The 228058-nt window shown below is 72.8% G+C and carries 199 protein-coding genes, 4 tRNA genes, 4 pseudogenes and 1 riboswitch (2 of these 208 cut by a window edge); of the genes and pseudogenes, 97 read left to right on the forward strand and 110 right to left on the reverse strand.

Annotated elements, in window-relative coordinates:
* Positions 1–58, forward strand: partial view of a diaminopimelate decarboxylase gene (locus tag ACFYVJ_RS07410; RefSeq protein WP_388887450.1) — the 3' portion only. The gene continues 1307 nt to the left of window position 1, outside the view; the window shows 58 of its 1365 coding nt (coding positions 1308–1365); the start codon falls outside the window, past its left edge; the stop codon is at positions 56–58.
* Here the strand turns inward: ACFYVJ_RS07410 and ACFYVJ_RS07415 are convergent.
* Entirely contained in the window at positions 42–455 is a 414-nt protein-coding gene (locus ACFYVJ_RS07415) for an ATP-binding protein (protein ID WP_388887897.1), read from the reverse strand. The two genes, ACFYVJ_RS07410 and ACFYVJ_RS07415, sit on opposite strands and share 17 nt — an antisense overlap.
* Positions 456–610: 155 nt before the next feature.
* On the opposite strand from ACFYVJ_RS07415, the gene ACFYVJ_RS07420 reads away from it, so the two are divergent.
* The 3 genes from ACFYVJ_RS07420 (at position 611) to ACFYVJ_RS07430 (ending at position 3836) form a co-directional block, all read left to right on the forward strand.
* Entirely contained in the window at positions 611–1687 is a 1077-nt protein-coding gene (locus tag ACFYVJ_RS07420; RefSeq protein ID WP_388887451.1) for a hypothetical protein, read from the forward strand.
* Positions 1684–2376: a YdcF family protein gene (locus ACFYVJ_RS07425; protein WP_388887452.1), complete on the forward strand. Its 693-nt coding sequence runs from the start codon at positions 1684–1686 to the stop codon at positions 2374–2376. The genes ACFYVJ_RS07420 and ACFYVJ_RS07425 overlap by 4 nt, the downstream gene beginning before the upstream one ends.
* A 95-nt stretch (positions 2377–2471) precedes the next feature.
* Positions 2472–3836 carry an APC family permease gene (locus ACFYVJ_RS07430; RefSeq protein WP_388887453.1) on the forward strand — a complete coding sequence of 455 codons (1365 nt, stop codon included), beginning with the start codon at positions 2472–2474 and terminating at the stop codon, positions 3834–3836.
* Positions 3837–3839: 3 nt separating this feature from the next.
* On the opposite strand, the gene ACFYVJ_RS07435 is transcribed toward ACFYVJ_RS07430, so the two are convergent.
* Together ACFYVJ_RS07435 and ACFYVJ_RS07440 are read right to left on the reverse strand one after the other, a co-directional pair.
* Positions 3840–4493, reverse strand: a complete 654-nt coding sequence (locus tag ACFYVJ_RS07435; protein ID WP_388887454.1) for a pyridoxal 5'-phosphate synthase — start codon at positions 4491–4493, stop codon at positions 3840–3842.
* Between the two features lie 82 nt (positions 4494–4575).
* A complete protein-coding gene (locus ACFYVJ_RS07440) occupies positions 4576–5475 on the reverse strand; it encodes a Bax inhibitor-1/YccA family protein (protein WP_388887456.1) in 900 nt (299 codons plus the stop codon).
* A 238-nt stretch (positions 5476–5713) separates the two neighbouring features.
* Between ACFYVJ_RS07440 and ACFYVJ_RS07445 the strand changes: the two genes are divergently transcribed.
* Positions 5714–6946 (forward strand): acetyl-CoA C-acetyltransferase, encoded by a 1233-nt coding sequence (locus tag ACFYVJ_RS07445; protein ID WP_388887457.1) that lies wholly within the window; start codon positions 5714–5716, stop codon positions 6944–6946.
* A 223-nt stretch (positions 6947–7169) separates the two neighbouring features.
* The gene (locus ACFYVJ_RS07450) at positions 7170–8138 is read left to right on the forward strand and encodes a hypothetical protein (RefSeq protein ID WP_388887458.1); all 969 of its coding nucleotides are present in this window, start codon (positions 7170–7172) and stop codon (positions 8136–8138) included.
* 99 nt (positions 8139–8237) lie between these two features.
* Here ACFYVJ_RS07450 and ACFYVJ_RS07455 read toward each other — a convergent pair whose 3' ends face one another.
* Positions 8238–8546: a hypothetical protein gene (locus tag ACFYVJ_RS07455; protein ID WP_388887459.1), complete on the reverse strand. Its 309-nt coding sequence runs from the start codon at positions 8544–8546 to the stop codon at positions 8238–8240.
* A gap of 119 nt (positions 8547–8665) precedes the next feature.
* On the opposite strand from ACFYVJ_RS07455, the gene ACFYVJ_RS07460 reads away from it, so the two are divergent.
* On the forward strand, positions 8666–8896 hold the full coding sequence (locus ACFYVJ_RS07460) for a DUF4287 domain-containing protein (RefSeq protein WP_027773764.1): 231 nt from the start codon (positions 8666–8668) through the stop codon (positions 8894–8896).
* Between the two features lie 143 nt (positions 8897–9039).
* Here ACFYVJ_RS07460 and ACFYVJ_RS07465 read toward each other — a convergent pair whose 3' ends face one another.
* Both ACFYVJ_RS07465 and ACFYVJ_RS07470 read right to left on the reverse strand, forming a co-directional pair.
* Positions 9040–11598, reverse strand: a complete 2559-nt coding sequence (locus ACFYVJ_RS07465; RefSeq protein WP_388887461.1) for an ABC transporter permease — start codon at positions 11596–11598, stop codon at positions 9040–9042.
* A 57-nt stretch (positions 11599–11655) separates the two neighbouring features.
* Positions 11656–12444 (reverse strand): ABC transporter ATP-binding protein, encoded by a 789-nt coding sequence (locus tag ACFYVJ_RS07470; protein WP_388887463.1) that lies wholly within the window; start codon positions 12442–12444, stop codon positions 11656–11658.
* Positions 12445–12794: 350 nt separating this feature from the next.
* On the opposite strand from ACFYVJ_RS07470, the gene ACFYVJ_RS07475 reads away from it, so the two are divergent.
* Positions 12795–12876 (forward strand) — tRNA-Leu (locus ACFYVJ_RS07475).
* 269 nt (positions 12877–13145) lie between these two features.
* Entirely contained in the window at positions 13146–13730 is a 585-nt protein-coding gene (locus ACFYVJ_RS07480) for a hypothetical protein (protein ID WP_388887464.1), read from the forward strand.
* Positions 13731–14010: 280 nt separating this feature from the next.
* On the opposite strand, the gene ACFYVJ_RS07485 is transcribed toward ACFYVJ_RS07480, so the two are convergent.
* Together ACFYVJ_RS07485 and ACFYVJ_RS07490 are read right to left on the reverse strand one after the other, a co-directional pair.
* Complete coding sequence (locus ACFYVJ_RS07485) at positions 14011–15363, reverse strand: SGNH/GDSL hydrolase family protein (protein ID WP_388887465.1); 1353 nt, start codon at positions 15361–15363, stop codon at positions 14011–14013.
* Between the two features lie 195 nt (positions 15364–15558).
* Positions 15559–15975 carry a hypothetical protein gene (locus ACFYVJ_RS07490; protein ID WP_388887467.1) on the reverse strand — a complete coding sequence of 139 codons (417 nt, stop codon included), beginning with the start codon at positions 15973–15975 and terminating at the stop codon, positions 15559–15561.
* A 137-nt stretch (positions 15976–16112) separates the two neighbouring features.
* On the opposite strand from ACFYVJ_RS07490, the gene ACFYVJ_RS07495 reads away from it, so the two are divergent.
* Positions 16113–16949 (forward strand): MurR/RpiR family transcriptional regulator, encoded by an 837-nt coding sequence (locus tag ACFYVJ_RS07495; protein WP_388887468.1) that lies wholly within the window; start codon positions 16113–16115, stop codon positions 16947–16949.
* A 283-nt stretch (positions 16950–17232) separates the two neighbouring features.
* On the opposite strand, the gene ACFYVJ_RS07500 is transcribed toward ACFYVJ_RS07495, so the two are convergent.
* Positions 17233–18267, reverse strand: coding sequence for an SGNH/GDSL hydrolase family protein (locus ACFYVJ_RS07500; RefSeq protein WP_388887469.1), 1035 nt, complete (start codon positions 18265–18267; stop codon positions 17233–17235).
* A 321-nt stretch (positions 18268–18588) separates the two neighbouring features.
* On the opposite strand from ACFYVJ_RS07500, the gene ACFYVJ_RS07505 reads away from it, so the two are divergent.
* The 5 genes from ACFYVJ_RS07505 (at position 18589) to ACFYVJ_RS07525 (ending at position 23101) form a co-directional block, all read left to right on the forward strand.
* The gene (locus tag ACFYVJ_RS07505; protein WP_388887471.1) at positions 18589–19977 is read left to right on the forward strand and encodes a cystathionine beta-synthase; all 1389 of its coding nucleotides are present in this window, start codon (positions 18589–18591) and stop codon (positions 19975–19977) included.
* Positions 19978–20115: 138 nt separating this feature from the next.
* Positions 20116–20379, forward strand: coding sequence for a hypothetical protein (locus ACFYVJ_RS07510; RefSeq protein ID WP_388887473.1), 264 nt, complete (start codon positions 20116–20118; stop codon positions 20377–20379).
* Entirely contained in the window at positions 20376–21728 is a 1353-nt protein-coding gene (locus tag ACFYVJ_RS07515) for a hypothetical protein (RefSeq protein WP_388887475.1), read from the forward strand. Before ACFYVJ_RS07510 ends, ACFYVJ_RS07515 begins: the two co-directional genes overlap by 4 nt.
* Before the next feature lie 34 nt (positions 21729–21762).
* On the forward strand, positions 21763–22440 hold the full coding sequence (locus ACFYVJ_RS07520) for a hypothetical protein (RefSeq protein ID WP_388887477.1): 678 nt from the start codon (positions 21763–21765) through the stop codon (positions 22438–22440).
* Positions 22433–23101 (forward strand): hypothetical protein, encoded by a 669-nt coding sequence (locus ACFYVJ_RS07525; protein ID WP_388887478.1) that lies wholly within the window; start codon positions 22433–22435, stop codon positions 23099–23101. The genes ACFYVJ_RS07520 and ACFYVJ_RS07525 overlap by 8 nt, the downstream gene beginning before the upstream one ends.
* Positions 23102–23347: 246 nt before the next feature.
* On the opposite strand, the gene ACFYVJ_RS07530 is transcribed toward ACFYVJ_RS07525, so the two are convergent.
* From ACFYVJ_RS07530 to ACFYVJ_RS07545, 4 genes are all read right to left on the reverse strand, one after another.
* Positions 23348–24634, reverse strand: coding sequence for a class I SAM-dependent methyltransferase (locus ACFYVJ_RS07530; RefSeq protein WP_388887480.1), 1287 nt, complete (start codon positions 24632–24634; stop codon positions 23348–23350).
* 185 nt (positions 24635–24819) lie between these two features.
* A complete protein-coding gene (locus ACFYVJ_RS07535) occupies positions 24820–26316 on the reverse strand; it encodes an NAD(P)/FAD-dependent oxidoreductase (protein WP_388887481.1) in 1497 nt (498 codons plus the stop codon).
* 269 nt (positions 26317–26585) lie between these two features.
* Complete coding sequence (locus tag ACFYVJ_RS07540; RefSeq protein WP_388887483.1) at positions 26586–27248, reverse strand: YdcF family protein; 663 nt, start codon at positions 27246–27248, stop codon at positions 26586–26588.
* Positions 27245–28039 carry a GntR family transcriptional regulator gene (locus tag ACFYVJ_RS07545; RefSeq protein WP_388887485.1) on the reverse strand — a complete coding sequence of 265 codons (795 nt, stop codon included), beginning with the start codon at positions 28037–28039 and terminating at the stop codon, positions 27245–27247. The genes ACFYVJ_RS07540 and ACFYVJ_RS07545 overlap by 4 nt, the downstream gene beginning before the upstream one ends.
* A gap of 159 nt (positions 28040–28198) precedes the next feature.
* Between ACFYVJ_RS07545 and ACFYVJ_RS07550 the strand changes: the two genes are divergently transcribed.
* Positions 28199–28591 carry an ATP-binding protein gene (locus ACFYVJ_RS07550; RefSeq protein ID WP_388887487.1) on the forward strand — a complete coding sequence of 131 codons (393 nt, stop codon included), beginning with the start codon at positions 28199–28201 and terminating at the stop codon, positions 28589–28591.
* 188 nt (positions 28592–28779) lie between these two features.
* On the opposite strand, the gene ACFYVJ_RS07555 is transcribed toward ACFYVJ_RS07550, so the two are convergent.
* The 9 genes from ACFYVJ_RS07555 to ACFYVJ_RS07595 all read right to left on the reverse strand — a co-directional run bounded on the left by ACFYVJ_RS07555 (position 28780) and on the right by ACFYVJ_RS07595 (position 38136).
* Positions 28780–29706 (reverse strand): exopolyphosphatase, encoded by a 927-nt coding sequence (locus tag ACFYVJ_RS07555; protein ID WP_388887489.1) that lies wholly within the window; start codon positions 29704–29706, stop codon positions 28780–28782.
* On the reverse strand, positions 29703–30239 hold the full coding sequence (locus ACFYVJ_RS07560; RefSeq protein ID WP_388887490.1) for a DUF501 domain-containing protein: 537 nt from the start codon (positions 30237–30239) through the stop codon (positions 29703–29705). The genes ACFYVJ_RS07555 and ACFYVJ_RS07560 overlap by 4 nt, the downstream gene beginning before the upstream one ends.
* Positions 30240–30407: 168 nt before the next feature.
* Complete coding sequence (locus tag ACFYVJ_RS07565; RefSeq protein WP_388887492.1) at positions 30408–30875, reverse strand: septum formation initiator family protein; 468 nt, start codon at positions 30873–30875, stop codon at positions 30408–30410.
* A gap of 110 nt (positions 30876–30985) precedes the next feature.
* On the reverse strand, positions 30986–32269 hold the full coding sequence (gene eno, locus ACFYVJ_RS07570) for a phosphopyruvate hydratase (RefSeq protein ID WP_047016128.1): 1284 nt from the start codon (positions 32267–32269) through the stop codon (positions 30986–30988).
* Positions 32270–32645: 376 nt separating this feature from the next.
* Positions 32646–33341 carry a transglycosylase family protein gene (locus tag ACFYVJ_RS07575; protein WP_388887494.1) on the reverse strand — a complete coding sequence of 232 codons (696 nt, stop codon included), beginning with the start codon at positions 33339–33341 and terminating at the stop codon, positions 32646–32648.
* Positions 33342–33417: 76 nt separating this feature from the next.
* Positions 33418–33629: riboswitch (cyclic di-AMP (ydaO/yuaA leader) on the reverse strand.
* A gap of 161 nt (positions 33630–33790) precedes the next feature.
* Complete coding sequence (locus ACFYVJ_RS07580; protein ID WP_388887496.1) at positions 33791–34846, reverse strand: transglycosylase family protein; 1056 nt, start codon at positions 34844–34846, stop codon at positions 33791–33793.
* Between the two features lie 98 nt (positions 34847–34944).
* On the reverse strand, positions 34945–36186 hold the full coding sequence (locus ACFYVJ_RS07585) for a cytochrome P450 (RefSeq protein WP_388887498.1): 1242 nt from the start codon (positions 36184–36186) through the stop codon (positions 34945–34947).
* Position 36187: 1 nt separating this feature from the next.
* Positions 36188–37402, reverse strand: coding sequence for a nucleoside triphosphate pyrophosphohydrolase (locus ACFYVJ_RS07590; protein WP_388887499.1), 1215 nt, complete (start codon positions 37400–37402; stop codon positions 36188–36190).
* A gap of 80 nt (positions 37403–37482) precedes the next feature.
* Positions 37483–38136, reverse strand: coding sequence for a SurA N-terminal domain-containing protein (locus ACFYVJ_RS07595; RefSeq protein ID WP_388887501.1), 654 nt, complete (start codon positions 38134–38136; stop codon positions 37483–37485).
* Positions 38137–38307: 171 nt separating this feature from the next.
* On the opposite strand from ACFYVJ_RS07595, the gene ACFYVJ_RS07600 reads away from it, so the two are divergent.
* Positions 38308–39456: an acyltransferase gene (locus ACFYVJ_RS07600; protein WP_388887503.1), complete on the forward strand. Its 1149-nt coding sequence runs from the start codon at positions 38308–38310 to the stop codon at positions 39454–39456.
* Between the two features lie 70 nt (positions 39457–39526).
* Here ACFYVJ_RS07600 and ACFYVJ_RS07605 read toward each other — a convergent pair whose 3' ends face one another.
* From ACFYVJ_RS07605 to ACFYVJ_RS07630, 6 genes are all read right to left on the reverse strand, one after another.
* Complete coding sequence (locus ACFYVJ_RS07605; RefSeq protein ID WP_388887504.1) at positions 39527–40861, reverse strand: polysialyltransferase family glycosyltransferase; 1335 nt, start codon at positions 40859–40861, stop codon at positions 39527–39529.
* 3 nt (positions 40862–40864) lie between these two features.
* Complete coding sequence (locus ACFYVJ_RS07610) at positions 40865–41890, reverse strand: glycosyltransferase family 2 protein (protein ID WP_388887506.1); 1026 nt, start codon at positions 41888–41890, stop codon at positions 40865–40867.
* 156 nt (positions 41891–42046) lie between these two features.
* Entirely contained in the window at positions 42047–44050 is a 2004-nt protein-coding gene (locus ACFYVJ_RS07615; RefSeq protein ID WP_388887508.1) for a hypothetical protein, read from the reverse strand.
* Positions 44038–44841 (reverse strand): HNH endonuclease family protein, encoded by an 804-nt coding sequence (locus ACFYVJ_RS07620; protein ID WP_388887510.1) that lies wholly within the window; start codon positions 44839–44841, stop codon positions 44038–44040. The genes ACFYVJ_RS07615 and ACFYVJ_RS07620 overlap by 13 nt, the downstream gene beginning before the upstream one ends.
* A gap of 80 nt (positions 44842–44921) precedes the next feature.
* On the reverse strand, positions 44922–46409 hold the full coding sequence (locus ACFYVJ_RS07625) for a family 43 glycosylhydrolase (protein ID WP_388887511.1): 1488 nt from the start codon (positions 46407–46409) through the stop codon (positions 44922–44924).
* 74 nt (positions 46410–46483) lie between these two features.
* On the reverse strand, positions 46484–47080 hold the full coding sequence (locus tag ACFYVJ_RS07630) for a hypothetical protein (protein WP_388887512.1): 597 nt from the start codon (positions 47078–47080) through the stop codon (positions 46484–46486).
* Between the two features lie 9 nt (positions 47081–47089).
* Here ACFYVJ_RS07630 and ACFYVJ_RS07635 point away from each other — a divergent pair, with 9 nt between their 5' ends.
* Positions 47090–47257: a hypothetical protein gene (locus tag ACFYVJ_RS07635; RefSeq protein ID WP_388887514.1), complete on the forward strand. Its 168-nt coding sequence runs from the start codon at positions 47090–47092 to the stop codon at positions 47255–47257.
* On the opposite strand, the gene ACFYVJ_RS07640 is transcribed toward ACFYVJ_RS07635, so the two are convergent.
* The 3 genes from ACFYVJ_RS07640 to ACFYVJ_RS07650 form a co-directional block, all read right to left on the reverse strand.
* Positions 47244–48242 carry an ArsR/SmtB family transcription factor gene (locus ACFYVJ_RS07640; protein ID WP_388887516.1) on the reverse strand — a complete coding sequence of 333 codons (999 nt, stop codon included), beginning with the start codon at positions 48240–48242 and terminating at the stop codon, positions 47244–47246. The two genes, ACFYVJ_RS07635 and ACFYVJ_RS07640, sit on opposite strands and share 14 nt — an antisense overlap.
* A gap of 100 nt (positions 48243–48342) precedes the next feature.
* The gene (locus tag ACFYVJ_RS07645) at positions 48343–48588 is read right to left on the reverse strand and encodes a DUF397 domain-containing protein (protein ID WP_388887518.1); all 246 of its coding nucleotides are present in this window, start codon (positions 48586–48588) and stop codon (positions 48343–48345) included.
* On the reverse strand, positions 48585–49430 hold the full coding sequence (locus ACFYVJ_RS07650) for a helix-turn-helix domain-containing protein (protein WP_388887520.1): 846 nt from the start codon (positions 49428–49430) through the stop codon (positions 48585–48587). The genes ACFYVJ_RS07645 and ACFYVJ_RS07650 overlap by 4 nt, the downstream gene beginning before the upstream one ends.
* A 1580-nt stretch (positions 49431–51010) precedes the next feature.
* Here ACFYVJ_RS07650 and ACFYVJ_RS07655 point away from each other — a divergent pair.
* Positions 51011–51457, forward strand: a pseudogene (locus tag ACFYVJ_RS07655) (ATP-binding protein); the annotation flags it as partial.
* A gap of 105 nt (positions 51458–51562) precedes the next feature.
* On the opposite strand, the gene ACFYVJ_RS07660 reads toward ACFYVJ_RS07655, so the two are convergent.
* Positions 51563–52759: an epoxide hydrolase family protein gene (locus ACFYVJ_RS07660; protein WP_388887522.1), complete on the reverse strand. Its 1197-nt coding sequence runs from the start codon at positions 52757–52759 to the stop codon at positions 51563–51565.
* 232 nt (positions 52760–52991) lie between these two features.
* On the opposite strand from ACFYVJ_RS07660, the gene ACFYVJ_RS07665 reads away from it, so the two are divergent.
* Positions 52992–53480: a DinB family protein gene (locus ACFYVJ_RS07665; protein ID WP_388887524.1), complete on the forward strand. Its 489-nt coding sequence runs from the start codon at positions 52992–52994 to the stop codon at positions 53478–53480.
* A 46-nt stretch (positions 53481–53526) separates the two neighbouring features.
* Here the strand turns inward: ACFYVJ_RS07665 and ACFYVJ_RS07670 are convergent, their stop codons facing one another.
* Complete coding sequence (locus tag ACFYVJ_RS07670) at positions 53527–53664, reverse strand: hypothetical protein (protein WP_388887525.1); 138 nt, start codon at positions 53662–53664, stop codon at positions 53527–53529.
* Positions 53665–53769: 105 nt separating this feature from the next.
* A complete protein-coding gene (locus ACFYVJ_RS07675) occupies positions 53770–54531 on the reverse strand; it encodes an N-acetyltransferase (protein WP_388887526.1) in 762 nt (253 codons plus the stop codon).
* 195 nt (positions 54532–54726) lie between these two features.
* Between ACFYVJ_RS07675 and ACFYVJ_RS07680 the strand changes: the two genes are divergently transcribed.
* Both ACFYVJ_RS07680 and ACFYVJ_RS07685 read left to right on the forward strand, forming a co-directional pair.
* Entirely contained in the window at positions 54727–55011 is a 285-nt protein-coding gene (locus tag ACFYVJ_RS07680) for a putative quinol monooxygenase (protein ID WP_125935158.1), read from the forward strand.
* Between the two features lie 97 nt (positions 55012–55108).
* Positions 55109–55360 carry a DUF2191 domain-containing protein gene (locus ACFYVJ_RS07685; RefSeq protein WP_388887527.1) on the forward strand — a complete coding sequence of 84 codons (252 nt, stop codon included), beginning with the start codon at positions 55109–55111 and terminating at the stop codon, positions 55358–55360.
* A gap of 158 nt (positions 55361–55518) precedes the next feature.
* Here the strand turns inward: ACFYVJ_RS07685 and mfd are convergent, their stop codons facing one another.
* On the reverse strand, positions 55519–59073 hold the full coding sequence (gene mfd / locus ACFYVJ_RS07690; RefSeq protein ID WP_388887529.1) for a transcription-repair coupling factor: 3555 nt from the start codon (positions 59071–59073) through the stop codon (positions 55519–55521).
* Positions 59074–59777: 704 nt separating this feature from the next.
* Between mfd and ACFYVJ_RS07695 the strand changes: the two genes are divergently transcribed.
* Both ACFYVJ_RS07695 and ACFYVJ_RS07700 read left to right on the forward strand, forming a co-directional pair.
* Positions 59778–60542 (forward strand): ABC transporter ATP-binding protein, encoded by a 765-nt coding sequence (locus tag ACFYVJ_RS07695; RefSeq protein ID WP_125935161.1) that lies wholly within the window; start codon positions 59778–59780, stop codon positions 60540–60542.
* Between the two features lies 1 nt (position 60543).
* Positions 60544–63129: an ABC transporter permease gene (locus tag ACFYVJ_RS07700; protein ID WP_388887531.1), complete on the forward strand. Its 2586-nt coding sequence runs from the start codon at positions 60544–60546 to the stop codon at positions 63127–63129.
* Positions 63130–63312: 183 nt separating this feature from the next.
* On the opposite strand, the gene ACFYVJ_RS07705 is transcribed toward ACFYVJ_RS07700, so the two are convergent.
* On the reverse strand, positions 63313–63945 hold the full coding sequence (locus ACFYVJ_RS07705) for a hypothetical protein (RefSeq protein WP_388887533.1): 633 nt from the start codon (positions 63943–63945) through the stop codon (positions 63313–63315).
* Positions 63946–64282: 337 nt separating this feature from the next.
* Between ACFYVJ_RS07705 and ACFYVJ_RS07710 the strand changes: the two genes are divergently transcribed.
* Both ACFYVJ_RS07710 and ACFYVJ_RS07715 read left to right on the forward strand, forming a co-directional pair.
* Complete coding sequence (locus ACFYVJ_RS07710; protein WP_388887535.1) at positions 64283–65299, forward strand: AraC family transcriptional regulator; 1017 nt, start codon at positions 64283–64285, stop codon at positions 65297–65299.
* Positions 65300–65516: 217 nt separating this feature from the next.
* The gene (locus ACFYVJ_RS07715; RefSeq protein WP_388887537.1) at positions 65517–66362 is read left to right on the forward strand and encodes a methyltransferase domain-containing protein; all 846 of its coding nucleotides are present in this window, start codon (positions 65517–65519) and stop codon (positions 66360–66362) included.
* A 16-nt stretch (positions 66363–66378) separates the two neighbouring features.
* On the opposite strand, the gene ACFYVJ_RS07720 is transcribed toward ACFYVJ_RS07715, so the two are convergent.
* Positions 66379–66981: a helix-turn-helix domain-containing protein gene (locus tag ACFYVJ_RS07720; protein ID WP_388887539.1), complete on the reverse strand. Its 603-nt coding sequence runs from the start codon at positions 66979–66981 to the stop codon at positions 66379–66381.
* A gap of 99 nt (positions 66982–67080) precedes the next feature.
* Between ACFYVJ_RS07720 and ACFYVJ_RS07725 the strand changes: the two genes are divergently transcribed.
* Complete coding sequence (locus ACFYVJ_RS07725) at positions 67081–67680, forward strand: class I SAM-dependent methyltransferase (protein ID WP_388887541.1); 600 nt, start codon at positions 67081–67083, stop codon at positions 67678–67680.
* Between the two features lie 9 nt (positions 67681–67689).
* On the opposite strand, the gene ACFYVJ_RS07730 is transcribed toward ACFYVJ_RS07725, so the two are convergent.
* Positions 67690–68244, reverse strand: a complete 555-nt coding sequence (locus tag ACFYVJ_RS07730) for a hypothetical protein (RefSeq protein WP_388887543.1) — start codon at positions 68242–68244, stop codon at positions 67690–67692.
* A 200-nt stretch (positions 68245–68444) separates the two neighbouring features.
* Between ACFYVJ_RS07730 and ACFYVJ_RS07735 the strand changes: the two genes are divergently transcribed.
* The gene (locus ACFYVJ_RS07735; protein ID WP_388887545.1) at positions 68445–68861 is read left to right on the forward strand and encodes a hypothetical protein; all 417 of its coding nucleotides are present in this window, start codon (positions 68445–68447) and stop codon (positions 68859–68861) included.
* Positions 68862–68903: 42 nt separating this feature from the next.
* Here the strand turns inward: ACFYVJ_RS07735 and ACFYVJ_RS07740 are convergent, their stop codons facing one another.
* From ACFYVJ_RS07740 to ACFYVJ_RS07750, 3 genes are all read right to left on the reverse strand, one after another.
* Entirely contained in the window at positions 68904–69842 is a 939-nt protein-coding gene (locus tag ACFYVJ_RS07740; protein ID WP_388887546.1) for a hypothetical protein, read from the reverse strand.
* Between the two features lie 173 nt (positions 69843–70015).
* Positions 70016–72856, reverse strand: a complete 2841-nt coding sequence (locus ACFYVJ_RS07745; RefSeq protein WP_388887548.1) for an SUKH-4 family immunity protein — start codon at positions 72854–72856, stop codon at positions 70016–70018.
* A 7-nt stretch (positions 72857–72863) separates the two neighbouring features.
* Entirely contained in the window at positions 72864–73847 is a 984-nt protein-coding gene (locus ACFYVJ_RS07750; protein ID WP_388887550.1) for an SMI1/KNR4 family protein, read from the reverse strand.
* Positions 73848–74213: 366 nt separating this feature from the next.
* Between ACFYVJ_RS07750 and ACFYVJ_RS07755 the strand changes: the two genes are divergently transcribed.
* Positions 74214–74717 (forward strand): YwqJ-related putative deaminase, encoded by a 504-nt coding sequence (locus ACFYVJ_RS07755; protein WP_388887552.1) that lies wholly within the window; start codon positions 74214–74216, stop codon positions 74715–74717.
* A 3-nt stretch (positions 74718–74720) separates the two neighbouring features.
* Entirely contained in the window at positions 74721–75251 is a 531-nt protein-coding gene (locus ACFYVJ_RS07760) for an SUKH-3 domain-containing protein (RefSeq protein WP_388887554.1), read from the forward strand.
* A 93-nt stretch (positions 75252–75344) separates the two neighbouring features.
* Here ACFYVJ_RS07760 and ACFYVJ_RS07765 read toward each other — a convergent pair whose 3' ends face one another.
* Positions 75345–76895, reverse strand: coding sequence for a sensor histidine kinase (locus ACFYVJ_RS07765; RefSeq protein ID WP_388887556.1), 1551 nt, complete (start codon positions 76893–76895; stop codon positions 75345–75347).
* 157 nt (positions 76896–77052) lie between these two features.
* Between ACFYVJ_RS07765 and ACFYVJ_RS07770 the strand changes: the two genes are divergently transcribed.
* From ACFYVJ_RS07770 to pth, 6 genes are all read left to right on the forward strand, one after another.
* Positions 77053–77958 (forward strand): hypothetical protein, encoded by a 906-nt coding sequence (locus tag ACFYVJ_RS07770; protein ID WP_388887558.1) that lies wholly within the window; start codon positions 77053–77055, stop codon positions 77956–77958.
* Between the two features lie 12 nt (positions 77959–77970).
* A tRNA-Gln gene (locus ACFYVJ_RS07775) sits at positions 77971–78042 on the forward strand.
* Positions 78043–78155: 113 nt separating this feature from the next.
* On the forward strand, positions 78156–79634 hold the full coding sequence (glmU, locus tag ACFYVJ_RS07780; protein ID WP_388887560.1) for a bifunctional UDP-N-acetylglucosamine diphosphorylase/glucosamine-1-phosphate N-acetyltransferase GlmU: 1479 nt from the start codon (positions 78156–78158) through the stop codon (positions 79632–79634).
* A gap of 97 nt (positions 79635–79731) precedes the next feature.
* The gene (locus ACFYVJ_RS07785; RefSeq protein ID WP_388887562.1) at positions 79732–80709 is read left to right on the forward strand and encodes a ribose-phosphate diphosphokinase; all 978 of its coding nucleotides are present in this window, start codon (positions 79732–79734) and stop codon (positions 80707–80709) included.
* Between the two features lie 191 nt (positions 80710–80900).
* Complete coding sequence (locus tag ACFYVJ_RS07790) at positions 80901–81515, forward strand: 50S ribosomal protein L25/general stress protein Ctc (RefSeq protein WP_388887564.1); 615 nt, start codon at positions 80901–80903, stop codon at positions 81513–81515.
* Positions 81516–81591: 76 nt separating this feature from the next.
* On the forward strand, positions 81592–82182 hold the full coding sequence (gene pth / locus ACFYVJ_RS07795; RefSeq protein ID WP_388887565.1) for an aminoacyl-tRNA hydrolase: 591 nt from the start codon (positions 81592–81594) through the stop codon (positions 82180–82182).
* A 51-nt stretch (positions 82183–82233) separates the two neighbouring features.
* On the opposite strand, the gene ppc is transcribed toward pth, so the two are convergent.
* Positions 82234–85026 (reverse strand): phosphoenolpyruvate carboxylase, encoded by a 2793-nt coding sequence (ppc, locus tag ACFYVJ_RS07800; RefSeq protein WP_388887567.1) that lies wholly within the window; start codon positions 85024–85026, stop codon positions 82234–82236.
* A 326-nt stretch (positions 85027–85352) separates the two neighbouring features.
* On the opposite strand from ppc, the gene ACFYVJ_RS07805 reads away from it, so the two are divergent.
* Together ACFYVJ_RS07805 and ACFYVJ_RS07810 are read left to right on the forward strand one after the other, a co-directional pair.
* Entirely contained in the window at positions 85353–86396 is a 1044-nt protein-coding gene (locus ACFYVJ_RS07805; protein WP_388887569.1) for an acyl-CoA desaturase, read from the forward strand.
* Positions 86397–86487: 91 nt separating this feature from the next.
* Positions 86488–87090, forward strand: coding sequence for a TetR/AcrR family transcriptional regulator (locus tag ACFYVJ_RS07810; RefSeq protein ID WP_281623503.1), 603 nt, complete (start codon positions 86488–86490; stop codon positions 87088–87090).
* A 177-nt stretch (positions 87091–87267) separates the two neighbouring features.
* Here the strand turns inward: ACFYVJ_RS07810 and ACFYVJ_RS07815 are convergent, their stop codons facing one another.
* Together ACFYVJ_RS07815 and ACFYVJ_RS07820 are read right to left on the reverse strand one after the other, a co-directional pair.
* Positions 87268–87627, reverse strand: coding sequence for a VOC family protein (locus tag ACFYVJ_RS07815; protein ID WP_388887571.1), 360 nt, complete (start codon positions 87625–87627; stop codon positions 87268–87270).
* Entirely contained in the window at positions 87624–88421 is a 798-nt protein-coding gene (locus tag ACFYVJ_RS07820) for a trans-aconitate 2-methyltransferase (protein WP_388887573.1), read from the reverse strand. The genes ACFYVJ_RS07815 and ACFYVJ_RS07820 overlap by 4 nt, the downstream gene beginning before the upstream one ends.
* Positions 88422–88492: 71 nt before the next feature.
* On the opposite strand from ACFYVJ_RS07820, the gene ACFYVJ_RS07825 reads away from it, so the two are divergent.
* The gene (locus ACFYVJ_RS07825; protein WP_388887575.1) at positions 88493–88987 is read left to right on the forward strand and encodes a MarR family winged helix-turn-helix transcriptional regulator; all 495 of its coding nucleotides are present in this window, start codon (positions 88493–88495) and stop codon (positions 88985–88987) included.
* A gap of 53 nt (positions 88988–89040) precedes the next feature.
* Here ACFYVJ_RS07825 and ACFYVJ_RS07830 read toward each other — a convergent pair whose 3' ends face one another.
* The gene (locus ACFYVJ_RS07830; RefSeq protein WP_388887577.1) at positions 89041–89817 is read right to left on the reverse strand and encodes a LuxR C-terminal-related transcriptional regulator; all 777 of its coding nucleotides are present in this window, start codon (positions 89815–89817) and stop codon (positions 89041–89043) included.
* Positions 89818–90162: 345 nt separating this feature from the next.
* On the opposite strand from ACFYVJ_RS07830, the gene ACFYVJ_RS07835 reads away from it, so the two are divergent.
* The gene (locus tag ACFYVJ_RS07835) at positions 90163–90858 is read left to right on the forward strand and encodes a response regulator transcription factor (protein WP_388887579.1); all 696 of its coding nucleotides are present in this window, start codon (positions 90163–90165) and stop codon (positions 90856–90858) included.
* 90 nt (positions 90859–90948) lie between these two features.
* On the opposite strand, the gene ACFYVJ_RS07840 is transcribed toward ACFYVJ_RS07835, so the two are convergent.
* Together ACFYVJ_RS07840 and ACFYVJ_RS07845 are read right to left on the reverse strand one after the other, a co-directional pair.
* Entirely contained in the window at positions 90949–91329 is a 381-nt protein-coding gene (locus ACFYVJ_RS07840; RefSeq protein WP_388887581.1) for a hypothetical protein, read from the reverse strand.
* A 9-nt stretch (positions 91330–91338) separates the two neighbouring features.
* The gene (locus ACFYVJ_RS07845; protein ID WP_388887583.1) at positions 91339–93009 is read right to left on the reverse strand and encodes a sodium:solute symporter family protein; all 1671 of its coding nucleotides are present in this window, start codon (positions 93007–93009) and stop codon (positions 91339–91341) included.
* A 261-nt stretch (positions 93010–93270) separates the two neighbouring features.
* On the opposite strand from ACFYVJ_RS07845, the gene galT reads away from it, so the two are divergent.
* The 3 genes from galT (at position 93271) to galK (ending at position 96870) form a co-directional block, all read left to right on the forward strand.
* Entirely contained in the window at positions 93271–94359 is a 1089-nt protein-coding gene (galT, locus tag ACFYVJ_RS07850) for a galactose-1-phosphate uridylyltransferase (protein ID WP_388887585.1), read from the forward strand.
* A gap of 226 nt (positions 94360–94585) precedes the next feature.
* Positions 94586–95623, forward strand: coding sequence for a UDP-glucose 4-epimerase GalE (gene galE / locus ACFYVJ_RS07855; protein ID WP_388887587.1), 1038 nt, complete (start codon positions 94586–94588; stop codon positions 95621–95623).
* Positions 95620–96870: a galactokinase gene (gene galK / locus ACFYVJ_RS07860; RefSeq protein WP_388887589.1), complete on the forward strand. Its 1251-nt coding sequence runs from the start codon at positions 95620–95622 to the stop codon at positions 96868–96870. Before galE ends, galK begins: the two co-directional genes overlap by 4 nt.
* Before the next feature lie 44 nt (positions 96871–96914).
* Here galK and ACFYVJ_RS07865 read toward each other — a convergent pair whose 3' ends face one another.
* The 7 genes from ACFYVJ_RS07865 to rsmI form a co-directional block, all read right to left on the reverse strand.
* The gene (locus ACFYVJ_RS07865) at positions 96915–98684 is read right to left on the reverse strand and encodes a PQQ-binding-like beta-propeller repeat protein (protein WP_388887591.1); all 1770 of its coding nucleotides are present in this window, start codon (positions 98682–98684) and stop codon (positions 96915–96917) included.
* 122 nt (positions 98685–98806) lie between these two features.
* Positions 98807–100651, reverse strand: a complete 1845-nt coding sequence (locus tag ACFYVJ_RS07870) for an ABC-F family ATP-binding cassette domain-containing protein (protein ID WP_388887593.1) — start codon at positions 100649–100651, stop codon at positions 98807–98809.
* Positions 100652–100786: 135 nt separating this feature from the next.
* On the reverse strand, positions 100787–101746 hold the full coding sequence (locus ACFYVJ_RS07875) for a 4-(cytidine 5'-diphospho)-2-C-methyl-D-erythritol kinase (RefSeq protein WP_388887595.1): 960 nt from the start codon (positions 101744–101746) through the stop codon (positions 100787–100789).
* The gene (gene rsmA, locus ACFYVJ_RS07880; RefSeq protein ID WP_388887597.1) at positions 101743–102636 is read right to left on the reverse strand and encodes a 16S rRNA (adenine(1518)-N(6)/adenine(1519)-N(6))-dimethyltransferase RsmA; all 894 of its coding nucleotides are present in this window, start codon (positions 102634–102636) and stop codon (positions 101743–101745) included. The genes ACFYVJ_RS07875 and rsmA overlap by 4 nt, the downstream gene beginning before the upstream one ends.
* On the reverse strand, positions 102633–103547 hold the full coding sequence (locus ACFYVJ_RS07885) for a TatD family hydrolase (RefSeq protein WP_388887599.1): 915 nt from the start codon (positions 103545–103547) through the stop codon (positions 102633–102635). The genes rsmA and ACFYVJ_RS07885 overlap by 4 nt, the downstream gene beginning before the upstream one ends.
* A 78-nt stretch (positions 103548–103625) precedes the next feature.
* A complete protein-coding gene (locus tag ACFYVJ_RS07890) occupies positions 103626–103889 on the reverse strand; it encodes a hypothetical protein (RefSeq protein WP_347580412.1) in 264 nt (87 codons plus the stop codon).
* A gap of 121 nt (positions 103890–104010) precedes the next feature.
* Positions 104011–104865: a 16S rRNA (cytidine(1402)-2'-O)-methyltransferase gene (gene rsmI, locus ACFYVJ_RS07895; protein WP_388887602.1), complete on the reverse strand. Its 855-nt coding sequence runs from the start codon at positions 104863–104865 to the stop codon at positions 104011–104013.
* 258 nt (positions 104866–105123) lie between these two features.
* Here rsmI and ACFYVJ_RS07900 point away from each other — a divergent pair, with 258 nt between their 5' ends.
* From ACFYVJ_RS07900 to ACFYVJ_RS07920, 5 genes are all read left to right on the forward strand, one after another.
* On the forward strand, positions 105124–106872 hold the full coding sequence (locus ACFYVJ_RS07900) for a dolichyl-phosphate-mannose--protein mannosyltransferase (protein ID WP_388887604.1): 1749 nt from the start codon (positions 105124–105126) through the stop codon (positions 106870–106872).
* A gap of 97 nt (positions 106873–106969) precedes the next feature.
* Positions 106970–108706, forward strand: coding sequence for a penicillin-binding transpeptidase domain-containing protein (locus tag ACFYVJ_RS07905; protein WP_388887606.1), 1737 nt, complete (start codon positions 106970–106972; stop codon positions 108704–108706).
* A gap of 96 nt (positions 108707–108802) precedes the next feature.
* Positions 108803–109297 carry a YbaK/EbsC family protein gene (locus tag ACFYVJ_RS07910; protein ID WP_388887608.1) on the forward strand — a complete coding sequence of 165 codons (495 nt, stop codon included), beginning with the start codon at positions 108803–108805 and terminating at the stop codon, positions 109295–109297.
* A complete protein-coding gene (locus ACFYVJ_RS07915; protein ID WP_388887610.1) occupies positions 109294–110145 on the forward strand; it encodes an EamA family transporter in 852 nt (283 codons plus the stop codon). The genes ACFYVJ_RS07910 and ACFYVJ_RS07915 overlap by 4 nt, the downstream gene beginning before the upstream one ends.
* Positions 110146–110254: 109 nt before the next feature.
* On the forward strand, positions 110255–111478 hold the full coding sequence (locus ACFYVJ_RS07920) for a hypothetical protein (RefSeq protein WP_388887612.1): 1224 nt from the start codon (positions 110255–110257) through the stop codon (positions 111476–111478).
* Positions 111479–111521: 43 nt separating this feature from the next.
* Here the strand turns inward: ACFYVJ_RS07920 and ACFYVJ_RS07925 are convergent, their stop codons facing one another.
* Positions 111522–112274 carry an MOSC domain-containing protein gene (locus tag ACFYVJ_RS07925; protein ID WP_388887614.1) on the reverse strand — a complete coding sequence of 251 codons (753 nt, stop codon included), beginning with the start codon at positions 112272–112274 and terminating at the stop codon, positions 111522–111524.
* A gap of 10 nt (positions 112275–112284) precedes the next feature.
* Positions 112285–112461: pseudogene (locus ACFYVJ_RS07930) on the reverse strand (cobalt ABC transporter ATP-binding protein); the annotation flags it as partial.
* 110 nt (positions 112462–112571) lie between these two features.
* Between ACFYVJ_RS07930 and ACFYVJ_RS07935 the strand changes: the two are divergent.
* Positions 112572–116012: a S41 family peptidase gene (locus ACFYVJ_RS07935; protein ID WP_388887616.1), complete on the forward strand. Its 3441-nt coding sequence runs from the start codon at positions 112572–112574 to the stop codon at positions 116010–116012.
* A 106-nt stretch (positions 116013–116118) separates the two neighbouring features.
* Positions 116119–116325 (forward strand): hypothetical protein, encoded by a 207-nt coding sequence (locus ACFYVJ_RS07940; protein WP_388887618.1) that lies wholly within the window; start codon positions 116119–116121, stop codon positions 116323–116325.
* A 173-nt stretch (positions 116326–116498) separates the two neighbouring features.
* On the opposite strand, the gene ACFYVJ_RS07945 is transcribed toward ACFYVJ_RS07940, so the two are convergent.
* The 3 genes from ACFYVJ_RS07945 to ACFYVJ_RS07955 are packed head-to-tail and all read right to left on the reverse strand — an operon-like array spanning position 116499 to position 120012.
* Entirely contained in the window at positions 116499–117407 is a 909-nt protein-coding gene (locus ACFYVJ_RS07945) for an SDR family oxidoreductase (RefSeq protein ID WP_388887620.1), read from the reverse strand.
* On the reverse strand, positions 117404–118453 hold the full coding sequence (locus tag ACFYVJ_RS07950; RefSeq protein ID WP_388887622.1) for an alpha/beta fold hydrolase: 1050 nt from the start codon (positions 118451–118453) through the stop codon (positions 117404–117406). The genes ACFYVJ_RS07945 and ACFYVJ_RS07950 overlap by 4 nt, the downstream gene beginning before the upstream one ends.
* On the reverse strand, positions 118450–120012 hold the full coding sequence (locus ACFYVJ_RS07955; RefSeq protein ID WP_388887624.1) for a flavin-containing monooxygenase: 1563 nt from the start codon (positions 120010–120012) through the stop codon (positions 118450–118452). The genes ACFYVJ_RS07950 and ACFYVJ_RS07955 overlap by 4 nt, the downstream gene beginning before the upstream one ends.
* Positions 120013–120266: 254 nt before the next feature.
* Between ACFYVJ_RS07955 and ACFYVJ_RS07960 the strand changes: the two genes are divergently transcribed.
* On the forward strand, positions 120267–121037 hold the full coding sequence (locus tag ACFYVJ_RS07960; RefSeq protein WP_388887626.1) for a MerR family transcriptional regulator: 771 nt from the start codon (positions 120267–120269) through the stop codon (positions 121035–121037).
* A gap of 131 nt (positions 121038–121168) precedes the next feature.
* Here ACFYVJ_RS07960 and ACFYVJ_RS07965 read toward each other — a convergent pair whose 3' ends face one another.
* The gene (locus tag ACFYVJ_RS07965; protein WP_388887628.1) at positions 121169–122173 is read right to left on the reverse strand and encodes a DUF6528 family protein; all 1005 of its coding nucleotides are present in this window, start codon (positions 122171–122173) and stop codon (positions 121169–121171) included.
* A gap of 143 nt (positions 122174–122316) precedes the next feature.
* On the opposite strand from ACFYVJ_RS07965, the gene ACFYVJ_RS07970 reads away from it, so the two are divergent.
* Complete coding sequence (locus ACFYVJ_RS07970) at positions 122317–123333, forward strand: sigma-70 family RNA polymerase sigma factor (RefSeq protein WP_388887630.1); 1017 nt, start codon at positions 122317–122319, stop codon at positions 123331–123333.
* Between the two features lie 237 nt (positions 123334–123570).
* On the opposite strand, the gene ACFYVJ_RS07975 is transcribed toward ACFYVJ_RS07970, so the two are convergent.
* The 5 genes from ACFYVJ_RS07975 to ACFYVJ_RS07995 all read right to left on the reverse strand — a co-directional run bounded on the left by ACFYVJ_RS07975 (position 123571) and on the right by ACFYVJ_RS07995 (position 129128).
* Positions 123571–124908, reverse strand: coding sequence for an RNA polymerase sigma factor (locus tag ACFYVJ_RS07975; protein WP_388887632.1), 1338 nt, complete (start codon positions 124906–124908; stop codon positions 123571–123573).
* A 73-nt stretch (positions 124909–124981) separates the two neighbouring features.
* Positions 124982–125338, reverse strand: a complete 357-nt coding sequence (locus ACFYVJ_RS07980) for a YciI family protein (RefSeq protein ID WP_388887634.1) — start codon at positions 125336–125338, stop codon at positions 124982–124984.
* Positions 125339–125446: 108 nt separating this feature from the next.
* Entirely contained in the window at positions 125447–126322 is an 876-nt protein-coding gene (locus tag ACFYVJ_RS07985; protein ID WP_388887636.1) for a glutaminyl-peptide cyclotransferase, read from the reverse strand.
* The gene (locus ACFYVJ_RS07990) at positions 126237–127991 is read right to left on the reverse strand and encodes a DMT family transporter (RefSeq protein ID WP_388887638.1); all 1755 of its coding nucleotides are present in this window, start codon (positions 127989–127991) and stop codon (positions 126237–126239) included. The genes ACFYVJ_RS07985 and ACFYVJ_RS07990 overlap by 86 nt, the downstream gene beginning before the upstream one ends.
* 237 nt (positions 127992–128228) lie before the next feature.
* Positions 128229–129128, reverse strand: coding sequence for a 3-hydroxyacyl-CoA dehydrogenase family protein (locus ACFYVJ_RS07995; protein ID WP_388887640.1), 900 nt, complete (start codon positions 129126–129128; stop codon positions 128229–128231).
* Positions 129129–129214: 86 nt separating this feature from the next.
* On the opposite strand from ACFYVJ_RS07995, the gene paaI reads away from it, so the two are divergent.
* Both paaI and paaK read left to right on the forward strand, forming a co-directional pair.
* Positions 129215–129715 carry a hydroxyphenylacetyl-CoA thioesterase PaaI gene (gene paaI, locus ACFYVJ_RS08000; protein WP_388887642.1) on the forward strand — a complete coding sequence of 167 codons (501 nt, stop codon included), beginning with the start codon at positions 129215–129217 and terminating at the stop codon, positions 129713–129715.
* A gap of 50 nt (positions 129716–129765) precedes the next feature.
* A complete protein-coding gene (paaK, locus tag ACFYVJ_RS08005) occupies positions 129766–131025 on the forward strand; it encodes a phenylacetate--CoA ligase PaaK (protein ID WP_388887900.1) in 1260 nt (419 codons plus the stop codon).
* Between the two features lie 103 nt (positions 131026–131128).
* Here paaK and ACFYVJ_RS08010 read toward each other — a convergent pair whose 3' ends face one another.
* Positions 131129–131647: a GNAT family N-acetyltransferase gene (locus ACFYVJ_RS08010; protein WP_388887644.1), complete on the reverse strand. Its 519-nt coding sequence runs from the start codon at positions 131645–131647 to the stop codon at positions 131129–131131.
* A 105-nt stretch (positions 131648–131752) separates the two neighbouring features.
* Between ACFYVJ_RS08010 and ACFYVJ_RS08015 the strand changes: the two genes are divergently transcribed.
* The gene (locus tag ACFYVJ_RS08015; protein ID WP_388887646.1) at positions 131753–132367 is read left to right on the forward strand and encodes a hypothetical protein; all 615 of its coding nucleotides are present in this window, start codon (positions 131753–131755) and stop codon (positions 132365–132367) included.
* A gap of 54 nt (positions 132368–132421) precedes the next feature.
* Here ACFYVJ_RS08015 and ACFYVJ_RS08020 read toward each other — a convergent pair whose 3' ends face one another.
* The gene (locus ACFYVJ_RS08020; RefSeq protein WP_388887648.1) at positions 132422–133084 is read right to left on the reverse strand and encodes a YdcF family protein; all 663 of its coding nucleotides are present in this window, start codon (positions 133082–133084) and stop codon (positions 132422–132424) included.
* A 19-nt stretch (positions 133085–133103) separates the two neighbouring features.
* Complete coding sequence (locus ACFYVJ_RS08025) at positions 133104–134141, reverse strand: SMP-30/gluconolactonase/LRE family protein (RefSeq protein WP_388887650.1); 1038 nt, start codon at positions 134139–134141, stop codon at positions 133104–133106.
* Positions 134142–134376: 235 nt separating this feature from the next.
* On the opposite strand from ACFYVJ_RS08025, the gene ACFYVJ_RS08030 reads away from it, so the two are divergent.
* Positions 134377–135405 (forward strand): LacI family DNA-binding transcriptional regulator, encoded by a 1029-nt coding sequence (locus tag ACFYVJ_RS08030; protein WP_388887652.1) that lies wholly within the window; start codon positions 134377–134379, stop codon positions 135403–135405.
* A 52-nt stretch (positions 135406–135457) separates the two neighbouring features.
* On the opposite strand, the gene ACFYVJ_RS08035 is transcribed toward ACFYVJ_RS08030, so the two are convergent.
* The gene (locus ACFYVJ_RS08035; RefSeq protein ID WP_388887654.1) at positions 135458–137335 is read right to left on the reverse strand and encodes a glycoside hydrolase family 2 protein; all 1878 of its coding nucleotides are present in this window, start codon (positions 137333–137335) and stop codon (positions 135458–135460) included.
* A gap of 213 nt (positions 137336–137548) precedes the next feature.
* On the opposite strand from ACFYVJ_RS08035, the gene ACFYVJ_RS08040 reads away from it, so the two are divergent.
* Positions 137549–138013 (forward strand): hypothetical protein, encoded by a 465-nt coding sequence (locus ACFYVJ_RS08040; RefSeq protein ID WP_388887656.1) that lies wholly within the window; start codon positions 137549–137551, stop codon positions 138011–138013.
* 103 nt (positions 138014–138116) lie between these two features.
* Here ACFYVJ_RS08040 and ACFYVJ_RS08045 read toward each other — a convergent pair whose 3' ends face one another.
* Entirely contained in the window at positions 138117–138737 is a 621-nt protein-coding gene (locus ACFYVJ_RS08045; protein ID WP_388887658.1) for a hypothetical protein, read from the reverse strand.
* A gap of 940 nt (positions 138738–139677) precedes the next feature.
* Here ACFYVJ_RS08045 and ACFYVJ_RS08050 point away from each other — a divergent pair.
* The 10 genes from ACFYVJ_RS08050 (at position 139678) to ACFYVJ_RS08095 (ending at position 153885) form a co-directional block, all read left to right on the forward strand.
* Positions 139678–140721: a LacI family DNA-binding transcriptional regulator gene (locus ACFYVJ_RS08050; protein ID WP_388887660.1), complete on the forward strand. Its 1044-nt coding sequence runs from the start codon at positions 139678–139680 to the stop codon at positions 140719–140721.
* A gap of 151 nt (positions 140722–140872) precedes the next feature.
* Positions 140873–142111 carry a sugar ABC transporter substrate-binding protein gene (locus tag ACFYVJ_RS08055; RefSeq protein ID WP_388887662.1) on the forward strand — a complete coding sequence of 413 codons (1239 nt, stop codon included), beginning with the start codon at positions 140873–140875 and terminating at the stop codon, positions 142109–142111.
* Positions 142112–142114: 3 nt separating this feature from the next.
* Positions 142115–143107 (forward strand): carbohydrate ABC transporter permease, encoded by a 993-nt coding sequence (locus tag ACFYVJ_RS08060; protein WP_388887664.1) that lies wholly within the window; start codon positions 142115–142117, stop codon positions 143105–143107.
* A complete protein-coding gene (locus ACFYVJ_RS08065; RefSeq protein ID WP_388887666.1) occupies positions 143104–143976 on the forward strand; it encodes a carbohydrate ABC transporter permease in 873 nt (290 codons plus the stop codon). The genes ACFYVJ_RS08060 and ACFYVJ_RS08065 overlap by 4 nt, the downstream gene beginning before the upstream one ends.
* Positions 143977–144123: 147 nt before the next feature.
* On the forward strand, positions 144124–145590 hold the full coding sequence (locus ACFYVJ_RS08070; protein ID WP_388887668.1) for a glucoamylase family protein: 1467 nt from the start codon (positions 144124–144126) through the stop codon (positions 145588–145590).
* Positions 145587–148151 carry a beta-galactosidase gene (locus ACFYVJ_RS08075; RefSeq protein WP_388887670.1) on the forward strand — a complete coding sequence of 855 codons (2565 nt, stop codon included), beginning with the start codon at positions 145587–145589 and terminating at the stop codon, positions 148149–148151. The genes ACFYVJ_RS08070 and ACFYVJ_RS08075 overlap by 4 nt, the downstream gene beginning before the upstream one ends.
* A 133-nt stretch (positions 148152–148284) precedes the next feature.
* On the forward strand, positions 148285–150417 hold the full coding sequence (locus tag ACFYVJ_RS08080; RefSeq protein ID WP_388887672.1) for a glycoside hydrolase family 3 N-terminal domain-containing protein: 2133 nt from the start codon (positions 148285–148287) through the stop codon (positions 150415–150417).
* Between the two features lie 41 nt (positions 150418–150458).
* Positions 150459–151895, forward strand: coding sequence for a sulfatase (locus ACFYVJ_RS08085; RefSeq protein WP_388887674.1), 1437 nt, complete (start codon positions 150459–150461; stop codon positions 151893–151895).
* Positions 151892–153478, forward strand: coding sequence for an alpha-amylase family glycosyl hydrolase (locus ACFYVJ_RS08090; RefSeq protein WP_388887676.1), 1587 nt, complete (start codon positions 151892–151894; stop codon positions 153476–153478). The genes ACFYVJ_RS08085 and ACFYVJ_RS08090 overlap by 4 nt, the downstream gene beginning before the upstream one ends.
* Positions 153479–153711: 233 nt before the next feature.
* The gene (locus tag ACFYVJ_RS08095) at positions 153712–153885 is read left to right on the forward strand and encodes a hypothetical protein (RefSeq protein WP_388887678.1); all 174 of its coding nucleotides are present in this window, start codon (positions 153712–153714) and stop codon (positions 153883–153885) included.
* Between the two features lie 231 nt (positions 153886–154116).
* Here the strand turns inward: ACFYVJ_RS08095 and ACFYVJ_RS08100 are convergent.
* The 7 genes from ACFYVJ_RS08100 to galU form a co-directional block, all read right to left on the reverse strand.
* Positions 154117–154190 (reverse strand) — tRNA-Ala (locus ACFYVJ_RS08100).
* 74 nt (positions 154191–154264) lie between these two features.
* Positions 154265–155542 (reverse strand): gephyrin-like molybdotransferase receptor GlpR, encoded by a 1278-nt coding sequence (glpR, locus tag ACFYVJ_RS08105; RefSeq protein ID WP_388887680.1) that lies wholly within the window; start codon positions 155540–155542, stop codon positions 154265–154267.
* 123 nt (positions 155543–155665) lie between these two features.
* Complete coding sequence (locus tag ACFYVJ_RS08110; protein WP_388887682.1) at positions 155666–156244, reverse strand: GNAT family N-acetyltransferase; 579 nt, start codon at positions 156242–156244, stop codon at positions 155666–155668.
* 35 nt (positions 156245–156279) lie between these two features.
* Complete coding sequence (locus ACFYVJ_RS08115; protein ID WP_388887684.1) at positions 156280–156810, reverse strand: molybdenum cofactor biosynthesis protein B; 531 nt, start codon at positions 156808–156810, stop codon at positions 156280–156282.
* Complete coding sequence (moaC, locus tag ACFYVJ_RS08120; RefSeq protein WP_388887686.1) at positions 156807–157298, reverse strand: cyclic pyranopterin monophosphate synthase MoaC; 492 nt, start codon at positions 157296–157298, stop codon at positions 156807–156809. Before moaC ends, ACFYVJ_RS08115 begins: the two co-directional genes overlap by 4 nt.
* Positions 157299–157389: 91 nt before the next feature.
* Positions 157390–158814 (reverse strand): gephyrin-like molybdotransferase Glp, encoded by a 1425-nt coding sequence (glp, locus tag ACFYVJ_RS08125; protein ID WP_388887902.1) that lies wholly within the window; start codon positions 158812–158814, stop codon positions 157390–157392.
* 74 nt (positions 158815–158888) lie between these two features.
* Entirely contained in the window at positions 158889–159797 is a 909-nt protein-coding gene (galU, locus tag ACFYVJ_RS08130) for a UTP--glucose-1-phosphate uridylyltransferase GalU (RefSeq protein ID WP_388887688.1), read from the reverse strand.
* Between the two features lie 30 nt (positions 159798–159827).
* On the opposite strand from galU, the gene ACFYVJ_RS08135 reads away from it, so the two are divergent.
* Positions 159828–160643 carry a 5-formyltetrahydrofolate cyclo-ligase gene (locus tag ACFYVJ_RS08135; RefSeq protein ID WP_388887690.1) on the forward strand — a complete coding sequence of 272 codons (816 nt, stop codon included), beginning with the start codon at positions 159828–159830 and terminating at the stop codon, positions 160641–160643.
* Positions 160644–160669: 26 nt separating this feature from the next.
* Here ACFYVJ_RS08135 and ACFYVJ_RS08140 read toward each other — a convergent pair whose 3' ends face one another.
* A complete protein-coding gene (locus ACFYVJ_RS08140) occupies positions 160670–163375 on the reverse strand; it encodes a penicillin acylase family protein (protein WP_388887692.1) in 2706 nt (901 codons plus the stop codon).
* A 157-nt stretch (positions 163376–163532) separates the two neighbouring features.
* Here ACFYVJ_RS08140 and ACFYVJ_RS08145 point away from each other — a divergent pair, with 157 nt between their 5' ends.
* The 6 genes from ACFYVJ_RS08145 (at position 163533) to mscL (ending at position 169731) form a co-directional block, all read left to right on the forward strand.
* Positions 163533–165035 (forward strand): potassium/proton antiporter, encoded by a 1503-nt coding sequence (locus ACFYVJ_RS08145; RefSeq protein ID WP_388887904.1) that lies wholly within the window; start codon positions 163533–163535, stop codon positions 165033–165035.
* Positions 165036–165338: 303 nt separating this feature from the next.
* Positions 165339–166598: an MFS transporter gene (locus ACFYVJ_RS08150; protein ID WP_388887694.1), complete on the forward strand. Its 1260-nt coding sequence runs from the start codon at positions 165339–165341 to the stop codon at positions 166596–166598.
* A 67-nt stretch (positions 166599–166665) separates the two neighbouring features.
* A complete protein-coding gene (locus ACFYVJ_RS08155; protein ID WP_388887696.1) occupies positions 166666–167052 on the forward strand; it encodes an FmdB family zinc ribbon protein in 387 nt (128 codons plus the stop codon).
* 37 nt (positions 167053–167089) lie between these two features.
* Positions 167090–167938 carry an S-methyl-5'-thioadenosine phosphorylase gene (locus ACFYVJ_RS08160; RefSeq protein ID WP_388887698.1) on the forward strand — a complete coding sequence of 283 codons (849 nt, stop codon included), beginning with the start codon at positions 167090–167092 and terminating at the stop codon, positions 167936–167938.
* Positions 167939–168432: 494 nt separating this feature from the next.
* Entirely contained in the window at positions 168433–169104 is a 672-nt protein-coding gene (locus ACFYVJ_RS08165; protein ID WP_388887700.1) for a hypothetical protein, read from the forward strand.
* Between the two features lie 114 nt (positions 169105–169218).
* A complete protein-coding gene (gene mscL, locus ACFYVJ_RS08170) occupies positions 169219–169731 on the forward strand; it encodes a large conductance mechanosensitive channel protein MscL (protein ID WP_388887702.1) in 513 nt (170 codons plus the stop codon).
* Positions 169732–169786: 55 nt separating this feature from the next.
* On the opposite strand, the gene ACFYVJ_RS08175 is transcribed toward mscL, so the two are convergent.
* Positions 169787–169945, reverse strand: a complete 159-nt coding sequence (locus ACFYVJ_RS08175; protein ID WP_018839180.1) for a hypothetical protein — start codon at positions 169943–169945, stop codon at positions 169787–169789.
* A 236-nt stretch (positions 169946–170181) separates the two neighbouring features.
* Between ACFYVJ_RS08175 and ACFYVJ_RS08180 the strand changes: the two genes are divergently transcribed.
* The gene (locus ACFYVJ_RS08180) at positions 170182–171369 is read left to right on the forward strand and encodes a P1 family peptidase (protein ID WP_388887704.1); all 1188 of its coding nucleotides are present in this window, start codon (positions 170182–170184) and stop codon (positions 171367–171369) included.
* 15 nt (positions 171370–171384) lie between these two features.
* Here ACFYVJ_RS08180 and ACFYVJ_RS08185 read toward each other — a convergent pair whose 3' ends face one another.
* Both ACFYVJ_RS08185 and ACFYVJ_RS08190 read right to left on the reverse strand, forming a co-directional pair.
* A complete protein-coding gene (locus ACFYVJ_RS08185; protein WP_388887706.1) occupies positions 171385–171834 on the reverse strand; it encodes a DNA-binding protein in 450 nt (149 codons plus the stop codon).
* Positions 171835–171878: 44 nt separating this feature from the next.
* Positions 171879–172772: a sigma-70 family RNA polymerase sigma factor gene (locus ACFYVJ_RS08190; RefSeq protein WP_388887708.1), complete on the reverse strand. Its 894-nt coding sequence runs from the start codon at positions 172770–172772 to the stop codon at positions 171879–171881.
* Between the two features lie 94 nt (positions 172773–172866).
* Here ACFYVJ_RS08190 and ACFYVJ_RS08195 point away from each other — a divergent pair, with 94 nt between their 5' ends.
* Positions 172867–173238 carry a DoxX family protein gene (locus tag ACFYVJ_RS08195; protein WP_388887710.1) on the forward strand — a complete coding sequence of 124 codons (372 nt, stop codon included), beginning with the start codon at positions 172867–172869 and terminating at the stop codon, positions 173236–173238.
* Positions 173239–173328: 90 nt separating this feature from the next.
* Here the strand turns inward: ACFYVJ_RS08195 and ACFYVJ_RS08200 are convergent, their stop codons facing one another.
* Positions 173329–174348: an RNA polymerase sigma factor RpoD/SigA gene (locus ACFYVJ_RS08200; RefSeq protein WP_388887712.1), complete on the reverse strand. Its 1020-nt coding sequence runs from the start codon at positions 174346–174348 to the stop codon at positions 173329–173331.
* 467 nt (positions 174349–174815) lie between these two features.
* Between ACFYVJ_RS08200 and ACFYVJ_RS08205 the strand changes: the two genes are divergently transcribed.
* Entirely contained in the window at positions 174816–175940 is a 1125-nt protein-coding gene (locus tag ACFYVJ_RS08205) for a questin oxidase family protein (RefSeq protein WP_388887714.1), read from the forward strand.
* Between the two features lie 81 nt (positions 175941–176021).
* Positions 176022–176792, forward strand: coding sequence for a dioxygenase (locus ACFYVJ_RS08210; protein ID WP_388887716.1), 771 nt, complete (start codon positions 176022–176024; stop codon positions 176790–176792).
* A 129-nt stretch (positions 176793–176921) separates the two neighbouring features.
* On the opposite strand, the gene ACFYVJ_RS08215 is transcribed toward ACFYVJ_RS08210, so the two are convergent.
* Together ACFYVJ_RS08215 and ACFYVJ_RS08220 are read right to left on the reverse strand one after the other, a co-directional pair.
* Positions 176922–178442, reverse strand: a complete 1521-nt coding sequence (locus ACFYVJ_RS08215; RefSeq protein WP_388887718.1) for an MFS transporter — start codon at positions 178440–178442, stop codon at positions 176922–176924.
* Positions 178443–178576: 134 nt separating this feature from the next.
* Entirely contained in the window at positions 178577–179239 is a 663-nt protein-coding gene (locus ACFYVJ_RS08220) for a TetR/AcrR family transcriptional regulator (protein ID WP_388887720.1), read from the reverse strand.
* Positions 179240–179446: 207 nt separating this feature from the next.
* Here ACFYVJ_RS08220 and ACFYVJ_RS08225 point away from each other — a divergent pair, with 207 nt between their 5' ends.
* On the forward strand, positions 179447–179875 hold the full coding sequence (locus ACFYVJ_RS08225; protein WP_101424071.1) for an OsmC family protein: 429 nt from the start codon (positions 179447–179449) through the stop codon (positions 179873–179875).
* A gap of 111 nt (positions 179876–179986) precedes the next feature.
* Here ACFYVJ_RS08225 and ACFYVJ_RS08230 read toward each other — a convergent pair whose 3' ends face one another.
* From ACFYVJ_RS08230 to ACFYVJ_RS08295, 14 genes and pseudogenes are all read right to left on the reverse strand, one after another.
* Positions 179987–181267 carry a lytic transglycosylase domain-containing protein gene (locus ACFYVJ_RS08230; protein ID WP_388887906.1) on the reverse strand — a complete coding sequence of 427 codons (1281 nt, stop codon included), beginning with the start codon at positions 181265–181267 and terminating at the stop codon, positions 179987–179989.
* Positions 181268–181371: 104 nt separating this feature from the next.
* Complete coding sequence (locus ACFYVJ_RS08235) at positions 181372–182112, reverse strand: hypothetical protein (protein WP_388887722.1); 741 nt, start codon at positions 182110–182112, stop codon at positions 181372–181374.
* A 115-nt stretch (positions 182113–182227) separates the two neighbouring features.
* Positions 182228–182755: pseudogene (locus ACFYVJ_RS08240) on the reverse strand (hypothetical protein); the annotation flags it as partial.
* Between the two features lie 11 nt (positions 182756–182766).
* A complete protein-coding gene (locus ACFYVJ_RS08245) occupies positions 182767–183471 on the reverse strand; it encodes a hypothetical protein (protein WP_388887724.1) in 705 nt (234 codons plus the stop codon).
* On the reverse strand, positions 183468–184010 hold the full coding sequence (locus ACFYVJ_RS08250; protein WP_388887726.1) for a hypothetical protein: 543 nt from the start codon (positions 184008–184010) through the stop codon (positions 183468–183470). The genes ACFYVJ_RS08245 and ACFYVJ_RS08250 overlap by 4 nt, the downstream gene beginning before the upstream one ends.
* Entirely contained in the window at positions 184007–185272 is a 1266-nt protein-coding gene (locus ACFYVJ_RS08255) for an MCE family protein (protein WP_388887728.1), read from the reverse strand. The genes ACFYVJ_RS08250 and ACFYVJ_RS08255 overlap by 4 nt, the downstream gene beginning before the upstream one ends.
* Entirely contained in the window at positions 185269–186687 is a 1419-nt protein-coding gene (locus ACFYVJ_RS08260) for an MCE family protein (protein WP_388887731.1), read from the reverse strand. Before ACFYVJ_RS08260 ends, ACFYVJ_RS08255 begins: the two co-directional genes overlap by 4 nt.
* A complete protein-coding gene (locus tag ACFYVJ_RS08265; protein ID WP_388887733.1) occupies positions 186684–187856 on the reverse strand; it encodes an MCE family protein in 1173 nt (390 codons plus the stop codon). The genes ACFYVJ_RS08260 and ACFYVJ_RS08265 overlap by 4 nt, the downstream gene beginning before the upstream one ends.
* Positions 187856–188881: an MCE family protein gene (locus ACFYVJ_RS08270; RefSeq protein ID WP_388887735.1), complete on the reverse strand. Its 1026-nt coding sequence runs from the start codon at positions 188879–188881 to the stop codon at positions 187856–187858. Before ACFYVJ_RS08270 ends, ACFYVJ_RS08265 begins: the two co-directional genes overlap by 1 nt.
* Positions 188878–189909, reverse strand: coding sequence for an MCE family protein (locus tag ACFYVJ_RS08275; RefSeq protein ID WP_388887737.1), 1032 nt, complete (start codon positions 189907–189909; stop codon positions 188878–188880). The genes ACFYVJ_RS08270 and ACFYVJ_RS08275 overlap by 4 nt, the downstream gene beginning before the upstream one ends.
* Entirely contained in the window at positions 189906–191213 is a 1308-nt protein-coding gene (locus ACFYVJ_RS08280; RefSeq protein ID WP_388887739.1) for an MCE family protein, read from the reverse strand. Before ACFYVJ_RS08280 ends, ACFYVJ_RS08275 begins: the two co-directional genes overlap by 4 nt.
* On the reverse strand, positions 191210–192091 hold the full coding sequence (locus ACFYVJ_RS08285; RefSeq protein ID WP_388887741.1) for an MlaE family ABC transporter permease: 882 nt from the start codon (positions 192089–192091) through the stop codon (positions 191210–191212). Before ACFYVJ_RS08285 ends, ACFYVJ_RS08280 begins: the two co-directional genes overlap by 4 nt.
* A gap of 3 nt (positions 192092–192094) precedes the next feature.
* The gene (locus tag ACFYVJ_RS08290; RefSeq protein ID WP_388887743.1) at positions 192095–192973 is read right to left on the reverse strand and encodes an MlaE family ABC transporter permease; all 879 of its coding nucleotides are present in this window, start codon (positions 192971–192973) and stop codon (positions 192095–192097) included.
* Entirely contained in the window at positions 192970–193989 is a 1020-nt protein-coding gene (locus tag ACFYVJ_RS08295) for an ABC transporter ATP-binding protein (protein WP_388887745.1), read from the reverse strand. Before ACFYVJ_RS08295 ends, ACFYVJ_RS08290 begins: the two co-directional genes overlap by 4 nt.
* Positions 193990–195014: 1025 nt before the next feature.
* Here ACFYVJ_RS08295 and ACFYVJ_RS08300 point away from each other — a divergent pair.
* From ACFYVJ_RS08300 to ACFYVJ_RS08320, 5 genes are all read left to right on the forward strand, one after another.
* On the forward strand, positions 195015–195632 hold the full coding sequence (locus tag ACFYVJ_RS08300) for a hypothetical protein (protein ID WP_388887747.1): 618 nt from the start codon (positions 195015–195017) through the stop codon (positions 195630–195632).
* 119 nt (positions 195633–195751) lie between these two features.
* Positions 195752–197314: a DUF6801 domain-containing protein gene (locus tag ACFYVJ_RS08305; RefSeq protein ID WP_388887749.1), complete on the forward strand. Its 1563-nt coding sequence runs from the start codon at positions 195752–195754 to the stop codon at positions 197312–197314.
* Between the two features lie 146 nt (positions 197315–197460).
* Complete coding sequence (locus ACFYVJ_RS08310) at positions 197461–198417, forward strand: hypothetical protein (protein WP_388887751.1); 957 nt, start codon at positions 197461–197463, stop codon at positions 198415–198417.
* Positions 198418–198827: 410 nt separating this feature from the next.
* Positions 198828–200039, forward strand: a complete 1212-nt coding sequence (locus ACFYVJ_RS08315; protein ID WP_388887908.1) for a helix-turn-helix domain-containing protein — start codon at positions 198828–198830, stop codon at positions 200037–200039.
* A 352-nt stretch (positions 200040–200391) separates the two neighbouring features.
* Entirely contained in the window at positions 200392–201678 is a 1287-nt protein-coding gene (locus ACFYVJ_RS08320; RefSeq protein WP_388887753.1) for a helix-turn-helix domain-containing protein, read from the forward strand.
* 47 nt (positions 201679–201725) lie between these two features.
* Here ACFYVJ_RS08320 and ACFYVJ_RS08325 read toward each other — a convergent pair whose 3' ends face one another.
* The gene (locus tag ACFYVJ_RS08325) at positions 201726–202190 is read right to left on the reverse strand and encodes an SCP2 sterol-binding domain-containing protein (protein WP_388887755.1); all 465 of its coding nucleotides are present in this window, start codon (positions 202188–202190) and stop codon (positions 201726–201728) included.
* Between the two features lie 80 nt (positions 202191–202270).
* Between ACFYVJ_RS08325 and ACFYVJ_RS08330 the strand changes: the two genes are divergently transcribed.
* The gene (locus tag ACFYVJ_RS08330; protein ID WP_388887757.1) at positions 202271–202930 is read left to right on the forward strand and encodes a TetR/AcrR family transcriptional regulator; all 660 of its coding nucleotides are present in this window, start codon (positions 202271–202273) and stop codon (positions 202928–202930) included.
* On the opposite strand, the gene ACFYVJ_RS08335 is transcribed toward ACFYVJ_RS08330, so the two are convergent.
* Together ACFYVJ_RS08335 and ACFYVJ_RS08340 are read right to left on the reverse strand one after the other, a co-directional pair.
* Positions 202913–203944, reverse strand: coding sequence for a MaoC/PaaZ C-terminal domain-containing protein (locus ACFYVJ_RS08335; protein ID WP_388887758.1), 1032 nt, complete (start codon positions 203942–203944; stop codon positions 202913–202915). The genes ACFYVJ_RS08330 and ACFYVJ_RS08335 overlap by 18 nt on opposite strands.
* Position 203945: 1 nt before the next feature.
* Positions 203946–205289, reverse strand: a complete 1344-nt coding sequence (locus ACFYVJ_RS08340) for a 3-oxoacyl-ACP reductase (protein ID WP_388887760.1) — start codon at positions 205287–205289, stop codon at positions 203946–203948.
* A gap of 107 nt (positions 205290–205396) precedes the next feature.
* Between ACFYVJ_RS08340 and ACFYVJ_RS08345 the strand changes: the two genes are divergently transcribed.
* Positions 205397–206737: an acetyl-CoA C-acetyltransferase gene (locus ACFYVJ_RS08345; protein ID WP_388887762.1), complete on the forward strand. Its 1341-nt coding sequence runs from the start codon at positions 205397–205399 to the stop codon at positions 206735–206737.
* A 25-nt stretch (positions 206738–206762) separates the two neighbouring features.
* The gene (locus tag ACFYVJ_RS08350; protein ID WP_388887764.1) at positions 206763–208673 is read left to right on the forward strand and encodes an AMP-dependent synthetase/ligase; all 1911 of its coding nucleotides are present in this window, start codon (positions 206763–206765) and stop codon (positions 208671–208673) included.
* Positions 208674–208759: 86 nt separating this feature from the next.
* Here the strand turns inward: ACFYVJ_RS08350 and ACFYVJ_RS08355 are convergent, their stop codons facing one another.
* The 3 genes and pseudogenes from ACFYVJ_RS08355 to ACFYVJ_RS08365 form a co-directional block, all read right to left on the reverse strand.
* Positions 208760–209635 carry a hypothetical protein gene (locus tag ACFYVJ_RS08355; RefSeq protein WP_388887910.1) on the reverse strand — a complete coding sequence of 292 codons (876 nt, stop codon included), beginning with the start codon at positions 209633–209635 and terminating at the stop codon, positions 208760–208762.
* Between the two features lie 339 nt (positions 209636–209974).
* Positions 209975–210088 (reverse strand): annotated as a pseudogene (locus ACFYVJ_RS08360) (DUF2510 domain-containing protein); the annotation flags it as partial.
* Between the two features lie 101 nt (positions 210089–210189).
* Entirely contained in the window at positions 210190–212346 is a 2157-nt protein-coding gene (locus ACFYVJ_RS08365; protein WP_388887766.1) for a DUF6351 family protein, read from the reverse strand.
* Between the two features lie 278 nt (positions 212347–212624).
* On the opposite strand from ACFYVJ_RS08365, the gene ACFYVJ_RS08370 reads away from it, so the two are divergent.
* From ACFYVJ_RS08370 to ACFYVJ_RS08380, 3 genes are all read left to right on the forward strand, one after another.
* Positions 212625–213605 (forward strand): threonine/serine dehydratase, encoded by a 981-nt coding sequence (locus ACFYVJ_RS08370; protein WP_388887768.1) that lies wholly within the window; start codon positions 212625–212627, stop codon positions 213603–213605.
* Between the two features lie 303 nt (positions 213606–213908).
* Positions 213909–214775 carry an endonuclease/exonuclease/phosphatase family protein gene (locus ACFYVJ_RS08375; RefSeq protein WP_388887770.1) on the forward strand — a complete coding sequence of 289 codons (867 nt, stop codon included), beginning with the start codon at positions 213909–213911 and terminating at the stop codon, positions 214773–214775.
* Positions 214776–215580: 805 nt separating this feature from the next.
* Positions 215581–215653 (forward strand) — tRNA-Arg (locus ACFYVJ_RS08380).
* Between the two features lie 102 nt (positions 215654–215755).
* Here the strand turns inward: ACFYVJ_RS08380 and ACFYVJ_RS08385 are convergent.
* Positions 215756–216916, reverse strand: coding sequence for a Dyp-type peroxidase (locus ACFYVJ_RS08385; RefSeq protein WP_388887772.1), 1161 nt, complete (start codon positions 216914–216916; stop codon positions 215756–215758).
* Positions 216917–217003: 87 nt separating this feature from the next.
* Here ACFYVJ_RS08385 and ACFYVJ_RS08390 point away from each other — a divergent pair, with 87 nt between their 5' ends.
* Complete coding sequence (locus ACFYVJ_RS08390; RefSeq protein WP_388887774.1) at positions 217004–218344, forward strand: nitrous oxide reductase family maturation protein NosD; 1341 nt, start codon at positions 217004–217006, stop codon at positions 218342–218344.
* Between the two features lie 7 nt (positions 218345–218351).
* Here the strand turns inward: ACFYVJ_RS08390 and ACFYVJ_RS08395 are convergent, their stop codons facing one another.
* The gene (locus tag ACFYVJ_RS08395; RefSeq protein WP_388887775.1) at positions 218352–219104 is read right to left on the reverse strand and encodes a hypothetical protein; all 753 of its coding nucleotides are present in this window, start codon (positions 219102–219104) and stop codon (positions 218352–218354) included.
* Positions 219105–219330: 226 nt separating this feature from the next.
* On the opposite strand from ACFYVJ_RS08395, the gene ACFYVJ_RS08400 reads away from it, so the two are divergent.
* The 4 genes from ACFYVJ_RS08400 (at position 219331) to ACFYVJ_RS08415 (ending at position 224668) form a co-directional block, all read left to right on the forward strand.
* Positions 219331–221886, forward strand: a complete 2556-nt coding sequence (locus ACFYVJ_RS08400; RefSeq protein WP_388887776.1) for an SdrD B-like domain-containing protein — start codon at positions 219331–219333, stop codon at positions 221884–221886.
* 491 nt (positions 221887–222377) lie between these two features.
* Positions 222378–223277, forward strand: a complete 900-nt coding sequence (locus tag ACFYVJ_RS08405) for an aromatic prenyltransferase (RefSeq protein ID WP_388887778.1) — start codon at positions 222378–222380, stop codon at positions 223275–223277.
* Between the two features lie 43 nt (positions 223278–223320).
* Positions 223321–223740, forward strand: coding sequence for a hypothetical protein (locus ACFYVJ_RS08410; protein ID WP_388887779.1), 420 nt, complete (start codon positions 223321–223323; stop codon positions 223738–223740).
* Between the two features lie 25 nt (positions 223741–223765).
* Positions 223766–224668, forward strand: coding sequence for an aromatic prenyltransferase (locus ACFYVJ_RS08415; RefSeq protein WP_388887781.1), 903 nt, complete (start codon positions 223766–223768; stop codon positions 224666–224668).
* 91 nt (positions 224669–224759) lie between these two features.
* Here the strand turns inward: ACFYVJ_RS08415 and ACFYVJ_RS08420 are convergent, their stop codons facing one another.
* Entirely contained in the window at positions 224760–225146 is a 387-nt protein-coding gene (locus ACFYVJ_RS08420; RefSeq protein ID WP_388887783.1) for an ester cyclase, read from the reverse strand.
* Between the two features lie 96 nt (positions 225147–225242).
* Between ACFYVJ_RS08420 and ACFYVJ_RS08425 the strand changes: the two genes are divergently transcribed.
* Positions 225243–225863, forward strand: a complete 621-nt coding sequence (locus ACFYVJ_RS08425) for a TetR/AcrR family transcriptional regulator (protein WP_388887785.1) — start codon at positions 225243–225245, stop codon at positions 225861–225863.
* Positions 225864–225914: 51 nt separating this feature from the next.
* Here the strand turns inward: ACFYVJ_RS08425 and ACFYVJ_RS08430 are convergent, their stop codons facing one another.
* Together ACFYVJ_RS08430 and ACFYVJ_RS08435 are read right to left on the reverse strand one after the other, a co-directional pair.
* The gene (locus ACFYVJ_RS08430) at positions 225915–226100 is read right to left on the reverse strand and encodes a hypothetical protein (protein WP_388887786.1); all 186 of its coding nucleotides are present in this window, start codon (positions 226098–226100) and stop codon (positions 225915–225917) included.
* Complete coding sequence (locus tag ACFYVJ_RS08435) at positions 226097–226579, reverse strand: hypothetical protein (protein ID WP_388887788.1); 483 nt, start codon at positions 226577–226579, stop codon at positions 226097–226099. The genes ACFYVJ_RS08430 and ACFYVJ_RS08435 overlap by 4 nt, the downstream gene beginning before the upstream one ends.
* A gap of 677 nt (positions 226580–227256) precedes the next feature.
* Between ACFYVJ_RS08435 and ACFYVJ_RS08440 the strand changes: the two genes are divergently transcribed.
* Positions 227257–228058, forward strand: the 5' portion of a protein-coding gene (locus ACFYVJ_RS08440; RefSeq protein WP_388887790.1) for an aromatic prenyltransferase. The gene runs 98 nt beyond the window's last position; 802 of the gene's 900 nt are visible here — the first part of the coding sequence; its start codon is at positions 227257–227259; its stop codon lies off the right edge, out of view.

Consider the following 228058-nt stretch of genomic DNA (forward strand, 5'->3'; position numbering starts at 1 on the left):
GGAAATCGTCAGGGAATCCGGCGGCAACCACAGCAGATCCCTCACCACCCTGACCTGACACCCTCCCCACCCTTGAAGCAGGACCAGACGATCTTCCCCAGAGGCTCGCGGTCCTCGACTCCCCAGCCATCGGCGAGCGCGTCCACCAGTGTCAGCCCGCGACCGTCCACGTCCGTGTCGGCAGCCTCGCGAAGCTCGGGACGCGGCCGGCGACGGCTGTCGTGCACTTCCAGGCGTACGACTTCCTGATCGGCGTCAAGCCTGACCAGGAAGCCGCGCCCGCGCTCGGTCCCGTGCACCAGGGCATTCGTCGCCAGCTCGGAGACGCAGAGCCGAATGTCCTCGGCCCGGTCCAGGAGGCCCCAATCGGTGAGGACCTCGACGGCAAACATCCGTGCGCGGCCGATCGACGCCGGCCGGGCGTCGAAGAACCGCTTCTCCGTAAGGGACTGCATGCTCGTGACCACCAGATGGGCTCGGCGAAACGCGACACTCACGAGCGTGGTCGCTCGCCAGCCGGTGGCCAATCACCCGCCGTTCCACCTTTGTTCCACTTTCGTCCCGTAGGCCACGGGCGTCTGCTTCGATGACGGCTGGAAGGGAGCGACGCATGGCGACCGTGCACCACTGGACGGGCCTGGAGGCCCGGGCCTTACGGCACGCCCTGCGAATGAGCGTGCGGGCGTTCGCCCAGCACCTGGGGCTGGCGGTGGCGACCGTCTCCAAATGGGAAAGCAAGCTCGCCGCCACCGAGCCCCGGCCGGACACCCAGGCGATCCTGGATACCGCCCTCGGCAGGGCCGACGCGTCGGTCCACCTTCGCTTCGAGACGCTCCTGTCCGAGACGACCGGCCCGATGACCGCCTCCCCCCGGGCCTGGGAGTACGAATCCTGGACCGACGACCTGGACCGGGTCGTGGTCGCACTCTCCCGGCAGGATTTCTCCTCCGCCGACAGCCTGCTCGGCCGGTGGCTGGACCGCTACAAGGCCCCCGGACTGGACGAGAAGGGTCTGTACCTGTTCGCCCGCTCCACCGCCCTGCTCGGCGACCTCAGGCGCTATCAGGGAACTCTCGTCGGGCTGCTGTCCGCCCAGCGCTCCTACGCCGGTGCCCGAGCGGTCTTCACCCAGCTCGGCAATGCCCGTCGCATCGCCCAGCTCGACCTGTCCCTCTCGGTGGTCTTGGAGATGTCCGGCAAGCTGGAGAGCGCCGCCCGCAACTACGAAGCACTCGCGGTCGATGACCGGCTCTCCCGCCGCGACCGCGCCCGCGCACGGTTGTGGGTAGGGACCGCGCTGAGCAAGGACGGCCGGCACGACTACGCGACCCGCGTCATGCAGAGCGCAATCCGCGACTTCGAGGAACTCGCCGAACCGGACGACTGGTCTGCAGCCCACCAGAAACTCGCCCTCGCCCACCGCGGCGCCGGTGACCTCACCACCGCACTCCGATTCCTGGAGATCGCCCGCACCTCGGGCACTCCGGAATCCCCGATGCAACGGGTACAACTGACCACCGCTCAGGCCCACATCCTGCGCACCGACCCTGCGACCCGCGACGACGGACTCCGTCTCCTCGACGACGCAGCCCAGATCGCCGCACGGTCCGGCCTCGGGCATCAACTGCGTAGCATCGAGGCCATCAAGCGGACCTGCGAGGGAGCCTTCAAACCTCCACGTCGATGACCAGGGAGCAGCAAGTGGCGGACGGCGAGCCGCGGAGACCCACCATCACCGAGGACCAGCGGCAGGCCGCCCGGCTCATCTGGGACCACCACCGCATGCGTCACGAGATCCGCCCATGTGATGCGGCCGTCGCACTGGGGTGCAACGACCTCGGCGTCAGCACCTTCGCCGCCGGCCTCTACACGACCGGGTTCTTCCCCACCCTCGTGTTCACCGGTGGCAACAGTCCGGCCACCGCCGGCGTGTTTCCCCGTGGCGAAGCGGTGCATTTCCACGAACACGCTCTCGCACTCGGCGTTCCCGCTCACGCGATGCTGCTGGAGCCGAGGGCCGCCAACACCGGGCAGAACCTCGCATACGCACGTGACATCCTCGTCGCCGCCGGTGTCCGGCCACGCTCCGTCATGCTGGTCACCATGCCCTACATGGAGCGGCGGGCCTTCGCCACATGCCGCAAGCAGTGGCCCGAGGTGGACGTGGTGTGCGCCTCCGATCCGTTGCCGTTCGACGCCTACCTCAAGGGCATGGGCGACCAAGAAGCCGTGATCAGCATGATGGTCGGCGACCTGCAGCGCGTCATCGAGTACCCCAAGCTCGGGTTCGCCGTCCCGCAGGAGGTCCCGGGGGACGTGTACGCGGCGTACGAATCCCTGGTTCGCGATGGCTTCACCAGCCATCTCATCGCTTAGTACCTCGCCCGTCGGGTACCCGCTCCGCCGAAGGGCCGGCGTAAGGGGTGGCGGTAAGGGGTTGGTGTAAGGGGTCGGTGGGCATTGGCAGGGGCATGTCTAAATCATCCACCGAAGCGGCCGGGCCGGCACCCTCCGACGGCGGCGGTACGGCGCTGAAGCGGGCCATCGGGCCCAAGTTGCTGCTGCTCTTCGTCGTCGGCGACATCCTCGGCACCGGTATCTACGCCAACACCGGCGCCGTCGCCGGGCGGATCGGCGGAGCGTTGTGGGTGCCGTTCGTGATCGGGTTCGTGGTGGCGATGCTGACCGCCGCCTCGTACGTCGAGCTCGTCGGCAAGTACCCGCGGGCCGCGGGGGCGGCGTTGTACACGCAGAAGGCGTTCCGGGTGCCGTTCCTGACGTTCATCGTCGCGTTCATGGTGATGTGCTCGGGGCTGTCGTCCGCGAGCGCCGCCGCGCGGGCGTTCAGCGGCGACTATCTCCAGGAGTTCGTCGACATCTCGCCGACGCTCATCGCCATCCTCTTCGTCCTCGCCCTCGCCTCGCTCAACCTGCGCGGCGTCTCGGAGTCGGTGAAGACGAACGTCGTGCTGACCGTCGTCGAGGTGACCGGGCTGCTCGTCATCCTCGGCATCGGCGTCGCCGCCGTGCTGACCGGCGAGGGCGAGCCGTCGCGGCTGACGGAGTTCGAGACCGGCGGGACCGGGTACGCGGTGCTCACGGGGGTGCTCGGGGCGACCGCGCTGGGGTTCTTCGCCTTCGTGGGGTTCGAGGACTCCGTGAACATGGCGGAGGAGACGAAGGATCCCGTACGCAACTTCCCGCGGGCGATCTTCCTCGGGGTGGCGATCACCGGCACGATCTACGTCCTCGTGGCGCTCGTCTCCTCGCTGATGGTCGACCACGAGCGGCTGGCCGGCTCCAGCGGGCCGCTGCTGCTGGTCGTCGACGAGAGCGGCGTGGACTTCCCCGCGAAGCTGTTCGCGCTCATCGCGCTCTTCGCCGTGTCCAACTCGGCGCTGATCAACATCATGATGGCCTCCCGCCTCTGCTACGGCCTCGCCAACGAGCGGGTGCTGCCGCGCGGGATGGCGCGCGTGCTGCCGGGGCGGCGGACGCCCGTGGTCGGGATCGTCTTCGTCACGGTGCTGGCCATCGGGCTGGTGTCGACCGGCGAGATCGAGGGTCTCGGCGACACCACGTCGTTCCTGCTGCTCTGCGTCTTCGCCGTCGTCAACGTGGCCGTGCTCGTACTGCGCCGCGACCCGGTGGAGCACAAGCACTTCCGTGCGCCCACGTGGATACCCGTGCTGGGCGCCGTCACCGCCGGGATCCTGGCCAGCCCGCTGTCCGACCGGCCCGCCGACGTCTACATCCGGGCCGGCGTGCTGCTGGCCATCGGGATCGGGCTGTGGATCGTCAACCAGACCGCACTGCGGGCGGCCGGGCGGGAGTGAGTCTCACGGCCACAGGAGGTGCTTCGTCCACCCGGGTGGCGCCGCCTCGTAGACGAGGCGCGTGTGGCGGCGGGAGGCGTCGCCCTGCCAGAACTCCACCGTCCGCGGCCGCACCGCGTACAGCGTCCAGCCCGGCGCCACCAGCCCCGGGTCCGCCTCGATCCGGGCCAGGGACCCGGCCACCGCCGCGTCCCGCTCCGCCGGGTCCGCGAGCGGGCGGGACTGGCGGGCCAGGAGGGCCTCGGCGCGGGCGCCGGCGCCGCGGGCACGGAAGTCCGCGGCGCTCAGCTCCGGGTCCGCGGCCGCGACCGGGCCCCGGATCCGCACCTGGCGGGCCAGCGGCGACCAGTAGAAGGTCAGCGCCGCGTACGGCCGCCCGGCCAGCTCCCGCCCCTTCGGGCTGCCCGCGTCCGACGCGAACTGCCAGCCGTCCGGGCCGGCGTCCTTGAGGATCAGCACCCGCGCCGACGGGTCGCCGGCCGCGTCCGCCGTCGAGAGGGTCATCGCGTGCGGCTCGCGCACCCCCGCCCGTACCGCGTCCAGCAGCCAGCTCGTGAAGAGCGCGACCGGCTCGTCCGGTGTCTCCCGCGGGTCGAACGACGGCAGGTCGCCCTCGAAGACCTCGATCCCGCGCAGCAGCCGCCTCAGGTCGGTCATGCCCACCCCTTCATGCCGGTGGCCCGGCCGGAGGGCGTACACCCTCCGCGGCCGGGCCACACGGTCAGTCGTGCGAGTCGTGTCAGTCGCCACCCTGGAGGATGGCCACCAGGCGCAGCATCTCCAGGTAGATCCAGACCAGGGTCAGGGTCAGACCGAAGGCGGCGAGCCACGCCTCGTTCTTTGGGGCGCCGTAGGCGATGCCGTCCTCGACCTGCTTGAAGTCCAGGGCCAGGAAGCACGCGCCGAGCACGACGCCGATGATGCCGAACAGGATGCCGAGGCCGCCGCTGCGCAGGCCCATGCCGTCGCCGCCGCCGATGAGCGAGGCGAACAGGTTGACCGCCATCAGCAGCACGAAGCCGATGGCCGCGCCGACGACGAACCGCTGGAACCGGGCCGTGACCCGGATGATCCGCAGCTTGTACGCGACGAGCACTCCGAAGAACACCGCCATCGTGCCGAGCACGGCCTGCATGACCGCGCCGCTGACGTAGGTGTTGAAGTACTCGCTGATGATGCCGAGGAAGACACCCTCGAGGACCGCGTACGACAGGATCAGCGCGGGGATGGGCCGGCGCTTGAACGCCTGGACCATCGCGAGCACGAAGGCGCCGAGCGCGGCCATGAGGCCGATACCGAGCGACTTCTCGCCGTCGAAGGTGATCCAGGAGGCGACGGCCGCGAGGATCACCAGGCCGAGCGTCATGCCCGTGCGGGACACGACGTCGTCCATGGTCATCCGGTTGCCGGCGGGCGCCGCGTACGGCGCCCACTCGCCCTGCTGCTGGTCCGCGGGCGCGTAGGGGTTCCGCGGGGCGGCACCCGGCTGCTGCGCATACGGGTTGGTGCCGGGCTGGGCGTACGGGTTGTTGCCCTGGGCGGTGGTGGGGCCCCCGGCCTGCGACGGCGCGTTGAAGCCTGCCGAACCGCCCTCGCGGCTGAACCCCCGTCGCGTGAAGACCGGGTTGCTGCTCCTCATCTCACTCCTCAGTGGCCGCACTGCGCGGCCTTGGGACAAGAGTAATGGGTAGGCAAAGACATCGCGCCAGTACCTCAGGAGGATCTTTCACAAGGCTTTTCCCAGGCTTTCCCCCTTCGGGGTAAGCAAGCGCTCAGAAATTGAGGTCCGCGTCACAGTACGAGAACCGTGACCCCTTGGCTACGTACGGGTAACTTCAGCCCAGGACCCTGCCCCTCCGCGTCCCCTGGGAGCCGTGATGCCCGAAGCCGTGATCGTCTCTGCCGCCCGCTCCCCGATCGGCCGGGCCGGGAAGGGCTCGCTGAAGGACGTCCGCCCCGACGACCTGACCGCGGGGATCGTCCGGGCCGCCCTCGACAAGGTGCCGGGGCTGGACCCCGGGGACATCGACGACCTCATGCTCGGCTGCGGCCTGCCGGGCGGGGAGCAGGGGCACAACCTGGGCCGGGTGGTCGCCGTGCAGCTCGGCATGGACCACCTCCCCGGCTGCACCATCACCCGCTACTGCTCCTCCTCGCTGCAGACCACGCGGATGGCGTTCCACGCCATCAAGGCCGGCGAGGGCGACGTGTTCGTCTCGGCGGGCGTGGAGACGGTCTCGCGGTTCGTCAACGGTTCCTCCGACGGCATGCCCGGCACCCACAACCCCTTCTTCGCCGAGGCCGAGTCCCGTACCGCCGAACGGCAGGAGAAGGGGGCGGCTTTCGGGGGAGGCGGCTGGCACGACCCGCGCGCGGACGGCCTCGTGCCGGACGTGTACATCGCCATGGGGCAGACCGCGGAGAACCTGGCCCGCGCCAAGGGCGTCACGCGGCAGGACATGGACGAGTTCGGGGTGCGGTCGCAGAACCTCGCGGAGAAGGCCATCGCCGCGGGCTTCTGGGAGCGCGAGATCACGCCCGTCACCACCCCCGGCGGCACGGTGGTGACCAAGGACGACGGCCCGCGGCCCGGCGTGACCATGGAAGGGGTCTCAGGGCTGAAGCCGGTGTTCCGCCCGGACGGGCTGGTCACCGCCGGCAACTGCTGCCCGCTCAACGACGGCGCCGCGGCGGTCGTGGTGATGTCCGACACCAAGGCGCGTGAGCTGGGTCTCACCCCGCTGGCGCGGATCGTCTCGACCGGCCTTTCCGCGCTGTCGCCGGAGATCATGGGCCTGGGCCCGGTGGAGGCGAGCAAGCAGGCGCTCGCACGGGCCGGGATGGCGATCGGCGACATCGACCTGGTGGAGATCAACGAGGCGTTCGCCGCGCAGGTCATCCCCTCGTACCGGGACCTGGGCATCGACCTGGACCGGCTGAACGTCAACGGCGGCGCCATCGCCGTCGGCCACCCCTTCGGCATGACGGGCGCGCGGATCACGACGACGCTCATCAACTCCCTGCAGTGGCACGACAAGCAGTTCGGCCTGGAGACGATGTGCGTCGGCGGCGGCCAGGGGATGGCGATGGTGCTGGAGCGGCTGAGCTGAGCGCAGGCGAAGCTCAGCGTGACCGGAGACGCCGCACGGCCGGGTGGAATCGGTGAGGTACGGAACGGGCCCGGGGGCGTACGGGGCGTGTTCCGCGCCCCGTCCTGCGGCGGTGGGACCAAAGGCCCGTCCTATTCATGCCATTTTCCGCTAGGGGTGGGGTTCTGCGCTCCGGCAGGCTGAGGTAGAACATGGGGGTCCTACAGCAATCGGGAGTCCGACAGTGAGCGCCACCAACTTCGCCGTCCTGCTGGCCGCCACCCCTGCCGCGCTGCTCGGCGCCGCCGTGCTGCGCGCGGTGAGCGGGCTGCGGCGCGAGGTCGTCACGCTCCGTGCCGAGCTGACCGCGCAGGCCGCGACACAGGACGCCCCGAAGGCGGCTGCCGAACCGCGGACAGAGACACGGACAGAGACACGGACAGAGGCGGGGACAGCGGCAGGGACGGAGACGCAGACCGGGACGGCGGCCGCGGACGAGGCGGCCGTGCCGGGTGCGCGGCCCGTACCGGCGGCGGAGATACGTATCGCCGTCGCCCAGGCGCTCGCCGACGAGCGGGAGCGGGAGCTGGCCGAGGCCCGGGCGTTCTGGGCCGAGCAGGAGGCCCGCGACAGCATCGACGCGACCCCCTTCCTCAACGACCCCGTCGACTTCGGCGGCGAGGTGTTCATACCGCGGCAGGCCGACTTCGCCGGCTTCGAGCCGCTGCTCGACCCGATGGACCGGCTGGACCGCATGGACCGCATGGACCGGCTGGAGCGCACCGAACCCGCCGAGCCCGACGACGTCGCCGCCGCCGCGGACGCGCCGCCCGCCGAGGGCGAGTCCGCCGAACTGGCCGCCGCCCGCCGCCGGCACCCCTCGCACCCCGACTTCCGCCCCCAGCCCGCCGTCGCCGACCACGAGCGCACCGTGAACCGGCTGGAGGACCTGGCCGCCGGCCGTACGCCGCTGACCGACGTGCGGCTCGGCCCGCTCGGCACCCTCGACGTCTACGTCTTCGCCGACGGCACCACGCTCTGCCTCTCCCCCGGCCACCGCGACACCGCGGAGCGCCTCGCCGAGGCCCTCGACGGGGGTACGGAGCCGGTGCTGCTGGGCGGTTCCGCGATCAGCGGGGCGTTCGCGCTGACCTTCGACTGCGCGGGCGAGAGCGTCTACATCCTCGCGGACCGCGTCATCGCCTCCCTCTGAGCCGTACGGGCCGAGCCGTACCGACCCAGCCGTACGGACGGAGCCGTGCGGAGCGCCGCGGCCCGCAGAAGCCCGTACAAGCCCGTCAGAGCGCCCCGTTCACAGCCGTACGCCCCTCACCACCGCCAGCGCCTCCGCGAGCCCCTGGGCGTCCTGGGCCGCCCGCAGCGCCTCCGCCAGGTCCCGGCCCGCGACGGCCACCTGGTCGCCCACCGCGAACTCCCCCGCCGCCGGCATCTCGTACGGCGTCCGCTCCGGCGCCTCCAGCCGCTGCGCCCGCGCGGACAGCTCGCGCGCCAGCGCGAGCCCGGCGGCGGCAGCCCCCGCGCACAGCCGGCTCTGCGGCAGCGACCGAAGCCGGTCGGCGATCCGGTCGACCGCGGTCACGAAGTCGAGGACGTCGAGCACGAGCCGAGCCTAACCCGCCGGTAGCCCCCGGGCGGTTCGAGCCGCCCCGTTCCAGACGGTTGTCAATCGGCGCGCCCTCAGGCACGGTGCTGAAGAAGGACTGCATACCGGAGGCGCCGATGTCCCATGTCTTCTCCGCAGAAACCCACCGGAACCTGCTCTCCCGCATCCCCCACTGCACCGGCCGTGAAGTCTCCGACTGGTTGCAGACCGTCGAAGACGGTCCCTGTCTCCTCCGCTTCGAGGAGAAAGTGAGCTGGCTCCGTGGCGAGCACAACCTGGCGTACGGCCACGCCAAAGCGATCATCCACGAGTACGACCTGAGGCGGGCCGCGCGCAAACTGCTCTAGGAGGGGACTTCGCGCACCCCTGGCGCACCACGAGAGCACACCACGGCACGGCGAAGGGCCCGCGGGAGGGCGATCCCTCCACGCGGGCCCTTCCGACGGGCACGGCCGCCCGTCTCCCCGTTCCCCCGTGAGTGCCTGGCCGCCTACTCGCTCTTGATGGCCGCGAGCATGTTCAGCCGCGACGCCCTGCGGGCCGGCCACAGCGCCGCCAGCATGCCGACCAGCGCCGCGCCGAGGATGAAGTAGCCCATCCGCTCCCACGGCAGCACCAGCGAGTACGTGTCGATCGAGCTGGCGATCAGCTCACCGGCGGCCCAGCCGAGGAAGACCCCGAGCCCGATGCCGAGCACCCCGCCGAAGAGCGAGATGACCAGCGACTCCAGCCGGACCATCCGCTTCACCGCGCGCCGGTCGAGGCCGATGGCGCGCAGCATGCCGATCTCCTGCGAGCGCTCGAAGACCGACATGGCCAGCGTGTTGATGACGCCGAGGACCGCGACCAGGACGGCCATGCCGAGCATCGCGTAGAGCACGTTGAGCATCATGCCGATGAGCCCGGCGACCATTTCCGAGACGTCCTCCTCGTCCATCACCGCGATGGCCGGGTTGTCGCCGAGGGCCGCCTCCAGCTTGTCCTTCATGGCGTCGCTCTCGCCGCCCGTGGTCTTCACCCAGACCTCGAAGTCGGTGATCCGGTCGAGGTGCGGGTTGACGACGGAGGTGTCGAGCATGATGCCGCTGAGCATCTCGTTGCCCTTGTAGAGGCCGGAGATGGCCAGCTCGCCCTTCTCCCCGTCCTGGTACGTGACCTGGACGGTGTCGCCCATCTTCCAGCCCTCGTCCTCGGCCGTGTCGGTGTCGACGATCGCCTTCGCGGGGCCGCCGCCGGCCGGGACGCCCTCGGCGAGGCCGGCGAACGAGCCCTGCTCGAAGTCCAGCTCGACCAGCTTGCCGACCGTCTCGCCGTTGACGCCGGTGAGGTCCTCGTCGTCGCCGCCGATGTCGACGGGCACGGTCCGCAGCGGGGAGGCGGCGGTGACCTCGTCGAGGCCGGCGAGCTTCTCCCCGACCTCCGGGTTCAGCGGGGTGAAGTTCGACATGGAGACCGAGTAGTCGGCCTTCATGGCGTCGGTGGCCATCTTGTCGATCGCGTTCGCGACGCCGCCCGCGATCACCGTCAGGCTGGTGATGAGGGTGAGCCCGATCATCAGCGCGGAGGCGGTGGCGGCGGTGCGCCGCGGGTTGCGTACGGCGTTCTGCCGGGCGAGCTTGCCGGAGACCCCGAACACCCGCAGCAGCGGGGCGCCGAGCGCGATCACCGGGCGGGACAGCAGCGGCGTCAGCACGAAGATGCCGACCAGCAGCACCGCGGCGCCGATGCCCATGAGCGCCTTGCCGTCGCTTGCGGTGGTGCCCGCGACGACCATGACGGCGCCGATGCCCCCGATGAGCGCGCCGATGACGTTGCGTACGACGAGGCTGCGGGTCGACGCCTGCGCGTGCAGGCTGCTCATCGCCGCGACCGGCGGGATCTTCGCGGCCCGGCGGGCGGGCAGCCAGGCGGCGAGCACGGTGACGACGATGCCGACGACGAGCGAGATCACGACCGTCGCGGGCGAGACGACCAGCGGGCCGTCGGGCACCGTCTCGCCGGTGGCGCTCATCAGCGAGCGCAGCCCGGCGCCGATCCCGACGCCCGCGGCGAGGCCCGTCAGGGCCGCGGCGGTGCCGACGGCGGTGGCCTCGAAGAGCACGGAGCGGGTCACCTGGCGGCGGCTGGCGCCGACGGCCCGTAGCAGCGCCAGCTCCTTGGTGCGCTGGGCGACGAGCATGGTGAAGGTGTTGGCGATCAGGAAGATGCCGACGAAGAGCGCGATGCCGGCGAAGGCGAGCATGGCGGTACGCAGCCCGTCCATGCCCTGCTCGATCTGCCGGGCCTGGTCGTCGGCGAGCTTGGTGCCGGTGAGCGCCTCGGCTTCGGCGGGCAGGATCTTCTGCGCCTCGGCGCGCAGTTGCCCCTCGGAGGTGCCGGGGGCGGCGGCGAGGTCGATCTCGGTGTACTCGCCGGGATGGGTGAAGAGGTCCTGCGCGGTCCCGGTGTCGAAGAGCACGAGGCTGCCGCCGGCGGCGACGTTGCCGTCGTCGGTGGTGAAGATGCCGGTGATGGTCGGTTCGAGTACGGGGCCGTCGATGGACATCCGCGGGGTGTCGCCGACCTCGTAGCCGGTGCGCTCCGCGGTCCTGGCGTCGATGGCGATCTCGTCGGCGTTCTGCGGCCCGCGGCCGTCGCGCATCGGGTAGCGGGGGTCTTCGCCCTTGCCGCCGTCGCCGGGGTAGTAGTTGGCGCCGCTGGTGGACCAGCCGTCGCCGACGAGGTCGCCGTCCTTGTCGGCGAGCGCGGCGAAACCGGCGACGTTGCCGGTGGCGGACTTCACGCCGGGCAGGGCCGCCGCCTCGTCCAGCAGGTCCTGGGTGAGCGGCGGCGGCTCGCCGGGGCGGCCCCCGTCGGCGTCGTCGTCGGGCTGGACGCGTACGTCGACGTGGTCGAAGCCCTGCTCCGAGCTCTTGGTGTAGGCGTCGGAGATGGTGGAGGTGAAGACCAGGGTGCCGGAGACGAAGGCCACGCCGAGCATCACGGCGAGCACGGTCATCAGCAACCGGGCCTTGTGCGCGAACACGTTGCGCAAGGCGGTGCGAAGCATATGGGGTCCTGTGGTGGAAAGCCGGTAGCGGGCGGCCTGCTGGTCAGCGAGCGGGGCTCAGCTCACCCGGCCCTTGGCGTCGAAGCGCTTCATCTTGTCCAGCACCTGCTCGGAGGTGGGGTCGCGCAGTTCGTCGACGATGCGGCCGTCGGCGAGGAAGACGACGCGGTCCGCGTATCCCGCGGCGACCGGGTCGTGCGTGACCATGACGACCGTCTGGCCCAGCTCGCGCACGGAGTTGCGCAGGAAGCCGAGCACCTCGGCGCCGGAGCGGGAGTCGAGGTTGCCGGTGGGCTCGTCGGCGAAGATGATCTCGGGCCGGGCGGCCAGCGCCCTGGCCACGGCGACGCGCTGCTGCTGGCCGCCGGAGAGCTGGCTCGGGCGGTGCTTGAGCCGTCCCGACAGGCCCACGGTCTCCACCACCTGCTGCAGCCACTGCTCGTCGGGCTTGCGGCCGGCGATGTCCATGGGCAGCGTGATGTTCTCCAGCGCGTTCAGCGTCGGCAGCAGGTTGAACGCCTGGAAGACGAAGCCGACCTTGTCGCGGCGGAGTTGGGTGAGCTTCTTGTCCTTCAGCCCGTTCAGCTCGGTCTCGCCGATGCGCGAGGAGCCGCCGGAGATGGTGTCGAGGCCGGCCATGCAGTGCATGAGGGTGGACTTGCCGGAGCCGGACGGCCCCATGATCGCGGTGAACTCGCCCTGCATGAACTCTACGGAGACGCGGTCGAGGGCGACGACCTTCGTCTCGCCCTCGCCGTAGACCTTCGTCAGCTCGGTGGCGCCGGCAGCCGCCACGCGGGCGTAGGCGGTGCCGGGGCCGGAGGCGCCGGGGATGGTGGTGGTCACGGCGGTGGGCTCCTGTCGGGACGGTGGTGTGCAACCTGTCCCTTCCATCGTGGCTGCGGAATCCGTCGCCCGGATCAGCCCGAGCTCCGGTTCCGGGCGAGACCGAGGAGGTACACGGGCCCGCGGCGGCTCCTCCTCGGGGATGACCCGCACCCTGACGAAGGCATGGGGCAAGGGCCCCCGGAGGGGCAATAAGGGAAGTGGAATTTCATCCGAGGACTTCTTCGACAACTCGGGCCTAATTCAAGCCAACATCAGTCCGTAGATGGCCAGTTCGGCCCATCCGCCCCGCTACTCTGGTTACGCGCCATGCGGTGGTCCGTACGCAGCGTGTGCGGGCCGGGAGTCCTGCCCGGATGGTGGAAAGCAGACACGGCGACCTTAAAAGTCGCTGGCCTTCGGGCCGTGCCGGTTCAAGTCCGGCTCCGGGCACCTCCCGGCAAGAGGTCGTCGACCTGCGAAGACGACTGGTCAGCAACGGTGACCCCGCCCCTCCGGGGCACCGCTGACGCCCGTTTCGACCTCGCCCCGGCAGTCTGGAACCGGCCACAGCGCTGAAACGTTCACCCGGATCCCGCCGGCCGCAGATCGGACCACTGCGGCCCCCTGGCGCGGAGCGGCCCGCCTCTCATGCCCTCCTCAGAATCCGCAGGTAGCCTCACGCGCTACGCGATCGAGGACCCCCGGCGGGAGGAGCGGACGTGGTACGCGGGACGGTGACGCTGGCGCGGGCGGCGGTCGTGGTGCGCGCGGGCGCGGCGCCGATGTGGTGGCTGGGTATCGCCGCCGCGGCGGCGGGTGCCTGGCAGGACGGGCTGACGGGTCAGTGGATAGGACTCTACGCGGGCGCGGCGCTCTTCCTCCTCGTCGCCCCCGCGGTCGGCGCGGTCCGTCGCGGACGCTTCCTGGCGCAGGCGCGAACGGCCCAACGGGCGGGCCGCGGCGCGGTGTTGCAGGACCGGGCGGTGACCGTACGGACATGGCGGCGGGCCCGCCGGTGGTGGCTCGCGGCGGCGTTCGCCGTCGCGGCGGGCTCGGCGGCGGCGATGCCGATCGCCGGCGGGTTGGTGCTGGCCGGAGCCGGTGCGGGGCTGCGGGCGAAGGCCGCGTGGCTCGGCCGCTGGGAGCGGGAGCAGGAGGCGCTGCTGTGGCTGCCCGTCGACGCGGCCACCGCCCGCGGCGCCGGAACGGGCGGTTCGGGCGTGGCGTACCTCCGTACGGGCATCGCCGCCGGCGACGCCCTGCCGGGCGGAGGCGTACGCCGGGGCTCGCCCGCCACGGTCTGACGGCGGCGGACCCGGAGCGCGCGGGGGCGCCGTGCGCGGGCGCACGGGTGCACGCGGTGCACGGCGGGCGCGGTGCGCGGGTGCACGGCGGCGAGCGGTATTCGCGTACCGGAGAATCCCGTCTATTGCACAGGCGCCCACCGTGCACGTGGAATTTCAGCGGCACACGAATTACCGGCGTCAAGTGAAAAACAACGTTCCGCATTACCCGCGTAGTTGCGGCCACCCGGGGGCTAATCCGTTTCGTCCCCCAAATCACCGTGAACGCGTAGAAACAACGTCAGCGGAAGAGGCGCGGCGGGACCGTGCGGGCGAGGACGGCGTAACCCTCGGGGTTGAGGTGGAGGTGGTCCCCGGTGTCGAGGGCGGGCAGCAGCGCGCGGGGGTGCGCGGGGTCGCGGGTGGCGGCGTCGAAGTCCACGACGGCGTCGAAGCGCCCGCTGCTGCGGATCCAGTCGTTCACCCGCTGCCGGGTCGCCTCGCGCAGCCCCGCCGGGTCGTCGTACGGCGTGCTGCCGCCGAACGGCGTGAGCGTGGCCCCGTAGACGCGGATGCCCTGCGCGTGCGCGCGCGTGACGATCTGGTCGTACGCGGCCACCAGCTCGTCCCCGGTCTCGCGCTGCGCCGCCTCGGTGGCCGGCGCGGTGCCGATGTCGTTGATGCCCTCGAAGACCAGCAGCCAGCGCGCCCCGCTCACCGCGAGCACGTCCCGGTCGAGCCGGGCGAGGGCGTTGGGGCCGAGGCCGTCGTCGAGGACGCGGTTGCCGCCCGCGGCCTGGTTGACGACCGCGACGGGCGGGGCGCCGGGCCCGCGCAGCCGGTCGTTGAGGAGGTCGGGCCAGCGGTCGTTGCCGTTGGTGGTGGAGCCGCGGCCGTCGCTGAGGGAGTCGCCGAGGACGACGGCGGCGCGGGTGCGGGCGGGGGCCTCGGCCTCGACGCCGCTGAGGAAGTACCAGTGGTCGGTGGCCGTCGCGCCGGGCAGTGCGGCGGCGCCGGTGTGGTCGCCGGCCAGCAGGTACGAGGTGGTGCGCGAGCCCGGGTGCGAGGTGACGTCGGTGGACGCCTGGCCGTCGGCGAGGTACAGGGTCACGGTCAGATTGGCCCCGGGGGGAGCGTCGAGGCGTACGGGGTCGGAGACGACCTGCGCCCCGACGGGGACCGTCGCGCCCGCCCGACCGCCGAACGTCAGCGGCCGCGAGCTGCCCGGCACGATGCCGTCGACGCCGGCCCGGCCGCCCGCGGGGAGGGCGACGGCGGCGCGGGTGATCGGCAGCTCGGCGCCGCCGAAGGCGTTGGAGAAGCGGAACCGGAGCCGTTCGCCTGGCACGGCGAGGCGCACGGTCTGGCGCAGGGTGGCGTCCCGCAGCACGCCGTCGTCCTGGGTGAACGGCGGGGGCGGCATGTTCGCCGGCTCGGTGAGCTGCGGCATCGAGGTCCAGGCGGCGACCCACCGCGCGGGCCCGCCGGGGGCCGCGGCCGCCGCCGCGGGGGTCCCGGCGGCGGGAGCGAGGCCGCGCAGCGCGTGGGCCGCCACCGCGACGGCCGCGACGAGGGCCATGACGAGCGCGGCGGCGAGATACGGATACACGGCGGAGCGGCGGTCACGGGGGCGTCGGTACGCGGGCTCGGGCATCTGCGGCTCCGGGGGCGAGACGGCGAAATATTTCGAGGTCTGTGCCGAAAATTTCTGACCGTACGCTACGGTCCGCCGCCACCCCGGTCAACGCCGCCACCCGCACAGGTTCAAGCCGGCCTCCGGCTCCCGGCGCCGGCCGGCGCCGCGACGAAGGGCGAGAGGGATCCCCGGGAATGGCCTGCCGGGGCCGCGTCAGTCCCAGTCGGACTTGTCCTTCTCCGCCCGGCGGCGGCGGAAGAGCCCGGTGGCGTGCACCGCGTTCACGCCGACGATGCCGCCCCACGTCACCAGCAGCCCGGCCAGCCCCTCGTTGACCACGCCGATCGCCGACAGCGGAATCGCCAGCACCATCGACACGGCGGCGAAGCCGAACCGCTCGCCGAACGTGCCCTCCGGCGAGCTCGCGCCCGGCTGTGTGCCCCGCGCGACCTGCATCTGCTGCTCGGCGAGCTGGCGGCGGAGCCGGGTGTCGAACGTCCCGTCCATCCGCTGCTGCACCTTCTCGAGGAAGCCCTCGATCAGCTCTTCCTCGTACTCGGGGCCGAGGTCCCTGCGGGTCTGCAGGGTGGCATCGAGTTCACTCTTGATCTCCGGGTCCCGCGCACTCATACCCCGTACGGTACGAGTCCGCGCGCTCAGGTGCAGTAGTGCTACCCCCCCAATTCGTTCCGGTGCGCCCTTGCCGTCGTGCATACGGTCATGCAGAGTCGTCGTGCAGTGAATAGGACATCGGATCCGGAGGTGGGATGGTCTCCGCCGACGCGGGCGCCAGGCTGCAGAAGCTCTTCGAGGGGCGCCGGCTGACGCCGACCCAGCGCCGTATCGCGCACTGCATGGTGCGCAGGGCCGCCGACGCACCGTTCCTGTCGAGTGTGGAACTGGCCGAGCTGGCGGGGGTCAGCCAGCCGTCCGTGACCCGCTTCGCCGTCGCCCTCGGCTTCGACGGGTACCCGGCGCTGCGCCGCGCGCTGCGCGAGGCGGGGCTGGGCGAGCCGGCGGGGCGGGCGGAGCGCAACGAGTACCAGCAGGCCGTCCAGGCCGAGATCGAGAACCTGCGCAACCTCTCCGCGCTCCTCGCCGACCCCGCCCCCGTCGAGGACGCCGGCCGGCTGCTCGCCGCCTCCCGGCCGCTGCCCGTGCTCGGGCTGCGCGCCGCGGCGGCGCAGGCGCGGGGCTTCGCGTACTTCGCGGCGAAGGTCCACCCCGACATCCGGGTGCTCGACGAGGCCGGCTCGATGCTCGACGACCGGGTCGACGCCGCGGCCCGCGCCGGCGCCACGGCGCTGCTGTGCTTCGCGCTGCCGCGGCACCCGCGGGAGCTGGCCGGCGCGCTGCGCACGGCGCGGGCGACGGGGCTGACGGTGGTCACGGTGGCGGACAGCTCGTTCACGCCGGTCGCGCAGGACAGCGACGTGCTGCTGCCGGCGGCGGTGGGCACGGGGCTGTCGTTCGACACGGCGTGCGGGCCGATGCTGCTGGGGCGGGTGCTGCTGGAGGCGATGTGCGACGCGCTGCCGGAGGCGCAGGCGCGGCTGGAGGAGTTCGATGCGCGGGCGGCGGAGCGGGGACTGTTCCTGGACTGAGGCGTACGGGGCGCGGGGCGCGGGCCGTACGCGGGAGGCGCACCCGACGCGAGGCACATGCCGTACGTGAGACGCACCCGACGCGAAGCACATGCCCTGCACGAGCGCACGCCCGACGCGAAGCACACGCCCCGCACGAGCGCACGCCCGACGCGAAGCACACGCCCCCGGCGAAGCGCATGTCCTACGGGCCGCACGGCCCGCCCGCACCGCCGTGCGCCCCCGGCCCCCGCCCGCGTACGCCCGCGGTGGCCTGCCTCCGCCCGCGTACGCCTTCTGCCGGCTACCCCCGCTCCCCCACCGCCGTCTGCTCCGCGTCCGTCTCCGACTCCGCCACCCGCCGCCTGCGGCGGTGCTTCAGCAGCGCCCACGGCCCGCGGCCGCCCGTCGGCCCCGCCGGGGCGACCTCCGTGCCGCTCTCTCCCGCCGCCTGCGCCGCGGCCTTGGCCACCGGCAGGTAGCCCTCGTCGCGGCGGACGTCCGGGCGCTCCTCCTCCGCCGGCCACATGCCGAGCGCCGCGGAGAGGGTGGGGAGCAGGGCCATCGCGGCGGTGGCGTAGCCCTCCGCCGAGGGGTGGTAGTTGTCGGGCCCGAACAGCTCGCGCGGGTTGGCCGCGAACTCCGGTCCCAGCAGCGTGCCCAGCGAGACCGTGCGCCCGCCGCGGTCGAGCACGGCGATCGTCTGGGCCGCGGCGAGCTGCCGGCTCAGCCGGCGGGCCAGCCAGCGCAGCGGCTGCTGCACCGGCTCGATCGTGCCGAGGTCCGGGCAGGTGCCGACGACGACCTCCGTACCGGCGTCGCGCAGCCGCGCGACCGCGTCCGACAGGCAGCGCACCGACACCGCCGGGGGCACCCGGTGGGTGACGTCGTTGGCGCCGACCATGATGACCGCGACGTCGGGCCGCAGCCCCTCCTCGTCCAGCAGCAGCGTCACCTGCCGGTCGAGGTCGTCGGACTGCGCCCCGGAGAGCGCCACGTTGCGCAGGTCCACCGGCCGCTCCGCGATCGCCGCGAGGCCGGAGGCGAGCAGCGCCCCCGGCGTCTGGCGGGGGCGGTAGACGCCCTGGCCCGCGGCGGTGGAGTCGCCGAGGAACGCCAGCAGCACCGGCCGCACGCCGCGTCTGCGGCCGAAGGCCGCCCCGTACCGCCCGTCGGCCCGCGGCGGCTCCTCGTCGCTGCCGCCCACCCGGCGCCGCGCCAGGTGCACCTCCGCGACCAGCACCCCCAGCGTCGCGCCGCCGATCAGGCCGATGCCCCCGCCGCCGTACGCCGCCGCCGCGGCGATCCGGCGTGCCGCCCTCGCCCTGGTCATCGACATCGCCTCTCCGTTCCGCGCCGGCCCCCGTGTGCCGTGTCGCGCAGTGTCCGTACGTACCGCTGCCGCCGGGTCCGTACAGCCGTGTCCGAACCGTCGCCGTACCTGTGCCTGCCGCTGTCCGTCGTCAGTCCCTCCCCTTCACCTTCTCTGTCCTACGCCGTCTCCCCCTCGGGGGCAGAGACGGCGCGCGGGCACCCGCCGTCCGGCGCGGTCTACGCGCGTGCTAACACTTTGTTGCCCGGCCTTGTGCCCGGCTCAATCACCCGCGGCGGAAGCCGTACGCTGGGCTCGCCCCGAGAGCCACGGACCCTGGAGTGAGCGGTGCAGTATCACGAGTCGATCACCGACCTGGTGGGCAACACGCCCCTGGTCAGGCTGGGCCGCGTGACCCAGGGCATCCGGGCGACGGTGCTGGCGAAGGTCGAGTACTTCAACCCCGGCGGCTCGGTGAAGGACCGCATCGCGCTGCGCATGATCGAGGCCGCCGAGCGCTCGGGGGCACTGCGGCCGGGCGGCACGATCGTCGAGCCGACGTCGGGGAACACCGGGGTGGGGCTGGCGATGGTGGCCCAGCAGAAGGGCTACAAGTGCATCTTCGTCTGCCCTGACAAGGTGTCCACCGACAAGATCAACGTGCTGCGGGCGTACGGCGCGGAGGTCGTCGTCTGCCCGACCGCCGTCGACCCCGAGCACCCCGACTCGTACTACAACGTCTCCGACCGCCTGGTCCGCGAGACCCCCGGCGCCTGGAAGCCCGACCAGTACAGCAACCCGGACAACCCGGCGTCCCACTACCACTCCACGGGCCCCGAGCTGTGGACGCAGACCGACGGCCGCATCACCCACTTCGTCACGGGCATCGGCACCGGCGGCACGATCTCGGGCACCGGCCGGTATCTGAAGGAAGCCTCCGGCGGCGCCGTGCAGATCGTCGGCGCGGACCCCGAGGGCTCGGTGTACTCCGGCGGCTCGGGCCGCCCGTACCTGGTCGAGGGCGTCGGCGAGGACTTCTGGCCGGACGCGTACGACCGCGGGGTGGCCGACGAGATCGTCGCGGTCTCCGACAAGGACTCCTTCCGCATGACCCGCCGGCTGGCCCGCGAGGAGGGCCTGCTCGTCGGCGGCTCCTGCGGGATGGCGGTGGTCGCCGCGCTGCGGGTGGCGGAGCGGCTGGACGAGGACGGCGTGGTCGTCGTCCTGCTCCCGGACAGCGGCCGCGGCTACCTGTCGAAGATCTTCAACGACGACTGGATGGCGGACTACGGCTTCATGGAGGAGGCCGGCGCCGCGAGCGTCGCCGACGTGCTGCGCGACAAGGAGGGCAGCATGCCGTCGCTGGTGCACATGCACCCGGAGGAGACGGTGGGCGAGGCGATCGAGGTGCTGCGCGAGTACGGCGTCTCGCAGATGCCGGTCGTCAAGCCCGGGGCAGGCCATCCGGACGTGATGGCGGCGGAGGTCGTCGGCTCGATCGTGGAACGGGAGCTGCTGGACGCCCTGTTCACCCGCAAGGCCGAACTCGACCACCCCCTGGAACAGCACATGTGCCCCCCGCTCCCGCAGGTCGGCTCGGGCGAGCCGGTGGCGGACCTGGTCGCGGTCCTGGAGCGCGCGGACGCGGCGGTGGTGCTGGTGGAGGGCAAGCCGACGGGCGTGGTGTCGCGCACGGACCTGCTGGCGTACCTGGCGAAGGGCGCCGGCACGGCGTGAAGTCGCCACGTTGTCCACACTCTTCGAACACGTGTCACCACGCACCGCTACGATGCGTGCGTATCCCGGTGACGACACGTGCGGAGGGACAGATTGGCGGACCGACTCGCAGTCGACGGTGACGAGTTAGAGCGCTTCATGCGGTTGCTGAAGCGCTCGGTGCAGTCACTCGAAGGGGTCCACAAGGCGCTGCGCGACTCCACCATCAGCGGACTCGGCACGGACAACCTCGACGACGCGTGCGAGGACTTCCAGGACGACTGGAAGTACGGCACGGGCCAGATCGGGGAACAGGTCGAGGAACTGGCGGAGATCGTGGGGGACAGCAAGGAGAGCTACGCCGAGGTAGACAAGGCCCTGGAGGAGAACCTGACGAAGGCGTCCCAGGGAGGCGGCACATGACGAACGGCGACATTCCCGGCTTAGACGGCGCCCAGCGACCCCGCGGCATGTTCTCTGACTTACCCATGACCCAGCCCCAGGGACTCCAGCCGGGCACGGTCCCGGACACGTATCCGTCCCTGGGCTTCAACCCGGCACCGGGCAGCACGGACACCGTCCACGCGCTGCGCGCCAAGCTCATCAAGTGCGCGGACGTGCTCGAAGAGACCCGCGACATGATCACCAAGCTGATGGACGGCAGCTATTGGAAGGGCGACGCGGCCACCGCCTTCCGGGACCAACTGGAAGACGGCCCGCTCCCCCTGAACCTCAAGAACGCCGCGCACTCCATCAGAAAGGCCGCCAAGCAACTCGACGGCTGGGAATCCGACCTCGGCGAATTCCAGCACCGCGCCAACCGCCTCAACGACAAGGCCCGCGAAGCGCGCAAGGCCCTCGGCGACGCGGAATCCAACGCCGACGCCGCCAAGCGGGGCGCCAGCGGCGGAGGGAAGTCCGACGACGAGGACGAGGCGAAGGCGACGATGCGCCGCCTCAACGCGGTGGTGGCCGAAGCCCAGGCGGACCTCGAACGCATCCTGTCCAGCGCCCGCAACCTCGCCTGGGAACACGAGAACAAGGCCAGCGACCGCGCGGCAAGGATCCGCGACGCCACGGACAAACTGGCCCCCCAGGAACCGGGCTTCTTCGCAAAGGCAGCGGCCTGGGTAAAGGAGAACCTCCCGGACATCCTCAGCATCGCGGCAGGCGTGGTGGCCCTGGCCGCGCTGACGATCGTCACGGGCGGCACGGCAACGGCGGTGCTGCTGCTGGTAGCGGCAGGGCTCAGCGCGGGCGCGCTGGCAATGCGGTTCTCAGATCCGGAAGTGCGGGCATCGCTGTGGAACGGCATCACGAAGGGCGAATTCGACGCGGACTTCTTCTCCAACCTGACAGGCGTGGGTGCCGACGCTCTTGGCATGGTGCCCGGCCTGGCTGCGGTAGGCCAAGGAATCAAACTCGGTGCGGGCGCTATTCGGACAGGATCCGCGGCTCTGTCACTGGGCCAGAGAATTGGCACCGTAGGCAGCCACGTAATAACAGAAGCGCGAGCTATCAGTGCACTGGACAACCCGACGGTGGCCTGGATTGTCCACAGTACAAGGATGCCACCTTCAGCACCCAAAGCCATAGAGGTAACCGCGGCTTCCATCGGGGTGGCCTCCGGAGGAATCAACCTGCTCGGCACCAAGGTGGACGCCCTCGACAACGAAGGCGTCAGCAATTCTGGAACCATTTTCGGTGGCCTTGAGATTGCCGGAGTCAGCAGTGGGGATCTCATTAATGTCATCCCTCGCGTCTTCCCCTGACACACCTCCCGACCATGCCTCAAGGAGGTTTAACGTGCATCCGGCCAACTACGCCACAGCATGGGAACACCCGCCGACCCGGCGCGCCTGGGCAAGGCAGATGACGATCAGCGCCCTTGCCTTCATCGGTTGGTTCCTGAGCCCTTGGTGCTTGCTGATCCTTCTCCTCGCGTTCTACTCGCTCGCACTCAGCATCTTCATCATCATTCTCATGGGCTACGGTGCGTATCGCGCCAAAATTCAGCCTGCTCGAATCCTCGCCAATGTCCGAATCCGCAGAGTCCTTCGGGCCTATCCCTGGATTCTCGATGATATCCCATACAGTTTCCCCACCCTCCCCGGAGGGACGCCAACGAAGCTCTGCCTCACAATCCCCCACCCCGCGCAGCCGGGGGAAACTTTCCTGATGTACCAACACCTGCGTGACCTGCCCACATGGTGGACCAGAAGGATGGGGCCCCGCGCCAAGCCTGAGCTGAAGGCTCAGTTGAAGCCCATCTGGTTCGTCGGCGATCCGCGCTTCTTCGGCGTCATCGCCGTCACCAAACCCGGAAGCGCCCCTGAAACCCCAGCACCAAAACGCATGCACCTAATCGTCCAGGTCGGAGAGACGAAGCAAACGGCACCCATCGACGTGAACTCGTGGCGGGCTTCCCCTGAGGATCTCGCTCACGCACGGCAAGCCATTGGTTGGCGAGGCCCTCGTGGCTGAAGACCAGAACACCTACATCCTCAGCGACTCCGCCGCCGCGCCCGACCGTGACGCGTGGTTCGCGTTGCCCGCCGGGTTCACCACACTGCCGCTCGATGTCCTCACCTCCCCCGTCGGCAGCCCCGGTGCCTCGCGGCTGCGGGAGGTGGTAGACGGGGTTCTCGCCGGGGTTCCCGACGGGATCGTTCGGGAGCAGGTCATCGGGCAGTTAGCCGGGGCTCAGCGGATGATGCTCGCCCTTCGGGAAGAAGGCGTCGTGCATTGTTCGCTGGGGCTCCATCGCGACGACGACGGTGACGGGCGGTTGCTCACCTCGTTCTTCACCTTTCGGTGGCAGGAGATCAGTCGTGCTCCCCGGCACCTCACCGCCGCTCGTGCCGTCGCCGCAGGTCACGACCGTATCGAGGTTCTCGACCTCCCCTGCGGGCCCGCCGCCCTCGGCGAGGTGGGGAGGACCGTCGCGCCCGATCTCGGGCTCGGAGTCGAGCGGCTGTTGCAGGTTCATGCCTATCTGCCCCACCCCGACGGCAGTCGGCTCGCCGTGCTCACCCTCACCACTCCCGCGCCGCACCGCCGTGCCCACTACCGCGCGATGCTGCACGACGTCGCCGAGCACGTCAGCTTCGACGACCCGCTGGTCCACCTGCGCACACATGTGTGACGCGGGGACCGCCGCACCCCCGGTGCGTGCACCAAGGGGCGGGACGACGGCGGTCCCCGCGTGGGGACGCGCGGGCCGGTCAGGCCGTGCCCCGCGTCCGGCGACCAGGAGGTCCGGGAGCCGCTCCGGAGGGTTCCTTGCCGACGTCCTCAACGATGCAGGACCCGTGTTAACCCCGTGCTGCGCCGGCGTGACGCCCTCGTACCGTTTGCGGAATCACCCGGTCCGCCCGCCCCGGACAGCGCCTCAGCGCCACCGCGGCTGCCGCAGCGGTACCCCCGAGTCGCCCGACGCCGGGGTCCGTACCGCCAGGACCTGGTTCACGCCGATCCGGTTGTGCTCGAAGGACAGCGCCGACGCCGCCATGTACAGGCGCCACACCCGCGCCCGCCCCGGCGAGGTCAGGGCCACGGCCTGAGCCCAGCGGGACTCCAGGTTCGCCACCCAGCGGCGCAGCGTCAGCGCGTAGTGCTCGCGCAGCGCCTGGGTGTCGCGCACCTCGAAGCCCGCGCGCTCCAGCTCGTCCACCGTCGTGCTGAGCGGCGACAGCTCCCCGTCGGGGAAGACGTACGCGTCGATGAACTCGTCGATGGCGTAGTCCTCTTCGTCCGCCAGCGGGCGGCGCGCGATCTGGTGGTTGAGCAGCCGGCCGCCGGGGCGGAGCAGCCGGTGGAGGCCGCGGGCGTAGTCGCCGTAGCGCTGGGAGCCGACGTGCTCGGCCATGCCGATGGAGGAGATCGCGTCGTACGGGCCGTCGGCCGTCTCGCGGTAGTCCTGTACCCGGATCTCGATGCGGTCGCCGAGGCCCGCGTCGGCCACCCGCTTGCGGGCATACGCGGCCTGCTCGCCGGAGAGCGTGATGCCGACGGCGCGTACGCCGTACTCGCGCGCCGCGTGCAGCACCATCGAGCCCCAGCCGCAGCCGACGTCGAGCAGCCGGTCGCCCTCCCTGAGGCCGAGCTTGCGGCAGACGAGGTCGAGCTTGGCGGCCTGGGCGTCCTCCAGGGTGCCGTCCTCGTGCCAGTAGGCGCAGGAGTAGACCATGGACGGGCCGAGGACGAGGGAGTAGAAGTCGTTGCCGACGTCGTAGTGGTGGCTGACGGCGGCCTTGTCGCTGCGCAGGGTGTGCAGGGCGCCGCGGACCTTGTGCCGGCGCACCTCCTCGGGCGGCGGCGGGGGCGGGGGCAGCGGCCGGGCGAGGGCGAGGGCGCCGCGGGCGGCGGCGGCGAGGCGGGCGGGGCGGGGGCGGGGGGCGTCGGGGCCGCGTTCCCAGAGGAGTCCCGCGAGCCGGTCGAGGGCGGAGTAGAGGTCGCCTTCGACGTCGATCTCGCCGGCGACCCAGGCGCGGGCGAGGCCGAGTTCGCCGGGGCGCCACAGGATGCGGCGCAGTGCTCTGCGGTGGCGTACGACGAGGACGGGGGCGGCGTCGGGACCGGCTTCGGAGCCGTCCCAGGCGCGGATACGGATCGGCAGCGGGCCTCCGAGCAGCTCTTCCGCGAGGGCGGCGAGCCGGGGCGCGGCTCCGTGGGGCATGGCGCACCTCCGTGAGATGGGCAGGTGGTCGACGTGGTGTCCGCCGTTGCTGGACTACACGTAAACACCAAGACCCACCCGGCGAAGTCCCGTTGCCCGCCGGGGCGCGGGTACCAGCCGAAAAGAGCAGTCAGGCGCCTGCCCGGCGGACCGGGTGGGCGCCTGACCGTCGGGTACCGGGGAGGTCAGGAGGCGCGGGCCGCCTCGCGGCTGCGCTCCTCGCGGCTGCGCTCGTCGCCGCCGTCCTCGGCGGGCGGCAGGCCGGCGGCGCCGCGGGCCTGCTGCTGCTCCCGCGTCGCCTCTCCGTCGCGTACGGACTGGTCGTGCTGGGCCCGGGCGGCGGCGGTGACCGGCGCGGCGGCCTCGTAGAACTCGTCCCGCGGCGACTCCATGGCACCCAGCGAGACGACCTCGCGCTTGAGGAAGACGCCGAGCGTCCAGTCCATGAAGACCCGGATCTTGCGGTTCCAGGTGGGCACGGCGAGGCCGTGGTAGCCGCGGTGCATGTACCAGGCGAGGCGGCCCTTGAACTTCAGGGACCGGCCGAGCACGTTGATCATCGCGACGCCCTTGTGCAGCCCGAGTCCGGCGACGGCGCCCTTGTTCTTGTGCCGGTACTGGCGCTGCGGGAAGCCGCGCAGCTCCGCCACGACGTTGTCGCCGAGGAGCTTGGCCTGCCGCAGGGCGTGCTGGGCGTTCGGCGGGCACCAGGCGTTCTCGGCACCGGCCGCGCGGGCGGCGAGGTCGGGGATCTGGGCGTTGTCGCCGGCGGCCCAGATGTAGTCGGTGCCCCGGACCTGGAGGGTGGCGGCGGTGTCGACGTGCCCCTTGGGGCCGAGCGGCAGGCCGTACTCCTTCAGCACCGGGTGCGGCTTGACGCCCGCGGTCCACACGATGGTGTGGGAGTCGACCTCCAGGCCGTTCTTGAGCACGACGCGGCCGTCGACGCACGACTCCAGGGAGGTGTCGAGATAGACCTCGATGCCGCGCTGCTGGAGGTGCTTCAGACCCCACTTGCCGAGCGCGGGACCGACCTCCGGGAGGATCTTGTCGGCGGCGTCGACGAGGATGAAGCGCATGTCCTCGCGCTTGATCGAGGGGTAGTACTTGGCGGCGTCACGCGCCAGGTCCTCGATCTCGCCGATGGTCTCGGCGCCGGCGAAGCCGCCGCCGACGAAGACGAAGGTGAGCGCCTTGCGCCTGGTGTCGGCGTCGTTGGTGGACTCCGCCTTGTCGAGCTGCTCCAGCACGTGGTTGCGGAGCCCGATGGCCTCCTCGACGCCCTTCATGCCGATGCCGTTCTCGGCGAGACCGGGGATCGGGAAGGTGCGGGAGACGGCGCCGAGGGCGACGATCAGGAGGTCGAACGGCACCTCGTAAGGAGTGCCGACGATGGGTGCGACGACCGCGACCTTGCGGTCCTGGTCGATGGAGGTGACCCGGCCGGTGAGCACCTCGGCGCCGGGAAGGACCTGGCGCAGCGGCACCACGACGTGCCGGGGGGAGATGCTGCCGGCGGCCGCCTCCGGGAGGAAGGGCTGGTACGTCATGTACGAGCGCGGGTCGACGACCGTGACCGACGCCTCGGCGTACCGCATCTTCTTCAGGATGCGGCGCGCCGCGTAAAGGCCGACGTAACCGCCGCCTACTACGAGGATCCTGGGACGCTCCGTAGTGCTCATGATTCGAGTATCCCCCCGGTACCAGAGGGGTGCTCGTGAGGGGGTTCACAAGCTCCACCCCCCATGGTGCTACACTGCGCCGCCACACCTTGCGCGCTCGTCACGGCCAGCGGGATGGTTTTCGGCAACAGGCCCTTGAGCTGGGATTTCGAGCCCGCGACGCGCAGATGTCACTCTGACGCAAAGCGCCTGTCACACGCCGCAGGGGGCCGCGGAGTCCACGATCCGAGCCAGAGGGCCGAATCCGCGCCGGAAGCATGTGAATAACTTCACGAACTTGATTCGTCCGGCACGAGCCGCCCCGTGAAACCGGCCTCGCGCAGGCGCTCGTACGCCGCGGCCACGTCACCCGGAACGGGCTGCTCGACCATGAACCCGCGCCGCGGGTAGACCCTGAGCCGCTGCTGCGCCCCGACCAGCATGTCGAGCACCAGGCGTGCATCCCCGATGGAGTCGACGTAACCGGGGAGCGTCATGGGTGTGGACGTGCTGACCCACTCGGCTTCGGGCCACACCTTGCGTGCTGTCGCGTAGGCCCGGCGTTCCTCGTACGGCTTGCTGACCAGCAGGACGGACGACACCGGGACCCTCTGCTCTTCGAGCAGCGCGCGGGAGAAGCGGATGTTCTCCGCCGTGTTCCGGGCGCGCGGCTCGACGAGGATCGCACCGGCCGGCACCCCCAGCTCCACCGCCCGCTCGCGGTAGTGCTCGGCCTCCCCACGCGGCATCCGGTCGCGTGTGGTGCGGCCGGTCGCCCCGGTGAAGACGATCAGCGGCATCAGGCCCCGATGGTAGAGATCGGCGGTCGTGTCCGCGACTCCGAGGTCGTGGCTGCCGAGCCCGATCGCCACAGAGCACGGGCGCGGCTCGTGGCCCATCTGCTGGAAGTCCCAGAGCCGTTGGGCATCCCTCCAAGCCAGCACTGAGATCACCTGCTCTCACCCTCCGATGTGGCCGAGTCGGGAACCTTGAAGTCATAGGTCCAGGAAAAACGCGTCGCCGCGTGAACACCGATCGCGAACTCCACCACGGTGCCGTCAGCCGTGCGGGTCGTCCGGTGCAGCTCCACCACCCACTCGCCCGGTGCGAGCTGAAGGAGCTGCACTTCGTCCGCCGTGGGGAGGCGCGCGAACAGCGTTTCCCGCATGTGGTCGATCTCGTATCCGGCGTCATACAGGGCACGGAAGCCGCCGCCCCGGCCTGCGGGACCCGGCTCCGGGTCGACGATGCGCGTCCCTTCCACATGCTCGGGACGGTAGTAGCTGGTCAGGGTGTGCGTGGGCTGTGAGCCTTCCTTGACCACGCGCGCACGGGCGTAGACCTCCGCACCTTCGGGCAGGCCGTGTGCCTGGGCTACGGCGGCCGGCGCAGGCACGCGGCTGATGGTCTGAGTCTGTTCGTTCCGCTTGTACGTGCGTCCGGACGCCACACGGTCCGCGATGAACGCCACCTCATCGCCGTCACGCCACTTGGTCTTGTCGTATCGAGCGATGCCGAGCCGCTTGAGCGGGACCCGCTCGCGGACGATGGTGCCGTGTCCGCGCGACGACGTGACCAGCCCTTCGGCTTCCAACGCCTTGTAGGCCGCGTGGACCGTGGACTTCGAGCCTTCCCCCGCCCCCACGAGATCCCTGATTTGCGGCAACTGGTCACCGGGCGCGTACTCGCCGCTTCTGATCTGTTGGGCCAGCCGGTCCGCAAGCTCCCGCCACTTGGGCGCCATGCACCACTCCTCTCACCTAGCGACCAGTGAACCACAGTCCCAGGACTGTTGACTGTCCTAGGACTGCATGCCATAGTCTTGCCCAATCGACTTGCAGTCCCAGGACAGCAAGTATCGGGCGGCCGCCGGTGCGCCCACGTCCGAGGGATGTGACTTCACGTGAAATCGCACTCGTTCACCCGCAGCGCCGCGGCCGTCGGCCGGGCACGTGAATTCGTTGCGGACTGCATCGAGGCATGCACTCCCGAGCAGGCCGACGACATCCGCGTGTGCACCTCCGAACTGGTCACGAACGCCTTACAGCACACCCCCGTCGGCCGCCGCTTCCTCGTTCGCATCACGTGCAGCGACAACGTATTACGCATCGAGGTCCATGACGCCAGCACAGACACCCCGCATCTATGCGCGCCCGCGGACACCGATGACCGCGGCCGAGGGCTGCTGCTCGTTTCGGCGTTCGCGGACGACTGGGGAGTGGCCGACCGCACCGGCCCCGGCAAGGTCGTATGGGCCGAGTTCAAGATCAGGCAGCCGGCAGAGGCAACGTGTTAGCGGGGCGGCATCGTCATGGCCAACGCGCTTTCACAGGCTCAGGAGGTGCTCACACCTCGCGTCCTCGACACGACACCCGAGCGAATCGCGTGCGCCGTCGGAACAGATCAACGGGGCGCTACAGATTTCGTACATGTGGCGAGGGAGGCCGGGGACGGGGAGTAGGCCCCCCGGTCGGCGCCCACGATCTATTCGCCGGCAAGCTGCCAGGCGATCCCGTCCAGGATGTCGTGTTCGCTGACGATCACCTCGGGGGCGCCCGTGCGCTCCATGACCGACAGCAGGACCAGGGCCCCCGCCGCGATCACGTCGACGCGGCCCGGGTGCATGACCGGGATCGCGGCTCGTTCCTCGTGGGTGGCCTTGAGCAGGGAGTCCGTGATGTCGCGGATGCGGGCCACCGGGACGCGGGCGTGGTGCAGGGCCATCGTGTCGTAGGCGGGGAGGTCCATGGCGATGCCCGCGACCGTGGTCACCGAGCCGGCCAGGCCGACCAGGGTGGCGGTGTCGCGGAGCGGGACCGCGGCTTCCGCCGTGTCCAGGGCCGCGGCGATGTCGGCCTTCGCCGCCTCGATCTGCGCCGGCGCCGGAGGGTCGGCGAAGTGGTGGCGCTCGGTGAGGCGGACGCAGCCGATGTCGACGGAGCGAGCCGCCGCCACCTCGTCCGTGCCGGAGACGAACTCCGTCGAGCCGCCGCCGATGTCGACCACCAGGTACGGCCCCGGCACCCGTCCCGACAGCTCCTTCGTCGCGCCCGTGAAGGCCAGCGCGGCCTCCTCGTCGCCGGTGATGACCTCCGGGCGGACGCCGAGGATCTCCTCCACGCCCCGGGCGAAGTCCGCCCGGTTCTCCGCGTCGCGTGAGGCGGAGGTGGCGACGAAGCGGGTACGGACCGCGCCCAGCCGCTCGATGATCTCCGCGTACCTGCGGCAGGCCGCGAAGGTCCGCTCCAGCGCCTCGGGCGCCAGCCGGCCCGTACGGTCCACGCCCTGGCCCAGCCGGACGATCTCCATCCGGCGGTCCAGGTCCTTCACTTCGCCGGACCGCGTGTCGACGTCCGCGACCAGCAGGCGGATCGAATTCGTACCGCAGTCCACGGCAGCCACTCGGGTCATGCCCCATCCTCCCCGGATTCCTCGGGCGTCACGCACGGGCCCTTGGCCCACCACTCCGGCAGCATCGCCAGCGCCTCGTCCCCCAGCGGGTTCACCCCGGGCCCGGCCGCCAGCGCGTGCGCGACCAGCACGTGCAGGCACTTCACCCGGTCCGGCATCCCGCCCGCGCTCGGGAATCCTGCCAGCTCGGCGATCGCGTCGCGGCGGGTGAGGTAGTCCTCGTGGGCCGCGCGGTACGCCGCCGCCAGCTCCGGGTCCGACGCCAGCCTGGCCGTCATCTCCTTCATCACGCCGTCCGCCTCCAGCGTACCGATCGCGGAGTTCGCGCGCGGGCACGTCAGGTAGTACAGCGTCGGGAACGGCGTGCCGTCGGGCAGCTTCGGCGACGTCTCCACGACGTCCGGGTTGCCGCACGGGCAGCGGTGCGCCACGGCGCGCAGGCCGCGCGGGGCGCGGCCCAACTGCGCGGCCACGGCGGCGGCGTCGGCCGCGGTGGCGGGGGTGTGCTCGGTGGGCGGCGGGGGCTTGTCCATCTCTCCTCGTTCAGCCGGGCGGTCGGCTTCCGGCGGCAGGCGGCGGGCGTCAGGCGTCATGCGTTCCGGCGGCGGGCGTTGCGGAGGCGGGCGTTGCGGAGGCGGGCGGCGGGCGTTCCGGCGGCAGGTGTCCCGCGCGGCGGGCGGCGTTCGCGTACGTGACGCGCCTCAGCGCCGGCCGTCCGCGGCGTCCAGGCCGTCCCACAGGTTCTCGTACCACGGCCTGTCCACCGCCTCGCCCTCCTCGCCGGAGCCGGCGGAGCCGGTGCCGTCGCGCATCAGGTAGCCGGTCTCGCCGGGCAGGACGTAGTGCAGGTGCTCGCGGGCCTGCCGGCGCACGTACTCCGGGTCGTGCCAGCGGGACTTCTCGTCCCGCAGCTCCTCCACCCGCTGCTCGGCCTGCGCCTTCTCCCGCTCCAGCTCGGCGACCTCGGCGCGCTGGGCGATGTACTGGCGCAGCGGGTACGCGAGCGCCACCACCAGCGAGCAGACGACGAGGGCGAGCACCGCGGCCCGCCCTGTCAGCCGGCTGCGCCGCGGCGGGCGCGCGCGGTAGACGCGCTCCGAGACCCGGCTGACGGCCTGCTCGCCGAGCAGCTTGAGCCGGGTGGTGGTGGAGAAGCGCTCCCTGGCCATGTGCGTCGCGTCCTCCCCGGGCGGCAAGCGGTGGTCGGCCCCGGTCGCACCTTACGCGGTGCGGCCGGGGCCGGTGGCGTCCGACGCCGATGTCGTACGGGTCGGTCCGTTCAGCCGTTCTTGTAGCGCGGGAAGGCGCTGCGGCCCGCGTACTCGGCGGCGTCGTCGAGGATCTCCTCGATGCGCAGGAGCTGGTTGTACTTGGCGACCCGCTCGGAGCGGGCGGGGGCGCCGGTCTTGATCTGGCCGCAGTTCGTGGCGACGGCCAGGTCGGCGATGGTGACGTCCTCGGTCTCGCCGGAGCGGTGGGACATCATGCACTTGAAGCCGTTGCGCTGGGCCAGCTCGACGGCGTCGAGGGTCTCGGTGAGCGAGCCGATCTGGTTGACCTTCACCAGCAGCGCGTTGGCGGAGCCCTCGTCGATGCCGCGCTGCAGCCGCTCGGGGTTGGTGACGAAGAGGTCGTCGCCGACGATCTGCACCTTGTCGCCGAGGCGCTCGGTCAGCACGTGCCAGCCGGCCCAGTCGTCCTCGAACAGCGGGTCCTCGATGGACACCAGCGGGTAGTCCGCGACGAGCTGCTCGTAGTACTCCGTCATCTCGGCGGCGGACCGGCCCTTGCCCTCGAAGACGTACACGCCGTCCTTGTAGAACTCGGAGGCGGCCACGTCGAGCGCGAGGGCGACGTCCTGGCCCGCGGTGTAGCCGGCCTTCTGGATCGCCTCGATGATGAGGTCCAGCGCGTCCCGGTTGGAGTCGAGGTTCGGCGCGAAGCCGCCCTCGTCGCCGAGGCCGGTGGACAGGCCGCGCTCCTTGAGGACGGCCTTGAGCTGGTGGTAGATCTCCGCGCCGCAGCGTACGGCCTCGGAGAACGACTCTGCGCCGATCGGCGCGATCATGAACTCCTGGATGTCCACGTTGGAGTCCGCGTGGCTGCCGCCGTTGAGGATGTTCATCATCGGCACGGGCAGCACGTGCGCGTTGGGGCCGCCGAGGTAGCGGAAGAGCGGCAGGTCGGACGCCTCGGAGGCGGCGTGCGCGACGGCGAGCGAGACGCCGAGGATGGCGTTGGCGCCGAGGGAGGACTTGTCGGGGGTGGCGTCGAGGTCGAACATCGCCTGGTCGATGAGGCGCTGCTCGGTGGCGTCGTAGCCGACGAGCTCGGGGCCGATCTGCTCGATGACGGCGAGCACCGCCTTCTCGACGCCCTTCCCGCCGTAGCGGGCCTTGTCCCCGTCGCGCAGCTCCAGGGCCTCGAAGGCGCCGGTGGAGGCGCCGGACGGAACGGCAGCACGGCCGGTGCTGCCGTCGTCGAGGCCGACCTCGACCTCGACCGTGGGGTTGCCGCGGGAGTCGAGAATCTCTCGGGCTACGACGACGTCGATGGACGGCACGGTGTCTCCTTCGGAGGGATTCGCTACGGGTTCCGCCCTGAGCCTAGCCGCCCCGGGTGACGGCCCCGGCGCGCACCCGGCCGCATTCCGCGGTACGAGACGGTTCGGGCCGGGAGCGGGGACGGGCCACGGGAAGCGGCGCGGGACGGGAGCCACGGCGGCGGGAGCCGCGGGAGCGGGAGCCACGGGGGCGGGTGGCGTACGGCGTGGTCGTCCCGGCCCGCGCACCGGACGGGCCGGGACGGCCGCGCCGTACCGCGGGCGGCGTGCCCGGCGGCAGGCGGCGCCGGGCGGCACCGGGGGCGGCAGGCGGCGGTGCACCGGGCGCGGGCGGGCCGGCCGGTTCGTGGTCCGGTGCGGCCCGCCCGCGCGGGACTCAGTTCACCTTCAGCTTCTGGCCCGGCCGGATCAGGTCCGGGTTCGCGCCGACGACCGGCTTGTTGTCCTCGTACAACTGCTGCCAGCTCTCCGCACCGTGCCGCCGGGCGATGTCGTCGAGGGTGTCGCCCTCGCGGACCTCGTAGTAGAAGCCGCGGAAGACCGTGCGGGACTCCGGCTGCGTCTGCTCGGCGGCACCGCGGGCCTCGGTGCCCTGCGGAGCCTCCTGCGGGGCCTCCTGCGGCGCCTGCTCCTGCGTCTGCGGGGCCGGCTGCGGCAGGGTCCGCGGTGGGGTCTCCGGTTGCTCCTGCCGCTGCTGCGGGGCCTCCTGCTGCGCCGGTGGGACGATCTGCCCGGCGGCCGGACCGCCCGCGGCCAGGCCCGCGCGTGGGCCGCAGTTGGGCCACGCCCCCGGGCCCTGCATGGACAGCAGCCGCTCCGCGACGGCGATCTGCTGCTGCTTCGACGCCAGGTCGGCGCGCGGGGCGAAGCTCCGGCCGCCGGCGGCTTCCCAGCTCGACTGGGAGAACTGGACGCCGCCGAAATAGCCGTTCCCCGTATTCGTCGCCCAATTTCCTCCGGACTCGCAGGCGGCTACCCGTTCCCACGTATCGATGGGCGCCGCGAACGCGTGCTGGGCGCCGAGCACCGGCAGGCCGATCGCGGTTCCGGTGGCGCCCACGAGGACGGCCATGCGGGAATGTGTGCCAAGGCGTGCCTGTGCGGCGGGGCGGCGGTGCTTACCCGTTCCGGCAGGAAGAAGCATGATGCTCTTTTCTCACCGACGCCTGCGAGGTGAGCTGTCGGGTGCGGGCTGTGAGTGCCCGGCCGTACGTCATACGTGCGGCTTGACCCCAAGCCGCCCGGTCCGCCTTCTCGTTGGACCTGAGCGGCGCTTACCGTGGGTCCCCCGCTCCTGTCAGCGGTGCTTCATGCACAGGTGGCCCGGGTGAACGCCGACAGGATTCGGCGTGAGGCGATCACCGGGGCTCGCGGTGGCGAGCAATGTGACGGTAAGCACATAGGCGTGTGCGATTCAAAGACCTCGGAAAATGCCACGCCAGGTTTTACGTCCGTCAGGTAGCCCGGTCAGCCGATTACGTCAAATATGACTAATCCGCGCCGACTTCACCCGCCGACTGTTCAGTTCCCGCTCAATTCGAGTTCCTGACCAGGCTTGATGGTGTCGGGGTCCTTACCGAGGGAGTTCTTGTTCCCGTCGTACAACTCGGACCATCCGCCCGACAGGGAATGCTCTCTGGCAATTTCCGAGAGGGTGTCACCCGGTCGGACGGTATAACTGCCGTCGCCCGCCGCGGCGTCGCGTCCCGAGGCGTCGCCCTTGCGGTCACCGCCGCGCTTGTCCGCGTCGCCGGGGATCTCGGCGACCCACTCGCGGCCCGGCTCCGGCAGCTCGGCCTCGTCGGGCGACTGGGAGGCGCCGGGGGTCTCGACGGCCTCGCGCGGGGCCTCGGGGGCGCCGGGCGAGGACGGGGCTTCGGACGGTGTCGGGGTCGCGGAGGCGTCCGGGGCGCGGTGCCGGCCGGAGCCCTCGGCGGAGGTGTCGTCGTCCCGGCCGGTCCGCTCGCCGGGGCCGCCGTCGCGCTCGCCCGGGTCCTGGCTGCCGCGGTGCTTGCCGGCGCCCCCGCCGGACTTCCGGTCCTCGTCGCCGCCGCCCTTGCGGTCGCGCTTGTCCCCGCGGTCCGTACGCCCGTCCTCGTCCTGGCCCTGGGAGTCGTCACCCGGGCCCGGGGCGAGGGTGGGCGGCGCGGTGGGCAGCAGCGGCAGCTCGGCGCCCGGGTCGACCTCCGGCACCTCGTCGTCGCCGTGCAGCCCGGCGTCCTGGGCGCACTCCGGCCACGCCTTGTCGGCGCCCATGCCGGCGAGGATGCGCTCGGCGACCGTGATCTGCTGCGCGCGGCTGGCGAAGTCGGGCTGCGAGGCGAACTCCTCGCCGCCGTACTCCTGCCACATGTCCATCGTCAACTGCAGGCCGCCGTAGTACCCGTTGCCCTCGTCGGCGCTCCACAGCCCGCCGCTCTCGCACTCGGCGACCCGGTCCCACGTGCCGGCGTCGGCGGCGCTCGCGCCGCTCGCGCCCAGCAGCGGCAGGGCGAGACCCGCCCCGGTCGCACCGGCCGCGACGACGAACGCGGGGGCCTGGCGGGGACGTCGGTGGCGTCCGTTACCCGAGCGCATGCGAGTGCCTTTCGTTCCCTGTGTGTTCGAGCCAGTGGCCGAACTTAATACCGAACTACCTCCGATCACAAGTTGATCGCCTGATAGTCACGCGCAGATCACAGAGAGGGTCCGAAGCGCACCGGCAGCGTCCGCAGGCCCCGCATGATGAGCCCGCCGCGCCACCGCAATTCGGACGTCTCGCCGGCCAGCCGCAGGTCGGGAAGGCGGCGCAGCAAGGTGCCCAGGGCGGTCTGCGCCTCCAGCCGGGCGAGGGGGGCGCCGAGGCAGTAGTGGATGCCGTGGCCGTAGCCCACGTGCTGATTGTCACGCCGGGACAGGTCCAGGGTGTCGGGGTCCGCGAAGCGCGCGGGGTCGCGGTCGGCGGCGGCCAGCACGACGAGCACGGGGTCGCCCGCGGCGACGCGCTGCCCGCAGAGTTCCAGCGGCTCGGTCGCGAACCGCCAGGTCGCCAGCTCCACCGGGCCGTCGTAGCGCAGCAGTTCCTCCACCGCGGAGGGCAGCAGCGCGGGATCCGCGGCCAGCCGAGCGCGCTCGGCGGGGTGGGTGAGGAGCGTGTACGTGCCGTTTCCGATCAGGTTGACGGTGGTCTCGAAGCCGGCGAACAGCAGGATGAACGCCATGGCGGCGGCCTCGTTCTCCGTCAGCTTCTCGCCCTCGTCCGAGGCGCGGATGAGGCCGGAGATCAGGTCGTCGTCCGCGGCGTCGCCGCCGCCGAGCGCCGCGCGCTTGCGGTGGATCAGCTCGGCGAGGTAGGCGCGCATCTTCTTCACCGCGCGCGCGACGCCGCCGCGCGGGCCCTTGCCGTGGTGGATCATCACGGCGGCCCAGTCGCGGAAGTCGTCCTGGTCCTCCGCGGGGACGCCGAGGAGGTCGCAGATGGCGTAGATCGGCAGCGGGAAGGCGAACTCGTGGATGAGGTCGGCCTCGCCGCGGTCCGCGAAGCCGTCGATGAGGCGGTCGGTCAGCTCCTGCACGCGGGGCGCGAAGGCGGCGACGCGGCGGGGCGTGAACGCCTTGGAGACCAGCCGGCGCAGCCGGGTGTGGTCGGGCGGGTCGATGTTGAGCAGGTGGGTCATGAGGCCGGCGCTGCGCTCGCCGGGGATGCCGGTCTTGTCGCTGTGGTGGTGCGCGGGGTTCTTGGACAGCCGGGGGTCGGCGAGTGCCTGGCGGGCGTCGGCGTAGCGGGTGACGAGCCAGGCGTCGACACCGCTGGGCACGGTGGTGCGGTGGACGGGCGCGTGGGTACGCAGCCAGGCGTACGCCGGATAGGGGTCGGTGGCGAACTCCCAACTGAAGAGCGCGGGCTCGGGCCCGTCGCCCGCGGGCGGGCCGGCCACGTCAGCGCGCGCCGGAGGAACCGGCGGACGGCCCGTCGGAGGCGCCGGAGTCCTCCGGAGCCCGGCCGTTCGTGCCGGGCGGAGCTTCGGCAGTGGTCGGCCCCGCGGCGTCGTACGTGCCGGTGCCGCCGCCGTCCGTGGCCGGCTTCGCCGTGCCCGCCTGCTCCGCCGCGAGGATCGCCTCGCGGTACGTGCGCGCCGCGGCCCGCAGCGCCGTCTCCGGCTCCACGCCCTGCGCCTCGGCCCGCAGCGCCAGCGCGAGCAGTTCGGCGCCGAACCCGGCCACCGGATCGCCCGCCGGCGCGGCGGTGCCGCTGCCGTCCCGTACGGCGGCCCCGTCCTTGCGGACGCCGTTCCCCTCGGCCTGCGGAGCGCCGTTGCCGAGCCCGGCCCGTGCCCCGCCGGGCGCCTGCACCGCCAGCCCCGCCGTGCGGGCACGGCCCGCCAGCTTCGCCACCAGCGACAGCGCCGGCTGCGCCAGGGGCACGCCCTCCGTGACCGACGTACGCCGCTTCTCTATGGCCTTCTCGCGCAGCCAGTGCGCCTTCACGTCCGCCGGGGTCTCGGCCACCGCGTCGCCGAAGACGTGCGGATGGCGGCGGACCAGCTTCTCCACGAGCGTGCCCGCCACGTCGTCGATGGAGAAGGGCTCCTCGGAGTCCTCCTCCGCGATCCTGGCGTGGAAGACGACCTGGAGCAGCACGTCCCCCAGCTCCTCGCGGACCGCCTGCAGGTCGCCGGACTCGATCTCCTCGACCAGCTCGTAGACCTCTTCCAGGCTGTGCGCCGCCAGGCCCGCGCTCGTCTGCCCGCTGCTCCAGGGGCATTCGCGCCGGATCCGGTCCATGACCTCGACCACGTCGATCAGCCGGGCGCCCGGCACGTCGTACGAACCGGGCAGCAGCTCCAGCGACGGCATCTCCACCCGCCCCGAGCCCGCCAGCCGCGCGAGGCCGTCCGTCAGCCCGGGCTCGCCGTCCGCCGCGGCGACCACGACGACGGTGGCGCCCCCGGCGCAGGCGTCGACCAGCTCGCGGGCATCGGGCACGGCGGTCTCCACCTCGACGCCCGCCTCCCGCAGATACGGCACCTGCGGATGCGCGGCGTCGGCGCAGAGCACGCGGTCGGCGCCGCGCAGCGCCTCCCACGCGGGCCAGGACAGCAGCCCGGGAGCGATGCGGTGGGTGGTGGTCAGCAGGACGATTCGGCCGGTCACGTCCCCGACCGTAACCGACGCCGCCGACAGCCCGGCACCGGCGGCCGTGGAACGACGGATCTACGCCCCGCGGCGCGCGCTCACTGCTGGGGGAGAGCGCCGTCCTCGGCGGTGGCGCTGACCTGCTTGATCCACGGGGTGTCGGCCTTCCCCAGGCGCACCTGCTCGTTGTCCCACGTGCCGAACCGCGGGCTGACGTCGATGCCCAGGTCCTTCGACGCCTCGACCAGCACCCCGCCGAGCCGCGCCTGGCCCTCCTGCGTCTGCGGGTTGATGCCCAGCTTCTCCACCAGCCCCTGCACCATGAGCTGCTGCTTGTAGTGCGTGTCCAGGCCCTCCGGCGGGATGCTGAACTGCTGGACGTACATGGCCTCGAGCTGCTTCTCGCCGCCGACGGACCGCGCCTCGGCCTGGCGCGTGCGCTGCACCTCGCCGCGGGGGACGGTCACGCCGTGGCTCTCCGCGGCCTGCTCGATGACCCGGCCCTGGAGCATCGTGTTCAGCGTGTCCACGCTGAGGTCGCCGCTCTGGTCGATCATCTCGTCGGCCTGGGGGCTGTCGTTCTGCGCGTCGCGCACCTCGGCGACCCGGTTCTGCACCTGCGAGACCGTGATGCGCTCGTCGTCGCCGAGCACGGCCGCGGCTCCCGCGCGCGGTTCGCCGCTGCACGAGCTGAGCAGCGGCACGGCCGCGATGAACGCGGCGGCGGTTACGGCGAGCGCTGTCCTGCGCATGGCGGCCTCCTGGGCGGCTTTCCTGCGGCGGCGTGCCACTTCGTGATACGGATCACGATCTTATGCAACGGGTGGCCGGCGCCACCACTGCCAAGGCATGACTTGTCTGTTCGGCCGTTCTGTTCGGCCGTCATTCATGTTCCGTACACCGCGGCACAAGAAGGTTCGGCAGTGACCGTATCCGACGTGCCGACGCAGCCGGCAGCCGCCTCCACTTCCCCGCCGAAGCGCACCGCCGCACCGGAACCCGCCGCGGCCCCGGATCCCGCCGCGCCAGAGGCTGCCCCCTCGCCCGCACGGCGGCCAGGACACCGCTACGACGTGGACCTCATCCGGCTGCTCTGCGCCTGCGGCGTCATCCTGGGCCACACCGGCTCGGAGTTCATCGACGCCGTGGGCCGCCAGGAGGCGAACGGTGCGGCCGTGTACTGGGCGGGCATGATCGCCGACGCGATCAGCCGGTTCGCCGTCCCCATGTACTTCGCGATCGCCGGCTGGGCCGTCCTCGTCGGCGCGCCCCCGCGCGACGGGTGGCGGCTCGCGCAGCGCATGGTGCGCATCGTCGTCCCCATGGCCGTGTGGACGGTCATCTATCTGCTGTGGGGCAGGCTCCAGGACACGAACGAGGACCCCCTGCGGGACCTGGCGGTGGACGCCGCGTTCGGGACCGTACGCCCCGCCTACCACCTCTGGTACCTGTACGCGTACGTCCCCGTCGTCCTCCTTCTCGGCTTCGTCGTCCTGCTGCGCGCGGGACGGCGCCCCTGGTGGCTCGGCGCGGTGCTCCTCTGCTTCGCCCTCGGCCCCGGCCTGCTGGCCGACGCGGGCCGGATGGCGGACTCGGGCACGCCCTCGTTCGGCTGGGGCTTCGGCGTCTACTCGCTCGTGTACGCGGCCGGAGGCGCCCTGCTGTTCTCGCTGCGCCCGCGGAGCGGACGCGGCATCCGCGCGCTGTGGCTGGGCGCGGCGACCGCGGCGATGCTGGGCGTGCTGCTCTACCAGACGCAGGTGAAGTACGTGATCCCCAACGCGCATGTGCTGGTCGCCGTCTTCACCGGCGCGGTGCTGCTGACACTGACCCGGGTGCGGGTGCCGGAGCGGTGGCGCTCCCCGCTGAAGCACGTCGCGGGGGCCGCGTTCGGGGCGTACCTCGTGCACCTCATGGTGATCAGGACGCTGGCGGAGCCGCTGGTGTCGGCGGACCTGGGCCGCGCGGAGGCGGTGTCGCTCACGGCCGGGATATGGGCGGCGAGCGTCGTGCTGTCCTTCGGCGTGGCGCTGCTGTGGCAGCGGCTGGGGCTGCGGCGGCTGCTGGGGTAGCGGGCCGGGGGCCGGGTGTCCGTACGAGCGCTGCGGCGCCCGTACGGCCTCCCCTTCACCGCCTGCGCGGCTACGGCTTCGTCAGCGCCCTGCGCACCTTCCCCAGCGCCCTGCGGGCGTTGGGGACCCGGCCGAGGTTGCCGCCCGGCAGCCGCAGCGCCGTCAGCCGCTTGCGCTTGAAGTACGGCCGGGTGGACGCGTCCAGGTACACCGCCAGCCACTCCTGCGCACCGGGGCGCAGCCGCGCGTGGTTGTCGGCCTGCATGCAGTACCCCACCGCCGTGAGCAGCCCGGCGAGTTGGGTGGCGTCGCGCGCCGGGCGGTCGGGGCCGCCCAGTTCGGGGACGGCGGAGTCCACGATGGTGACGGGGATCCGGTTGCTGTTCTGGTACGGGGTCAGCCGCTCCAGCAGCGTCTCGGTGCCGACGCGGGCGACGGGTATGCCGTACAGGGTGGCCGCGGTGAGCATCGCCGTGGAGAAGCAGCCGACGACGAGCCCCGGGCGCAGCGTGCCGTACAGCGCCTCGGCCAGCATCGGCTCCTCCTGCACCGTCAGCGTGACGCCCGCGTCCGCGGCGGCCTTCTGGAGCACCGTGGAGTAGCGCGCGGGGGCGGTGGGATGGGGCTTGAAGAGGACGGCGCGGTGGCCGGCCGCGGCGGCGCCGCGCAGCATGCGCTCGTGCAGCGCCTCCTCCTCGGCCTGGCTGAGGATGTTGAGCGCGGCGAGGTACTGGCCCAGGAGCACGGCGGTGGGCGCGCCTTCGCCGTCGCCCTCGCCCGTCCCGTGGTCTCCCGTGGGCGTGGCGGCGGTCACCTCGTCGAGCACCGCGCGGAACGCCTCGTTCGGCACCACCTCCGCCGGCACCCCGTACTCGGTGAGCAGCAGCGGTTCGAGCCCCGGCACCAGGTCCAGGTGCAGCAGCCGCTGCACCCGGCAGGCCACGTGCTGCGGCAGCTTCTCGCGGGTCGGGCCGTAGCTCATCAGCCCGTCCGCGTACACGTGCACGTCGGCGTCGGCGAAGATCGCGACGAGCGCCTTGGCGGGCGGCGCGGTCACCGACTCGACCACCAGGTCGAGCGGCCCGTCGCCCAGGTCCCAGGCGCGCCGCAGCAGCCGCTGGAGCAGCGGCACGTCGCCGCCCTTGGGGTGCCAGGCCGCGGGGTGGTGCGGGCGGATCTCGTGGTTGTAGTCCAGTACCTCGTCGAAGCGGGCGGAAACCGGCGTCCATCCGTGCATTTCGGACAGTTGGACGGCGGTCTCGGGTACGGCCGCGTTGTTGGCGACGAGCAGGATGCGGCGGGCGCCGGAGCGCGGCCCGAACTGCCCGGCGTCGAGCGCGGCGGCGAGCGTCGCCGCCCCGTACAGCGTGGAGACCTCGAAGATCTGGGTGCGGTGCTCGTGCACGTTTCAGGCGACCCTTTCCGGCTTTCCCGTACTGTCCTGCGTGCCCTGCCCGCCCGGCTTCCCGGGCTTCCCCCGCCCCGACGCGCGCAGTTGGCGCAGCATGCGGCCGCGCTGCTCGTCCATGCCGCGCAGGGTCTCCTCCAGCACGTCCTGCGGCATCCGCCGCAGCGCCTCGGCGGAGGCGCGCTCCAGGCGTCTGGCGAGGCCCGGCTCCAGGCGTTCGGAGTTGCCGCGGTGGAAGGCGATGAGCGCGCAGTAGGTCCGTACGGCCTTGGGCAGGAACCGGTCGGCGTCCGGGTCGGCGAGGACCGCGGCGAGCATCGCGTCGTGCGCGGGGATGAAGTCGAGCTGGCGGTCGTCGCTGATCTGCGTGAGGGAGGTCTTGACGCCGCGCCGGTAGAAGACCCCGAGCAGCCCGGTGACGGCGAACGTCTCGGCGGTCAGGTGGAGCATCCACGTCCACAGCCGGTCCTCGGCGGTGCGCAGTTCGGCGGCGAAGCGCCCGGCGCCGTCCTTGAACAGACGGCGGTGGTATATGCCGGCCCAGACGAAGGGGTAGTCGACCATCGTTTCGAGGTTGGCCTGACCGATGCCGTCGCGGGCCGCGAGTATCGTGTCGCGGCGCCGCGCGGGCGCGCGCCGCACGACGCGGTCGCGCCCGTTGGACTGCACGTGGTCGACGCGCACGAAGTCGGTGCCGTACCGGTCCATGGCGGCGATGAGGTCGTCCAGGTATCCCGGCGCGTACCAGTCGTCGCCGTCGAGGAACGTCAGATAGTCGCCTCTGGCGGCGTCGATGCCGCTGTTACGGGCCCGGGCGATGCCCTGGTTGGTCTCGTGCCGGACCACCCGTGCACCGGGGAGCGTCCGCGCGGCGCGGTCGACGATCTGCGGGGTGGCATCCGTCGAGCAGTCGTCGACGAGGATGAACTCCCGGTCGGAGCGGGCGTTGCGGGCCAGGCTGCGCAGGGTGTCCTGGGCGAAGTCCTGCACGTTGTGAAAGGGCACGATGACCGACAGTTTGGGCACTTCGCAAGGCTAAGCGTGCGACTGTTTAAGCGGTTGCCGCCGAGGAGGCCAGCGGGTGAATTCTCGGTGCCCGATGGGCAAACGTGTGCCGTTTCTCCGGCTTCGTACGGGGGCGCCGCCTCGCCCCGCGCCGCGCGGCGCGATAGGGGCGGCCTGTCACCCGGCGAGGAGTCCGGCGACCGCGTGGCGGATGTCCTCGTCCTCGGTGAAGGCGCGCCAGGCGCCGTTGTGGTGCAGGCGGCGGTCAGGGAGGTCGCGGAGGAGCCGTGCGGCGTCCTGGGCAGGGGGCCCGATGCGGGTGAGGTAGTGCACGGCGGGGAGGGTCACGGGGAGGTACGTTCCCGCGGGCAGGTTCCGTACGGCCCGCAGGAGTACCGGGACGGTGTCGTCGGTGTCGCCGGTGGCGGACCACAGGGCGTGGGCGGCCTCGACGCTCGTCCACGGGTCGGCGGCGGTCAGCAGCGGACGCAGCACGTCGACGCAGGGGGCGGCGTGGGGGCCGAGGTCGGCGAGCCTGCGCAGGGTGTGGCGGGGGAAGCGGTCGCCGGCGGCGGGGGCGAGGAGCCGCAGGGCGGGGACGGGGTCGCCGCCGGTCTTCCAGTGGGCCCAGGCGGCGAGTGCGGCGTGGCCGCCGGTGACGGCCGCGTCGGCCCGTGCGAGAAGGGGTTCGCGTGCCGCGTGCGCGGCGGGGCCGACGGCGGCGAGGGCCTTCGCCGCCGCGGGCCAGGTCTCGTCGTTCCGTAGCAGGTCGAGCAGGTGGGGCACGGCGGGTGCCGCCGCCGGGCCCCAGGCGGCCAGGACGTCGCAGAGCCGGGTGAGCGTGCCCTTGTCGGCGGCGGGGTCCGCCGTGGTGGCGAGGCGGTCGCGGATCGCGGGCAGCAGCGTCTCCCCGTGGCCTGGGAGGCGGGCCAGCACCTCGTGGAGGGCCGGGAGCACCGGCCAGTGCCGGCCGCGGATGCCGCCGTGGTGCGCGGACACCGCGGCGAAGCCGGTGCGGGTCCCCGCGATGTGCTCGGCCAGGCCCGGCAGGCAGCGCGGGTCGTTCATCCGGGCCAGGGCCCACAGGGCGGTGTCGCCGACGGTCTCGCCCGTACGGGCGTCAGGCCGCGCGGCCCCGTCGCCGAGCAGCCCGGCCACCGCATCCGCGTGATCCGCCGCCTGCGGCCCCAGGCAGGCCAGCAACTCTACGGCGCGGTACCGCACTTCGGCGTCCGGATCGGCGAGCCGCCCGGCGAGCGCCGGCAGCAGCGCCGCCCCCGGCGAGCGCCACCGCGCCAGCAGTCCGCCGGCCACCGCCAGCGCGCCGGCCCGCTGCTCCGCGTCGGGGTGGTCGGCGAGCAGGCCCAGCGTGAACGCGGGTGAGGCCCCCGGGAACAGCCCCGCGGTCCACGCCTGGACGCCCTGCGCCCCGCTCTCCAGGGTGCTGCTCTGCCGCCACAGCGCCACGCTCGGGTCCCGTACCGCCGCCAGCAGCATCTCCCGCCGCCCGGCCGCGAACCCCGGGTCGCCGGCCGCGAGCGCGTGCACGGCCGCGAGGCGCACCTGCGGCTCCGGGGAGCCGAGCAGCGCGTGCAGCAGGGCGCCGGCCTCGTCGTGGCGGTCGCCGACGGGCTCGCGCGTACGCGCCTGGCCGAGGGCCAGCACCAGGTCGAGCCGGCTCACCGGGTCGGGTTCCGAACGCCAGCGGTCCAGCAGCGCGGGCAGCAGGACCGCGCCGGGACTGGCGCACGCGCCCGCGATACCGGCCACGGCGCGGCGGATCCCCGGGTCCGGGTCGGTCAGCAGCGCGAGTACGCCGGGCAGTTCCCGGTCCCACGCGGCCGGCCAGCCGGGCGCCAGGAACCGCTCCTCCACCCGCCCCGCCTCCGCCGCGAGCATCGCGACCAGATCCAGCACCGCGGTCCTGCACCGCACCTGCGGCGCGGTGGCGAGCCGGAGCAGGAAGGGCAGCGCGGCCGGGGCGGCGGGGCAGATCCAGCCGCCCTGGTGGAACAGCACGTTCTCCAGGTCGTACGCCGCCTGGTCCACGTCCGCGCTCTCCGCCCCGGCGCAGCGGCGCAGCAGCCCGGGCACGTCCTCGGCGGTGCCGTAGTTGTGCCGCAGCCCGGCCCAGCCGGCGTCCTCCAGCCCCTCCCACATGCCGGGCGTCACGTCCCGCACTGCTCCCGCAGGGTCTCCTTGTCCGCCGTCGTCACCGGCAGTTCGTACTTCAGCGCGACCTGCGCGAACCGTACGCCGTACGCGCAGCGGATCCCCTCGGCCGGCGGAAGCCACGACTCCGGTCCCGAGTCGCCCTTCGAGGAGTTGGTGTCGCCGTCGACCGCGAGGAGGTTCAGCGGGTCGTTCGCCAACTGCCTCCGCTTGTCCTCCGGCCACTTCCCGGCGCCCATCTGCCACGCGTACGACAGCGGCACCACGTGGTCTATCTGCACGTCCATCGAGGTGGACGGGCCGCGCTCGAACGCTATGTCCTTGCCCGCGTACGGGTCCGCCAGCTCCATCGCCTCCACCACGCAGTCGTCGCCGTCCTGCATCCGGACGCCCCGGCCGTCGCGGCGGAGCAGGTCGTTGCGGGTGTCGCAGCCGTTGCCGGCCAGCGGCACGCCGCTCGCGGTGTCCATCCAGGCGTAGCCGAACTCGTCGCGGTCGTAACCGGAACCGGAGCCGCGGCTCCCGGTGGCCAGGCGGTCGATGACGCGCAGCGCGGCATCGCGGTCGGCGGCGGTGGTGAGGGAGGCCAGACCGGGGGCGGTGCCGTCGGGGTTGTCGAGGGGGGAGGTGCCGCTGCCGGGAGCCCCGGGGGTGCCCGGACTGCCCGGGCTCGCGGGGGCGTTGTCGGCGGGTGGCTCGTCCGCCCCGTCCTCCGCGATCTCGCAGCCCGCGGTCAGGGTCAAGGCCGCGGCCGAGGCGGCGGCGAGGAGCGGCGGCAGCAGGCGGCGTATTCGTATCACGGCACTCGCACTTCACGTCGGAGCCGGGACCCCGGCCGGGCCCCGGCTCCGCATGCTAACCGCCGCCCGCGGAGGGCCGCTTACGGATAGACCTCCGCCCGGTCGACGGACACGAACGCCGCGCCCGAGTTCGCGTTCTTCTCGCCGGTCACCCGGATCCGTACCGTGTGCTCGCCGCGCGGCAGCACCGGGCTCACCCACTGCACCTGCTCGCCGACGCGCGGGCTGCCGTAGTAGTCGACGCGCTGCTCCGCGCCGCCGTCGACGGAGATCGCGGCGATGCCGTTGCCGGTGTCCTTGACCGACAGCAGCGCCAGCCGCGTGCCGGTGAAGCGGAACGTGGCCGTGGCGCCGGGCTCGGCGCTCCAGTGGTCGTTGCCCCAGAAGCACTGCACGGCGCAGCCGCTGCCGGAGTTCCAGTTGCCGGTGTACGTCACCTGCGGGTCCGTGTCGTTGAGAGCCGTGGTGCCGGGGCCCGGGTCGCCGGCCGGCAGGTCGATGGTCGCGCCCGCGGCGACGGGGGTGCCGAGGTCGGGGCGGCCGTCGGCGGTCCAGCCGATCTTCTGCACCCGCGTGGTGCGCCAACTGTAGGTGTACGTCGTCGTGTTCTTCGCGTGGTACGCGATCCAGTCCTGGCTGCCGTCGGGCGACTTGAAGAAGAAGTGGTGCCCGGGGCCGTACACGCCCGCGCCGTCGTTGCGCGAGAACATCGGGCCCGGCTCCTGCCGCCAGGCGGCGGGGTCGAGCGGGTTGGCGCCGGGGGCGAGGGACTTGGCCCAGATCGCGTAGTCGGGCTTGCCGGTGTCGCAGGCGGAGTACGTGAGGTAGAGCCGGCCCGCGGAGTTGTGGAGCGGGGTGGGGCCCTCGCGCACCTCCGGGCAGTTGCCGTCCGCGGGGAGGTGGACGCGGCCGCCGGAGAGGGTCCAGGGGTTGGCCATGGGGGCGACGAAGAGCTGGTTGCCGACGCCGTCGTCGCGCTGGCCGCTCCAGGCGAAGTACAGCTTGCCGTCGTGCCGGAAGGGCTCGCCGTCGATGGCCCAGCGGTCGTTGCCGGAGTCGGCGACCTTGGCCTTGAAGTGGTACGGGCCGAGGGGGTCGCTGCCCTCGGACTCCAGCACGTACATGCGGTGGGCGGCGTCGTTGCCGTCGCTGGCGGTGTAGTAGAGGTACCAGCGGCCGCCGTCCTGGAGGAGTCCGGGGGCCCAGATCTGCTGGTTGCGGGAGGGGTCGCTGTCGCGCCAGACCTCGTGCGGGGAGGCGGTGAGGAGGGTCGCGACGGAGGGGGACTTCCACATGCGGATGGCGTCGCCCTGGGTGGTGGCGACGTAGTAGTTGCCCTGGTGGGTGACGAGGGTGGGGTCGGCGCCGGTGTTGACGGGGTTGCGGAACCGTCCGGCGGCTTTCGGGTCGGCAGCGGCGGGGTCGGCCGCGGCGGCCGCGGTACGTTCGGGCGGCGGGGCTTCGTCGGCGGCGGCCGGGCCGAGGCCGGCCACCACGGCGACCGCGAGCAGCGTCGCGGCCAGGGCCGGCCAGGGCCGGCGGCGGAGTCTGCGTACGGCGTGGGTCACGGTGCGTACCTTCCGTGCGATGCCTGTGGGGGTGTGGTGCGCAGGAGGGTGTCACGAGGTTTGTAGCGGAGATTTCAACGTTGTACAACCCGTCGCGGCGTCCGCGTCCGTGACGTACCCAGATGCCACAGCAGCGCCGCGCCCGTGACCACCGCCGCCACCGGGCCCAGCCCCGCGGGGCTCAGCCCGAACCACTCCTGCGCCAGCCCGCCCAGCCCGCCGCCGAGCGCCATCCCCGCGTACAGCGCCGAGGAGTTGAGCCCGAGCAGGATCGGCGCGGCGGCCGGGCCGAGCGCGACCAGCCGGTGCTGCTGCGGCACGACGACGAAGCCCACGGCCACGCCCCAGACCGCGGCCCAGAGGAGCGCGGGTATGAGGGCGCGGGTGGCGAGGGGGGTCAGCGCGAGCGCGAGGACCGCGAGCGCGAGCGGCCCGGTGAGGACGCGCGCGGGGTCGCGGCGGTCGACGAGCCGCCCGGCGGCGGCGTTCCCGGCCAGCACCGCGACACCCCAGGCCAGCAGGACCGGTGTCAGCAGCGCCTCGTCGCCGCCGGTCGCGTCGCGCAGGGCGGGGGCGACGTAGGTGTAGAGCGTGTACGTACCGAGGAAGGCCAGCGTCGTCACGGCCAGCAGCGCCGCTGCAACGCCATCGGCGGCGGCCTCGACGTACACCAGACGACGATGTCCCACCACTACCGCGTGCTGCGGGAGGCGGGCGTGACCTGGACGACGGTGCAGGGCCGGACGCGGCTGGTGCGGCTGCGGCGGGACGACCTGGACGCGCGGTTCCCGGGCCTGCTGGACTCGGTGCTGAACGGGGCGGCGGACGACGCCGTCACCCGCCGCTGAGCAGAGCCTCCCCCAGGTCCGTACGCCGGTGCAGCACGCAGTGCCCGCGCCGCTCGGACCGTACGAGCCCGGCCTCGCGCAGGACGGCGGCGTGCCGGCTGGCACTGGCGGGCGCGACGTAGAGGGCGTCGGCGATGCGGCCGGTGGACATCGGCCGGTCGAGGACTTCAAGCACGCGGGCGCGCGTGCTGCCGATGAGCCGGACGAGCGAGTCGCCACCGTGAACGTGGGTTTCCGCTCCTTCGGGGGCGGGCAGCCACCCGGGCGCGGGGGTGAGCGGATAGACGAGCACGGGCGGCAGTTCGGGGTCGGCGAGGGCGACGGGGGTGCGGGTGCAGAAGAACGAGGGGATCAGCGTCAGCGGCCGCCCGTCGAGGGCGAAGCCCCTGCTCACCGGGTACGCACACTCCAGCCGGTCGCCGCGCCAGGTCATTTCGGGCGCGAAACTGGCCAGCAGCCCCTCCGCCCCCTCACGCAGGGCGGCCTCGGCCCGTACGGGCCGATCGGCGGCGGCAGCGGACCGGATCGCCTCGCGGTACGGCGCCACGGCCACCGCGTAGTACCGCCGCACCGCATCCCCGAGCCGCCGCAGCGCGCCGGGATCCCCGTCGGCCAACCGCCGTACGCCACGGGGTGGCCGGCCACTGTCGCAGAGGAGCCCGATCTCCTTGCGCAACTGGGCCTTCGGGGTCCGCAGCACCTGCTCCAGCTCGGCATCCAGCGTCCTGCCACCGCCGGGGCTGGGCGTCAGGAAGTCCGGAAAGTACGCGGCCTCGGGACACAGCCGCTGTAACGCCCCGAGGGTCTCCCCCAGCCCGGCGGCAACCAGGTCACCCCGCACCCGCCGCCGCCACGGATCCAGCGCGAGCGCGGCGTGCGCGGTCTGCAACGCCTGCAGGCTGAGGACGACTTCCCACATGGGACTGACGTCCCCGGCCGACCGCAGCCGGTTGAGGTCGGCAGAAGTGAACTCAATGTGCAGCATGATTCCCCCGTGGATGAGACGTGCGACGCACGGCCAAAGTTGCACGGCAACTTCCCGTTCACACCGCCCCGTACGCCACGGGGGTCACGCTGAAGGCGGGTCAGAGCCCCCGCGCGAAGGCGACGAAGTCGGCCCAGGCACCGGGGGTGAAGGCGAGCTGGGGCCCGGCCTTGTCCTTGGAGTCACGGACATGGACAACCGTCGGGCAGGCGGCAACCTCGACGCAATCGTCGCCGGAGCCGCTGCTGTGGCTGGACTTGCGCCAGGAGACGGCGACCTCGATGCAGTCTCCCGAACTGCTGCTGCTGTAGCTGGACTTGAACCATGCCAGGTCAGAGGGGCTCATAGATCTCCTCGAATCCGCTGCAACAGGCTCAGGGAGTCCTCGGGGTTGAGAGCCTGCGCGCACATCCTGGCATACCGCCGCTGAAGCACGCTGACCACTTTTGGGTCGGAGATCAACTGACCGCTTTCCTGGCCCTCGTTGTAGGCGAACCACTGATTGTCAGCGGTCTCAAGCAGTTGCATTGGGCCGCCCAGCCCGGGGTGCGCATCCCGCGCCAACGGCATGACCTGGATCTCGACGTTCCGCAACTCTGCGATCGCCAGGACAGCGTCAATCTGCTCGCGGGCGACCTCCGTCCCGCCCGTTCGGCGCAGGAACAGATGCTCCTCCAGGATGAAGCTGAACGCGGTGTTCGGGAGCTCCCGCAGCAGGTGCTGTCGCTCCGATCGTGCTTCCCATGCGGCTTCGATCTCCTCGTCACGCAGAGGCGGGAGGTGACTTGCGAACAGGGCCCGGCCGTAAGCCTCCGTCTGCAGCAACCCCGGGATCAGCCGGCACTCGTACGTATAAAGACTGATCGCCTCCCTCTCCAACCCAGCCCAGGCCCGAAACCACCGCGCCAGACCCGGCTTGCGCACCACGTGGGGCACGGACCTGCGCAGTACACCCGTGTCCCCGAGGATGGGCTCGGCCCGCTCTACGAAGTCGGGCGGTGGCATCCGGCGGCCGCCTTCGACCGACGCCACCGTGTGCTTCGAGTACCGCACGTGCTCACCGAGCTGCTCGCGGCTCAACCCCGCGTGTTCTCGCAGCGCTTGGACCACCGCCCCGAAGGTCCTCATGCTGTCCGACGACTCCGGTTCACTGCCCAGCCCACTCGGCCCGCCCGCATCCCCGGCCATCAGTGGCCACCTCCCACTCACCCGGCCCGCCTTGAACACCGTGCACACAGATCGTTACGTACAGTAACCGTCGCTGTCTATCCCCACCCCTCCGTACAGTTGGACACGTACGCGGGCGGGCCGCGGCACCCAAGCGGAGAATTCGGGTCGTAACTCGCGGTAACACCCCCCAATCCGCCCCGAATCAGGCCCTCAGCGCCGACTTCGCCCCTCCAGGCGCACCCGCCCGCCGGCAGCCATCAAGGCAGCCCCGGAACGCGCGCCGCCGACACAAACTCACCGTAACGAGATCACAAACCCAGGCAAAACACCCCACCCAGGCCGACTTTCGCCCCTCCACTGCCACCCCCGCTCCCACACCCAGCCCAAAGCCAGCGGCGAACACCCGACCGTGGCCAGCGGACAAGTCGGCGGGAGGCCGACTCCGTAAGTCACGTGCGAGGACGCCAAGCTGGCCCCGGAACGGGCGGGCGACGTAAGCCACCGGCGCAGGAACCGCGTCGGCCACCCGCACACGAGCCGTGTGAGCCGCGGGTGTAGGAGGCCCGGGTGGGCCACCGGCGCCGGGGCCGTCCGCGCACGGGGCAGCCCGGCTCCGGTGGGTCGGCCCCCGTCGCGGGATGACCGATCCGTACGCCCCTTCAAGGGACGCCGCTCCCTCCGGGCCACCCATAGCCGCCGGTCTTTCGGGCCGGAGTCCGGTGTCAAGGGTGGGGCGAAGCCCCATCGCGAAGCGACGTCCCTGAAGCGAAGCGGAAGGGACGCCCTTGACACCGGACGCAGGCCCGCACACTCAAGAGACGGGTGGCCCGGTGGGAGCCCCAACGACACCGCCCACCCCGACTCGGCTCCCCCGCACACCGACCACCCCACGCACGACCGCCACCCCGACGCCGTACCCCCGCACCCGGCTCTGCACAGCCACCACGTACCAGCTCAACACCCCACCGCACCCCCACTGTCAGACCAGGCGCATACCCTTGGGCGGGCGTGAGGGCACAAGTGGGCCGACCACGAGCAGCCAGTCACATCGGCGGGCGTGAGAGCACAAGTGGGCCGACCACGAGCAGGCAGTCCCTTCGGCGGGCGTGAGGGCACGAGCAGGCCGACGAGCGCGCGGATCACGAGCAGCCGATCACGAGCGGGCCGATCGACCCGACCGAATCACCACGCCCCCGAGCACCCCGTCCCCCGTCCCCCGTCCGCCGTCCGCCGTCCCCCGTCCGCCGTCCCCGTCCGCCCCCGTCCCGCCCCCCGCCGTGTCTCCGCCCCGTCCTACGCCGCGTCTCCGCCCCGTCCGCCGCCGCGTCCGCCGCCCCGTCTCACGCATCGAACGAGCACCCGTCCGTCCTGGAAACCGGAGTTCGTCGGCATGGGCGGTGGTGAGCCGGGCATGCTTGCATTCGCCGTCCCGGTTGCGCCACGGGCGATTCACTCGGTGAGTAACCGGCGAACCGCGCCGTCCTCCCTCACGGTTACGGGTAGTGGCAGGTACTTTCCGTCCCGCCGCGTTGTACCGTTCGGCACGTACATGCGCCTGACCTGGATAACCACCTCTTCCCCAGGCCAGATTCGAGGGCATGACCGCACTCTCCGCACCGCACCCGCTGCCCCCGCCCGTCACCGTACGTATGTTCAGTCAGCGCTTCAGCTCCACCCCGCTCGGGGCGCGGCTGGCGCGGCATCTCACGATCGTGCAGCTCCACTCCTGGGGTGTCCCGCAGACCGCCACCGTCTGCGATGCCGCCGCCATCGTCGCCGAGTTGGCGGCGAACGCCGTGACCCACGGCCGCGTACCCGGGCGGGACTTCGAGCTGCGGCTCTCGCTCCTCGGGCAGGCCGTCCGGATCGAGGTCTCCGACGCCCGGGGACGGCGGCGGCCGCCGGGGCCGGAGCAGGTGGGGGCGATGCCCGTACCGGAGGGGAAAGGCGGGCGCGGGCTGCTGCTCGTCGACGAACTGGCCGACCGGTGGGCGGTGCTGGACCGGGCGCCGGTCGGCAAGACGGTCCGCGCCGAGCTGGACCTACGCGGGGACGCGGCAGCCCCACTCCCCCATCGGGACGCGACGGCGGCCCGTCGACAGCCCGACGCGCTGGCGGAGCAGCAGCCGGAGTCCGGGAGCAACGGGGGCTCAGCCCGTCGCCGCCGCCCGGTACGGGCGGAAGAAGGCGCGTAGCTCCTCCGCGTACAGCTCCGGCTCCTCGAACGGCGCGAAGTGCCCGCCGCGCGCCGGCTCGGTCACCCGCACGACGTTCGCGGTGCGTTCGAGCCAGGCCCGCGGTGGGCGGGCGATGTCGCCGGGGAAGAGCGAGAAGCCGGACGGCACCTCGACGCGGCGGGCGAGTTGCGCGGGCGGGATCGCGCCGTTCGCGCGGTACATGCGCATCGACGAGCCGATCGTGTTCGTCAGCCAGTAGAGCGTGACGTTGGTGAGGATCTCGTCCTTCGTGTACGAGCGCTCGACGTCGCCGTCGCAGTCGCTCCACGCCCGGAGCTTCTCGACGATCCATGCCGCCAGCCCGGCCGGTGAGTCGGCGAGCCCGAAGGCGGCGGTCTGGGGCTTCGTGCGGTGCATGGCGGCGTACGCGCCCTCGCTCGCGCCCCAGGCGGCGACCGACTCGAACCAGGCGCGCTCCTCGGGGGCGAGGTCCGCCGGGTCGCCGGGCGGGACGGGCACGCCCGCGTCCGTGCGGTGGACGGCGACGACCCGGTCGGGGTGGTCGAGCGCGAGGTAGCGGCTGACGTGGCTGCCGATGTCGCCGCCCGCCGCCCCGAAGCGTGCGTAGCCGAGGACGTCCATGAGTTCGGCCCACAGGCCGGCGACGGCGATGGAGTCGAGGGGCGGGCCGGCGGGATGGCCGGAGTACCCGTAGCCGGGCATGTCGGGGACGACGACGTCGAAGGCGTCGGCGGGGTCGGCGCCGTGCGCGCCGGGATCGGTCAGGAGCGGGATGACCTTCGTGTAGCGCCAGAAGGAGTCGGGCCAGCCGTGGCTGAGGACGAGCGGCAGGGCGGGGGCGGCGGCCCCCGCGGGTGGCGCGGGTGGCGCGGCGGCCCGTACGTGCACGAAGTGGATCCCCAGGCCGCCGAGCCGGACACGGAAGCGGGGCAGCCGGGCGAGCGCCGCCTCCTGTGCCGGCCAGTCGAAACCGTCCGCCCAGTAGCCGGTGAGTTCACGGAGATAGCCGAGGTCGGTGCCCATCGACCAGCCGGCGTCCTCGGGCGCGTCCGGCCAGCGGGTCGCGCGGAGCCTCGCGCGGAGGTCGTCCAGCGCCGCGGGCTCGGTGCGCGGGGTGAACGGCTCGGGGCGGGACGGGGCATCCGGCATGCGACGCACCTTACCGCCGGGTTCCGGGCGGCTTCGGTTCCTCCGTTACGGGCACGGGGGCTTTGCCGGAACGGCAAGGTTTTTCGCGGGACGGGGCGGGGGTGCGGAGACTGGCGGCGTACCGGCCGGCGTACCCCCCGCCGACCACCGACCACCGACCGCCACCGACCGCCGACCGCCGACCGCCGGCCACCGACCGCCGACCGCCGACCGCCGAAAGGCAGGACACACCATGGCAACCGCCGCATCCCGCCGCAGGGACACCCCGCCGCCCCGTACCGGAGCCACGGAGGCCGAGACGCTGCGCGGCTTCCTCGACTACCTGCGCACGTCGATCGCCGCGAAGGTCGAGTCGGCGCCGGAACCGCAGGTGCGGACGGCGGGAGTCCCGTCGGGTACGAACCTGCTGGGCCTGCTGCACCACCTCACCCACGTCGAACGCGCGACGTTCCTGGGCGAGCGGGTCACCGACTGGCCGTCGACGTTCGAGGCCCCGGCGGCGTCGACCGTGGCGGAGGTCGTGGCGGACTACCGCGAGGCGGTGGCGGGCGCGAACCGGGTGCTCGACGACTGCACGGACCTGGGCGCGCAGGTACCGGGGCGGGTCGGGAAGGCACCGAGCGTGCGGTGGGCGCTGACGCACATGATCGAGGAAACGGGCCGGCACGCGGGCCACGCCGACATCCTCCGCGAGCAGATCGACGGCGCGACGGGCCGCTGACCGGCGCGCGGGGCGGGTGGGGCGTGGAGCCGCTCGTGAGTGCCGCTCAGGCGGTGGTGACGTCGGCGGCCGCGGCCATCCACTCCTGCTGGAAGGACTCCGGCCACTCCGGCTTGCGTTCCAGGGCGTGGAGTATGGCCTCCGGCGTCCTCGGGCAGACCGTTTCGGCAGCGCGCATGTCCATCCCTCCGAGTCTGCCGTGGCGGCCTGTGCGACGACGGAACATGGAGCGGAGTCGGACCAGGCACGCAGGCGTACCGGAAAGCGGCACCCCGCGCGGGGGACGTCCTCAGCCCAGGTGGTGGCGGACCCAGACGTTGGGCTCCACGTAGACCGCCCAGTCGTGGGCCGGTTCGCAGCGGACCGGGGTGAGGGCGCCGGGGACCGTCGTCCAGCCTTCCTTGTCGAAGGGGAGGCCCGTCCACTCCCGCCACTGCGGAAGGGGGGCGGCGATGACCATGGAGGCCGGGGCCACCGGGTCGGGGGCGGCCAGGGTGGCGCCCGCGCGGGCGTGGACGCGCAGCCAGGGGTCGTGCGGGAGGCCGTCGTCGCGTACGCGGGCGGCGTACTCGGACATCGGGGTGTGCGGTTCGAGGTGCTTCGCACTGGGGCGTACGGGGGCGACGACCTCGGAGAAGCCGCGCTCCGCGGCGGCGGTACGCATCGCGCCGAGCATGACCGCCGACAGCCCGCCGCCCTGGCGGCCCGCGTCGACGGCGACCTCGATGGCGCTGACGGTGTCGGGCTCGACCCCGTCCCGCTTGTCCTCGAACGCCCAGACCAGCACCTGGTCCCAGCCCCGCCCCGGCAGCGCCCCGTCCCGGCCCGGGCCGCGCAGCGCGAACGGCACGGCGAACGCGCGGGAGACCACCGCGCCTGACTCGTCGGTGCCGACGTGGACGTGCTCGGGGAAGACCTCGGCGATCCGCTCGTGCAGGGCGTTCGCGACGTGGTCGTGGGTCATGAACTCGGGCCAGGAATCCGTCATCTCCCAGAGCCGGGCGCGGAGTTCCGGGCGTTCGGCGAGGCTGGTGACGCGGATGGGCTCCATGCGGGCGGAGTGTAGCGACGGGCGGGACCCGGACGCCGGGGTTAAACGGGCCGGGGCGGGGCCGGGAGGTCCGGGGGCGCGCCGGGGGTCCGGAGGCGGCGGGCGTAGCGGCGGCGTGGCAGCCCGATGAATCCTGCGGGCCGCGGTGGTCTGTATCCACGACACACCCCTGCACCGAGAGCCGGAGAGAACACCATGATCATCATCGCCGGGATGCTGCGAGTCGACGCCGCCGGACGGGACGACTACCTGGCCGGCTGCGCGAACGTCGTCACCCAGGCACGCGCCGCCGCCGGCTGCCTGGACTTCGCGCTCTCCCCCGACCCCGTCGAGGCGGACCGGATCAACGTCTACGAGCGGTGGGAGACCGACGAGGACGTCCTCCGCTTCCGCGGCACGGGCCCGGACGCCGACCAGTCCGTCCGCATCCTCGACGCCGACGTCCACAAGTACCGCATCTCCGGCATCGAGGCCCCGTAGCGGAGGCCGCACCGGCGCCGGTCCACGGCAATCCGCACACCCGCACACGGGGTGATGGCCCGACACGGAACGCCATCATGCGTGGCACAGTCGCGGAATGAGCCAGTCGAGGACGACCGTCGACATCTCCGACATGCTGCTGACCGAGGCGCACCGTGCGGCGCGGCACGAATGGACCACACTCAAGCCCGTCGCCGGGCAAGAGTTGCGCGCCGTGCCCGACGAGCAAGCCACCCGTCCTGCATTCACCCTGCGAGACGCCGATGTGACGGGCTACGGATTGCGGCCGGGCGTGCGCGGTATGGGCTGGGAGGAGATCCGCGACATGTCCTACGGTGAGCGGGCGTGATCACCCCCGCCGTCCACGTGCCCGCATGGCAGGCGGGCGGCGCCGTGTGCCGGAGGCCCGAGGCGGGAGCGGGGTCAGCGCGCATCGCGGTGGACGTTCGCAGCCCCAGCCGGCACCTCCCGTGATGCCGTTGGGAACGCGTCCGCGCGACACGCCCCCTACGAATCCAGGATCGTCGTCAGCAGTTCGCCGACCCACGCCAGCAGTTCGCGGCCCTTCAGCGGCTGGGCGCCCATCTGCTTCGGCTTCGGGCGGTCCACCAGGATCTGGTTCAGCGCCGGCTTCACCACCGCGCCCGGGTAGAGCCGCTTCAGCCGCAGTTCCTGCGACTCCCGCAGCGACACCGGGCTGAAGCGGATGCGGGTGCCCTGCAGGGTGATGTCCGCGACGCCGCAGGCGCGGGCCAGCATGCGCAGGCCCGCCACCAGCAGGAGGTTCTCGACCGGCTCCGGGAGGGGGCCGTAGCGGTCGGTGAGTTCCTCGCGGACCGCGCGGATGTCGTCCTCCGACGTCACCGAGGCGATCGCGCGGTACGCCGCCAGGCGCAGCCGTTCGCCCGGGGCGTAGTCGTGCGGGACGTGGGCGTCGACCGGCAGCTCGATCTTGACCTCCGGCGGCGGCGCCTCCTCCGCGCCGCCCTCCAGCGTCGCGCGGTAGTCGGCGACGGCCTCGCCGACCATCCGGACGTAGAGGTCGAAGCCGACGCCCGCGATGTGGCCCGACTGCTCGCCGCCCAGCAGGTTGCCCGCGCCGCGGATCTCCAGGTCCTTCATCGCCACGTACATGCCGGCGCCCATCTCCGTGTGCTGCGCGATGGTGGCGAGGCGTTCGTGCGCGGTCTCCGTCAGCGGCTTCTCCGGCGGGTAGAGGAAGTACGCGTAGCCCCGCTCGCGGCCGCGGCCGACGCGGCCCCGCAACTGGTGCAACTGCGAGAGGCCGAAGGTGTCGCCGCGTTCGACGATGAGGGTGTTGGCGTTGGAGATGTCGATGCCGTTCTCCACGATCGTCGTGGAGACCAGCACGTCGAACTTCTTCTCCCAGAAGTCGACCACCACCTGCTCGAGCGCCGACTCCGACATCTGCCCGTGCGCCGTGGCGACCCGCGCCTCCGGCACGGCCGCCCGCAGCCGGGCGGCGGCGCGGTCGATGGACTCCACCCGGTTGTGGATGTAGAAGACCTGGCCCTCGCGGAGCAGTTCGCGGCGGATGGCGGCGCCGATCTGTCTGTCCTCGTACGGGCCGACGAAGGTCAGCACCGGGTGCCGCTCCTCCGGCGGGGTGGTGATCGTCGACATCTCGCGGATGCCGGTGACGGCCATCTCCAGCGTGCGCGGGATGGGGGTGGCGGACATCGTCAGTACGTCGACGTTGGCGCGCAGCTTCTTCAACTGCTCCTTGTGCTCCACGCCGAAGCGCTGCTCCTCGTCCACGATGACCAGGCCCAGGTCCTTGAACCGGGTGTCGGACGAGAAGAGCCGGTGCGTGCCGATGACGACGTCCACCGAGCCCTCGCGCAGCCCGTCGAGCACGGCCTTGGCCTCGGTGTCCGTCTGGAACCGCGACAGCGCCCGCACCACCACGGGGAACTGGGCGTACCGCTCGGAGAACGTGCCCATGTGCTGCTGCACCAGGAGCGTCGTCGGTACGAGGACGGCGGCCTGCTTGCCGTCCTGCACCGCCTTGAACGCCGCCCGCACCGCGATCTCCGTCTTGCCGTACCCGACGTCGCCGCAGACGAGGCGGTCCATGGGGATCGGCTTCTCCATGTCCTCCTTCACCTCGGTGATGGTGGACAACTGATCCGGCGTCTCCACGTACGGGAACGCGTCCTCCAGCTCGCGCTGCCACGGGGTGTCCCCCGCGAAGGCGTGGCCGGGGGCGGCCATGCGCGCCGAGTAGAGCTTGATGAGGTCGGCGGCGATCTCCTTGACGGCCTTCTTCGCCCGGGACTTGGTCTTGGCCCAGTCGGAGCCGCCCAGCCGGTGCAGCGTGGGGGCCTCGCCGCCGACGTACTTGGTGACCTGGTCGAGCTGGTCGGTGGGGATGTACAGCCGGTCGCCGGGCTGGCCGCGCTTGGCGGGGGCGTACTCCACCAGCAGGTACTCGCGGGTGGCGCCCTGGACCGTGCGCTGCACCATCTCCAGGTAGCGCCCCACGCCGTGCTGCTCGTGCACGATGTAGTCGCCGGCCGTCAAGGTCAGCGGGTCGATCTGCTTGCGCCGCCGGGCGGGCATCCGGGCGCCCTCGCGGCCGGCGGCCTTCTGTCCTGACAGGTCGGTCTCGGTGAGCACCGCGAGGCGCAGGCCGGGGGCGACGAAGCCGTGGTCCAGCTCGCCGCAGGAGACGTGCACGACAGAGGGGGCGAGCGTGTCGGGGGTGAGGTCCGCGTCGAGGCGGGCGGCGATGCCCTCACCGCCGAGGACCTCGGTGGTGCGCTGGGCGGGGCCGTGGCCCTCGGTCAGGTAGACCACGCGCCAGCCGTCGGCTAGCCAGCCCTTGGTGTCGGCGAGCGCGCGGGCGGTGTCGCCCCGGTAGACCTCGGGGGCGTGCAGGCCCAGCTCCAGCGTGTCGTCCTCCAGCTCCGCGTCGGCGGAGAAGGGGCTGACCGACCACCACATCATGCCCAGCTCGCGCGCGTGCTCGCGGACGTCGGCGATGCCCCACAGCGAGGCCCGGCCCAGCAGCTCCAGGTCGATCGGCGCCTCGCCGCCGCCCGCGGAGGCGGCCCAGGACGCCTGGAGGAACTCCTGCGAGGTGGCGACGAGGTCCGCGGCGCGGGTCCGCACCCGCTCCGGGTCGCAGGACACCGCCATGCTGCCCGCGGGCAGCACGTCGAGCAGCAGCTCCATGTCGTCGACGAGGACCGGCGCCAGGGACTCCATGCCCTCCACCGCGATGCCCTCGGCGATCTTCCCCAGCATCTCGCCGAGCTGCGGGTGCCGTACGGCGAGGTCGGCGGCCCTGGCCCGGACGGAGCCCGTCAGCAGCAGCTCGCGGCACGGCGGCGCCCACAGGCCGTGCTCGGCGACCTCCAGGGAGCGCTGGTCGGCGACCTTGAAGTAGCGGATCTCCTCGATGTCGTCGCCCCAGAACTCCACCCGCAGGGGATGCTCCTCGGTGGGCGGGAACACGTCGAGGATCCCGCCGCGCACCGCGAACTCGCCGCGCTTCTCGACCAGCTCCACCCGGCTGTACGCGGCCGCCCCCAGCGCCTGCACCGTCTCTTCCAGGTCGGCGGACCGGCCGCTGCGCAGCGCCACGGGCTTGAGGTCGCCGAGCCCCTTGACCTGCGGCTGGAGCACGGAGCGTACGGGCGCGACGACGACGGAGACGGGGCCCGCGGCCGCGTCGTCCGGGTCCGGGTGCGCGAGCCGGCGGAGCACGGCGAGGCGGCGGCCGACGGTGTCGGAGCGGGGCGAAAGACGCTCGTGCGGCAGGGTCTCCCACGCCGGGTACTCCACCACGGCGTCCTCGCGGCCCGGCGGCATCAGCGAGCGCAGGGCGGCGGCCAGGTCCTCGGCCTCGCGGCCGGTGGCGGTGACGGCGAGCACCGGGCGCCGGGTACGCGCGGCGAGCGCCGCGAGCGCGAAGGGGCGGGCGGCGGGCGGGCCGACGAGGTCGACCTGCGGCCGCGCGCCGCCCTCCGCGGCGGTCACCGCCTCGGCGAGCGCGGGGTCGCGGACGACGGCGTCGAGCAGGCCGTACAGGCTCATGGGGCATCCGCTCCGGGTGGCTGGGTACTGGGTGGGTGGGCAGGCGGCAGGCGCCGCGGGCAACGCGAACAGCCCGAGGCGGCGGACGCCCCGGGGGTGTCCAGCGTACGACGCCCCGCCGACACCCGGCGCCCAAGCCGCAGGACCGCCACCGCGGCGGGCGCCTCCGGTCACCCCGCGCCCAGAGTGCCGGGCGCCCAGAGTGCCGGGTGCCCGCGGTGCCGGGTGCCCGCGGTGCCCGCGCCCGGCCGCCCCCCGCCGCGCCGGCCCTCGATCCGCGCCCGTCCCGGCCCCGTACCCCGCGCGCCACCTACGCCACCCCCGCCGCCCCCGCAGCCCCACCGCCCCCAGCCCGAAGCCGCAGGTGCCGCCGCGGAACCCCGACCTCCGGCCCGTACCGCCCCCGCGCACCCCTAGGGGCCCGCCCCCGTCGGAAAGCAGGGGCGGGCTCCTCCGTCCGGCCGACGGGACCGCCCGTGGGGCTATCTAGCCTGGTCAGGCGGGTCGACGAGGGAGACGACGGGCCGGGCGGGGGGTCCTTCCCCAGGAACGGGGTGGGGATATCCCCACATCGGATACGGCGCCAGGCACCAGGGATTTCCCGGCCCCCGCTCACGAGACTCGTACTCACGACGAAACAGCGCCGCAGCAGCGGCGCGAACAGGTTCCGCTGGGGCGGTTCCACAGACGAAGGAGACACGACAGTGACTACGGCTGTAGCGGCGCGCACGGCCGTCGCCGCACGAGCGCGACAGGTGACCAAGGCGTACGGCTCGGGGGAAACGCGGGTCCTCGCTCTCGACAACGTCGATGTGGACATCGCCCGGGGCCAGTTCACCGCCATCATGGGGCCCTCGGGCTCCGGCAAGTCGACCCTCATGCACTGCCTCGCCGGCCTTGACACGGTCACGGCGGGCCGCATCTGGATCGACGAGACCGAGATCACCGGGCTGAAGGACAAGAAGCTGACCCAACTGCGGCGCGACCGCGTGGGCTTCATCTTCCAGGCGTTCAACCTCCTGCCCACCCTCAACGCCCTGGAGAACATCACGCTGCCCATGGACATCGCGGGCCGCAAGCCCGACCGCGAGTGGCTGGAGCGCGTGGTGGGCACCGTGGGCCTGGCCGAGCGGCTCAAGCACCGCCCGAGCCAGCTCTCCGGCGGCCAGCAGCAGCGCGTCGCGGTGGCGCGGGCGCTCGCCTCGCGCCCGGAGATCATCTTCGGCGACGAGCCGACCGGCAACCTCGACTCCCGCGCCGGCGCCGAGGTCCTCGGCTTCCTGCGCCGCTCCGTGGACGAGCTGGGCCAGACCATCGTGATGGTCACCCACGACCCGGTCGCCGCCGGCTACGCCGACCGCGTCCTGTACCTCGCCGACGGCCGCATCGTCGACGAGATGTGGAACCCGACCTCCGAGCAGGTCCTCGACCGGATGAAGTCCTTCGACGCGCGGGGCCGGGTGGCCTGAGATGACCGTCCTCAAGACCTCCATGCGCAACTTCTTCTCCCATAAGGGACGCATGGCGCTGTCCGCGGTCGCCGTCGTCCTGTCGGTGGCGTTCGTGTGCGGCACCCTCGTCTTCTCCGACACCATGACCACCACCTTCGACCGGCTCTTCAAGGCGTCCGCCTCCGACGTCCGCGTCAGCCCCGAGGCCGCGGACAACGACGACGGGGAGTGGGGCCGCAAGCCGCAGCCGACGATGCCGGCCGCGGAGCTGGCGCGGGTCGAGAAGGTCGACGGCGTCAAGGCCGTCGACGGCGAGGTGTCCAACGACGCCATCACCGTCGCGAACGCCGACAACGACAACCTCGGCTCCACCACCGGCGCCCCCACCATCGGCACCAACTGGGACCGGCTGGAGCTCGAAACCACCGAGATCACCTCGGGCCACGAACCGCGCGGCCCCACCGAGGTCGTCATCGACGCCGACGCCGCCGACAAGCACGGCGTGGAGATCGGCGACAAGATCCGTACGATCGCCGCCCCCGGCTCGTTCACCTCCGAGGTCGTCGGCATCGCCACCTTCAAGATCACCAACCCGGGCGCGACGATCGTCTACTTCGACACCGCGACCGCGCAGGAGAAGCTCCTCGGCAAGCCGGACGTCTTCTCCTCGGTCAACCTCACCGCCGACGCCGGGGTCTCCAACGAAGCGCTGAAGGCCGATGTCCAGAAGGCCGTGGCCGACTCCGCCGAGCCCCTCAAGGTGCAGACGAAGGACGAGGTCGTCGAGGAGAACAAGAACGACCTCGGCAGCTTCATGGACGTCATGAAGTACGCCATGCTCGGCTTCGCCGGCATCGCCGTCCTCGTCGGCATCTTCCTCATCGTCAACACCTTCTCGATGCTCGTCGCCCAGCGCACCCGCGAGCTGGGGCTGCTGCGGGCCATCGGGTCGAGCCGCCGCCAGGTCAACCGCTCGGTGCTCGTCGAGGCGCTGCTCCTCGGCGTCATCGGCTCGGTCCTCGGCGTCGGCGCGGGCATCGGCATCGCCGTGGGGCTGATGAAGCTCATGGGCGCGGTCGGCATGGAGCTCAACACCGCCGACCTGACGATCAACGCCACCACGCCCGTCGTCGGCATCGTCCTCGGCGTCGTCGTCACCGTGCTCGCCGCGTGGCTGCCGGCCCGCCGGGCGGGCAAGGTCTCGCCGATGGCCGCGCTGCGCGAGGCCGGCACGCCGGGCGACCGCAAGGCGGGTGCCGTACGGACCACGCTGGGCGTGCTGCTCACCGCGGGCGGCGGCGGGCTGCTCTTCCTCACCACCCGTGTCGACGAGGCCGCCGACGGCGCGATGTACCTCGCGGGCGGCGTGCTGCTGTCCCTGCTGGGCTTCATCGTCTTCGCGCCGGTGCTGGCCGGTCTGCTGGTACGGGCTCTCGCGGCCGGCGTGCTGCGGATCTTCGGCCCGGTGGGCCGCATGGCCGAGCGCAACGCGCTGCGCAACCCGCGGCGCACCGGGGCGACCGCCTCGGCGCTGATGATCGGCCTGTCCCTGGTCGCCTGCCTGTCGGTGGTCGGGTCCTCCATGGTCGCCTCGGCGACGGAGGAGCTGGACAAGTCGGTGGGCGCCGACTTCATCATCCAGGCCGACGGCGGCCAGCCGATCGTCCCGGAGGCCGCGAAGGTCCTCGACGAGGCCCCGCACATGGAGCACGTGACGCACTACAAGGCGCTCGACGCGGACCTGACGCTGCCGGACGGCAAGACCGTCGAGGAGTACAGCCTGACCGCCGCCTCCGCGACGTACGCGCAGGACCTCAGGACCGAGACCGTGCGCGGCGACCTGGCCGACGCCTACAAGAAGGACAGCATGTCCGTCGGCGAGGACTTCGCCAAGGACCACGGGCTGAAGCTCGGCGACACCCTCACCGTCGACTTCGCCGACGGCGGCACCGCGGAGCTGACGCTGCGCGCCGTCACCTCCTCCGAGACCACGCTCGACTCGGGTGCGGCGTATCTGAACCTGACCACGGCCCGGGACTACGTCAAGGCCGGCGACCTGCCGTTCGACGACATCATGTTCGGCAAGGCGAAGGACGGCCAGGAGGAGGCCGCGTACGCCTCGCTGAAGGAGCTGATGGACCCGTACCCGCAGTACCAGGTGCGCGACCAGACGGACTTCAAGCAGACCCTGAAGGACCAGGTGGGCCAGATGCTCAACCTCGTCAACGGGCTGCTGGCGCTGGCGATCATCGTGGCGGTCCTCGGGGTCGTCAACACCCTGGCCCTGTCGGTGGTCGAGCGGACCCGGGAGATCGGGCTGGTGCGGGCGATCGGGCTGTCGCGCAGGCAACTGCGCCGGATGATCCGGCTGGAGTCGGTGGTGATCGCCCTGTTCGGCGCGCTGCTCGGGCTCGGGCTGGGGCTGGCGTGGGGCACGGCGGCGCAGCAACTGCTGGCGCTGGAGGGCCTGAAGGTGCTCGACATCCCCTGGCCGACGATCGGGGTGGTGTTCGCGGGCTCGGCGGTCGTCGGGTTGTTCGCGGCGCTGGTCCCGGCGTTCCGGGCGGGCCGGATGAACGTGCTGAACGCCATCGCGACCGAGTAGCGGCGGTACGCGGTGGAGGGGCCCGGCGAGCCTTGGTGGGCGTTCGCCGGGCCCCGTGCCCGTTCCCGGTACGGGCGGTATCCGGGACGGGCTGTTGCGTCGCCGCTGCAGGCGGCTCCGCAACGGGCCGGCGACCCCACGGGGGGTGGGACGCCGGCCCTGCTTCATGTCGCAGGACCGGGGTTACGGGGTCCAGACGATCGGCTCGTCCCGGTAGTCGTCCTCCTCGTACGAGGCGCCCGCGACGCTGGCGCCGGGACCGGCGCCCTGGAGCCGCTTCGTCTCGTACGACGCCCCCGCCTCGGCGAACTCGTCGGGCGCCTGGCCCTCCGCGCACCCCTCGACGTCCGCGCCGAAGACCGTGGCCCCGGGATCGCCGCCGTCCGCGGTGGTGCCGACCAGGTCCGGCGGGTACGAGCCGCCCAGGTCGCCGCCGTCCGCGTTCTCGACGGTGAACTCGACGCAGAACGGCGTGATGTCCGCGTCGCCGTTCTCCCCGAGCGCGGCGTCGAAGGCCGCCTTGTCCACGTCCGACACCCCGGTGACGGTGATCCCGATGTGGCCGGTGGCCCCCGCCCGGTCGTAGGGGACGACCGCCTGCTCGCCGATCTTCAGCTTCGTCCCCGGCGGCGTCACCTCGACCTCCTTCGGCGCGGCGGCCGGGCTCTCCTCCTCGGCGGCCGCCGGCTCCTCCTCGGGCTCCGGCGCGGTCTCCTGCGAGGACTCCTGGTCCGCGGCGGAGGAGTCGGAGTCGTCGTCCGAGCAGCCGGCGGTGAGGGCGAGCGCGGCGGCGCTGACGGCCGCCAGCACTGTCATGCGAGTTCGGTTCACTGAGGGTTGCCTTTCGAAAATGCGCGGTGGCGCGCGCGGTCTCTCGTGCTGGTCGTGCATGAGAGGCATGCAAGCAAGGACACGAGCGGTCACCGCACGCGCAGTTCGTGTCCCGACCCACGGTGGCAGCCGGGCCCCCGCCGGGTCATTGACGCTCTGAGGACACTTTCTTGACGATGCGTCGACGCCGGCCGGGAATGTCAGCCGCGGATGTCAGCCGGTCCCCGCGCCGCGCGGCCCCGCGGTCCGGGTAAAGGGCAGGTAAACGGATGCCTTAGGCTCAAGGGACTTGTCTCGGGGGGCATTCGGGGTGGAGGCAGGCATGATCGGGGACGAGTTCCGCAGCGACGAGGTACCGGCACCGGAGCGGTTCACGCACTGGACGAACCGGATGTGCTCGCGGATGGAGGGTTTCTGCGCCCTGGAACCGGGCGGTGAGCGCTGGGAGGGCACCGGGTTCCTCGCCGAGGAGCTGGAGATCGGGCTGGGCGAGATCCAGGTCGCGGCCCGCAGGCTCTCCCCGGTGCAGGTACGCCGCGAGTCCCCCGACATCGACGACGACGCGTACCAGTTCCTCATGCCCCTGCAGGGCTCGCTGCACACGGACTGGGACGGCCGCACCGGCGTCTGCCGCCCCGGCGGCATGTACTTCCACGACGGGACGCGGCTCAACGGCTTCGACTGCCGCGCCCCGGACGCCTGCGGCACCTTCGACGCGCTGGTCGTCACCATCCCGAAGGAGCGGCTGACCCTCCCGGCCGGCAGCCTCCGGCGGCTGGTGGGGCGGGAACTCCCCGGCGACCAGGGCCCGGGCGCCCTCCTGGCCGGCGCCGTCGGCCACGTGCTGAGCAGCGCGAACGTCTACCGCCCCACCGACACCGCCCGGCTGGGCACCGCCGTACTGGACCTGGTGCACGCGCACCTGGCCCACCAACTGGAGGCGCTGACGCCGGAGTCGCTGGACCCGGAGCACCGCGGGCACGCGCTGCTGGTGCGGGTCGTGGACTTCATGCGCCACCACCTGGAGGACCCGGAGCTGACCCCGCAGTCGGTCGCCGACGCGCACCACGTCTCCGTCAGCTACCTGCACCGGATCTTCCGCACGCACACCGGGGGCCGCGAGACCGTCGCGGGCTGGATCCGCCGCCAGCGCCTCGAACACGCCCGCCGCGACCTCGCCGACCCGGTGCTCGCGGCGGTGCCCGTACACCGGATCGCGGCCCGCTGGGGCTACACCCACGCGGCGGCGTTCACGCGCAACTTCCGCGCGGCGTACGGGGTGACGCCCCGGGAGTACCGGCACGGCGACCCGGCGGCCGCCGCCGACGGCGGCTCCTGAACCCGCCGCGGGCGCTCGTAGACTCGTGACGTGGCATTCACGAGCGGTCCGCACTGCTTCCTCTGAGCGGAAGGCACTGAGGGCGACGCCGGCCGGCGTCGCCCTCCCAGGCGTGCCTGCCGCGTGACCCGCGTCCCCTCGCCGCCCGCCTCCCGGGCAGTGGCGTCGCGCGCGCCCGCAGGCACGGTCCCCGTCCGCCCCGTGCCAGGAGCGCCCCGTGCCCGTACCGCTTCCCCCCGCCCTCGCCCTCTCGCTCGACGTGCTGCGCTGTCCCACGTGCCGCCGCACCCGCCGCCTGCGTCCCGAAGGCGGCGCCCTGCGCTGCCCGGCGGGCCACACCTTCGACCTCGCCCGCCACGGCTACGTCAGCCTGCTCACCGGCGCCCGCGCCACCAGCGGCGACGACGCGGACATGGTGCGCGCCCGGAGCCGCTTCCTGGCCACCGGCGCGTACGAACCGCTGCGCGCCGCCGCGGCCCGGCTGGCGGCCGGCGCGGTGTCCCGGCCGCGGGCCACGGTCGTGGACGCGGGCTGCGGTACGGGCCACTACCTCGCCGGCCTGCTCGACCGGCTGCCCGGCGCCCGCGGCGTCGGCCTCGACACCTCCGTACGCGCCCTGCGCGCCGCCGCCCGCGCCCACGACCGGGCCGCCGCGGTGGCCGCCGACGTCTTTGGCCCCCTGCCGCTGGCCGACGGCGCGGCCGATGTCGTCCTGAACGTCTTCGCCCCGCGCAACGCGGCCGAGTTCCACCGCGTGCTGCGCCCGGCCGGCCTGCTGGTCGTGCTCCGCCCCACCGGCCGCCACCTGGCGGAACTGCGCGACCGGCGGCCCGCGATGGTCACCGTCGACCCGGCGAAGGAGGAGCGGCTGCACCGCGCGCTCGACCCCTTCTTCGAGGCCGCCGCCACCGAACGGGTCGACTACCCCCTCCGCCTGACCGCGGCGGAGGCCCTGGACCTGGCGGCGATGACACCGAGCGCACGCCACCCGTCCGGTACGGAAGGACCCCCGCCGGGGCGGGTCGCCGTCTCGGTGCTGGCCACCGCCTACCGGCGGCGGTGAAGGGGGCCCGCGGCGTTCAGAGGTGGCCTGGATCGTCGGGGCGGAAGCTAGCTCTGACGTGGACGCGCTCGCCCTGAGGGCCGAGGATGCTGAGGAACTCCACGGCGTGTGCGTCGGCGTTGCCGAACCAGTGCGGAAGGTGGGTGTCGAACTCGGCCACCTCCCCTTCGCCGAGGACGAAGTCCTTGTCGCCGAGGACCACGCGCAGGCGCCCCTTCAGGACGTACAGCCAGTGATAGCCCTCGTGCGACCGGGGGTCCGGCTCGCGGCCGTCGGTCAGGCCGGCGGGCAGCAGGTGCTTGAACGCCTGCAGCCCGCCGGGCTTGCGCGTCAGCGGGACGACGGTCATGCCGTTCCGCGTGAACGGCCGCGGATACACCCGGGGGTCCAGCTCCGCCGGAGCGCCGACCAGTTCCTCGATCGGCACCTGGTACGCCCTGGCCAGCGGCAGCAGCAGTTCCAGACCCGGCTTGCGCTGTCCGGACTCCAGCCGGGACAGGGTGCTGACCGGAATGCCGGTGGCCGCCGACAGGGCGGTCAGGGTGACGCCCCTGCGGCGGCGCAGCTCGCGCAGCCGGGGACCGACCGCGGCCAGCACGGCGTCGATGTCATCGCTCACGGGCCCACTGTGCGGCCGCTTTGCACTTTCCGCAAAGAACGTTGCCGGATCGCCGCGCCGGGCGCACCGTGGCGGCACGACAGCGAGAGGGGCAGGCGGATGGACACCGGGCACTGGGATGCGATGTACCGCGGCCGCGATCAGGTGTTCAGCGGCGACCCCAACCCCGTACTCGTCGCCGAGGCCGGCGGCCTGCCGCCGGGCCGGGCGCTCGACGCCGGCTGCGGCGAAGGCGCGGACGCCCGCTGGCTCGCCCGGCGCGGCTGGCGGGTCACCGCGGTCGACGTCTCCGGGGTCGCCCTGCGGCGCGCCGCGGCGGCCACCGACGCCGGCGGCCTGGTGACGTGGAAGCGGGCCGACCTCCTGGCCGTACCGCCGCCCGCCGGCGCCTACGACCTGGTGTCCGTCCACTACTTCCCGCTCAGGCGCCGCCCCGGCCACGCCGCACTGCGCGGCCTCCTGGACGCCGTCGCCCCCGGCGGCACGCTGCTCTTCGCCACCCACGCCCCCGCCGACCTGGCCCGCCACGGAGAGCCGGGCTTCGACCCGGCGGACTACTACCAGCCCGGCGACATCGCCGGACTCCTCGCACCCGCCTGGGAGATCCTGGCCGACGAGACCCGCCCCCGCACCGCACCGCCGCCCGCCGGCACCCACCACACCCGCGACGCCGTCCTGAAAGCACGACGCCTTGGATGAGCACTCCCGTCAGTACGGTGCCATGTCCAGGTCACCGATCACCCGGAGCCCGACTTGCGCCGCGAGCCACGGTGCGCGTTCGGCGTCGACCTGCTTGACGTGGACGAACACCATGTAGCCGGCCGCCGGCTCGGTCAGTTCCAGATCGCCGGCGTGCGCGCACAGGGTGACGAACGCCCCGCGGGTGCCTCCCTCACCGAGGCCCACCTCCGGGGCTTCCGGCCAGCCGTTGAAGTCCCACCGCACCGTCGCCGGGCTGTCGCCCACCGCCCGGAGAAACGGCTCCACGGCCTCGGGCGCCTCGGACCAGCACGACAGCCGGACGGGCAGCCAGGCCGAAGGATCGTCCCCCCTCTTCGAGGACCCGGCCCTCTCCCCTTCCGCCCACCAATCGGCGTCCGGCAGCAGGGCCAGTACCCCCGGGAGAACGCCGGGCGAGGAGATCCGCGCGTCGAAGTCGACTTCCAGATCCTTCAGGTCGGCGATCGCCAGCAGCCTGTCGACGATGCGCAACCCCTCCGAGAGGTCCGCCGTCCTCAGGACGGGCTGCGCGTAGGAGTTCATGGCGAACAGTGTGCCAACGCCCATGGAGACGGTTGCCCATCGGACTGGAGACTGCCGGGTACCGATCCCAGGGAAACGGGATCGCCCGGGTCGTTTCGTTCGGATCATCGAACCCTTGGCATGCGAGCGCGCTCGTCGAGTGCGGTGCCTCCGAGGGGGCTCTGGACGCCCGGCGTCGCCGATAGTGGGGAGAGCTGATCGTGGAGAACATCCTGTCCGTGGCCATCGGGGCCGCCGTCGGTCTCATAGGGGTGGTGTTCGGTTCGTGGTTCACCGCTCGTCGACAGGACCGCATGTGGGTCCGCGAACAGAAGCTCAGGGCCGGGATCGGCTTCAACACGGCCGTGGTTCAGCTACTGGACTACCTGAAGGAATCACAACTGAGTGACGACGGCCCCGGAGCCAACGAACTGGTGAACCGGATGCAGGAGGCACGTTCGGCTCTCTACCTGCTCTGCACCAGCGACACCGTCGACCTCGCCGATGCCCTCGCGCGTCGGGTGTGGAGAACCAGGCCCACCGAAGGCAGGGCCGACCGCAAGGCCGAGTTCCGGGAGACGCTGGATCTCCTGCGTCAATTCACCCGCCGGCTCCGGCAGGAGATCGCCAGGTCGTAGTCCTCACCCGGACCAACGATCGGATGATCCGAACGAATCGGCCTAGTCGTCCCCGTGGGGCGAGGGGCCCGGGACGGTGCCGGTGGCCGGGTCGGAGTCGGGGGCGCGGCCCGTCATCGCCGTGAGGGTGGCGCGTACGTGCTCCATGTGCGCCGCCAGTTCCTCGCGGCGGCCCTCCGCCTCGCGCAGCGCGCGCTGCGTGTCGCGCTCGATCTGCTCCGCCTGCCCCACCGCCTCCGCCACCAGCTCCGCACCCTGTGCCTCCGCCTCGTCGCGGCAGCGGGCCGCGTACTCCTCGGCCTCGGCGTGTGCCGCCTGCTGCCCGGCGAGGTGCGCCTCCGCGGCTCGGGTACGGGTCGCGAGGTCGGCGTCGATGGCCTGCCGCCGCTCCCGTACCTCCTCGTCCAGCCGCCGCGCCGCCGCCGTGCGTTCGTGACCGGCGTCGTCGAGCATCGCCGCCGTGCGGTGCTTCATCTCCGCCAGCGCCGCCGCCGCCTCGCCCGCGGTGTCCTCGACCGCGGCGTGCGCGGAGGACAGCAGGTCGGCCGCCTCCTGCTCGGCCGCGCCGAGCGCGCTGCGCAGCCGGGCCTCGGCCTCCTCGCGCAGGGCGTGCGCGGCACGGCGGGTGTCGGCGGTGGTCTCCTCGACGTACTGGCGCGTCTCGGCCTGCGCGCGCTGCAGTTGCTCCGCCGCGGTGCCGCGGAGCTCCGCGGCCTGGTCCTGGGCGAGGTACAGGATCTCCTGGGCGCGGGCGCCCAGTTCCGCGTAGGTCTGCTCCTTGACCTGCGCCAGCTCGCCGGTGAGGCGTTCCAGCTCCTGGCTCAGCTCGCGCTCCAGGACGGTGAGGCGGGCGGCCCGCTCCCAGGCGGAGTCGCGCTCCTCGCCCACGCGGGTCACCGCGGCGTCCACTTGGTCGGGGTGGTAGCCGCGACCACCGCGTACGGTGTCGAAGCCCCGAGCCGACGTCTTCACGGCGCCCATCTGATCGAGCTCCTCTCGTCCCCGGTCGACTGTCGGCGCTCATCCTTCAGGACTCGCGCGAATCGGTCATAACCTGACACCCACTCCTTTCAGGTGGTCATCGGTCGAAGAACATACGAAACGGCCCCACCGGCGGAGCCGGTGAGGCCGTTTTCCGTACTGCCCGCGCAGGGTTACAACAGGCCGTCCCAGAGCTGTTCGAGCACCACCGACCACCAGTGGTCGGGGCCCTGGAGGGCCGCCGGGTCGATCGCCGCCAACTGCGACTGGAAGTCGACCGTCCAGCGCCCCGCCTGGTCCGGCGTGAGCCCGAAGCGCATCCGCCACATGTGGCCGAGCATCGCCAGGCAGCGCACGAACTCAGGCAGCCCCGAGTTCACGAACTGCGGCGGCGCGCTGCCCTCGCCGGGCGCCGCCTCCAGCGGCACGGCGACGATGTGCGCGGTGCCGTACTGGACGCACATCTGGCGGCCGAAGTCGTTGCCCATCACGAGGTACGAACCGGCGTCGGACGCCGCCTGCACCCCCCGCTCCGCCGCCAGCTCCGCCAGCGTCGGCACCGGCCGGCCCGGCTGCGCCTGGCCCCAGAAGAACGGGCCGAAGTCCGTCGGCAGCCCCGCCCACACGAGCGTCTGCGCCACGATGTCCGGCACGCCCTGCCTGGCCACGGCCCGCTGGTCGTACCGGAACACGCCCTGCGGCCCGAACGCCTGGTACAGCTCCTGCCCCAGCCCCTCGGGCGGCAGCGGCGGCAGCACGGGGATCTGCCCGGGCGGCGGCAGCGGCACGCGCTGCGGCCGCGGCCGGGCCGGGCCGTCGGCGACCTGGTGCAGCTCGCCCTGGTGCTCGATGAGCTGCTGCATGCCCTGCTGCCGGGAGGCGTGGTCGCGGCCGTAGGAGGCGGTGTGGCTGAGCCGCACCTGCGGCCAGGTCTCGCGGATCATGCGGGAGCAGTAGCCGCCGGGCAGGTCGCAGGGCTCCAGCTCGGTGTGGAGCTCCAGGACCTGCTGCGGCGGTACACCCATGCCGCGCAGCTCGTGCAGGATCTGCCACTCGGGGTGCGCGGTGCCGGGGGCGGAGCGGCGCATGACCTGCTGCTCGGAGCCGTCTTGCGCGCGGTAGCGCAGGACGGCGAGGTAGCCGGGTCCGACGGTGGGGACGCCGGGGGGCGGGTAGCCGTAGCCGGCGGGCTGGGGGGCGCCGGGGGGCGGCATGCCGGGAGCGGGTGCTCCTGGCGCGCCGGGTGCTCCGGGTGCTCCCGGTACGGGTCCCGCGGGGGCGGCCGGGGGGAAAGGGGCAGGGCCGGCGGCGGGGGGCGCGCCGGGGGCGCCCGGAGCGCCGGGCGCGAAGGGGGCGCCGCCGGGGGGCGGGGCGGGCTGGCCGGGCGCGGGGGGCGGGGGTGCGCTGGGTGCCCCGGGGGTGCCGGGTGCTCCGGGGACCGGTGGGGCGGCGGGTGCGCCCGGGGCGCCGGGTGCTCCGGGGGGTGAGGGCGGGCCCGGGGGTGCGCCGCCCGCGGAGGCCCCCGGGTCGACCTGCGACACGAGCTGGGTCGGGATGTACGAGTTGCCACCGCCCGGTGTGCCCGGAGCGGACGGCGGGGGCGGCGCCGAGGAACCGGAGCCACGGGGGGCGCCGGGCGTCCCGGGGGCGCCCGGGGGCGGTGGTACGCCCTGGCCGCCGGGGGCCCGCTTGCCCTTGAGCGGGGGCGGGAGGGGCGTGGCCTTGCTGGTGGCCTGCTCCGCGATGTCCGCGGCGCCGCCGCCGGGGTTGGGCGGCGGGGCGGAGGGGGTGTGGGGGGCGCCGGGGGCGTTCGGGGCACCGGGAGCTGAGGGTGCGCCCGGGGCGCTGGGTGCGCCGGGGGCTCCGGGTGCGGAGGGGGCGCCCGGGGCGCCGGGGGCCACGGGTGGGGCGGGCGGCGCCGGGGTACCGGGGACCGCGGGGGCGGGCGGGGTGCCGGGGGCGCTGGGCGGAGCGCCCGGGGTGCCGGGGGCGTTCGGGGCTCCGGGCGGGGCGGGGGTGCCCGTGGATCCGGGGGCACCCAGGGCGTTCGGGGCGCCCGGCGGAGTGCCCGGCGCACCGGGGTAGTTGCCGGAGCCGGGGGCCGGTGCGGCGCCGGGGCCCGGAGGGGGCGTGGCGCCGGGTGCCGCGGGCGCGCCGGGGTAGCCGCCGGTACCGGGGGCGGGCGGAGCACCCGCGCCCGAGTGCGGGCCCGGGGGGCCGGGGTAGCTGCCGCCGCCGGGCGGAGGCGGGTACGGGCCGCTCGGCGGCGGGGTGTCGGGAAGCTGAGCGGAGAGCACCGTCTCCGGCAGAGGCACGGAGGCCGCGTCGTCGTCACCGCGGGAGTTGGTGTCGTTCCACGGGGTCGGCGCCGCCGCGGCGGGCGCCGTCGGGTCCACCCGCGGGCCGACCGACCCGGAGGAGAGCCCCGAAGCACCGGCGCCCCCGGCCGCGTACGGCGAAGCGGGACCGGAACTCCCGGCCCCGTACGGCGTACTCGAACCCGGCGCACCCGAGCCCGGCGCGGGCGCCGGCGCGGGGGACGGGGCAGGAGCAGGCGCAGGCGCAGCCGCGTGCCGGCCGCCCGAACCACCGGACCCGGCAGCCCCGGAAGAACCGGACGCCCCCGAGTCGCGCCGCGGAATGCCGATCTGGTCCGCCGCCTCCTGCAGCCACTCCGGCGGCGTCAGCAGGAACGACGTCGCGCCCAGGTCCACGCGCTCCCCCGGCTGCGCGCCACGCGGCGCCGCCGCCTCCTCGCCGCCGTACTCCTCCTCGAAGCGCCGGATCACCTCGCCGACCGGCAGCGCGGGCCACAGCGTCGTGTCGCCCGAGTCGCGCGCGATGACCATGCGCGCCCCCGAGCCCTCCGGCACCTCGTCGCCCGCCGGGATCTCGGCCCAGGCCACGAAGCCCAGCTCGAACTCCCGCACCTTGACCTCGCGCCGCCGCTGCTGCGGCACCCCGCCGTTGATCCACGAGTCGGCGCGCTCCTGCGCCTGTGCGAAGGTGACCATTACCTCTTCACCCCTCCACCGGCACGGCGCGCGCGAAGCCGCCGTCCACCATCAGATTCGCCACGGTCTCCAACTCCGGCGGGCCGCCGACCAGCCGGTCGAGGAAGGCGTCGAAGTCCTCCCCGCAGAACAGCAGCAACCGCTCCACCCGGTCCGCGACCGACCAGCCCGAGTCGCCCTGGTCACGGGCGTCGTCGTACGGGCAGAACCACACGCTGCCGCGCCTGCGGCCCTTCGTCTTCAGCGCGAGCACCCCGCCCTGGAGGAAGGCGATGCCCAGATAGTCCTTCGTCAGATGGTCGCGCAGGCACTTGTTGACGTAGACGACGTCGTTGACCGCCGCCTCGTCGCGCACGGTGAAGAACGGCTGGTCCACCAGCAGCCCCAGCTCCGGGTCGAGCGCCGCGCCGACCGGCGCGCAGCCGCCCGCCGCCTTGAGGAAGTCGCGGTACGCGCCCGGCAGCCCGTAGCCGAGATCCTCCTCGACGCCCATCACCTGGTCCTCGGTGACCGCGGCGCCGTCACGCGGAAGGGTGAAATGCACCGGCCGCGTCTCCTGCAGCGGGCGCGTGCCGCGCTTGTCCTGGTCGACGGCCGCCGTCGCCAGCCCGCCGTGGTGCCGCAGCAGCGCCTTCACGTCGGCCGGCACCAGCTCCATGCGGCGGGTGCCCGCCACGTGGTGCCAGGTCCAGCCGTGCGGCGTCGCCACGGCCGGCAGCGTCGACCACAGCTCGTGGCCCTGCGCGTGCAGCGCCGCGTTCGCCGACACGTAGTCCGTCAGCCGCAGCTCGTCGATGCCGAAGCCCTCGGGAGGCTCGGCGATCTCCGCCGCCGCGCGCGCGTACGCGGAGAAGTCCGGGTAACCGTCGGCGTCCACGCGCACGCCGCGGGGGTGTCTGGCGGCCCGGACCGGGTCCGGGAAGTTCACGACCTGCCCGGCGTATGCCGCGTTCGGCGGTGCGACGGTCGTTCCTCGCCGACCTGACGTCATCGCGTGTGCCCCCTGCCGTTGGTCTCCGTCAAAACACAGCCTATGGGGTGCCGCGGCCGGCGGTCTTGCCCTGGTCAGAGAGCGCCCCGGCAAGCGGCGTGATCTGCTCCGCAATGACGGACTTGCCCAGCACGGCACCGGAGCACGGGGTGTGCACACGCCGGTACGGAAGGCACCTCGGGTGTCGTGTCGTACGTATGTGGCAAGCTGGACGACGCGAGACAGCGGAGTTTCACGGGGGAGGCTCTTACCGCTATGCACGCACGCTCAGACACAGTCGATCCGCTCACCGGCGGCGATCCATACGGCGGTATGGGACGCACGTTCGGCGCGGCGGACACTCCGTACGGATACATGGAAACGGACATGGGGACGGGGACGGGCCCGGCGGCCGACCCCCGCAGAGACTGGCGCGACACGGCGCCCGGCGACGGCCTGCCGCGCCTCACCAGCCGGCGGGACGGCGTCCTGCCGGCCATCGGCGCCGCCCTCTCCGTCCGCGGCCAGACCCTCACCTGCACCGCGGGCCGCGCCGACCAGGGCCCCCTGCTCCACCCGCTCGTCCAGGACTTCCTCGACACGCTCACCAGCGGTCGCCGCGAGCGCTTCACCGGACGCTGCCCGGAGGCCGTGCTGCTCTCGCGGCACCTGACGGCCGTCGAAGCCGCCCGCAGCAAGCGCGCCGCGCGCAAGCCGCTGTCGGCAGGAGAGGCACGGCGGGCGCTGAAGCAGGCGAAGATCACCGCCCGGCACATCCGCGAGGACGGCGACCCGCTGCACGGGCGGTACGCGCCGCCGTGCCGCTCCTGCACCGCGCTCCTGACCCATTTCGGCGTGCGCACCGTGGGTGACGCGCACGCCGAGGGCTGAGCCGTGGTCCCCACGGACCCGCGCGACCTGGCCGCGCACCACACGCGCTTCCCGGTCGAGGTCGACAGCGCGCTGCGCGCGGCCGGCTGGGAGCCGGGCCGGTGGGACATAAGGCAGGCCGAGACCTGGGCCGACGCGCTACGGGCCCATGTGTCGCCCGGCGGCCACGCGCACGCGGTGTTCCCGGCGGCGGTCGAGGCGTGGGCGGAGTTCGGCGGCCTGCGCGTCGTCGGCGAGGGCCCCGGCCGCCAGTTGGGCCCGGCGGACCTGCACGTGGACCCGATGCACGGGCTGCACCTCACCCGCACCCTCGCGGACCTGGGCCGCGCGCTCCGGACGGAGCTGTGCCCGCTGGGCGCGGAGCTGGCCCCGGACGGGAGCACGGCGCAGGCGGTGCTGGCCGTCGACGCCGACGGCAGGGGGTACGCGCTGGATCACGCCGGGGACTGGTTCCTGGGCAGGACCGTCGACGAGGCACTGGTGACGCTGGTGACCGGACTCGAACCGCAGCGCCTGACACCGGAGCCGGAATAGACGCCGGAGCCGGAGGAAGGGCGGGCGGTCGTACGGACGAGGCTTCCGCGCTGATGCGGTGAACAGGTGCACGCCGGCCGGCGCCCCGGGGTACTACGTCCCGCTGGGCATCACGGCCGAGACGCGGAAGCCGCCCGCGTCCGTCGCACCCGAGACGAAGCCGCCGCCCAGGCCCGTCACGCGCTCGCGCATGCCCACCAGGCCGTTGCCGCCGCTGGGCAGCCCGGCGCTCTGCGAGGCGGCGTCGGACGGGCCGTTGACCACGAGCACGGCCACCTCGGCGACGCGGTGCGCCAGCAGCACCCGGGTCTTGGCGCCGGGCGCGTGCTTGTGGACGTTGGTCAGCGCTTCCTGCACGACCCGGTAGACGGTCTGCTCCACCTCGGCGGCGTACGGGCCGCGGTCGCCCTCTACCGCGAAGTCCACGGCCATCCCGGCCGCGCGGGACTCGCCGATCAGCGCCTCCAGATCGTCCAGGCACGGCCCGGGACCACCGGCATCGGCATCGGCGGCGTCACGCGGGCGCTGCCCGGCACGGGCACCCGCGGCGGCCGGGCCGCCCCGCGACGGGCGGCCGGCGCCGGTGGCGACGGCGGCAGGAGCGCCACCGGCGGCGGAGGCGGCCTCAGGACCGCCCCGGACACCCCCGGCACCGGCACCGGCACCCGCACCTGCCACCGCGACCCCGGCGCCCGCGACCCCGGCGCCCGTACCGCCGGACGCGGCAGCGCCGGACGCCGCACCACCCGGCGCCGCAGCGCCCACGACGGCCTCGCCACCGGCCTGCGCCCCGCCCCCCGGCGCCGACACCGACCCCGCCGGCATCCGCAGCACGCCCAGCATCTCCCGCAGCTCCGTCAGCGCCTGCCGCCCCATGTCCCCGACCAGCGCCGCGTTCCGCGCCGCCTTCTCCGGATCGTTGAGCACCACCCGCTCCAGCGCCGCCGCGTGCACCACCATCAGACTCACCCGGTGCGCCACCACATCGTGCATGTCCCGCGCGATCCGCGTGCGCTCCTCGCGCCGCGCCCACACCGCGCGCTCCTCGGCCCGCTCCGCGAGCAGCGACAACTCCCGCTCAAGACCGTCGGCCCGCTCCCGCAGACTCTCCACGAGCCGGCGCCGCGCGCCCACGTACAGCCCGAACAGCAGCGGCGGCAGCGTCACGCCGACCGACATCAGCAGGGCGACGAGCGCGGCCAGCACGAACGGAGAACCGCGATCGTGCTCCTCGAAGGTCTGGTACATCTGCACGAACGTGACAATGATCACGGCGGAGACGGACATCCCGGCCAGGGCCCCGGTGATACGCCGGGGGATGTCGGAGGCCGCGAGGGTGTAGAGGCCGACGATGGTCAGCAGGAAGCCCATCTCCGCGGGCGTGACGGCCATGCCCACCAGCACCGGGACGATCGGCCACCGCCGCCGCAGCACCAGCGTGCTGCCCGCGACGAGCCCCAGCACGATCCCGAACCCCAGGGGCAGCCCCGCGTCCTGCGCGAACGGCACGCCCTGCGCCACACACTCGGCAGCCGACGCCGCGGCCAGCACCACGTCCAGCACCATCGACCGGCGCCGCGCCCACCACCAGACCGGCCTCCGCCCACCGGAGACCTCGCTCACGGCTTCCCCCGACGCGGTCATACCAACCAGCGTAAGGGCCGATCCCACGGTGCCAGGCTTCGGGTGCAACAGCACGCAACGGATTCGAACGCACACGAAACCGCCAGGTAAGCACCGAACTGGTGAATCGACCGCATATTCGCATCCGCCGCCCGGGCCCCGGACGAGGCTGGTCGCCATGACCCACGCACCACAATGCCGCGGGGGCGACGGCACCGGCGGCCTGCTCACCGGCACGGCGACCTTCGAGGAACTACGCGACCGGGCGGTCGCCCTGCGCAGGGAGGGCCTGAGCCGCAGACAGATCCGCGACCACCTGAAAGTCGGCAACAACGACCTGCTCAACCGCCTCCTGGAAGGCGAACCACCCCCGGAGTGGACCAAGCGCCCGCGGGCGAAGGACGCCCTGCGGACGAGGGCCCGCGAGCTGCGCAGGCAGGGGAGGACGTACGACCAGATCCAACTGGAGCTGGGCTGCTCGAAGAGTTCGATCTCCCTGTGGGTACGCGACCTGCCGAAGCCACCGCCCCGGACCCGCGAGGAGGCGTCGGCGATCGCCAGGCGGGGCTGGGAGGCGACGCTGCGAAAGCGGGAGAGGGAAAGACAGCGGACCAAGGACGCGGCGACCCGCGAGATCGGGCAGCTCAGCGACAGAGAACTGTTCCTCGTCGGCGTGGGCCTCTACTGGTCCGAGGGAACGAAGAGCAAACCTCACCGGCGGAACGAGTCGACGATCTTCGTCAACAGCGACCCCGACATGATCGAGCTCTACCTCGCCTGGTTGCACCTTCTTGGCGTCGCACCCGAGCGGCTGCGCTTCCGCCTGATGATCCACGAGTCGGCCGACGTGGCCGCGACCGAGCGCTTCTGGGCCGCGCACATCGGCAGCGACTCGTCCCGCTTCGCCAAGACGACCCTGAAGAAGCACAACCCCGCAACCGTGCGCAAGAACGTAGGGCAGAGCTACCGAGGATGTCTTGAGGTTCGGGTCCTCCAAGGCGCGGACCTCTACCGTCGCATTGAAGGGTGGTGGTACGGCATAGTGGTGGCCGCCAGGCAGCGGACTGAAGCGATGTCCGTTTAGCCTGATTAGCTATCCCCTGTGGTGTAATCGGCAACACGGGTCACTTTGGATGATTTGTTCCTGGTTCGAGTCCAGGCAGGGGAGCCCCCGTTTCGATTTCAGGGCCCCGGCGACCGCCGGGGCCTGTTTGCGTTACCCCCGCGTATGGCGTCGGTATCCTGCCCGTACCCCCGATTCCGCCTGCGTAAGGACCTCACGTGACCGCGAACCGCCCCGCAGCCGTCGTCGTACTCGCCGCGGGCGAAGGCACCCGTATGAAGTCCGCGACCCCCAAGGTCCTGCACCGCATCTGTGGTCGCTCGCTCGTCGGGCACGTCGTCGCCGCCGCCGGAGAGCTGGACCCCGAGCACCTGGTCGTCGTCGTCGGGCACGGCCGGGAGGCCGTCAGCGCGCATCTCGGGGAGGTCGCGCCGCAGGCGCGGGCCGTGGTGCAGCGGGAGCAGAACGGGACCGGGCACGCCGTGCGGATCGCGCTGGAGGAGCTGGCCGGGAGCGGCGTGGCGCTGGACGGGACCGTCGTGGTGGTGTGCGGCGATACGCCCCTGCTGGCCGGCGAGACGCTGGACCGGCTCGCCTCCGCGCACGACGCCGACGGGAACGCCGTGACGGTGCTGACCGCCGAGGTGCCGGACGCCACCGGGTACGGGCGGATCGTGCGGGAGGACGCGACCGGGGCCGTGACCGGGATCGTGGAGCACAAGGACGCCTCCGCCGTGCAGCGGGAGATCCGGGAGATCAACTCCGGGGTGTTCGCGTTCGACGCGAAGCTGCTGGCGTCCGCGCTGACGCAGGTGCGGCGGGACAACAGCCAGGGCGAGGAGTACCTGACGGACGTGCTGGGGATCCTGCGGTCCGCGGGGCACCGGGTGGGTGCGTCGCCGGCCGCCGACCACCGCGAGATCCTGGGCATCAACAACCGGGTGCAGTTGGCGGAGGCGCGCCGGCTGCTCAACGACAGCCTGCTGCGGGACGCGATGATGGCCGGGGTGACGGTGGTGGATCCGGCGTCGACGTGGTTCGACGTGGCGGTGACGTACGAGCCGGACGCGGTGGTGCATCCGCAGACGCAGCTTCTGGGGTCGACGCATCTGGGCGCCGGTGCCGAGGTGGGGCCGGGGTCGACGCTGACGGACACGTCGGTGGGAGCGGGTGCACGGGTGCTCAACACCGTTGCGGACGGGGCGGAGATCGGGCCGGGGGCGAGCGTGGGTCCGTACACGTATCTGCGGGCGGGGACGCGGCTGGGCGAGGGCGCGAAGGCCGGGACGTACGTGGAGATGAAGAACGCGGACGTGGGGGCGGGGACGAAGGTGCCGCATCTGTCGTACGTGGGGGACGCGACGATCGGCGAGTACACGAACATCGGTGCCGCGAGTGTGTTCGTCAACTACGACGGCGTGGCCAAGCACCACACGACGATCGGGAGTCACTGCCGTACGGGCGCGGACAACATGCTTGTTGCGCCCGTCACAATCGGGGACGGCGCGTACACCGCCGCGGGCTCGGTGATCACGAAGGACGTGCCGCCGGGTTCGCTGGCCGTGGCGCGCGGTCAGCAGCGCAACATCGAGGGCTGGGTGGCCCGTAAGCGCCCGGGGAGCGCGGCCGCGCAGGCGGCCGAGGCGGCCGGCCGGGAGGGTGTGGCGGAGGGCGAGGGCGCCGGTCAGGCGGGGTGAGGGCGTGGGATGCCGGGGCGTTCTGGGCGTACGGTGAGTAGGACACCCGACCGGCCGCCCGCCCGGCCGCCTGCCCCGACACCTAGGAGAACGTGCTGTGACCGGGATCAAGACGACCGGCCAGAAGAAGCTGATGCTTTTCACCGGCCGTGGCTACCCCGAGCTTGCCGAGGAGGTCGCGCACCAGCTCGGTGTGGGCCTCGTACCGACGAAGGCGTTCGACTTCGCCAACGGTGAGATCTACGTCCGTTTCCAGGAGTCGGCACGGGGGGCCGACTGTTTCGTGATGCAGAGTCACACGACGCCCATCAATCAGTGGATCATGGAACAGATGATCATGGTGGACGCGCTGAAACGTGCCTCCGCGCGGAGCGTCACCGCGATCGTCCCCTTCTACGGCTACGCCCGGCAGGACAAGAAGCACCGCGGCCGGGAGCCGATCTCGGCGCGGCTGATCGCCGACCTGCTGAAGACGGCGGGTGCGGACCGGATCCTGACGGTGGATCTGCACACGGACCAGATCCAGGGTTTCTTCGACGGCCCGGTGGACCATCTGTTCGCGCTGCCGGTGCTGGCGGACTACGTGGCGTCGAAGACGGACAGGTCGAAGCTGACGGTGGTCTCGCCGGACGCGGGGCGCGTGCGGGTGGCGGACCGGTGGGGCGACCGGCTGGGGGCGCCGCTGGCGATCGTGCACAAGCGCCGGGACCCGGACGTGGCGCACCAGGTGACGGTGCACGAGGTCGTGGGGCACGTGGAGGGCCGGGTGTGCGTGCTGGTCGACGACATGGTGGACACCGGGGGCACGATCTGCGCGGCGGCGGACGCGCTGTTCGCGAACGGCGCGGAGGACGTGATCGTGGCGGCGACGCACGGCGTGCTGTCGGGTCCCGCGGGTGACCGGCTGAAGGGGTCGAAGGTCAGCGAGTTCATCTTCACGAACACGCTGCCGACGGCGAGCGAGTTGGACCTGGACAAGATCACGGTGCTGTCGATGGCGCCGGTGATCGCGCGGGCGGTGCGCGAGGTGTTCGAGGACGGGTCCGTGACCAGCCTCTTCGACGAGCACGCGTAGCCGTAGCGGAGAAGATCGACTTGGGGCGGCCGCTCGCCGCCGGGTAGACTCACGGAGTTGCTCGGCGAGGGAGGCCGCCCCGGTCCGTCCGGTTCCGGTTCGGTGCTCCGTTATCGACGCGCTCTTCGTAGCAGGCCGATCGCGGCCGGGTGACCGTCCCGACAGCTTCACCTACTGCGAGGAGTGCGGCCATGGCCGAGTACAAGATCACCGCGGAGCCGCGGACCGAGACCGGCAAGGGCGCGGCCCGCCGGCTGCGCCGCGAGGACAAGGTTCCCGGTGTCATCTACGGCCACGGCGCCGACCCGCGGCACGTGTCGCTGCCGAGCTACGACCTGCTGATGGCCCTCAAGACCTCGAACGTGCTGATCAGCCTCGACGTCGAGGGCAAGTCCGAGCTGGTCATCCCGAAGGACGTGCAGCGTGACGCGCTGCGCACCGGGGTGCTCAAGCACGTGGACCTGCTGGTCGTGAAGCGCGGCGAGAAGGTCACCGTCGAGGTGCCGATCCAGGTCGAGGGCGACCTGGCGCCGGGCCAGAACCTGCTGGAGCACACGCTGCACGCGCTGCCGGTCGAGGCCGAGGCGACGAACATCCCGGAGTCGGTGACGGTCAGCGTGGAGGGCCTGGAGGCGGGCGCCACGGTGTCGGCGAAGGACGTCAGGCTGCCGGCCGGGGTGACGCTCGCGGTCGACGGCGAGGACCCGGTGCTGCACGTCGTCTCGCCGCAGGCGGAGGAGCCGGCGGCCGAGGGCGAGGCGGCCGAGGGCGCGATCGCGGCCGACGAGGGCAAGTCGGAGGACTGAGCACGGCGGGGGCGGGCCGTTCGGGCCCGCCCCGTCTCCGTACGCGCACGCACACGCACCCCGGGAGGGCCGGCAGATGTCGGACGCAGTGGAGCCGTGGCTCGTCGTGGGCCTGGGCAATCCGGGCCCGGGGTACGCGGGCAACCGGCACAACGTCGGGTTCATGGTCGCCGACCTGCTGGCGGAGCGCGTCGGCGGCCGGTTCAAGGCGCACAAGTCGCGGGCGCAGGTCGTGGAGGCGCGGCTGGGCCCGCCGGGTCCTGCGGGCCGGCGGATCGTGCTGGCCAAGCCGATGTCGTACATGAACCTGTCCGCCGGTCCGGTCTCGGCGCTCGCCGGCTTCTACAAGGTCCCGCTGGAGCGGATGGTCGTCGTGCACGACGAGCTGGACCTGGACTACGGCACGCTGCGGCTGAAGCTCGGCGGCGGCGACAACGGCCACAACGGGCTGAAGTCGCTGTCGAAGTCGCTGGGCCGGGAGTATCTGCGGGTGCGGTTCGGCGTGGGCCGGCCGCCGGGGCGGATGGAGGTGGCGGACTACGTGCTGAAGGACTTCTCCGCCGCGGAGCGCAAGGACCTCGACTACTTCGTGGACCGCACGGCGGACGCGGTGGAGGCACTGGTCACGGAGGGCCTGGAGCGCGCCCAGAACGCGTACAACGGCTGACCGGGCGGGGCGGCGGTACGCGGGCCCGCGTACCGCCGACCGGGCCGGAGGTCAGCCCGTGTTGCGCAGGCCCGCCGCCACGCCGTTGACGGTCAGCAGCAGCGCCCGGCCCAGCAGCGGGTCGGGGGCCTGGCCGCGTTCGGCCGCCTCGCGCTGCCGGCCGAGCAGCGTGACCTGGAGGTACGAGATCGGGTCGAGGTAGGCGTCGCGGATGCGGAACGTCTGCTGGAGCACCGGGTTGGCCTCCAGCAGCTCCGATTCGCCGGTGATGCGCAGCACTTCGCTGACCGTCAGCTCGTGCTCGGCCTCGATGACCGCGTAGATGTGCTTCAGCTCGTCGGGCACGAGGGTGTCGACGTAGTGCTGCGCGATCCGCAGGTCGGTCTTGGCGAGCGTCATCTCGACGTTGGCGAGGAAGTTGCGGAAGAAGTGCCAGTGCTCGTACGCCTCTTCCACCACCGCGTCGAGCCCCGCCTCGCGGGCCGCGCGCAGCCCGGAGCCGACGCCGAACCAGCCGGGGACGATCTGCCGGGACTGCGTCCAGCCGAAGACCCAGGGGATGGCCCGCAGCCCGTCGAGGCCCGCGCCGGTGTCGGGGCGGCGGGAGGGCCGGGAGCCGAGGTGCAGCTCGGCGAGCTGGTCGACGGGCGTGGAGGCGAAGAAGTACGCGGGCAGGTCGGGGTCGTCGACGAGCCGGCGGTACGCGGCGTGGGCGGCGTCGGAGACGACGTCCATCGCGGCGTCCCAGCGGGTCAGCGCCTCGACGGACTGCCGCGGCGCGGTGTGCAGGGCGGACGCCTGGAGGGTGGCGGCGACGGTCAGTTCGAGGTTCTCCCGGGCCAGGGACGGCACGAGGTACTTGTCGGAGATGACCTCGCCCTGCTCGGTGACCTTGATCTCGCCTTCGAGGGTGCCCCACGGCTGGGCGAGGATCGCGTCGTGGGTGGGGCCGCCGCCGCGGCCGACGGTGCCGCCGCGGCCGTGGAAGAGGCGCAGCCGTACGCCGTGCCGGTGGGCGACATCGCGCAGCCGGCGCTGGGCGCGGTGGATCTCCCACTGGGAGGTGGTGATGCCGCCGAACTTGGAGGAGTCGGAGTACCCGAGCATGACCTCCTGGACGTCGCCGCGCAGCGAGACCAGGCGCCGGTAGGAGGGGTCGGAGAGCATCGCGTCGAGGAGGTCGTCGGCGATCTTCAGCTCGTCGGTGGTCTCCAGTAGCGGCACGATGCCGATCTTCGCCCAGCCGGCGTGCAGGTCGAGGAGCCCGGCCTCGCGGGCGAGGACCGCGGCGGCGAACACGTCGTCGGCGCCCTGGCACATGGAGATGATGTACGACTCGATGACCTCGGGCCCGAAGGCGTCGATGGCCCTCCTGACGGTCGCGAAGACGCCGAGGGTCTTGGTGCCGGCCTCGTCGAGCGGCGCGGGGGTGGGCGCCAGCGGGCGGCGGGAGCGCAGCTCCTTGGCGAGGAGGCCGCGGCGGTAGTCGCGCGGCATGTCCAGATAGCGCCAGGACTCCTCGCCGAGCCGGTCGAAGAGCTGGCCGAGGGCGTGGTGGTGGGCGTCGGCGTGCTCGCGTACGTCCATGGTGGCGAGCTGGAGGCCGAAGGCGGCGATGGTGCGGATGGTGCGCTCCAGCCGGCCGTCGGCGACGAGCGAGCCGCGGTGCGCGCGCAGCGAGGTCTGGACGAGGGCGAGTTCGTCGATGAGCTGCGCGGTGCCGAGGTAGTCGCGGCCGGGTACGTGGGCGCTGCCCTCGGCGAGCCGGCGGCGGGTGTTGAGGAGCTTCTGCCGGATGCAGGTGGCCTTGAGCCGGTAGGGCTCCTCGGCGTTGAGCCGCTTGTAGCGGGGGCTGATCTCGGGGAGCACTTCCAGGTCGCGCTGGACGGATTCGAGGAGTTCCTCGGTGGCGCCGCCGTTGCGGATGGAGTTGGACAGGGCGGAGCGCAGCTCGTCCACGTGGCCGATGGCCTCGGTGATGCCGTGCTCGTGCTGGAGGAGGAGCACGTCCCAGGTGACCTGGGGGGTGACGTTGGGGTTGCCGTCGCGGTCGCCGCCGATCCAGGTGCCGAAGGTCAGCGGGCGGGTGCCGGGCGGCAGCACGGCGGACTGGTCGGCGCCGACGCGCTCCAGTTCCGCGGCGAGGTCTTCGAGTACGTCCCCGACGGCGCCGCGGTTCAGCTCGTCCAGGTAGTAGATGGCGTTGCGGGCCTCGTCGGCGGGCTCGGGCCGGACGACGCGCAGTTCGTCGGTCTGCCAGATGAGGTCGATGTCCTCGGCGAGGCGGCGGTCGCAGCGGCGGCGGTCGGCGGCGGACGCGCCCTCGTCGGCTTCGAGGAGGCGGGCCACGTCGCGCAGCTTGGTGAGGACGGAGCGGCGCGCGGCCTCGGTGGGGTGGGCGGTGAAGACGGGGCGTACGCCGAGGCTGGCGATGGTCTCGCGCAGGTGGGCGGGGTCGGCGTCCTTGAGCATGTCGGCGGTACGGGCCAGGCTGCCGCCCTCGGCGGCGCGGCGGGCGCGGAACTCGCGGCCGCGGTGCACCTGCTCGGTGACGTTGGCGAGGTGGAAGTAGGTGGAGAAGGCGCGTACGAGCCGGGCGGCGGTCTCCAGGTCCACGGTGCGCAGCAGTTCCGCGGCGGCGTCTCCGTCGGTGCGCGTCAGGGCGCGTACGCGCTCGACGAGGTCCAGCAGTTCCGGACCGTCCTGGCGGACGAGGGTCTCGCCGAGCAGGTCGCCGAGGCGCCGGATGTCGGCGCGCAGCTCGGCGTTGCCGGCGGCCGCGGCGCCCGGGTCGGGGCCTGCGGCTCCGGCGGGGCGGTGCGCGTGGGTGTCGGCACTGGTCACTGGTGCGGCTCCTTGGCGTGCGGCGCTGGTGTTTCCGCCCGTGCGCGGCGGCGCGCGGCGGGCCGGGGTGCGGACCGCGCTGTCCGACGCCCCCAGACTAGTCGTCCCTGCTCGCTGCCCGGGTGGGCGAAGCCCGCGGGGTTGCGGCATGGGAACCGGCGTCTGCGGGCACTCAAGAGGTGTTCCTTCCACACGGGCGCGTATGTACGCCCGTTGGGACCGTGCCTCTTTCAGCCCGGAACTGAGGCATGCCATACTTACGCCAACGTAGGTTACGGGACCGTAGCCTCGCTGGTCCATGTTCCCCCAGCCTCCGAGGGATGCCCATGCCGTCCACGTCCGAAGTGATCGACGAGCAGCCCCGCTCGGCCACGGTCACCGCTGAGTCCGCGACGCTCGGCGGTGAGAACAAGAGATCGATCGAGCAGATCACGCTGCTCGCCTTCATCGTGCTGCCGTTCGTCGCGCTGGTCGCGGCGATCCCGCTGGCCTGGGGCTGGGGGGTGAGCTGGCTCGACCTCGGACTGATGACGTTCATGTACTTCCTCGGCCTGCACGGGGTGACGGTCGGGTTCCACCGCTACTTCACGCACGGCTCGTTCAAGGCGAAGAAGCCGCTGCGGGTGGCGCTGGCGATCGCCGGGTCGATGGCGGTGGAGGGCCCGGTCGTGCGCTGGGTCGCGGACCACCGCAGGCACCACAAGTTCTCCGACGCCGAGGGCGACCCGCACTCCCCCTGGCGCTTCGGGGAGTCGGTGCCGGCGCTGATGAAGGGCCTGTGGTGGGCCCACATCGGCTGGCTCTTCGACGAGGAGCAGACGCCGCAGAACAAGTACGCGCCGGACCTCATCAAGGACTCGGCGGTCCGCCGGGTGTCGCGTCAGTTCGTGCTGTGGACGGCGGTCTCGCTGCTCTTCCCGCCGCTGGTCGGCGGGCTGGTCACCTGGTCGTGGCAGGGCGCGCTGTCGGCGTTCTTCTGGGCCTCGCTGGTCCGGGTCGCGCTGCTGCACCACGTCACGTGGTCGATCAACTCGATCTGCCACGCGGTCGGCAAGCGCCCCTTCAAGTCCCGGGACCGCTCGGGCAACGTGTGGTGGCTGGCGATCCTGTCCGGCGGCGAGTCGTGGCACAACCTGCACCACGCGGACCCGACCTCCGCCCGGCACGGCGTGATGAAGGGCCAGATCGACTCCAGCGCCCGGATCATCCGCTGGTTCGAGAAGCTCGGCTGGGCGTACGACGTCCGCTGGCCGAGCGAGTCCCGTATCGACTCGAAGCGCAACAAGGACGGCGACGCCGGCAAGGGCGCGCGCAAGGGTGCGGCCGCCGGGTCGGCCCGGCGTGAGGAGGCCGCCGCCGACGCGGCATGATGGAGCCGTGGCTACCGGCGGTAAGAGCAGCACGGGCAACAGCGGCGACGGCGGCGGCGAGGGGAAGCCGCCGCGCCGTACCCGGCGGCGGATGACGGGCAAGGAGCGCCGCGAGCAGCTCGTCGACGTGGGGCGCACGCTGTTCGCGGCGCGCGGCTTCGAGGCGACGTCGGTGGAGGAGATCGCCTCGAAGGCGGGCGTGTCCAAGCCGGTCGTGTACGAGCACTTCGGGGGCAAGGAAGGGCTGTACGCGGTCGTCGTCGACCGGGAGATGCGGCGGCTCCTCGACATGGTGGCGAGCGCGCTGACCGCGGGGCATCCGCGGGAGCTGCTGGAGCAGGCGGCGTTCGCGCTGCTGGACTACATCGACGAGTACACCGACGGCTTCCGCATCATGGTCCGGGACTCCCCGGTGGCGCAGTCGCACGGCTCGTTCGCCTCGCTGATCAGCGACATCGCCACCCAGGTGGAGGACATCCTGGGGCTGGAGTTCAAGTCCCGCGGCTTCGATCCGAAGCTGGCGCCGCTGTACGCGCAGGCCCTGGTGGGCATGGTGGCGCTGACCGGGCAGTGGTGGCTGGACGTGCGCAAGCCCAAGAAGGCGGAGGTCGCCGCGCATCTGGTGAACCTCGCCTGGCACGGCCTGGGCGATCTGGAGGCGAAGCCGCGGCTGATAGGCCACCGCCGCGCGTAGCCCGCGGGGCGCGGTGGGCCGGCGGTGCGCATGGCCCGCGGCGCGGTGGGCCCGCGGCGCGCGGGGGCGACAGGGCGTCTGTGCGGTGCCTGCGCCGTCCGGTGCCGTTCCGGGCGCCCGGGATGCCGCCGGTCCGGTCGGCCCGGGGGCGAAACCCCTCCGGCGGCGGCGGAGCCGTCACGCGGCCTGGAACTCCAGCCGGTTGCCGAACGGGTCGGCGGTGTGGAAGCGCCGTACGCCCGGGATCTCGTCGTCGGCCCAGGTCACGTCGTGGCCGCGGACGGCCAGCCGGCGGGCCAGCGCGTCGAGGTCGGTGACGACGAGCGCGGGGTGCGCCTTGCGGGCGGGGTGGAAGTCCCGCTCGACGCCGAGGTGGAGCATCACGGGTCCCGACGTGAACCAGCAGCCGCCGCGGGCGGCGAGCGCCTCGGGCTTGGGCACCTCGGTCATGCCGAGGACGTCACCGTAGAAGATGCGCAGGATTTCCTCGCTGCCGGCCGGGACGGCGAGCTGGACGTGGTCGAGTCCGGTGATCATGGCATGACTCCCAGCGCGAAGATGCGGCGGAACGGGAACGGGGTGCCGTGCGGGCCCGGCGGGTAGGCGGTGCGCAGCAGGGCCGCGTATGCGGTGACGAAGGCGTCGGCGTCATCGCCGAGGGCGTCGAGCACGGGGCGCAGCCCGGTGCCCTTCACCCAGTCCAGCACGGGATCCGGGCCGTGCAGGAGGTGGGTGTACGTGGTCTCCCAGGCGTCGCCGGCGCAGCCGAGGTCGCAGAGCAGCTCCAGGTACGCGACGGGCTGGAGGACGGGCTGGTCGCGCAGCACGCCGTGCAGCCGCTCGCGCCAGCGGGGGTCGCGGGTGAGCTGCCGCATCAGCGCGTGGCTGGGGGCGTCGTAGTTGCCGGGGACCTGGAAGGCGAACGTGCCGCCGGGGGCGAGCCCGGCGAGCCAGCGGGGGAAGTGCTCCCAGTGCTCCGGCACCCACTGCAGCACCGCGTTGCCGAGGATCAGGTCGTACGCGCCGGGCTCCGGCGTCCAGTCGGCGAGGTCGGCGTGGGCGAAGTCGATCCGGCCGCCGCCGGGGGTGGGTCCTGCGTGGGCGGCGGCGGTGCGGAGCATGGCGGCGGAGCTGTCGTACCCCGTGAGGTGGGCGGCGGGCCAGCGGGCGGCCAGCAGCGCGGTGCCGTTGCCCGTGCCGCAGCCGATGTCGGCGATCCGCGCCCGGCGTCCCGGCAGCTCGCCGACGCGGGCGAGGAGGTCGGTGAGGGGGCGGGTGCGGGGCCCCTCGTGGCGCAGGTACTGCTGCGGGTCCCAGGAGGGTGAGGTCATGCCTCCAGCGTTCCGCCGATGTATCTCGATGTCAAGAGACTTCATGTCGACAGACCGACTACACTGATCGCATGCGGGACGAGGTGGACCGGCTGGTCGCGGCGTGGCGCAGGGAGCGCCCCGACCTCGACGTGGAGCCGCTGGAGGTGCTGAGCCGGGTGAGCCGGCTGGCCCGCCACCTGGACCGCGCGCGGCGGCTGGCGTTCGCGGAACACGGCCTGGAAGGCTGGGAGTTCGACGTGCTCACCGCGCTGCGGCGGGCCGGCGAGCCGTACCAGCTCTCCCCCGGGCAGCTCCTCACCCAGACCCTGGTCACCTCCGGGACGATGACGAACCGCATCGACCGGCTGGCGAAGAAGGACCTCGTCGAGCGGCTGCCGGACCCCAGCGACCGGCGCGGCGTGCTCGTACGGCTCACCGCGGAGGGCCGGGAACGCGCGGACGCGGCGCTGGCGGCGCTGCTGAAGCAGGAGCGGGCGATCCTCGCGGAGCTGCCGCCGGAGCGGCGCAGGGAGCTGGCGGACCTGCTGCGGCAACTGACGGCCCCGTTCGACAACGTCCCGTGACGGCCCGGACCGCCCCTTCCGCCGTACGGGCGCCCCCGCCGCCCTGAGGGGGTCTAGCTGCCCACTCTGGCCGGTTCGCCCAGGTCCACCGGACCCACGCCCGCGCGGCGGGCCAGCGCCACCGCGGCCAGCGTCGAGTGCACGCCCAGCTTGCCCAGGACGTTCTGCATGTGCGTACGGACCGTGTGCGGTGACAGGTACAGCCGCTCCGCGACCGCCTTGCGGCCCAGGCCCGCGACCATGCAGCGCAGCACCTCGTGCTCCCGCGGGGTCAGCGACTCGACCAACTGCTCGCTCTCCGTACGGTGCTCCCTGGCCGCCGTCAGCTCCCGCAGCACGCCCGTGAGCAGCGCGGGCGGCAGATGCGTTTCTCCTCGCAGCACGCCCCTGATCACCGCCAGCAGCCGGGACAGCGAGCTGTCCTTGGCGACCCAGCCGAACGCCCCCGCCTGCAGCGCCGCCGCCGCCCGCGCCGGGTCGTCGCGGGCCGCGAGGACCACCGTGCGCGTCTGCGGGTGCGCCGCGCGGACGCGCGCGGTGAGCGATATCCCGCCGGGGCCGCCCGCCGCCGAGCCGTTCCCCGCGACCGCCTGCGCGGGCACCGGGGCGCCCGCGGGCGTATCGCGGTCGAGGTCGGCGTCGACCAGGAACACGTCGAACCTGCGGCCCTCCGCCGCGGCCCGCTCCAGCGAGCGCAGCGCGGCCTGACCGCTGCCGGCCGGCAGCACGTCGACGTCGGGCTCCGCTGCCAGCGCGGCGGCCAGCGACTCGGCGAACACGCGGTGGGCATCGGCCACCAGGACCCGGATCCGAACCACGGACACCCCCATGTCGCGGACTACCAGAACTCGCTGAATGCGGAATACGGCGCTCGGAGCGTGGAGCGCCCGCCTGAGCTGCGGCCGCCGCCGCGTCCCATAGCTACCCCACCCCGTGCGCCGTACCCACGGTCTCGCCCCCTGAACGGCACCGGCCCCCACCGGTGCTGCCCCACAGCGTAGGGCGCGGGACCCACAAGGGAAGCCCAACGGCCGACTTTCCGTGGCGAGTTCGCCACGCGGAGTAGAAACCGGCCGGATACGGCCCCGTTGCGGATGGATTCCGGAGTTCCGGCGGGCCCGGGAGCGGTAAGGCTGTACCTTGCCGGGGCAGTAGACCCCCGGGGGGAGGGCGAGATGGCCGTTCGGCTGATCGTGGTCGACGAGCACCGCCTGCTCGCCGAGGCTCTCGCGTCCGCGCTGAAGCTGCGCGGGCACCGGGTGCTGGCCGCGGCCGCGCCCACGGCGGGCGCCGCGGAGCTGGTGGTGAGCAGAGGACCTGAGGTGTGCCTGCTGGGCACGGCGACTCCGGCCGCACCCGGGGCGTTCGACCCTGTGCTGCGCATCAAGCGGGAGCGCCCGCAGATAGCGGTGGTGGTGCTCGGACCGGTGCCGAATCCGCGGGGCATAGCGGCGGCCTTCGCCGCGGGTGCCTCCGGGTACGTACGGCATGACGAGCGCATCGAGGGTGTGGAGCGTGCGCTGGTCAAGGCGCGTGCGGGGGAGGCGGCGGTGGCTCCCCAGTTGCTGCAGAGCGCGTTCACGGAGCTGCTGAACCCGGCGGCGGAGCCGGACGACGAGGGCGCCCGGCTGCTGCAGTTGCTGACCCCGCGCGAGGTCGAGGTGCTGGTGCGGGTCGCGGAGGGCGAGGACACCCGGCTGATCGCCCAGGGGATGCGCATAGCCGCGAGCACGGCCCGTACGCACGTGCAGCGCGTGCTGATGAAGCTCGGGGTGGGTTCACGGCTTGAAGCGGCGGCGCTGGCGGCCCGTACGGGGCTGCTCGACCGCGCCGCCGCCCGGCCCGCGATGGACGGCGAGGCGGGCGCGTAGCGGCTTTCCGGGTCCCGAAACACGCGGCGGCTTTCGGACATTCGCGTACGGGCAGGGGCCCGGGGCGTACGGGATCGGCGGGCGTACGGATCAGCGGGTGTCCGGGCGGTCCTGGCCGTCGTCCCCGTTGATGGCTTCCGCCAGTTCCTCCCCTGACGGGGGGCGCACCGGCCGCAGAAGCTGCCAGACGAGGAAGAACAGCCCGAGGGCCAGCATCCCCAGCCCGGTCCACAGGTTGATGCGCACGTCCTCCGCCTTGGCGATCTCCGCGTCGGAGTCGAAGGCGCCGGCGATCACGAGGATCAGCCCGTACACGACGAAGAGGCCGCCGATCAGCCGCCGTACGTCGAACAGCCTGCTGGCCGTCGCCGACTTGCGCTCCAGCTCCTCGATCTGCTGCGCCAGTTCGCCGGTGTCCGGGATGCGGCCGGGGCCGTCCGGGCCGTCCGGGCGCTCGTTGGTGTCGCTCATGGTGCGCTCCTAGAAGGAGAAGGGGATGTAGCACAGGGCGGCCAGGACGAGCGCGCCCCAGCCGAGCAGCGCCGGTTTGCGGTACCAGGCGTCGTCGCCGGCGGCGGCGGGCTCGGACATGCCCGGGGAGCGGGTCCCGTAGACGAGGCCCGCGAGCTGCTCGGGGGGCTTGGGCCGGGTGAACGGCGTGACGACGAGCATCGCGGCCGCGCCGGCCACGAAGCCGACGATCGCGGAGACGAAGTTGGCGCCCTGGTCGCTGGGGATGCTGATGACGCCCTGCTTGTAGATCCAGAAGTAGTTGAGCATCGCGGCGACCGTGCCGACGAGCAGCCCCCAGAACCCGGCCTTGGCGGAGGTGCGCTTCCAGAACATGCCGATGATGAAGACCACGAACATCGGCACGTTGAAGAAGGAGAACAGCGTCTGCAGGTAGGCCATGATGTTGCTGAACCTGGACGCGATGAACGCCGTGCCGACGCTCGCCGCGACCCCGACCACGGTGATGATCCGCCCGAAGCGCAGGTAGTACGCGTCCGTCCGGCCGCGCTTGACGTACGGCTCCCAGATGTCGGTGGTGAACACCGTGTTGAACGACGAGACGTTGGCCGCCATGCCCGCCATGAACGCCGCCAGCAGTCCCGTGATGGCCACGCCCAGCACGCCGTTGGGCAGCAGTTGCTGCATCAGGTACGGGATCGAGTCGTTGTACGTCAGGTTCGAGCCGGACGTGCCGATCTCGGGCACCAGGGCCGCGGCGGCCAGGCCCGGGATCATCACCAGGAAGACGATGAAGATCTTCGGGTACGCGCCGATGAGCGGCGTGCGCTGGGCGGCCGAGAGGTTCTTGGCGGACAGCGCGCGCTGCACCTCGGCGAAGTTGGTCGTCCAGTAGCCGAAGCTGAGGAGGAAGCCGAGCCCGAGGACGATCGTCAGCCAGTTGGCGCCCAGCGGGTTGGTGTGGCCGATGGCGGTGCCGCCCCAGGTGGTGGTGAAGTCGCTGCCGCGGGTGGAGGTCAGGGTGTCCTTGAGGCCGTCCCAGCCGCCGACGCGCTTGAGCGCGAGGAGCGTCAGCGGCAGCAGCGCGGCGATGATCACGAAGAACTGCAGCACCTCGTTGTAGACCGCGGACGACAGCCCGCCGAGGGTGATGTACGCGAGCACGACGGCGGCGGAGATGACGATGGCGACCCACTCCGGCCAGCCGAGCAGCGCCTCGACGACGATGGCCATGGCGTAGAGGTTGACGCCGGCGATGAGCACGGCGGCCAGCGAGAAGAGCACGGAGCTGAGCAGGTGCGCGCTGCGGTCGTAGCGGTGCAGCAGGAACTCCGGCACGGAGCGGACCTTCGAGCCGTAGTAGAAGGGCATCATCACCAGGCCGAGGAAGACCATCGCCGGGATGGCGCCGATCCAGTAGAAGTGCGCGGTGTAGACGCCGTACTGGGCGCTGTTGGCGGCCATGCCGAGGATCTCGGTGGCGCCGAGGTTGGCGGAGATGAACGCCAGGCCGGTGATCCAGGCGGGCATGGAGCGGCCGGAGAGGAAGAAGTCGAGGCTGGTCTTGATGCTTCGCCGGGCCAGGAAGCCGATGCCGAGGACGACGGCGAAGTACATCGCCATGATCACGTAGTCGAGGGCGTTGGTGTCGAGGCGCAGCTCTGTCGCTAGTGGGTGCATGCTTCAGGTCCGCTTCCGTGCGTGGTGCGTTCAGAAGACGAAGCCAGACGGTGGCGTTGGATTCCGAAAGCTTCTGTTGGGACTGTTTGCTTGTCTGTTGGATCTTGCACCCAGAATGTCTGATAAAGGATAAATTGGGGTAAGCGACGCTCCGGCGTTGACTCGCCTGTTGGCTTGTGGTTCATTGTGTTCGATTGTGTTGGGGAACCGGACCATGACGGCCGGCGGGCAGGGCAGGCCAGGGCCGAGGAAGAGGCTCCAGTGAAGAAGACGCACACGCGGCTCGCGGACGGGCGCGAGCTGATCTACTTCGACGCGCGTGACGACGCCGTCAGGGACGCGGCCGACCGCCGCCCCCTGGAGCCGACGCGCACCGCGTCGGAGGCGCGCTTCGACCCGCTGCGCGGGGAGTGGGTGGTCATCGCCTCACACCGCCAGGGCCGTACGTACCGGCCGCCCGCCGACGAGTGCCCGCTGTGCCCCTCCCGCGGCGGGCGGCATAGCGAGATCCCCGCCGACGACTACGAGGTCGCCGTCTTCGAGAACCGCTTCCCCTCGCTGACCGGCGACCCGGGACCCGAGACCGGCGAACCTCCGTTCGTCGGCGCGCCGGGCGCGGGGCGCTGCGAGGTCGTCTGCTTCACCTCCGACCACGACGCCTCGTTCGCCGATCTCACCCCCGGGCAGGCCGCGCTGGTGCTGGACGCCTGGACCGACCGCTCGGTGGAGCTGGCCGAACTCCCCGGCGTCGAGCAGGTCTTCTGCTTCGAGAACCGCGGCGAGGAGATCGGCGTCACCCTCGGCCATCCGCACGGGCAGATCTATGCGTACCCGTATGTCACGCCCCGTACCGCGCAGATGATGCGGTGCGTCGACCTGCACCGGGCGAGGACGGGCGAGAACCTCTTCGACACCGTCGTCGCCGCCGAGACGGCGGCGGGGGCGCGGGTGGTGCTGGAGGGGGCGCACTGGGTGGCGTTCGTGCCGTACGCGGCGCACTGGCCGTACGAAGTGCACCTCTACCCGCGGCAGCGGGTGCCCGACCTGCCGGCGCTGGGCGACGCGGCGCGCGCGGAGTTCCCGGAGGTCTACCTCGAACTCCTGCGCAGATTCGACCGGATCTTCGGCCCGGGCGAGCCCCCGACGCCGTACATCTCGGCGTGGCATCAGGCACCGGTGCGGGCGCCGGGCCGCGATGACTACGCTCTGCACCTCGAGCTGTTCACGATCCGCCGAAGCCCGGGCAAACTGAAGTACCTTGCAGGCTCGGAGTCCGCGATGGACGCCTTTGTCACCGATGTACCGCCCGAACGGGCGGCGGAGCGACTGCGAGAGGTAGCAAGCGCGTGAAGTCTGCCGACGGCGACCGGAGGTGCGGCGGCCGGGTCCGGGGCGTCGTCCCCTGCCGGAACGCCGCGGCCGCATCGTCCGGACCCGGCACCCCGTCCCGCTACGGGCCGCGGTGCGCGGTCTCCGCGCTCACGTACCTTGCAGGCTCGGAGTCCGCGATGGACGCCTTTGTCACCGATGTACCGCCCGAACGGGCGGCGGAGCGACTGCGAGAGGTAGCAAGCCAGTGAGTCATGACGTGGCCGGGGGTGCCGGGGGCGGCGGGCGGAAGTATCTGGTGACCGGTGGGGCGGGGTACGTGGGGAGCGTCGTCGCGGCGCACCTGCTCGCCGCCGGGCACGGGGTGACCGTGGTCGACGACCTGTCGACCGGGTTCCGCGAGGGGGTGCCGGAGGGCGCCGAGTTCGTCGAGGACCGGATCCAGCACGCCGCGAAGTGGCTGGACTCCTCGTACGACGGCGTGCTGCACTTCGCCGCCTTCTCACAGGTCGGCGAGTCCGTCACGCACCCCGAGAAGTACTGGCGCAACAACGTCGGCGGCACCCTGGAGCTGCTCGCCGCGATGCGCGACGCGGGCGTGCGGCGGCTGGTGTTCTCCTCCACCGCCGCCACCTACGGCGAGCCGGAGTCCGTGCCGATCACCGAGGACGCCGTCACCGCGCCGACGAACCCGTACGGGGCCTCCAAGCTCGCCGTCGACCAGATGATCGGCGCGGAGTGCCACGCCCACGGGCTGGCCGCCGCGTCGCTGCGCTACTTCAACGTCGCCGGCGCCTATCTGCCCGCCCAGGGCGGCGGCCCGTACGGCGAGCGGCACGACCCCGAGTCGCACCTCATCCCGCTGGTGCTCCAAGTCGCCCTGGGGCGGCGCGAGTCGATCTCCGTCTTCGGCGACGACTACCCCACCCCCGACGGCACCTGCATCCGCGACTACATCCACGTCGCGGACCTCGCCGAGGCGCATCTGCTCGCGCTCGACGCGGTACGCCCAGGGGAGCACCGCATCTGCAACCTCGGCAACGGCGCGGGGTTCTCCGTGCGCGAGGTCGTCGAGACGGTCCGCCAGGTGACCGGGCACCCGGTGCCCGAGGTGGTCGCGCCGCGGCGGGCCGGGGATCCGGCGGTGCTGGTGGCGTCGGCGCAGGCGGCGAAGGAGCAGTTGGGCTGGCGGCCGTCGCGTACGGAGCTGGCGGGGATCGTGTCGGACGCCTGGGACTTCGCACGGCGGGGTGCGGGCGCGGGGGAAGGCGGAGGGGACGCATGACGGCTGGGGAGAAGACGGCGGCGGGCCGGGACGCGACGGGCCGCGGCACCGCGGAGACGGACGCCGCGGAGGCGGGCGCGGTGGAGGCGGCGACCGCGGCGTTCGCGGAGCTGTACGGGGAACCGCCCGCCGGGGTGTGGGCCGCGCCCGGGCGCGTCAACCTCATCGGCGAACACACCGACTACAACGACGGCTTCGTCATGCCGCTCGCCCTCCCGCACACCACCCTCGCCGCCGCCCGCCGCCGCGACGACGGCGTGCTGCGGCTGCACTCGGGCGACGGCGAATCCCGCCTGACGGAACTGGCCGTCGACGGCCTCGACCCCCTGACCGTGGGCGGCGACCGCGGCGGCTGGGCCGCGTACCCGGCGGGCGTGGTGTGGGCGCTGCTCCGCACCGTCGACGCCTTCGCGGACTTCGCCGGCGCCGACATCCACTACGAGAGCACGGTCCCCACCGGCGCCGGGCTGTCCTCGTCGGCGGCGCTCGAGGTCTCCACCGCGCTGGCGCTCAGCGACCTGTACGGCCTGGGCCTCGACCCCGTACGGCTGGCGAAGGTCGGCCGGCACGCCGAGAACGACTTCGTCGGCGTACCCAGCGGGATCATGGACCAGATGGCCTCCGCCTGCTGCACCGCGGGCAACGTGCTCTATCTCGACACCCGCGACCTCACGCAGCGCGCCGTGCCCTTCGACCTCGCCGCCGGGGGGCTCACGCTGCTCGTCGTCGACACGCAGGTCAAACACGCCCTGGGCGACGGCGAGTACGCCGAGCGGCGGGCCGGCTGCGAGGCGGCGGCGCGGGCGCTGGGCGTACCGGCGCTGCGCGACGTGCCGTACGCGGAGCTGGACGCCGCGCTGGCGCGGCTGACGGACCCGGCGGTGCGCCCGCTCGTCCGGCACGTCGTCACCGAGGACCGGCGCGTCGAGGAGTGCATCGCGCTGCTCGACGCCGGCCGCACCCGCGACATCGGGCCCGTGCTGCTCGACGGACACGCCTCGCTGCGCGACGACTTCCGCGTCTCCTGCCGCGAACTCGACGTGGTCGTCGAGTCGTCGGCCGCCGCGGGCGCGCTCGGCGCGCGCATGACCGGAGGCGGCTTCGGCGGCTCGGCGATCGTGCTGGCCGAGACGGACGCGGCCGACACGGTCGGCAAGGCCGTCGAATCGGCCTTCGCCGCGGCGGACTTCCGCCCGCCGCGGATCTTCCCCGCCGTCCCGGGCGCGGGCGCCCGCCGCCTGGCCTGAATCCGCTCAGGCGCCCCCGCCCGGGGGCGCCTGGCAGCCGGCCGTCACTTCTCCTTGCTGCCGAACGCCAGGGCGAAGTACTCGACGTCGTCGCGGTCGCTGATGATGTCCTGCGCCAGATAGAACCGGCCGTGCTCGAATATGTACGGCACGCTGTCGCTGTAGGTCAGCGTCGACTCGGCCTCCGCCGTGTCGTTCGGCAGCTCCAGCCAGGTCTCCTCCTTGGCGGAGCCCGGGTCTATCGCGACGATCTCACCGCCGGAGTCGTACGTCCCCTTGCGGTACGCGATGATCTTGCCGCCGTCCATCCGCAGCGGCACCATCGTCCGCTTCTCACCGGCGTCGTACTTCTTCGTCGGCTTGCCCGTGTCGAGGTCGAACGCGACGATCTCGTTCGTGTCGCCGTAGTCGCTCTTGCCCTGGTGCTCGCGCGACGGCAGATACATCGTGTCGCCGTCCACGGCCACCGTCGTGCACGACTCGGCGCCGTCGCTGTAGTCGCAACCCGGCTTGTAGCGCGGGCCGGCCGTCTCCGTGCCCAGCGAGATCTTCGAGCGCAGCTCGCCCTCGTCGAGGGCGAAGATGTCGGTCTCGGTGGTCTTGCCCGCGCCGATCGTGATCACCGGCGGCTCGACGCTGAGCACCTGGACGCTCTGCACCCCGTCCGGCACGTCGTACGACCAGTAGATGCCGCCGGTGGCCGGGTCGACCTTCTGGACCTTCATGTCCTCGTTGAGCGAACCGCAGAAGACCAGGCCGAGCAGGTTCGTCCCGTCGCTGGCGTAGTCGTGGTCCTTGCACTCGGTGGTGGGCTTGGTCTGCCACACCGGGTCGCCGCCCGCGAGGGGGAACGCGGCGGAGCCGGAGAGGCCGGAGGCGATGACCGTGCCGTCGGCGATGGTCACGTACTCGAACTTCAGGCTCTCGTCGGCGGTCGCCACATGCTGCTTCCACAGCTCCTCGCCGGTGTTGACGTCGAAGACGACGACCTCGGAGCACGGCGCGTAGGTGTCGTCCGGGTCGGAGACCTTGCCGTCCTGCACCAGCATGGCGGCCTTGCCGTCGTCGGTGACCGCCCGCGAGGCGCCGCAGACCAGGCCGGCGGTCGGCAGCTCCCAGATCTCCTTGCCGGTCGTGGTGTCGTACCCCTTCACGGCGTTCAGCTCGCCCTTGGCGTAGATCTTCTCGGTCGCCCACTGGCCCTCGGCGGGCCATGTGGCGCCCTCTTCGGCCTGCGGGTACGGGACGCCGAACAGCAACTCGCCGTCGGCGCTCGCCGGCTTGCTGTCGCTGACGGCCTTCTTGGCACCGCCGCCGCCACCGCCCCCGCCGCCGCCGCCGGCCTGGGTGTCGCCGTCGTCGCGGGTGAGGAAGAAGCCCGTACCACTCGCGACCACGAGGATCGCCACCACCGCCGCGATGATCGCCCACACGGGGACGAGCTTCTGCGCCTCCGGCTTGGCGGGCATGCCCGGGACCTGCGCCTGCGGATAGCCGCCCGAGTGCTGCGGGGCGGGCTGGGCGAAGCTGTAGTGCTCCTGGGACTGCTGCGGCGCCTGCTGCCCGTACGCCTGCGGGGCCGGAGGCTGAGCCGGGGGCTGGGCCGGGGCCTGCGGCGGCTGCGCCGGCGGGTAGCCGTACTGCGGCTGCTGCGCGGGCTGTTGCGGCTCCTGCGGCGCGCCGAAGCCGCCGCCCGGCGCGGGCGGCGGCGGGGTCTGCGGATATCCGTAACCGGGCTGCTGCGGGTCCTCGGCCGGCGGCGGCCCGAAGCCACCGGACGGCGGCTGGCCCGGCGGCGGTGGCGGCTGCGACATTTCCCTGTCCCCCCGGATGGATGTGCGTACGAGCTGCGGTCGCGTGGCTCATTTCTACCACCCGCGGGTGACAGCCGCCGCCGGCCGCGCACGGACCGCGCAACCGGCCGTACGCCGCGGGCTCAGCCCGCCTCCGCCGCCTCGGCCAGCTCCAGCCAGCGCAGCTCCAGTTCCTCGCGCTCGGCCGCCAGCCCGCGCAGTTGCCCGTCCAGCTCCGCCACCCGCGCGAAGTCCGTCGCGTGCTCGGCGATCGCGGCGTGCAGGTCGGTCTCCTTGCCGCCGATCCGGTCCAACTGCCGCTCGATGCGCTGCAGCTCCTTCTTCGCCGCCCGCGCGTCCGCCGCGGACAGCCCGGCCGCCGCCGGCTGTGCCTGCGTCTCCGTCTGCGCTCCGGCGGGGGCCTGCGGCTGCGTCTCGCGGATACGGGCCCGGCGGCGCAGGTACTCCTCGATCCCGCCCGGCAGCATCCGCAGCGTCCCGTCGCCCAGCAGCGCGTGCACGGTGTCCGTCGTCCGCTCGATGAAGTACCGGTCGTGGCTGATGACCACCAGCGTCCCCGGCCAGCCGTCCAGCAGGTCTTCGAGCTGCGTGAGGGTCTCGATGTCCAGGTCGTTGGTCGGCTCGTCGAGGAACAGCACGTTCGGCTCGTCCATCAGCAGCCGCAGCAACTGCAGCCGCCGCCGCTCGCCGCCGGACAGGTCGCCCACCGGGGTCCACTGCTTCTCCCGCCCGAAGCCGAACTGCTCGCACAACTGCGAGGCGGTCATCTCCCGCCCCTTGCCGAGGTCCACCCGCTGCCGTACCCGCTCGACCGACTCCAGCAGCCGCCACTGCGGGTCCAGTTCGGTGACCTCCTGCGAGAGGTACGCGAGCCGCACGGTCCTGCCCGCGACGATCCGCCCCGCGGCCGGCTGCGTCTCGCCGCCGGAGCGGGCCGCGTCCGCGAGCGTACGCAGCAGGGACGTCTTGCCCGCGCCGTTGACGCCGAGGAGGCCGACGCGGTCGCCGGGGCCGAGCTGCCAGGTCAGCCCCTTGAGCAGCACCCTGCCTTCGGCGCCGCCCCCGGCCCGTACGGTGACGTCCTCCAGGTCGAAGACGGTCTTGCCGAGGCGGGAGTTGGCGAACTTCATCAGCTCCGCGGAGTCCCGGGGCGGCGGCACGTCGGCGATGAGCGCGTTGGCGGCCTCGATCCGGAAGCGGGGCTTGCTGGTACGGGCCGGGGCGCCGCGGCGCAGCCAGGCCAGCTCCTTGCGCACGAGGTTCTGCCGCTTGGCCTCCTCGGTGGCGGCGATCCGGGCGCGCTCGGCGCGGGCGAAGACGTAGTCGGAGTAGCCGCCGTCGTACTCGTGGACCCCGCCGCGCTGGACGTCCCACATACGGGTGCAGACCTGGTCGAGGAACCAGCGGTCGTGGGTGACGACGACGAGCGCGGCGCGGCGGGTGCGCAGGTGCTCGGCGAGCCAGGCGATGCCCTCGACGTCGAGGTGGTTGGTCGGCTCGTCCAGCACGATGAGGCCGGGGGTGCCGATGAGCAGCTTGGCCAGCGCGATGCGGCGGCGTTCGCCGCCGGAGAGCGGGCCGATGACGGTGTCGAGGCCCTGCTCGAAGCCGGGCAGGTCGAGGCCGCCGAAGAGGCCGGTGAGCACGTCGCGGACGCGGGCGTCGCCGGCCCACTCGTGGTCGGCCATGTCGCCGACGACCTCGTGCCGGACGGTGGCGGCGGGGTCGAGGGTGTCGCCCTGGGTGAGGACGCCGAGGGTGAGGCCGCCGGTGTGGGTGACGCGGCCGGCGTCGGGCTCTTCGAGCTTGGCGAGGAGGCGGACGAGGGTGGTCTTGCCGTCGCCGTTGCGGCCGACGACGCCGATGCGGTCGCCTTCGGCGACGCCGAGGGAGATGCCGTCGAGGAGGGCGCGGGTGCCGTAGACCTTGTCGACGGCTTCCAGGTTGACCAGGTTGGCGGCGGCCATGGCGGTGCGGTGCTCCTCGCGGGGTCGGGGTGGGTTTCCTCGGCGGGCGGCCTCCCAGCGTAGTTCGCGCGCCGCGGAATGCCGCCCGCGGCCTTTCCCTCACCCCTCCCGTCGCCGAACCGGGGCGCTGTCCCCTCAGTCCACGACGACCGCGCCCGGGGCCGGGGCCTGGGCGACGCGGGCCTTGCGGCAGGTGCCCGACGCCTCCAGCGCCGCGGCGACCTCCGCCGCCGCCGTTTCGTCCGCCGCGAGGAACGCGCACGTCGGGCCCGAGCCCGAGACGAGGGCCGCCAGGGCGCCCGCCGCGGTGCCCGCCTCCAGGGTCTCCGCCAGGGAGGGGCGGAGGGAGAGGGCGGCGGGCTGGAGGTCGTTGCCCCCTTCGATCGCCGTCAGCGCCGCGGCGAGGTCCGCCGGGTCGCCGGAGCCCAGCGCGTCCAGCACCGCGGGGGACGGGTCCGGGTCCGGTACGGAGCGGCCCGCCGCCAGGCGGTCGAACTCCCCGTAGACCTCCGGCGTCGACAGGCCGCCGTCGGCCACCGCGAAGACCCAGTACAGCGGGCCCTTCGCGGACAGCGTCGTCAGCCGCTCGCCCCGGCCGCGGCCCAGCGCCGCCCCGCCGACCAGGCTGAACGGGACGTCGCTGCCCAGCTCCGCGCAGATCCGCAGCAGCTCGCCGGTGCCGGTCCCGGTGCCCCAGAGCGCGTCGCAGGCCAGCAGCGCGCCCGCGCCGTCCGCGCTGCCGCCGGCCATGCCGCCGGCGACGGGGATGTCCTTCGCGATGTGCAGGTGGACGTTCGGCTCGCGCCCGTGCCGGGCGGCGAGCAACTGCGCGGCGCGGGCGGCGAGGTTCGAGGTGTCGGTGGGGACGGCGGCGGCGTCGGGGCCCGCGACCGTGACACGCAGGGCGTCGGCCTCGGTGGCGGTGACCTCGTCGTAGAGGCCCACGGCGAGGAAGACGTTCGCGAGGTCGTGGAAGCCGTCCGCGCGCGGCGGGCCGACGGCGAGCTGCACGTTGACCTTCGCGGGTACGCGGACGGTGACGCTCCGCGCGGCGGGGGCGGGACCGGGGGCGGGCGTGGTCGATCCGGATGTCACGGCGTGCTGCTCCTCGTGGTGGCGGTCCGGTGCCGGGACTCCGCGATCCGCGCGAAGTCCTCGATGGTCAGGGACTCGCCGCGGGCCTGCGGCGAGACGCCCGCGGCGCGCAGCGCGGCCTCGGCGGCGGGCGCGGAGCCCGCCCAGCCGGTGAGCGCCGCGCGCAGCGTCTTGCGGCGCTGGGCGAACGCGGCGTCGACGGCCGCGAAGACCTCGGTGCGGGTGGCGCCGGTCGCGGGCGGCTCGCGGCGGGTGAGCGAGACGAGCCCGGAGTCGACGTTCGGCGCGGGCCAGAACACGGTGCGGCCGATGGCGCCGGCCCGCTTGACGTCCGCGTACCAGGCGGCCTTGAGCGACGGCACGCCGTAGACCTTCGACCCGGGGGCGGCGGCCAGCCGGTCGGCGACCTCGGCCTGCACCATGACCAGCGTGCGCTCGATGCCGGGGAAGGTGGCCAGCATGTGCAGGAGCACGGGCACCGCGACGTTGTACGGGAGGTTCGCCACCAGCGCCGTCGGCGGCGGGCCCGGCAGCTCGGTGATCCGCAGCGCGTCGGCGTGCAGGAGCGCGAAGTGCTCCGCGCGCTGCGGCAGCCGGGCCCGTACGGTCGCGGGGAGGGCGGCGGCGAGCACGTCGTCGATCTCGACGGCCGTGACGTGGGCCGCGGCCTGGAGCAGGGCGAGGGTGAGTGAGCCGAGTCCCGGGCCGATCTCGACCACCACGTCGTCCGGCCGCACGCCGGCGGCGCGCACGATGCGGCGGACGGTGTTGGGGTCGATGACGAAGTTCTGGCCGCGCTGCTTGGTGGGGCGTACGCCGAGGGCCGCCGCCAGCTCGCGGACGTCCGCGGGGCCGAGCAGCGGGTCCGGCTCGCCGGTGGTGGCGCTCACCGCTCCAGGCTATTCCGTGCGTCTTGGCGGGCTCCTGGCGAGCCGCCGGGGGCGGGCCGTACGGCGTCGGCCGGGGCGTAGCCGAACGCGCGCGCGGTGTTCGCCGCGATCGCCGCGGCCAGCTCGTCGGGGTCCTCGCCGCGCTCCGCGGCCATGGCGCGCAGCGTGAGGGGGATCAGATACGGCGCGTTGGGCCGGCCCCGGTACGGCATCGGCGTCAGGAACGGCGCGTCGGTCTCGACGAGCAGCAGCTCCGCGGGCGCGACGGCGACCGCCTCGCGCAACTGCCCCGCGTTCTTGAAGGTCATGTTTCCGGCGAAGGACATGAAGTAACCGTTTTCCGCGCAGGTTTCGGCCATCGCCGCGTCACCGGAATAGCAGTGGAATACCACCCGCTCCGGCGCTCCCTCTTCATCAAGAATGCGCAGCACGTCGTCGTGGGCATCCCTGTCGTGAATGACGAGGGCTTTTTGCCGGCGTTTTGCCATCTCGATGTGACGGCGGAAGGAGTGCTGCTGCGCGGCGGCGCCCTCGGGGCCCGTCCGGAAATAGTCGAGGCCGGTCTCGCCGACGCCGACGACCTGCGGCAGCGCGGCGAGCGCGTCGATCCCGTCGAGGGCCGCGTCCAGTCCCGCGCCCAGCCGCGGGGCCTCGTTGGGGTGCAGGGCGACGGTCGCCCACACCGCGTCGTGCGCGGCGGCGGTCTCCGCGGACCAGCGGGACCGCTCCAGGTCGCAGCCCACCTGGATGAGCGTGGTGACGCCGACCCGGGCGGCCGCGGCCACCGCCTCGGCGACCGTGCCGTCCTGCATGTCGAGATGCGTGTGCGAGTCCGCCGCGGGGTGGCCGAGCGGCTCGGGCGGCGGCGGCGCGGACTTCGCGTCCGCGCCGCCTGAGGTGTGCTGAGCCATGCCGGGGACTCTACTGGCCCGGTAGGACACCGCCGTGCGGGGCGGTGGCCGTCCGGACCCGCCCGGGTCCCCGCGGGGTCAGGTGCGGCGCGAGCGCTGCCGCACCGACTCGACGGACCGGACCTGGCCGGCGCGCATGATCCGTACGACGTGCTCGCCGCAGTTCAGGCACGTGGGCCGGGTCAGCGGCGAGGGCACCCGCTCTCCGTCGGTGTGGTACGTCACGAAGGGCCGGCCCTTCGAATCGACGTGGTGGTGTATCTCGTAGCTCTGCTCCCACCCGTGCCCGCACATCATGCAGGCGAAGGCATATGACTCGGTCACTGGCTCGGGTTCGGACATTGGCTGCTCCTCTTGTCCATGTGAGGGACAAGTCGCCGGAACGCATCCCCTATTCCAGTGGACACCCATTCGGCGCGACCCGCAGCCGTCCATACCATCAATTGAAGGAGTTTTGATCCGGCTACTCTGAGTTGTTTGCCGAGTTTTTCGCGGCCACCACCGCATCGAACACCTCGCGCTTGGGTACCCCCGCGTCCCGGGCGACCGCCGCGATGGCCTCCTTGCGCCCCTCCCCCGCCTCCTCACGGACGGTGACCCGGCGGGCCAGCTCCGTGGCACCGGGCCGCTCGCGGTCCACGGGCGCGCCCTCCACGACCACCGTGACCTCGCCGCGGACGCCCTCGGCCGCCCAGTCCGCCAGCTCCCGCAGCGGGCCGCGCCTGACCTCCTCGTACGTCTTGGTCAGCTCCCGGCACACGGCGGCCCTGCGGTCCTCGCCGAAGACCCCGGCCATGGCGGTGAGGCTGTCACCGAGGCGGTGCGGGGCCTCGAAGTACACCAGGGTGCGCCGCTCGGCGGCCGCCTCCCGCAGCCGCGAGAGCCGCTCCCCCGGCTTGCGCGGCAGGAAGCCCTCGAAGCAGAACCGGTCCACCGGCAGCGCGGAGACCGCGAGCGCCGCGAGCACCGCGGAGGGGCCGGGCGCGGCGGTGACGGTGATGCCGCGCCGTACGGCGGCGGCGACGAGGCGGTAGCCGGGATCGGAGACGGAGGGCATACCGGCGTCGGTGACGAGCAGGACGCGCGCGCCGCCGGCCAGCTCCTCGACGAGGTCGGGGGTACGCGCGCTCTCGTTGCCCTCGAAGTACGACACGACGCGGGCCGTCGGCTGCACCCCGAGCGCCTGCGTCAGCCGGCGCAGCCGGCGGGTGTCCTCGGCGGCGATGACGTCGGCGGCGGCCAGCTCGGTCGCCAGCCGCGGCGGTGCGTCCGCGGGGTCGCCGATGGGCGTGCCTGCCAGTACGAGGAGTCCACTCACGTGCCCATCCTGTCGGATGGCACCGACAGGACGCGAGGACGGGTCCCGTCGCAGGTCCGCGGCCCGGTCCGGGGCGGGCCCGGCCGCGGACCTGCGGCGGGTCCGCTGCGCGGCCCGGGGCCGGGTCCGCGGCCTGCCCCGGAGCGGCGTGCGGTCCGCCCGGGGCGTACGGGCCGTGCGGCGGCCGTACGGGCGGCTCCCGGCCGGTTCCGATCAGTCCCGCCGTGCCCGGGACGCGCGCGCCTAGGATGGGCCCCCGTGAGCAGTGACACCGTGACGCAGCCCGCGCAGAGCCGGTCCGCGCCCGCCCCCGCGTGGCAGCGGCGGCTCCGCGCGTTCGGGTACGTGCCGCGGCGCGAGGCCGGCGTCACGGAGCGGCTGGTGCCGCCGTACCGGCGGTCCGGGGCGCGACTGCTGCAGGTGATGGGCGTGCCCGCGGTGACGGCGGTGCGGGTGGCGCGGCTGGGCGCGTGGGGCGGGCCGCTGCTCGTGGCGCTCTTCGCCGGCGTGCTGCGGTTCGTGAACCTGAGCAGCCCGCGCGCGGTGATATTCGACGAGACGTACTACGCCAAGGACGCCTGGTCGCTGCTCCAGCTCGGCTACGAGGGCAGTTGGCCCAAGGACGCCAACGACAAGCTCCTGGACGACCCGCAGGTCATCCCGCTCAGCGAGGATCCCGGCTACGTCGTCCACCCGCCCGTCGGCAAGTGGATGATCGCGCTCGGCGAGTGGGCGTTCGGTCTGGACCCCTTCGGCTGGCGCTTCGTCACCGCCCTGCTCGGCACGCTGTCGGTGCTCATGCTGTGCCGCATCGGCCGCCGGCTGTTCCGCTCCACGCTGCTCGGCTGTCTGGCGGGGCTGCTGATGGCGGTCGACGGCCTGCACTTCGTGATGAGCCGCACCGCGCTGCTCGACCTGGTGCTGATGTTCTGGGTGCTGGCCGCGTTCGGCTGCCTGCTGATCGACCGGGACCGCGCACGGGAACGGCTGGCCGCCGCGCTGCCCAGGGGGCGGCCCGACGACGCGGTGGCCTCCGGGCTGCGGCTCGGGGCGCGGCCGTGGCGGCTCGCCGCCGGCGTGTGCATGGGGCTCGCCCTGGGCACCAAGTGGAACGCGCTCTTCATCCTCGCCGCGTTCGGGCTGCTGACGGTGCTGTGGGACGCGGGCGCCCGCCGTACGGCCGGTTCCCGCCGCCCGTACGCGCGCGCGCTGCGCCTCGACGTGGTGCCGGCGTTCGTCTCCACGGTGCCGGTGGCGGCGGCCGTGTACGTCGCCTCCTGGACCGGCTGGTTCGCCTCCGACAACGGCTACTTCCGCGGCTGGGCAGAGGACCGTGACACGGCGTTCCCCTTCATCCCCGATGCCGTGCGCAGCCTGTGGCATTACCACGCGGTGGTCTACAGGTTCCATGTCAACCTCGACTCCGGCCACACCTACGACTCCAACCCGTGGAGCTGGCCCGTGGTCGGCCGGCCCGTGTCGTACTTCTGGGACGACCCGCGCCCGGGCTACGACGGCTGCCCCGCCGACGCGACGGAGAACTGCGCCCGCGAAGTCCTGGCCCTGGGCACCCCGCTGCTGTGGTGGCTGGGCGTCGCCGCCGTCGTCTACGCGCTCTACCGCTGGGGCCTGCGCCGCGACTGGCGCGCCGGCGCGATCCTGTGCGGGGTGGCGGCCGGCTGGGTGCCGTGGCTCTTCTACCAGGAGCGCACGATCTTCCTCTTCTACGCCGTCGTCTTCCTCCCGTACCTGTGTCTGGCGGTGACGATGATGCTCGGCGCGATGGCCCGCGCCGGCACCGCCGCCCTCGCGGGCACGGGCCCGTCCGCGGCCGGGCCGGGCACGGACCAGCCCACCGAATGGCGCAGAGCGGCGGGCGTGGTCGCGGCGGGGGTCCTCGTCCTCCTCGTCCTCTGGAACTTCATCTACTTCTGGCCGATCTACACCGGCGAAACGATCACGCGCGACGCCTGGGAGGCGCGCATGTGGCTGGGGAGTTGGGTCTGAGCCCCGGCTCGACGGGTGGGCGTCCCTGCGGCAGGTGGCTTAATGTGCTTGACGCAGGGTCGAAATGGTCTCGGGGCGCGCAGAGGGAGCACGGCAGATGGCGGGCAGCCACCGGCGCAGACGCGCCGGATCAGGTGCGTCGGCGCGAGCGACGCGCACCCGGATCGCAGTAGTCGTCGGAGTCGGTGCCGCGGTCGTCGGTGCGGCGGGGTTCGGCGCGTACAGCGTCCTTGAAGACGACAAGGCCGAGAGCGGCGGCAACGCGCTGTCGGCGCCGGCCTCATCCGATCCGGTGAAGACCGGACCGCCGGGTCCCCGGGAGACCGCGAGGGCGGCGGGGGACTTCCTGGCCGCCTGGGCGGGCGGCAACACCGCGACCGCGGCAAGGATGACGGACGACAGGAAGGCGGCGCTTCGCGGCCTCGACTCGTACCGCGAGGACGCGGGCGTCGACAAGGTGAAGCTGACCCCCGGCCGGCCGGAGGGCACGAAGGTGCCGTTCAGCGTCGACGCCCGGGTGACCTTCGGGGACAACGTCAAGCCCTGGGCGTACAACTCGGCCCTGGAGGTCGTACGGGACGAGAAGACCGGCGAGCCCGAGGTCGTCTGGGACCCGTCCCTCATACATCCCAAACTCACCGAAGGCGAGCGGCTGCGCACCGGTTCGACCGAGGCCCCGCCGATCAGGGCACTGGACCGCACCGGCGCCAGGCTCGACCCCGAGGAGTACCCGTCGCTCGCACCCGTCATCGCCGACCTGCGCGAACGCTACGGCGCGAAGGCGGGCGGCAAGGCGGGCGTCAAGGTCTGGACGGAGCCGGCCGACGCGCCGAAGGGGGACAAGAAGAAGGACAAGAAGGACGACGACAAGGCGGGCGCGCCCGAGACCCTTCTGGTCCTCTCCAAGGCCAAGCCGGGCACGCTGCAGACGACGCTGGACGCGGCCGTGCAGGAGACCGCGGAGACGGCCGTCGCCAAGCAGGGCGGGGCGGCGCTGGTGGCGCTGCAGCCCAGCACCGGCCAGATCCTCGCGGTCGCCAACCAGGTCCCCGACGGCCACAACACGGCGCTCCAGGGCACGCTGCCGCCCGGCTCGACGATGAAGGTCGTCACGGCCTCGATGCTCATGGACAAGGGCCTGGCCGCGCCCGACAAGCCGCACCCCTGCCCGCGGTACAAGGCGTACGGCGGCTGGGAGTTCGAGAACGTCGGCGACAACTCGTTCACCATCCAGGGCGGCACGTTCACGCAGTCCTTCACCGCCTCCTGCAACACCGCGTTCATCTCGATGGCGGAGAAGCTGGAGAACGACGACCTGACGAAGCAGGCCCGGGACGTCTTCGGCATCGGGCTCAACTGGCAGACGGGCGTGACCACCTTCGACGGCTCGGTGCCGGTGCAGTCAGGCGTGGAGATGGCGCTGTCGCTGATCGGCCAGGGCGGCGTGCGGATGAACCCGCTGACGATGGCGTCGGTGTCGGCGACCGCGAAGTCCGGCGTCTTCAAGCAGCCGCACCTGGTGCCGCAGTCGTTCGACGGGCGGCAGTTCGCCACGGCGCCGAAGAGCATGAAGGCGGCGACGGCGCAGTCGCTGCGGGACCTGATGGAGGAGACGGCGAGGACCGGGACGGCCGCGGGGGCCATGAGCGGGCTGACCGGGCAGGTGGGCGCGAAGACCGGCTCCGCGGAGATGGGCGGCCAGGAGGAGACGGACGCCTGGTTCACCGCGTACCGCGGGGACCTGGCCGCGGCGGCCACGGTGCCGAACATCGGGCACGGCGGCGAGTTCGCGGGCCCGCTGGTACGGGACGTGCTGGCGGCGCACGGCGGCTGAGGCGCAGGTTCACCGGGACCCGGCGCGAGGCGCGCCGGGTCCCGGTGTGCGGAATGTGTTCGCGTGGCCCGTACACCGGACGTTAACGTCACCTCCATGACGACAGCCGACGCCGCACACCCGCTCTTCGCCACCGCCCTCGCCGAACTCGGCCTCAGCGTCCCCGTACGCCGCTTCCCCGACGCCACCCGTACCGCGGCGCAGGCGGCGGAGGCCATCGGCTGCGAGCTGAGCCAGATCGTCAAGTCCCTGATCTTCGCGGCGGACGGCGTACCGGTGCTGGTCCTGATGGACGGCGCCTCGCGGGTGGACACCGAGCGCGTACGGGCCGAGTTGGGCGCCGCGGGCGTGCGCCGGGCGGACGCGGCGGTGGTGCGCGAGGCCACGGGGTACGCCATCGGCGGCGTGCCGCCCTTCGGGCACGTGACGCGTATGACGGTGCTCGCCGACCGCGGGCTCCTCGACCACGGCGAGGTCTGGGCCGCCGCGGGCGACCCGCACACGGTGTTCCCCATCGCTCCGAAGGACCTCGTCGCGCACGCGGGCGCGCGGGTCGCGGACGTGTCCGAGGTGTGCGAGCCGGGGGTGTGACCCCCCTCATAGCCGCGGCGGTCCTCGCGGCCGCCGTGATGCACGCCTCGTGGAACGCCATCGCCCACGGTTTCAAGGACCAGTTGGCCGTCTTCGCGCTGATCGGCGTGGGCGACGTGCTGATCGCGGGCACCGCGGTGTTCTTCGTGCCGTTCCCGGACGCCGGCGCCTGGCCGTGGCTGCTGGCGTCGGTCGCGATCCACCTCGTGTACATGACGCTGCTCATGCAGTCGTTCCGGCTGGGGGACTTCGGGCAGGTCTACCCGATAGCGCGCGGCACGGCCCCGCTGGTCGTCGCGGCGGTGGCGCATCTCTTCCTGGACGAGCGGCTGGGCCTGTGGCAGACGGCGGGCGTCGCGGTGGCGTGCGCGGGTCTGAGCGGCATCGCCCTGTGGGGGCTGCGCGGCAAGGACACCCGCCCGCACTGGCCGGCCCTGGCGGCGGCGTTCGCGACGGGCCTGTCGATCGCGGCGTACACGATCGTCGACGGCGTCGGCGTGCGCGCCTCCGGCAGCGCGATGGGCTACACGGCGTGGCTGGTCCTGCTGATGGGCCCGTGGATCCCGCTGGCGGCGCTGGTGCTGCGCGGCCCGGGGATGGTGCGCGAACTGGCGCCGGTGGCGGTACGCGGGCTGCTGGGCGGGGCGATCTCCATCACGGCCTACGGGCTGGTGCTCTGGGCGCAGACGCGCGCCCCGCTGGCGCCGATAGCGGCGCTGCGGGAGTCGAGCATCGTGGTGGGGGCGGCGATCGGGGCGGTGTTCCTCAAGGAGCGGTTCGGCGGGCCGCGGATCGTGGCGGCGTGCCTGATGGTGGCGGGAATCGCGCTGGTGCTGCTCCCCGCGTAGCCGGGGCGTCCCGGGGGTGTGACGAGTACGCAACAGGGGTTATCCACAGGGGTTTTCTCCGCGGGCGTTCACCTTCAGGATGGAATCTCCGCAACACAGACAACGGGGGATGACCATGGCAGTGCTCGGCGAAGGGACGAAACGCCAATCCGGTGAGGCATCGGACCGCCATGCGCCGAGACGGCACCTGGGCGCGTATCTCACCGCGGCGGTGCTGCTCACGGCCCTGGGCCGGATGGTCGTCGCCTGGATCTCCTACGACTTCGACCAGGTGGACGGCCGGGGCGACGACTTCTTCAAGGCGCTGTACGACCCGCGCGTCCTGCTGGAGCCCGAGTTCTTCAACCCGTACGTGTGGGCGTTCACGGTGGCGTTGATGGTGACGGGGCTGGTCGCGGCGCTGAACCGGCGGGCGGGGCGGGGAGCCGCGCTGCTGTGCGGCTTCGTGATGTTCGCGACCGCGGCGCGCGAGTTGATCGGCCTGGCCCGCAGCGAGGAGTTCCGGGACTGGTACTTCGGGATCAGCGACCTGGAGGCCGCGATCGTCGGCAGCTGGGTCGTCGTCCTGCTGTTCTCGGCGACCGTCGTCGTGCTGATGCTCCGGGCGGGCGACCGGCCGGCCGCGGGCGCGGCGGGGATGCCGGCGCGGGGGTCGCAGCTCTACCTGATGTCCGGCGTGCTGATGCTGATCCTCGGCCTCGCGCTCATCGGCTGGATCGTGCGCGTACTGACCACGGACGGGTACGACAGGGGTGAGTACTTCAGAACCCTGGTGGACGCCGGGGAGGCGCCCTTCCCGGTGTTCGCCGGCTCCGGGGAGTTCTGGACTGCGGTCATCCCGGTGGCGCTGCTGGTGCTGGGCGTGCTGGCGCTGCTGCGCCGGCCGGTGGTGCGGGGTGCGTCGATCGCCGTCCTCGGGGTCTTCCTCTACATCTACGTCCGCCAGATGATCGGCATGACGATCACGGAGTTCCCTGAGGAATCGCTGGACGAGACCAGTCTTCCCTTCCCCGACTGGGATGCCTACACCGAGGACACGGAGGGCTGGCTGAGCCTGGCCACCTATGTCGGCGGCTCGCTGATAGCCATCGTGGTGATCGTGATGATGCTGCGCGCGCCGGAGGCGGCGGCCGGGGCGGACGCGCCGCCGGTGGCGGGCGGTCACGTACCGGCGCAGCCGGTGGGGCAGCCCGTACCGCAGGATTCGCCGCAGCCGCAGGCGCAGGCGCGGTACGACGCGATGCCGCAGGCGCCGACCATAGCCGCGCCCCCGCCGCCGGCCGCGCCGCCGCAGGCGCCACCGCCGCCTGCCGGCCCGCCGCCCGCGGGCTGACGGGGCGGGGCCGGCCGGCGGGGGCCGACCGGGCGGAGGCGGGTCAGACCGGGCGCACCGTGTCGCCGAGGCGTACGGTGCCGGGGGTCAGGACGTCGGCGCCCACGCCGATGCACATCCCGCGGTCCGCGGTCAGCGTCTTGAGCACGCGGCGGTCCTCCGGGAGGTCGCGCTGCGCCATCGTGGTCATCACGCAGCGCTTCATGCGCTTGATGACCCGCAGCCGCACCTCGTCGCCCACGGCGATCTCCCGGCCCACCCAGTCCTCTTCGATCCAGGGCTCCTCGGTGTCCAGAAGGATGTTCTTGCGGAAGCGGCGGGCGTCGGCGGGTTCGGTATCGCCGAGGATCCGGCCGAGCGCGTGCAGGGAGGCGGTGCCGATAAGCGTCACGCCGCAGTCGTCGTAGTGCGAGACGGCGTCCTCGCGGGCCAGCCGGACGTCCGCGCCGAGCAGTTCCGCGAGGTGGGCGTCGTCGCGCAGGTCGGTCCCCTCGGGGCTGACGACGTGCGGGCGGGCGGTGCCGGCGTCGTGGGCGGCGGCGTAGGAGGCGGAGAAGTGGAGAAGGCCCTCGGTGCGGCGGAAGCGGCGGGAGTTCTTGCCGCTGCCGAGCTTGCCGTCGCCGTAGGTGACGGCCCAGAGGCGGTCGCCGACCGTGCCGCGCTCGTCGATAACGAGCTCCGGCAGCCGTTCGCCGAGCATCGACTTGACCGGGAAGCGCCGGAGCACGGCGACGGCGGGATCGGACGGTTCCGGGAAAGGCGGCGGAGCCGGTAGGGCGGGCGGGAGTTCGGGCATGCTTCGGACCCTATGCCCGCCCCGGGTCGAAGCCGAAGGGTATTTCCAGGCGGTGCGCGGCCATCAGCTCGTCGTCGAGCAGAAGTTCCTTCGTCGCGCCGTCGGCGACGATCAGCCCGCCGCCGAGGACGACGGAGCGGGGGCACAGCTCCAGGGCATAGGGGAGGTCGTGGGTGACCATGAGCACGTGCCCGCTCGTGGCCCCGGCCATACGAATCAATTGCAAAGAGGTTGCAATAGCACTCTCCACGCGAGAAGTCGCCGCCCGACTTGCCGTGTTCCCGTACGCCCCGAAACATGGAGTTTGTGACAGCCGGTTCCGACAGCACCGCCGCGCCCGGGCCCGGCCTGCCCTATCTGCGCTTTCCCCACCTGCACGGCGATCTCCTCTGCTTCGCCGCCGAGGACGACCTGTGGCTCGCCCCGCTGCCCGCCCCCGGCGCCAAGCCCGAGCGGGGCTGGCGGCTGACCGTCGACCGCACCCGCGTCGGGCACCCGCGGTTCTCGCCGGACGGCCGGTCCATCGCGTTCACCAGTTGGCACAGTCTCGACGCCGAGATCCACGTCGTGTCCGCGGAGGGCGGCGGGGCCCGGCGGCTGACGTACTGGGGCAGCCCGGACACCCGGGTGTGCGGCTGGACCCCGCCGGGCACCGGCGAGGACGGCTCGGCGCAGATCCTCGCGGTGTCCTCGCAGGGCCAGCCGCTGTCGTACCAGACCTGGTCCTATCTGGTGCCGGCCGACGGCGCCCCCGGGCGGCGGCTGCCCTGGGGCCCGGTCGACGACATCGCCGTCGCGGAGCTGGCCGGCCACCGCAAGACGCTGCTGCTCACCGGCCGCCCGCCGCACGAGCCCGCCGCCTGGAAGCGCTACCGCGGCGGCGCCACCGGCCGGATCTACCTGCACGGCGAGCGGCTGCTCGCCGACCTCGGGGGGCACGTGGAGTGCGTGATGTTCGTCGGCCCGCCGCCCGCCGCGCGGATCGCCTTCCTCTCCGACCACGAGGGCATCGGCAACCTCTACTCCTGCCTCCCCGACGGCACCGACCTGCGCCGGCACAGCGACCACGCCGAGTTCTACGCCAGGAACGCCGCCACCGACGGCTACCGGGTCGTCTACCAGTGCGCCGGCGAGCTGTGGCTCGCCGAGGACTTCGGCCCCGCCGGCCGGCCGCGCCGCCTCGACGTGCGGCTCGGCAGCCCGCGGGTCGGGCGGCGGCCGTACCAGGTGGCCGCGCAGAACAACGTCCAGGGGCTGACCGTCGACACCACGGGACGGGCCAGCGCCGTCGCCGTACGCGGCGCGCTGTACTGGCTGACCCACCGCGACGGCCCGGCGCGCACGATCACCGAGACCCCCGGCGTACGCATCAGGCTGCCGGAGATGCTGGGCGACACCAACCGCGTCGCGTACGTCACGGACGCCGCCGGCGAGGACGGCATCGAGATCGCGGACCTGCCGCGCACCGGCGCCGTCGGCGAGCCGCTGCGGCTGGCGGCCGGGAAGCTGGGCCGGGTGCTGGCGCTGGTGCCGTCCCCGGACGGCCGGCACATCGCGCTCGCCTCGCACGACGGCCGGCTGCTGCTGCTCCGGGTGCCGGAGCGGGTGCGCGCGGACGAGCGGATGTCGGCGGAGGTGGCGGAGCAGTTCGCCGAGGCGGTACGGGCCGCGGAGGAGCTGTCGCCGGCGGAGGCGGCCGGCGACTGCCAGCTCACCGAGCTGATCCGGTCGGTCAACGGCCCCGTACGCGACCTGGCGTTCTCGCCGGACTCCAAGTGGGTCGCCTGGGCGCACCCGGGCATCGGCCGCTCGCTGCGGCAGATCAAGATCGCCCGGGTCGCGGACCGGACGATCGTGGACGTCACGGACGGCAGGTTCGAGGACGAGGAGCCGGTGTTCACGCGCGACGGGCGCTATCTGGCGTTCCTCTCCTGGCGCGGCTTCGACCCGGTGTACGACGTGCACACCGGCGACCTGTCGTTCCCGCTGGGCTCCCGCCCGTACCTCGTACCGCTGCACCCCGCGACGCCCTCGCCGTTCGCGCTGTCCGCCGAGGGCCGGCCCGCGGCCGGCGGGATGGACCCGGTCGGCCCGCCGGCGGCGGAGGCGGGCGCGAACTCCACGGTGCTGGTGGAACCGGAGGGGCTGGAGAGCCGGGTGACGCCGATTCCGGTGCCGGCGTCGAAGTACTCCTCCCTGGAGCCGGTCGCCGGCGGCGGGCTGGTCTGGCTGCGCTGGCCGATCTCCGGGGCGCTCGGCGAGACGTTCGCCAACCCCGCGGACACCTCGGGCCGGCCGACGCTGGAGCACTTCGACATCTCCACCGCCCGGCTCACCGAGCTGACGTCGCTGGTGACGGAGATCGCCGTGAGCGGCGACGGCAGCCGGCTGGTCGTCAACGACGGCGGCTCGCTGCGCGCGATCCCGGCGACCGGGCAGGCGGACGCGGACACCACCGTCTACATCGACATGCGGCGCGTGCTGCACACCGCGGACCCGGTGGCCGAGTGGCACCAGGCGTACGACGAGGCCGGCCGGATCATCCGCGCGTACTTCTGGGAGCCGCACATGTGCGGCGTCGACTGGGACGCGGTACTGGCGCAGTACCGGCCGCTGCTGGACCGGGTGGCCTCCCCCGACGAGTTCGCCGACCTGCTGCGCGAGGTGCTGGGCGAGCTGGGCACGTCGCACGCGTACGTCACGCCCGCCCGCCGCAACGAGGGCCCGCCGCACTACCAGCGGCCCATCGGCTTCCTCGGCGTGAACTTCTTCCGCACCCGCGACGGCCGCGGCTGGGCGCTGGCCCGCATCCTGCCCGGCGACTCCTCCGACACCCGCGCCCGCTCCCCGCTCGCCGGCACCGGTATCCCGGACGGCTCGGTGCTCACGCACGTCGACGGCCGCGCGGTCGACCCGGTGACGGGCCCGTACCCGCTGCTGGAGGGAGCGGGGGGCACGTCGGTGGAGCTGACGTTCGCGATCGAGGGCGGCGGCGGGAGGCTGCGCCGGGTGGCGGTGGTACCGCTGGTCGACGACCGGCCCTTGCGCTACCAGGACTGGGTGGCGGCGCGCCGCGCGGTGGTGCACGAGCTGAGCGGCGGGCGCTGCGGCTACCTGCACATCCCGGACATGATCGGCAGCGGCTGGGCGCAGTTCAACAGGGACGTGCGGATGGAGATGAACCGCGAGGCGCTGATCGTGGACGTACGGGGCAACGCGGGCGGGCACATCAGCGAGCTGGTGCTGGAGAAGCTGACCCGCACGATCATGGGCTGGGACCTGACGCGCAACGCGCAGCCGGTCTCGTACACCTCGACCGCGCCCCGCGGGCCCATGGTGGCGCTCGCCGACGAGGCCACGTCGTCGGACGGCGACATGATCACGGCGGCGTTCAAGCTGCTCGGCCTCGGCCCGGTGGTGGGGCTGCGGACGTGGGGCGGGGTGGTCGGGATGACGGGCCGGCACCGGCTGGGCGAGGGCACGGTGATCACGGTGCCGATGAACGCGGCCTGGTTCGACGAGTACGGCTGGGGCGTGGAGAACGCCGGCGTCCCGCCCGACGTGGTCGCGGAACGCACGCCGCTGGACTGGGCGGAGGGCCGGACCTCCGAGCTGAACGTCGCCGTGGCCACCGCGCTCGACCTGCTGCGCGAGCACCCGGCGGCGGTGCCCCCCGACTACACCGACGTGCCGGACCGCAGCCGGCCGCCGCTGCCGCCGCGCACGCGGCGGTCGTAGAACACCCGGGAGGCGTAACGGCACTTGGTCCCGGAATGCGGCATTCGGCGGTCCATGTCAGCCTGAGGGAGCCCCGAACCCCCCTCTCTCACTAGGAGTGACAAGAATGGGCGCATTCGACAAGGCGAAGGAGATGGCCGGCGAAGCGGCCGAGAAGGCCAAGCAGGCCGCGCACAAGGCGCAGCAGAGCCGCGAGCAGAAGCAGGAGTCCGGCCAGGAGCCTTCGCAGCGCGCCAAGGAGGGCGCCGAGCAGGGCCGCGACCGCATGAAGGACGACCGCGACAAGCGCGACGACAAGCGGGAGCAGCGCTGATACGGCATCGCTGAGCCGCGCCCGAGGGGCGCGCCCCACGCCGGGTGCGCCCCTTCGCCGTTGTTCCGCGCCGGGCGCGTACGAGCACGCGCGGGTCTGCCGTCAGCGCGTACGGGCGTACGGCGTACGGGCGTTCATCCCCGCCGCCGTACGCGCCGGGCCGCCGCCGCGCGCTACCGCTCCGGCGACTCCCGCAGCGCCCGCGTCCGCTCGTCCGCCGCGCCGCCCGCGCCCACGAGTCCGCCGCGCGCCTCCCGCGTCGCCGCGAGCCGGGGCGCGAGCCTGCGCATCTCCCGCCGCCCGAGCGGCCCGGTGACGAGCGACGGCAGCGCGCCGCGCACCGACTGCATGCCGCGCAGCCACCACTGCCCGTAGACGTGCGGCGAGCGCCGCTCGATGCCCGCGACCAGACGCTCGACGGCGGGCGCCAGCGGATAGGTCTTGTTCGACGGCCACGGCAGCCGCGCGCGCATGTCGCGCAGAACCTCGTCCTCGTCGGCGCCGCGCACCATGTCGGTGTCGGTCCAGCTCAGATAGCCGACGCCGACGTCCACGCCCTGGTGGCCGACCTCGCCGCGCAGGCAGTGCGCGAACGCCTCCACGCCGGACTTCGACGCGCAGTACGCCGCCATCATCGGCGCGGGCGTCACGGCGGCCAGCGAGGCGATCTGGAGGTGGTAGCCGCGGGCGCGGACCAGCGCGGGCAGGAAGGCGCGGGCGGTGGCGACGCTGCCCAGCAGGTTGACCTCGATGACGCGGTCGAAGGAGCGGGCGTCGGAGTCGAGGAACGGGCCGCCGGTGGCGACGCCCGCGTTGGCGACGACGACGTCGACGCCGCCGAAGTGCTCCTCGACCTCGGCGGCGGCGCCGGCCATCGCGTCGTGGTCGGTGACGTCCGCGTACCAGTGGGCGGCTTCGCCGGGGAGCGAGTCGGCGACCTTCTTCAGCTCGTCCGGCTCCAGCCCGACCAGCGCGAGGCGCGCCCCGCGGGCCGCGAGCCGGCGCGCCAGCAGCGCGCCGACGCCGCGGGCGGCGCCGGTGACGACGACGGTCCTGCCCCCGAGTCCGTGCCGGCGGCTCATGCGCCCGCCTCCTCCTTCTCGACGGCCGCCGCGGCGGCCGGATCGGCGGTCTCCCCTTCGGTCGTGCCACCGGCCGTCCCGGGAGCCGTGTCGCCCGACGCCTCGGCGGCCCCTTCAGCCTGCGCCTCCTGCGGCACTCCCGCCAGGTGGTCGCGTACAAGCCCGCGCAGCACCTCCGCGACCGCGTACGGCGCCTCGATCGGCGTCATGTGCCCCAGCCCCGGCAGCTCGGTGAAGCCCGCGCGCTCCGGCAGCAGCTCGTCGATCCTCCGCGCCAGCTTCACCGGCGTGAGCCGGTCGGCGCTGCCGTGCACCACCGCGGCCGGCACCGGCATCCGCGCCACCTCCGCGTCCAGGTCGAGCGCCGCCAGCACCCGCCCCCACGCGCCGCGCGCCCTGCGCGGGGTGGCGAAGACGATCCGTACGCTCGCCTCGATCTGCGCCGGGGTCGCGCCGCGGCCCAGGATCGCCGGGCCCAGCACCTTCTTCGACAGCGGCGTCACCGGCCCCATCGGCAGCCGCGAGACCAGCAGCGCGCGCTGGATCGCGGAACGCAGCGTGCGGGCCCGCAGCGGCACCACCCGCGACTCGGGCACCAGTCGCGAGCTGCCCGTGCTGCACAGCAGCACGGCGGCGGCCCGCTCGCGCAGGTACGGGCGGCCGGCGGCGGCCATCAGCGTCATGCCGCCCATCGAGTGGCCGCCGACCACGGCCTTCTCGCCGGGCGCCAGCGCCGCGTCCAGCACGGCGCCGAGGTCGTCGGCGAGGGTGGTGGTGTGGTACGAGCCGTCGTTGCCGGCGGGGCTGCGGCCGTGGCCGCGCTGGTCGTACACGACGACGCGGTAGTCGGGTGCGAGCTGCCGGACGACCGGCGCCCAGAAGGCGGTCGAGCAGCACCAGCCGTGCGCGAGGACGACGGCGGGCGCGTCCTTCTGCCCGTGCTCCTCGACGTGCAGCCGGGTGCCGTCGGCGGAGACGGCGGTCAGTTCGCGCCGCGGTACGGGCGGGGCGTACGGGCCGGTGGTGACGTGCATGAGCCGGGTCATCGGACGGCCTCCTCGTCATGCCGCGCCGCGCCGGACCGCCGGGCACCGGGCACCCCTTCACCGTCGGTGCGCAGCACCCCTTCACCGGCGCGCAGCACCTCGTACTCCTCCGGGTGCACCCTCCTCGTCACCCTCCGGAACTCCGTCGTCGTGCCCGGCCACACGGTCGTGTTGCGCCCGTTGGCGTCGAGGTACCAACTGTCGCAGCCGCCGGTGTTCCATACCGTGCGCTTCATCCGTTCCTGCACCCGCGCGTTCCACGCCCTGACGGCGGACGGGCGCGCGTCGAGCGCGACGCGGCCGCCGGGCTTGCCGAGGCGGCCGAGTTGGCGTACGAAGTCGGCCATGTACGTGAGCTGCGCCTCGATGATGAGGATCATCGAGCTGTTGCCGAGGCCGGTGTTGGGGCCGATGATCGTCAACAGGTTCGGGAAACCGGCCGCGCTGGCGCCGCGCAGCGCCTCCATCCCGCCGCCCCACGCCTCCGCGAGGGTGGTGCCGTCGCGCCCCTTGATGCGGTCGGCGATGGGCATGTCGGTGACGTGGAAGCCGGTGCCGAAGATGATCGCGTCGGCCTCGGTCTCGGTGCCGTCGGCGGCCACGAGGGTCGAGCCGCGCACCTCCTTCAGGCCGGAGGCGACGACGTCCACGTTGGGCTGGGCGAGCGCCGGATAGTAGTCGTTGGACAGCAGGATCCGCTTGCAGCCGATGCGGTAGCCGGGGGTGAGCTTGCGGCGCAGTACGGGGTCCTTGATGGCCCGGCCCAGGTTCCGCCTGGCCAGCCCCTCCACGAATCCCAGCTCGTCGGGGTGTTTGGTGAACGCCCCCACCTGGAGTTCGCGGATGCCCCACAGGATGCCGCGGCGCAGCTTGGCGGTCGCGGGTACGCGCGCGTGCAGCCACCGCTCGGGTCCCGTGATGGCGCGGTCCACCCGCGGCAGCACCCACGGCGGCGTGCGCTGGAAGACGGTGAGCCGGGAGACCTCGGGCTGGATGGACGGCACGATCTGGATGGCGGAGGCGCCGGTGCCGACCACGGCGACGCGCTTGCCGCCCAGCGGCACGTCGTGGTCCCAGCGCGCGGAGTGGAAGACCTTGCCGGGGAACGTGTCGAGGCCGGGGACGTCCGGGACCTTCGGGTCGGACAGCGGGCCGGTGGCGGAGACCACGACGTCGGCGGCGAGTTCGCCGCGCGCGGTGTCGATCTCCCAGCGCAGCTCGTCGTCGTCCCAGCGGATGCCGCGTACCTCGTGGCCGAAGCGGATGTGCTGCCGTACGCCGAAGACGTCGGCGACCTGCTCCAGGTAGTCGCGGATGTGCCGCTGTCCCGAGAAGGTGCGCGGCCACTCGGCGTTGGGCGCGAAGGAGAACGAGTACAGGTGGGAGGGGACGTCGCAGGCGCAGCCCGGGTAGCTGTTGTCGCGCCAGGTGCCGCCGAGCGTGCTCGCGCGCTCCAGCACGACGAAGTCCGTGATCCCCTCCCGGCGCAGCCGTACGGCGGCGCCCAGGCCGCCGAAGCCGGAGCCGATCACCGCCACCCTGACGTGTTCACGCGTCATCGCCGTCGTCCTCCCAGGCCGTGGAGTCGATTGCGCCAGCATTCACTGGCACGATGAGAGCGTAGGGCCTGTCCTTACCGATGGGTAGGGGGCCGGCGTGATCGACTTCCGCCCGGGGGCGGGGTGTCGGCGGGAGGTCCTACCCTGGTGGTCGGGGCGTACGGCACGGACCTGCGAGGACGGCCGGAGGCCGGCGGCAGGGCCGGCGAAGGACCTACGGAAGACCGGCGGAAGACCGGCGGAGGGGACGGACGGTGGGACGCGAATACCGGACGGAGGAGCTGGCCGAGCGCGCCGGCATCACCGTCCGCACGCTGCGCTTCTACCGCGAGCGCAAGCTCCTCCAGCCGCCGCGCCGCGAGGGCCGTATCGCCTGGTACGGGGAGGCCCACCTGTCCCGGCTGCGGACGATCGCCGCGCTGCTGGACCGGGGCCACACCCTGGGCGGCATCGCCGAGTTGATCTCCGCCTTCGAAAGCGGCCGGGACGTCCGGGGCGCGGCCGAGCTGCTCGGCCTGGAGGAGACGCTGACCAAGCCGTGGTCGGAGGAGACCCCGGTGCGCATCACCCCGGAGGAGCTGGCCGACAGGTTCGCGGGCGAGGTCTCGCCGGAGAACCTGGCGACGTCCATCGACATGGGGTATGTCGCCGTGGAGGGCGAGGAGTTCATCCACGTCAGCAGGCGGCTGCTGGACGCCTCGTCGAAGCTGGTGGCCAGGGGCGTGCCGCTGGCCGCCGTGCTCGCCGCCGCCCGCGAGGTGCGCGCGCACGCCGACGACCTGGCCGACCTGTTCACCGCGCTCATACGCGCGCACGTGCTGGCCGACGTCATGGAGACGCCCGCGGGCGAGCTGACGGGCGAGCAGGTGGAGCGGCTGACCGACGCGCTGGAGCAGTTGCGGCCGGTGTCGATGGCGGTGCTGGAGGCGGAGGTGGCCATGGCGATGGACCGGCGGGTGCGCAAGGAGTTCGAGGAGTGGAAGCGCACGCGCGCCGGGTCCACCGCCGAGGAGCCGGAGGGCTGAACCGGCCGGCCGGGCACCGGCGTCCGGGACGCCGGCCGTCAGGCCGCGGGCGGCACGTCGCCGGAGGTCAGGTCCGGGGCCGTGGCGTAGACGCCGCGTGACCGGGCCCGGTCACGGGGTCCGGCGGGCGTTCACCGGGGTTCCGGCAGCCACCAACGGGCCTTGTAGATCCCGCTGTCGGGGAGCTTGTACGCACCCTCCGGGTTGTGGGCCGACACCGTCGTCGTCCACCACGTCTTGCCGAGGCCCGGCTCCGGCACGGTCGTGGCGACCCGGCCGCTGCCCTGCACGTCGCTGACCGCCTTCACGCTGCGCCGGCTGATCTGCGCCGCGCCGGCGAAGTCCTGGCTGAACGCGCGCCGGCCAATGTCGTACTGGTACACCCCGTGGTTGGTGGTCAGCCACAGCCGGCCGGGGCGGCTCGCGACGAGGCTGAGGTCGTGCCCGCCTGCCCGCACGCCGTCGGGGTGCGGCAGCGCGGCGCCGTCGACGCGGGTGAGCGTGGGCGCGGCGGGGGTGCCGCCGATCCTGAGGGCGATCAGCTCGTCGTAGCCTATGGCCCACAGCAGGTTGTTCCTGTTGTCCCACTGCAGCCCGTGCGCGTCGTCGAAGCGGTACTCGAAGTACGTGCCCGTCGCCGGGCCCTGCGAGGCGGCGTAGAGGCGGATGGTGTCGCCCGTGCTGCCGGCGACGGCGACGTTGCCGTCGGGGAGCAGCTCGATGCTGTGCGGGTTGACCGAGTCCGTACCGCCGGCGAGGGCACCGGCCCAGTAGCGGCGCCCCGTGGGCACCTCGACGACGGCGGCGAAGCCGAACGAGGCGGTGGTGAGCAGGTACGTACGGCCCCTGCGGCGGCGGGCCTTGGCCTCGTCGACGTACGTCCAGCTCGCCTGCGGCACCAGGTCCGCGTACCGCTCGTCGCCCTCCGGCGAGAACGCCCAGCGCACGGCGTCCGGCGAGTCCCACGGCAGCCGGGAGTCGAGGATGAGGACGCGGCGGGACTTCTGGTCGGTGACGGCGACGGGCGGGGTGGGCTTGCCGCCAGCCGCGTGCGCGGCGGCGGCGGGGAGCGTGGCGGCCGCGCCCGCGCCGAGCGCGGTGAGCAGGGCCGTACGACGTGTGGGTCTGCCGGTCATGGGCACTCCTGACGGGTTGCTCTGATCAACATCATCCGCACAGTGCCACGCGGAACGACGGGAAGTAAGCCCTTGCGGTGGCTGTTTGGTGAATTCTGCGCATCTGTCCCGCCCGATGACTCTTGTCAGTGGCCGCCCTTACGATGACGAACGTGACCAGAGAAACGGTGGCGGACCCCGCCGCAGAAGAGCCGGTGGAGAAGCGCCTGGAGTCCCACCGCATCGAGCTGACCGGGTACTGCTACCGCATGCTCGGCTCCGCCTTCGAGGCGGAGGACGCCGTCCAGGAGACGATGGTGCGCGCCTGGAAGGGCTTCGATCGCTTCGAGGGCCGCGCGTCGATGCGCTCGTGGCTATACCGCATCGCCACGAATGTCTGTTTCGACATGCACGGCAGCCCTCAGCGCCGCGCCCGCCCCATGGACCTGTCGTCCCCCGGCGCCGCCACCACGCCCCCGGAGGCCGCCCTCGGCGCGGCCCTCCCGGAGGCCACGTGGCTGGAGCCGATGCCGGACACGAAGGTGCTCCCCCAGGGCGGCGACCCCGCCGAGGTCGCGGCCCAGCGCGACTCCGTGCGCCTCGCCTTCGTCGCCGCGCTCCAGCACCTGCCGCCGCGCCAGCGCGTGGTGCTGATCCTGCGGGACGTGCTCGCCTGGCGGGCAAGCGAGGTCGCGGAGCTGCTGGAGACCTCCGTGGCGTCGGTGAACAGCGCGCTGCAGCGCGCCCGCGCCACCCTGGCCGCCGAGGCCCCGGCCGACAGCGAGCCGGCCAAGCCGCTGGACGCGGACCAGCAGCGCTTCCTGGAGCGGTACGTCGACGCCTTCGAGCGGTACGACCTGGATGCGCTCACGGCGCTCATGCGCGAGGACGTCATCCTCTCCATGCCCCCGCTGCCGCTCTGGCTGCAGGGCCCGGAGGACATCCGCACCTGGTTCCTCGGCACCGGCGCGGTCTGCCGCGGCTCCCGCCTGGTCCCCTGCTCGGCGAACGGCATGCCGGCCTTCGCGCAGTACCACCCGGATCCCGAGAGCGGCGGTCACCGCGGCTGGGCGATCCAGGTCCTGGAGATCGAGGACGGCAAGGTCACCCACATGAACAGCTTCCTGGGCGTGGACCGGCTGTTCCCGCTCTTCGGCCTGCCGCTGGTGCTGGAGGACTGAGGCCGCGCGCTCCGCGGGGCCGCCCGCCACCCCGTCCGGACGCTACGGCGCCCCGCGGCCGGGAGCGGATCCGAAGGCCCGGTCCGCTCCGGCACGTCCGCCGCGGACCCCGCTCGCCACGGCCCGATGCGCCGGTGCCCGCCAGCGCGCCGGCCGTAGGCCGTCCCGCCGGATCACGTCCGCGAGATCACGTCCGCGAGATCCCGTCCGCCAGGCCCGGTCGGCGCAGCCCGGCCGCTACGGCCCGTCCGGCGAGGACTCAGCGCGGGTCTGCAGCAGCGTGCGCTCCTGCGCGTTGCGCGTCAGCTCCGCCGCCCGCGCGAACTCCTCCCGCGCCTCCTCCACCCGCCCCAGCCGCCGCAGCAGGTCGCCGCGCACGCTCGGCAGCAGGTGGTAGTCCTTCAGCGCCGGCTCGTCCGCGAGCCCGTCGACGATCCGCAGCGCGTCCTCAGGCCCGTACGCCATGGACACCGCCACCGCCCGGTTCAGCTCCACCACCGGCGACGGCGCCACCCGCGCCAGCGCCTCGTACAGCCGGACGACCTGCCCCCAGTCCGTGTCCTCCGCCCGCGGCGCCCGCGCGTGGCAGACGGCGATCGCCGCCTGCAGCGCGTACGGCCCGGGCCCCGGCGCCCCCGCCGCGACCAGTGACTGCGCCCGCGCCAGCGCCGCGAACCCGCGCCGGATCAGCAGGTGGTCCCACCGCCCGCGGTTCTGCTCCAGCAGCAGCACCGGCTCGCCGTCGGGCCCGGTGCGCGCCGCCGCGCGCGACGCCTGGATCTCCAGCAGCGCCGCGAGACCGTGCACCTCGGGGTCCTTCGGCATCAGCCCCGCCAGCACCCGCACCAGCCGCAGCGCGTCCTCGCAGAGCCCCGGGCGCATCCAGTCGTCGCCCGCGGTCGCCGAGTAACCCTCGTTGAAGATCAGGTAGATGACCTCCAGCACCGACTCCAGCCGCTCCGCCCGCTCGGGCCCCTGCGGCTGCTCGAACGGCACCTCCGCCTTCGCCAGCGTCCGCTTCGCCCGTACGATGCGCTGCGCCACCGTCGGCTCCGTGACCAGGAACGCCCGCGCGATCTCCTCGGTCGTCAGCCCGCCCAGCAGCCGCAGCGTGAGCGCCACCCGCGCGGGCGTCGACAGCACCGGATGGCAGGCCGTGAAGACCAGCCGCAGCAGGTCGTCCTCGATGTCGTCGTCGAGGACCGCGGCGAGCTGCGCCTCGCCCTCCGGGCGGCGGCTCTCCAGGTCGTGGCCGATCTCCGCCAGCTTGCGCGCGTAGCGCTCCTTGCGGCGTACGAGATCGATGGCCCGCCGTCTGGCCGTGGCCATGAGCCACGCGCCGGGGTTGTCGGGCACGCCCGACTCGGGCCACTGCTCCAGGGCCGCGACCAGCGCGTCCTGCGCCAGTTCCTCCGCCACCCCGATGTCGCGCACGATACGGGCCACGCCCGCGATGATCCGCGCGGACTCGATCCGCCAGACCGCCGCCACGGCGCGGTCGGTGGCCCCCCGCTCGGCGGCGGGCGGCCCTGGTACGTCCTCCCGCCGGGCGCGGGCGTCCTGCGAAGCCGTCACAGCCCCACATCAGAACAGCCCGCCCCGGCCGAAGGCAACTCACAACGACCCTGACCTGGGCCGTCACCTGCGGCTACGGCTCCATGATCTCCCGCAGCTCGATGGTGAGGGTCCACTCCTCGCCGTGCGCCTTCAGGAACCGGTTGGCCCACTCCAGGGCCTCTTCCTTCGACTTGACCTGGGCGATGAGGTAGCCGCCGACCAGTTCCTTGGACTCGGTGAAAGGACCGTCGACCACGGACAGCTTCCCGTGGTCGGAGACGACCCGTACGGCCTCCTCGTTGGGCTTCAGCCCGGCGGTGTCGAGCAGTACACCGGACTTGGTCATCTCCTCCAGCAGCTTGCCCATCTCGTCCATGATCTCCTGGCTGGGCATCCCGTCGGCGGGGCTGTTCTCCAGGTCCGGCTCGATCAGCATCATGTAGCGCATCGCGCGTCTCCTCGTTCTCGTCGCGGGCGGCCAGGTGCCGTCCTTCTGCCCATGCGTCGAACGGCACCCTGCCGGATCGACATCCCGCCGGAAGTTTTTTCCGCGACCTCAGCGCGCCACGAACTCGACCCGGAACATCCGGGGCCAGTACTTGCCGGTGAGCAGGAACTCGTCGCCGCCGGGGACGGCCGCGATCCCGTTGAGCTGGCGCGCCCCGGCCCGCAGTTCGGCGGGCGTGAGCAGCCCCGCGGCGTCGATGTCGGCGGTGACGGCGCCGGTGTCCGGGTCGATACGGACCAGGGTGTCGGTCTGGTAGACGTTCGCGTAGACGCTGCCGTCGGGGGTGCACTCCAGCTCGTTGAGCTGGTCGACGGGGGCGCCGGCGCGGGTGACGTCCACGTGTCCCGTGGGCTCGAACGTCTCCGGGTCGCGGAACGTAAGCCGGGAGCTGCCGTCGCTCATGACGAGCCGGCCGCCGGTGCCGCCGTCGGTGCGGTCCTGGCACAGGCCCCAGCCCTCGCCCTCGTAGCGCACGCGGCGCAGCTCCTTGAGGGTGTCCGCGTCACGCTCGATGGCGATGCCGTCCTGCCAGGTGAGCTGCCAGAGCCGGGGGCCGACGAGGGTCAGGCCCTCGCCGAAGAGCGGGGCGGGCAGATCGCGGCGGACGGTGGGGGTGCCGCCCGCGGGGCCACGGCGTACGGAGGAGGAGCCCTCCAGTCCCGTGCCCTCGTAGAGGACGTCCCCGCGCAGCTCCAGGCCCTGCGTGAACGCCTCGGCGTCGTGCGGCAGGCGCTCCAGCACCCGTACCCGCAGCTCCTGTACGTCCTGGTCCGTGGGAGCCGGGCTCCGGCCGGTCCCTCCCCCGCCGGCTACGCCCTCACCGGCGGAGGTGCCCCCATCAGCCGCCGCCCCGGGGTCCCCCGTCGAGCACGCGGCCAGCGCCGCGGCGAGGAGGACGGAGGCGGTCACGGCGATGCGGCGCATGGAGCCACCTTGGCACAGCCGCCGCACAGCACGGGGGCGGGGCGGCTCCGGCGGCGGAGGTGGCGTGGGTGGCGGCGGCGGGAGCGAAGGTGGCCGGAGCGGCGGCGGCGAGGGCGACGGACGCTACGTAGGCGACGGCACCGGCGGACGCCGCCGTGCCGGTCGCCATGGCCCGGCCGGGGCCGGGCGGTCCGGATAAGCGGGAGCAGCAGGCGTGGTGCGGCGCCAGGGCGGCTCCGCCGGATGCGGCGGCAGCGGCGACGATGAGCGCCGCCACCGCGGGAGACGGGCCCGCGGGGGCGGCGTTCTCCGGCGCCGGGACCCGGGGTGCGGGGGTCTCGGGCGCCGGGGTGTGGGGGGCGGAGGTGTGGGAGGCAGGGGTCCCGGAGGTACGGGGCCCGCCGCTCCGGATCGCGGCGTGCGCGGCATCGGCGCGACCCGTTCCGGCGCGACCGGCCCCGGCGTGCGCCGCGCCGGCGGGAGCCGTCTGGGCACGGCCGGCTTCGGACACACCTGTCCTGGACGCATCCGTCCCGGGCCTGTCGGGCCCGGGCGCCTCCGGCCCGGCCTCCGCGGCCGGTGCGCTGTCGTAGAGGGCCGCCGCCGCGGCCGCGCCCGCGTGGTACGCGGGAGTGGGCGCGGGTACGGAGCCGGGCGCGGGCGCGACCCCGTCCGGGGCCGCAGCGGGCTCCACCGGCTCCACCGGCTCGGCCGGTGCGACCGGCTCGGGCGGCGCGGCGGGGGCCGGCACCCTGCCGGTGACCGGCGCCGCGGCCTCGGCCGCCGGCCCCGCGGCGATCCCGGTGGCGATCCCGGTGGCGGGCTCGCCGGCCGGCTCCACCGGCGGCGTACGGTGCGCCTGGACCGTCAGCTCTATCAGCCCCGCCGCCGCGACCACGCCCGCTCCGATGGCGAGCAGGGCGCCCAGCGCCCCGTACCGCACCGTCTCGCCCAGCGCCGTGACGCCGACCGCCGCCGCTATCACGGGGTTGACCACCGTGAGCGTCGCCAGCGGTGCCGACAGCCCCGCGCCGCGGTACGCCGCCTGCGAGAGCAGCAGCCCGGCCGGGGCGAGGATCGCGATCATGCCGATGGCCAGCGGGTCCATGAAGTCCGCGGTGACGTCCTTGGTGAACACCGACGCCATGCCGAACGCCGCGCCCGAGGCCACCGCCAGCGTCACGCTGCGGGCCGCCACATGCCGTATCCGCGTACCCGCGAGCGTCAGCGCCGCCAGCGCGGCCACCGTCGCCACGGCGAGCGCCAGCGCCGTCGTCCCGCCCAGCTCCCGCGACTCCACCGGGTCGACCAGCGTCAGCAGCACCACGAGCCCCACGGTGGACAGCAATGCACCGCGCCAGGCGGCCCGCCCGGCGCGGCGGCCGAGGAACATCGCCGCCATCGGCAGCGCGAAGACGATGGTCAGCGCGCCCAGCGGCTGCACCAGGCTCAGCGGCCCGTAGGCGAGCGCCACCACGTGCAGCAGCGCGCCCGAGGCGTTGAGCACGACGGAGGCCCACCAGCTCCCGCGGTGCAGCGGCGCGAACGCGCCGCCCGCGCCGTCCGCGTCGGTCGTGGTGGCCGCGACACGCTCCTGGACGAGTGCGGCGCCGGCGTACGCCACCGCTGACACCAGCGAAAGCAACACCGACAGCATGAGTGGGCTCATATGGCAACGATCGCGCGATCGGTGGCGAAAGTCGTCATCCTGGCGGATGCTCTGGGTCGTACTGCCGGAGCAGTACGCCTCACCGGGGAACCCCTCCAGGGTCGCATTCCACGCCCTTAGCGGTCCGGACCGAAACCGCTTGCCGGCGGGTCCCCGGCGGTGCGGCCGGGGAGCGGCCGCGGCGGTTCCACGGCGCTACGGGCCGGGCGCCGGCCCGTAGCGGAGGGGCGCCGCGGCTCACGGCCAGGCGTAGAAGCCCTGCCCCGTCTTGCGCCCCAGCTCGCCCCGCGCGACCTTCGCCCGCAGCAGCTCCGGCGGCGCGAACCGCTCCCCCAGCGTCTCGCGCAGGTGCTCGGCGATGGCCAGCCGGACGTCGAGCCCGACCAGGTCCGTCAGCCGCAGCGGGCCCATCGGATGCTTGTAGCCCAGCTCCATCGCGGTGTCGATGTCCGCGGGCGCCGCCACGCCCTCCTCGGCCATGCGGATCGCCTCCAGGCCCAGGGCCACCCCGAGCCTGCTGCTGGCGAAGCCCGGCGAGTCCCGTACGACCACCGCCGTCTTGCCCAGCGCCCGCGTCCAGCCGCGCGCGGCCGCCAGCGCCGCGGCACCGGTCTCCGGCGCGGTGACCAGCTCGACCAGCTCCGAGGCGGGTACGGGGTTGAAGAAGTGCATGCCGAGGAACCGCCCCGGCCGGCCGAGGGCGGCGGCCAGTTCGGCGACGGACAGCGAGCTGGTGTTCGTCGCCAGCACGGCGTCCGGGCCCACCGCCCGCTCGGCGGCGGCGAGCACCCGCGCCTTCAGCCCGGCGTCCTCGGGCACCGCCTCCACCACCAGCTCAAGGCCCGCCTCCGCCGCCAGCTCCGCGAGGGAGCCGACGGCCCGTATCCGCGCGCGCACCTCGTCCGGGTCCACCCCCGCGGCCAGCCGGCCCCGCTCGGCGGCCCGCCGCAGCGCGCCCGCGACCCGCGCCACCGCGGCCGCCGCCGCGTCCGGGCCGCTCTCCACGATCACGACGCGCGACCCGGCGGTCGCGAACGACTGCGCGATCCCGGCGCCCATCCGGCCGCCGCCGACGACCGCCATGGCGCCCGGCGCCCCGGCGCCGGGCTCGTCGGGCGCCGTGCTGTGCTCCGTCATGTCGTACGTCCTGTCGTACCTCTTGACTGGGATCCGGCCGCTCCGCAAGCTAACCGAATGATCGGTCGGGCCACAAGGGGAGTCAGGTGGTGCAGCACATGACCTCGCCGCACGACGGCACGACGGTGTTCGCGGCCGACGTGGCCGCCCGCCGCCACGGCATCGAACTGCTGGAGGCCGCGCCGGGCGCCGCGACGCTGCGGATGGCGGTCACGGCGGAGATGGCCAACGGCCACGGCATCGCCCACGGCGGCTACGTCTTCCTCCTCGCCGACACCGCGTTCGCCTGCGCCTGCAACAGCCGCGGGGTCGCCGTCGCGGCGGGCGCGGACATCACGTACGCGGCACCCGCGCACGTCGGCGACGTGCTGGTGGCGCGGGCGGAGGAGCGGGTGTGCTTCGGGCGGAACGGGGTCTACGACGTGCGGGTGCTGCGCGGCGCCGAGGTGATCGCGGAGTTCCGCGGCCGGAGCCGTATCGTCCGCGACCCCTCGACGGGCGTGAAGGGGACGCACGGAGCCGGCGACGGCGGCGGTAACGGGGCGAACGGCGAGCACGACGGAACCGGCCCGGAGGGACGAGCGTGAGCGAGACGACCACCGGCACCCCCGCCCCGCTCCTCGACGACGGCGAGCGCATGACCCCCGGCGAGCTGGCGGCGTACCAACTCGACCGCCTCCGCGCCACGCTCCGCCACGCGTACGACAACGTCCCCCTCTACCGCCGCAAGTTCGACGCCGCCGGCGTCACCCCCGACGACTGCCGCACGCTCGGCGACCTCGCGCGCTTCCCCTTCACCACCAAGGACGACCTCCGGGAGGGCTACCCCTTCGGCATGTTCGCCGTCCCCGTCGCCGACGTCCGCCGGCTGCACGCCTCCAGCGGCACCACCGGCCTGCCCACCGTCGTCGGCTACACGGCGGCCGACCTCGACACCTGGTCCGGCCTCGTCGCCCGCTCCATCCGCGCCGCGGGCGGCAGGCCCGGGCACCGGGTGCATGTCGCGTACGGCTACGGGCTGTTCACCGGCGGCCTCGGCGCCCACTACGGCGCGGAGCGCCTCGGCTGCACCGTCATCCCCGCCTCCGGCGGGATGACCGCCCGCCAGGTGCAGCTCATCCGGGACTTCGCGCCCGAGGTCATCATGGTCACGCCCTCCTACATGCTGACGATCATCGACGAGTTCGAGCGCCAGGGCCTCGACCCGCGCGCCAGCTCGCTGCGCGTCGGCATCTTCGGCGCCGAGCCGTGGACGGAGGAGATGCGGCACGAGATCGAGGAGCGGGCCGGTCTCGACGCGGTGGACATCTACGGGCTCTCGGAGGTGATCGGTCCCGGCGTCGCGCAGGAGTGCGTGGAGACCAAGGACGGGCTGCACGTGTGGGAGGACCACTTCCTGCCGGAGGTCGTGGACCCGGTGACGGACGCGGTGCGGGCGGTGGGCGAGGGCGGCGAGCTGGTGTTCACGTCGCTGACGAAGGAGGCCATGCCGGTCGTCCGCTACCGCACCCGCGACCTCAGCCGGCTGCTGCCGGGCACGGCGCGGCCGGCGTTCCGGCGGATGGAGAAGGTCACCGGACGCTGCGACGACATGATCATCCTGCGCGGCGTCAACGTCTTCCCGAGCCAGATCGAGGAGATCGTCCTCCGCACCCCCGGGGTGGCCCCGCACTTCCAGTTGCGGCTGACCCGGCAGGGCCGTCTCGACCGGATGACGGTACGGGCCGAGGCCAGGCCGGGAGCGCCGGTGGAGCAGCGGACGGCGGCGGGCGAGGCGATCGCGCGGCGGGTGCGGGAGGGCGTGGGGGTGGGCGTGGAGGTGGAGGTCGTGGCGCCGGAGACGCTGGAGCGGTCGGTGGGCAAGATCCGCAGGGTGGTGGACGAGCGGGAGGGGTAGGCGGTACGGGCGAAGCCCCGGGCCTGCGCGCGCCCTCCGCCGCGGCTCAGCGGGCCGCGGCGCAGCGAGTTGCGGCGCAGCGAGTTGCGGCGCAGCGAGTTGCTCAGCGGGCCACGGCGCCCTCCGCCTGCTCGCCGTCCCGCGCCGCCCGCAGCGGCTTGGCGAAGCAGCGGCTGTCCTGCTCGAAGCGGTAGTAGCCGAACTTCTCCGTCGGCTCGTACCCCTCCGACAGGTACAGCGCTATGGCCTCCGGCTGCCTGTTGCCCGTCTCCAGCACCATCCGCGCCCGCCCCGCGGCCCGCGCGCTCTCCTCCAGCGCCGCGAGTATCCGCCGGGCAAGACCGCGCCCCCGGGCCTCGGGGACCACGTACATCCGCTTCAGCTCGGCGTCACCGGCCCGGTGCCCCTCGGGGGTCCCGTCCATGGCCCGCCAGCCGCCCGTGGCGAGCGGGGTGCCGTCGGCGTCGTACGCGAGCAGGTACAGCCCGCGCGGGGGCGTGAAGTGCCGCGGGTCCATCACCGTGTGATCCCCTTCGCCGTACCGCTCGGCGTACTCGAGCTGGACGCGGTCGTTGAGCACGACCGCGTCGGGGTGGTCGTAGGGCACGGCGACGATCTCCATGTCGGCAATGGTACGAAGCCGCCGCCGGGTGCCGAACCGGGCATCACGGTGCAGGTAGCCGGACCCGGAGACCGCGAGGGGGGCCAGCGGCCATACTTTGGGACCGTGGAGGAGAACAAAGGTCTGAAGGTCACGCCCGTCAACGCCGCCGCGATGGATCCGGCCGCTCTGCCCGGCCTCGTATCGTCGCCGCCCGACGAGAAGGAGAAGGAGCAGGACGAAGCAGAAACGACCGACGAGAAGAAGGACTCCGCGGACTCTGCGGAGGCCGCGGACGACGCGGACGCCGACAGCGACAAGGACGGGGCGGACGAGGCCGAGTCCGCCGCCGAGGACGCCGAAGGGGACACCGACGAGGACGCCGACGAAGACAAGGCGACCGCGGCCGGGGACTCCGAAGCCGACGACTCCGACGACGCCGACGGCTCCGACGCCGAAGGCCCCGTCTTCGAGGCCGCCGACCGCCGCGGCTCGGTGACCGTCGACAGCACCGGCGTCCGCTTCCAGCTCGACGACACCGAGGCCGAGTTCGCCTGGCCGGAGATCGGCGCGGTCGAGTACAAGACCTCCCGGTTCGGCCGCCGCCTCGTCCTCAGCGTCCACGACAGCCGCGGCATCTGCCCGGCCGAGGTGGAGGCCCCGGACAAGGCGACGCTGAAGACGTGGGCGGCCGATCTGGAGTCGGCTCTCGACGCCTACTTCGAGGAGTCGTCGTCGTAACGGCCCGCCTGCCGTAGACCCACCGGAAAGAGGTCACATACGCACAGAAGCGAACTAATCCGACCCGGGCGGCTCCCGCGGTGCCGTCGACGCCCCCGGCCCGCGGCGCCGCCGCCACGCCCCGTCCACCAGCGCCACCGCGCTGAAGCTCCCGTCCGCCACCCGGCGCGCGGACTCCTCCCACTCCCGGAGCACGCGCTGCCGCCCACCGGGGGTGGCGGTCCACGCGGCGCGCGTCACGGCCGGCCCGCCGTAGGCGGGGTCCCAGGTCAGTGCGTGGAAGGGGCCGACGCCGGGCACCTGGGTGGCCAGCATGTGCACGGTGCGCCGGTGGTACCACTTGCTGACCGTGGTGACGGACAGCCCGGCAGCCAGCGCCTCGTGCACGTACGGCAGTGAGAACGCGACGTTCTCCCAGGTGTTCGCCGACCTGTCCTCACACCGGATGGCCTCCTCCGGCACCCCGCGGGCCACCAGCAGCCGGCGGAACTCCCGCGCCTCGACGACGCCGTCGTGCCGGTTCACTCCCCCGGTGAGGATGACCAGGGGCGCCAGCCCGCGGTGGTGGCGCTCGGCGACGATCTCCACGGGCGGGCCGAACTGGTTGGTGCCGAAGACGAGATGCGCGGTGGCCCGCCCGGCGGGCGGCGGTGCGGAGACGTCCACGTACGCGGTGATCCCGGCGATCTCCTGTGCGCCGGGCCGGTGTTCGCTCATGTGCCCCTCGCGGACGGCCTCAGAGGGTGACCGCCACCGCGTTGAAGGTGGTGTCCGGTTCCTGGGGGGAGGTGAAGCGCGCGTTGACCAGATAGAGGCGGTTGCCGTGGCGGGCCGCCGTGGTGGGGACGTCGAAGCGGGGGTCCGTGATGGTGTGGTGCAGGGTGGCGGTGCGCATCGCGCGGTCGAGGCGGAAGACGGCGACCAGGTTGTCGCGGTTGCGGACCACGTACAGCGTGTGGCCGACGCGGACCAGGCCGTCGCCGTTGAAGACGTCGGCCGCGCCGCGCAGCGCGATCTCCGTGGCGTGGCCGGTCCGCACGTCGACGTGGTACAGGCGGCCGGGGATGCTGTTGACGACGATGACGCCGCGGCCGTCGGGGGTGTCGACGATGCCGTTGGCGTTGTAGACGTGGGGGGTCTGGACCCAGTCGCCGGTGAGCGGGAGGGCGCGGACGGCGCCGGAGCGGCCGCGGGGGACGGCGTACAGGACCGCCTCGTTGGAGTCGGTGAACCAGGCGCTGCGGCCGAGAAGGATCGTGTCGTTGATGAAGTGGCCGGCCGGGGACGTCAGCCGGTGGGTCGCGACCAGGGCGCCGGTGCGGGAGTCGATGACGCTCGCCGTACCGCCGGCGCCGCCCGCCACGTACAGCAGGCCGTCGCGGTCCAGCTTCAGGCCGATGGAAGCCCTGCCGAGGGCTCCGGCGCGGATGACCTTGAGCGCGCCGGTGCGCAGGTCGGCGCGGAGGATGGCGCCGTGCACACGGGAGCCCATGTAGGCGTACGGGCGGCTGCCGATGGTGATGCCCTCGGGGAGCCAGCCGTCGGGGAGCGGGAACTCGGCCGGCCAGTCGCCGCCGGTGCCGGCCGGCCTGCTGGTGCCGTACGGCGTGGTCGTGCCGGCCGGCCTGGTGTTGCCGGCCGGCATCGTCGTGCCGGACGGTCTGCTCGCGCCGTACGCCGCGCCCGTGCCGGCCGCCGTCGCGGCGGTGAGCGTGACGCCTGCGGCGGCGCCGAGGAGCAGGCGGCGGGAGAGTGCGGGGTGGTTCGGAGCCATGGTTGCGGGCCTTCCGTGACAGTGGACGGCAGGGGATTGCGCACCTGGTAACTCTGCGAACTCTCGACACAACGGATCGTCCGCGCGCCGGAGTTCCCCGCGCGACGTCCTCCGTGGGCCGTCCTCCACGCGACATTCCCCGCGCGGCGTTCCTCCACGCGTGGTTCCCCGCGCCCGGTTCCCCGCGCCCGGTTCCCCGCGCGCCCCCGCCGCGCCTGCCTGAGAAGATGACCCCATGCCGCCCCCCGAAGCATCGCCCCAGCGCAGCGCCATCGGCGTCCGCGACGTGGCCGCGCTGGCGCGGGTGTCGCCCACCACGGTCTCCAACGTGCTGTCGGGCAACCGCCCCGTCAGCGCGGCCACCCGGGAGCGGGTGCACTGGGCGATCGACCAACTCGGTTACCGCCCCAACCTCTCCGCCCGCAACCTCCGGCTGCGCCGCGCCGGCCTCATCGCCGTCGCCGTACCGGAGATCGACATCCCGTACTTCGCCGAGCTGACCCGGCACGTCGTCAAGGCCGCCCGCGAGAGCGGCTACACCGTGCTCATCGACCAGACCGAGGGCCGCCTGGAAGCCGAGCGCTTCGTGCTCAGCGGCATGAACCCCGGCATGGTCGACGGCGTTCTCTTCAGCCCTCTCGGCATCGAGCGGCACGAGTTCGACAACCGGCGCGGCAGCACCCCGCTGGTGCTCCTGGGCGAGCGCATCACCGGCACCGGCGTCGACCACGTGGCGATCGACAACGTCGCCGCGGCCGCCGACGCCACCGCGTACCTGCTGGGCCGCGGCCGCCGCCGCGTCGCCGCGCTCGGCCACCAGGAGCCGCGCGGCGGCGGCACGGCGCCCCGCCGGACGGAGGGCTACCGCCGGGCGCTCCAGGCCGCGGGCGTGCCGTACGACCCGTCGCTCGTCGTCCACACGCCCTCGTACCACCGCCGCGACGGCGCCCTGGCCATGGCCGCGGCCCTGGACCGCGGCGCCCGCCCCGACGCGGTGTTCTGCTATACGGACCTCCTCGCGCTGGGTGCGATCCACACGCTGCACGAGCGCGGGCTGCGGGTGCCGGAGGACGTGGCGGTCATCGGGATCGACGACATCGACGACGGCCGGTACAGCAATCCGACGCTGACGACGATCGCGCCGGACAAGGCGGAGATCGCGCGGACGGCGCTGGGGCTGCTGCTGGACCGGATCGCGGACGGGGGGCGGGCAGCGCGGCAGGTGGTGGCGGCGCACAGGCTGGAGATCAGACGGAGCGCGTGAGGCGGGGGCGTACGCGCGGACGCGCACACCCCCGGCTCACACGGGCGCGGGTCTACGCCCCCTGGGACTCCCCCTCCGACTCCTCCCCGGACTCCCCCTCGAACGCCGCCGGCCGGAGCTGCGCGGCCCGTACGCGGGCGACGTCCAGCTTCTCCGACCGGTCGAACCGGTAGATGCCGTTCTGCTCCTGGAAGACGTCGGTCAACTGCGTGTAGCAGTAGCCGAACATGTCCGGGTCGCCGAGCAGCACCCCCGTCAGCCCGGCGAACCGCTCGTGGAACGCCTCCTCGTCACGCGGCCGCTGCCCGTACCCCCACGACACCAGCCGGTCCTCCCCCGCGGCCGCGGCGTCCTCGGGGTTCCACCAGATGCCGCCGAACTCGCTGCAGAAGTAGGGCTGTCCGCCGTACGGCAGCGACCAGGTCTGCCCGGCCGCCTCGTCCTGCGGGTTGACGAAGGGGGTGCCCGCGCGCAGCCCGGCCATCAGCTCGCCGAATGCCTTCGGGTCCTGCTCGTAGCAGTGCGAGTCGTAGACGTCGGTCTCGGGTACGCGGTGGGCGTAACCGGAGGCGTCGAGTACGGGCCGGGAGGTGTCGGCGGCCTTGGTGGCGAGGAACATGGCGCGGGTGACGTCGTCGAGGACGCTCTGCCGGTCGGTGAGCACCTGCCGGGTCTCGTTGAGCGGGCACCAGCCGATGAGGGCGGGGTGGGAGTAGTCGCGTTCGACGGCCTCCAGCCACTGGGCGACGAAGCCGGCGGTCGGCTGCTGGTTGTCGGGCCCGACCGGGCCGCCGGTGCCGGCGCCCCAGTCGCCGAACTCGCCCCAGACCAGGTAGCCGAGCCGGTCGGCGTGGTGGAGGAAGCGCTCCTCGAAGACCTTCTGGTGCAGGCGGGCGCCGTTGAAGCCGGCGGCGAGGGAGAGTTCGATGTCGCGGACGAGGGCGGCGTCGTCGGGGGCGGTCATGAGGCCGTCGGGGTAGTAGCCCTGGTCGAGCACGAGCCGCTGGAAGACGGGCTTGCCGTTGATCAGGATCCGCTTGCCGTCGACCGTCACCGCGCGCAGCCCGGCGGTGCAGACGGCACGGTCGGTCACGGTGCCGTCGGGACCGGTCAGTTCCAGCGTCAGTTCGTACAGATGCGGATCCTCGGGGGACCAGGGGCGGCGCCGGTCACCGGGTACGGGCAGGACGAGGCGCGGCGCGAGGTCGAAGTCCGCGGCGACGGCGGCCTCGACGACGACGCCGTGCTCGTCGCGCAGTTCGGCGCGGACGCGGTGGCCGGTGCGGCCGCCGGCGAGGGGGACCTCGACGTGGAAGCAGCCGGCGGCCAGGTCGGGGGTGATCCGGGGCCGCTGGAAGTGGGTGTCCGCGACGGGCTCCAGCCAGACGGTCTGCCAGATGCCGGTGGTGCGGGTGTAGAAGCAGGCGTGGTTGTCGTACGCGGTCGACTGCTTCCCCCGCGCCTGCGGCCCCCGCGCGGCATCCCGCGCCCGCACCACGACGACGGCCTCCTCCCCGGCCCGTACGACACCGCCGAGATCGGCGCTGAACGGCGTGAACCCCCCGCTGTGCCGGGCGACTTCCCGCCCGTTGACCCACACGGTGGCATCGTGGTCGACGGCCCCGAAGTGCAACAGCACCCGCCGCCCGGCCCACTCCTCCGGTATCCGCACCGTGCGCCGGTACCAGACGGCGTGATGGAAGTCGGTGTCCCCGATCCCGGACAACTCCGACTCGGGGCAGAACGGAACGACGATGCGCTCGGGCAACTCGCTTCCGGCAAGCCCGCGCTCGAACCCGCTGTCACCGGGATCGCGGGCGAACTGCCAGGTGCCGTTGAGGTTGAGCCAGTCCGCCCGGACGAAGCCGGGCCGGGGGTACTCGGGCCGCGGCGTCCCCGCGGGGGCGGCGGGAGGGTGCGAATCGGGCATGGCGAAGGGTCTCCTGGGGGAGGACGTCAGATCGGACGGGATGCGGTCCCTGCCATCACAGCACCAAGATGCAACGTTGTAAACCATGCCGGAACCCCGCAGCCAACCCGGCCGCGTAACGTTAAAACCATGGGAGGTGCCCCGACCGCGGTCGCGGCGGCTGCCGCGCGGGAGGACTTTGCCGGGGCGGGTGCCCACGCCCAGAATGGCGCGGTGACTGATCTCTACGCGGTACGCGTGCTGGCCGTCGACCCACCGCGGCGCCGCATACGACTGCGGGTGACCGCCTTCAACCCGGACGTCTGGCACTGGCCGCTGCCCGACAAGAACTTCTTCCTCCGCGACCTGGAAGAGGACGAGGCCGTACTCGACCTTCTTGCCGACGAGGACGACGGGATCGAGCAGGACTTCGTCGAGAGCGCGGAGCGTACCGCGACCCGCAACTACCCCTTCACGGCTGAGGCCCAGGAACGGCTCTCCCGGAGCGGCAGCGGATTTCCCTGGGAGGACGAGGGGCCATTCGACGAGATGTCCCCCGAATCCGCCGCGGCCTTCCTCCGGTGCGAGGAGGTCCGCGCGGGGGCCGACTACGACGTCGTGGTCACCGACTCACGACTGATCGAGCATCTCAAACCCGGCCTCTGGTGGCGCACCACCGCTTACCCCGGCGCGGATTGACACGGCGAAGGGGCCCGTACCGGGCCTCCGGCCACCCGGGTGGGGCGGTGCGGCCGGAGGGGACGCCTGGCGGTGGGGGCGGGGGGTGGCGTCGGGGTGGGGGTTAGCTGCGGTCGTAGAGGGAGAACTGCTCCCAGGCACCGGAGACGGTCTCGGAGCGGGCGCGCAGCACGTACCGCAGGGGGCCGGTGTAGTTGTTCTCCATCGCGACGAACCGGCCGTTCAGCTCGGAGCGGAAGGCCCAGCGGTCGAGTTCCTCGTTGTACCAGAGCGTGAAGCGCTCCCAGGCCCCCGCGCTGGTGGAGCGGGCGCGCAGCACGTTCGCGGCGCTGCCGGTGAAGTTGCGCTCCACGGCCACGTACCGGTTGTTCGCCTTGGACTTCAGTGCGTACGTCTCGGTGGTCTCGTTCCAGATCAGGTCGAAGGTCTCCCAGGTGCCGGGGCTGGCGGACCGGGCACGCAGCACGCCGGTGCGCGGCGCGGCGTAGTTGACCTCGGCGGTCGCGAACCCGCCGTTGCGGACGGACTGGATCGCGACGGGCTCGGGCGCGCTCGCCGAGAGCGCACGCGCCCCCTCGGCCGCGGCGGCCGCCTCCGGGCCCTGCACTTCCTCCCACCCGCCGGGCAGCGCCGACGACGAACCGGGCTGCGCCGCGGCCGTCTCCAGCACGGGAAGCCCGAGCGCGGTGCACAGGCTGACCAGTACTACAAGCGTGCGTCTCACGTTGTCATGTCCTTCGTATCAGTCGATGCCTCGCGGCCCGCCGGGAGACCGGGTGCGCCGGCAGTTGTCGCGGAACGGCAGCGGCCGTCCGCGGCACGCGGCAGCGGACACCAGGACACGGAGATCCCACCCTCTGATTCCTGCGAGCACCGGCATCGTGCTCAGCAGCCCCACCCTTCCCCTACGGTGCACTTTCACATGCCCTATGCGGATTGCGGCCGGGGACCGACGATTGCGCCCCAACATTCCCGCCCCGTTCACCGGGGATTAGCAAGAGAACCGCCACCTCGTCGAAACCCGGAACGGCGGATGACGGATCGGGCCGGCCAGTCGAGTTCCTGCCGGCTGCTCCGGACCTCGGCGCCGGCGCCGTCGCGGGGTCGGCAGTGGCGTAGTTCGAGGACGCGGATCCGCACGATGGCGCCCTGCCGGTGGAGGGTCCAGCGGAGCTAGTGGGCCCGGCCCCGGCCGCTCTCGCGCATCCGCTGCCGGGCCCCGGAATCGACGAAGGCCCCGCACGGTCGAGAAGACCGGCGGGACCTTGTGAACCCCCTGGAAGCCGAATCCAGATCGGCTCTGAAGTGGGCCGTTCACGAGTGGGGTCGACCAGCACCGTCGTGGGCCTTTGAAGATCGTTCCCCGCGCACCGAGTGGTCGTTCCCCGCGGTTTCTGCGAGCGCGTTCTGGTCGACTCAGCAGCCTCCAGTCGTCGTAGTGCAGCCCGGCCTCACGGTCGGAGGTGGCAGTACCTCGCTACCACGGGCTTGGAAGGCTGCGTTCTCGCCAGGGCACCGTAGCCCTGGACATGGCTGCCCCGTGCTGGGCTGCATCGCAGCCGTGCGCTCCGGCTGCGGCTGGACCTGCTCTGACCGGCTGGAAGGCTGCGGTATCCTGAATGCGCTTCCATTTGTCAGTTCCGCAGGCCGAGGATGGGCTCTTCATGGGCGGTCCCACCGTGTATGACGTCGCCGAGCGCGTCGGCGTGTCCATCGCGACGGTGTCACGTGTGTACCGGAGCCCCGACAGCGTCCGCTCGGAGACCCGCGAAAGGGTCCTGTCCGCCGCCCGTGAGCTCGGGTACGTGCCGAGTGCGAGCGCGCGCGGGCTGGCGAGCCGGGTCACCGGCGTGCTCGGGTTGTGCTTCCCCGACTTCGCCGAGCCCGCGGCCGACGACTCCTCCGACCCCCAGGGCGCGGAGCTGAGCCTGTACGGCGACGAGGTGATCCGGGGCATGGAACGAGCCGCCCGGCGGCGTGGCTACGCCTTGCTGATCTCGGCGTCAGCCGCCGACCGGGCGGGAGAGTCGATGGCGGAGATCGCCGGTCGCGTCGACGGGCTGGCGTTGCTCGCCCAGCAGTGGCCTGCCGCGGAACTCGACGTCGTCTCGCGGCGGCTGCCCCTCGTGGTGCTGGCCGGGCAGCGGCACCCCGGACTCGACCGGGTCGAGGTGGCCAACTTCGACGGTCAGTTGGCGCTCACCCGGCACCTTCTCTCCGATCACGGGCTCCGCCGGCTCGCCTTCCTCGGGGGCCCCGAGGACTCCCCGGACGCGCAGGCCCGGTTCCGCGGCTTCCAGGCGGCCCTCCTCGAAGAGGGGCTGGAGGTGCCCGAGTCCCCGGACACGCGGGGAGACCTGACCCTGGCCGCCGGCCGCAAGGCGGTGGCGGAGCTGCTGGACCGGGGCGGGCCCCGCCCCGAGGGCCTGGTGTGCGCCAACGACCAGATGGCCGTGGGCGCCCTGCAGGCACTGGCCGAGCGGTCGATCGGGGTTCCGGGTGACATGAGTGTCACGGGTTTCGACGGGATCCCGTTGAGCGGGGCGGTCAGCCCCTCGCTCACCACGGTCAGGCAGCCGATGGGCCGCCTGGGCGAGGAGGCGGTGGAGGTGCTGCTCGCCAGGCTGGCGGACCGCGCCCTGCCCGTCGTGGCCCGCACTCTTCCCACGGTCCTGGTCCGCCGGGTGAGTTGCGGCTGCCCTTCCTGACCTCTCGGGGACCTGCGTCGGATACCCGGCCCGGTTTTTACGTCACCGTTACTGAAGCGTTATCGAGTCGACCCTTGTGAGGGGCGGCGAGTTTCCGCCAGGGTCATGTATGCGCTTACAAACCCGCGTGTGCACTCGATAGGAGCCCCTCATGGCCCGCAAAGCCCGGATTGCCACTGCACTTGCCGTCGTCTCAGCGCTGGGACTGGCCGCTTGCGGCGACGGCGGGGGCGGCGAGGTGGGCGCCGACGCCGAACAGACCCTCACCGTCTGGGCCATGGGGGAAGAAGGCACGCACATCCAGGAAATAGCGAAGAAGTTCAACAAGGACCACCCGAACATCACGATCAAGGTGACCCCCATCGGCTGGGACGTCGCCCATCAGAAGCTGGTCTCCGCCGCAGCCGCGGGCAAGCTGCCGGACATGGCGCAGCTCGGCTCGACCTGGGTGGGCGAGTTCATCGACCTCGGCGTCCTGGAGCCGGTGGACACCGGCGCCTTCTCCGCCGACGACTTCTTCCCCGCCGCCTGGGAGGGCAACGAGCGGGACGGCGAGGTCTACGGCGTGCCGTGGTACGTCGACACCCGTGCCCTGTACTACCGCACCGATCTGGCCGCGAAGGCCGGTGTCGACAAGGCCCCCGAGACCTGGGCCGACCAGCTCGCACTTGCCGAGGCGTACCAGGGGCTGGACAGCACCAAGTGGGGCTTCTCCCTCCCGGCCGGCGGCGTCGGCTCCTGGCAGAACTGGATGCCGTACTTCTTCTCGGCGGGCGGCTCGCTGATGGACGACGACGGCAACCTCACCCTGGACTCGCCCGAGGCGGTCGCGTCCTTCACCGAATACCGGAAGTACTTCGACAAGGGCCTGTCCAAGAGCACCCCCGAGCCCCCCGGCTACGACGTGATCAAGGACTTCGGGGCGGACCGCGTGCCGATGTTCGCCTCCGGGCCCTGGATGGTCCAGAACATCACGGACCAGACCCCGCAGTTGAAAGATAAGTGGGACGTCGTACCGCTGCCGGCCGGCGACGAGCCCGCCTCCATCATCGGCGGCGCCTCCCTGGTCACCTTCGCCGACAGCGGGCACAAGGCGGCGGCGAAGGAGTTCACGTCGTTCCTCTCCGACCCGAAGACGCAGGCCGACTGGTACGAGATGGCCAAGTCGCTGCCGGCCAACACGGCCGCCTGGGACGAGCCGGCGCTCCAGAACGCCGACATCAAGGTCTTCCAGAAGTCCCTGGACACCGCCGGCACGATTCCGCCGCTGGCGAAGTGGGAGGAGATCGCCCACGAGATCGACCTCACCCTCGAGGAGCTGGGCAAGGGCGGCGACCCCGCCGACCTCGCCAAGCAGCTCCAGGAGAAGACCGAGGGTCTGGCGGGCTGAGGCATGACCTCCGCCACCGCCAAGCCAGACGTCGCCGAGCGGGCGGCCTCCCGGGCGGGCAGCCCGGGAGGGGCCGGCGGCCAGGCGCCACCCCGGGCGTCCCTGCGCCGCGACCGGCTGTCCCGGCACAACCTCTCCGGCTGGCTGTTCTCCACCCCTTTCCTGGCCTTCTTCTTCACCTTCATGGCGTTCCCGATCGTCGCGACGCTCCTGATGAGCTTCACCGACTTCGGGCTGCGCAACGTCACCGACCCGCTCTCCGCCGACTTCACGGGCCTGGACAACTACAGCAGGCTCTTCGGCGACGAGAAGTTCGTGCGGGCGCTGCTCAACACCGGCTACTTCGTCGTCCTCGGTGTGCCGCTCACCATCGGCAGCGGGCTCGTGGCCGCGGTGCTGCTGAACTCCGGCATCGACCGGCTGCGCACCTTCTTCCGGGTCGGCTTCTACGCCCCGGTGGTCACCGCCATCGTCGCGGTCGCCGTCGTCTGGCGCTTCGTGCTCGACCCGACCGAGGGCCTGATCGCCGGGCTGGCGGCCCAGGTCGGACTGACCGCCCCGGACTTCCTGGCGTCCGAGACGCTCGCCATGCCCTCGCTGATCGTGATGGCGGTCTGGCGCAACATGGGCACCGCGATGGTGCTCTTCCTCGCCGGACTGCAGTCCATCCCGACCGAGGTGCGCGAGGCCGCGCGAATCGACGGAGCGGGCGCCTTCCAGGAGTTCCGCCGGATCACGCTGCCACTGCTGCGGCCCACCATGCTCTACGTCGCCGTCATGACCAGCATCGGTTTCCTCAACGTCTTCGAGGAGCCGTTCGTGATGACGAACGGCGGTCCCTCGGACAGCACCCTGACCGTCTCGCTGTACATGTACCGCGAAGGCTTCAACTTCTTCCACATGGGTTACGCCAGCGCGATGGCGTACACGCTGTTCGTGATCATTCTGGCCGTCACGCTGCTGCAGCTCAGGCTGCTGAAGGACAAGACGAAATGAGCACCACCACCGCATCGAACAACGGCTATGCGAAACGCGACGCCCGAGCCCGGCGGCGCAAAGCCCTCACCTACGCGGCCCTCGGCATCGGCCTGCTGATCACCGCGGCTCCGTTCCTGTGGATGGCCCTGTCCGCCTTCAAGACGGAGCAGGAGCTCTCCGCCAGCCCGCCCCGGTGGATTCCCCGGGAGTGGACGCTCGACAACTTCCGCACGCTGCTGGACCTGCTGGACGCGCCACTGTATTTCTTCAACTCCACGGTGGTCGCGGTCTGTGTGACCCTGTGCAACCTGCTTTTCTGCTCGATGCTCGGGTACGCGCTGGCCAAACTCAACTTCGCCGGCAAGAAGCTGGTGTTCGGCATCGTGATGGCCGCCCTGATGGTGCCCGGCAATCTCATGCTCATGCCGAAGTTCGTCATGATGAGCAAGCTGGGGCTGATCGACACCTTCGCGGCGCTCATCCTGCCGTTCGCCGCGGGAGCCTTCGGCGTCTTCCTGATGCGGCAGTTCATGTCGAGCGTCCCCGACGAACTGCTGGAAGCCGCCCGGGTGGACGGCGCACGCGAGTGGTACATCTTCTGGCGCATCGTGATCCCACAGGTCAAGCCCGCACTCGCCACCCTCTCGATCTTCGTGTTCCTGGGCTCCTGGAACAACTTCCTGTGGCCCCTGGTCGCGACGAACGACGCCGACAAATACACCCTGCCCGTGGCGCTCGCCACCTTCGCCACCGACCCCACCAAGGCCGACGGCTCCAACGGCGTCCTGATGGCCGGCGCCTTCCTGGTGGTGCTGCCGGTGCTCGTCGTCTTCATCATGCTGCAGCGGTTCTTCACCCAGAGCATCGCCACCGCGGGGCTGAAGTAGTCCGCTGCCCGGGCCGTGAGGGGCCGCCGACAGCCTGACGGCCCGCGGTCCCTTACGGCCCACCACCCGCAGAGCACACTCCGATCACCGCACCCCCATGCATCTGCCTGCACACAGACACCTGCTGTCAAGGGAGTTGGATCGCTCATGGACCGCCGCTCGTTCCTCGCAGCCACTGCCGTCACCGCCGGAGCCGCGGGCTCCGCCGGTCTCGGCGCTGCCCCCGGGCACGCCGCAGCGCGCTCCGCACCGGACCCGGAGCCGGTGCTCACCGGCTGGTTCGAGGACACCTACCGCTCGCTCGAGGCGATGGTCGCCGACACCGGGCTGCCCGCCGACAACATCGACCTGAGCGGCGGCGAACCCGTCCTGACCGAGAACACCTCGGTGACCAACATCGGCTGCTGGATCTGGTCCACCGTGGCCGCCGCCGGCCTCGGCGTCATCAGCGAGCGTGAGATGCACGCACGCCTGGCGCGTACGGTGGCCACCATCGAGCGGATGGAGCGAATCCACGGATTCTGGTTCAACTGGTACCAGACCTTCACCGGCGAGGTGCTCGACGAGTGGCCCGGCAGCGGCGCCCCCGTCGACCACCTGCTCTCCACCGTCGACAACGGCTGGCTGGACGTCGCCCTCCGCATCGCCGAGGACGCCGACCCCCTGCTGCGCGGCCGTATCCGCAAGCTCCGCGAGGACATCGACTGGTCCTTCATGTACGTCCCCTACGACCCGGCCGACCCCGTCGCCCACCCCGGCCATATGTCCACCGGATTCCGGCTCGCCGACGACGCGCTCACCCCCCATTTCTACGGCGCCCTCGTCTCCGAGACCCGCATCGCGGGCTACCTCGGCATCGCCGACAGCACCGTCCCCGGTGACCACTACTGGCACATGCTGCGCACCTTCACCCCGGACCAGGCACAGGAGATGCCCCCCGGCGGCGACTGGGTCGTGCGCGACGGCGTGCGGTACTTCAACGGCCACTACACCTACCGCGGCCGCCGCCACGCGCCAGGCTGGGGCGGCTCGATGTTCGGCGCTCTGATGCCGGAACTGTTCGTGCCCTCCGCCCACTGGTCCACGTCATGGCGCACGAATCTCACCCACCACGTCCTGGGGCACCGCGACCACGGCCTGCTCGACGCCGAATACGGCTACTGGGGCTTCTCGCCGGCCAACGTGCCCGAGGGCGGCTACCAGGAGTACGGGGTGCAGTACTTCGGCATCTCCCCCGAGGGCTACTGCTCCAACACCGACCGCACCTACGTGCCGTACGGCGAGCCGAAGCCGGACCCCTCCGCCTACACCAACGGGGTCGTCACCCCGCACGCCGCGGCGATGGCGCTCATGGTCGCGCCGCGGTACGCCTTCGACAACCTCAGGCGCGTCGCCCGCGACTTCGACGCCTACGAGCGCGGCTTCGGCTTCTACGACTCCGTCAACGTCGGCACCGGCAAGGTCAGCGACCGGATGCTCTCCCTGGACCAGGGCATGTTCGCCGCCGCGCTCGCCCAGGTGCTCAGGCCCGGCCTGCTGCAGCGTCCCTTCCGCACCGGCGGTTTCCGCCGCACCCTCAAGCCGCTGCTGGCCAAGGAGGACTTCGGGATATGAGCACCCTGCCGGTCACCACCCCCAGCCGCAGGACGGTCGTCGGCGGCCTCGGCGCCGCCGCCGTGGCCACGTCCGGCGCCCTCGGCAGGACCCCGGAGGCGTCCGCCGCCGGCGCCCCGGCGGCCGCGCCCGCCTCCGCGGCCGGTACGCGGCGCGCGGCCGATCCCGTCACGTACCGGAACAAGCAGATCCACATCGACGGCGAGCCGGCGCTCGTCCTGGGCGGGGAGATCCACTACTTCCGGCTCAAGCGCGGCGACTGGCAGTCCCGGCTCGACAGGGCCAGGGCGGCCGGGCTCAACGCCATCGCCACGTACATCCCCTGGATGTGGCACGAGACACCGGACGGCCGTATCGACGTGACGGGACGCACCCGGCCGGAGCGTGACCTCGGGGCCTTCCTCGACCTGTGCTTCGAGAACGGCTTCGACGCCGTCGTCCGGCCCGGTCCGTTCACCATGGCCGAGCTGAAGGGCGAGGGAGTGCCGGAACGGGTGCGCAGGGAGCACCCGGAGATCAACCCCAGGGGCTGGCACGGCGCCGAGGGCACCACGCCCGCCGTGGACTACCTCGCGCCCGCGTTCCTGGAGGAGACCCGCCGCTGGTACGACGCCGTCATGCCGGTCATCGCCCGACGGCTGCGCGGCGACGGCCGGCCGGGTGTCATCGCCTGCCAGCTCGACAACGAGATCGGGATGCTCGACTGGGTGAGCAACACCCCCGCGCTCACCGACCACGTGCTGCGGGACTTCCGGGGCTGGCTGGAGCGGACGTACGGGGACGGCCTGGCCGGCCGGTACCCGTTCGCCGGGGAATCCGACGGCGCGTTCGACGAGGGCGTCCGTGAGCCCGCCGACGGCTACTCCGCCGCCCTCATGCACGACTTGGGCACCTTCATGCGCGGCCGCTTCGCCCGCTACGTCGATGCGCTACGCGAGGCCGCGGAGGACAACGGGGTGCGCGGCATTCCGTTCCTCGTCAACATCCACGGCACCGGGGGCGATCGGGGCACGAACTTCCCCATCGGCATCAGCCAGTTGATGGAAACGTACTCCGGCAAGCCCGGGCTGATCTCCGGCGCCGACTTCTACCTCGGCGACCTGACGTTCCGGAACGTCACCGACCTGTATCTGGTCAACTCGTTCATGGACGCGACGAACGACGGCGACCAGCCGGTGACCGCCCTGGAGTTCGATGCCGGTCACGCCGACTACGGCAACGACCTCGACAACCAGTCCGGCGCCGAGGCGGCCGACCTCAAGACCCGGCTCTGCCTGGCCCAGGGCGCCAAGATGATCAACTACTACCTGTTCGCCGGCGGGTTCAACCCCAAGCTCGACGAGCCGCTGGACGACGGGAACGACCGCATCGGATCCACCGGGGAACGCCACGGCTTCGCCGCCCCCGTCGACCCCGAGGGGCGGCCCGGTCCCAGCTATCCCTCCCTGGTCCGCACCGCCCGTGCGGTCCGCGCCAACGCGGCCGTGCTCGCGCCGATGCGGGCGGAGTACGACGATCTCGCCCTCGGCTTCGTACCGGATCACTACCTGACCGAGTACCGCCCCGACACCGACGCCGTGCGGGACGTGCTGAGCGATGTCGAACCGGTACGGGGCTTCGGCCCCCGGGGCGCGCTGTCCCGCGGCATGCTGCTGGGCGGCTACCGCTACCGCAGCGTCGACCTGCAGGCCGGTGATCTCGACCCGGCCCGTACTCCCGTCCTCGGGCTGGCCACCGGCGAGTACCTGGACAGCGTGGTCCAGCGGCGCCTGGTGCGCTATCTCCGGGCGGGCGGCAAGCTGCTGCTCTCCGGTCTGCTGCCGGGCAAGGACATGTCCGGCCGCCCGTCGGCCGAACTGCGTGACGCGCTCGGGCTGACGCCCGGCAAGACCCTGACCGACGCGAACCGGTTCTCCCTCTCGGTGACCGCACACGGCTGGGCCGCACCGCGCGCCGAGATCCGGGTGCCCAAGGCGCAACTGTGCACGGCGAGCCGCGGGAGCCGCGCCGACATCGTGCTGCGTGAGCTGTCCACGGGCCAGGGCTGCGGATTCGACATTCCCGTCGGCGCGGGCCGGGCCGTCGTCGTCACGAGTGCGTACCGCTGCGACCTCGGATTCTGGACAGCGGCGCTGCGTCGGCTCGGCGCCGAGCCGCGCTTCACCCACGACGCGAAGCTGCCCGGCGTCTTCCTGGCCACCACGGCCGACGGCGACGGCGGACGGATGCTGCACGCCTTCAACATCTCCTCCGGATACGGGCAGGACGTCACCTTCGCGGAGCGCGGCAAGCCTCTCTTCGGCGGTGAGCGGCTGCACCTGCCGGGGCGCGGCGCGGCGATGCTGCCGCTGGGAGTCCGTACGGGCGGCCTGCGGATCGCGTACGCCACCGCGGAGATCAGCGAGATCGCGGACGGGCGGATGGCCTTCCGGGCGCTCGGAGACGAGGCGGTCGTGGCCGTCGACGGACCGGCCCGCTGCGCGGGGGCGAAGGTCTCCGTGGAAGGCGGCCGGACGCTGCTGCGCGTGCGACGGCGGGAGTTCACCGTGCACCGGGGCTGACGCGCCCCGTGGGCCCGCGGCACCCAGGATCGCGGGCCCACGGGGGAGCCGCGACTTCCGTATGTATGCGCTCGCACCCCGGCTGATGATCCCGCCGGGGCGCGTCACCAAGGCAAGAGGACTTCGGATTCACATGCACGGACCGCACGAAGGCAAGGTCAAGGACCTGATCAGCAGGATGACCGTCGAGGAGAAACTGGGCCAGCTCCAGCAGTTGACCTGGACCGGGGCGACCGGACCCGGCGGCGGCCAGACCGAGGAGGTCGAGCGAGCGGCCCGGGCCGGCCTGCTCGGCTCGGTGCTCAACCTGCACGGGGCCCGGCACACCAACTCCCTGCAGCGGATGGCCGTGGAGGAGTCCCGGCTGGGGATCCCGCTGCTGTTCGCGCAGGACATCATCCACGGCTTCTGGACCACCTTTCCCATCCCGCTTGCGGAGGCCGCCGCATTCGATCCCGCGGTCGTCGAGCGCGACGCCAGGGTTTCGGCGAAGGAGGCCCGTTCCAACGGAGTGCGCTGGACCTTCTCGCCGATGATGGACGTCACCCACGAGCCCCGCTGGGGCCGGATCGCCGAGAGCTGCGGCGAGGACCCGTACCTGAACGGTGTGCTCGCGGTCGCCAAGGTCCGCGGCTACCAGGGCGACGACCTGGCCGCCGACGACAGCCTGGCGGCCTGCGCCAAGCACTTCGTGGCGTACGGCGGCGCCGAAGGCGGGCGCGACTACAACACGGTGGACGTCTCGGAACAACGGCTGCGCAACCACTACCTGCCGCCGTTCAAGGCGGCCGTGGACGCCGGAGCGGCCACCGTCATGGCGGCCTTCAACACCGTCAGCGGCGTCCCCGCGCACGGCAACCCGCACACCCTCACCGGCATCCTCAAGGAGGAGTGGGGCTTCGAGGGGCTCGTCGTCAGCGACTACACCGGCGTCGAAGAGCTGATCGCGCACGGGTACGCCGCCGACGGAGCCGACGCCGGGCGGCTGGCCCTGACGGCGGGCATCGACATGGAGATGGTCAGCACCCGCATCGCCACCCACGGCGCGCAACTGCTCGCAGCCGGGCGGATCAGGGAGGACCGGATCGACGACGCCGTCGCGCGCGTGCTGCACCTGAAGTTCGCCCTCGGTCTCTTCGACGACCCGTACACCGACGAGGACGCCGCCATCGACGCGCCGACACCCGAGGCACGCGCTGCGGCGCGCGAGACCGCCGCCCGCTCCATGGTGCTGATGAAGAACGACGGTGTCCTGCCACTGGACCGCGGCCTCCGCTCCGTCGCCGTGGTCGGCCCGTTCGCGGACTCCACCGACCTGCACGGCACCTGGGCCGGCCCCGGCTGCCGGCGGTTTCCTTCCGTGAGCGTCCTCGACGCCGTACGTGCCGCTGCCCCCGGCGCGGAGGTCACCCACGCCGCGGCGGACCCCGCGCGGGCCGCTGCCGCGGCCGGCGCCGCCGACGCCACCGTCGTCGTGGTCGGCGAGGCCCCGGAACTGAGCGGTGAGGCCGCCGCGCGCAGCGACATCTCTCTGCCTGCCGGACAGCGGGAGCTGATCGCCGCGGTCGCGGCCACCGGCAAGCCGTTCGCTGTCGTCCTGGTCAACGGACGGCCCTTGACGATCGGCGACTGGGCCGGCGACGTCCCGGCCCTGCTGGAGGCATGGCACCCGGGCATCGAGGCCGGCAACGCCGTCGCCGACGTGCTCTTCGGCGCGGTGAACCCCGGCGGCAAGCTACCGGTGACCTTCCCCCGCACCGTCGGGCAGATCCCCCTCTACTACAACCGGGAGAGCACCGGCCGTCCGTACGACCCGGAGGAGAAGTACACCTCGAAGTACCTCGACCTGGCCGACGGGCCGCAGTTCCCCTTCGGCCACGGCCTCAGCTACACCGCTTTCAGCACCGGGCAGCCCCGGCCCGTCCGGGACACGGTCACCGCCGAGGCCCTTGAGCGGGGCGAGCGGATCGGGATCGAGGTCGAGGTCTCGAACACCGGCGACCGCACCGGCGACGAGGTGGTGCAGATGTACGTGCACGACCCGGTGGCGAGCATCGCCCAGCCGGTGCGCCGGCTGCGCGGCTTCACCCGCGTCACCCTCGGCCCGGGGGAGAAGCGCACCCTGCGCTTCTCACTCGGCGCCGAAGACCTCGGCTTCTGGACCAACGACGCGGCCGGGCAGTATGTCGTCGAGCCGGGCCGGATCGACGTGTACGTCGGCAGCAGCTCCCTGACGGAGGCCCGCTGCACGCTCACGATCGCCTGAAGGCACCCGCGTCCGCCCCTGCACCACGGAGGTTCGCCAGCATGACCGCGCTCCGGCGGCCGAACATCATCCTCTTCATGACCGACGACCACGCGCCGGCTGCCATCAGCGCATACGGCAGCGTGATCAACAGGACCCCGGCGGTCGACCGCCTCGCCGCCGAGGGCACCGTCTTCGAGAACGCCTACTGCACCAACGCCATCTGCTCCCCGGCCCGAGCCACCCTGCTGACCGGCACCTACAGCCACGTCAACGGCATGACCTCGCTGGAGAGCCCCACCCACAGATTCGACGCGGCCCAGCCGTCGTTCCCCAGGATGCTCCAGGACGCCGGCTACCAGACGGCCATCGTCGGCAAGTGGCACCTGGGCCACGGCGCGGGCCACGACCCGCAGGGCTTCGACTACTGGGAGATCCTGCCCGAGCACGGCGTCTACCACGACCCCGAGTTCCTTACCGCCGAGGGCCGCAGGACCTACCCCGGCTACGTCACCGACATCATCACCGACCTCGCCCTGAGCTGGCTGGACAAGCGGGACCCGGACAAGCCGTTCTGCCTCCTCATCCAGCACAAGGCGCCCCACCGGGCGTTCGAGCCCGCACAGCGGCACGCTCACCTCTACGAGCACGAGGACGTCCCCGCACCCCCCACGCTGCACGACGACCTGGCCGGCCGCGCCCCCGCGGCCCGCGAGGCGGCGATGAGCATGGAGGACCTCACCACCGAGGACTTCAAGGGCGTGCCGGTGCCGCCGGGTATGTCACCGCACGACGAGCGCGAGTGGCGCTACCAGCGCTACATCAAGGACTACCTGCGGGTCATCGCGGCCCTCGACGAGAACGTCGGCCGCGTGCTGCACTACCTCGACGTCAGCGGCCTCGACGGCTCCAGCGCCGTCGCCTACACCTCCGACCACGGCTTCTTCCTCGGTGAACACGGCTGGTTCGACAAGCGCTTCATGTACGAGGAGGGCATACGCATCCCGCTCGTGGTCCGCTGGCCGGGCCGTACGGCGCCAGGATCGCGCAGGCGGGAGCTGGTGGCGAACGTCGACTTCGCCCCCACACTGCTGGACCTGGCCGGCGTGGCTCCGCACCCGCGGATGCAGGGCGAGTCGCTGGTGCCCCTGCTGCGGGGCGAGGAGCCCGAGCGCCGTCGGGACGCCGTCTACTACCGCTACTACATGCATCTGGACGACTGCCACAACGTGCAGGCCAGTTACGGCATCCGCACGGCGGCGCACAAGCTGATCCGCTACCCCGGCCACGGCTCAGGCGCCGACGGCGCCAAGGTCCTTCCGCGCCCCGCCGCCTGGGAACTCTTCGACCTCACGACGGACCCCCACGAGCTGCACAACCTCTACGACGATCCGCGCTGCGCCGATGTCGTACGCGACCTCACCGGCCGGCTGGCGGCACTGCAACGCGACGTCGGCGACACCCCGGACGGGCACCTACTCGAAGGAGCGGCCGCATGACCTCGTCCCCGCCGGCCTGGCTGGCCGACGCCGTCCTGTACCAGGTCTACCCCCAGAGCTTCGCCGACTCCGACGGCGACGGCATCGGCGATTTCGCCGGCATCGAGCAGAAGCTGGACCACCTGGCCTGGCTGGGCATCACCACCATCTGGATCAACCCGTGCTTCACCTCGCCGTTCCACGACGCCGGCTACGACGTGGCCGACTTCCTCACCGTCGCACCCCGCTACGGCACCAACGACGACCTGGCCGCACTCGTCGACAGCGCCGGCCGGCGCGGCATCCGGGTGCTGCTCGACCTGGTCGCCGGCCACACCTCCGACCAGCACCCCTGGTTCACCGCCTCCGCCGGCGACCCAGGCGACCACCGCTACATCTGGGCCCCGGAGGACCTGCGCCCGCCGGGCTACCAGCCCTCACCCGGCAGCCGCCCCGGCTGGTACAGACCGAACTTCTTCCCCAGCCAGCCGGCGCTCAACTTCGGCTACGCACGCGCCGACCCCGGCGAGCCGTGGCGCCTGCCGGTAGACGCCGAGGGCCCGCGCGCCAACCGGCAGGCGCTGCGCGACATCATGGACCACTGGCTGGCCCTGGGCCTGGCCGGATTCCGTGTCGACATGGCCGCCTCCCTGGTCAAGGACGACCCCGGGCACGTCGAGACCGCGAAGCTGTGGACCGAGCTGCGCGGCTGGCTGGACGGCGCGCACCCGCAGGCCGTGCTGCTGTCCGAGTGGGGCGACCCCGGGACCGCCGTCCCGGCCGGCTTCCACGGCGACTTCTTCCTGCAGTTCGGCGGAGACGACGACGGCCTGCCCCTGCGCTCGCTGTGGAACAACGACGCCGGCACGGTCAGCGAGGAATGGGCCCCGGCCAGACCCTATTTCGACGCCGAGGGCGCCGGCACCCCCCAGACCTTCCTGACCGCCTGGCGGGCGGCGACCGACACGATAGGCGATGCCGGCTTCGCCGTCCTGCCCTCGTCCAACCACGACTTCTCCCGGCTGGCCTGCGGCCCGCGTACGGCGGAGCAGTTGCCGGCCGCGTTCGTGTTCCAGCTCACCTGGCCCACCCTGCCGGCGATCCACTACGGCGACGAGATCGGCATGCGCTACCTCCCCGGGCTGCCCGACCACGAGGGCAGCGTCCTGGGCCCGCGCTACAACCGGGCGGGTTCACGCACCCCCATGCAGTGGGACAGCAGCACGAACGCCGGCTTTTCCACCGGCCCCGCCGACCGGCTGTACCTCCCCCTCGACCCGGACCCGGACCGTCCCACCGTGGCCGCCCAGCGGGCCGACGAGACATCCCTGATGCACCTGGTGCGGCGCCTGATCGCCCTGCGCAAGGCCACCCCGGAACTGGGCGCCTCCGCTGGAGTGGAGGTGTTGTGCGCCGGGTATCCGCTGGTCTACGTCCGCGGCAGTCGATACGTGGTCGTGGTCAACCCGGGCCGGACGCCCGCCACAGCCACGCTCCCGGCAGGAGTCCGCTGTACCGCACTAGAGGCATCCGGTGTCGCCATCACGGACAGCGGGGACATCGGGGCGGCGGGCTTCGGCTACGGCGTGTTCGAGGTCGAATAGCCGAAAGAAGAACGGGTCAGCCGGCACAACAACGCAGGCACGGTTGGGCCGGCTGTGCCCAGGACGCCACACCGATCGCCCCAGAGGCCCTCCCCAGCCTGCTTACCTACCGGCCGATCCGCAGCCACAACGAAGGCGCCAACGGGCGCTTCGAGAGCGGGAAACTCGATATCGGCAACCCCGAACACCGGCCGGCCCCAGGCCAGGTCACCCAGGCGCTTCTCCTCGCGGTCGTGCTCACGATCGCCAACCTGACCGTCCTGGAAACCTGGCTCCTGGAACGCAACAGCCCCGACGAACTCACCACCGCCGACTTCGACGCGCGCGGCCCTCTGCCACCGCGCACCGATCCCGACGTAAGGCGCGTCTTGCCGGCGGGACGCCCGCCGCCTCCGCACGCTTGCTGACCGAGTTTTCTCAGGACAACACCACATGACCGAAGCACGCCGATCGCCACGGTCGGCGTGCTTCCCCATGCCCGGAAACAGGCACGTACCCGATGCGCGCCCACCAGACCCCGGCGGCACCGGCACGCAGACCTCCCGGCGAACCCGGAAACAGCGAGATCCCGTCTGATCAAGGCGATCGAACGGGATCTCGTGAAGTTCCTGCGAGCCAACTCATAAACGGCTCTGAAGTGGACCTGTGGGGATTTGAACCCCAGACCCCCTCGATGCGAACGAGGTGCGCTACCGGACTGCGCTACAGGCCCTCACAACGGAAGGAACCTTAGCATCCCCGGTCCCTGGCCAGGAAATCGGTTCCCGTCGCGGGCGAAAGCGCGCGCTACTCGTTCGCCGCGCGCCGGCGGGGCGGGTCCGCGTACTGGTCGAAGAGCGGGGTCCGGTTGGTGGGGCGGCGGGGTGGGGGTGCCGCTTCGGGGGTTGGGTCGGCCGGCGGGGGCTCCTGGTGCGGCTGCTGGGGTTCCGCCGTGCTGGAGCGGGCCGAGCTCCACGTGTCCGGGGCGTCGAGGTCCAGCCCCCGGGTCGCGCGGGGCGCCACCGGGGCCGTGACGTACGTCGGCAGCGGCACCGGTACGGGGTCCCAGCCGGCGTCCGCCGGGCGGTCCCGCTCGCGCTGCTGGTCGACCCACTCCGCGTGGTCGGTCTGCTCCACCAGCGCCCTGCGGTCCGCCTCGTACGCCGCCGCCGGGGCGTCGAACGGGGCGGTGGCGGACGGGTCGTCCCCGGTGCCGGCCTCCGCGTCCCGGGCGTCCCCGTCACCGCTGTCGGGCGCACTCTCCTGCGGCCTGCGCGGTGCCGCTTCGCGGTCCTCGCGCAGCCTGCGGGCCGCCGCCTCGCCGCGGGCCTGGTCCGCGGTGAACGTACGGCGGCGGCGCTCCTGGGTGCGTACGCGGACCACGTACGCCGTGAGCAGCACCACCGGGACCACGACCGCCCACAGGAAGCGCGGGCCGCCCACCGAGGCCGCCACCGCGCCCGCCGTCAGCGCCACGAACAGCAGCGTCAGCGTGCGCCTCCGGCGCGCCAGCACCCGCGCGCGCGCCCGGCGCTCGGGAGTGGACGGGGAGTGCGGGTTGCGGGCGGACGGCGCGGGAGGGTTCTCTTCCGGGGCGCGGGGGCCCGCGGTCCCGCCTGCCTGTGCGTCCGTACGCGCCGCCGGAGCCGCCTCCGGCTCCTCGTCCGCCCTTGCCGTCACGCCCTGGCGCGCCACCGGCGCCGCCGGGGTCTCCTTACGGGTACGGCGCGGGCGCGGGGCGGCGGCGCGGGGGTCGGTCACGGGCACGGCAGCGGCCCGGACGTCCACCACGCCGCCTGCGGCGGGTGCGGCATCCGGGCTCTCGTCGTCGTCCCCGGCGCCCTCCCCGGCACCGGCAACGGGCGCCGGGTCCAGGCCCGCGCCCGCGTCCGCACCGGAGTCGGCGCCGTCCCGGTCCTGGCTACGGTCCGCCCCGCCCCGTCCGGTCAGCAGCCGGATGGCGGTGCTGAAGCGTTCCGTCGGACGGGCTTCGTTCAGCTCGTCCTGCCTACGGAGCCACATCGGCACCAAGTAGGCGGCCCAGGCCCCGACGATCATTGCGTAGATGAGGCCGCTGCTGCTCACGCCTTACACGGTAGAGGCCCCGGCGACAGCGCATGGGCCAATTGGCTCGGTGTGTCGCACCATCTGGCTGATATCTCGACCTTTTCTTCTGACTTTTTACGCCAGTGCTATCGAATCTTTGTTTCATTTCTCCGAGTGGCGCAGCCCTCGCCACCGGTTGACGAGCCCCTCCGGGACTTCCTCCGCGGTCAGCACGAACACCAGGTGGTCGCGCCAGGCCCCGTCGATGTGCAGGTAGCGCGGGCGCACGCCTTCTTCGCGAAAGCCCAGCTTTTCCACCACCCGGCGGCTCGGCACGTTCTCCGGCCGGATGCAGACCTCGATTCGGTGCAGCCCCACCGTCCGGAAACAGTGGTCCACGGCGAGGGCCACCGACGTCGGCATCACGCCGCGGCCCGCGTAATCCCGGTCGATCCAGTAACCGACGTGGCCGGAGCGCATCGAGCCCCATGTGATTCCCGCCACGGTCAACTGCCCGCACAGCGTGCCCTCGTATTCGATGACGAAGGGGAGCATCCTTCCCGCGGTCGCCTCGCTGCGCAGATGCCGGACCATCTGCCGGAACGTGGGGCGGCGGGTGTGCGGGGTGCCGGGGGGCGGGGGCGGGAGGGTGGCCTCCCAGGGGCGCAGCCAGTCGCGGTTGCGCTGGTTGATGTCCCGCCAGGCGCGCTGGTCGCGCACGCGGATGGGGCGGAGGGTCACGGGTCCCTCCGCCAGCACCGCGGGCCAGGACGCGCTCAGTGGGCACCGCCGGGGTGTCTGGGGCGGCCGTCCTCCGCGCGCGGGCCGTCGTCGGCGCGCGCGTGGTCGCCGCCGTGCACCTGGTCGACCGCGTGCGGCAGCAGCCGCGCGAGCACCGCGAGCCCGTCGCGTACGCCCCCGGAGGAGCCCGGGAGGTTCACGATGACCGTACGGTCCGCGACCCCGGCGAGCCCGCGGGAGAGCGCGGCGGTGGGCACCTTCGCGTACCCGTACGCCCTGATCGCCTCGGGGACGCCGGGCAGTTGGCGGTCGAGGACCCGGGCGGTCATCTCCGGGGTGCGGTCGGTCGGCGAGACGCCCGTGCCACCGGTGGTCAGGACCACGTCGTAGCCGGCGGCGACCGCCTCGCGCAGCGCCGCCTCCACCGGCTCGCCGTCCGGCACCACCAGCGGGCCGTCCGCGGTGAAGCCCATCTCCGTCAGGCCCGCGACGAGCAGCGGGCCGCCCGTGTCCGCGTACACACCCGCGGCCGCCCGGTTGGACACCGTGACCGCCAGGGCCCTCACGGCCGGCTCCAGTCGCCGGACTTGCCGCCGGTCTTCGTCTCGACCCGCACGTCCGTGATGACGGCCGCCTTGTCGACGGCCTTGACCATGTCGACCACCGTGAGCGCCGCCACCGACACCGCCGTCAGCGCCTCCATCTCCACGCCCGTGCGGTCCGTGGTGCGCACGGTCGCCGCGATCTCCACGGCGTCCTCCGCGACGGCGAGGTCGACGGTGACGCCGGAGAGGGCCAGCGGGTGGCAGAGGGGGATCAGCTCCGGGGTGCGTTTGGCGCCCATGATGCCGGCGAGGCGAGCGGTGGCCAGGGCGTCGCCCTTCGGCAGCGTCTCGCCGGACGCGGTGCCGCGGAGCAGCTCGACGACGCGCGGCGAGACGAGGACGCGCCCGGAGGCGCGGGCGGTCCGTGCCGTGACGTCCTTGGCGGAGACGTCGACCATGCGGGCGGCGCCCGTGTCGTCGAGGTGGGTCAGGCGGCTTGGCTGGCTCATGGTGTCAGGAGCTCCCGGGGTGAATTCGCGCGGAGCCACGTTACCTCCACGGCCCGCGGTCCGGCTCCGCGCGTTTCCCGGCTCCCGCCGCTCAGTCGAGGAGTACGACGTCCACGGGCGCCCCCGGCGTCACCTCCGTGGTCTCCTCCGGTACGACGACGAGGGCGTTCGCCCGCGCCAGCGCCGCGACGAGGTGCGACCCGGAGCCGCCGACGGGGGTGACCGCCCCGGAGCCCGGGCCGCCGGGGTCGGTGCCGCCGGTGACGCTGCCACCGGGGTCGGTGCCACGGGGGTCCGTGCCGCCGTCCGGCCGCTCGTGCTCGTACCAGCCGCGGAGGAACTGCCGGCGGCCCGCGGGCGAGGTCAGCGTCTCGGTGCCGGCCAGCCGGGCCCGTACCACCGGGCGCTGCACCGGCTCCACGCCCATCAGCCTGCGGATCACCGGGCGGACGAACATCTCGAAGGAGATGTACGCGCTCACCGGGTTCCCCGGGAGCGCGAACAGCGGGGTGCGGTCGGCGCCGATGCGGCCGAAGCCCTGCGGCTTGCCCGGCTGCATCGCCAGCCGCCGGAACTCCACGCCGCCGCCCGCCTCGCCGTCCAGCTCGGACAGCGCCTCCTTCACCACGTCGTACGCCCCGACGCTGACGCCGCCGCTGGTGACCAGCGCGTCCGCGCGGATGAGCTGGTCCTCGACGGTGGCGCGCAGCGTCTCGGCGTCGTCGGCGACGGCGCCTACGCGGTAGGCGATGGCGCCCGCGTCCCGGGCCGCGGCGGTCAGCGCGTAGCTGTTGGAGTCGTGGATACGTCCCGGTGCGAGCTGCTCGCCCGGGGGCACCAACTCGCTGCCGGTGGACAGCACGACGACCCGCGGGCGCGGACGGACCCGCACCGTGCCGCGGCCGATGGCGGCGAGCAGCCCGATCTGCGCCGGGCCGAGCACGGTGCCGGCGCGCAGCACCAGGTCGCCGGCGAGGACGTCGCTGCCGCGGGTGCGCACGTGCCGGCCGGTCCCGGCGGGCTCGTAGATCCGCACCGCGCCGCCGGCGCCCGCGGGCGACTCGCTGTGCGGGCGCATGGCGTCGACCCGGCCGCGGCCCGTACCGCCGTCGGTCCACTCCACCGGGACGACGGCCTGGGTGCCGGGCGGCAGCGGGGCGCCGGTCATGATGCGGGCGGCCTCGCCGGCGCCGACGTGCGGCAACTCGCCGCCGCCGCCCGCCGGTACGTCGCCGACGACGCGCAGGACGGCGGGGAACTCGTCGCTCGCGCCCTCGACGTCGACGGTGCGGACCGCGTATCCGTCCATGGAGCTGTTGTCGAACGGGGGCAGCGCGACGGCCGCGGTGACGTCCTCGACGAGGACGCAGCCCTGGGCGTCGAGCAACTGCATCTCCAGCGGCTCCAACGGGCGGATCTGCCGCAGTATGTCGTCGATGTGCTCGTCGACGGACCATACCCCGGCGGACCGGCGCCCCGGCCGGTCCTCCCGGGCCGCGTCACCCGTCTCCTGCACGGCGCCGTCCGTCTCCCGCACTCCGGTCTCCGGCCTCTGCTCCCCCGCGTCCGTCGCCCCCTTCACCGCCTCGCTCAATCCGCCATCTCCTCCGCGACGTACTTCCGCAGCCATGCGCGCAGGTCTGCGCCCAGGTCCTCGCGCTCGCACGCGAGGCGGACGATGGCCCGCAGGTAGTCGCCGCGGTCGCCCGTGTCGTACCGCCGGCCCTTGAACACCACGCCGTGCACCGGGCTGTCGAGCGCCTCGTCCGTCGCGAGCCGCTGCAGGGCGTCGGTGAGCTGGATCTCGTTCCCCCGGCCGGGCTCCGTCGTGCGCAGCACGTCGAAGATCGCCGGGTCGAGCACATAACGGCCGATGACCGCGTAGTTGCTGGGCGCGTCGGCCACGGCCGGCTTCTCCACCAGGTCGGTGACGCGCACCACGTCGCTGTCCGCGGTGGTCTCCACGGCCGCGCAGCCGTAGAGGTGGATCTGCTCCGGGTCGACCTCCATCAGCGCGATGACGCTGCCGCCGTGTTCGGCCTGGGCGCGCACCATGCGGGCCAGCAGCGGGTCGCGCGGGTCGATCAGGTCGTCGCCGAGGAGGACGGCGAACGGCTGGTCGCCGACGTGCTCGGCGGCGCACAGCACCGCGTGGCCGAGGCCGCGGGGGTCGCCCTGGCGGACGTAGTGGATGTTCGCCAGGTCGTTGGACTCCGCGACCTTGGCAAGGCGCCCGTCGTCGCCCTTCTTCCGCAGGGCCTCTTCCAGCTCGTGGTTGCGGTCGAAGTGGTCTTCGAGCGGGCGCTTGTTCCGCCCGGTGATCATGAGGACGTCGGTGAGTCCGGCCGAGACGGCCTCCTCGACGACGTACTGGATCGCGGGCTTGTCGACCACGGGCAGCATCTCTTTCGGCGTCGCCTTGGTCGCCGGCAGGAAGCGGGTGCCGAGGCCGGCGGCCGGGATGACAGCCTTGGTGATCCGAGTACGCGAAGAATCCATGTTCAGCACCATAAGGGTAGGTACGGACAAGTGGGCAGCGACCAGGCCAGAAAGGCGGCGTTGCGCCGCACCCTACTCGCGGCGCGGGCCGCCGTGCCGCGGGGTGAGGCCGAGGCGGCGGCGCGGCGGCTGGCCCGGCGGGCGCTGGAGCTGCCCGAGCTGGCGGGGGCGCGGACGGCGGCGGCGTACGTGTCGGTGGGGCGCGAACCGGGCACGCGCGAGCTGCTGGAAGCCCTGCGGGCGCGCGGGACGGCGGTGCTGCTGCCGGTGCTGCTGGCGGACGACGACCTGGACTGGGCGGAGTACGGCGGTCCTGACGCGCTGCGGCCCGCCGGGCGCGGGCTGCTGGAGCCGGCCGGGCCGCGGCTGGGCCCCGAGGCGGTGCGGGCGGCCGACGCGGTGCTGCTGCCGGGGCTGGCCGTCGACGGCCGGGGGCTGCGGCTGGGGCGCGGCGGCGGGTCGTACGACCGGGTGCTGGCGCGGCTGGCGGGGGGTACTGACGGGGAGGGCGTCGACGGCGGGGACGTTGCCGACGGAAGTGCGGGCGACGGCGGTGCAGGGAGCGGAAGTGCCCGCGGTGGCCGCAGTGGTGATGACGGCGGTGCGGACGGCGGAGTCCCGGACGGTGCGGGCCGCGCGGGCGCCCGGCGTACGGGCGTGAGCCCCCGGCGTGCGGGAGCGGACACCGGCGCGCCCCCCGCCGACGCGCCGTCCCCCGCCGGGCCCGCTCTCGTCGTGCTCCTCTACGACGGCGAAGTCCTGGACCACGTACCGGCCGAGGCCCACGATCGCCCCGTGACCGCCGCCGTCACACCCTCCGCGGTGCATCGCTTCCCGCCCCCGTAGCGGCCGGGGCGCCGGCCCCGTACACCTCACGGCGACAAGGTCATCGTGTCCTCAGCGGCCTCCTGCACCGCCTTGTCGGAGAACGCCCACTCGTAGAGCTCCCCCTTCGCCCACGCCGTCGTCTGGTCGGTGTAGTTCGGGTGGAAGGCGTGCCCGGAGGCGCCGGAGAGGTTGACCCAGCCCGAGGCGTCGAGGTCCGCCAGGTCCACCACCATCCGCATCGACGGCACCCACATCACGTCGTACCCGCCCGCCGCGTTCCAGCCGGTGGCGTTGACGGCGGCCTCGCCGCCGCTGAGGTTCCACGGGCCGCGGTTGAGCAGCCACTGCACGACGCCGGGGCCCTCGGTGCCCAGCGTCTGGTTGCGCAGCATCAGCCGGTGCAGCCGGCCCCAGGACCAGGTGCCGATGTCCTTGCCCAGTTCGGCGGTCAGCTCCCAGCGGGCGTCGTTCATGGCGTGCTCGAACAGCTCGTCGCGGTTCTCGTCGAGGGGCTCGCCGTCGCTGCCGGTGGTCTGCCACCAGCGGTTGTCCTCGTCCTTGAGGATGCTCCGTACGACCTCGTACCACCGGTCGCCGCCGTCCGGCTGGGCGGCGTCCGCGTCGCGCTCGCCGCACTCGCGGACGGTGGCGGGCCCGTCGGGGTTCGCCGCCGGGTTGGCGGGCGGCACGTGCAGGCACTCGCCGTCCGGGCGCAGCTCCTTGGGCATCTTGTCGCCGAAGGAGAGCTTGAGGATGTTGCGCCACACGGCGTTGAAGTACGCGGCCGCGGAGGAGTCGGTGTCCTGGCTGTAGTCCCAGTCCTTCAGCAGGTCCTGGGCCTCGCGCACCATCGGGTCGTCGATCTCGATCTCCAGCAGCAGCGGGGTCAGGAGTTCGGCGATCTCACTGTGGTTGTCGAGCTGCATGGTGCGCATGTCGTCGGGGGAGATCTTCCCGCCGTCCCCGATCTTCTCCTCGATGAGCCCGGAGATGCGGTGGCTGCGGGTGCCGTAGCCGGGATCGGTGGTCAGAAGATACGGGTAGTCGTTCTCGTCGACGACGGCCTGGTTGGCGGTGACGATGTAGCCGCGCTCGGGGTTCAGCTCCCAGGGCAGCGCGTCGAAGGGGATGTAGCCGTCCCAGGAGTACGCCGGGTCCCAGCCGGGCGCGGGCAGGCTGCCGTCGCCGCTGCCGCGCTGCGGGATCTTGCCGGGCGCCTGGTAGCCGATGTTGCCGTCGGTGTCGGCGTAGACGAGGTTCTGCGAGGGCACGGCGAAGTCGCGGGCGGCTTCGCGGAACTCCTCGAAGTCCGCCGCCTTGTTGATGCCGAAGACGGCGTCCATGGTGCCGGACGGCTCCAGGGCGGTCCAGCGCAGCGAGACGGCGTAGCCGTCGCCGCGGTCGGGTGCGGAGTTGCCGACGGGGGTTTCCTTGCCCACCTCGGCCAGTTCGTCGCTGCGGTCGGAGATCACGGGTCCGTTGCGCGTGGTGCGTACGGTGATGCGCTTGTCCTCCCCGTCCGCGACCTTGATCAGCTCCTCGCGGGTGCCGAACTCGCGCGTCTTCCCGTCGTACAGGTACCCGTCGTCCTCGACCTTCTCCAGATACAGGTCGGCGACGTCGGCACCGAGGTTGGTCAGCCCCCAGGAGATGTCGGCGTTGTGGCCTATGACCACGCCCGGCATGCCGGAGAAGGAGAAGCCGCTGACCTCGTACGGGCACTCGTCGCTGACGCGGGTGCACTGCAGCCCCATCTGGTACCAGACGGAGGGGAGCTGCGCGGACAGGTGCGGATCGTTGGCGAGGAGCGGCTTCTCCGTGGTGGTCAGGTCACCGGAGACGACCCAGGAGTTGGAGCCGATGCCGCTGCCGCTGGGGCCGAGGAGGGCGGGGATGTCGTCCATGGTCTTCGCCAGCGAGCCCATCTGGCTCCTGAGGCCCTCGGAGGCGGTGCTGTACGTGTTCTCGACCCCCTGCGCCCCCCCGGCGCTCCGCGGCTCGTAGCCGTCGGTGGTGGCGGTGCCGCCTTCCACGATGGGTTTGTTGCGCTTGTACGGGTACGGCGGGTACAGGTCCGCGATCTCGCCCTCGTCGAAGCGCTGGGACAGGAGCGAGCGGTCTATCTCGTCCTCGACGTTGGCCCGCAGGTCCCACGCCATCGCCTTCAGCCAGGCGACGGAGTCGACGGGGGTCCACTTCTCCGGCTCGTAGTCGTTGACGAACCCCAGGGCGGCGTACTCCAGGGACAGGCTGGAGCCGCTGTGGTCCGCGAGGTAGGCGTTGACCCCGTCGGCGTAGGCGCGCAGGTACTTCTTGGTCTCCCCCGAGAGCTCCTCGTCGTACTCCTTCTGCGCCACCTGGCGCCAGCCCAGCGTGCGCAGGAACTCGTCCGTCTCGACCTGGTCCTCGCCGAACATCTCCGACAGCCGGCCCGACGTCATGTGCCGGCGGACGTCCATCTCCCAGAAGCGGTCCTGGGCGTGCACGAAGCCCTGCGCGCGGAAGAGGTCCTCGGCGCTGTCCCCGTACAGCGTCGGCACCCCGCGGGCGTCACGCTTGACCGTCACCGGCGAGGCGAGGCCCGGCAGTTTGAGCGATCCGGTGGTCTGCGGGAAGGAGTCGCGCACCGTGCTGACGGTCCAGAACGCGGCGGCGCCGACGCCCAGCACCAGCACGGTGGCGAGCCCGATCGCGACGAAGATGAGGCGGCGCCTCTTGCCTGCCGTGCGGCCGTTCTCGTTGACGGGCATGCCTGTCCTTCTGGAGCCAGCGGAGCACTTGCTGGAGCAACCTTAGGCGTCCGGTCAAGGGGCTCCGAACGGCCCCTGTGCTGTCCCCCGAAGCAGCAGGCGGACGGTCACTCCGGGTAAATTCTCCGTCAAGGCGGATCACACGAGAGGGAGAAAGCTGTCAGTCGAAGAACTCAACAAGCTCGCGCTCGTCGCCGCGCTGGTGCTCCTGGTCGCGGTCGCGGCGGTCCGGCTCGCGTCCCGCAGCGGCCTGCCCAGCCTCCTGCTGTACATGGGCATCGGCGTCCTCGTCGGCGAGGACGGCCTGTTCGGCTACGGCTTCGACGACGCCGAACTCACCCAGGTCTTCGGCTACGCGGCCCTCGCGCTGATCCTCGCCGAGGGCGGCCTCGGCACGAAGTGGAGTGAGATCAAACCCGCCCTGCCCGCGGCCGCCGTCCTGTCCACGGCGGGCGTCGCGGTCAGCGTCGGCGTGACGGCGACCGCGGCGCACTACCTGGTCGGCCTGGAGTGGAAGCAGGCGCTCATCATGGGCGCCGTCGTCTCCTCCACGGACGCCGCGGCGGTCTTCTCGGTGCTGCGCAGGGTGCCGCTGCCGAAGCGGGTCACGGGCGTGATGGAAGCCGAGTCCGGGTTCAACGACGCCCCCGTCGTCATCCTGGTCGTCGCCTTCTCCACCTCCGGGCACATGGAGGCGTGGTACATCCTCCTCGGCGAGATCCTGCTGGAGCTGGCCATCGGGGCGGCGCTGGGGCTGGCGATCGGGTGGCTGGGCTCCATGGCGCTGCGGCACGTGGCGCTGCCGGCCTCCGGCCTGTACCCGATCGCGGTGATGGCGCTGGCCATCGTCGCGTACGCGGTGGGCGCCCTGGCGCACGGCAGCGGCTTCCTGGCGGTCTACCTGGCCGCGATGGTCCTGGGCAACGCGAAGCTGCCGCACTGGTCGGCCACCCGCGGCTTCGCCGACGGGGTGGGCTGGCTGGCGCAGATCGGGATGTTCGTGCTGCTCGGACTGCTGGTCACGCCGCACGAGCTGGGCGACGACATCGTGCCGGCGGTGATCGTCGGGCTGGTGCTGACGATGGTGGCACGGCCGGCGTCGGTGATCGTGAGCCTGCTGCCGTTCCGCATCCCGTGGCGGGAACAGGCGCTGATGTCGTGGGGAGGGCTGCGCGGCGCGGTGCCGATCGTGCTGGCGACGATCCCGATGGTGAGCGACGTGCCCGACTCCGGCCGCGTGTTCAACATCGTCTTCGTGCTCGTCATCGTCTACACGATGGTGCAGGGGCCGACGCTGCCGCTGGTGGCGCGGTGGCTGCGCCTCGGGGACGGCGAGGAGGCGTACGACCTGGGCATCGAGTCGGCGCCGCTGGAGCGGGTGCGGGGGCACCTGCTGTCCTTGTCGGTGCCGGAGCGGTCGCGGATGCACGGGGTTGAGGTCGGCGAGCTGCGGCTGCCGCCGGGGGCGGCGGTGACGCTGGTGGTGCGGGACGGGGCCAGCTTCGTGCCGACGCCGACGGACATCCTGCGGCGGGGGGACGAGTTGCTCGTGGTGACGACGGACGAGGTGCGGGACGCGGCGGAGCAGCGGCTTCGGGACGTGGGGCGGGGCGGCAAGCTGGCGCGGTGGCTGTCGGCGGACGAGCGGCGGGGGCGGTAGGGTCGGGGTGGAATTCGTACGAACTGTTGTCTCTGTCTGATGCAGGGCCGGCGCACCTGACGGGTGCGCACAGCGGACGGCCCTCGGTGCGCGGCACTACCAGGCAGCAGGAAGGACCGGGCCGTGTCGCGCCCGTCTCAGCCTCCGCCTCCGGCATCCCCTTCGCATTCCGGACCCCCGTCGTCTTCGGGGTCCCCTTCACCTTCGGGATCTTCCTCCGGTACGCCCCGGGACCGGGCTGCTGGTACGCCCGGTCGACCCGGTGCAGCCGGTGCAGCCGGTGCGCGGCCCGGATACCGTCAGTTGCTGCGCACGCCCGGGGCGCGGAGCTTCGTGTTCCCCGGCTTCGCCGCGCGGCAGCCGTTCGCGATGCTGACCATGAGCATCGTGCTGCTGGTGGAGCACACGTCCGGCTCGTACACCCTGGCCGGCACGGTGGCGGCCGCGGCGGGTCTGTCCATGGCGTTCTGCGCCCCCGTCAGCGGCAAGCTCACCGACCGCTACGGGCAGCGCGCGGTGCTGCTCCCGAGCGTGCTGCTGCACGCCGCCGCGGTGGTCCTGCTGAGCGTGCTCGCGCTGGCGGGTGCGCCGGGGTGGGCGCTGGTGGCCGCGGCGGTGCCGACGGGCGCGTCCATCCCCCAGATCGGGCCGATGGTGCGGGCCCGTTGGTCGCATCTCTTCGCCACCGGACCGGATCCGCGCACCCCGCTCCAGCACACGGCGACGGCGTTCGAGTCGGTGACGGACGAGTTCACGTTCGTCGTCGGGCCGGTGCTCGCCGCGGCCCTGTGCACGGGGGTGCATCCGGCGGCGGGACTGGTGGCGGAAGGGGTGCTGACGCTGGCCGGCGGGCTGCTGTTCGCGGCGCAGCGGCGGACGGCGCCGCCGGTGGGGCTCGCGGACCGCGCGGGCCTGCCGCGCGGGCGGCGGGCCTCCGCGCTGCGGGCGCCGGCGCTGCCGGTGCTGGTCGCGGCGTTCTTCGGGGTCGGCGCGGTCTTCGGCGGCATGCAGGTGTCCCTGACGGCGTTCAGCGAGTCGATCGGCCGCCCCGGGCTGAGCGGGATCCTGTACGGGGTCTTCGCCGCCGGCAACATGCTCGCCGGTGTCGTCATCGGCGTGGTCCACTGGCGCGGCCCGGCGCAGCGGCGCCTGCTCGTCGCGTACCCGCTGCTGGTCGCCACCGCCTCGGGGCTGTGGGCGGTGGCGGGGCTGGAGTCGGCGGCGGCGCTCGGCGGGCTCGGCCTGGCGGTGGGCGTGTGCATCGCGCCCGCGCTGATCACGGGCTTCACGCTGGCGGACGCGCTGGTGCCCAAGGAGGCGCGTACGGAGGCGTTCACGTGGCTGACGGGCGCCGTCGCGCTGGGGCAGGCCGCGGCGACGACGGCGGCCGGGCGGCTGGCGGACGGCCCGGGCGCGAGGGCCGGGTTCCTCGTACCGCTGGCGGCGACGGCGCTCGCGTGCGCCACACTGCTGCTGCTCCGGCGCCGGCTGCGGCCTGCGGACAGCCACGGAGTGATCACGTTCCGTGGCGGCGAGCGTCCCGTACCGGCGCCGGTGGACTGACGGGCGGGAATGCTGCATGATGAAGCGTCGTTAGCACTCAACAGTTGAGAGTGCCAGGAGGAAGCACGTGCCGACCTACCAGTACCAGTGCACCGAGTGCGGCAAGGGCCTCGAAGCGGTGCAGAAGTTCACCGACGAGGCGCTGACGGTGTGCCCCGCCTGCCAGGGGCGGCTGCGCAAGGTGTTCTCCGCGGTCGGCGTCGTCTTCAAGGGCTCCGGTTTCTACCGGACGGACAGCCGCAGCGGTTCCGGCTCGGGATCCGGGGGTTCGGGTTCCGGCGGGTCCGGTTCGGGGTCGAGCGAGAAGAAGAGTTCGGAGTCGTCGACCTTGTCCTCTTCGTCGTCGTCCTCGTCCTCTTCCTCCTCTTCTTCGGGTTCGTCGTCTTCCTCGACGTCCTCGTCTTCTTCTCCCTCGTCGTCCTCCAAGTCGTCCAGCGGGACGTCCGCGGCCTGAGCGCCGCCGGGCCCGGCCCCGCGGTTATCGTTGCGGCATGGCTGAGGCAGCGGCAGTACAGGCAGAGATCGGCGTCATCGGGGGCTCCGGGTTCTATTCGTTCCTCGACGACGTCACGGAGATCGCCGTCGAGACACCGTACGGGCCGCCCAGCGACTCGCTGTTCCTCGGCGAGATCGCGGGGCGGCGCGTCGCGTTCCTGCCCCGGCACGGCCGCAAGCACCACATCCCGCCGCACCGGATCAACTACCGCGCCAACCTGTGGGCATTGCGCTCCCTGGGCGTACGGCAGGTGCTGGGACCGTGCGCCGTGGGCGGGCTGCAGCCGGAGCACGGGCCGGGGACGCTGCTCGTACCCGACCAGATGGTGGACCGTACGAAGTCGCGCGCGCAGACCTATTACGACGGCGAGCAACTGCCGGGCGGCGCCACGCCGAACGTCGTGCACGTGAGCCTCGCCGACCCCTACTGCCCCACAGGGCGGGGGGCCGCGCTGAAGGCCGCGCACGAGAGCGGCTGGGAGGCGGTCGACGGGGGGACGCTGGTCGTCATCGAGGGGCCGCGGTTCTCCACCCGGGCGGAGTCGCTGTGGCACCAGGCGCAGGGGTGGGCCGTGGTCGGGATGACCGGGCACCCGGAAGCGGTGCTGGCGCGTGAACTGGAGCTCTGCTACACGTCGATGACGCTGGTCACGGACCTGGACGCGGGCGCCGAGACGGGCGAGGGCGTCTCGCACGAAGAGGTGCTCGAGGTCTTCGCGGCGAACGTCGGGCGGCTGCGCGACGTGCTGTTCGACGCGGTGGGGCGACTGCCGGCGACTGCGGACCGGAACTGCTTGTGCGCGGGTGCGCTGGCGGGGATGGACACGGGGATCAAGCTGCCGTAGCGGCGGTTCGCACGGGGCGGCAGGAGCGGCTCACCCGGGCCGCAGGGGCGGTTTCCCCGGGATGCGGGGCGGTTTCCCCTGGGTGCGGGTGACGAGGTTATCCACAACTGGGGAGTTATCCACAGGCTGGAGCGGGGCGGGCGGAGATCGGGCAGAGTCGAGGGCGTCACGGAACGCGATCGACTCGTCACGAACAGGTGGTGGCCGCCATGTCTGCCCTGGCCCGTACTCTTCCCGGCTCTTCTCTGACTCTTTCTCCCGACGCCGAGGCCGGCTTGCGGTACGGCGAGCTGAGGGCCGGAGGCAACGGCCCGGCGGGGGCGGTGAATTCACGCGGGGGCGGCGGTGGCACGGCCGGACCGGGCTCGTTGCCGGCGGAGTTCTCGGGGGAGTTTTCGGCGGCAGGACCGGGTCCGGTACCGACGTCGGGACCCCGCTCGCCGTCGGGGGCAGGCCCGGGATCGCTGCCGCGTGGGGCGCCGCCGCCGGGTGGGGTGCCGGACTTCGAGCCGCTGCGCCCAGCACGCGGGGCGCGGGTGCGGCGGGTACTGGCGAGCCGCCGGCGGCTGCTGGCCGCATTACTCGCGATGGCGGCAGCGGCCCTGGCCGCGGCGCCGCGCTCTGACCCGGACCCACCGAACGCCGCGGCCCCGGACGGCTCGGAGCGGGGGGCTTCCGGCGATGTCACGGACCCGGCGACCACGGGGCGGGACGGGGGCGGCAGCGGCGGCGCGGAGGTACTGGCGCCGGTGCGGCTCGCGGACGCGGGAGTAGTCGGATTGCTGAAGCCGGGCGATGTGGTCGACGTGCTGGCCGTGGACGCCGAGGACGGCGGCCCGGCGCGGGTCGTGGCACGGGCGGCGAGGGTGGCGGAGATCCCGGGGACGGCGGGAGCGCTGGAGGCGGAGCAGGGGGCGGAAGCGCCGGGGGCCGCGGAGACGGAGGGAGCGATGGGGCCGCCGGAGCCGATAGAGGCTCCGGACGGGTCGGCAGAGGCACCTGACGCTTCGGACTGGGCGGAGACCCCGGAGGAAGTGCCCTCCGGAGCAGCGGGGTTGACGGGCTGGGAGGACGGGGGGCTGGTGGTGCTGTCCGTACCGCGGTCCGCGGCCGCGGCGCTGGCCGGTGCGGCGGCCGGAGAGCGGCTGGCGGTGACGCTGCGATGACGACACTTGCGCGGATGGTCACCGGCATGAGTGGGAGGATTGGACAATCCTTCCGTATCTCTGCCATACCTTGCTGGGTCGACCGACCCGTCGAGAGTGAAGCGAGGAAGGGCATTGAGCACGCAGGACGCCGGGAGCACCTCGGACAGTCAGGGCGTCATCGCCGGGTTCAAGCAGTTCCTGATGCGCGGGAACGTGATGGAACTCGCGGTCGCCGTCGTCGTCGGCGCGGCGTTCACGAGCATCGTGAACGCCGTGGTCAAGGGCGTCATCAACCCCATCGTCGGCATCTTCGGCTCGAAGAACCTCGACAAGTACCACTCGTGCTTCAGCGATGTCTGCACGACGAGCCCGGAGGGCGAGGTCACCAAGGGCGTCGCGATCCTGTGGGGGCCGGTGCTGAGCGCGACGCTGACGTTCGTCATGACGGCGGCCGTCGTGTACTTCGCGATGATCCTGCCGATGAACAAGCTCAGGGAGCGGCAGGCGGCGAAGGAGCCGGTGGCGGAGACCCCCGCGGAGGCCACGGAGATCGAGCTGCTGACGCAGATCCGCGACGAGCTGGTGGCCCAGCGGAACGGCGCGACGCCGAGCCGCGACGGCGGCACGCTGCCGACGCAGAGGTAGCGCGGCGGGCGGCCGCCCGGAAGCGCCGGGGCCGTCGCCGCGGGCCCCGGCGGGGTCAGATGTGGTGCGGCGGCTTCTCGTCGAGGAAGCGGGCCAGATCGGCGGCGCTCCCCTCGGCGGCGGGCCGCTCGCCCCAGCCCTCGTCGGTGTCGTCCCGGCTCGGCTGCGCCAGCGGATCGTCGAAGACGAGCGGGTTCTCGGGCTCGGTGCTCATAGCCCCCAGGGTACGGGGCCGCCGCCTGCCGGGGCCGGGGCGGCGGCGTAGCGGAGCGGGCCGGCACGTCCGGCGGCACGGCGCGCATGCCGGACGGGCGGTACGAGTGCGGGCGTAGGGCGTCGGCAGGCGCTGTATGGACGGTGCGCGGGCGCAGTCACGCGCGCTGTGGCCCTGTGCGGCCGTCGGGCTTTTGCCGGCCGGGGCCCGTGGGGTCGGCCGTTAAAGTGCGTCGCATGGGCGTGGACGGGATCACGGATGTGGCGGGGCTGCGGGTCGGGCATGCGTCGCGGGCCGGTGGCGGGTGGCTGACCGGGACGACGGTGGTGCTCGCGCCGGAGGGCGGCGCCGTTGCCTCCGTGGACGTACGCGGGGGCGGGCCCGGCACCCGGGAGACCGACGCCCTCGACCCGCGCAACATCGTGCCGCGGGTGGAGGCGGTGGTGCTGACAGGCGGCAGCGCGTACGGGCTGGCCGCCGCCTCCGGCGTGATGGCCTGGCTGGAGGAGCAGGGCCGCGGCTTCCGGGTGGGGCCCGATCCGGCGCAGGTGGTCCCGGTGGTCCCGGCGGCGGCCCTGTTCGACCTGGGCCGCGGCGGTGACTTCCGGGCCCGCCCCGACGCCGCCATGGGCCGGGATGCCGCCGCCGCGGCAGCGGCCTCCGCGTCCGGTGCCGCGGTCGCGGAGGGCAACGTCGGCGCGGGCACGGGCGCGGTGTGCGGGGCGATGAAGGGCGGCGTCGGCACGGCGAGCACGGTGCTGCCCTCCGGCACCACGGTCGCCGCGCTGGCCGTCGTCAACGCCGCCGGCTCCGGCCTCGACCCGGCCACGGGCGCGCTGTACGCGGAGCTGTTCGACGGGGCCGCGGGCGGACCCGCGGCGCCCGGCGAAGCAAGGGGAGGGGATGGGGGGCGGGGGGTCCCCCCCGGGGCTTCTTCCGGAGGTGTGGCCAACGGCGCCGCGAGGGGGCTGCCCGGTGCGGAGGTGCATGCCGCCGCGGTGCGGCGGCTGGAGGCGGCTCGGGAGGAGACCGCGCGGCGGTTCGCCGCCTCGGCCCGGCCGCCGCTGAACACGACGCTGGCCGTCGTCGCCACGGACGCCGCCCTCGGCAAGGCGCAGGCGCAGAAGCTGGCCGGCTCCGCGCACGACGGGCTGGCCCGTGCCGTACGCCCCGCGCACCTGCTCTCCGACGGCGACACCGTGTTCGCCCTGGCCACCGGCACCCGGCCGCTGCTGCCCCCGGACGCCGCCGCCCCCGACCCGGCGTTCGCGGTGCACCAGGAAGCCGGCGCGCTCAACGAGATCTTCGCGGCCGGCGCGGACGCCCTCACCCGGGCCATGGCCAGGGCCCTGCGCGCCGCGGCATCCGTCGACGGCCCGGGCGGCGTCTTCCCGTCGTACACCGACCTCTACGGCCCCGCCTGACGACCGGGCGCGCCGCTACTCCGGGCCTTCCGCGTCCGGTGCGGCGCGGCTGGCCAGTCGTTCGTATCGCTGTCTGGCCGCCTGGGGAGTGCCGAGGCCGAGGCCGAAGGCGATCTCCTGCCACGTCATGCCGCGGCCACGTGCCATCTGGAGGAGACCGGTTTCCAGTTCGTCCATCTCGCCGCGCACCAGTGGGACGAGGCTCAGGGCGGCGGTGATGTCGGCGTGGTCCACCTCGGGCTCTCCGTCATCGCGTTGTGCGATCCCGCTGAGCAGGAAGGACACGAGTCTGACCGCTTCGTGCGGCCCGATGGCCGAGGGATGGATCTGCCGGTGCCGCTGTTCGCCGGTGGTCGCGTGGCGCTCGGCGATGCGGAACAGGGACGCGTGGACGCGGTGCGCTCGCGCCTGTTCCGGCCGCGGAGGTGTGAACGGGTCGGTGTGCTGCTCGGGAGTCGACGGCATGAGAAGAGAATGCGGCGCCCATGGAACGTTGTCAACGCATTGCTTTAAACGTTTCGTTCAAGCGATAGGAGGGTGAGGGGTGTGCCGGGCCTGAGGCGGGTGAGGGTGAGGCTGGTGATCCGGGCGTCCTCCGTGGTGAGGGTCAGCGTTGCCAGGGCGTGGCCGCCGGGCGCGATGACGTAGCTGGGGGTGCCCGCGACCAGGAGGCGGGTCGTGGTGCGGACTCTGGAGGTGAAGTGGGTCGTCTCGCGGGCGATCTCCGCGGCGCCGGTGACCGTGGTCGGGGTACCCGGGGGCAGGAGGGCCGGGTCGGCGGTGCGGGTGCAGGTGGCGGTCATCAGGGTGAGCAGGCGGCCGATGTCGCCGCCCGCGGCCGCCGCGAGGAACGCGTCGGCAACGGCGGTGTCGGCGGGCGCGGTTGCCGACGTCGACGCGGATGCGGATGCGGATGCGGATGCGGGCACGGGCCCTGTTCCCCGGATGCGGACGCGGGCACGGCTCGCGTGCTTCTTCGCGTTGACCACGGTGGTGCCGAGGGTCTCCGCCACCTCACGGAACGGCAGGCCGAAGAGGTCGTGCAGGACGTACGCGACGCGCTGCGGCGGGGTCAGCCGGTCGAGGACCACCAGCAGGGCGCGGGAGACCTGTTCCCGTTGCACGAAGCGCTCGTCCGCCGCGAGTCTCCCGTCCGGGATCAGATCCGCGAGCAGCGGTTCCTCGCGGCGCCGGCGCCGCGCGCGCAGGTGGTCGAGGCAGACCCGGGTGAGGACGGTCGTCAGCCACGCGGCCGGGTTGCGCGGCTCCGCGGAGGCGGCGGCCGACGCCTTGATCCACGTGGTCTGCACGGCGTCTTCCGCATCGTGTACGGATCCGAGCAGCCGGAACGCCAGCGCCGTCAACTGCGGCCTGGCCGCCTCGAACTCCGCAACCTGAACCACGGGATGTCACCTTTCCTCGACGGGAGACGTTGGGACGGACGAGACCACCACTCTCACGTCCCGGAAGCCCACCAGCCGAGGAGTTCCACTGCCCATGAGCGTACAGACGACCGCGCTGGCCACCGCCGTGGTGGTGTGCATCGCGGCCAACACGTTCATCGCCGTCGCCGACTTCGCCAGGGCGGGGTTCGTCATGAAGAACTCCGCCGCCGTGCACACCCCCGCCGCCGCCCTGCCGTACCTCGCGGCGCTGAAGCTGGCCGGTGCGGCCGGTCTCGTCGTCGGGCTGGCGGCGGTGCCGTGGCTCGGGGTCGCCGCCGGGGTGGGCCTGACCCTGTTCTTCGCCGGGGCCCTCGCCGCCCACGTCAAGGCGCGGGTCTTCCACAACATCGCGTTCCCCGGCCTGTATCTGGTCCTCGCCCTGGCGTCCGCCGCCTACATGGCCGACGCGGCGACCGGCGCGTGAGACCGCCTGCCCCACCGGGGCACGGGGAAGCCCCCGATGCCGGGGGGAGACATCGGGGGCTGCTTTCTGGGCGGCCGGCCGGGCCGGCCGTCAGGCCGCGGACTCGAAGCCGGTGTCGCGGGCGAGCTTCTTCAGCTCGACCAGGGCGTGCTTCTCGATCTGCCGGATCCGCTCGCGGGTGAGGCCGTGCTGCTTGCCGACCTCGGTCAGCGTGCGCTCGCGGCCGTCCTCGATGCCGTAGCGCGCCTTGATGATCGACGCCGTGCGCGGCTCCAGCCGGCCGATGAGGCCCTCCAGTTCCTCGCGGCGCATCATCACCAGCACGGAGTCCTCCGGCGAGTCCGCGCCGGTGTCCTCCAGCAGGTCGCCGAACTGGGTCTCGCCCTCGTCGTCGACCGCCATGTTGAGGCTGACCGGGTCGCGGGCCCAGTCCAGGACGTCCGTCACGCGCTCGGGCGTCGAGCCCAGCTCGGCGGCGACCTCGGCGGGCTCCGGCTCACGGCCGTGCTCGCGGTTGAACTCGCGCTGTACGCGCCGGATGCGGCCCAGTTCCTCGACGAGGTGGACGGGGAGCCGGATCGTCCGGGACTGGTCGGCGATGGAGCGGGTGATGGCCTGGCGGATCCACCACGTGGCGTACGTGGAGAACTTGAAGCCCTTCTTGTAGTCGAACTTCTCGACGGCGCGCACCAGGCCGGCGTTCCCCTCCTGGATCAGGTCGAGGAGCGGCAGCCCGCTGCGCGGGTAGCGGCGGGCGACGGCGACGACCAGGCGGAGGTTCGAGCGGATGAAGAGGTCCTTGGCACGCTCGCCCTGGGCCACGATCGCTTCGAGTTCCTCCCGGTCCGCCGATGCGCTCGGCGCGTCCACGGCCTCGGGCTTCGCGTCGCCGGCGAGCAGCTTCTCGGCGTAGACGCCGGCCTCGATGTCCAGGGAGAGCTCGACCTCCTTCGCGGCGTCGAGCAGCGGCGTCCGTGCGATCTCGTCGAGGTACATCCCGACGAGGTCGCGGTCGGCGATCTCGCCGCTCTTGGCGCGAGCGCCGCGAGCGCTGCTTGCCCCGCCGGCCGGGGTCTCGGCCTGGCGGCGGGCGACGGCACGGGTTGCCATGCGTGCTCCCTTGCGAGTGAGTTCCTAACCGGTGGTCGACACCTACCGGGTGTCCGTCCGTTCCACCTGGTCCAACGAAGAGATTCAGGACAGAATTCCCTTCGGGTACACCGATTTTCGTGATCTTGCAGTATCCTGCCCCGCCTCAAGGCAGGCTCAGGACGCCGTACGGTGTGCCGTACGGGCCGGAGAGGGCCTGGTCAGGCCGGGCAGTCGGCGGGTGGCCGCGGTCCGGGCCGGTGCCGGCCGCCGCTGGTCCGTGAGATGCCCGTCACATCCGGCATCGTGGCCTCCCCCCTGGGCGGCGCCGTCCTGGGCCGCCCCTCCCCGTGTGAAGACGGCGCGCGGGGCCTTCTGGTTGCTCCCGCGGCCGGAAAGTGCGGGTGGGTGCCTGGGCCCGTAGACCTACGGGGACCTAGGGCCCGCGGCCGTTACGGACCGGCGGCGGCGCACGTAGCGTCCCGGGCATGGAGACGAGCCGCGAGGACGCGCGTACGGAGAAGGGCCGCACCCGGGACGGCAGGGACGGCAGCGGGGTGCTCGACGAGGCCCTGGAGCGGCTGCACGCCGCGGGGCCCGAGCGGCAGGGCTGGCTGACGAACCACGGCCCGATGGCCGTGGAGGCCCTGGTGCACGGTGACCGGGCGGCGACGGTGCACCGCTGGCTGGACCGCTACCGGGACAAGCTGGAGGACATGCCGCCGCAGGCCCGGCCCATCGACCCCGCCGCCTGGCACGAGGCGCTCGGCGATCCGGCGCGGCTCGGGGACTGGCCGGCGTACTTCGCGCGGGAGCTGGACGCCCGGCCGTGGCGCGAGGTGCTGGCGGAGTGGTGGCCGAGGCTGCTGCCCGGGCTGGCCGGCGCCGCGACGCACACGGTGATCCGCGCGGGCCATGCCGTACGCACCCTCCAGGACACCGAGGCCGCGGGCCGCGCCCCCACCGGCCCCCGGGTCACCGAGCTGGCGCACGCCCTGGGCTACTGGGCCGCCCGCTTCGCCCGCCTGCCCAGCGCCCCCGTCCCCGCCGGCACCGCGGGTCCGGACGCGGCGCTGGCCGCGGTGCCCGCCGTGCCCGCGCAGGCCGGCGGCATCCGCGAGCGGCTGGCGCAGCTCACCGCGGAGTCGACGCCCGGCTGGCCGGCGGCGGTGGGCGCCCTGGCTCCGGCGCGTACCCCCGAGGAGGCCCGTGAGGCGCTGGCCGCGCTGGTACGGGCCGCGGTCCACCGCTATGCGGCGTACGGGCACGGCGAGCCGGTGATGCTGGTGCACGCCGCGACCGCCCCGAACGCCGTGCTCCGCGCCCTGCCCGCGCTCCCCCGCGACCTGTGGGTCCCGAGCTACGCGGCCGCCTGGGCGGCGAGCGCCGCCGTCACCGCCGCGTACGGACCGGCCGCCCCGCTGCCGCAGGACCGCATCCCGGCGCCGCCGGCCGGCGACGCGGCGGCCGCCGACGACGAGCTGCTGACCCGGGCGGCGGCGCACGGCGACGAGCACACGATCAAGTTCGTCGACACCGCGCTGGACGTCGGCGACGACACCGCGCGCGTGGCCGCGCTGCAGTCCGTCGCGCTCATCGACCCGGCGTTCTGAGGCGGGCGCGGCCGGGCATCCGGCCGAGCGCGGGTATGGTTGAAGTCTAAACTTCAGGGGACCGGAAGGCGGCGACCCACCATGCCCACCATGCCCGCGCTCTATCTCTCCCACGGCGCCCCGCCGCTCGCCGACGACCCCGTCTGGCCCGCCGAGCTGGCCGCCTGGGCCGCGGACCTGCCCCGCCCGCGGGCCGTCCTCGTGGTCTCCGCGCACTGGGAGGAGGCCCCCGCCGCCCTCGGTGCCACCACCACGGTCCCGCTGGTCTACGACTTCTGGGGCTTCCCCGAGCACTACTACCGCGTCCGCTACCCCGCCCCAGGCGCCCCCGAACTGGCCGAGTCCGTACGCAAACTGCTGCGCACCCCCGGCGAGAGCGTGCAGGACTTCCCCGACCGCGGCCTCGACCACGGCGCGTACGTGCCGCTGGTGGAGATGTACCCGGACGCGGACATCCCGGTGCTCCAGCTCTCCATGCCGACCCTCGACCCCGGGCGGCTGCTCGCGCTCGGCCGCCGGCTCGCGCCGCTGCGCGCGGAGGGCGTGCTGATCGTCGGCAGCGGATTCTTCACCCACAACCTCGCCGCGCTGCGGCACACCGGCGACGGGCCGCCCGCGTGGTCCGCGGAGTTCGACGTCTGGGGCCGCGAGGCGCTGGCGGCGCAGGACGTGGACGCGCTGCTGGACTTCGTGCACAAGTCGCCCGCGGGCCGGCTGGCCCACCCCCGTACCGAGCACTTCGCCCCGCTGTTCGTCACCCTCGGCGCCGCCGAGGACGACCTGCCCACCCAGCGCAGCGTCATCGACGGCTTCTGGATGGGGCTGGCCAAGCGCTCACTCCAACTGGGCTGAGCGGGAAGGCGGCAGCGGACAGACGGAAGCCCGGCAGGCATGGCGAAGGCCCCTTCCCGTCCCCCCGAGGAACGGAAAGGGGCCTTCACCCAGCCCTGAACTCTCCTTTGAGTCAGTGCACGGGCGCGGTCAGTGGACCATCACCGGCGCCTGCACCTCGTCCTGCGCACCGGCGTCCTTGCCGTCGCCCGAGACCTCGTGCCCCGCCTGCGCCCGGGCGTTGACCAGGGCGTACGCGATGGCGGCCGAGACCACCAGGATGCCGACGGCCCACCAGATCGCCGTCGAGTAGCCGTGCACGGCCGCGGAGTTCTCGAAGCCCTGCCGGCCCAGGCTGCGGGCCTCCGAGGCGTTCGAGGAGATCCAACTGGTCGTCGCACTGGCGGCGATCGTGTTCAGCAGCGCGGTGCCGATGGCGCCGCCGACCTGCTGCGAGGTGTTGACCATCGCCGAGGCGATGCCCGAGTCACGCGGCTCGACCCCGAAGGTGGCCAGGGACATGGCCGGCATGAACGCCGTGCCGAGGCCCAGGCCCAGCAGCACGAGGCCGGGCAGGACGACCGCGGCGTACGAGCTGCCCGGCTCTATCTGGGCCAGCAGCAGCATGCCGAGGGCGCCGACGAGGAAGCCGGGCACCAGCAGCAGCCGCGGCCGCACGCGGGTCATCAGCCGGGCGCCGATCTGCGTCGAGCCGATGATCATGCCCACGATCATCGGAAGGAACGCCAGGCCGGTCTTGACCGGGGTGTACCCCTTCACGATCTGCAGGTAGTAGGTGAGGAACAGGAAGACGCCGAACATCGCGATGACCGCGAGACCGAGCGACAGGTAGACACCGCCGCGGTTGCGGTCCAGCAGGACGCGCAGCGGCAGCAGCGGGTTCTTGACCTTCGCCTCCACCGCCACGAACGCGGCCAGCAGCACCACGGACGCGACGAACATGACCAGCGTGAGGGTGTCGGTCCAGCCGTCCGACTCGGCCCGGGTGAAGCCGTACACCAGCGCCACCAGACCGGTGGTCGCCAGCAGCACGCCCGGTATGTCGAGCGTGGAGCGGTTCCGGCTGCCCTTGGGGTCGTGGATGACGGCCATCGCGCCGAGGATGGCGACGGCGGCGAACGGGATGTTCACGAAGAACGTCCAGCGCCAGTCCAGGTACTCGGTCAGCACACCGCCGAGGATCAGCCCGACGCCGCCACCGGCGCCGGCGATGGCGCCGTAGATGCCGAACGCCTTGGCCCGTTCCTTGCCGTCGGTGAAGAGGACGGCGAGCAGGGACAGGGCGGCGGGCGCGAGCAGGGCGCCGAAGACGCCCTGCAGGGCGCGGGCGCCGAACATCATGACCTCGCCGGTCGCCGCGCCGCCGAGCGCGGAGGCGGCGGCGAAGCCGGCGAGGCCGGTGATGAAGGTGCGCTTGCGGCCCCAGAGGTCGGCGATGCGGCCGCCGAAGAGCAGCAGGCCGCCGAAGGCGAGCGCGTAGGCCGTGATGACCCACTGGCGGTTGCCGTCGGAGATGCCGAGGTCCTCCTGGGCGGAGGGCAGCGCGATGTTCACGATGGTCGCGTCGAGGACGACCATCAACTGAGCCACAGCGATGAACGCGAGGGCTTTCCAGCGCCTCGGATCAGGCTGCAGAGCCGTTTCTGGCATGGGGGTACCCACCATTCGAGTTCAGGGTTGATCGTGGTACGAATCAGAACGAACCGGTGCTCATCACCGCACAGGGCTCGGAAACAGAGAGTCTCGATGATCAGAACAGACTCACCGTTCGCGGATCACCTCATTTACGTGCCCTTCTGCCGCAAAGCCTCGAACGTGGCGGCGCTGCCGGACAGCGTTGACCTGGCCGGATTCATCAGCCCGTCGAGGAACAGCTCCAGATGACGGTGCATGTACGTGTCGAACCCCACACCGCACTCCAGACCGGGCAGCGGGCGCGTGAGCTGGGCGAGCGCGACCATCAGGTCCCCGACGCCCACGTCCGAGCGGAGCGTGCCCTCGGCGCGGGCCCGCGCCATCAGGTTCTCCAGCGCGGTGTCGAGCCGCTCGCGCATGCCGATCACGTCGGGCGCCGCGTGGTCGAAGCCGTCGGCGAGCAGCGGGCACAGCGACCCGATCCGCTCGTCGGCGCCCCGGTGCACGAAGCCCCGCAGCGCGTCGAACGCGTCGCCGTCCTCGGCGAGCGCGGCCTCCGCCAGGCCGGCGATGCGGCGCATGGATTCCAGGGTCACCTGGAGGATGAGCTCGCGGCGGTCGGCGAAGTGCCGGTAGACCGTCGCGTTGCCGACGCCGGCGCGGCGGGCGATCTCGTCGAGCGGGACGTCGGGGCCCCACTCCACGAACGCCTCCCGGGCGGCCTCGATGATCCGTTCACGGTTGCGGGAGGCATCGGCCCGCATGCGCGGCTGCCGCTGCTCGGGGAGCGTGGCGCTCTTGCCCGTGCCCATGGTTGCCTCCCTGGTGGCTTCCGGGGAATCACTCCCCGCTTTCTTCGGACACCTGCTAAACGGGGAAGCACTCCCCGCTATTTCCCGGCTTCACTGTGATCTGCGCCACGCCAACGTCCGGCCCCGGCCCGGACGCCCTCGGGCGCCCCGGCACCGATAACTTGGGGCACGTACCGTCTTTCGCTCCAGACTCGGAGGCTGACCGCCATGGCAACCACCCGCACCGCGAAGACCCACTGGGAGGGCAACCTGCTCGAGGGCAAGGGGACCGTCGCCCTCGAGTCCTCCAAGATCGGCACGTACGACGTGAGCTGGCCGGCACGCTCCGCCGAGCCCGGCGGCAAGACCAGCCCCGAGGAGCTGATCGCGGCGGCCCACTCGGCGTGCTACTCCATGGCCTTCTCGCACGGCCTGGCCGGCAAGGGCCACACCGTGGAGTCCCTGGACACCAGCGCCGACGTGACGTTCCAGCCCGGCGAGGGCATCACCGGCATCGTGCTGACCGTGCGCGCGACCGTGCCGGGGCTGTCCGAGGAGGAGTTCCAGGCCGCCGCCGAGGACGCGAAGAAGAACTGCCCGGTGAGCAAGGCGCTGGCGGGCGTCGAGAACATCACGCTCAACGCCACGCTGGTCTGAGCGGACGCCGTACGCACCCTGCGGGCCGGCTGCGCGGGCAGCGGGGCCGCGGTCGATCGCCCGGTCGGCGCCTCGGCGCGGACCGGGCGATCGTGTGCTGCCGGCGGCCCGTCAGGTCGTGCCCGACGGGTCCGGCGAGGTGGAGTCGTCCGGGCAGGGGGACTCCTCGCCCGGATCGCCGGGGCTCGGCGAGGGCGACTCGCCGGGATCGGCGGAGCAACTGTCGCTGGGGTCAGGGTCGCCGGGGTCGCCCGTGCCGCCGCCGGGGTCGCCGCCCGGGTCGCCGCTGCCGCCCGGATCGCCTGAGCCGCCGGTCTCGCCCGGGTCGGTGGGGCTGGGGCCCGGGTCGCCGCCGCCGGGGTCGCCGCCGGGGTCGCCCGTGCCGCCCGGGTCGCCGGAGCCGCCGGAGTCGCCCGTACCGCCTGATCCGCCCGTACCGCCCGAGCCTCCGGATGCGGAGCCGCCAGAACCGCCGGAACCGCCGTCCGAAGGACTCGGCCGCGGCCCGACCACGATCCCGCCGCCGGGACCGTCCGGCTCTCCCGGCGTCTTCCTGCTCCCCTTCTCCGGTACGGAACGGGGGTTGCCCGCGCCGGAACTGGCCGGCAGCACCCCCGTGCCGTCCGGCACCGCGTGCACGCCCGAGCGGTAGAAGCCCAGCCAGGCCAGCACGGTGGCGAGGTAGTCCCGCGAGTAGTTGTAGCTGAGGATCGCCCGGTCCAGGTCGGCCGCCGCCGTCAGGTCCCGGTTGCCCGCGCACAGGTAGTGGCCCGCCGCCAGCGTCGCGTCGTAGACGTTGTTCGGGTCCAAGCGCCCGTCGCCGTTGCCGTCCGCGGCCCATCCCGCCCACGTCGACGGGATGAACTGCATCGGCCCCACGGCCCGGTCGTAGCCGGTGTCGCCGTCGTAGCGGCCGCCGTCGGTGTCCGAGATGTTCGCGAAGCCGTTGCCGTCGAGGACCGGCCCGAGGATCGGGGTGAGGGTGGTGCCGTCCGCGTCGACGGCGCCGCCGCGGGCGTGCCCGGACTCCACCTTGCCGATGGCGGCCAGCAGTTCCCACGGCAGCCCGCAGCCGGGGTCGCCGGCCGCGAGCCGCCGCTCCGCCTTCCGGTACGCGTCGAGCACGGTCGCCGGCACGCCGGACTGCTGCTCGATCACCGCGGGCGGCGTCGGCTGCGTGCCGACGATCGGGTCCATGCCCTGCAACGGCGGGATCTCGGTGTGGTACTGGCCGTCGCCCGGCGTCCCCGGCGGCAGCACGGGCGCCGTGTCGAGCCGGTCCTCCGCCCCGCCGCCGCCCGCCCGTTCCGGCTCGTCGCCCGGGGCCTGCGAGGCGGTCAGCGCGACCATCGCCGCCGCCGCGAGCGCCGCCGTCGCCACGCTGTGGCGCATCCTGCTGAGTGAAGCCATGGACCTGCCTCCCGGCGAAGTCGGGGTTGCGGTTGCCGTGGTCGTCGTGCGCGGCGGCGGCCGTGCCCGCCGTCGTGCCCGGGCCGTCAGCCGAAGGTGTCGATGTTCGAGATCCGCCACCTGCCGTCGTCCTTCACCGCGTCCACCGCGACCATCGCGGCGCCGTACGACGTCTCGTCCGTGTCCGTACGGGTGTTGCGCTGGTCGGCGAAGACCAGCACGCGCGCCGCGCCGCCGTCGGCCAGCTCCACCGCCGAGTCGGTCACGGTGGTGGTGAGGACGAGCTTCTGCGACGGGGCCTGCTCCCGGACGTCCGCGAGCATCTGCCGGTGCTGGCCGACGGCCTTGCCGGTGAGGTACGTGCGGGCCGCCTTCCGGTTCTCGTCGAGGTCGGTGTAGTCGACGGAGAACACCGCCTCCACCGCCTCGCCGACGCCGCCCTTGACCTCGCTCGTCAGCGGCGCGTCCACGAGCGCCGCGTTGTCGGCCGCGGGGTCGCCGCCCCCGCCCGCCTGCACCGCGGCGAAGGCCGCGAAGCAGCCGAGCAGCACGGCCGCGGCGCCCAGCGCCGCGGCAAGCCGCCGGCCCCGCGGGGACGTTGCGGCGCCGGTACGGTCCCCGGCGGTACGGTCCCGGGCGCCCGGCCGCGGTCTGCGGGCCGGCGCCGGTGTCTGCTTCCCCGCGGGCTCCGCCGGCCGGGCCGCGGGCCTGGTCCTGGGCCTGGCCCGGACGGCCGCCGCGGGCTGCCGCCGGGCCGGCTTCTGCGCCTCCTCGGCGGGAGGTGCGGTGCGCCGGCGCCGGTTGATCAGGTGGCGGGTGGTCGACATCTGTGCGGTCCTCTCCGGAAGTTCACTGCCCGGCTTCGCCGGCCCGGCCCGAGTCCGAGCCCGATCCCTGGTCGGTGCCCTGCCCCGCGCCCTGGCCGGAGCCCTCGCCCGCGTCCCCGCCCGCGGAGTCGCCGGCGGGCGCCTGCCCGAGGGCGCTGAGCTTCCAGCCGTCGCCGGTGCGGGTGACCTCGCCGAGCATCCGGCTCTCCTTGGCCTGCGGCTTCTCCCCGGGTGCGGCGACCGTGATCCGGACCGCGACCAGCACGTCCGCCCGGCCGGCCCGGTCGTCCAGCTCGGTGAGCGCCGCCGACAGCACCTCGGCCGTGGTCACCGTCTCCGCCCTCGCCACCTCCTTCTCGAACCCCTCGCGCCCCTGCTGCAGTTGGGCGAGGAGTTCGCCGGTGGCGGACGCCTCCCAGCGGTCGAGGCCCTCGCCCAGCTCGCGGTGGTCGAGGGTGTTGAGGTTCGTCACGGCCTGCCGGGCGGCGGCCAGCGCGTCGTCCCGGGAGGCGGCGAAGTCCGCCGCGTCGTCGTGCGCGGCCGCGTACCAGGAGGTGCCGGCCCACGCCGCGAGCACCGCCGCCAGCGCCGCGGCCACCAGGGCCAGCGTCAGCAGGGGGTTCTTCCTCAGGCTCACGTCGATCCGCCCTTTCGCTAGCGGGACTTCAGGTCGGTGATGCGCCACTGCCCGTCCTGCCGCTCCGCGGTCACGGAGAGCTGCGCGCCGGCGCTCGTCGGGTCCTTGCCCTTGCGTTCGGTGATCTGGTCGAGGAGGACCAGCAGCGTGGCGTCGTCGCCGTCGAGCCGGATCACCCCGGCGCGTACGACGTGGGTGGTCAGCGTCAGCTCCTGGGCGACGACCCGCTGCCGGATCTGGCCGAAGAGCTGCCGGTACTGCTCGCGGGCGGGCCCGGCGAGGAGTTCGTCGGCGTCCCGCGCGGTGACGCCGGGGTCTTGCGGCGCGTACGAGAACACCTTGCTGAGGGCGTTGCTGACGTCGCCGGCGACGGCGGCGGTGCCGGAGGAGTCGGTGAGCGCCCGGTTGGCCAGCGCGTCGTCGCCGCCCAGGCGAGCGGCCTGGACGAGGAGTCCGGTGCCGGCGAGCAGGAGCGCGACCAGCACCGCGACGCCCGCGGCCCGCCGGCGGCGCCGGGCGGCGGCGGATCCCGTACGGGCCCCGCCGCCGGACTCACCGGACCCGGCGGCTCCGGCTTCAGCGGCTTCCGCTTCCGCGACTTCAGGGGCTTCAGCGGCTTCAGCGGCTTCCGCTGCGGCTGCTTCTGCGGACTCCGCCGGCTCCCGCTCCCGCGCCTCGACGGCCACGCCCGCCTTGCCGTCCCCGTCGCCGTCCCGGCTCATGAACCGCTCCCCTCCACCGTGATCGCGGTGAGCGACGCGATCTTCCAGCCGTCCCCCGTCCGCTCCAGGCCCGCCTCGAACCGCTTGCGGTCCGTACGCTCCCCGTCCGCCCCGCCGCTCGTCTCCACCCGCACCGTGGCCAGGGCCTTCGCCGTGCCCGCGCGCGTGTCCAGCTCGGTGACGGCGGCTTCCGTGACCGTCGCGCGGGCCGTGACGCCCGCGCGGTCGAAGGCGTCGGCGCTCGCGGCCCGCGACCGGCGCAGGTCCTCGTGCAGCGGTCCCGTGGTGGCGTCCTGCCAGCGCGCCAGGCCCGCCTCGGGGTCGGCGGCGTCGATGCTGTTGAGCGTCCCGATGTGCTCCTGGCCCGCGGCCAGCACGCGGTCGCGCTCGCGGCCGAAGTCCAGTTCTTCGCTGGTCGCGGCGGCGGCGTAGCGCCAGGCGGAGAAGCCGGCGAAGGCGAGGACCAGCGCGACGGCGAGTGCGGCGGCGAGCGTCTGCCGCCGCGGGGCGCCGCGGACGTACGGGAGTCGGGTGCTCATCGCGCCTCCTTCAGGCCGAGCAGCCCGGCCATGTCGGTGGGGCCGTCGCCGACCGCGGGCAGCCCGAGCGCGCCGGGCAGGGTGCCGGGCGCGGCGCGGGTGCCGGGCCGGTCGTCGGCGAGTCCCGAGCCGGGCTCGGCCGGCTCGGGTACCGCGCCGCCGCCCGGGGAGTGCGCGGAGCCGCGGACGTTGACGCCGCTCGACGCCGGGGCGGTGCAGCGGGCGGCGGTGTTGAAGCCCGCCGGGCTGGTCTTGAGGCCGTTGCGGTACGCCGTGGAGCCGTACCCCTGGGTGCAGGGCAGCGGGTCGAAGAAGCTGAGCGCCATGCCGAAGCGGGCGCCGTCGGAGGTGATGGCGGTGGAGCCGGCGGCGGCCACCTGCGGCAACTGGACGAGCAGTTGCTCCAGGCCGTCCTGCCGGGTGACCGCGATCTCCGAGGTGGTCAGCAGGTTCGCGAGCAGGATGCTCAGGCTCGGGTCGAGGTCGCGCAGCAGCCCGGTGACCTGGCTCGCGGCGCCGGGGCCCGCCTCGACGACGCGGCGCAGGTCGCCGTCGGAGCGCTTGAGCTGCTCGGTCAGCTCCTCGGCGCCCTTCGCGAACTCCTGCAGCGCCTCGCCGGAGTCGTTCTGCGTGCGCAGCACGGTCTCGCCGTCGATCATGAGCCGGGTACTGTGCGGCAGCGCCGCGTCGGCGGCCCGGATGAACTCGCTGCCGGTGTCGAGGAGCCGCTGGAGGTTGTCGCCCTGCCCGGCGAGGGCGTCGCCGAGTTCGTCCACGACGGTGCGCAGCTCGCCGGTGTCGACGGAGGTGGCGAAGGAGTCGACGCTGGTGAGGAGGTTGGTGACGGGCGCGGGCGTCGCGGTGTGCTGGCGGCCGACGACGGCGCCGTCCGCGAGGTACGGGCCGGAGTCGGCGGCGGGCTTGAGGTCGATGTACTGCTCGCCCACCGCGGAGTAGTTGGCGACGTCGGCCGACAGGTCGCTGGGGATCGGCGGGGCCGAGTCGCGGATCTGCAGCTCGGCCTCGACGCCCGTGCCGGTCAGCTCGATCGACCCGACGCGCCCGACCGACACCCCGCGGTAGGTCACCTCCGCGTGCGGGAACAGGCCGCCGGTCTCGGCGAGTTCGACGCGCACCGTGTAGTAGTCGCGCATGCCGACGTAGCGGCCGAGGTCGGCGTAGCGCACGCCGACGTAGCCGATGACGAGCACCGCGACGAGGGCGAACACGATGTTCTTGACGATGACGGACCTGGTGATCACCGGCCCTCACCCCCGGGCGGCTCGCTGCCGGACGCCGGCGGCGACTCCGGCTCCGTAGCGGACGGGCTGCCCGGCGGCGGCCCCGACGGCGTGCCGGCGCCGTCGGACGGGCCGCCGCCGGGAGAGGCGGACCCCGTGTCCCCTGACCCCGTGTCGTCCGGCGCCGGATCGTCCGGATCCGGGGACCCGGACGGGTCGGCGCCCGGCGGCGCCGGTCCCACGGACGGGAGCGGCAGCGGCAGCGCGAGGGCGGTGCCGGGCGGGGCGGAGCGCGGGTCGACGGTGGTGCTCGGCCCGGTGGCGCCGGGCACGGACTCCCCGGTCAGCGGCGGGATCAGCTCCGTGCCGCGGGGGGAGGTGACGCCGAGGTAGATGTTGAGGTAGTCGCCCTTGACGCCGCGCAGCACCTCGTCGGTGAAGGGGTACGTGAGCAGCACCTCCAGCGAGGCGGGCAGCGTCCGCCCGGCGTCGGCGAGGTTCTTCAGCACCTTCCCCAGGGCCCTGAGGTCGGCGATCATGTCCTCTTTGCTCGCGTCGACGGTCTCCACCGCGACGTCGGAGAGCCGGTCCAGCGAGCGCAGCATGGTGACCAGTGCGCCGCGCTGCTCCTCCAGCACCTTCATGCCGGGGCTGAGGTCGTCGAGGATGACGCCGATCTCCGTCTTGCGGGTGGCGAGGGTGGCGGACAGCCGGTTGACGCTGTCGAGCGCGTCGGTGATGCCGTCCTTGTTGTCGTCGAGGCTCTTCATCAGGGTGTCGACGCGCTTGAGCATGGAGCGGACCTGCGGCTCGTTGCCCTGGAGCGCGTTGTTCAGCTCCCGGCTGATGGTGCGCAGTTGCTCGATGCCGCCGCCGTTGAGGAGCATCGACAGGGCGCCGAAGACCTCCTCGACCTCCGGGTTGCGGTTGGTGCGCGCCAGCGGGATGTCGGTCTTGGTGTCGTCGGGGAGGATCGCGATGGTGGCGTCCCCGGTGGCGGTGCCGAGGTCGCCCGCCTGCTGCGCGTCGACCTGCTTCTTCCCGGGCGGGGCGATCAACTGGACGTATTTCTCGCCCAGCAGGCTCGACTGCTCGATCCGGGCGTACGCGCCGGCCGGCAGCCGCACGTCGCCGTTGACCTTCATCGTGACCACGGCGGTCCAGCGGTCGTCGGCGACCTCGATGTCGGTGACCCGGCCGACGGCCACGTCGTTGACCCGTACCGAGGACTGCGGCACCAGGCTCAGCACGTCCTCGAACTCGGCGGTGACCTCGTACGGGTGGCCGCCGAGGTCGGCGCCGCCGGGCAGCGGCAGGTCCTGGATGCCGGTGAACTCGACGTCCGCGGACTCGTAGACCTTCATCACCACCAGCGGCGAGGCGATGACGAGCGCCGCGGCCACGACTCCGGCGACCGCCTTGACGTGCCAGTTCATCGCCCGCCTCCTTCTTCCGGCGTGCCGTAGACGTCGCCGACCGCGGGCAGCGGCAGCCCGGGCAGTTCGTCCTGCCGGTCCGCGGGCGCCGGTACGAGACCCGCGCGGCCGGCGGCGGCGCCGCCGTCCTTCGCCAGGCCGGCGTCGGGCGGGCCGCCCATGCTCAGCTCGTTGAGGTTGCCGCGGCCGTCGATGGTGCGCTTGCCGGGGTTGTACGCGCGCAGCAGGTTGTCGGTGGCCAGCGGCGCGCTGTCCATCGCCTCGGCGAGCGAGGCGCGGTTGTCCACGAGGATGCGGGTCAGGTCGGCGAGCTTGTCGACGTTGGCCTTGAGCCGGCCGCGGTTGTCCTTGATGAACCCCTGCACCCTGCCGAGTGCCTTGCCCAGCTCCTCCAGCGCGGCGGCCAGTTCGTCCTTGTCCTCGGCGAGGAAGGTGCCGACATCGGCGAGCTGCCGCTCGGCGTCGCGCACGTGCTGGTCGTTCTCCTTCAGCATGGTGGTGAAGGACTGGAGGTTCTCGATCGTGCCGAAGAGGTCGCCGCTGCGGCCGGAGAGCGTCTGGGTGGCGTCGCCGAACCGGTCGATGCTGTCGCCGATCTCCTTGCCGTTGCCCTCCAGGTTGCGGGCGCCGGTTTCGAGCAGCTTGCTCAGCTCCCCGGTGGCGTTGGCGCCGTCGGGGCCGAGGGCGTCGCTGAGGTCGGTGAGGGAGGCGTACAGCTCGTCGATCTCCACCGGGGTCGCGGTGCGCTCGACGGGGATCTCGTCGCCGTCGGCGAGTTCGGGCCCGCCGGAGTAGGGCGGGCTGAGCTGCACGTAGCGGCCGGAGACGACGCTCGGCGCGATGACCGCGGCCTGCACGTCGGCGGGCGCCTGGACGCCGTGGTCCAGGGTCAGCTCGACGCGCACCCGGTCGCCCTCGGGTTCGACGGAGTCGACGGTGCCGACCTTGACGCCCAGGATCCGCAGGTCCGAGCCGCCGTAGAGGCCGACTCCGGAGTCGAAGTAGGCGGTGACCGCCTTGCCGTCGGGGCCCGTCAGCGCCCGTACGCCCCAGGTGCCCGCGGCAAGCAGCAGCACCGCGGTCACCAGCAGCGCGACCGGTCTGCGGTCCCGCAGCCGGCCGGCGGCCGCGCGCAGCCGCCGCACCGCTGCCGTTGCACGGCGTGCCATCATCGGCCCCCCTTCGGCTTCGGCGGCAGGCACCCGCGGTCCGGTACGACGTCCGGCGCGTACTCCTGCGGCACGAGCCCGCAGAGGTAGCTGTCGAACCAGCGGCCGCTGCCGAGGGTGTTGCCGACGAGCCGGTAGTACGGACCGGCCGTGGCCAGCGCCTTGTCGAGGTTCTTCTCGTTGGCCTGGAGCACGCCGGTGACCCGGTCGAGGGCGTCGAGCATCGGGCCGATCTGCTCCTCGTTGTCCTCGACCAGCCCGTCCAGCTCCTTCGCCAGGTCGCGGGTGCCGGTGAAGAGGGCGTGGATCGCGTCGCGCCTGCTGCGTACCTCGGCGAGCAGGTCGTTGCCGTCCTTCAGCAGCGTCTCGAACGTGTCGTTCTGGTCCTTCAGCGTCTTGGTGATCTCGTCGCTGCCGGACAGCAGCCGGGCCAGTTCCGCGTCCCGGGAGGAGATCGTCTGCGACAGGTCCGCCAGCCCGTTCGCCGCCTTGCGCACGTTCGGCGGGGTGTCCTCGAAGGTCTCCGAGATCACCTCGAAGCTCTCCGCGAGGGCCGTGGTGTCCAGCTCGCCGACGGTCGACGACAGGTCCTGGAACGCCTGCGTCACGTCGTACGGGGACGTGGTGCGCTCGACCGGGATCGGCCGGCCGGCGTCCTGCCGGACGCTGCCCAGCGGATCGACGGCCAGGTACTTCTCGCCGAGCAGCGTCTCGATGGCGATCGCGGCGGTGGACCGGTCGCCGATCCAGGCGTCGCGCACGGTGAAGTCGACGGCGACCCTGGGCCCGTCGAGCCCGACCTCGTCGACCTCGCCCACCTTGACGCCCGCCACCCGCACCTCGTCGCCGGAGCGCAGCCCGGCGGCCTCGGAGAAGTGGGCCGTGTAGGAGGTGCCGCCGCCGACGCCGGGCAGCGCGTCGGCGCGGTACGCCGCGAGCCCGCCCAGGGCCAGGACCAGCAGCCCCACCAGCGCCACGGCGATGGGGTTGCGTTCGCGTACGGGCTTCAGCCTCGGCACTCTCATCGCTCACACCTCGGCGGCTGGACCGAGATCCCGGTCGGCGGCTCGCTGCCGTCGGACATGCTCACGCCCGTCACCCGCGCCTCGCAGAGATAGAGGTTGAACCAGGAGCCGTACGAGGCCAGCCGCCCCAGCGTGGCCATCTTCACCGGCGTCTGTTCGAGGAACTCCTCCACCAGCGGCACGTAGTCGCCCAGCAGCTCGGCGACCCGGCCGGCCTGGTGGATGTCCTCCTTCAGCGGGGCGCGGCCGTCGCGTACGAGATCGGCGGTGGTGGCCGTCAGGTCGCCCATGGCGTCGACGGCGCGGAAGAGCGGCTTGCGGTCGTCGGAGAAGCCGGACACCAGGTCCTGGAGGGTCACGAGCAGGTCGTTGAACTCCTTCTCGCGGGTGTTGACGGTCTCCACCACCTCGGTGAGGTTGTCGATCACCTCGCCGATCACCTGGTCCTTCGCGGCCAGCGTGCTGGTCAGCGAGCCGACCGTCTCCACGAGGCTGTCGACCGTCCCGCCCTGGCCCTGGAGCACCTGGACGATCTCGTTCGCGAGCTTGTTGGTGTCCCGCGGCGACAGCCCCTGGAACAGCGGCTGGAAGCCGTTGAACAGCTCGGTGAGGTCGAGCGCGGGCCGGGTGCGCTCCAGCGGGATGGTGCCGCCGGGCGCGAGCGACCGTCCCACCGGGCCCTCGCCCTGCTCCAGGTCGATGTAGCGCTGGCCGACCATGTTGAGGTACTTCACCGAGGCGTTGACGGAGGCGGGCAGCTCACGCCCTTCGCGTACGGTGAACTCCACCCGCGCGTAGCGCCGTCCGCTCAGCTCGATGGATTCGACCTCGCCGACCTTCACGCCCGCCACCCGCACGCTGTCGCCCTCGACCAGGCCGGTCACGTCGGTGAACCGGGCGCTGTAGCCGTCGGTGGGGCCGACGCCGGTGTTGGCGATGGAGAAGGCGAGCGCGGTGGTGGCGAGCGCGGTGACCACGACGAAGACGAGGGACTTGATCAGGGGCCCCGCGAGGCTTCTTCTGTTCACTTCAGCCGCACCTCCGTGCCCCGGAAGACGGGTCCGGCGAGCACGCTCGACCAGTCGGGCAGGTCGGCGGGCGGGCTCTCCATGCCGGCCGCGAGGAGTTCGTTGACGAGCTGGTTCTCCGCCGGGGAGTTGGGCAGCCCGAGGGCCGTTTCGTCGGTGGCGAGGCCGGTGGCCAGGGTCTTCGCGGACTGCGGCCGGCCGGCGTCCCGTGCACCGGCGGTGCCGCTCCCGGCGGGCGCACCGGTGTACGGGACGCCGTAGCACCGCGGGCCGCCGCCGGCGTCGAAGCGCGGGGCGTCCCGGCCGGGCACGTACTTGCCGCGGGCGGGCAGCACCTCGACGTCGACGTGCAGTCCCGGCTTGCCGGTGCCCTTGCCGAGCGCCTTGTCCATCACGGGCACGAAGTCGGCGAGGGTACGCAGCGTGCAGGGGAACGACGGCGCGTACTCGGCGATCTTCTCCACCGTGGGCCGGCTGTCGGCGGACAACCGGATGATGTTCTCCCGGTTCTGCTCCAGGAAGGTGTCCAGGTCCTGCGACGTGGTCGTCAGCGTGCCGTACAGCCCGCCGAGGTCCTGCGCCTTCTCGGCGATGGTGCCGCTCGTCGTCGTCGCGTCCTGCAGCGCCTTGATGAGGTCGGGGACGGTGTCCGCGTACAGGTGGCCGAGCTCGACCAGTTCGCGGATGTCGCGGTTGAGCGTGGGCAGGTGCGGGTTGAGCTTCCGCAGGTGCTCGTCCAGCTCGACGAGGGTGTCGCCGAGCTTCTTGCCGCGGCCGTCGAGCGCGTCGGCCATGGCGGTGAGGGTGGCGGAGAGCTTCGCCGGCTTCACGGCGGTGAGCAGCGGCATCACGTTGTCGAGCACCTGCTCCAGCTCGATGGCGTTCTCGCTGCGGTCCTGCGGGATGACGCTGCCGGCCGCCAGCGTCTCGCCGGCCGTGCCGCCGTCCGGGGGCGGGACGAGGGAGACGAACCGCTCGCCGAAGAGCGTGGTGGGCAGCATCTGCGCGGAGACGTCGGCGGGGATCCGGTCCAGTTGCCCGGGGTTGAGCGCGAGGGTCAGCCGGGCGGTCCGCCCGCCGTTCGCCGCGGAGATCTCCCGCACCTCGCCGACGACGACGCCGCGCATCTTCACCTCGGCGTACGGGTGCATCTCGTTGCCGACGCTGCCGGTCTCGACCGTGACGGTCGCGGTGTCGGTGAACTCCTTGTTGTAGACGGCCACCGACAGCCACACCAGCAGCGCCATCACCAGCAGGAACACCAGCCCCGCGATCCTGCGTCCCGTCGTCTCGAGACCGCTCATCCGGACACCTTCACCGTGGTCGTGGTGCCCCAGATCGCCAGGCTGAGGAAGAAGTCGGTGACCGCGATGAGCACGATCGCGGAACGCACCGAGCGCCCCACGGCGACGCCGACCCCGGCGGGTCCTCCGGTGGCGCGGAAGCCGTAGTAGCAGTGCGCGAGGATCACCATCACGCTGAAGATCAGCACTTTCATGAACGACAGCAGCACGTCGGCCGGGGAGAGGAAGAGGTTGAAGTAGTGGTCGTACGTGCCGGCGGCCTGCCCGTTGTAGAGGACCGTCACGGCGCGCGAGGCGAGGTACGAGCTGAGCAGCCCGATCCCGTAGAGCGGGATGATCGCCACCACCCCGGCGACGATGCGCGTGGTGACGAGGTACGGCATGGAGCGCACCCCCATGCCCTCCAGCGCGTCGACCTCCTCGTTGATCCGCATCGCGCCGAGCTGGGCGGTGAAGCCGGCGCCGACGGTGGCGGACAGCGCGAGGCCGGCGACGAGCGGGGCGATCTCGCGGGTGTTGAAGTACGCGGAGACGAAGCCGGTGAAGGCGGCGGTGCCGATCTGGTTGAGGGCCGCGTAGCCCTGGAGGCCGACGACCGTGCCGGTGAACAGGGTCATCGCGAACATCACGCCGATCGTGCCGCCGATGACGCCGAGGCCGCCGCTGCCGAAGGCGACCTCGGCGAGCAGCCGCTGCACCTCCTTGAGGTAGCGGCGGGCGGCCCGCGGGGTCCACAGCAGGGCGCGCACGTAGAAGACGAGCTGGTCGCCCGCCTGGTCGAGCCAGGAGAGCGGGCGGTCGAGGAGCCGTCCCGGGCGCAGCCGCCGCGGGCCCTGCTCGTACTCCCCCGCCGTGCCGTCCTTCTGGGTCAGGGCCATCGCTCAGCCTCCCTTCGGGGGGACGACCTGCAGGTAGATCGACGTCAGGATGGTGTTGACGAAGAACAGCAGCAGGAAGGTGATGACGACGGACTGGTTGACCGCGTCGCCCACGCCCTTCGGGCCGCCGCGGGGGTTGAGGCCGCGGTAGGCGGCGACGATGCCGGCGATGAACCCGAAGATCAGCGCCTTGATCTCGCTGATGTAGAGGTCGGGAAGCTGCGCGAGGGCGGAGAAGCTGGAGAGGTACGCGCCGGGGGTGCCGCCCTGGAGGATGACGTTGAAGAAGTAGCCGCCGAGCGTGCCGACGACCGAGACCAGCCCGTTGAGCAGCACCGCGACGCCCATCGTGGCCAGCACCCTGGGCACCACGAGCCGCTGGACCGGCGAGACGCCCATGACCTCCATCGCGTCCAGTTCCTCGCGGATCTTCCGGGAGCCGAGGTCCGCGCAGATCGCCGAGCCGCCGGCGCCGGAGATCAGCAGCGCCACGATGAGCGGCGACGCCTGCTGGATGACCGCGAGCACGCTGGCGCCGCCGGTGAAGGACTGCGCGCCGAACTGCTGGGTGAGCGAGCCGACCTGGAGGGCGATCACCGCGCCGAACGGGATCGACACCAGGGCCGCGGGCAGGATCGTCACGCTGGCGATGAACCAGAACTGCTCGACGAACTCCCGTAACTGGAACGGCCGCTTGAACGACAGCCGGGCGACGGACAGCGCCAGCGCGAAGAGCTTCCCGGTCTCGCGCAGCGCGCCCGCACCGGGTACGGACCAGGCGGGACGCGGCGGCGCCGGCGGCCCGGCCTCCCCCGGCTCCTCGCCGGGGTCGGGGTCCTGCGGCTCCGGCGAGTGCGGCACCGGCGGCAGCGTCGTGGTCATGGCCGCTCCTCCGGGAGCGCGGGCATGGTCAGCGTCTTCGCGTGCGCGACCGAGCCGCCGATGCCGGCGAGGATGGCCTGGCGGGCGGCGGTCGGCAGTTGCGTGAGCATGCCGAGCACCCGCTCGCGGTGCCGGTCCACCGCCTGCCGCGGGGGCATCCCGGGCGACGGCTCCAACTGCGGCACGATCGCGCGCGGGCCCGTACCGGAGGCGGCGTCGGGGTCGAAGCCCTCGGCGGCGAGCGTGGCCGCGTCCTTCTCCTCCGACATGCCGATGGGGCCGAGCCTGCTGCCGCTGAGGAACTGCGAGACCACCGGCTCCTCGCTGGTCAGCAGCACCTCGCGGGGACCGAAGGTGACGAGGTTGCGGCGGAAGAGCATGCCGATGTTGTCGGGGACGGTGGAGGCGATGTCGATGTTGTGCGTGACGATCAGCATCGTCGCGTCGATCTGCGCGTTGACGTCGATGAGCAGTTGCGAGATGAACGCCGTGCGCACCGGGTCGAGACCGGAGTCCGGCTCGTCGCACAGCACGATCTCGGGGTCCAGGACGAGCGCGCGGGCGAGCCCCGCCCGCTTGCGCATGCCGCCGGATATCTCGCCCGGCAGCTTGCCCTCGGCGCCGCCGAGGCCGACGAGGTCCATCCGCTCCATGACGATGCGGCGGATCTCGGACTCCTTCTTGCGGGTGTGCTCGCGCAGCGGGAAGGCGACGTTGTCGAAGAGGCTCATCGAGCCGAAGAGGGCGCCGTCCTGGAACATCAGCCCGAACTTCTTGCGGGCCTCGAAGACTTCGCGCTCGCGGCTGTTCACCATGTCGACGCCGTCGACGAGCACCTGCCCCTCCTCGGGCTTGAGCAGGCCGATGAGCGACTTCAGGAACACGGTCTTGCCGGTGCCGGACGGGCCCAGCATCACGCTGACCTCGCCGGCCGGCAGCGTCAGCGTGACGTCGCGCCAGATGTTCTGGCGGCCGAAGGACTTCGTCAGGCCGTCCACGACGACTTCGATTCCCATCACAGCCCCCTGGCGGGTGCGCAGTGCCGGCCGTGTACACCGCGGCCGGTCCCGTCAACTCCGGTGCGGGCACAGCACAGCACGGCCGCGGCCCGGGTGCCCCCGCCGCAAACGGCGACTGGCATCCGGTGACAATCCCGGGCGACGCGTTTGTCTCCGAGTGAGCAAAGAGGAGCGGGCCGGACCCGGCTTCTGCGCGACGCGTGTTCTGCCGTGCACATGCGTGCATCACTCCATGAGCAGTCCTGCAGCAGCCGGTGCGGCCTCTGCGCCTACGGGATCCACGCTGGCGGCGGACCCGACTTCTTCGGTGCGGCCTTCGTGGGGGACGGGCTGCACGAGCACCTGCGGGGGGAGACGCTACGCACGGGTAACCGGGGAATCAATAGCCGTGGCAGGGAAAGTCACCGGCCCCTTACCAGCGGGTATTTTCTTGTCGTCCGCTGAGCAATCGGACCCGCCGGATTGTCACCGGCTGACAATCTCACGGCGGGCCGGAACGGCCGCGGGCGTACCGCCGTTCCTCATCCCGTGACAACGGAATCAGCCAGGCCAAAAAGAAGGATCCGACGCGCACCACGCGCGGGAGCGGGCGCGCGCCGCGGACCGGCACCGCCCTGACCAGCACGGTCCGGCGGCCGACGGACGGCAGGCGGCTCCGGCCGCCCGTACGCTCAACCGCCCGTCCGGCGGCGGGACTTCCGGAATTGTCAGCGACTGCGCGCCGCGCAAGGGCCCGATTGTCACGGCGTGACAATGATTCGACAGAAACGACGCGGCCGCGGGACTTCTTGGATAGTTTCCCGGCGAAGGTGTTGTGCCCTCTTGCGGATGTGGCTACGGTACCCGTCAGTAGCTGAGATGTTGGCATATTCAGGCGGGCCGGTCTGCGTAATTGAAGCCGGCAAACGCTCGGAGCCCACGAGCACAGTGTAGGTATTCATTGTGCCCCCCAACCACGGTGCGCTGATTCTCGGCTCGGCACTGCCATCTGTCCTGCAAACTCGACGAATGCGAGGACGAGAATGAGCAAGATCCGCAAGTTCGCCGTAGGAGCGGCCGTTGCGGTCAGCTCCATCGCCATGGCGGCCGGTCCCGCCGCCGCCGACCCCTCCACCGTGTGGACGGTCGGCCCCGGCAGCCCGCAGGCATTCAACGCCGTTTCGAGTTCCACGAAGCTCGAACTCAACGGCATCCTGCTCACCTGTACGAACTCCACGGCCTCGGGCACCCTGTCCAACAAGACGGGCAACCCCGCAGCGGTCGGCAATATCACCGCCGTCGCCTTCAACAACTGCACGACCCCCTTCGGCCCCCTCACCGTCGACCCGGTAGAGCCCTGGTCGCTGAACGCCGCCGACTACAGCGCCGGAGTGACGCAGGGGAACGTCGGCAACGTCACCGCCAAGCTCGCCGTCCTGGCGTGCACCTTCGACGTCGTGGGCAAGGCGTCCGGGAACTACAGCAACGCCACCGGGAAGCTGACGGTCGACAGCGTGGTGGGCGACCTCACGGTCCAGAACTCCGTGAACTGCGGTGCGATCGCCAAGAACGGCGACAAGCCGAGCTTCGACTCGGTGTACGACGTCACGATCCCGGGCGGCGGCAAGCCGACCATCGTCGGGTCCAACCCGCCCGCGTGACGACCCGCTAGTGCACCACGCCTGACGTGAAGCTGCCCGGCCTCTCGCGACGGCCGGGCAGCCCGGGCATGTCTCAGCAGCCGGCGTCCCGCCCAGGTCCGGAAGGGATCGAGCAAGTCGTGACCGAGAGCGACGCGGCGAAGAGCCGCAGACCGCGCATCACCCCGCGCGCCGGCGCGGTGGTCGCCGCCCTGCTCCTGGCCGGGGCGATCCCGGCCGAGAGCGCCGCGGCGGGAACCCAGCCGGTCGACACGGAGATCCCTTACACCTGCCGATTCCCTTCCGGCGCGCAGGACGTCGCGGTACGGATCGCCGCCGAACTCCCCGACCGGGTGGACACCGGCGAGGAGATCCAGCCGCGGGAGGTGGCCGTCGGGATCCGGCTCCCGGAGTCCGCGCTGACCGACATCTCCGCGAGCAGGCCGGGAGCGCTGAGCGCACAGGTGTCGCTCGACACGGCCGTCGCCCAGGGCGAGGACACCGCGGAGGCGGAGTGGACCGCGGCGACCGAGGGCGAGGTCCCGGTTCCGGAGACGGGTGACGTCACGCTGCCCGCGCCGGGTCTGGCGCCGTCGATGACGACGCAGACGCCGGGCGACCTGACCGTCGCGGCCGGCGACCTGGCCATGGACCTCACCGCAAGCCCGGCCGCCGGGGGCGGGGAAGCGGCGGCCGAGCCGCTGTCCGTGGCCTGCTCTCCCGCGGAAGGCGCGGACTCGCTGCTCGCGAGCATCGCCGTGACCGGCCCCGACGACGGGGAGAGCCCGCCGCCCGGCAGCACGCCCGGAGAGGGGAATCCGGACGACGGCGCCCCGGACGGCCCGCGCGACGGCGGGGGCACGGTCACCCCGGGGGCCGAGGCGGACGAACCGGTCTCCCCGGAGGCGCCCGCGGACCCGCGGGAAGACGCGCCGCCCTGCCCCTCGGACGTCACCAACGTGCAGTCGCTGTCCGCGTACATCACCGGGTTCTCGAACGTCGAAAAGCTGAAGGGCGCGGCCCGGCTCCCGTTGATGTGCGGCCTTTTCCTGCAGTACGAGCCGACCATCGACATCCAGTTCCCGTGGGCCTACATTCACGGCACCGGTGACGGCGAGCTGATGTACAAGGGCCGCCCTCAGTCGCCCCCGGTGAAGGCCACCTTCCTCACCTTCGGCTTCATGCCGACGACCGCCACCATGGTGCTAGAACAGAAAGGGCCGATGCGGGTCGTCGCCGACTCGAAGACCCACATTTTCGACGTCACGCAGGGCGAGGCCACCGCCGTCATCAGGATCTCCCTGGTGATCCGCATCACCGATGTACGGGTCAACGGAACGCCCCTGGACGTCGGACCGGACTGCCGCACCGCAGGGCCGCTCTATTCCAAGGACCCGGATCCGGCGCAGGACACCAAGGACCACATGGTGCTCTCCGGGTTCACCTTCCGTAACCCGGACGGCAGTTTCGACGGATACACGCTCGGCGCGGGCGGCACCCTGCCCGGAAGCGTCACCATCCCGCGCTTCGAGGGCTGCGGTGCGGAGGAAGACCTCGACCCGCTGTTCACCGCCTCGGTGTCCGGGCCGGACAACCTGCTCAAGCAGACGCAGGGAGGGGCCTGCTCCTGGCGGACCCCCGAAGCGAACGGCGGCTGCACCGAGGAGTTCCACCCCCGCGACGTCCCCCAGGCCGAACGCTGAGTTCTCCCGGCTCTTCCGGCCTCCGGCAACCGGGGGCCGGTGCCTCACAGGTCACCATCCAACTGCCCAGGCGCCCATGCCCGGTTGTGCGGACGACCCTTTCCCATGACCGCGATCACGGAGTGGGCCCGACCGGAAAGGGAAGCATGAAAGCAGTCAGAAACGGGGTAAAGGCTTCGCTGCTGTGCGCGCTCACGGCCTTCACCGCCTTCTTCTCCATGGGAATGTCCACGGCGAACGCCGCCTCCGCCACCGAGCTGAACGGCTCCTGGGGTCCCTTCACCCGCTGCCCGGTGGACGACCCCAGGATGCTGGCCGCCGACGGCGACGACTTCGTCGCCCAGTGCGTGTCCTCGGCCTCGGCCAGCGGCTCCATCAAGCTCGGCAACTCCGAGGTGACGGCCGGGAATTCGAACCTGCAGTTCGGCCTGGTCCAGAACACCTCGGCGGGCACCTTCGAGGTCGTACCGCCCAAGGGCGGCGCGCTCGTCGCCGATCCGGCCACCGTGCCGGGCGGGCTGCTCGGGCTGATGTGCCCGAGCGACATCCCGGTGGTCGGCAAGATCTGCGACTCGATCACCAACTCCGACCTCAACCGCATCACGGCGACGATGGAGTCCGCCGGCTCCCCGTCGGACTTCGACCTGCTGGCGGGCGCGACCACGGGCAGGCCGATCGTGACCCTGCCGGTACGGATCCACCTGGAGAACCCGTTGCTGGCCGATTCGTGCTACATCGGCTCCGCCTCGAAGCCGGTCGTCCTCCACCCGGCGAACCTCACCCAGCCGTCCTTCGGCGCGACCCGCTTCGACAGCGACGGCACCCCCAACCCCGCACCGGACGCGGCGATGACCAGGGTCGAGCTGCCGGGCGCCGACCAGGGCGACTCCGCGTTCTCCGTGCCGGGCGCGACGGGCTGCGGCCTGCTCGGCCTGATCGACCTGGCCGTGAACCTGAAGACCGGACTCCCGTCGGCCTCGGGCAACAACGACCTCGTCCTGAACGACGCCTCGACGTACATGGCGGCCCTCACGGCCCCGGGCCTCGTCGTGCCCGACAACGGCAAGCTGCTGTCCCAGTACTGGCACTCCGCGGTGCGCTGAACGCACTGCCCGCATGAGGTGGCCGGCCACCCCCGAGTGGCCGGCCACCGCCGCGCGTTCCGGTGGCGGGACGGACATCGTGCGGTCCGGCTCTTTTCCCGCTCACGAATTCTCTTCCCCATGCCCGATTCCCACCCGTTCTTCCGGCGCGTATCGAAGACCTCACGGGAATCCGGCGCAGCCCCCGGGACAAGGAAAGGGACGCGCTTGTCACCACGCAAGTGTTCCCTCCTCGGCTTTTGTCGCGCAGTGCGCAATCGCGCGCGTTCCACTCCCGTACGGCCGCCCCACCCCGCATGCTTGGCGGCACACGCGCGGCCCCGCCCCGTCTCACCGCCCCGTCTCATCGCGCCACCCGCAAGCGGAGCCCCGCCGATCGGGCTCCGCCCGGGGTGGGAGGAGTCATGCAGATGCCAGACGCAGGACCCGCCGCCGGACTCGTCGAGCCGCCAGAACCGCTGCCGCCGGAGTTCGCCGCGATCATGCGACCGGAACTGCCCAGCCTCGTCGAGGAAATCGCGGTGGAGATCAGAAGGGCCATCCCCGAATACGACCGGTTGCTGGAAGGCCCGTACGGGGAGGTATTGCAGCAGGGCGTCGAGCAGAATCTCGCCGCGTTCGTCGAGCAGGTGGCAGACCCGAAATCCCCGACGGGCCGCAGGGACGAAATGTGCCGGCGGCTGGGCAGGTTCGAGGCGTACGAGGGCCGCAGCTTCCAGTACCTGCGCTCGGCCCTGCGCATCGGCGCGCGGGTGGCGCTGCGCCGCGCCAAGACGGTCGGCGCCCGCTACACCATCTCGCCCACGCTCATGGCGATGTTCGCCGACGCCGTCTTCGCCCACGTCGACGCGACCGAGGAGCTGTGCCGCGAGGGCTACCGGGAGGCGCAGTCGGGGCCCGAGGACGCCGAGGCACGGCGGCGGCGGCTGCTCCGGCTGCTGCTCTCCGGCGGCGCGCTGCCCCTGGCCCACCCCGCGGTCACCGAACTCGCCGACGGCGCCGGCTGGCCGCTGCCGGACGTGGCGACGCCCGTCGCGCTGAGTGCCGACCGCCGCCCCGACCCCAAGCCGCTCCACCCCGACGTGCTCGTCGAACTCGCCGATCCGCAGCCCCATCTGCTCGTGCCGGGGCCCCTCACCGAGGAGCGCCGCGCCATGCTCGCCGCGGCGCTCGCCGGCTGCCGGGCCGCCCTCGGCGTGACGGTGCCGCTCGCCAGGTCCGCGGACTCGCTGCGCTGGGCGCGGCAGGCGCTGGCGCACGCGGAGACCGGCATCGTCCGCGACGAGCCGGTGTTCGCCTGCGACGACCACCTGGTGACCCTGTGGCTCATGGCCGACCCGCCCCTGGCCGAGGAGCTGGCGCGGCGGCAGTTGGCGCCGCTCGCCGGCCACACGCCGGTGCGCAGGGAGCGGCTGGTCGACACGTTGCGGGTCTGGCTGACGACCCGCGGCACGGCGGCACGGATGGCGCGGCTGCTGCACGTACACCCGCAGACCGTGCGCTACCGGCTGCGCAGCCTCCACCAGTTGTTCGGCGCGCAGTTGGACGACCACGACGAGCGGTTCGCGGTGGAGGTCGCGGTACGGACGCTGCATCTGCGGCAGCGCGGCGACGGCGGCTGAGCGTCCCCGGGGCGCGCGGCCCGTACCCGGCCGTAAGCGACCCGCACGCGGCCGTACACGACCGCTGCGCGGCCCGCGCGGCGGCGGCCAACTATCACCCGCGTACAAAAGATGCGTACAAGCGCTTGCCCGGTGAGTAGTGCCGCATCCACTCTGTGTGGGCTACACGTTCCTCGCGGTACCGAACATGCCACGCAACACCGCGGTCACCGGTGCGCCGCAGGCCGGGCGCCCGCGGATCCTCATCCGAACAGTGAGCTGCCGGCACCACCGTGCGGCAGGGCACCTGACTTGCACACCCCCCACCGGGTCGGTGTCCCCCTGCCTCGCCGGCGGCGTGAGGGGTAGACCTATGCCGTCCGAAGTGCAGGCAGTCGCACTGGCCGAGCCGCCCGAGCCGCTGCCGCGGGAGCTGGCCGCGCTGATCCGGCCGGAGTTACCGAGCCTCTACCGGGAGATCGTCGCGGCGATCCGCGGTGCGGTGCCCGAGTACGGGCTCCAGATGGGCGAGGCGTACGACCGGGCCCTGCGGCTCGGCGTCCGGCAGTCGCTGAACACCTTCACCGACCGGGTCGCGACGCCCCGCAAACGCGCCGTGCACCTGGCCGAGGTGCACCGAAGACTGGGCCGGTTCGAGGCGCAGGAGGGCCGCAGCCTCGACGCCCTCCAGTCCGCGTACCGCATCGGCGGCCGGGTCGCGTGGCGGCGCGCGATGGTCGTGGGCGAGCGCAACCACCTGGCCTCGCACGTGATGAACGCCTTCGCCGACGCCCTGCTCGCCTACATCGACGAGCTGTCGGAGCTGGCCAGGGAGGGCTACCTCCAGGCGGAGGCCGACTCGGCGGAGCGGCTGAAGAGCCTGCGCAGGCGGCTGCTGCGGACGCTGGTCGCCGAGCCGCCGGTACCGCGCCACACCGTGGAGGACCTCGCCGCGCAGGCCCGCTGGCAGTTGCCGGACGAGGTGACGCCGGCCGCGCTGATGCCGGCGGAGCGGCTCACGTCGCTGACCGGGCTGCCCCAGGACGTCCTGGCGGACACCGCGGGCCCGCACCCGTACCTGCTCATCCCCGGCCCCTTCGACGACGAGCGGCGCGAGGCGCTGGACGCCGCCCTGGGCCCGGTGGGCGTGGCCGTCGGCCTCACCGTGCCGCTGCACAAGACCGCGGACTCGCTGCGCTGGGCGCGGCAGGCCCTCGGCATGGTCGAGTCGGGCGCGATCCGCGCCCCTTCCCCGGTACGGGTCGAGGACCACCTGCTCACCCTGTGGCTGCTCACGGACCCCGCCCTGGTGGAGCAGATGGCGGGCCGCCAGCTCCAGCCGCTGGCCGCCGTGACGACCGGCCGGCGCGAGCGGCTGGTGGAGACCCTGCGGGTGTGGCTGACCACCCGCGGCACCGCGGGGCGCATCGCCGAGCAACTGCACGTCCACCCGCAGACCGTGCGCTACCGGATGCGGACCCTCGGCCAGCACTTCGGCTCCCAGCTCACCGAGCCGGACCGGCGCTTCGCCCTGGAGGCGACGCTGCGCGCGCTCTGGCTGCGCGACCAGGCGGACCTGCCGTCGACGGGCCCGATCACGGGCCGTACGGGACCCGCAGGACCCACGCAGCGTACGGAACGCACCGAGCCGCCGGGCTGACGACCGGCGCCGGCGGGACCGGGCGGGGCGACGGGGGTCGCCCGCGCTCAGTCGGCCTGGGGAATGTCGAACATGCTCGTCAGCTTCAGCGCGAGCGCCACGTCACCGGTGACCTTCAACTTCCGTGTCATGAAGAGCTTGACGGGCCCCGCGTTCCCCGACGTGACGTTCAGGAACTCCTCGTCGCCCATGTCCAGCGTCACCCGCGGCTTCGCCTCGCCCGGCCCCTCGCGCACCGAGCAGGCCCCGCCCGAGACGGTCACGTCGTACACCACCTCGGTCACGCCCGCGATCCGCCAGCGGATGACCGCCTCCAGCTCCCCGGCCCGGTCCGGCCGGAACTGCTGCTCCATCCGCCGGAAGACCTCCCCGACGACCCGCCCGCGCAGCGCCTCGTCCCGGGCCAGCTCCCCGATCTCCCGCGAGGAGAGCCCCTTGACGATGCGCGCGTACTCCTCGGGCGACACCGCGGCGAAGTCCAGGCCCTCAAGGCCCTGCGTGTCGTCGGTCATCCGCACACCCCATCTTCCTTACCGAACAGTAGACTTACTCGATAGTCAAACATACGAGGGGGCAGAGTACGCTCGCAACCGTGACCGAAAAGCGCAGGCGGCGGCTTCCCCGGCAGGTGCGGGAGCAGCAGATCATCGACGTGGCCGTACGGGTCTTCTCCAAGCGCGGCTACCACGCCGCCTCGGTGGACGAGATAGCCGAACTGGCCGGGATATCCAAGCCGATGGTCTACCTCTATCTGGAGTCCAAGGAAGGGCTCTTCATCGCCTGCCTGCGGCGGGAGGCGGAGCGGCTGGTGGCCGCGTTCCAGGGGGCGGCCGAGGGGGTGCTGACGCCGGAGCTGCGGCTGCGGGCGGGGCTGCGGGCGTTCTTCTCGTTCGTCTCCGAGCACCGCGACGGCTGGGTCGTGCTGCACCGGCACGCCGCCGAGTTGAGCGAGGCCATCGCCGCGGAGTCGGCGCGGGCGCGGCGCGCGGTGATGGCGGAGGTCACCGCGCTGGTACGGGCCGGGATCGAGGAGAACGGCGGGCCCGCCCGGCTCGGGGACGAGGACGCCGAGTTCGTCGCGCACACCATCGTGGGCGCGGCCGACGCGCTCACCGACTGGATGGCCGAGCACCCCGCCGAGTCGCCGGAGGGCATGACGCGGCGGCTGATGAGCATGATCTGGGTGGGCATGCGCAACGTGCTCGACGGCGAGACCTGGGCGCCACCGGAACCGTCAGCCGCCCAGGGGTGAGACGGCGCCCCGCAGATGGATGCGGTCGCCGTCCGCGCCGCGGACGTGGAACGCCCAGCCGCTGGCCGCGCGTTCCGCCCCCGCCGCCCCCGCCGCCCCCGCCGCCCCTGCCGCCCGTTCCGTCCGTTCCCTCCGTTCCGCGCGGAAGCGCACCGCCGCCGGCAGCAGGACCGGTGCGCGGAACGACACGTCCACCGCGTACGCCCCGGGCAGTTCGGCCGCCAGCGCCGCCAGGCAGTGCGCCTTGGTCCACATCCCGTGCGCGATCGCGCGCCGGAAGCCGAACGGCCGGGCGGCCAGCGGGTGCAGGTGGATGGGGTTGCGGTCGCCGGAGGCGGCGGCGTACGAACGGCCCAGCGAGCCCGGCAGCCGCCAGTTCTCCTCCCGGGCGTCGGCGGTGAGTTCCGGCGCCGCGGGTGCCTCGTCCGTGCCGGTGCCGGGCCCGCGGCTCAGGTACGTGCTCGTCGAGCGCCACACCGTCTCCCCGCGCAGGCGCGCGTGCGCGGCGACCGGGAACGCGATGCCCTTCGGGTGCGGCCGCGCGCCGCCCGTCGCGACGACGTACGTCAGCCGCTCACCGGCGTCGACGGGGCGCAGATGCTCGACGCGGTTGGCGACGTGGACGAGACCGAGGAGCGGGAAGGGGAAGTCGCGGGCGGCCATGAGGGACATCGCCAGCGGGAAGGCCACGACGTGCGGGTACGTGGCCGGAAGCCGGCCGTCGTCGGGGAAGCCGCAGACGGCGGCGTAGCGGCGGAGGCGGGCGGGGTCGGGGCGTACGTCGCGGAGGATCAGGCGGCGCCGGGGGACGGCGGGCAGCCCGGCGCCGGCTCCCGCCCCGGCCTCCCCGGCGGCCCGGACGGCCCGGGCGGCGGGCGCGGCGGCTCCTGCTCCGGGGCCTCCGCCGCTTCCCGCCCCCGTCGCCCCGTACGCCCTCCCCCGCCGCTTCGGCAGCACCGCCCGCCCGTACAGCGGCAGCAGCCGCGGCGCTCTGTCCAGCTCCCGTGTCTCCATCTCACGCCCCCAGCAGCGCCTGGCCGCACACCCGCAGCACCTGTCCCGTCACGGCCCCGCTGCCCGGCGCCGCGAAATACGCCACCGCCTCCGCCACGTCCACCGGCAGGCCGCCCTGCTTCAGGCTGTTCATGCGGCGGCCCGCCTCGCGGATCACCAGCGGGACCGCCGCCGTCATCCGCGTCTCGATGAACCCGGGCGCCACCGCGTTGACCGTCACGCCGCGGGCCGCCGCCTCCGGCGCCACGGCCTGGACGTAGCCGATGAGGCCCGCCTTGCTCGCCGCGTAGTTGGTCTGGCCGACGTTACCCGCGATGCCGCTGATCGACGAGGTGCAGACGATCCGGCCGTCCGCGCGCAGCAGCCCGTCGCCGAGGAGGCGGGCGGTGAGGGTCTCGACGGCGGTGAGGTTGACCCCGATGACCGCTTCCCACTGGCCGGCGCTCATCCGGCCCAGCGTCCTGTCGCGGGTGATGCCCGCGTTGTGCACGACGACGTCGACGCCGCCGTGGTGTGCGCCGAGGTACGCGGCGAGCCGGTCCCCCGCGTCCGCCGCCGTGATGTCCGACTCCAGCGCCCCGCCGCCGACCCGGGCCGCCACCGCCGCCAGTTCGGCGCCCTGCGCGGCGACGTCCAGGCACACCACCCGCGCACCGTCCCGGTGCAGCGTCTCCGCGACCACCGCGCCGATCCCCCGCGACGCGCCCGTCACCAGCGCCGTCTTCCCGGCCAGCGGCCGCGCCCAGTCGGCCGTCCCGGGCACCGGCGCCGTGCCCGTGACGCGCAGCGCCTGCCCCGAGACGTACGCCGAGCGCGCCGACAGCGCGAAGCGCAGCGTCGACTCCACCCCGCCCTCCGCGCCCGGCGCGACCAGCAGCAGATGCGCCGTCGAGCCGTCCCGCAGCTCCTTGCCCACCGACCTGACGAACCCCTCCAGCGCCCGCTGCGCCACCGCCTCCCCCGCCCCCGCGGCGTCCTCCGGCGGGGTACCGACGACCACGACGCGGCCGCAGGGGGCGAGTTCGCGGATCCGGGGGTGGAGGAAGTCGTAGAGCGCGCGGAGCCCGGCGGAGGTGCCGATGCCGGTGGCGTCGAAGACCAGCGCCCCGGCCCGTACGGACGACTCGTCCGCGGCCTGGGCCACCTCCGCGCCCGCCGCGTCCAGCAGCTCGCGCAGCGTCTTGCGCATCCGGCCGCCCGCCGCGCCGCCGAGCACGACGGGTCCGCGGGCGACGGGCTGCCCCGGCCGGTACCGCTCCAGGAGCGCGGGCCGCGGGAGGCCGAGCCGCTTGGCGACGAAGGCCCCGGCTCCGCGGCTCGTGAATTTCCGGTAGCGATCGGCCATTGGCAATCCCCTTACGCCTGAGTAAGTTTACTGCGGAGTAAGGAGCGTAGGAACCGAGCCCCCCGCCGCACAAGAAGCCGCGGGGAGGCGAAGGAGGGAGCGCGGCGATGACGGCACCTGCGGGGACCGGCGGGCGGACCGGCGGCGGCGTGCGGCGCGTCGCGATCGTCGGCGGCAACCGGATCCCCTTCGCCCGTGCGGACGGCGCGTACGCCACCGCGTCCAACCAGGAGATGCTCTCCGCCGCCCTCGACGGCCTCGTCGAGCGGTACGGGCTGCGCGGCGCGCTGCTCGACGAGTTCGTGGCCGGCGCCGTGCTCAAGCACAGCCGCGACTTCAACCTCGCCCGCGAGGTCGTCCTCGGCAGCAGGCTCGACCACCGCACCCCCGCGTACGACGTCCAGCAGGCGTGCGGCACCGGCCTCCAGACCGTGCTCCTCGTCGCCAACAAGATCGCGCTCGGCCAGATCGACGCGGGCGTCGCCGGCGGCGCCGACACCGCGAGCGACGCGCCCCTCGGCCTCAACGACGGCCTGCGCCGCGTCCTGCTCCGCGCCCGCCGGCAGCGCTCCGCCGCCCGCCGCGTCGCCGCCCTCGCCGGGCTCCGCCCGCGGCACGTCGTCCCCGACATCCCGCGCAACGCCGAGCCGCGCACCGGGCTTTCCATGGGCGAGCACGCCGCGCTGACCGCCCGCGAGTGGCGGGTGCCGCGCGCCGCGCAGGACGAGCTGGCCGCCGCCAGCCACCGCCGGCTGGCCGCGGCGTACGACGCGGGCTTCTTCGCCGACCTGCTCACGCCGTTCCGCGGGCTGGACCGCGACCAGAACCTGCGCCCCGGCTCGACCCCCGCCGCACTGGCCCGGCTCAAGCCCGTGTTCGGCGCCGCGGCCCCGGACGCCACCATGACCGCGGGCAACTCCACCCCGCTGACCGACGGCGCGGCCACCGTGCTGCTCGCGAGCGAGGAGTGGGCCGCCGCCCGCGGGCTGCCGGTGCTGGCGTACCTCACGCACGCGCGCACCGGCGCGGTCGACTTCGCCGAAGGCCCGGACGGGCTGCTGATGGCCCCCGCGTACGTGGTGCCGAGGCTGCTGGCCGACGCCGGACTGGGCCTGGCGGACGTCGATCTGTACGAGATCCACGAGGCGTTCGCGTCCCAGGTGCTGGCCACGCTCGCCGCATGGGAGGACGCTGCGTTCTGCAAGGAACGTCTCGGCCTCGACGCCCCGCTGGGCGCCGTCGACCGGGAGCGGCTGAACGTCGCCGGCTCCTCGCTCGCCGCCGGGCACCCCTTCGCCGCGACCGGCGGCCGGATCGTCGCGACGCTGGCGAAGCTGCTGCACGAGCGGGCGGCGGAGCGCACGACCGCCGACGCCCGCCCCGTACGCGGCCTGATCTCCGTCTGCGCCGCCGGCGGCCAGGGCGTCACGGCGCTGCTCGAAGCCTGAACCTCCGCCAACCGAAGGAGCGATCGTGGGCGTACGAAAGGATCTCAAGGCCGCGCGGAAGCGCTCGGACCTCGCCGGGCGCGCCCCCGTCGACGTGCGCACCGACGGCGGCGTCGTGCGCCAGGTGACCGTCCCGCCGCTGGCCGGGACGGCCCCGGACAGCGGCAGCGCCGTCGCCGACATCCCCTACACCAACGCCGCCGAGGACCCCGGCGCCGTCGTCATCCGGCGGAAGGCCGGCGGCCGCTGGGTCCCGGTCACCGCCCGCGCGTTCGCCGACGAGGTGACGGCGGTGGCCAAGGGCCTCGTCGCCGCCGGGCTCGAACCCGGCGGGCGGGTCGCCCTCATGTCCCGTACGCGCTACGAGTGGTGCGTGCTGGACTTCGCCGTCTGGGCAGCCGGCGGCCAGTCCGTACCGGTGTACGCGACCTCCTCCGCCGACCAGGTCGCCTGGATCCTGCACGACTCCGGCACCCGCTTCGTCGTCGCCGAGACCGCCGCCAACGAGGAGACGGCCCGTACCGCCGCGTCCGACGCGCGCGTCTGGCAGCTCGACGACGGCTGCCTCGACGAGCTGAAGGCCCTCGGCCGCGACGTGCCCGACGACGAGATCGCCAGGCGCCGCGCCACCCTCACCCCCGGCACCATCGCCACCCTCTGCTACACCTCCGGCACCACGGGCCGCCCCAAGGGCTGCGTCCTCACCCACGGCAACCTGCACGCCGAGGCCGCCAACAGCGTCGAATTACTGCACCCCATCTTCAAGGAGGTCACCGGGCAGACCGCCTCGACGCTCCTCTTCCTGCCCCTCGCCCACATCTTCGGCCGGGCGATCCAGATCGCCTGCCTGTCCGCGCGCATCGAGATCGGCCACTGGCCGTCGATCAAACCCGACGAGCTGCGGCCGGAGTTCAAGGTCTTCAGGCCGACGTTCCTCGTCGGCGTCCCGTACCTCTTCGAGAAGATCCACCACACCGGCCGGGAGATGGCCGAGAAGCTGGGCCGCGGCTCGTCGTTCGACCGCGCCGACCGCATCGCGGTGCGCTTCGGCGAGGCGCACCTGAACAGGTTCCTCGGCACCGGCAAGGGCCCCGGGCCCGGCCTGTCCCTGGCGTGGGGCCTGTACGACCTGCTGGTCTACCGGCGGATCCGCAAGGAGCTGGGCGGCCGGCTCCACTACGCCATCAGCGGCGCCTCCCCGCTCGACCGCAACCTCAACCTCTTCTTCTACGCCGCCGGCATCGTCATCTACGAGGGCTACGGCCTGACCGAGACCACCGCCGCCGCCACCGTCACCCCGCCGCTGCGCCCGCGCCCCGGCACGGTGGGCCGGCCGCTGCCGGGGACGGCGGTCCGCATCGCGGACGACGGGGAGGTGCTCATCAAGGGCGGCATCGTCTTCGACCGGTACTGGCAGAACCCGGAGGCGACGAAGGAGGTGCTGGCGGACGACTGGTTCGCGACGGGCGACCTGGGCGCGCTGGACGAGGAGGGGTATCTGACCATCACCGGGCGGAAGAAGGACCTCCTGATCACCACGGGCGGCAAGAACGTCTCGCCCGCGGTGCTGGAGGACCGGCTGCGCAGCCGGCCGCCGGTGGGGCAGGTGCTGGTGGTGGGCGACAGGCGGTCGTACGTGGCGGCGCTGGTGACGCTGGAGCAGGAGGCGCTGGGGCACTGGCTGGCGGTACGGAAGCGGCCGCGGGACACCCCGCTCGCGGAGCTGCGGGACGACCCGGAGCTGCGGGCGGAGGTGCAGCGGGCGGTGGACTACGCGAACGAGGCGGTGTCGCGGGCGGAGTCGATCCGCCGGTTCGTCATCGTGGCCGGGGAGTTCACGGAGGAGAACGGGATGCTGACGCCGTCGATGAAGGTGAAGCGGCACGCGGTGGAGGCGGCGTACGAGCGGGAGATCGAGGGGCTGTACGAGGGGTAGGCGGCGGGGCACGCCGGCGGTACCCGGGGTCGTACGGATACGACCCCGGGCGCGCCGCACGGCGTCCCGGAGGTGTCCGCCGTGGCTCAGCTCCGGACGGTCGCCGCCGGTGTGAAGCTCGCCGGCCGGCCGCCGCCCGGAAGGCCCGCGCCGCCCTCGGACTTCTCGATGCCGTCCGTGATCTCTTCCAGTTCGTCCAGCGCGGGCGCCTCGTCGCCGATGTCGAAGCCGGCCCGGACGAGGACCAGGGTGTCCGGGTTGGCCGGGGACGGGAACGCGAGCGACTGCACGTAGCCGTCGTCGCCCTCCTTCGTCACGACCTTCCAGCGCACCAGGTAGCCCTTCTCGCCGGCCACTTCGACCTCGCCGGACTCCACCTCGTCGTGCGAGGTGATGCCGCCGTACGCCTCGTCGCCGTACGACGCCTCCGCGTTGGGCTCGATGTCCTTCTCGGCGATGCTCTTCGGGCTGGTGGCGTCGATGCCGAGGGCGAGGGCGGGCGCGGAGTTCACCCCGCCGCGTACGCACGTGTCCTTCGGTGACGTCGGGCACTTGTACTCGCCGACCGACACCGAGGCGCCTATCTGCCCGGACTGCCCCTTCCAGCCGTCGGGCACCGGGATCTTGATGCCGCTGGCCAGGTCGGTGGCGAAGCCGTCCTCGCTGGGGATCTCCATCGGCGGCTGCCCGCCGCCGGGGCCGCCGGGGTCCTGCTCGCCGCCCTCGGGGTCCTGCGGACCGGGCGACTGGCCGGGCCCGCCGCCCGAGCCGCCGCCGTTGCCACCGGAGCCGCCGGAGCCGCCGCCGGGCCCGCCGTCCGGGCCCTCGCCGGGGGCCGGCGAACGGGGCTCGCCGTCCGGGCCGTAGACCACGGGGCCGCCGCCGGCCTCGTCGCCGTCGTCGCCGCCCCACATCGCGTACCCGCCGGCGATGCCGCCGCCGACGAGGGCCGCGGCGGCCACGCCGATCGCGATGCCGAGCGCGAGCGGCCGCCTGGCCCCCCAGCGCTTCTTGGCGTACGGCCCCTCGGGACCGAGCGGTTCGGCGTGGCCGCCGGATATGACTTCGGTGGGCGCCCCGTGCATGCCGCCGGGCGGAGGCATGCCGCCGGGGATGCCGCCGGGCGGAGCGTCCTGCGGGGCGGCACCGGGGGCCGGGGGCACCGCGGGGACCGCGGGCCCGTCCGGGCCCCCGGCTCCGTCGGCAGCCCCGCCGGCACCCACGCCGACAGCCCCGCCGGCGGCTCCGTCGGCCCCGGTGGCCCCATCGGGGCTCTGCGCAGGGACATCTGCGGCGACAGCAGCGGGCCTGACCTCGTCCGTCCAGCCTTCACCGTCCCACCTCCGCTCCCTCGGCGACGCGTCGTCGCTGCGGTCCGGGTCGGGATACCACCCTGCAGGTGCCATTCCACTCATGCATGCAGGCTATCGAGGCTCCCTGAGAACCGGATGAGAGCGGTCTGAACCTTATGCCCGTCCAACTGCGCAAACCCTCAGAAGGCGTCCCCGGGGAGCGCTCAGAAGGAGAGCCAGGTCCCCGCGAGCCCCTGCTGCCCCACCCCCGTCCTGGAGTAGTCGCAGACGCCCCGGTCGAAGACGGCGCGCAGCCGCCGCCATTCGGCGTCCGTCCACGTCACGCCGTACTCACTCGCGTACGCGTCCCGCCGCGGCGGCTCCGTACGGCACTTGATCACGTCCGTGGCGATGTCCTCGCCCGCGACCTCGCGCGGGAAGGAGTTCGACGGGTAGAGCCGCTCGCAGGTGCTGTCCGGGTCGCGGTCCAGCGCCTCGGCGACGAACCGCGGCTCCGCGTCCCGGGTGTTGCAGCCCTCCCGCAGCTCCGCGGGCTTCGCCGCCACGATCTTGTCGATGCGCGGGGCGGCGGAGGTGTCGGCGTCGAGGTTCGTGAGCCAGCGGTCCATCATCGCGAGGGAGTGGCGGACGAGGGGGCTGGCGGTGCTCTGGCCGCCGTAGCGGTTGTCCTCCATGAGGGAGACCATGTTGGCCGCGGTGCCGTTGGCCTTCACCAGCCGCTTGCGCATCGACAGCGAGTAGTAACGCAGGTGGGTGTCGCCGCGGGGGGCGTCGTCCACGTACGCGCGGTACTCGACGATCGGCACGTCCGCGAGGCCGCCGCCGCCGTTGGTGAGCCGGCCGGTGCGGTACGCGGTGCGGGTGGCGATCGGGTCGGCGGTGGTACGGGCACCGACGATCCGGGCGTCGTGGTCGTAGCCGCCGACGCGCTCGTTCAGCTCCAGGAACTGCTCCTTGCCGATCGTCCCGGCGGCCAGCGCGCCGAGGCCGTACTGCACGCCGACGTTGTCGAGCGGGCGGCGGGCGAAGCCGGTGCGCGGGTCGGGGCCGTAGACGTTGACGGCGTGGTCGTAGAGGTCGCAGCGCGCGCCGCGGGGGTTGGTCTCCGGGTCGTACCGCAGCTCCTCGGGCAGCACGCCGCAGTTGCCCGTCGGGTCGATGCGCGTGGCGTCGCCCTGGGTGCCGGTGGCGACGGCGTACGAGGCGAAGCCGGTGACGGCGCGCTTCTGCTCCTCGGTCCAGGCCAGGTCCGTGTCCCCGGCGAAGTACTCGGTGAGCAGGCGGGTGTCGGTGACCCTGTTCGTCATCGCGAAGCCGACGTCGGGGAAGGAGCAGGCGGGCAGGATGCCGTCGAGGATGCCGGGGTAGTTGTCCACGATCTGGTACGCCTGGTACGAGCCGCCGGAGCAGCCGAAGCCGATGGTGTGGTCGACGGGCCCGTACGCCTCGGTGAACCGCTCCTTGACCATCATGGCGGTCTCGGCGGCGGTGAGGTCGTGGCAGTTGGCGCCGAAGACGTTGAGGGACGAGGACATGACGGCGTACCCGCGGCCGAGCATGTGGGTGTCGGTGACGCCGCCGGTGGTGTTGCCCTGCCGGTACCAGCCGCCGATGCAGCCGCCGCCGAGGGTGTAGACGGCGCGGCCGTTCCAGCCGGCGGGGCGGGTGCGGGGATCGGGGTCCGGCTCGGCGAGGGGGTCGTGGAGGATCGTGGACTGGTAGATGCCGCGGTTGGCGGTGCCGGTCTCCATCCGCACGATGAACGGGACGGTGCGGCCGGTGGAGGTGGTGGTGCTGCCGACGTCGGCGGGGTAGTCGGCGGCGCCGGCGGGCCAGGCGGTGTAGACGCCGGCGGTGTTCCGGTAGAAGTAGTCGACGCGGGTCTTCGCGGAGCAGTCGGCGTCGAGCGGGTCGCCGAGGGTGCCGCCGACGACGGGCAGCCGGAAGGTGCCGGTCTCGCAGACGAAGGGCTGCTGGTGCGGCCCGGAGAAGACGGGCCCCGCGGCGGGGTGGCCGGTGAGCGTGAGCCGGGCGGCGCGCTGCCCGGGGGCGGTGGCGGTGACGGTGTTGCGCCCGTCGCGTACCCCGTCGACGACGCCGGAGACGGCGCCGGGGCCGTCGGGGGCGAAGAGCGGGGTGACGTCCGCCCCGTTGAGCCGGATCTCCACGGCGGCGGGGTCGGGGGCGGCGACGCGGAGCAGGGCGTCGCCGCCGGTGACGGAGCCGGGACGGCTGGAGAGCACGTCGAGGTCGATGCGCTGGGGCGCCTGGGGGGCGGCGGCCTGGGCGGTGAGCGGGAGGGCGAGGAGAGCGGCGAGCGCTGCGGAGAGGGGGACGAGCAGAGCACGGCGTGGGCGCATGCAGGAGTCCTCCGGTTCGTTGCGGCCTACAACTTGACCGTACGCGTTCAACTCGAACCGGAAAAGACGCCGCGTCGGACGACGTCCGGGATGGGAACCTCCTGCACCTTGGCGACCAGGTTGGCCCGTACGGAATGCCGGGCCTCGGGCCGCGAGTCAGTGAAACCAGGCGGGTGGGGACCGTCAATGCCCCTGTCCCGCCCGGGCCGTTCGCACCTCGGCAGCGAATTCCGGGGCCGGGCAGCCCGCGGCAGGGCGCCGCCCTAGGCTGCTGTGTCATGCGGGAGACGCGCCTCGACACCGCCCGGATCCGGGCGGCCCGCCGGGTGATCGACCCGGTGTTTCTCGACACGCCGCTGTACCGCTGCGAGGCGCTGGAGCCCGGTCTCGGGTGCGCGGTGAGCATCAAGCTCGAAACGGCGAACCCGGTCCGCAGCTTCAAGGCCCGCGGCACCGAACTGGTCGCGAGCCGACTCGCCGACAACGGTCCGCGAGCCGTCGTGTGCGCCAGCGCGGGCAACCTCGGCCAAGCCCTCGCCTGGTCCGGTCGCGGCCGGGGGCTCGACGTCACCGTCGTGGCATCCCGCTTCGCGACCGCGGCGAAGCTCGACCGTATCCGCGCGCTGGACGCCGGACTGGAACTGGTGGACGGCGACCACGAGAGCGCACGCGAGCGGGCCGCGGCCATCGCGCGCGGCGACGGCATCCGGCTGGTCGAAGACAGCCTGGACATCGAGACCTGCGAGGGCGCGGCGACCATCGGCCTGGAACTGGTCGACACCGCGCCGTCGTTCGACACCGTCCTGATCGCTCTCGGCGGCGGGGCGCTGGCCACCGGCGTAGGACATGTGGTGAAGGCCCTGGCACCCGAAGCCGAGGTGATCTGCGTCCAGCCGCTGGGCGCACCGGCGATGACACGCTCGTGGCGGCAACGGCGCGTCGTCACCACCGGCCCGACCGACACCATCGCCGACGGCGTCGCCGGCCGGTGCCCCATCCCGGCCGTCCTGGACGACCTCCTCCTGGTCGCCGACGACGCCGTCCTGGTCCGGGAGGCGTCGATCGTCGCCGGTATGCGGATGCTCCTCGACCACGCCGGCCTCGTCGTCGAACCGTCGGCCGCGCTCGGCGTCGCGGCGATCCTCGAAGACCGCGACCGCTTCGCCGGCCGGCATGTGGTCACCATCGTGTGCGGCAGCAACGTCGACATGGACGCCTACCGCCGCTGGATCGGTACGGCTCCCGCCCACGGCCCCTGACACCTCCCTCTGCGAACCGCCCCCGTGCCCGTGGTGGTCGAACGAGAACGGGCACCGGACCGGTCGGCACCGGGACCTGGCGGGGTACGCACAGTCCAGGATGGACGGGAACTGCGTATCACGGCCATGTTCACGTTCGTTCCAAACGCGTTCGGAACTGTTCCGAACATTCGCGAACACTCGGTTGCATTGTCAGCAGAGCCGCGAGTTGAGCATCATCCCTCCACTGGCAGATTCAGCCGCCGCGTCCGAATCGGACACGGCGTCAGCAGCGTAATCGTTCGCTGCACAACGGGAGGGCCAATGGAGAAGTTACGAAGGTGCACGGCACAGCTCGCCACGATGGTGGGGCTCATCATCTCGCTGGTGGTCACAGGCGTAGCGGTTCCCGCGCATGCGGAGTCGAATACCGCAGCGTCGTCGGCGATTCCCGACCGGGTCATGTCCTGGAACACCAACGGCCAGGGTCTCGGCACGCCTGAACTCCTCGCCGCGCAGATCAAGATATTCCGGCCCCAGGTCGTGGCGCTACAGGAAGCCTGCAGCACCGAGGTTCGCGAGGCCGTGCGCTTGCTCAACCGGCAGGGCTTCGACTACCGCTTCAAGCTGGGGCGGGGCGTCATCAACGTCGGCTGCGACGGGTGGAGCACGAACGGTCTGGCGCTTGTGTACGCCAACGGAACTCCGATACTGGACTACCGTGAGGTGGCGCACCGCGTCGATGAAGGACCGCTGGAATATCGCACGTACATGAGGTTCACCACGCGCCTCGCGGGGAAATGGGTGCGCGTTCACAATGCCCATCTCAGCGCCGGGGGAGCCCGGGTGGCAAGAGACGAACAGATCAAGGAGATACTGACCGCATCGCGCCCGTACGGCCGCAAACTCATCCTGGGCGACCTGAACGCCCAGCCGTGGTATCCGGAGATGGATCAGATCTGGACGGCCGGCTACTCCGACGTCGACCCGTTCTGCGGTCCTGAAACCGATCAGGCAGACGGCAGGTGCGTGTGGACCCAGGTCAATGCGGGCAGGAAGTTCGATTACATCCTCCACAACCGCATGAACTCCGAGCGGTGCATCCTGCGAACGGTGAACGAGGACCACCGAGTGGTGGTGAGCGACGTCACGCTGGCCTCAGGTCCTCGGGTGCCGTGCCGACAGATCTGATCGACCGAAGCCGTGCTGGATGGAACCACTGGCAGGCCGACGGGAGAGTCCGTCGGCCTGCCGCCCTGATGTGGCAGATCTGCGCTCGACGCACAATCCGCGGGCGCCCCTCAAGAGCTACGATGCCTGGCCGACTAGCGGATTGGGCGCATCACCGATGGCGATCACCTACCTGGTGCCGAGGCAGCCGGGGAGGGGAACGCGGTCGAGACGGAGGGACAGACCGGTGGCCTCGACGGCGTGGCCGGGTATCTGGCCGACCGGCTCGGAACGGGTGTCGTGGTCGCCCTCATCGCGGCGCGCGGCCTGCTGCCCGGACCCCGGACCCCGCGCTCCGGCGACACCGCCCCCCCCAGGCCCCGAAACCGGCCGCCGGACGGCACCGTGCTCCCCGGCAGGTCTGGATCCTCGCCGGACTGGCGCTGACGACCATGCTGTGCGAGGGAGCCGCCAACGACCGGAGCGCCCTGCACCTCAAGGACGCCTTCGGGGCACCGACGAGCGTCGGCCGCCGGCTCGCCGACCGGGTCTCCGCCCGCTACGGATCCACGGCCGTCCTGCGCTACGGCTCCGCCACCGCCGCCGCGGGCGTCCTGCGCGACCACGGCGCGGCGCCCCGTACCCCGGCAGCCCGGGCCCGCCTGAGAACACCCCGTGATGCCCACGAACCGGCGCATCCTGATGCCCGACCCACCCCGGTGATCGGCCCCGCCCGTGAACCCGCACCCGGCCGCCGACCACGCCTCCGCCGCCACGACCGCCACCCGCTACACTGTCGCGGGTGGCCGGGCCTCCGCCCCGCCCCGCCTCCGTAGCTCAGGGGATAGAGCACCGCTCTCCTAAAGCGGGTGTCGCAGGTTCGAATCCTGCCGGGGGCACAGCTATTGCCTCTCCGTCTCTGGGGTCTCCGCCCCGGGGCGGGCTTCACTCGGCCCCGGGCTCCTGTCCGGGGCCGTTTGCGTGGGCGGACGGGGAGACGATCAGCCGAACAGGGAGGAGCCGAGGGGGTGTTGGTCGTCGAAGCCGGGGAGGATCAGGAAGGCCGCGGCGGCCGTCGTGGTGGTGAAGGGCAGCAGTGCGTCCGAGGTGTCCATGCGGGTGAGCGTGGCCGTGAAGGTCCGCAGGTCGTTCTGGAAGCTGATGAAGAGCAGGCCGGGGGCCGGCTCGTCGGTGCTGTAGGAGCGGCGGAGCATGTGGCCGACGCCGACCACGGTGGGGTTCGCCCTGCGGACGTGGGCGTCCGCGGGGACGAGGTAGCGCCCGTCGGGTGTCTTGGAGCCCAGTTCCGGGGCGGAGGCGGCGGTGCCGCCGGAGAGGGGTGCGCCGCTGGCGCGGCGCCGTCCGAAGACCGCCTCCTGCTCGGCGACGGGCAGGGCGGCGAACCGTGTCAGGGCGAGTTCCATGCGCCGCAGTACGGCCACGGTGCCGCCGGCGACCGCGGGGGGCCCGGCCAGCCACAGGTCACGTTCCTGCTCGGCCTTCGTGTGCGGGCCCACGATGCCGTCGATGAAGCCGAGCAGGTTGCGCGGTGCCGTACGGCCCTTGGCGACCGGCACGTCCGTACCGCGGCGTCCGGACTGCCGCCACCGTTCGCGGACGCGGTCGCCGGCCTCGTCCAGGAGCGCCGCGGCGGCGACCGGCAGGAGCAGCGCGTCGTCGGCGCAGATCTGTAAGAGCAGATCACCGCCGCGGGCCTGCGGAGCGATCCGCTCGCGGGAGAACCGCGGGAGGTCGGCCGCGCCGGGCAGGGAAGCACCCGCCGTCCGCACCAGCCGCGGACCCACGCCGACGGTCACGGTCAGGTCACCCGGGGACAGGCCCAGCAGCCGCGGGTCGGACCCGGCGGTGAGGCTGAGGACGGCCTCGCCGAGTTCGGCCAGCAACGGGCCCGGCGGCACCCCGGTGCCGACGTCGGCCACCACCGCCAGCAGGTTGCGCTGGGCCGACCGGGGAGACGTCACGCCCGCCTGATGGCGGCCCGTCGCCGGAACCGCCGTGGACCCGGCCGCCGCGGAAGCGGCGGGCCGGCCCGGTTCGGCGGAGTCCCAGGAGCACCCGGCGGCGACGAGACCGGCGGCCACCGTGGCACCGGTGACGTCGAGGAACGCGCGGCGTGACGGGGGGCGATCGACGCGGTCCATGATGTGCAGAGTGTCACACCTGCCCTGCTTCTGCCCCTCAACCGCCTTGTTCCGGCGGGGAATTCGTCCTCGTGCCAGACTCTCCTCATGTCTCGATCGGCACTTCGCGTGATGGCGGCGTTACTGGGCGCACTGACTTTGCTGGCCGGCTGTAGCAGCGGTGGCGACGACGGATCGGACAAGGGCCGGCGGCCGGACGGTGCGCAGGTGACGATCCGCGTGCCCGGCGACGCCCCGACGATCTCGGCCGCGGTGTCCCTGGCCGAGCCCGGTGACCTGGTGCTGGTGGCGCCGGGTGTGTACCGCGAGTCGGTGAAGCTCGACACGGCTCGCGTCACCCTGCGGGGCGAGTCCAGGGCCGAGGTGGTCGTCGACGGTCAGTTGCGGCGGCCGAACGGCGTGGTCGTCACCGCGCCCGGCGTGGCCGTGGAGAACCTGACCGTGCGGGGGAACACGCAGAACGGGGTGCTGGTCACCGGTTCGGCGGCGGCGGTCGCCGGGCTGCCGGGCAGCGGCGGTTACGACACCGGTGACGAACCCGTCAGGCTCCTGAAGTCGTTCCTGGTCTCGCACGTGACCGCGACCCGTAACGGCCTGTACGGCATCTACGCGTTCTCCGCGCAGAACGGCGTCATCGAGCACTCCTACGCATCGGGCGGAGCGGACTCGGGGATCTATGTCGGCCAGTGCAAGCCGTGCCGGATCGTGGTGCGGGACAACGTCTCCGAACTCAACGCGGTCGGCTACGAAGGCACCAACGCCAGCGGCGAGATGTACGTGACCGGCAACCGTCTTGCCGGCAACCGCGTCGGGCTGACCACCAGCTCCGACCACCAGGAGAAACTGCTCCCGCAGCGCGACGCCGTCATCGCCGGCAACCTGATCGCGGACAATCAGCACCCGCAGACGCCGGAGCAGGCGGACGGCGGCTGGGGCATCGGTGTCGGCGTCGACGGCGGCAGCGACAACCGGTTCATCCGCAACCGGATCACCGGCCACACCAACGCCGGACTCGTGATCACCGCGACGGCCGACCTGACGGCGGACCGCAACGAGGTCACGGACAACACCTTCGCCGCCAACGGCGTCGACATCGGCTCGACGTTCCCCACCGCCACCCGCGGGCAGGGCAACTGCCTGCGGGGAAACGCTCTTCGGAAGACCGTGCCCGCAGAGCTCGTGGACACCGCGTCCTGCCCGGTTCCCGCCACGTCGCCCACGCCCTCCGGCAGTTGGCGCAGTGCGACCGGGCCCGCGGGCATCCCGTTCACCGACGTGGCCGCGCCGGGCCCGCAGCCGGAGTTCCCGCGGGCCACCACCACGGGCGCCACCGTCGTGCCGGACGTTCCGGCGCTGCCGGACATCGCGGGCGTCGCGCTGCCGCCGGAGTCGCTGCTCGCCGACCGTGCGCGGGTACGGACCTCGTGAGCGGCGGCTACGGCGCCGGCGTCAAACCGGGTGCCGGCTTGACGGGGACGTACGTACGGTCGTCGAAGTCGAAGACCACCGGCCGCGACTCGGAGGCGATGCCGACCTGGACCCGGTACATCGTGCCGTCCGCGCCGATCCAGTAGCGCACCGTCGGCGACGTACCGGCCCGGTCAGACGCATCCGCCTTGCCGGACGAGCCGGCCTCGGTGCCGGCGTCCGGCCCCTTCATGATGTCCGTCCGATGGCCGTGCACCTCGTCGCGCCCGACCCATGCCGCGCCGTTCTGCGGCAGCAGCGCGGCGTTCTCCGGCCGGTCGCTGCCGAGGCCGAGGGCGATGCCCAGCGAGGTGTCCAGGGCCATGCCGGTGGTCTGGAGCGGACGACTGTGCCAGCCGGACGCGGGCGGCGACTCCGGTGCGACCGCCGGTGGGTCCGTCATGGGGTGGACGAGAACGGTGGTGGCCGTCCACTGGATCAGCCCGTCGCTGGACGTGTCGCGCCCGGTGCCGCGCACCACCCCGTAACCGGTGTGGGTGCGGTAGTCGACCGACGCGGTGATCACCAGCCCGCCGGTGGCGTTCGGCACCGTGATCGTCACCGCCCGCCCTCCGGCCTGGTAGTTGAGGAACCGGGTGACCGCCAGCCGGTTCGCCTCGTCCGAGGTCAACGCCCGTGGGGCGGTGGGGGAATCGCCGTCGCCGAGGAGGACGAAGGCGGTGGCGGCGGCAGCCGTGACGCCGAGGGCGGCGGCCGCCACCCAGCGCAACCTCGGCCACCGGCGGCGCCGGCCCGCCTCGCGTCCTATGGGGCCCCGCCCGGTGTCGCTGCTCCGCGTTCTGATGCTCCGCACGCGGCGCGACAGTAACAGGTTCCACGGAGTCACAGGCAAACTCTGCGTTCTCGTGACATGACCCTTGGTAACCCATAAACTCAGCCTGCAATATGCCGATTTGGCGTCGGAATCGAACAAATAAAGGAATGCCATGCCATTACGTGGAGTGGTGCGCTTAGGGCTGTCCGCCCTCTTACTGGTGGGCGGCGGCACAGGCACCCTCTTGACCGGTGCCGGGCAGGCCAGCGCTTCGGCCTCCGACGGCAGCCTCACCGTCCAGGTGCTGCGGGACTTCTTCGGCACCGGCGTGATCAACTCGACCATGGACGTGCCGCAGCGGGGAATGAAGGTCGAGGTCACCGACCGCGACGGCCGACAAGTCACCGGCGTCACGGACGCCACCGGAAAGGTCGTCGTGCCGCCGTCGAACGAGCTGACCGGCGGCCGTTACCGCGTCGACGTCACCGTCCCGGCGCCCTACAGCGACTACCTGCGGGCGGCGCCCGCCTCGACCGCGCCGAACCACTTCGACAGCTTCACCTCGTTCGTGGACGTCTCGAACGGCAAGGACGACTCGGTGGTCACCGGGGTCTGGGACCCGGCCGACTACGCACTGCCCGACTCCCGCTACTTCGTGCCGATCCAGAGCGGCGCCGGCGGGACGGACACCCGGGCACTGGTGGCCTTCGGGACGGACGCCCGCGGCAACTGTCCCGACCAGCAGGCATGTCCGGAGGTGCTCAACACGCAGGACCAGGTGGGCACGACCTACGGGCTGGCCTACGACAAGCACCGCGACCAGCTCTTCCAGTCGTCGTTCGCCCGGCGGTACACCGAGTACGGGCCGGACGGCGGCGACGCGATCTACATCCAGCCGGCCGACGGCGGGGGCGCCCCGGAGCTGTTCGCGAAGGTGCCGGGCGCCACGGAGACGCCGCACGACACCGGCAACCTGATCAAGGACGCCGGTTTCACCGACGCACCGGGCAAGGAGAGCATCGGCAGCCTCCACCTGTCGGACGACGGCTCGACCCTGTACGCGGTGAACCTGCTCACCCGCAGCCTCGTCAGCTTCGACGCGACCAAGCCCACGGCCTCGGCGCCCAAGGCGACCGTGCCGATCCCCGACCCGGGCTGCGCCTCGGCGGACGACTGGCGCCCGTTCAGCGTGACCACCCACAACGGCACCCTGTACGTCGGGGGCGTGTGCAGCGCGGAGAGCACCCAGGACCGCGCGGACCTGAAGGCCGTCGTCGCCACCTATGACGACGGGGAGTTCACCACCGTGCTGTCCCAGCCGCTGGACTTCGAGCGCGGGAGCGTGCTCACCAGCAACTCCGGCCGCGACCAGGTCAACCACTGGAACCCGTGGAACACCTCCCTGGAGGACTGGGACACCTTCAACGTGAACGGCGCGATGATCGATCCGCAGCCGGAGCTGGTCAGTCTGGCCTTCACCCGCGAGGGCTCGCTGATCCTGGGCTTCCGCGACCGGTTCATGGACGTCGTGAGCTGGGGCGGGCTGGACCCGAGGCCGGGCGTCGACAACCCGCAGAACGGCATGTCCGGCGGCGACATCAACATGGCCTGCGCCACGCCCACCGGCGGGTTCGAGTGGGAGGGCACCGGCAACTGCCCCGACCACGCCACGGATCCCACCCTCGACGGGGTCCAGCCCAGCGGCGTCGTCGAGTACTTCCCGGGTGACTTCTTCCCGAACGGCGGCTCCGCGACCCAGCCGGGTCCGCACCAGGAGTCCTCGCTGGGATCGGTCGCGTACATCCCGCAGCAGCAGTGGGCCGTCAGCACCCAGATGGACCCGACCGGCCAGGTCATCACCAGCGGAACCGGCTACTACGACGTCGCCACCGGCCTCGGCCCCGGCAACGATCCGGCGGCCAACGCCTACCAGTTCGTCGGTCCGAACCAGAACGGGTTCGGCAAGGCCGGCGGCCTCGGCGACATCGCGTACGCCGCGGCGAACGCGCCGATCCAGATCGGCAACGTGGTGTGGTTCGACGGCGATCACAACGGCGTCCAGGACGCCGGGCACGTGCTGCTGCCGGACGCGACGATCAACCTGCTGGACGCGGACGGCGAGAAGGTCGCCACGACCACGACCGACGCCGCCGGTGAGTACTACTTCGGCGGTGCCGGAGCGGAGTACGAGCTGACTCCGGGCGCCAAGTACACCGTGCAGTTCGACGTGTGCACGGCGGACACCGGCGAGGTGCCGGGCCGGCCGGCCGCGGACGACCTGCGGTTCACCCTGCCGCGGGCCGGTGACGACCGGGTACACGACTCCAACGTGACCCCGCCGGCCAGCGGCCGGCTGTGCAGCGGGGACGCCCCGGTCACCGCGCCGACCAGGCCGGGAGGGGTCGATCACACCATCGACGCCGGCGTGTACGTTCCGGAGGAGGCACCGCCGACACCCACCCCGCCGACACCCACACCCCCGGGAACCGAGCCCCCGGGGACCGAGCCGCCGGCAACCGAGCCACCGGCGAGCGACCCACCCTCACCGGCGCCCCCGACGGGCCCGGCACCCAACACCCCGGCACCGGCGGGCGACAGGAAACCGGGTTCACTCGCAGACACCGGCGCGTCCGGCCTGGGAGAGATCCTCGCCGTCGCCGCCCTGCTGGCAGGTGCGGGTGCGGCAGCCGTCCTGGTCAGCCGTCATAGGCGCGCCAGGCACCGCTGAGGCCCGAACCACCCGACGGGCCGGTGCGATCGCACCGGCCCGTCGGCATGGGCGCCCCCGTTCAGGCGGGGCTTCCGCCGCGGAGTTTCGCGCGGGTACCGGGGTTCCGGAAGGACAATGGGGCAGTGCGGCGTTGCGGGTTCTGCAATCGCCGCGGGGTTACCGAAGGGTGTTGTTCCGGTTCGTTGGGCGTACCGCCTCGCGGTGCAGGGGGGTTGACAGGCGGGGCTGAAGAATCTACAAATAAGATTGCGCCGCTGAGGTTCGGGCTCTGATTCCCGATTTCCCGGCGCTTCTGCATGTCGGCTTCCCCCTCCCCGTGACCGGCGTCGCGGGTGCCGTCTTCGGGATGCAACTCTCCGTGAGGCCGTCTTCCGGCCCTCTCTCCCCCCACACATTTCACAGCCACGTTTCTACGCCGCCGTCCGGGACGTAACCCGGTGGCGGCTTAGCCATGCCCGCACACGAATGAATCACACAGGGAGGAAATGTTGGCGGACAAGACCGAAAAGGAAGAAGTGTATGCGGCGCTGGAGGAATCCGCCCGGCTCGTGGGTGCCGTCTGCGTTCGCGACAAGGTGTGGCCGGTGCTCGACGCCTTCGGGGCGGTGCTGGGTGAGGACCTGGTCGTCCTCGGGGTGCAGAGCGGTGCGCGTCACGCGGCCGAGCTGGACTTCAGTTTCAGGGTGCCGGGTGAGATCGGGAATCCGCACCCGTACGCGCTGGCGAAGGGGTTCATCGGTGAGACCGGCCATCCCGTCGGCGCCCTGCTCTCCGACGTCAGCGCCCGTGTCCCGGTCCAGGAGTACTACATAGACGCCGGGGTCGCCGGCGGGTTCAAGAAGCTCTACGCGCACTTCCCGCAGGCATTGCAGCCGCTCGCGGCGCTCACTGACATCCCGTCCATGCCGGACGCGGTCGCCGAGAACGCGGGGCTCTTCACGCGTTACGGGCTCGACAAGGTGGCGATGGTCGGGGTCAACTACCGCGCGAACACGATGAATCTGTACTTCCAGTTCGCCCCGGACAACCGGCCGGAGCCCCGCGCCATCGCCTCGATGCTGCGCGAGATGGGAATGCCGGAGGCCGACGAAGCGGTGCTCCGGTACGTCAGCGCGGCGATGCGGGCGAACATCACGCTCGGCTGGGACTCCGCGCATATCTTCCGGGTCGCGCTCGCCCCGCCGCCGAGTGCGGGATTCGAGCCCGCGGAAATCCCGGCCCCCATGGAGCCGCACATGGAACGGTTCGTGCGGCAGGCGCCGTTCGCGTACGAGGGCGAGCGGGTGAATCTGATCGCCGTCAAGTGGGTGCCGGAAGAGCAGTTCGTCGAGGCGAATTCCTACTACCAGCTCTCGCCCATGCTCAGGAAACTCACCCGGGGCGGCTGACATCGCGGATGCAGGACGCCGCACCCGAGACTTGGAGGTCACCATGTCAGAAGCCGCTCAGGCGGGAAGTGCCGCCCCCGGGAACCTCGCCGCGCGGGCCGACGCGCTCTTCCGGGAGGCGGTCTCCGGGCCCCGTGCGCAGCTCGGCGAGAACCTGCTGCGCATGTCCCTGACGGCCTGGGAGAACCCGGAGCTGCGGCCGCGGCTCCTGGCGCGGGTCCAGGACGCGACCAGCAGCGCGGAAGGCGCGGAGTATCTGCGCGAGCACTTCTCCGCCCTGCTCGTCACCCGGCTGGGAGAGGTCGTCGACGTACCGCGGCTGCGGCTGAACGCGCTGGTGGTGCAGGTCGTCGGGCTGATCATGCTGCGCTACGTGCTGAAGATGGAGCCGATCGCCTCGGCGTCGGTGGACGAGCTCGTCGAGACATTCGCGCCCACGCTCCAGGGCTACCTGAGTGAGTAACCGCGACTTCAACGACAGGAGAATCATGTCCAGTTCGGCAGAGAACCTGTACGCCGCCATCGAGAAGACCGCGGGGCTCGTGGACGTGCCCTGCGCGCGCGACAAGGTCTGGCCCATCCTCGGCGCGTTCGAGGAACTGCTCCCGCAGGCCGCGATCCTCTTCCGGGTGGCGACCGACGCGCGCCACGCCGGGGAGATGAACTGCCACATGATGATGCTCCCGAGCACCATCGACCCGCACGCGCTCGCGCAGGCCAACGGCCTCCTGCCGCGTACGGACCACCCCGTCGACTCGCTCCTCCGCGACATCGAGGGCCGGTTCCCCATCGGCAGCTACGGCATCGACTTCGGCCTCGTCGGCGGCTTCCAGAAGGCGTGGTCGTGCTTCCCCGGCGAGCAGATGCAGAGCCTGCCGAAGCTCGCCGCCCTCCCCTCCATGCCGCCCAGCGTGGCCGGGAACATGGACTTCTTCGACCGCTACGGGCTGGCCGAGAAGATCACCCTGATCGGCATGGACTACGGGCACCGCACGATGAACGTGTACTTCGGCGAGGTGGACGACTGCCTCACGCCGGCGGCCGTCCGGTCCATGCTGAGCGACCTCGGCATGCCGGAGCCGAGCGAGCACCTGCTGCGGTTCGCCCAGCAGGCGTTCGGCTTCTACGCCACCCTGAGCTGGGACTCGCCGGACATCGAGCGCTTCTGCTACTCGGCGATCACCCCCGACCCGCTGGCGATCCTGGACCGGGTGGAGCCGAAGATCGAGCACTTCCTGCGGGAGATCCCGTACGGCGCCGACAACCCCAAGGCCGTCTACGTCGCCACCTCGCCGGGCGACGGCGAGTACTGCAAGGTCCAGTCGTACTACCAGTGGCGCCCGCGCCTGGTGAACCACATGCACACCACGGCACCTCCCGCCACGGGCTAGCGAACCAGCCGGGCGGACCCCGTCCGCCCGGCTCCTTCGCCTCACGGTCCGTGCCGCCTGCTGCCGCCCCGCGGCGCGCCCCGGCGAGCCGCTACGCCGCCGCCATGGCCGCCTGCATGGCCAGGCCGTCGACGTACGAGTGCTTCTCCAGCACCGCGCCGTCGCGGACCAGGACGAAGTCCGCCAGGTCGATGGCGACCGGGTTGCCGGTGGCGGAGGTGCCCGTCATCTGCATGCGGGCGGTCCAGAAGTCGTCCCCCACGCGCAGGGCCAGGAGGTCGAAGGCGAGGTCCGGGACGAGGGCGAAGGAGTCGGCCGCGGCGGCGCGGATGGCTTCGCGGCCACGGGCCGGTGGCTGCCCCGCGTGCAGGTGGAAGACCGAGTCGGGAGTGTGGAGTTCGGCGATGCGGGCGGGGTCGCGGGCTTCCCAGCAGGCGTGGTAGCGCTCGAACAGGTCGCGGGTGGCGTTCGTGTCCATGGTCGGCCTCCGTCGCACAAACAAACAGGCTGATTGTTTTGAAGCCTGGCAGCGCGGCGGCCGCCCGTCAAGGCGTCCTTATAGGCTGGCGCCGATATGGCCGGTGATCGTCGTACCCAGGCAGAGCGCTCCGTCGCGACACGGCAGGCGCTGATCACCGCCGGGCGCGAGCTCTTCGGGCGGCTCGGCTACGGCGGCGTGAGCACCGTGGCCATCGCCGACGCCGCGGGGGTGAGTCGCGGGGCGATGTACCACCAGTTCGCCGACAAGCGGGATCTCTTCGAGGCGGTCTTCGAGGACGTCGAGCGCGCCCTGGTCGGGGAGATCGACGCGGCCGTGGCCGCTTCGGGATCGGCCGATCCGGTCGACAACCTGATCGTCGGGTGCCTCGCCTGGCTCGACGCCTCGGCGGATCCGGCGGTGCAGCGCATCATCCTGCTCGACGCGCCCGCGGTGCTGGGGTGGGCCCGCTGGCGGGAGGTCGAACTGCGGCACACCATCGGGCTGCTGGAGTCGACGCTCTCCGTCGCCGTCGCCGCGGGCCGGATCCGTACGGAGGCCGTACGGCCGCTGGCGCTCGTCCTCGTGGGGGCGCTGGACGAGGCGGCTCAGTACCTCGCCCACGGCGGGGACGCGCCGCGCGACGACGCCGCCGTCAAGTCGATCATCCGGCAGCTCATCTCCGGGCTGGCGCCCGATCGCGGGCCCGCACCGTGATCCCGCCGCCCGCCGGTCCCTCCGGCAGTCCCGCGGGACGTCGAGCCCGGCTCAGGGCCGGCGCCGCGCGGAGAGCGCGGTGAGTTCCTCGATGTCGAAGTGCGAGCGGCGGTTCGGCGCGCCGTAGCGGGTCAACTTCCCCCGGCTCACCCATTTCCGGATCGTCGCCTCCGACACCCCCATGGCCAACGCGGCCACCTTGGTCGGAACGAGCCTGTGGTGCGGTGGTCTGCTCACGCCTCGCTGCCCTTTCGCTGCCGCTCCACGAGCTGCCCGAGCAGGAGCCACTCGTGCGGCGCCCAGGCGTGCCCCGCCGAACAGGCGATGCTCCGCACGGGCACCGGCTCGCCGGCTCCGAGCGACGCGGTGATGGTCCCGCCGCAGCCGTCCTGTACGCACTCCTCCACGAGGGTGAAGTGCCCGGCCGGTTCGGGATCGATGGTCTGCCGCAGCTCCTTGACCAGGGCCTCGACCTCGTCGGCGAAGTGCGCGGCCGCGGGCTGGGTGCCGATCCAGTCCAACTGCCCGGCGAGGAACACCGCCAGGTGCGGCACGCTCCGCTTGGGCGCGGCGGCCCGCCGCTTCTCCACGACCATCCCCGACCACGACTCCAGCAGGGAGGAGATGCGCTGCCGCGTGTCCAGCAGCGCGATGTCGGGATAGTCGAGGCGGCGGCTCGTGGAGACCTTCGTCGGATTGCGCCAGCGGGTCGGCACCGTCGGCGACGCCTGGTACAGGCACTCCCGGTGCAGCCCTGCCAGCTCCCGCAGATGACGCCCGACCTGCCTGATGCAGGGGTCGCACAGGAGAGCGGGGGCAGCAGCACCGCTTCTCCGCGCATGACCTCGCGTACAGGGATGAAACGGCATCGAAGCCCCTCCGTCTGACCCATCGCCTCGAAAACCGCCGCCCCCGAGGGACCCGTGCCGACTGCGGCAGTCGGCCGGTTCGCACACCCGCCCGGCCCCCGTAGTCCCGGTTGCCGGCTCCCAGACTGACCTGCCGGACTTGAGGGTGACTTGCCGGTGGCTTGCCGTCGGCACGTGCGCGGGCCGGTCGGGGCCGGGCCGCGCCGGTACGGTCCGGGCCGCCGCCCGCTTCGCTGGCGCGGAGGTCAGGGCCGTGTCACACTTTGGGCACGTCACCCCTGCCCGGATGAGGAATATGCGGAGGGGGATATTCCCCCCGAGAATCACGGCGGTGCGGCGAACCGTGAAACGGAAGAGCCGGCGCCGGCGGGGGACTTACCCGTACGGCCACGCGCCGCAGGACGCACGGTCCTGCTCCCGGCCACGGCCGGGGCCGGCGCGGTCGGCCGTCTGTGTTCGCTATCCGATGTCCTGCTGGAACAGCAGCGGGCAGGTCCTTTTCACATCGCCCTGTGGGGGGAGCAATGATCGCAAATCCTGGGATTGAGCGTTTGTGTGCGGCTGCGGAAGAAGCGGCCGCACTGGTGGGCGTGGACTGCCCGCCCGAGAAGATGTCCGCGTTGCTGACGGCGTTCCCGAACGTCGCCACCGACTCCACCATCGTGTTCAACGCGGTGAACAAGGGGGGCCGTATCCGGGACGTCTCCTTCGACTTCACCGTGCCGCTGGCCGAGGGCAATCCCTATGAACGTGCCGTGGAGCACGGCCTCGCCGAGGAGACGGACCATCCGGTCCGCGGCATGTTCGCGGACCTGCTGACCGCGCTCCCGGTCGACTGCTACGGCGTCGACTACGGCGTCAACGGCGGCTTCAACAAGAGCTACGCCGTCTTCCCGATGGGCCGGCTCCAGGAACTGGGCCCGCTCGCCGCCGTCCCCGCCATGTCCACCGCACTCGCCAAGTGGATGGACGTACTCGTCGAGTACGGCCTGGACGGCAAGGTGTCGACCGTGGCGATCGACCACGCGAACCGGACGTGGAACGTGTACTTCAACGGGCTGTCCCCGGCGCACTTCGAGCGCGCCACCGTCCAGGCGATGCTGCGGGACTTCGGGCTGCCGGAGCCGAGCGGTCAGCTTCTGGACTTCGCCGGGACCTCGTCCGCCCTGTACCCGACCTTCGGGTGGGACGACGCGGAGATCGAGCGGGTCAGCTTCTCGACCCGTACGACCGACCCGGGGGCGCTTCCCGCGCACGTCGAACCGAAGCTCGGCGTGCTCGCCGCCAAGGCGCCGTACACCTACGAGGGGGATCGCAAGCTCGTCT

It is taken from the genome of Streptomyces sp. NPDC004134 (genome assembly GCF_042874195.1).
Taxonomy (GTDB): domain Bacteria; phylum Actinomycetota; class Actinomycetes; order Streptomycetales; family Streptomycetaceae; genus Streptomyces.

Coding starts and splice junctions, on each gene's coding strand:
- ACFYVJ_RS07415 (WP_388887897.1), bottom strand. CDS start 455: ATGCAGTCCCTTACGGAGAAGCGGTTCTTCGACGCCCGGCCGGCGTCG.
- ACFYVJ_RS07420 (WP_388887451.1), top strand. CDS start 611: ATGGCGACCGTGCACCACTGGACGGGCCTGGAGGCCCGGGCCTTACGG.
- ACFYVJ_RS07425 (WP_388887452.1), top strand. CDS start 1,684: ATGACCAGGGAGCAGCAAGTGGCGGACGGCGAGCCGCGGAGACCCACC.
- ACFYVJ_RS07430 (WP_388887453.1), top strand. CDS start 2,472: ATGTCTAAATCATCCACCGAAGCGGCCGGGCCGGCACCCTCCGACGGC.
- ACFYVJ_RS07435 (WP_388887454.1), bottom strand. CDS start 4,493: ATGACCGACCTGAGGCGGCTGCTGCGCGGGATCGAGGTCTTCGAGGGC.
- ACFYVJ_RS07440 (WP_388887456.1), bottom strand. CDS start 5,475: ATGAGGAGCAGCAACCCGGTCTTCACGCGACGGGGGTTCAGCCGCGAG.
- ACFYVJ_RS07445 (WP_388887457.1), top strand. CDS start 5,714: ATGCCCGAAGCCGTGATCGTCTCTGCCGCCCGCTCCCCGATCGGCCGG.
- ACFYVJ_RS07460 (WP_027773764.1), top strand. CDS start 8,666: ATGTCCCATGTCTTCTCCGCAGAAACCCACCGGAACCTGCTCTCCCGC.
- ACFYVJ_RS07465 (WP_388887461.1), bottom strand. CDS start 11,598: ATGCTTCGCACCGCCTTGCGCAACGTGTTCGCGCACAAGGCCCGGTTG.
- ACFYVJ_RS07485 (WP_388887465.1), bottom strand. CDS start 15,363: ATGCCCGAGCCCGCGTACCGACGCCCCCGTGACCGCCGCTCCGCCGTG.
- ACFYVJ_RS07490 (WP_388887467.1), bottom strand. CDS start 15,975: ATGAGTGCGCGGGACCCGGAGATCAAGAGTGAACTCGATGCCACCCTG.
- ACFYVJ_RS07495 (WP_388887468.1), top strand. CDS start 16,113: ATGGTCTCCGCCGACGCGGGCGCCAGGCTGCAGAAGCTCTTCGAGGGG.
- ACFYVJ_RS07500 (WP_388887469.1), bottom strand. CDS start 18,267: ATGTCGATGACCAGGGCGAGGGCGGCACGCCGGATCGCCGCGGCGGCG.
- ACFYVJ_RS07510 (WP_388887473.1), top strand. CDS start 20,116: ATGCGGTTGCTGAAGCGCTCGGTGCAGTCACTCGAAGGGGTCCACAAG.
- ACFYVJ_RS07515 (WP_388887475.1), top strand. CDS start 20,376: ATGACGAACGGCGACATTCCCGGCTTAGACGGCGCCCAGCGACCCCGC.
- ACFYVJ_RS07530 (WP_388887480.1), bottom strand. CDS start 24,634: ATGCCCCACGGAGCCGCGCCCCGGCTCGCCGCCCTCGCGGAAGAGCTG.
- ACFYVJ_RS07535 (WP_388887481.1), bottom strand. CDS start 26,316: ATGAGCACTACGGAGCGTCCCAGGATCCTCGTAGTAGGCGGCGGTTAC.
- ACFYVJ_RS07545 (WP_388887485.1), bottom strand. CDS start 28,039: ATGGCGCCCAAGTGGCGGGAGCTTGCGGACCGGCTGGCCCAACAGATC.
- ACFYVJ_RS07555 (WP_388887489.1), bottom strand. CDS start 29,706: ATGACCCGAGTGGCTGCCGTGGACTGCGGTACGAATTCGATCCGCCTG.
- ACFYVJ_RS07560 (WP_388887490.1), bottom strand. CDS start 30,239: ATGGACAAGCCCCCGCCGCCCACCGAGCACACCCCCGCCACCGCGGCC.
- ACFYVJ_RS07565 (WP_388887492.1), bottom strand. CDS start 30,875: ATGGCCAGGGAGCGCTTCTCCACCACCACCCGGCTCAAGCTGCTCGGC.
- ACFYVJ_RS07575 (WP_388887494.1), bottom strand. CDS start 33,341: ATGGCCGTCCTCGTGGGCGCCACCGGAACCGCGATCGGCCTGCCGGTG.
- ACFYVJ_RS07580 (WP_388887496.1), bottom strand. CDS start 34,846: ATGCGCTCGGGTAACGGACGCCACCGACGTCCCCGCCAGGCCCCCGCG.
- ACFYVJ_RS07595 (WP_388887501.1), bottom strand. CDS start 38,136: ATGCGCAGGACAGCGCTCGCCGTAACCGCCGCCGCGTTCATCGCGGCC.
- ACFYVJ_RS07635 (WP_388887514.1), top strand. CDS start 47,090: ATGTCCCACCACTACCGCGTGCTGCGGGAGGCGGGCGTGACCTGGACG.
- ACFYVJ_RS07640 (WP_388887516.1), bottom strand. CDS start 48,242: ATGCTGCACATTGAGTTCACTTCTGCCGACCTCAACCGGCTGCGGTCG.
- ACFYVJ_RS07645 (WP_388887518.1), bottom strand. CDS start 48,588: ATGAGCCCCTCTGACCTGGCATGGTTCAAGTCCAGCTACAGCAGCAGC.
- ACFYVJ_RS07650 (WP_388887520.1), bottom strand. CDS start 49,430: ATGGCCGGGGATGCGGGCGGGCCGAGTGGGCTGGGCAGTGAACCGGAG.
- ACFYVJ_RS07660 (WP_388887522.1), bottom strand. CDS start 52,759: ATGCCGGATGCCCCGTCCCGCCCCGAGCCGTTCACCCCGCGCACCGAG.
- ACFYVJ_RS07665 (WP_388887524.1), top strand. CDS start 52,992: ATGGCAACCGCCGCATCCCGCCGCAGGGACACCCCGCCGCCCCGTACC.
- ACFYVJ_RS07670 (WP_388887525.1), bottom strand. CDS start 53,664: ATGGACATGCGCGCTGCCGAAACGGTCTGCCCGAGGACGCCGGAGGCC.
- ACFYVJ_RS07675 (WP_388887526.1), bottom strand. CDS start 54,531: ATGGAGCCCATCCGCGTCACCAGCCTCGCCGAACGCCCGGAACTCCGC.
- ACFYVJ_RS07680 (WP_125935158.1), top strand. CDS start 54,727: ATGATCATCATCGCCGGGATGCTGCGAGTCGACGCCGCCGGACGGGAC.
- ACFYVJ_RS07685 (WP_388887527.1), top strand. CDS start 55,109: ATGAGCCAGTCGAGGACGACCGTCGACATCTCCGACATGCTGCTGACC.
- mfd (WP_388887529.1), bottom strand. CDS start 59,073: ATGAGCCTGTACGGCCTGCTCGACGCCGTCGTCCGCGACCCCGCGCTC.
- ACFYVJ_RS07700 (WP_388887531.1), top strand. CDS start 60,544: ATGACCGTCCTCAAGACCTCCATGCGCAACTTCTTCTCCCATAAGGGA.
- ACFYVJ_RS07705 (WP_388887533.1), bottom strand. CDS start 63,945: ATGACAGTGCTGGCGGCCGTCAGCGCCGCCGCGCTCGCCCTCACCGCC.
- ACFYVJ_RS07710 (WP_388887535.1), top strand. CDS start 64,283: ATGATCGGGGACGAGTTCCGCAGCGACGAGGTACCGGCACCGGAGCGG.
- ACFYVJ_RS07725 (WP_388887541.1), top strand. CDS start 67,081: ATGGACACCGGGCACTGGGATGCGATGTACCGCGGCCGCGATCAGGTG.
- ACFYVJ_RS07730 (WP_388887543.1), bottom strand. CDS start 68,244: ATGAACTCCTACGCGCAGCCCGTCCTGAGGACGGCGGACCTCTCGGAG.
- ACFYVJ_RS07740 (WP_388887546.1), bottom strand. CDS start 69,842: ATGGGCGCCGTGAAGACGTCGGCTCGGGGCTTCGACACCGTACGCGGT.
- ACFYVJ_RS07745 (WP_388887548.1), bottom strand. CDS start 72,856: ATGGTCACCTTCGCACAGGCGCAGGAGCGCGCCGACTCGTGGATCAAC.
- ACFYVJ_RS07750 (WP_388887550.1), bottom strand. CDS start 73,847: ATGACGTCAGGTCGGCGAGGAACGACCGTCGCACCGCCGAACGCGGCA.
- ACFYVJ_RS07755 (WP_388887552.1), top strand. CDS start 74,214: ATGGGGACGGGGACGGGCCCGGCGGCCGACCCCCGCAGAGACTGGCGC.
- ACFYVJ_RS07765 (WP_388887556.1), bottom strand. CDS start 76,895: ATGACCGCGTCGGGGGAAGCCGTGAGCGAGGTCTCCGGTGGGCGGAGG.
- ACFYVJ_RS07770 (WP_388887558.1), top strand. CDS start 77,053: ATGACCCACGCACCACAATGCCGCGGGGGCGACGGCACCGGCGGCCTG.
- ACFYVJ_RS07790 (WP_388887564.1), top strand. CDS start 80,901: ATGGCCGAGTACAAGATCACCGCGGAGCCGCGGACCGAGACCGGCAAG.
- pth (WP_388887565.1), top strand. CDS start 81,592: ATGTCGGACGCAGTGGAGCCGTGGCTCGTCGTGGGCCTGGGCAATCCG.
- ACFYVJ_RS07805 (WP_388887569.1), top strand. CDS start 85,353: ATGCCGTCCACGTCCGAAGTGATCGACGAGCAGCCCCGCTCGGCCACG.
- ACFYVJ_RS07810 (WP_281623503.1), top strand. CDS start 86,488: ATGACGGGCAAGGAGCGCCGCGAGCAGCTCGTCGACGTGGGGCGCACG.
- ACFYVJ_RS07815 (WP_388887571.1), bottom strand. CDS start 87,627: ATGATCACCGGACTCGACCACGTCCAGCTCGCCGTCCCGGCCGGCAGC.
- ACFYVJ_RS07820 (WP_388887573.1), bottom strand. CDS start 88,421: ATGACCTCACCCTCCTGGGACCCGCAGCAGTACCTGCGCCACGAGGGG.
- ACFYVJ_RS07825 (WP_388887575.1), top strand. CDS start 88,493: ATGCGGGACGAGGTGGACCGGCTGGTCGCGGCGTGGCGCAGGGAGCGC.
- ACFYVJ_RS07830 (WP_388887577.1), bottom strand. CDS start 89,817: ATGGGGGTGTCCGTGGTTCGGATCCGGGTCCTGGTGGCCGATGCCCAC.
- ACFYVJ_RS07835 (WP_388887579.1), top strand. CDS start 90,163: ATGGCCGTTCGGCTGATCGTGGTCGACGAGCACCGCCTGCTCGCCGAG.
- ACFYVJ_RS07840 (WP_388887581.1), bottom strand. CDS start 91,329: ATGAGCGACACCAACGAGCGCCCGGACGGCCCGGACGGCCCCGGCCGC.
- ACFYVJ_RS07845 (WP_388887583.1), bottom strand. CDS start 93,009: ATGCACCCACTAGCGACAGAGCTGCGCCTCGACACCAACGCCCTCGAC.
- galK (WP_388887589.1), top strand. CDS start 95,620: ATGACGGCTGGGGAGAAGACGGCGGCGGGCCGGGACGCGACGGGCCGC.
- ACFYVJ_RS07865 (WP_388887591.1), bottom strand. CDS start 98,684: ATGTCGCAGCCGCCACCGCCGCCGGGCCAGCCGCCGTCCGGTGGCTTC.
- ACFYVJ_RS07870 (WP_388887593.1), bottom strand. CDS start 100,651: ATGGCCGCCGCCAACCTGGTCAACCTGGAAGCCGTCGACAAGGTCTAC.
- ACFYVJ_RS07885 (WP_388887599.1), bottom strand. CDS start 103,547: ATGGCTCAGCACACCTCAGGCGGCGCGGACGCGAAGTCCGCGCCGCCG.
- ACFYVJ_RS07890 (WP_347580412.1), bottom strand. CDS start 103,889: ATGTCCGAACCCGAGCCAGTGACCGAGTCATATGCCTTCGCCTGCATG.
- ACFYVJ_RS07905 (WP_388887606.1), top strand. CDS start 106,970: ATGGCGGGCAGCCACCGGCGCAGACGCGCCGGATCAGGTGCGTCGGCG.
- ACFYVJ_RS07910 (WP_388887608.1), top strand. CDS start 108,803: ATGACGACAGCCGACGCCGCACACCCGCTCTTCGCCACCGCCCTCGCC.
- ACFYVJ_RS07920 (WP_388887612.1), top strand. CDS start 110,255: ATGACCATGGCAGTGCTCGGCGAAGGGACGAAACGCCAATCCGGTGAG.
- ACFYVJ_RS07925 (WP_388887614.1), bottom strand. CDS start 112,274: ATGCCCGAACTCCCGCCCGCCCTACCGGCTCCGCCGCCTTTCCCGGAA.
- ACFYVJ_RS07935 (WP_388887616.1), top strand. CDS start 112,572: ATGGAGTTTGTGACAGCCGGTTCCGACAGCACCGCCGCGCCCGGGCCC.
- ACFYVJ_RS07940 (WP_388887618.1), top strand. CDS start 116,119: ATGGGCGCATTCGACAAGGCGAAGGAGATGGCCGGCGAAGCGGCCGAG.
- ACFYVJ_RS07945 (WP_388887620.1), bottom strand. CDS start 117,407: ATGAGCCGCCGGCACGGACTCGGGGGCAGGACCGTCGTCGTCACCGGC.
- ACFYVJ_RS07950 (WP_388887622.1), bottom strand. CDS start 118,453: ATGACCCGGCTCATGCACGTCACCACCGGCCCGTACGCCCCGCCCGTA.
- ACFYVJ_RS07955 (WP_388887624.1), bottom strand. CDS start 120,012: ATGACGCGTGAACACGTCAGGGTGGCGGTGATCGGCTCCGGCTTCGGC.
- ACFYVJ_RS07965 (WP_388887628.1), bottom strand. CDS start 122,173: ATGACCGGCAGACCCACACGTCGTACGGCCCTGCTCACCGCGCTCGGC.
- ACFYVJ_RS07970 (WP_388887630.1), top strand. CDS start 122,317: ATGACGAACGTGACCAGAGAAACGGTGGCGGACCCCGCCGCAGAAGAG.
- ACFYVJ_RS07980 (WP_388887634.1), bottom strand. CDS start 125,338: ATGCGCTACATGATGCTGATCGAGCCGGACCTGGAGAACAGCCCCGCC.
- ACFYVJ_RS07985 (WP_388887636.1), bottom strand. CDS start 126,322: ATGCGCCGCATCGCCGTGACCGCCTCCGTCCTCCTCGCCGCGGCGCTG.
- ACFYVJ_RS07990 (WP_388887638.1), bottom strand. CDS start 127,991: ATGAGCCCACTCATGCTGTCGGTGTTGCTTTCGCTGGTGTCAGCGGTG.
- ACFYVJ_RS07995 (WP_388887640.1), bottom strand. CDS start 129,128: ATGACGGAGCACAGCACGGCGCCCGACGAGCCCGGCGCCGGGGCGCCG.
- paaK (WP_388887900.1), top strand. CDS start 129,766: ATGACCCCCGGCGAGCTGGCGGCGTACCAACTCGACCGCCTCCGCGCC.
- ACFYVJ_RS08010 (WP_388887644.1), bottom strand. CDS start 131,647: ATGGAGATCGTCGCCGTGCCCTACGACCACCCCGACGCGGTCGTGCTC.
- ACFYVJ_RS08020 (WP_388887648.1), bottom strand. CDS start 133,084: ATGAGCGAACACCGGCCCGGCGCACAGGAGATCGCCGGGATCACCGCG.
- ACFYVJ_RS08025 (WP_388887650.1), bottom strand. CDS start 134,141: ATGGCTCCGAACCACCCCGCACTCTCCCGCCGCCTGCTCCTCGGCGCC.
- ACFYVJ_RS08030 (WP_388887652.1), top strand. CDS start 134,377: ATGCCGCCCCCCGAAGCATCGCCCCAGCGCAGCGCCATCGGCGTCCGC.
- ACFYVJ_RS08035 (WP_388887654.1), bottom strand. CDS start 137,335: ATGCCCGATTCGCACCCTCCCGCCGCCCCCGCGGGGACGCCGCGGCCC.
- ACFYVJ_RS08050 (WP_388887660.1), top strand. CDS start 139,678: ATGGGCGGTCCCACCGTGTATGACGTCGCCGAGCGCGTCGGCGTGTCC.
- ACFYVJ_RS08055 (WP_388887662.1), top strand. CDS start 140,873: ATGGCCCGCAAAGCCCGGATTGCCACTGCACTTGCCGTCGTCTCAGCG.
- ACFYVJ_RS08060 (WP_388887664.1), top strand. CDS start 142,115: ATGACCTCCGCCACCGCCAAGCCAGACGTCGCCGAGCGGGCGGCCTCC.
- ACFYVJ_RS08065 (WP_388887666.1), top strand. CDS start 143,104: ATGAGCACCACCACCGCATCGAACAACGGCTATGCGAAACGCGACGCC.
- ACFYVJ_RS08070 (WP_388887668.1), top strand. CDS start 144,124: ATGGACCGCCGCTCGTTCCTCGCAGCCACTGCCGTCACCGCCGGAGCC.
- ACFYVJ_RS08075 (WP_388887670.1), top strand. CDS start 145,587: ATGAGCACCCTGCCGGTCACCACCCCCAGCCGCAGGACGGTCGTCGGC.
- ACFYVJ_RS08080 (WP_388887672.1), top strand. CDS start 148,285: ATGCACGGACCGCACGAAGGCAAGGTCAAGGACCTGATCAGCAGGATG.
- ACFYVJ_RS08085 (WP_388887674.1), top strand. CDS start 150,459: ATGACCGCGCTCCGGCGGCCGAACATCATCCTCTTCATGACCGACGAC.
- ACFYVJ_RS08090 (WP_388887676.1), top strand. CDS start 151,892: ATGACCTCGTCCCCGCCGGCCTGGCTGGCCGACGCCGTCCTGTACCAG.
- moaC (WP_388887686.1), bottom strand. CDS start 157,298: ATGAGCCAGCCAAGCCGCCTGACCCACCTCGACGACACGGGCGCCGCC.
- galU (WP_388887688.1), bottom strand. CDS start 159,797: ATGGATTCTTCGCGTACTCGGATCACCAAGGCTGTCATCCCGGCCGCC.
- ACFYVJ_RS08140 (WP_388887692.1), bottom strand. CDS start 163,375: ATGCCCGTCAACGAGAACGGCCGCACGGCAGGCAAGAGGCGCCGCCTC.
- ACFYVJ_RS08160 (WP_388887698.1), top strand. CDS start 167,090: ATGGCTGAGGCAGCGGCAGTACAGGCAGAGATCGGCGTCATCGGGGGC.
- ACFYVJ_RS08175 (WP_018839180.1), bottom strand. CDS start 169,945: ATGAGCACCGAGCCCGAGAACCCGCTCGTCTTCGACGATCCGCTGGCG.
- ACFYVJ_RS08180 (WP_388887704.1), top strand. CDS start 170,182: ATGGGCGTGGACGGGATCACGGATGTGGCGGGGCTGCGGGTCGGGCAT.
- ACFYVJ_RS08185 (WP_388887706.1), bottom strand. CDS start 171,834: ATGCCGTCGACTCCCGAGCAGCACACCGACCCGTTCACACCTCCGCGG.
- ACFYVJ_RS08195 (WP_388887710.1), top strand. CDS start 172,867: ATGAGCGTACAGACGACCGCGCTGGCCACCGCCGTGGTGGTGTGCATC.
- ACFYVJ_RS08200 (WP_388887712.1), bottom strand. CDS start 174,348: ATGGCAACCCGTGCCGTCGCCCGCCGCCAGGCCGAGACCCCGGCCGGC.
- ACFYVJ_RS08205 (WP_388887714.1), top strand. CDS start 174,816: ATGGAGACGAGCCGCGAGGACGCGCGTACGGAGAAGGGCCGCACCCGG.
- ACFYVJ_RS08210 (WP_388887716.1), top strand. CDS start 176,022: ATGCCCACCATGCCCGCGCTCTATCTCTCCCACGGCGCCCCGCCGCTC.
- ACFYVJ_RS08215 (WP_388887718.1), bottom strand. CDS start 178,442: ATGCCAGAAACGGCTCTGCAGCCTGATCCGAGGCGCTGGAAAGCCCTC.
- ACFYVJ_RS08220 (WP_388887720.1), bottom strand. CDS start 179,239: ATGGGCACGGGCAAGAGCGCCACGCTCCCCGAGCAGCGGCAGCCGCGC.
- ACFYVJ_RS08225 (WP_101424071.1), top strand. CDS start 179,447: ATGGCAACCACCCGCACCGCGAAGACCCACTGGGAGGGCAACCTGCTC.
- ACFYVJ_RS08230 (WP_388887906.1), bottom strand. CDS start 181,267: ATGCGCCACAGCGTGGCGACGGCGGCGCTCGCGGCGGCGGCGATGGTC.
- ACFYVJ_RS08235 (WP_388887722.1), bottom strand. CDS start 182,112: ATGTCGACCACCCGCCACCTGATCAACCGGCGCCGGCGCACCGCACCT.
- ACFYVJ_RS08245 (WP_388887724.1), bottom strand. CDS start 183,471: ATGAGCCGGGACGGCGACGGGGACGGCAAGGCGGGCGTGGCCGTCGAG.
- ACFYVJ_RS08250 (WP_388887726.1), bottom strand. CDS start 184,010: ATGAGCACCCGACTCCCGTACGTCCGCGGCGCCCCGCGGCGGCAGACG.
- ACFYVJ_RS08260 (WP_388887731.1), bottom strand. CDS start 186,687: ATGAACTGGCACGTCAAGGCGGTCGCCGGAGTCGTGGCCGCGGCGCTC.
- ACFYVJ_RS08265 (WP_388887733.1), bottom strand. CDS start 187,856: ATGGCACGCCGTGCAACGGCAGCGGTGCGGCGGCTGCGCGCGGCCGCC.
- ACFYVJ_RS08270 (WP_388887735.1), bottom strand. CDS start 188,881: ATGAGAGTGCCGAGGCTGAAGCCCGTACGCGAACGCAACCCCATCGCC.
- ACFYVJ_RS08280 (WP_388887739.1), bottom strand. CDS start 191,213: ATGAGCGGTCTCGAGACGACGGGACGCAGGATCGCGGGGCTGGTGTTC.
- ACFYVJ_RS08285 (WP_388887741.1), bottom strand. CDS start 192,091: ATGGCCCTGACCCAGAAGGACGGCACGGCGGGGGAGTACGAGCAGGGC.
- ACFYVJ_RS08290 (WP_388887743.1), bottom strand. CDS start 192,973: ATGACCACGACGCTGCCGCCGGTGCCGCACTCGCCGGAGCCGCAGGAC.
- ACFYVJ_RS08295 (WP_388887745.1), bottom strand. CDS start 193,989: ATGGGAATCGAAGTCGTCGTGGACGGCCTGACGAAGTCCTTCGGCCGC.
- ACFYVJ_RS08300 (WP_388887747.1), top strand. CDS start 195,015: ATGAGCAAGATCCGCAAGTTCGCCGTAGGAGCGGCCGTTGCGGTCAGC.
- ACFYVJ_RS08310 (WP_388887751.1), top strand. CDS start 197,461: ATGAAAGCAGTCAGAAACGGGGTAAAGGCTTCGCTGCTGTGCGCGCTC.
- ACFYVJ_RS08315 (WP_388887908.1), top strand. CDS start 198,828: ATGCCAGACGCAGGACCCGCCGCCGGACTCGTCGAGCCGCCAGAACCG.
- ACFYVJ_RS08320 (WP_388887753.1), top strand. CDS start 200,392: ATGCCGTCCGAAGTGCAGGCAGTCGCACTGGCCGAGCCGCCCGAGCCG.
- ACFYVJ_RS08325 (WP_388887755.1), bottom strand. CDS start 202,190: ATGACCGACGACACGCAGGGCCTTGAGGGCCTGGACTTCGCCGCGGTG.
- ACFYVJ_RS08335 (WP_388887758.1), bottom strand. CDS start 203,944: ATGGAGACACGGGAGCTGGACAGAGCGCCGCGGCTGCTGCCGCTGTAC.
- ACFYVJ_RS08340 (WP_388887760.1), bottom strand. CDS start 205,289: ATGGCCGATCGCTACCGGAAATTCACGAGCCGCGGAGCCGGGGCCTTC.
- ACFYVJ_RS08345 (WP_388887762.1), top strand. CDS start 205,397: ATGACGGCACCTGCGGGGACCGGCGGGCGGACCGGCGGCGGCGTGCGG.
- ACFYVJ_RS08365 (WP_388887766.1), bottom strand. CDS start 212,346: ATGCGCCCACGCCGTGCTCTGCTCGTCCCCCTCTCCGCAGCGCTCGCC.
- ACFYVJ_RS08370 (WP_388887768.1), top strand. CDS start 212,625: ATGCGGGAGACGCGCCTCGACACCGCCCGGATCCGGGCGGCCCGCCGG.
- ACFYVJ_RS08375 (WP_388887770.1), top strand. CDS start 213,909: ATGGAGAAGTTACGAAGGTGCACGGCACAGCTCGCCACGATGGTGGGG.
- ACFYVJ_RS08385 (WP_388887772.1), bottom strand. CDS start 216,916: ATGGACCGCGTCGATCGCCCCCCGTCACGCCGCGCGTTCCTCGACGTC.
- ACFYVJ_RS08390 (WP_388887774.1), top strand. CDS start 217,004: ATGTCTCGATCGGCACTTCGCGTGATGGCGGCGTTACTGGGCGCACTG.
- ACFYVJ_RS08400 (WP_388887776.1), top strand. CDS start 219,331: ATGCCATTACGTGGAGTGGTGCGCTTAGGGCTGTCCGCCCTCTTACTG.
- ACFYVJ_RS08410 (WP_388887779.1), top strand. CDS start 223,321: ATGTCAGAAGCCGCTCAGGCGGGAAGTGCCGCCCCCGGGAACCTCGCC.
- ACFYVJ_RS08415 (WP_388887781.1), top strand. CDS start 223,766: ATGTCCAGTTCGGCAGAGAACCTGTACGCCGCCATCGAGAAGACCGCG.
- ACFYVJ_RS08420 (WP_388887783.1), bottom strand. CDS start 225,146: ATGGACACGAACGCCACCCGCGACCTGTTCGAGCGCTACCACGCCTGC.
- ACFYVJ_RS08425 (WP_388887785.1), top strand. CDS start 225,243: ATGGCCGGTGATCGTCGTACCCAGGCAGAGCGCTCCGTCGCGACACGG.